This is a genomic window from Desulfocicer niacini (assembly GCF_054657595.1).
Window position 1 is genome coordinate 1 of record NZ_BAAHYK010000001.1, and the last position, 217,924, is coordinate 217,924.

At 47.4% G+C, this 217,924-nt stretch carries 191 protein-coding genes and 4 tRNA genes; 104 read left to right on the plus strand and 91 right to left on the minus strand.

The genetic code is table 11. The annotated features are described in order from the left end of the window. The 30 genes from ACYQ2M_RS00005 to rplQ all read left to right on the plus strand — a co-directional run. The coding region (locus ACYQ2M_RS00005; RefSeq protein ID WP_459914431.1) for an EF-Tu C-terminal domain-related protein at nucleotides 1–142 on the plus strand (142 nt) is incomplete at its 5' end. A gap of 21 nt (nucleotides 143–163) precedes the next feature. Next, nucleotides 164–472, plus strand: a complete 309-nt coding sequence (gene rpsJ, locus ACYQ2M_RS00010; RefSeq protein ID WP_084066393.1) for a 30S ribosomal protein S10 — start codon at nucleotides 164–166, stop codon at nucleotides 470–472. Between the two features lie 119 nt (nucleotides 473–591). Further along, nucleotides 592–1,218, plus strand: coding sequence for a 50S ribosomal protein L3 (gene rplC, locus ACYQ2M_RS00015; RefSeq protein ID WP_459914249.1), 627 nt, complete (start codon nucleotides 592–594; stop codon nucleotides 1,216–1,218). A 90-nt stretch (nucleotides 1,219–1,308) separates the two neighbouring features. Continuing rightward, a complete protein-coding gene (gene rplD, locus ACYQ2M_RS00020) occupies nucleotides 1,309–1,929 on the plus strand; it encodes a 50S ribosomal protein L4 (protein ID WP_459914250.1) in 621 nt (206 codons plus the stop codon). Between the two features lie 2 nt (nucleotides 1,930–1,931). Beyond that, the gene (rplW, locus tag ACYQ2M_RS00025; protein WP_459914432.1) at nucleotides 1,932–2,219 is read left to right on the plus strand and encodes a 50S ribosomal protein L23; all 288 of its coding nucleotides are present in this window, start codon (nucleotides 1,932–1,934) and stop codon (nucleotides 2,217–2,219) included. A 12-nt stretch (nucleotides 2,220–2,231) separates the two neighbouring features. After that, complete coding sequence (rplB, locus tag ACYQ2M_RS00030) at nucleotides 2,232–3,062, plus strand: 50S ribosomal protein L2 (protein ID WP_459914251.1); 831 nt, start codon at nucleotides 2,232–2,234, stop codon at nucleotides 3,060–3,062. A 14-nt stretch (nucleotides 3,063–3,076) separates the two neighbouring features. Beyond that, a complete protein-coding gene (gene rpsS, locus ACYQ2M_RS00035) occupies nucleotides 3,077–3,361 on the plus strand; it encodes a 30S ribosomal protein S19 (RefSeq protein ID WP_459914252.1) in 285 nt (94 codons plus the stop codon). Between the two features lie 36 nt (nucleotides 3,362–3,397). Next, a complete protein-coding gene (gene rplV, locus ACYQ2M_RS00040) occupies nucleotides 3,398–3,733 on the plus strand; it encodes a 50S ribosomal protein L22 (protein WP_459914253.1) in 336 nt (111 codons plus the stop codon). A gap of 16 nt (nucleotides 3,734–3,749) precedes the next feature. Then, nucleotides 3,750–4,397 carry a 30S ribosomal protein S3 gene (gene rpsC, locus ACYQ2M_RS00045; RefSeq protein ID WP_459914254.1) on the plus strand — a complete coding sequence of 216 codons (648 nt, stop codon included), beginning with the start codon at nucleotides 3,750–3,752 and terminating at the stop codon, nucleotides 4,395–4,397. 27 nt (nucleotides 4,398–4,424) lie between these two features. Further along, a complete protein-coding gene (gene rplP / locus ACYQ2M_RS00050; RefSeq protein ID WP_459914255.1) occupies nucleotides 4,425–4,832 on the plus strand; it encodes a 50S ribosomal protein L16 in 408 nt (135 codons plus the stop codon). Nucleotides 4,833–4,835: 3 nt separating this feature from the next. Beyond that, complete coding sequence (rpmC, locus tag ACYQ2M_RS00055; RefSeq protein ID WP_459914256.1) at nucleotides 4,836–5,033, plus strand: 50S ribosomal protein L29; 198 nt, start codon at nucleotides 4,836–4,838, stop codon at nucleotides 5,031–5,033. A gap of 20 nt (nucleotides 5,034–5,053) precedes the next feature. Continuing rightward, complete coding sequence (gene rpsQ, locus ACYQ2M_RS00060) at nucleotides 5,054–5,311, plus strand: 30S ribosomal protein S17 (protein WP_459914257.1); 258 nt, start codon at nucleotides 5,054–5,056, stop codon at nucleotides 5,309–5,311. An 18-nt stretch (nucleotides 5,312–5,329) separates the two neighbouring features. Further along, nucleotides 5,330–5,698 carry a 50S ribosomal protein L14 gene (gene rplN / locus ACYQ2M_RS00065; protein ID WP_459914258.1) on the plus strand — a complete coding sequence of 123 codons (369 nt, stop codon included), beginning with the start codon at nucleotides 5,330–5,332 and terminating at the stop codon, nucleotides 5,696–5,698. 26 nt (nucleotides 5,699–5,724) lie between these two features. Continuing rightward, nucleotides 5,725–6,054, plus strand: a complete 330-nt coding sequence (rplX, locus tag ACYQ2M_RS00070; RefSeq protein ID WP_459914259.1) for a 50S ribosomal protein L24 — start codon at nucleotides 5,725–5,727, stop codon at nucleotides 6,052–6,054. Between the two features lie 25 nt (nucleotides 6,055–6,079). Beyond that, on the plus strand, nucleotides 6,080–6,613 hold the full coding sequence (gene rplE / locus ACYQ2M_RS00075) for a 50S ribosomal protein L5 (protein WP_459914260.1): 534 nt from the start codon (nucleotides 6,080–6,082) through the stop codon (nucleotides 6,611–6,613). 93 nt (nucleotides 6,614–6,706) lie between these two features. Continuing rightward, nucleotides 6,707–6,892: a type Z 30S ribosomal protein S14 gene (locus tag ACYQ2M_RS00080; protein WP_459914261.1), complete on the plus strand. Its 186-nt coding sequence runs from the start codon at nucleotides 6,707–6,709 to the stop codon at nucleotides 6,890–6,892. Between the two features lie 109 nt (nucleotides 6,893–7,001). Continuing rightward, nucleotides 7,002–7,400, plus strand: coding sequence for a 30S ribosomal protein S8 (rpsH, locus tag ACYQ2M_RS00085; RefSeq protein WP_459914262.1), 399 nt, complete (start codon nucleotides 7,002–7,004; stop codon nucleotides 7,398–7,400). Nucleotides 7,401–7,414: 14 nt separating this feature from the next. Then, nucleotides 7,415–7,954: a 50S ribosomal protein L6 gene (gene rplF / locus ACYQ2M_RS00090; protein ID WP_459914263.1), complete on the plus strand. Its 540-nt coding sequence runs from the start codon at nucleotides 7,415–7,417 to the stop codon at nucleotides 7,952–7,954. A gap of 22 nt (nucleotides 7,955–7,976) precedes the next feature. Beyond that, nucleotides 7,977–8,345 (plus strand): 50S ribosomal protein L18, encoded by a 369-nt coding sequence (gene rplR, locus ACYQ2M_RS00095; RefSeq protein ID WP_459914264.1) that lies wholly within the window; start codon nucleotides 7,977–7,979, stop codon nucleotides 8,343–8,345. 16 nt (nucleotides 8,346–8,361) lie between these two features. Next, nucleotides 8,362–8,856, plus strand: coding sequence for a 30S ribosomal protein S5 (gene rpsE / locus ACYQ2M_RS00100; protein WP_459914265.1), 495 nt, complete (start codon nucleotides 8,362–8,364; stop codon nucleotides 8,854–8,856). 12 nt (nucleotides 8,857–8,868) lie between these two features. Continuing rightward, nucleotides 8,869–9,051 carry a 50S ribosomal protein L30 gene (gene rpmD / locus ACYQ2M_RS00105; protein WP_459914266.1) on the plus strand — a complete coding sequence of 61 codons (183 nt, stop codon included), beginning with the start codon at nucleotides 8,869–8,871 and terminating at the stop codon, nucleotides 9,049–9,051. A gap of 1 nt (nucleotide 9,052) precedes the next feature. Continuing rightward, nucleotides 9,053–9,490 carry a 50S ribosomal protein L15 gene (rplO, locus tag ACYQ2M_RS00110; RefSeq protein ID WP_459914267.1) on the plus strand — a complete coding sequence of 146 codons (438 nt, stop codon included), beginning with the start codon at nucleotides 9,053–9,055 and terminating at the stop codon, nucleotides 9,488–9,490. Between the two features lie 19 nt (nucleotides 9,491–9,509). Beyond that, entirely contained in the window at nucleotides 9,510–10,826 is a 1,317-nt protein-coding gene (secY, locus tag ACYQ2M_RS00115) for a preprotein translocase subunit SecY (protein ID WP_459914268.1), read from the plus strand. A 57-nt stretch (nucleotides 10,827–10,883) separates the two neighbouring features. Further along, nucleotides 10,884–11,102 (plus strand): translation initiation factor IF-1, encoded by a 219-nt coding sequence (infA, locus tag ACYQ2M_RS00120; protein ID WP_459914269.1) that lies wholly within the window; start codon nucleotides 10,884–10,886, stop codon nucleotides 11,100–11,102. Between the two features lie 47 nt (nucleotides 11,103–11,149). Further along, entirely contained in the window at nucleotides 11,150–11,263 is a 114-nt protein-coding gene (rpmJ, locus tag ACYQ2M_RS00125) for a 50S ribosomal protein L36 (protein ID WP_459914270.1), read from the plus strand. 13 nt (nucleotides 11,264–11,276) lie between these two features. Further along, nucleotides 11,277–11,645: a 30S ribosomal protein S13 gene (gene rpsM, locus ACYQ2M_RS00130; protein ID WP_459914271.1), complete on the plus strand. Its 369-nt coding sequence runs from the start codon at nucleotides 11,277–11,279 to the stop codon at nucleotides 11,643–11,645. 54 nt (nucleotides 11,646–11,699) lie between these two features. Beyond that, the gene (rpsK, locus tag ACYQ2M_RS00135; RefSeq protein ID WP_459914272.1) at nucleotides 11,700–12,095 is read left to right on the plus strand and encodes a 30S ribosomal protein S11; all 396 of its coding nucleotides are present in this window, start codon (nucleotides 11,700–11,702) and stop codon (nucleotides 12,093–12,095) included. Nucleotides 12,096–12,146: 51 nt separating this feature from the next. Then, nucleotides 12,147–12,773, plus strand: coding sequence for a 30S ribosomal protein S4 (gene rpsD, locus ACYQ2M_RS00140; protein WP_459914273.1), 627 nt, complete (start codon nucleotides 12,147–12,149; stop codon nucleotides 12,771–12,773). Between the two features lie 43 nt (nucleotides 12,774–12,816). Beyond that, nucleotides 12,817–13,839, plus strand: coding sequence for a DNA-directed RNA polymerase subunit alpha (locus ACYQ2M_RS00145; protein ID WP_459914274.1), 1,023 nt, complete (start codon nucleotides 12,817–12,819; stop codon nucleotides 13,837–13,839). 8 nt (nucleotides 13,840–13,847) lie between these two features. Further along, complete coding sequence (gene rplQ, locus ACYQ2M_RS00150; RefSeq protein ID WP_459914275.1) at nucleotides 13,848–14,210, plus strand: 50S ribosomal protein L17; 363 nt, start codon at nucleotides 13,848–13,850, stop codon at nucleotides 14,208–14,210. A 327-nt stretch (nucleotides 14,211–14,537) separates the two neighbouring features. On the opposite strand, the gene moaA is transcribed toward rplQ, so the two are convergent. From moaA to selA, 7 genes are all read right to left on the minus strand, one after another. Beyond that, nucleotides 14,538–15,545 carry a GTP 3',8-cyclase MoaA gene (gene moaA, locus ACYQ2M_RS00155; protein ID WP_459914276.1) on the minus strand — a complete coding sequence of 336 codons (1,008 nt, stop codon included), beginning with the start codon at nucleotides 15,543–15,545 and terminating at the stop codon, nucleotides 14,538–14,540. Next, nucleotides 15,542–17,083 carry a uroporphyrinogen-III C-methyltransferase gene (cobA, locus tag ACYQ2M_RS00160; protein WP_459914277.1) on the minus strand — a complete coding sequence of 514 codons (1,542 nt, stop codon included), beginning with the start codon at nucleotides 17,081–17,083 and terminating at the stop codon, nucleotides 15,542–15,544. Before cobA ends, moaA begins: the two co-directional genes overlap by 4 nt. A 5-nt stretch (nucleotides 17,084–17,088) precedes the next feature. Beyond that, nucleotides 17,089–18,006 (minus strand): hydroxymethylbilane synthase, encoded by a 918-nt coding sequence (gene hemC, locus ACYQ2M_RS00165; protein ID WP_459914278.1) that lies wholly within the window; start codon nucleotides 18,004–18,006, stop codon nucleotides 17,089–17,091. 5 nt (nucleotides 18,007–18,011) lie between these two features. After that, on the minus strand, nucleotides 18,012–18,248 hold the full coding sequence (locus ACYQ2M_RS00170; protein WP_459914279.1) for an FmdB family zinc ribbon protein: 237 nt from the start codon (nucleotides 18,246–18,248) through the stop codon (nucleotides 18,012–18,014). 310 nt (nucleotides 18,249–18,558) lie between these two features. Further along, entirely contained in the window at nucleotides 18,559–19,140 is a 582-nt protein-coding gene (locus ACYQ2M_RS00175) for a D-sedoheptulose-7-phosphate isomerase (RefSeq protein WP_459914280.1), read from the minus strand. 449 nt (nucleotides 19,141–19,589) lie between these two features. Beyond that, nucleotides 19,590–20,852, minus strand: coding sequence for a tetratricopeptide repeat protein (locus ACYQ2M_RS00180; RefSeq protein WP_459914281.1), 1,263 nt, complete (start codon nucleotides 20,850–20,852; stop codon nucleotides 19,590–19,592). Beyond that, the gene (selA, locus tag ACYQ2M_RS00185) at nucleotides 20,849–22,261 is read right to left on the minus strand and encodes an L-seryl-tRNA(Sec) selenium transferase (protein ID WP_459914282.1); all 1,413 of its coding nucleotides are present in this window, start codon (nucleotides 22,259–22,261) and stop codon (nucleotides 20,849–20,851) included. The genes ACYQ2M_RS00180 and selA overlap by 4 nt, the downstream gene beginning before the upstream one ends. A gap of 368 nt (nucleotides 22,262–22,629) precedes the next feature. Here selA and pyrF point away from each other — a divergent pair, with 368 nt between their 5' ends. Continuing rightward, nucleotides 22,630–23,355 (plus strand): orotidine-5'-phosphate decarboxylase, encoded by a 726-nt coding sequence (pyrF, locus tag ACYQ2M_RS00190; RefSeq protein WP_459914283.1) that lies wholly within the window; start codon nucleotides 22,630–22,632, stop codon nucleotides 23,353–23,355. A gap of 40 nt (nucleotides 23,356–23,395) precedes the next feature. Here the strand turns inward: pyrF and ACYQ2M_RS00195 are convergent, their stop codons facing one another. The 24 genes from ACYQ2M_RS00195 to ACYQ2M_RS00310 all read right to left on the minus strand — a co-directional run bounded on the left by ACYQ2M_RS00195 (nucleotide 23,396) and on the right by ACYQ2M_RS00310 (nucleotide 52,205). Then, complete coding sequence (locus ACYQ2M_RS00195) at nucleotides 23,396–24,622, minus strand: aspartate kinase (protein ID WP_459914284.1); 1,227 nt, start codon at nucleotides 24,620–24,622, stop codon at nucleotides 23,396–23,398. Nucleotides 24,623–24,655: 33 nt separating this feature from the next. Further along, nucleotides 24,656–25,138: a tRNA (adenosine(37)-N6)-threonylcarbamoyltransferase complex ATPase subunit type 1 TsaE gene (tsaE, locus tag ACYQ2M_RS00200; protein WP_459914285.1), complete on the minus strand. Its 483-nt coding sequence runs from the start codon at nucleotides 25,136–25,138 to the stop codon at nucleotides 24,656–24,658. Between the two features lie 205 nt (nucleotides 25,139–25,343). Continuing rightward, the gene (locus ACYQ2M_RS00205) at nucleotides 25,344–26,945 is read right to left on the minus strand and encodes an NAD(P)H-hydrate dehydratase (protein ID WP_459914286.1); all 1,602 of its coding nucleotides are present in this window, start codon (nucleotides 26,943–26,945) and stop codon (nucleotides 25,344–25,346) included. Nucleotides 26,946–27,354: 409 nt separating this feature from the next. Next, nucleotides 27,355–29,049, minus strand: a complete 1,695-nt coding sequence (locus tag ACYQ2M_RS00210) for a radical SAM protein (protein WP_459914287.1) — start codon at nucleotides 29,047–29,049, stop codon at nucleotides 27,355–27,357. Further along, nucleotides 29,049–30,305 carry a cell division protein FtsZ gene (gene ftsZ, locus ACYQ2M_RS00215; protein WP_459914288.1) on the minus strand — a complete coding sequence of 419 codons (1,257 nt, stop codon included), beginning with the start codon at nucleotides 30,303–30,305 and terminating at the stop codon, nucleotides 29,049–29,051. Before ftsZ ends, ACYQ2M_RS00210 begins: the two co-directional genes overlap by 1 nt. A 205-nt stretch (nucleotides 30,306–30,510) precedes the next feature. Next, entirely contained in the window at nucleotides 30,511–31,737 is a 1,227-nt protein-coding gene (gene ftsA, locus ACYQ2M_RS00220) for a cell division protein FtsA (protein WP_459914289.1), read from the minus strand. 1 nt (nucleotide 31,738) lies between these two features. After that, complete coding sequence (locus tag ACYQ2M_RS00225; RefSeq protein WP_459914290.1) at nucleotides 31,739–32,623, minus strand: cell division protein FtsQ/DivIB; 885 nt, start codon at nucleotides 32,621–32,623, stop codon at nucleotides 31,739–31,741. Beyond that, nucleotides 32,616–33,542 (minus strand): UDP-N-acetylmuramate dehydrogenase, encoded by a 927-nt coding sequence (gene murB, locus ACYQ2M_RS00230; protein WP_459914291.1) that lies wholly within the window; start codon nucleotides 33,540–33,542, stop codon nucleotides 32,616–32,618. The genes ACYQ2M_RS00225 and murB overlap by 8 nt, the downstream gene beginning before the upstream one ends. Before the next feature lie 105 nt (nucleotides 33,543–33,647). Beyond that, nucleotides 33,648–35,024 carry a UDP-N-acetylmuramate--L-alanine ligase gene (gene murC / locus ACYQ2M_RS00235; protein WP_459914292.1) on the minus strand — a complete coding sequence of 459 codons (1,377 nt, stop codon included), beginning with the start codon at nucleotides 35,022–35,024 and terminating at the stop codon, nucleotides 33,648–33,650. A 5-nt stretch (nucleotides 35,025–35,029) separates the two neighbouring features. Beyond that, entirely contained in the window at nucleotides 35,030–36,136 is a 1,107-nt protein-coding gene (gene murG / locus ACYQ2M_RS00240) for an undecaprenyldiphospho-muramoylpentapeptide beta-N-acetylglucosaminyltransferase (protein ID WP_459914293.1), read from the minus strand. Continuing rightward, nucleotides 36,120–37,331 (minus strand): putative lipid II flippase FtsW, encoded by a 1,212-nt coding sequence (ftsW, locus tag ACYQ2M_RS00245; RefSeq protein WP_459914294.1) that lies wholly within the window; start codon nucleotides 37,329–37,331, stop codon nucleotides 36,120–36,122. Before ftsW ends, murG begins: the two co-directional genes overlap by 17 nt. Continuing rightward, nucleotides 37,315–38,685: a UDP-N-acetylmuramoyl-L-alanine--D-glutamate ligase gene (gene murD / locus ACYQ2M_RS00250; protein ID WP_459914295.1), complete on the minus strand. Its 1,371-nt coding sequence runs from the start codon at nucleotides 38,683–38,685 to the stop codon at nucleotides 37,315–37,317. Before murD ends, ftsW begins: the two co-directional genes overlap by 17 nt. A 9-nt stretch (nucleotides 38,686–38,694) precedes the next feature. Continuing rightward, entirely contained in the window at nucleotides 38,695–39,774 is a 1,080-nt protein-coding gene (gene mraY / locus ACYQ2M_RS00255; protein ID WP_459914296.1) for a phospho-N-acetylmuramoyl-pentapeptide-transferase, read from the minus strand. Between the two features lie 2 nt (nucleotides 39,775–39,776). After that, nucleotides 39,777–41,249, minus strand: coding sequence for a UDP-N-acetylmuramoyl-tripeptide--D-alanyl-D-alanine ligase (locus ACYQ2M_RS00260; RefSeq protein ID WP_459914297.1), 1,473 nt, complete (start codon nucleotides 41,247–41,249; stop codon nucleotides 39,777–39,779). Further along, nucleotides 41,246–42,802 (minus strand): UDP-N-acetylmuramoyl-L-alanyl-D-glutamate--2,6-diaminopimelate ligase, encoded by a 1,557-nt coding sequence (locus ACYQ2M_RS00265; RefSeq protein WP_459914298.1) that lies wholly within the window; start codon nucleotides 42,800–42,802, stop codon nucleotides 41,246–41,248. The genes ACYQ2M_RS00260 and ACYQ2M_RS00265 overlap by 4 nt, the downstream gene beginning before the upstream one ends. Nucleotides 42,803–42,805: 3 nt before the next feature. Further along, complete coding sequence (locus ACYQ2M_RS00270) at nucleotides 42,806–44,527, minus strand: peptidoglycan D,D-transpeptidase FtsI family protein (protein WP_459914299.1); 1,722 nt, start codon at nucleotides 44,525–44,527, stop codon at nucleotides 42,806–42,808. Further along, nucleotides 44,524–44,841 (minus strand): cell division protein FtsL, encoded by a 318-nt coding sequence (locus tag ACYQ2M_RS00275; RefSeq protein ID WP_459914300.1) that lies wholly within the window; start codon nucleotides 44,839–44,841, stop codon nucleotides 44,524–44,526. The genes ACYQ2M_RS00270 and ACYQ2M_RS00275 overlap by 4 nt, the downstream gene beginning before the upstream one ends. 3 nt (nucleotides 44,842–44,844) lie before the next feature. Then, nucleotides 44,845–45,783, minus strand: a complete 939-nt coding sequence (gene rsmH, locus ACYQ2M_RS00280) for a 16S rRNA (cytosine(1402)-N(4))-methyltransferase RsmH (RefSeq protein ID WP_459914301.1) — start codon at nucleotides 45,781–45,783, stop codon at nucleotides 44,845–44,847. A 3-nt stretch (nucleotides 45,784–45,786) separates the two neighbouring features. Next, nucleotides 45,787–46,227, minus strand: coding sequence for a division/cell wall cluster transcriptional repressor MraZ (gene mraZ, locus ACYQ2M_RS00285; RefSeq protein ID WP_459914302.1), 441 nt, complete (start codon nucleotides 46,225–46,227; stop codon nucleotides 45,787–45,789). Between the two features lie 328 nt (nucleotides 46,228–46,555). Continuing rightward, complete coding sequence (locus ACYQ2M_RS00290; RefSeq protein ID WP_459914303.1) at nucleotides 46,556–47,599, minus strand: DUF4340 domain-containing protein; 1,044 nt, start codon at nucleotides 47,597–47,599, stop codon at nucleotides 46,556–46,558. Between the two features lie 15 nt (nucleotides 47,600–47,614). Beyond that, the gene (locus ACYQ2M_RS00295; protein ID WP_459914304.1) at nucleotides 47,615–49,840 is read right to left on the minus strand and encodes a Gldg family protein; all 2,226 of its coding nucleotides are present in this window, start codon (nucleotides 49,838–49,840) and stop codon (nucleotides 47,615–47,617) included. Nucleotides 49,841–49,852: 12 nt separating this feature from the next. After that, entirely contained in the window at nucleotides 49,853–50,557 is a 705-nt protein-coding gene (locus ACYQ2M_RS00300) for an ABC transporter permease subunit (protein ID WP_459914305.1), read from the minus strand. Nucleotides 50,558–50,560: 3 nt separating this feature from the next. Beyond that, nucleotides 50,561–51,499 carry an ABC transporter ATP-binding protein gene (locus ACYQ2M_RS00305; protein ID WP_459914306.1) on the minus strand — a complete coding sequence of 313 codons (939 nt, stop codon included), beginning with the start codon at nucleotides 51,497–51,499 and terminating at the stop codon, nucleotides 50,561–50,563. A 133-nt stretch (nucleotides 51,500–51,632) separates the two neighbouring features. After that, nucleotides 51,633–52,205: a hypothetical protein gene (locus ACYQ2M_RS00310; protein ID WP_459914307.1), complete on the minus strand. Its 573-nt coding sequence runs from the start codon at nucleotides 52,203–52,205 to the stop codon at nucleotides 51,633–51,635. A gap of 309 nt (nucleotides 52,206–52,514) precedes the next feature. On the opposite strand from ACYQ2M_RS00310, the gene ACYQ2M_RS00315 reads away from it, so the two are divergent. After that, nucleotides 52,515–53,198: a hypothetical protein gene (locus ACYQ2M_RS00315; RefSeq protein WP_459914308.1), complete on the plus strand. Its 684-nt coding sequence runs from the start codon at nucleotides 52,515–52,517 to the stop codon at nucleotides 53,196–53,198. 3 nt (nucleotides 53,199–53,201) lie between these two features. Continuing rightward, entirely contained in the window at nucleotides 53,202–54,455 is a 1,254-nt protein-coding gene (locus tag ACYQ2M_RS00320) for an IMP cyclohydrolase (RefSeq protein ID WP_459914309.1), read from the plus strand. A gap of 58 nt (nucleotides 54,456–54,513) precedes the next feature. Here the strand turns inward: ACYQ2M_RS00320 and ACYQ2M_RS00325 are convergent, their stop codons facing one another. Beyond that, nucleotides 54,514–56,493 carry a ribonuclease catalytic domain-containing protein gene (locus ACYQ2M_RS00325; protein ID WP_459914310.1) on the minus strand — a complete coding sequence of 660 codons (1,980 nt, stop codon included), beginning with the start codon at nucleotides 56,491–56,493 and terminating at the stop codon, nucleotides 54,514–54,516. A 299-nt stretch (nucleotides 56,494–56,792) separates the two neighbouring features. Here ACYQ2M_RS00325 and ACYQ2M_RS00330 point away from each other — a divergent pair, with 299 nt between their 5' ends. Then, entirely contained in the window at nucleotides 56,793–57,281 is a 489-nt protein-coding gene (locus ACYQ2M_RS00330) for a Smr/MutS family protein (RefSeq protein WP_459914311.1), read from the plus strand. Between the two features lie 159 nt (nucleotides 57,282–57,440). Here ACYQ2M_RS00330 and mltG read toward each other — a convergent pair whose 3' ends face one another. Next, nucleotides 57,441–58,448: an endolytic transglycosylase MltG gene (gene mltG, locus ACYQ2M_RS00335; protein ID WP_459914312.1), complete on the minus strand. Its 1,008-nt coding sequence runs from the start codon at nucleotides 58,446–58,448 to the stop codon at nucleotides 57,441–57,443. 208 nt (nucleotides 58,449–58,656) lie between these two features. Here mltG and hemW point away from each other — a divergent pair, with 208 nt between their 5' ends. Beyond that, entirely contained in the window at nucleotides 58,657–59,799 is a 1,143-nt protein-coding gene (gene hemW, locus ACYQ2M_RS00340) for a radical SAM family heme chaperone HemW (RefSeq protein ID WP_459914313.1), read from the plus strand. A 166-nt stretch (nucleotides 59,800–59,965) separates the two neighbouring features. On the opposite strand, the gene ACYQ2M_RS00345 is transcribed toward hemW, so the two are convergent. The 4 genes from ACYQ2M_RS00345 to ACYQ2M_RS00360 all read right to left on the minus strand — a co-directional run bounded on the left by ACYQ2M_RS00345 (nucleotide 59,966) and on the right by ACYQ2M_RS00360 (nucleotide 64,423). After that, nucleotides 59,966–61,045 (minus strand): carbonic anhydrase, encoded by a 1,080-nt coding sequence (locus ACYQ2M_RS00345; protein ID WP_459914314.1) that lies wholly within the window; start codon nucleotides 61,043–61,045, stop codon nucleotides 59,966–59,968. Between the two features lie 121 nt (nucleotides 61,046–61,166). Next, nucleotides 61,167–63,086 carry a selenocysteine-specific translation elongation factor gene (selB, locus tag ACYQ2M_RS00350; protein ID WP_459914315.1) on the minus strand — a complete coding sequence of 640 codons (1,920 nt, stop codon included), beginning with the start codon at nucleotides 63,084–63,086 and terminating at the stop codon, nucleotides 61,167–61,169. Between the two features lie 17 nt (nucleotides 63,087–63,103). Beyond that, entirely contained in the window at nucleotides 63,104–63,277 is a 174-nt protein-coding gene (locus tag ACYQ2M_RS00355; RefSeq protein ID WP_459914316.1) for a hypothetical protein, read from the minus strand. A gap of 273 nt (nucleotides 63,278–63,550) precedes the next feature. Then, nucleotides 63,551–64,423, minus strand: a complete 873-nt coding sequence (locus tag ACYQ2M_RS00360) for a DMT family transporter (protein WP_459914317.1) — start codon at nucleotides 64,421–64,423, stop codon at nucleotides 63,551–63,553. Between the two features lie 525 nt (nucleotides 64,424–64,948). Between ACYQ2M_RS00360 and ACYQ2M_RS00365 the strand changes: the two genes are divergently transcribed. After that, nucleotides 64,949–65,024, plus strand: a tRNA-His gene (locus ACYQ2M_RS00365). A gap of 34 nt (nucleotides 65,025–65,058) precedes the next feature. Further along, nucleotides 65,059–65,135 (plus strand) — tRNA-Arg (locus tag ACYQ2M_RS00370). Between the two features lie 558 nt (nucleotides 65,136–65,693). On the opposite strand, the gene ACYQ2M_RS00375 is transcribed toward ACYQ2M_RS00370, so the two are convergent. After that, nucleotides 65,694–65,999 (minus strand): YpsA SLOG family protein, encoded by a 306-nt coding sequence (locus tag ACYQ2M_RS00375; RefSeq protein WP_459914318.1) that lies wholly within the window; start codon nucleotides 65,997–65,999, stop codon nucleotides 65,694–65,696. On the opposite strand from ACYQ2M_RS00375, the gene ACYQ2M_RS00380 reads away from it, so the two are divergent. The 7 genes from ACYQ2M_RS00380 to ACYQ2M_RS00410 all read left to right on the plus strand — a co-directional run bounded on the left by ACYQ2M_RS00380 (nucleotide 65,983) and on the right by ACYQ2M_RS00410 (nucleotide 71,398). Continuing rightward, nucleotides 65,983–66,189: a hypothetical protein gene (locus ACYQ2M_RS00380; RefSeq protein ID WP_459914435.1), complete on the plus strand. Its 207-nt coding sequence runs from the start codon at nucleotides 65,983–65,985 to the stop codon at nucleotides 66,187–66,189. The two genes, ACYQ2M_RS00375 and ACYQ2M_RS00380, sit on opposite strands and share 17 nt — an antisense overlap. A gap of 302 nt (nucleotides 66,190–66,491) precedes the next feature. Further along, a complete protein-coding gene (locus ACYQ2M_RS00385) occupies nucleotides 66,492–66,719 on the plus strand; it encodes a hypothetical protein (protein WP_459914319.1) in 228 nt (75 codons plus the stop codon). Nucleotides 66,720–67,193: 474 nt separating this feature from the next. Next, complete coding sequence (locus ACYQ2M_RS00390) at nucleotides 67,194–68,108, plus strand: HpcH/HpaI aldolase/citrate lyase family protein (protein ID WP_459914320.1); 915 nt, start codon at nucleotides 67,194–67,196, stop codon at nucleotides 68,106–68,108. Nucleotides 68,109–68,756: 648 nt separating this feature from the next. Then, on the plus strand, nucleotides 68,757–69,176 hold the full coding sequence (locus ACYQ2M_RS00395; protein WP_459914321.1) for a LexA family protein: 420 nt from the start codon (nucleotides 68,757–68,759) through the stop codon (nucleotides 69,174–69,176). A 3-nt stretch (nucleotides 69,177–69,179) separates the two neighbouring features. Beyond that, nucleotides 69,180–70,448: a Y-family DNA polymerase gene (locus ACYQ2M_RS00400; protein ID WP_459914322.1), complete on the plus strand. Its 1,269-nt coding sequence runs from the start codon at nucleotides 69,180–69,182 to the stop codon at nucleotides 70,446–70,448. Nucleotides 70,449–70,808: 360 nt separating this feature from the next. Further along, on the plus strand, nucleotides 70,809–71,072 hold the full coding sequence (locus tag ACYQ2M_RS00405) for an ABC-three component system middle component 2 (protein ID WP_459914323.1): 264 nt from the start codon (nucleotides 70,809–70,811) through the stop codon (nucleotides 71,070–71,072). Beyond that, nucleotides 70,997–71,398 carry a hypothetical protein gene (locus tag ACYQ2M_RS00410; RefSeq protein ID WP_459914436.1) on the plus strand — a complete coding sequence of 134 codons (402 nt, stop codon included), beginning with the start codon at nucleotides 70,997–70,999 and terminating at the stop codon, nucleotides 71,396–71,398. The genes ACYQ2M_RS00405 and ACYQ2M_RS00410 overlap by 76 nt, the downstream gene beginning before the upstream one ends. 207 nt (nucleotides 71,399–71,605) lie before the next feature. Here ACYQ2M_RS00410 and ACYQ2M_RS00415 read toward each other — a convergent pair whose 3' ends face one another. From ACYQ2M_RS00415 to ACYQ2M_RS00425, 3 genes are all read right to left on the minus strand, one after another. Beyond that, a complete protein-coding gene (locus tag ACYQ2M_RS00415) occupies nucleotides 71,606–72,415 on the minus strand; it encodes a 4Fe-4S binding protein (RefSeq protein WP_459914324.1) in 810 nt (269 codons plus the stop codon). Between the two features lie 206 nt (nucleotides 72,416–72,621). Beyond that, nucleotides 72,622–74,169 carry a BCCT family transporter gene (locus ACYQ2M_RS00420; protein WP_459914325.1) on the minus strand — a complete coding sequence of 516 codons (1,548 nt, stop codon included), beginning with the start codon at nucleotides 74,167–74,169 and terminating at the stop codon, nucleotides 72,622–72,624. A 548-nt stretch (nucleotides 74,170–74,717) separates the two neighbouring features. Then, complete coding sequence (locus ACYQ2M_RS00425; RefSeq protein WP_459914326.1) at nucleotides 74,718–76,319, minus strand: sigma-54 interaction domain-containing protein; 1,602 nt, start codon at nucleotides 76,317–76,319, stop codon at nucleotides 74,718–74,720. Between the two features lie 354 nt (nucleotides 76,320–76,673). On the opposite strand from ACYQ2M_RS00425, the gene ACYQ2M_RS00430 reads away from it, so the two are divergent. Further along, entirely contained in the window at nucleotides 76,674–77,015 is a 342-nt protein-coding gene (locus ACYQ2M_RS00430) for a DNA polymerase Y subunit UmuC family protein (protein WP_459914327.1), read from the plus strand. Further along, entirely contained in the window at nucleotides 76,921–77,505 is a 585-nt protein-coding gene (locus tag ACYQ2M_RS00435) for a DinB/UmuC family translesion DNA polymerase (protein ID WP_459914328.1), read from the plus strand. Before ACYQ2M_RS00430 ends, ACYQ2M_RS00435 begins: the two co-directional genes overlap by 95 nt. Nucleotides 77,506–77,681: 176 nt before the next feature. On the opposite strand, the gene ACYQ2M_RS00440 is transcribed toward ACYQ2M_RS00435, so the two are convergent. Then, nucleotides 77,682–78,029: a hypothetical protein gene (locus tag ACYQ2M_RS00440; protein ID WP_459914329.1), complete on the minus strand. Its 348-nt coding sequence runs from the start codon at nucleotides 78,027–78,029 to the stop codon at nucleotides 77,682–77,684. A gap of 667 nt (nucleotides 78,030–78,696) precedes the next feature. Between ACYQ2M_RS00440 and ACYQ2M_RS00445 the strand changes: the two genes are divergently transcribed. From ACYQ2M_RS00445 to ACYQ2M_RS00480, 8 genes are all read left to right on the plus strand, one after another. After that, complete coding sequence (locus tag ACYQ2M_RS00445; protein ID WP_459914330.1) at nucleotides 78,697–78,897, plus strand: cold-shock protein; 201 nt, start codon at nucleotides 78,697–78,699, stop codon at nucleotides 78,895–78,897. A gap of 253 nt (nucleotides 78,898–79,150) precedes the next feature. Further along, the gene (locus ACYQ2M_RS00450; protein ID WP_084068850.1) at nucleotides 79,151–79,351 is read left to right on the plus strand and encodes a cold-shock protein; all 201 of its coding nucleotides are present in this window, start codon (nucleotides 79,151–79,153) and stop codon (nucleotides 79,349–79,351) included. Nucleotides 79,352–79,637: 286 nt separating this feature from the next. Then, entirely contained in the window at nucleotides 79,638–81,626 is a 1,989-nt protein-coding gene (locus ACYQ2M_RS00455) for a methyl-accepting chemotaxis protein (protein ID WP_459914331.1), read from the plus strand. An 18-nt stretch (nucleotides 81,627–81,644) separates the two neighbouring features. Further along, nucleotides 81,645–82,706 (plus strand): radical SAM protein, encoded by a 1,062-nt coding sequence (locus ACYQ2M_RS00460; protein ID WP_459914332.1) that lies wholly within the window; start codon nucleotides 81,645–81,647, stop codon nucleotides 82,704–82,706. A gap of 26 nt (nucleotides 82,707–82,732) precedes the next feature. After that, nucleotides 82,733–82,990: a GIY-YIG nuclease family protein gene (locus tag ACYQ2M_RS00465; protein ID WP_459914333.1), complete on the plus strand. Its 258-nt coding sequence runs from the start codon at nucleotides 82,733–82,735 to the stop codon at nucleotides 82,988–82,990. Nucleotides 82,991–83,235: 245 nt separating this feature from the next. Then, nucleotides 83,236–83,499, plus strand: a complete 264-nt coding sequence (locus ACYQ2M_RS00470; protein ID WP_459914334.1) for a YheU family protein — start codon at nucleotides 83,236–83,238, stop codon at nucleotides 83,497–83,499. Between the two features lie 584 nt (nucleotides 83,500–84,083). After that, nucleotides 84,084–84,326: a hypothetical protein gene (locus ACYQ2M_RS00475; protein WP_459914335.1), complete on the plus strand. Its 243-nt coding sequence runs from the start codon at nucleotides 84,084–84,086 to the stop codon at nucleotides 84,324–84,326. 175 nt (nucleotides 84,327–84,501) lie between these two features. After that, nucleotides 84,502–84,702 carry a cold-shock protein gene (locus tag ACYQ2M_RS00480; RefSeq protein WP_084068859.1) on the plus strand — a complete coding sequence of 67 codons (201 nt, stop codon included), beginning with the start codon at nucleotides 84,502–84,504 and terminating at the stop codon, nucleotides 84,700–84,702. Between the two features lie 396 nt (nucleotides 84,703–85,098). On the opposite strand, the gene ACYQ2M_RS00485 is transcribed toward ACYQ2M_RS00480, so the two are convergent. Then, nucleotides 85,099–85,833: a GAF domain-containing protein gene (locus tag ACYQ2M_RS00485; RefSeq protein ID WP_459914336.1), complete on the minus strand. Its 735-nt coding sequence runs from the start codon at nucleotides 85,831–85,833 to the stop codon at nucleotides 85,099–85,101. Between the two features lie 378 nt (nucleotides 85,834–86,211). Next, complete coding sequence (locus tag ACYQ2M_RS00490) at nucleotides 86,212–86,649, minus strand: DMT family transporter (RefSeq protein WP_459914337.1); 438 nt, start codon at nucleotides 86,647–86,649, stop codon at nucleotides 86,212–86,214. Nucleotides 86,650–87,487: 838 nt separating this feature from the next. Between ACYQ2M_RS00490 and ACYQ2M_RS00495 the strand changes: the two genes are divergently transcribed. From ACYQ2M_RS00495 to ACYQ2M_RS00515, 5 genes are all read left to right on the plus strand, one after another. Continuing rightward, nucleotides 87,488–89,275: an AMP-dependent synthetase/ligase gene (locus ACYQ2M_RS00495; protein WP_459914338.1), complete on the plus strand. Its 1,788-nt coding sequence runs from the start codon at nucleotides 87,488–87,490 to the stop codon at nucleotides 89,273–89,275. A gap of 144 nt (nucleotides 89,276–89,419) precedes the next feature. Continuing rightward, nucleotides 89,420–91,195, plus strand: coding sequence for an SLC13 family permease (locus ACYQ2M_RS00500; protein ID WP_459914339.1), 1,776 nt, complete (start codon nucleotides 89,420–89,422; stop codon nucleotides 91,193–91,195). Nucleotides 91,196–91,342: 147 nt separating this feature from the next. Continuing rightward, nucleotides 91,343–92,596 (plus strand): tetratricopeptide repeat protein, encoded by a 1,254-nt coding sequence (locus ACYQ2M_RS00505; RefSeq protein ID WP_459914340.1) that lies wholly within the window; start codon nucleotides 91,343–91,345, stop codon nucleotides 92,594–92,596. A gap of 110 nt (nucleotides 92,597–92,706) precedes the next feature. Beyond that, nucleotides 92,707–93,039 (plus strand): DUF6951 family protein, encoded by a 333-nt coding sequence (locus ACYQ2M_RS00510; protein WP_459914341.1) that lies wholly within the window; start codon nucleotides 92,707–92,709, stop codon nucleotides 93,037–93,039. A 129-nt stretch (nucleotides 93,040–93,168) separates the two neighbouring features. Next, nucleotides 93,169–93,954 carry a DUF4197 domain-containing protein gene (locus tag ACYQ2M_RS00515; protein ID WP_459914342.1) on the plus strand — a complete coding sequence of 262 codons (786 nt, stop codon included), beginning with the start codon at nucleotides 93,169–93,171 and terminating at the stop codon, nucleotides 93,952–93,954. Between the two features lie 26 nt (nucleotides 93,955–93,980). Here the strand turns inward: ACYQ2M_RS00515 and ACYQ2M_RS00520 are convergent, their stop codons facing one another. The 3 genes from ACYQ2M_RS00520 to ACYQ2M_RS00530 form a co-directional block, all read right to left on the minus strand. After that, the gene (locus ACYQ2M_RS00520) at nucleotides 93,981–94,274 is read right to left on the minus strand and encodes a hypothetical protein (protein WP_459914343.1); all 294 of its coding nucleotides are present in this window, start codon (nucleotides 94,272–94,274) and stop codon (nucleotides 93,981–93,983) included. Nucleotides 94,275–94,475: 201 nt separating this feature from the next. Continuing rightward, the gene (locus ACYQ2M_RS00525) at nucleotides 94,476–96,002 is read right to left on the minus strand and encodes an AMP-binding protein (protein ID WP_459914344.1); all 1,527 of its coding nucleotides are present in this window, start codon (nucleotides 96,000–96,002) and stop codon (nucleotides 94,476–94,478) included. A 380-nt stretch (nucleotides 96,003–96,382) separates the two neighbouring features. Next, nucleotides 96,383–96,457: transfer RNA gene (locus tag ACYQ2M_RS00530), tRNA-Gly, on the minus strand. Nucleotides 96,458–96,637: 180 nt separating this feature from the next. On the opposite strand from ACYQ2M_RS00530, the gene ACYQ2M_RS00535 reads away from it, so the two are divergent. Further along, nucleotides 96,638–97,654: an NAD-dependent epimerase/dehydratase family protein gene (locus tag ACYQ2M_RS00535; protein WP_459914345.1), complete on the plus strand. Its 1,017-nt coding sequence runs from the start codon at nucleotides 96,638–96,640 to the stop codon at nucleotides 97,652–97,654. Between the two features lie 338 nt (nucleotides 97,655–97,992). On the opposite strand, the gene ACYQ2M_RS00540 is transcribed toward ACYQ2M_RS00535, so the two are convergent. The 4 genes from ACYQ2M_RS00540 to ACYQ2M_RS00555 form a co-directional block, all read right to left on the minus strand. Continuing rightward, entirely contained in the window at nucleotides 97,993–98,517 is a 525-nt protein-coding gene (locus tag ACYQ2M_RS00540; RefSeq protein WP_459914346.1) for a nitroreductase family protein, read from the minus strand. Between the two features lie 15 nt (nucleotides 98,518–98,532). After that, nucleotides 98,533–98,925, minus strand: coding sequence for an FxsA family protein (locus ACYQ2M_RS00545; RefSeq protein WP_459914347.1), 393 nt, complete (start codon nucleotides 98,923–98,925; stop codon nucleotides 98,533–98,535). Between the two features lie 179 nt (nucleotides 98,926–99,104). Next, nucleotides 99,105–100,811 carry an FAD-dependent oxidoreductase gene (locus ACYQ2M_RS00550; RefSeq protein WP_459914348.1) on the minus strand — a complete coding sequence of 569 codons (1,707 nt, stop codon included), beginning with the start codon at nucleotides 100,809–100,811 and terminating at the stop codon, nucleotides 99,105–99,107. A gap of 202 nt (nucleotides 100,812–101,013) precedes the next feature. Then, nucleotides 101,014–101,373: a DsrE family protein gene (locus ACYQ2M_RS00555; protein WP_459914349.1), complete on the minus strand. Its 360-nt coding sequence runs from the start codon at nucleotides 101,371–101,373 to the stop codon at nucleotides 101,014–101,016. Between the two features lie 504 nt (nucleotides 101,374–101,877). Here ACYQ2M_RS00555 and ACYQ2M_RS00560 point away from each other — a divergent pair. After that, a complete protein-coding gene (locus ACYQ2M_RS00560) occupies nucleotides 101,878–103,272 on the plus strand; it encodes a sigma-54 interaction domain-containing protein (protein ID WP_459914350.1) in 1,395 nt (464 codons plus the stop codon). 57 nt (nucleotides 103,273–103,329) lie between these two features. Beyond that, complete coding sequence (locus tag ACYQ2M_RS00565; RefSeq protein WP_459914351.1) at nucleotides 103,330–103,557, plus strand: RNA-binding S4 domain-containing protein; 228 nt, start codon at nucleotides 103,330–103,332, stop codon at nucleotides 103,555–103,557. A 362-nt stretch (nucleotides 103,558–103,919) separates the two neighbouring features. On the opposite strand, the gene ACYQ2M_RS00570 is transcribed toward ACYQ2M_RS00565, so the two are convergent. Genes ACYQ2M_RS00570 through ACYQ2M_RS00585 form a run of 4 tightly spaced genes read right to left on the minus strand, consistent with a single transcriptional unit; the run spans nucleotide 103,920 to nucleotide 107,044 of the window. Beyond that, nucleotides 103,920–104,675 (minus strand): energy-coupling factor transporter transmembrane component T family protein, encoded by a 756-nt coding sequence (locus tag ACYQ2M_RS00570; RefSeq protein ID WP_459914352.1) that lies wholly within the window; start codon nucleotides 104,673–104,675, stop codon nucleotides 103,920–103,922. After that, the gene (locus ACYQ2M_RS00575; RefSeq protein WP_459914353.1) at nucleotides 104,668–105,576 is read right to left on the minus strand and encodes an energy-coupling factor ABC transporter ATP-binding protein; all 909 of its coding nucleotides are present in this window, start codon (nucleotides 105,574–105,576) and stop codon (nucleotides 104,668–104,670) included. The genes ACYQ2M_RS00570 and ACYQ2M_RS00575 overlap by 8 nt, the downstream gene beginning before the upstream one ends. Continuing rightward, entirely contained in the window at nucleotides 105,573–106,106 is a 534-nt protein-coding gene (locus ACYQ2M_RS00580) for a biotin transporter BioY (protein WP_459914354.1), read from the minus strand. The genes ACYQ2M_RS00575 and ACYQ2M_RS00580 overlap by 4 nt, the downstream gene beginning before the upstream one ends. Further along, a complete protein-coding gene (locus ACYQ2M_RS00585; RefSeq protein ID WP_459914355.1) occupies nucleotides 106,103–107,044 on the minus strand; it encodes a biotin--[acetyl-CoA-carboxylase] ligase in 942 nt (313 codons plus the stop codon). The genes ACYQ2M_RS00580 and ACYQ2M_RS00585 overlap by 4 nt, the downstream gene beginning before the upstream one ends. Nucleotides 107,045–107,480: 436 nt before the next feature. Between ACYQ2M_RS00585 and ACYQ2M_RS00590 the strand changes: the two genes are divergently transcribed. After that, nucleotides 107,481–108,011 (plus strand): hypothetical protein, encoded by a 531-nt coding sequence (locus tag ACYQ2M_RS00590; protein ID WP_459914356.1) that lies wholly within the window; start codon nucleotides 107,481–107,483, stop codon nucleotides 108,009–108,011. A gap of 122 nt (nucleotides 108,012–108,133) precedes the next feature. Here the strand turns inward: ACYQ2M_RS00590 and pyrG are convergent, their stop codons facing one another. Both pyrG and eno read right to left on the minus strand, forming a co-directional pair. Then, entirely contained in the window at nucleotides 108,134–109,798 is a 1,665-nt protein-coding gene (pyrG, locus tag ACYQ2M_RS00595) for a CTP synthase (protein ID WP_459914357.1), read from the minus strand. A 301-nt stretch (nucleotides 109,799–110,099) separates the two neighbouring features. Then, complete coding sequence (gene eno, locus ACYQ2M_RS00600) at nucleotides 110,100–111,371, minus strand: phosphopyruvate hydratase (protein WP_459914358.1); 1,272 nt, start codon at nucleotides 111,369–111,371, stop codon at nucleotides 110,100–110,102. A 481-nt stretch (nucleotides 111,372–111,852) separates the two neighbouring features. Here eno and galE point away from each other — a divergent pair, with 481 nt between their 5' ends. Then, complete coding sequence (gene galE, locus ACYQ2M_RS00605; protein WP_459914359.1) at nucleotides 111,853–112,863, plus strand: UDP-glucose 4-epimerase GalE; 1,011 nt, start codon at nucleotides 111,853–111,855, stop codon at nucleotides 112,861–112,863. A 193-nt stretch (nucleotides 112,864–113,056) separates the two neighbouring features. Then, the gene (locus tag ACYQ2M_RS00610) at nucleotides 113,057–113,461 is read left to right on the plus strand and encodes a pancreas/duodenum homeobox protein 1 (protein WP_459914360.1); all 405 of its coding nucleotides are present in this window, start codon (nucleotides 113,057–113,059) and stop codon (nucleotides 113,459–113,461) included. Nucleotides 113,462–113,555: 94 nt separating this feature from the next. On the opposite strand, the gene ACYQ2M_RS00615 is transcribed toward ACYQ2M_RS00610, so the two are convergent. The 8 genes from ACYQ2M_RS00615 to ACYQ2M_RS00650 all read right to left on the minus strand — a co-directional run bounded on the left by ACYQ2M_RS00615 (nucleotide 113,556) and on the right by ACYQ2M_RS00650 (nucleotide 126,209). Next, nucleotides 113,556–117,290, minus strand: a complete 3,735-nt coding sequence (locus ACYQ2M_RS00615; RefSeq protein WP_459914361.1) for an SIS domain-containing protein — start codon at nucleotides 117,288–117,290, stop codon at nucleotides 113,556–113,558. A gap of 125 nt (nucleotides 117,291–117,415) precedes the next feature. Beyond that, nucleotides 117,416–118,798: a penicillin-binding transpeptidase domain-containing protein gene (locus tag ACYQ2M_RS00620; RefSeq protein ID WP_459914362.1), complete on the minus strand. Its 1,383-nt coding sequence runs from the start codon at nucleotides 118,796–118,798 to the stop codon at nucleotides 117,416–117,418. 16 nt (nucleotides 118,799–118,814) lie between these two features. Then, complete coding sequence (gene metG / locus ACYQ2M_RS00625; protein WP_459914363.1) at nucleotides 118,815–120,746, minus strand: methionine--tRNA ligase; 1,932 nt, start codon at nucleotides 120,744–120,746, stop codon at nucleotides 118,815–118,817. Between the two features lie 101 nt (nucleotides 120,747–120,847). Then, entirely contained in the window at nucleotides 120,848–121,675 is an 828-nt protein-coding gene (locus ACYQ2M_RS00630; RefSeq protein ID WP_459914364.1) for a PSP1 domain-containing protein, read from the minus strand. Between the two features lie 67 nt (nucleotides 121,676–121,742). Further along, entirely contained in the window at nucleotides 121,743–122,813 is a 1,071-nt protein-coding gene (holB, locus tag ACYQ2M_RS00635) for a DNA polymerase III subunit delta' (protein WP_459914365.1), read from the minus strand. Between the two features lie 3 nt (nucleotides 122,814–122,816). Then, entirely contained in the window at nucleotides 122,817–123,092 is a 276-nt protein-coding gene (locus tag ACYQ2M_RS00640) for an HU family DNA-binding protein (protein WP_459914366.1), read from the minus strand. Between the two features lie 352 nt (nucleotides 123,093–123,444). Beyond that, entirely contained in the window at nucleotides 123,445–123,969 is a 525-nt protein-coding gene (locus ACYQ2M_RS00645; protein WP_459914367.1) for a UpxY family transcription antiterminator, read from the minus strand. After that, entirely contained in the window at nucleotides 123,966–126,209 is a 2,244-nt protein-coding gene (locus ACYQ2M_RS00650) for an LPS-assembly protein LptD (RefSeq protein ID WP_459914368.1), read from the minus strand. Before ACYQ2M_RS00650 ends, ACYQ2M_RS00645 begins: the two co-directional genes overlap by 4 nt. A 154-nt stretch (nucleotides 126,210–126,363) precedes the next feature. Between ACYQ2M_RS00650 and tmk the strand changes: the two genes are divergently transcribed. The 7 genes from tmk (at nucleotide 126,364) to ACYQ2M_RS00685 (ending at nucleotide 135,223) form a co-directional block, all read left to right on the plus strand. Further along, complete coding sequence (tmk, locus tag ACYQ2M_RS00655) at nucleotides 126,364–127,005, plus strand: dTMP kinase (protein WP_459914369.1); 642 nt, start codon at nucleotides 126,364–126,366, stop codon at nucleotides 127,003–127,005. Continuing rightward, on the plus strand, nucleotides 127,002–129,284 hold the full coding sequence (locus ACYQ2M_RS00660; protein WP_459914370.1) for a cysteine synthase: 2,283 nt from the start codon (nucleotides 127,002–127,004) through the stop codon (nucleotides 129,282–129,284). Before tmk ends, ACYQ2M_RS00660 begins: the two co-directional genes overlap by 4 nt. Before the next feature lie 2 nt (nucleotides 129,285–129,286). After that, nucleotides 129,287–130,393: a hypothetical protein gene (locus tag ACYQ2M_RS00665; protein WP_459914371.1), complete on the plus strand. Its 1,107-nt coding sequence runs from the start codon at nucleotides 129,287–129,289 to the stop codon at nucleotides 130,391–130,393. Nucleotides 130,394–130,511: 118 nt separating this feature from the next. Next, the gene (locus ACYQ2M_RS00670; RefSeq protein ID WP_459914372.1) at nucleotides 130,512–130,700 is read left to right on the plus strand and encodes a ferredoxin; all 189 of its coding nucleotides are present in this window, start codon (nucleotides 130,512–130,514) and stop codon (nucleotides 130,698–130,700) included. Nucleotides 130,701–130,852: 152 nt separating this feature from the next. Next, nucleotides 130,853–131,185, plus strand: a complete 333-nt coding sequence (locus ACYQ2M_RS00675; protein ID WP_459914373.1) for a hypothetical protein — start codon at nucleotides 130,853–130,855, stop codon at nucleotides 131,183–131,185. A 37-nt stretch (nucleotides 131,186–131,222) separates the two neighbouring features. Further along, nucleotides 131,223–132,872 carry a ribonuclease J gene (locus tag ACYQ2M_RS00680; RefSeq protein ID WP_459914374.1) on the plus strand — a complete coding sequence of 550 codons (1,650 nt, stop codon included), beginning with the start codon at nucleotides 131,223–131,225 and terminating at the stop codon, nucleotides 132,870–132,872. Next, the gene (locus ACYQ2M_RS00685; protein WP_459914375.1) at nucleotides 132,869–135,223 is read left to right on the plus strand and encodes an FtsK/SpoIIIE family DNA translocase; all 2,355 of its coding nucleotides are present in this window, start codon (nucleotides 132,869–132,871) and stop codon (nucleotides 135,221–135,223) included. The genes ACYQ2M_RS00680 and ACYQ2M_RS00685 overlap by 4 nt, the downstream gene beginning before the upstream one ends. A gap of 220 nt (nucleotides 135,224–135,443) precedes the next feature. Here ACYQ2M_RS00685 and ACYQ2M_RS00690 read toward each other — a convergent pair whose 3' ends face one another. The 6 genes from ACYQ2M_RS00690 to ACYQ2M_RS00715 all read right to left on the minus strand — a co-directional run bounded on the left by ACYQ2M_RS00690 (nucleotide 135,444) and on the right by ACYQ2M_RS00715 (nucleotide 140,246). Further along, on the minus strand, nucleotides 135,444–136,193 hold the full coding sequence (locus ACYQ2M_RS00690; protein WP_459914376.1) for a class I SAM-dependent methyltransferase: 750 nt from the start codon (nucleotides 136,191–136,193) through the stop codon (nucleotides 135,444–135,446). Further along, nucleotides 136,180–137,415 (minus strand): glycosyltransferase family 4 protein, encoded by a 1,236-nt coding sequence (locus ACYQ2M_RS00695; RefSeq protein WP_459914377.1) that lies wholly within the window; start codon nucleotides 137,413–137,415, stop codon nucleotides 136,180–136,182. The genes ACYQ2M_RS00690 and ACYQ2M_RS00695 overlap by 14 nt, the downstream gene beginning before the upstream one ends. 10 nt (nucleotides 137,416–137,425) lie before the next feature. Continuing rightward, a tRNA-Arg gene (locus tag ACYQ2M_RS00700) sits at nucleotides 137,426–137,501 on the minus strand. A 274-nt stretch (nucleotides 137,502–137,775) separates the two neighbouring features. Beyond that, nucleotides 137,776–139,098 (minus strand): bifunctional folylpolyglutamate synthase/dihydrofolate synthase, encoded by a 1,323-nt coding sequence (locus ACYQ2M_RS00705; RefSeq protein ID WP_459914378.1) that lies wholly within the window; start codon nucleotides 139,096–139,098, stop codon nucleotides 137,776–137,778. A 124-nt stretch (nucleotides 139,099–139,222) separates the two neighbouring features. Continuing rightward, nucleotides 139,223–139,426, minus strand: coding sequence for a 30S ribosomal protein S21 (gene rpsU, locus ACYQ2M_RS00710; protein ID WP_459914379.1), 204 nt, complete (start codon nucleotides 139,424–139,426; stop codon nucleotides 139,223–139,225). 145 nt (nucleotides 139,427–139,571) lie between these two features. After that, nucleotides 139,572–140,246: an adenylate kinase gene (locus tag ACYQ2M_RS00715; RefSeq protein ID WP_459914380.1), complete on the minus strand. Its 675-nt coding sequence runs from the start codon at nucleotides 140,244–140,246 to the stop codon at nucleotides 139,572–139,574. 869 nt (nucleotides 140,247–141,115) lie between these two features. Between ACYQ2M_RS00715 and rho the strand changes: the two genes are divergently transcribed. The 26 genes from rho (at nucleotide 141,116) to ACYQ2M_RS00845 (ending at nucleotide 173,296) form a co-directional block, all read left to right on the plus strand. Next, nucleotides 141,116–142,363: a transcription termination factor Rho gene (rho, locus tag ACYQ2M_RS00720; RefSeq protein WP_459914381.1), complete on the plus strand. Its 1,248-nt coding sequence runs from the start codon at nucleotides 141,116–141,118 to the stop codon at nucleotides 142,361–142,363. Between the two features lie 44 nt (nucleotides 142,364–142,407). After that, on the plus strand, nucleotides 142,408–142,632 hold the full coding sequence (rpmE, locus tag ACYQ2M_RS00725; RefSeq protein WP_459914382.1) for a 50S ribosomal protein L31: 225 nt from the start codon (nucleotides 142,408–142,410) through the stop codon (nucleotides 142,630–142,632). Between the two features lie 68 nt (nucleotides 142,633–142,700). After that, the gene (gene prfA / locus ACYQ2M_RS00730; RefSeq protein ID WP_459914383.1) at nucleotides 142,701–143,765 is read left to right on the plus strand and encodes a peptide chain release factor 1; all 1,065 of its coding nucleotides are present in this window, start codon (nucleotides 142,701–142,703) and stop codon (nucleotides 143,763–143,765) included. Nucleotides 143,766–143,771: 6 nt separating this feature from the next. Further along, nucleotides 143,772–144,680 (plus strand): peptide chain release factor N(5)-glutamine methyltransferase, encoded by a 909-nt coding sequence (gene prmC, locus ACYQ2M_RS00735; protein ID WP_459914384.1) that lies wholly within the window; start codon nucleotides 143,772–143,774, stop codon nucleotides 144,678–144,680. 163 nt (nucleotides 144,681–144,843) lie between these two features. Continuing rightward, nucleotides 144,844–145,683: a 30S ribosomal protein S2 gene (gene rpsB / locus ACYQ2M_RS00740; protein WP_459914385.1), complete on the plus strand. Its 840-nt coding sequence runs from the start codon at nucleotides 144,844–144,846 to the stop codon at nucleotides 145,681–145,683. A 12-nt stretch (nucleotides 145,684–145,695) separates the two neighbouring features. After that, nucleotides 145,696–146,292, plus strand: coding sequence for a translation elongation factor Ts (gene tsf, locus ACYQ2M_RS00745; RefSeq protein WP_459914386.1), 597 nt, complete (start codon nucleotides 145,696–145,698; stop codon nucleotides 146,290–146,292). 4 nt (nucleotides 146,293–146,296) lie between these two features. Next, the gene (gene pyrH, locus ACYQ2M_RS00750) at nucleotides 146,297–147,025 is read left to right on the plus strand and encodes a UMP kinase (RefSeq protein ID WP_459914387.1); all 729 of its coding nucleotides are present in this window, start codon (nucleotides 146,297–146,299) and stop codon (nucleotides 147,023–147,025) included. A 36-nt stretch (nucleotides 147,026–147,061) separates the two neighbouring features. Then, on the plus strand, nucleotides 147,062–147,619 hold the full coding sequence (gene frr / locus ACYQ2M_RS00755) for a ribosome recycling factor (RefSeq protein ID WP_459914388.1): 558 nt from the start codon (nucleotides 147,062–147,064) through the stop codon (nucleotides 147,617–147,619). Next, the gene (uppS, locus tag ACYQ2M_RS00760) at nucleotides 147,609–148,397 is read left to right on the plus strand and encodes an undecaprenyl pyrophosphate synthase (protein WP_459914389.1); all 789 of its coding nucleotides are present in this window, start codon (nucleotides 147,609–147,611) and stop codon (nucleotides 148,395–148,397) included. The genes frr and uppS overlap by 11 nt, the downstream gene beginning before the upstream one ends. Beyond that, nucleotides 148,367–149,335 (plus strand): phosphatidate cytidylyltransferase, encoded by a 969-nt coding sequence (locus tag ACYQ2M_RS00765; RefSeq protein WP_459914390.1) that lies wholly within the window; start codon nucleotides 148,367–148,369, stop codon nucleotides 149,333–149,335. The genes uppS and ACYQ2M_RS00765 overlap by 31 nt, the downstream gene beginning before the upstream one ends. Then, complete coding sequence (locus tag ACYQ2M_RS00770) at nucleotides 149,332–150,501, plus strand: 1-deoxy-D-xylulose-5-phosphate reductoisomerase (RefSeq protein ID WP_459914391.1); 1,170 nt, start codon at nucleotides 149,332–149,334, stop codon at nucleotides 150,499–150,501. The genes ACYQ2M_RS00765 and ACYQ2M_RS00770 overlap by 4 nt, the downstream gene beginning before the upstream one ends. A gap of 7 nt (nucleotides 150,502–150,508) precedes the next feature. Further along, nucleotides 150,509–151,579 (plus strand): RIP metalloprotease RseP, encoded by a 1,071-nt coding sequence (gene rseP, locus ACYQ2M_RS00775; protein WP_459914392.1) that lies wholly within the window; start codon nucleotides 150,509–150,511, stop codon nucleotides 151,577–151,579. A 1-nt stretch (nucleotide 151,580) separates the two neighbouring features. Beyond that, nucleotides 151,581–154,589: an AIR synthase-related protein gene (locus ACYQ2M_RS00780; protein WP_459914433.1), complete on the plus strand. Its 3,009-nt coding sequence runs from the start codon at nucleotides 151,581–151,583 to the stop codon at nucleotides 154,587–154,589. Then, nucleotides 154,586–155,416 (plus strand): phosphoribosylformylglycinamidine synthase subunit PurQ, encoded by an 831-nt coding sequence (locus tag ACYQ2M_RS00785; RefSeq protein ID WP_459914393.1) that lies wholly within the window; start codon nucleotides 154,586–154,588, stop codon nucleotides 155,414–155,416. The genes ACYQ2M_RS00780 and ACYQ2M_RS00785 overlap by 4 nt, the downstream gene beginning before the upstream one ends. A gap of 181 nt (nucleotides 155,417–155,597) precedes the next feature. Beyond that, nucleotides 155,598–156,710, plus strand: a complete 1,113-nt coding sequence (locus ACYQ2M_RS00790) for a glycosyltransferase (protein ID WP_459914394.1) — start codon at nucleotides 155,598–155,600, stop codon at nucleotides 156,708–156,710. Between the two features lie 107 nt (nucleotides 156,711–156,817). Next, nucleotides 156,818–157,507: a SapC family protein gene (locus tag ACYQ2M_RS00795; RefSeq protein ID WP_459914395.1), complete on the plus strand. Its 690-nt coding sequence runs from the start codon at nucleotides 156,818–156,820 to the stop codon at nucleotides 157,505–157,507. Between the two features lie 700 nt (nucleotides 157,508–158,207). Further along, the gene (locus tag ACYQ2M_RS00800; RefSeq protein ID WP_459914396.1) at nucleotides 158,208–162,323 is read left to right on the plus strand and encodes a PKD domain-containing protein; all 4,116 of its coding nucleotides are present in this window, start codon (nucleotides 158,208–158,210) and stop codon (nucleotides 162,321–162,323) included. 575 nt (nucleotides 162,324–162,898) lie between these two features. After that, entirely contained in the window at nucleotides 162,899–163,090 is a 192-nt protein-coding gene (locus ACYQ2M_RS00805; protein WP_459914397.1) for a hypothetical protein, read from the plus strand. Then, nucleotides 163,087–164,787, plus strand: coding sequence for a type I secretion system permease/ATPase (locus ACYQ2M_RS00810; protein ID WP_459914398.1), 1,701 nt, complete (start codon nucleotides 163,087–163,089; stop codon nucleotides 164,785–164,787). Before ACYQ2M_RS00805 ends, ACYQ2M_RS00810 begins: the two co-directional genes overlap by 4 nt. A gap of 3 nt (nucleotides 164,788–164,790) precedes the next feature. Further along, nucleotides 164,791–166,440, plus strand: coding sequence for a type I secretion system permease/ATPase (locus ACYQ2M_RS00815; RefSeq protein WP_459914399.1), 1,650 nt, complete (start codon nucleotides 164,791–164,793; stop codon nucleotides 166,438–166,440). 15 nt (nucleotides 166,441–166,455) lie between these two features. Beyond that, nucleotides 166,456–168,171 (plus strand): type I secretion system permease/ATPase, encoded by a 1,716-nt coding sequence (locus tag ACYQ2M_RS00820; protein ID WP_459914400.1) that lies wholly within the window; start codon nucleotides 166,456–166,458, stop codon nucleotides 168,169–168,171. 14 nt (nucleotides 168,172–168,185) lie between these two features. Further along, the gene (locus tag ACYQ2M_RS00825; RefSeq protein WP_459914401.1) at nucleotides 168,186–169,517 is read left to right on the plus strand and encodes an HlyD family type I secretion periplasmic adaptor subunit; all 1,332 of its coding nucleotides are present in this window, start codon (nucleotides 168,186–168,188) and stop codon (nucleotides 169,515–169,517) included. Nucleotides 169,518–169,596: 79 nt separating this feature from the next. Continuing rightward, nucleotides 169,597–170,649, plus strand: a complete 1,053-nt coding sequence (locus ACYQ2M_RS00830) for an SGNH/GDSL hydrolase family protein (protein WP_459914402.1) — start codon at nucleotides 169,597–169,599, stop codon at nucleotides 170,647–170,649. After that, nucleotides 170,646–172,493 (plus strand): carbamoyltransferase family protein, encoded by a 1,848-nt coding sequence (locus ACYQ2M_RS00835; RefSeq protein ID WP_459914403.1) that lies wholly within the window; start codon nucleotides 170,646–170,648, stop codon nucleotides 172,491–172,493. The genes ACYQ2M_RS00830 and ACYQ2M_RS00835 overlap by 4 nt, the downstream gene beginning before the upstream one ends. 228 nt (nucleotides 172,494–172,721) lie before the next feature. Further along, nucleotides 172,722–173,144, plus strand: coding sequence for an SxtJ family membrane protein (locus ACYQ2M_RS00840; protein WP_459914404.1), 423 nt, complete (start codon nucleotides 172,722–172,724; stop codon nucleotides 173,142–173,144). A gap of 32 nt (nucleotides 173,145–173,176) precedes the next feature. Next, nucleotides 173,177–173,296, plus strand: a complete 120-nt coding sequence (locus ACYQ2M_RS00845) for a DUF5989 family protein (protein ID WP_459914434.1) — start codon at nucleotides 173,177–173,179, stop codon at nucleotides 173,294–173,296. Nucleotides 173,297–173,596: 300 nt separating this feature from the next. On the opposite strand, the gene ACYQ2M_RS00850 is transcribed toward ACYQ2M_RS00845, so the two are convergent. From ACYQ2M_RS00850 to ACYQ2M_RS00880, 7 genes are all read right to left on the minus strand, one after another. Further along, the gene (locus ACYQ2M_RS00850) at nucleotides 173,597–178,072 is read right to left on the minus strand and encodes a hypothetical protein (protein ID WP_459914405.1); all 4,476 of its coding nucleotides are present in this window, start codon (nucleotides 178,070–178,072) and stop codon (nucleotides 173,597–173,599) included. Nucleotides 178,073–178,418: 346 nt separating this feature from the next. Further along, nucleotides 178,419–179,804, minus strand: coding sequence for a TolC family protein (locus tag ACYQ2M_RS00855; protein ID WP_459914406.1), 1,386 nt, complete (start codon nucleotides 179,802–179,804; stop codon nucleotides 178,419–178,421). Nucleotides 179,805–179,918: 114 nt separating this feature from the next. Next, the gene (locus tag ACYQ2M_RS00860) at nucleotides 179,919–180,977 is read right to left on the minus strand and encodes a hypothetical protein (RefSeq protein WP_459914407.1); all 1,059 of its coding nucleotides are present in this window, start codon (nucleotides 180,975–180,977) and stop codon (nucleotides 179,919–179,921) included. A gap of 782 nt (nucleotides 180,978–181,759) precedes the next feature. Then, nucleotides 181,760–182,692 (minus strand): hypothetical protein, encoded by a 933-nt coding sequence (locus tag ACYQ2M_RS00865; protein ID WP_459914408.1) that lies wholly within the window; start codon nucleotides 182,690–182,692, stop codon nucleotides 181,760–181,762. Then, nucleotides 182,662–183,294, minus strand: a complete 633-nt coding sequence (locus tag ACYQ2M_RS00870; protein ID WP_459914409.1) for a class I SAM-dependent methyltransferase — start codon at nucleotides 183,292–183,294, stop codon at nucleotides 182,662–182,664. The genes ACYQ2M_RS00865 and ACYQ2M_RS00870 overlap by 31 nt, the downstream gene beginning before the upstream one ends. A 40-nt stretch (nucleotides 183,295–183,334) precedes the next feature. Then, nucleotides 183,335–184,321 carry a glycosyltransferase family 2 protein gene (locus tag ACYQ2M_RS00875; RefSeq protein ID WP_459914410.1) on the minus strand — a complete coding sequence of 329 codons (987 nt, stop codon included), beginning with the start codon at nucleotides 184,319–184,321 and terminating at the stop codon, nucleotides 183,335–183,337. A gap of 113 nt (nucleotides 184,322–184,434) precedes the next feature. Then, the gene (locus ACYQ2M_RS00880) at nucleotides 184,435–185,613 is read right to left on the minus strand and encodes a glycosyltransferase family 4 protein (protein ID WP_459914411.1); all 1,179 of its coding nucleotides are present in this window, start codon (nucleotides 185,611–185,613) and stop codon (nucleotides 184,435–184,437) included. A gap of 565 nt (nucleotides 185,614–186,178) precedes the next feature. On the opposite strand from ACYQ2M_RS00880, the gene ACYQ2M_RS00885 reads away from it, so the two are divergent. Further along, complete coding sequence (locus ACYQ2M_RS00885; RefSeq protein ID WP_459914412.1) at nucleotides 186,179–188,428, plus strand: sulfatase-like hydrolase/transferase; 2,250 nt, start codon at nucleotides 186,179–186,181, stop codon at nucleotides 188,426–188,428. 110 nt (nucleotides 188,429–188,538) lie between these two features. Here the strand turns inward: ACYQ2M_RS00885 and ACYQ2M_RS00890 are convergent, their stop codons facing one another. The 13 genes from ACYQ2M_RS00890 to ACYQ2M_RS00950 all read right to left on the minus strand — a co-directional run bounded on the left by ACYQ2M_RS00890 (nucleotide 188,539) and on the right by ACYQ2M_RS00950 (nucleotide 209,040). Continuing rightward, entirely contained in the window at nucleotides 188,539–190,206 is a 1,668-nt protein-coding gene (locus tag ACYQ2M_RS00890) for a class I SAM-dependent methyltransferase (protein ID WP_459914413.1), read from the minus strand. Nucleotides 190,207–190,485: 279 nt separating this feature from the next. Beyond that, on the minus strand, nucleotides 190,486–193,839 hold the full coding sequence (locus tag ACYQ2M_RS00895; RefSeq protein ID WP_459914414.1) for a glycosyltransferase family 4 protein: 3,354 nt from the start codon (nucleotides 193,837–193,839) through the stop codon (nucleotides 190,486–190,488). Beyond that, nucleotides 193,836–195,431, minus strand: coding sequence for a class I SAM-dependent methyltransferase (locus tag ACYQ2M_RS00900; protein ID WP_459914415.1), 1,596 nt, complete (start codon nucleotides 195,429–195,431; stop codon nucleotides 193,836–193,838). The genes ACYQ2M_RS00895 and ACYQ2M_RS00900 overlap by 4 nt, the downstream gene beginning before the upstream one ends. Beyond that, nucleotides 195,428–196,690 carry an ABC transporter ATP-binding protein gene (locus ACYQ2M_RS00905; RefSeq protein WP_459914416.1) on the minus strand — a complete coding sequence of 421 codons (1,263 nt, stop codon included), beginning with the start codon at nucleotides 196,688–196,690 and terminating at the stop codon, nucleotides 195,428–195,430. Before ACYQ2M_RS00905 ends, ACYQ2M_RS00900 begins: the two co-directional genes overlap by 4 nt. After that, the gene (locus ACYQ2M_RS00910) at nucleotides 196,687–197,823 is read right to left on the minus strand and encodes a glycosyltransferase family 4 protein (protein WP_459914417.1); all 1,137 of its coding nucleotides are present in this window, start codon (nucleotides 197,821–197,823) and stop codon (nucleotides 196,687–196,689) included. Before ACYQ2M_RS00910 ends, ACYQ2M_RS00905 begins: the two co-directional genes overlap by 4 nt. Before the next feature lie 241 nt (nucleotides 197,824–198,064). Then, nucleotides 198,065–198,841 carry an ABC transporter permease gene (locus ACYQ2M_RS00915; RefSeq protein WP_459914418.1) on the minus strand — a complete coding sequence of 259 codons (777 nt, stop codon included), beginning with the start codon at nucleotides 198,839–198,841 and terminating at the stop codon, nucleotides 198,065–198,067. 25 nt (nucleotides 198,842–198,866) lie between these two features. Further along, complete coding sequence (gmd, locus tag ACYQ2M_RS00920; protein WP_459914419.1) at nucleotides 198,867–200,021, minus strand: GDP-mannose 4,6-dehydratase; 1,155 nt, start codon at nucleotides 200,019–200,021, stop codon at nucleotides 198,867–198,869. A gap of 16 nt (nucleotides 200,022–200,037) precedes the next feature. Beyond that, a complete protein-coding gene (locus ACYQ2M_RS00925; protein WP_459914420.1) occupies nucleotides 200,038–201,012 on the minus strand; it encodes a GDP-mannose 4,6-dehydratase in 975 nt (324 codons plus the stop codon). Nucleotides 201,013–201,495: 483 nt separating this feature from the next. Further along, entirely contained in the window at nucleotides 201,496–202,869 is a 1,374-nt protein-coding gene (locus ACYQ2M_RS00930) for a hypothetical protein (protein WP_459914421.1), read from the minus strand. 316 nt (nucleotides 202,870–203,185) lie between these two features. Beyond that, nucleotides 203,186–205,312 (minus strand): TonB-dependent receptor plug domain-containing protein, encoded by a 2,127-nt coding sequence (locus tag ACYQ2M_RS00935; protein ID WP_459914422.1) that lies wholly within the window; start codon nucleotides 205,310–205,312, stop codon nucleotides 203,186–203,188. Next, the gene (locus tag ACYQ2M_RS00940; RefSeq protein WP_459914423.1) at nucleotides 205,309–206,688 is read right to left on the minus strand and encodes a sigma-54-dependent transcriptional regulator; all 1,380 of its coding nucleotides are present in this window, start codon (nucleotides 206,686–206,688) and stop codon (nucleotides 205,309–205,311) included. Before ACYQ2M_RS00940 ends, ACYQ2M_RS00935 begins: the two co-directional genes overlap by 4 nt. Next, nucleotides 206,666–208,117, minus strand: coding sequence for a sensor histidine kinase (locus ACYQ2M_RS00945; protein WP_459914424.1), 1,452 nt, complete (start codon nucleotides 208,115–208,117; stop codon nucleotides 206,666–206,668). The genes ACYQ2M_RS00940 and ACYQ2M_RS00945 overlap by 23 nt, the downstream gene beginning before the upstream one ends. After that, nucleotides 208,117–209,040: an ABC transporter substrate-binding protein gene (locus ACYQ2M_RS00950; RefSeq protein ID WP_459914425.1), complete on the minus strand. Its 924-nt coding sequence runs from the start codon at nucleotides 209,038–209,040 to the stop codon at nucleotides 208,117–208,119. The genes ACYQ2M_RS00945 and ACYQ2M_RS00950 overlap by 1 nt, the downstream gene beginning before the upstream one ends. A 677-nt stretch (nucleotides 209,041–209,717) precedes the next feature. On the opposite strand from ACYQ2M_RS00950, the gene ACYQ2M_RS00955 reads away from it, so the two are divergent. The 5 genes from ACYQ2M_RS00955 (at nucleotide 209,718) to ACYQ2M_RS00975 (ending at nucleotide 217,652) form a co-directional block, all read left to right on the plus strand. Then, nucleotides 209,718–210,713: an NAD-dependent epimerase gene (locus ACYQ2M_RS00955; protein ID WP_459914426.1), complete on the plus strand. Its 996-nt coding sequence runs from the start codon at nucleotides 209,718–209,720 to the stop codon at nucleotides 210,711–210,713. A gap of 360 nt (nucleotides 210,714–211,073) precedes the next feature. Then, nucleotides 211,074–211,358, plus strand: coding sequence for a ComEA family DNA-binding protein (locus ACYQ2M_RS00960; RefSeq protein WP_459914427.1), 285 nt, complete (start codon nucleotides 211,074–211,076; stop codon nucleotides 211,356–211,358). A 1,013-nt stretch (nucleotides 211,359–212,371) separates the two neighbouring features. Beyond that, a complete protein-coding gene (locus ACYQ2M_RS00965) occupies nucleotides 212,372–212,854 on the plus strand; it encodes a DUF2760 domain-containing protein (protein ID WP_459914428.1) in 483 nt (160 codons plus the stop codon). A gap of 77 nt (nucleotides 212,855–212,931) precedes the next feature. Further along, nucleotides 212,932–214,737, plus strand: a complete 1,806-nt coding sequence (locus tag ACYQ2M_RS00970; protein ID WP_459914429.1) for an Hsp70 family protein — start codon at nucleotides 212,932–212,934, stop codon at nucleotides 214,735–214,737. Between the two features lie 2 nt (nucleotides 214,738–214,739). Next, entirely contained in the window at nucleotides 214,740–217,652 is a 2,913-nt protein-coding gene (locus tag ACYQ2M_RS00975) for an Hsp70 family protein (RefSeq protein WP_459914430.1), read from the plus strand. The last annotated feature ends 272 nt before the right edge of the window (nucleotides 217,653–217,924 follow it).

Below are 217,924 nucleotides of genomic sequence, written 5' to 3' on the forward strand. Positions count from 1 at the left end.
CGAGATGATCATGCCCGGAGATAACGCAAGTATTTCAGCGGAACTCATTGCCCCCATTGCCATGGAAAAAGAGCTTCGGTTTGCCATCAGGGAAGGTGGGCGTACGGTTGGTGCCGGTGTTATCGGCGAAATCATTGAATAATCAAGGGAAGATTGAATCATTATGATAAAAACAAAAATAAGGATCAGGCTCAAGGCTTATGACCATAAGCTGCTTGATCGTTCATCCCTTGACATTGTGGATACAGCAAGAAAAACCGGTGCAAAGGTGGTTGGTCCCATCCCCCTTCCCACCCGGATAAATAAGTTTTGCGTGTTGCGTTCACCCCATGTCAATAAGAAATCCCGGGAGCAGTTTGAGATCCGGACACACAAGCGACTGATGGACATCCTGGAGCCCACACAGCAGACAGTGGATGCCTTGATGAAGCTGGATCTGTCCCCCGGTGTCGCTGTGGAAATTAAGCTTTGATCTGAAACGATTTCTTTTCCGGCACCATTTGCATCCGGGGTTGCCGGAAACAATGAGGCTATAAGATCAGGTGTCTTTTATTTTTTGGATGCCTGAAAACATAGAATAGGAACAATATTATGTGTAATGGAATTTTAGGGAAGAAGGTGGGGATGACCAGTGTCTTCGCCGCCGATGGAACCCTTGTGCCGGTGACGGTACTTGAGGTGGGCCCCTGCGTGATTACCCAGGTGAAAACCCAGAATGTTGATGGCTATAATGCGGTTCAGGTTGGATTTGGGACCAAAGACCTGAAGCGGTGCACAAAGCCTGCTGCAGGGCATTTTGCCAAGAGTGGAGACACCGGATTTGTAAACCTGTGCGAATTTAAAGTGGGTGCCCCGGAAAAATATGAGCTGGGTCAGGTTCTGGGATTGGATCTCCTGGCAGTCGGAGACAAAGTGAACGTTTCCGGTACATCCAAGGGTAGAGGTTTTCAGGGAACCATTAAACGGCATGGCTTTAGCCGCGGCCCGGAAACCCATGGTTGCAGAAACCATCGAAAACCCGGTTCGGTGGGGTGTTCTGCTTGGCCCGCACGTATTACCAAAGGCAAGAAAATGCCAGGGCACATGGGTGTGGATCGCAAAACCGTTAAAAATCTCGTGGTGGTCGATGTCAGGCCAGAAGAGAACCTTTTGCTGGTCAAAGGGCCTGTTCCGGGAGCAAAAACCGGCATCCTTGAGATCGTAAAGGTGGCAAAGTAGTTGGGATTGTATACGTAGTTTTTACCGCGACTGTGGGTATTGCAATGACCTTCGCAGTGATGCACAGTCGGAACATAAATGAGGACATATATGGCTGCTGTAGATGTTTTGAACAGGTCAGGTGAGAAGGTCTCAGAGACACAACTCCCTGATACGATATTCAGCATACCTGTTAAAAAAAGTGTACTGCATGATGTGGTTAAAATGCAGCTTGCAAGTAAAAGATGCGGAACTGCTTCTGTGAAGGGGCGTTCTGATATTGCAGGAAGTACCAAGAAATTGTACCGGCAGAAGGGCACTGGTAATGCGCGTTCCGGAAGTGTGAAATCACCCCTGCGTAGGGGGGGGGGCGTGATCTTCGGACCCATGCAGAGATCCTATGCCTATAAGCTACCCAAAAAAGTGCGCGCACTGGCCCTTAAAATGGCATTAAGCAGTAAACTTGCCACGGATTCCTTGAGGGTAATTGATAATTTTGATCTTCAAGAGATCAAGACAAAGGCGTTTGTGGACGTTACCCGGGCACTGGGGCTTAAAAAAGTTCTAGTGGTTACCTCGGATGACGACAGAAATCTGTTTCTGTCTTCACGCAATGTGCCTGGGATGAAGGTAATTAAGACCGAGGGACTCAATGTCTATGATATCCTGAAATATGATTCTCTGCTGCTGGTGGAATCATCCATTCAGGGGATTGAAGGGAGGCTCGGGTGATGATAAAAGATTATGATATAATTCGACGACCTTTGAATACTGAAAAAACCACTCTGCAAAAAGAGCTTTTCAATCAGGTCTCCTTTGAGGTGGACCGTCAGGCCAATCGGATGGAAATCAAGGATGCAGTGGAGCGGATATTTAACACCAAAGTTCAATCCGTCAGAACCATCCAGATGAAGGGCAAGATAAAACGTCGAGGCCGAATTCTTGGTAAACGACGGGATTGGAAAAAGGCCATTGTGCGGCTGATGCCCGGGCAGAGAATTGATTTTTTTGAAGGTGTATAAAGAGGTAACCACATGTCAATAAAGAAGACAAAGCCGACATCACCCGGCAGACGGGCCCAGGAATACTTTACCTTTGAAGAGATTACCAAGGTAAAGCCCGAAAAGAGCCTGCTGAAAAAAATTAAGAAGACAGCCGGTCGAAATGTGCATGGCCGAATTACCAGTCGTCACAAGGGTGGTGGAGCAAAAAAACAGTACAGAATCATTGATTTTAAAAGAGATAAAGACGGGATTCCAGCAAAGGTTTCCGCCATTGAATACGATCCCAACAGAAGTGCACGTATTGCTCTTCTGTTTTATGTGGATGGCGAGAAACGCTATATCCTTGCTCCCAAGGATCTCCAGGTGGGTGATGTAATTGAAACCGGTCCGGATGCGGATATCAAACCGGGCAATTGTCTGCCCCTGGAAAACATCCCCCTTGGAACCCGGATTCATAATGTAGAGTTAAAGCAGCAGAAGGGCGGGCAGATTGTAAGAAGTGCCGGCACCTTTGCAAGACTCATGGCAAAAGAGGGAACCTATGCCCAGGTTCTTCTGCCCTCCGGTGAAGTGCGCATGGTGCATATTAAATGTAAGGCCACCATTGGAAGGGTTGGTAATGAAAAGCACGACGATGTAAAGCTTGGCAAGGCTGGCCGCTCAAGGTGGCTGGGTCGCAGACCTTCTGTAAGGGGTGTTGCCATGAATCCCGTGGATCATCCCATGGGTGGTGGTGAGGGTAGATCATCTGGTGGTCGTCATCCATGTACACCATGGGGTGTTCCGACCAAAGGGTATCGAACCCGGACAAACAAGCGTACTGACCAGTACATCGTGAAAAGAAGAGCTAAACGCAAATAGATAGGTGATCTGATATGCCAAGGTCGTTAAAAAAGGGCCCTTATATAGCCCCGGAACTGATAAGAAAGGTTGTTGCTGCTCAGGAAGATAAAAAGAGCAACAGAGTGATCAAAACCTGGTCCAGGAGATCAACTATTTTTCCCGAGATGGTGGGAGTCACTTTTGCAGTTCATAATGGTAAGAAATTCGTGCCGGTATTTGTTACGGAGAACATGGTTGGACATAAGCTTGGCGAGTTTTCTCCCACAAGAACATTTTACGGTCACGCAGGTGATAAAAAGTCCAAAATGAAGCGATAACTCCTTTTGGGGGTTAACAAGTAAGAGGAAACTGAAATGGAAGTTAAAGCAGTCACTAAATACGTACGAATATCACCGTTGAAACTGCGTGCTCCTGTTGAGGCTTTAAAAGGCAAACCTGTGGAGGATGCATTAAACATCCTCAAGTTCATGCCCCTTAAAGCTGCCGGTATTATATCCAAAACCCTGAGTTCGGCTGTGGCCAACGCTGAGCATAACAATAATCTTGATGTGGATGATCTTATCGTTAAGAACATTGTTGTTGACCAGGGTCCGACCCTGAAGCGATTTCGGGCACGGGCCAGGGGCAGAGGTGCCAGGATTCTTAAACGGTCCAGCCACATCACAGTAACAGTCGCGGAAACGGTCTAAATAAGGAGGGTGCGGATTGGGCCAAAAAGTAAATCCAATCGGATTAAGATTAGGTATTATCAAAACATGGGACTCCCGGTGGTATGCCGATAAGGAGTATGCTGATTTTGTTTATGAAGACTATAAAGTTCGGAAGTTTCTTAAAAAGAAACTTTACCATGCCGGTATCTCGAAGATAGAAATTGAACGGTTTTCCAAACGTTTAAGACTTCGTGTCTTTGCTGCAAGGCCAGGGATTATCATCGGGAAAAAAGGATCTGAAATTGCACTTTTGAAAAAAGAGCTGGAAAAGATGCTGACTCCCGAAGTCCTGATAGACATCAAAGAGGTCCGAAGGCCTGAAATTGATGCCCAACTGGTTGCAGAAAATATTTCTTCCCAGCTTGAGCGACGAATTGCCTTTCGAAGAGCTATGAAAAGAAGCGTTTCTTCGGCCATGCGTTTCGGTGCCCAGGGAATTAAAATTATTTGTTCCGGTAGACTCGGTGGGGCGGAAATGGCAAGGACGGAATGGTACAAGGAAGGCCGAATTCCGCTTCATACCTTGAGAGCTGATGTTGATTACGGCTTCATTGAAGCCCAGACCACCTACGGTACCATCGGCATTAAAGTATTCATCTTCAAGGGTGAAGTGCTCAATACCGATCAGAACATTACAGCTTAATTCAGAGGTTGTTTAGGAGATATAAATATGCTGAGTCCCAAAAAAGTCAAGTATCGCAAGCGGATGCGCGGAAGACTCAAAGGAAAGCCCACCGGCGGCACTGAGCTAAATTTCGGTGATTTCGGCCTGCAGGCCATCGAATGCGGGTATGTAAATGCTCGTCAGATTGAAGCCGCTCGTATTGCCATGACCCGAAAGATTAAAAGAACCGGTAAAACCTGGATTCGTTTTTTCCCGGATAAGCCCATCACCAAGAAACCAGCAGAAGTCAGAATGGGTAAGGGTAAAGGCCCCACAGATGCATGGGTTGCCGCCATTCGACCGGGCCGGATTCTCTATGAGATGGAAGGCGTTCCAAGGGAGCTTGCAATGGAAGCCCTTCGACTGGCTGCCAGAAAATTATCCATTAAAACGCGCTTTGTGGAGAGGAGTTAACCCATGAAAGTTACTGAAATTCGAGCCATGAGCGCCGAGGAAATAGAGACAAAACTGACTGAGCTGAAAAAAGAGTTTTTTAATCTTCGCTTTCAGCATGGTGTAGGTCAGCTTGAGAATACAGCCATTCTTCCCGGGATTCGGCGGGATATTGCCCGTCTGAAAACCATTTCCCGTGAGAAGAATTTAAACATTAGCTAATACAAACTAAAGTTGATGCCATGAATGAAAGAGGAAGAAAAAGAGTACTTTTAGGTACCATAGTATCTGACAAGATGGATAAATCAGTGGTTGTACAGGTTGAAAGACTGGTGCAGCACAAGATTTATAAAAAATATATTAAAAGATATAAAAAATATGCTGCCCACGACGAAAATAACCTGTGTCGTCCCGGGGATGTTGTTAAGATCACTGAATCAAGACCCCTTAGCAAAACCAAGAAATTTCGCGTCAGTGAGATTGTCAAACGGGCAGTTTGATTAATAAGGAGTTGAAAAATGATTCAGACAGAGACGAGATTGACTGTGGCAGACAACTCCGGCGCCAAGGAACTGTATTGTATCAAAGTCCTTGGTGGATCAAAAAGAAGGTATGCCGGTATCGGGGATATCATTGTGGTATCCGTTAAAGAAGCTATCCCCAATGCCAAGGTCAAAAAAGGTGATATTGTCAAGGCGGTCATCGTACGGACCAAGAAAGAAGTTTCACGGCCCGATGGATCGATGATCAGATTTGATGATAATTCAGCTGTTATTATCAATCCTTCCAATGAACCTGTTGGCACCCGTATTTTCGGCCCCGTCGCAAGGGAGCTCCGGGCCAAACGGTTTATGAAGATAATATCCCTTGCACCCGAGGTGCTGTAGCGGTTCGGTAATTGGAGAGGATTCCCATGGAAAAGATTAAAACAAGAATTAAAACCGATGATAAGGTTAAAATAATTGCCGGTAAGGACAAAGGCAAGATCGGCAAGGTTCTGAAGGTTCTTAAAAAGAAAAACAGAGCCATTGTTGAAAATATTAATGTGGCAAAGATCCATCAGCGACCCACCCAGGCAAATCCCCAGGGCGGCATTGTTGAAAAGGCAATGCCGGTGGATTACTCAAATCTTATGCTTATGTGTAACCGATGTGTTAAGCCGGTTCGGGTGGGTGTGAGAGTACTTGAAGATGGGAAAAAGGTCAGATTCTGCAAAAAATGCAATGAACAGATCGATGCTTAGGATTGGGCTGAGGAGCTAATTTTCAATGCTTAAAGAGAAATATGAAAAAGAGATAGTCCCGGCGCTTACAAAGACCTTTGGCTATCAGAACAGAATGCAGGTGCCCGGCCTGGAGAAGATCGTGCTGAATATCGGATTGGGAGAAGCCATTAAAAATGTGAAACTGCTGGATTCTGCCGCTGCTGATCTCACCCTGATTGCCGGCCAGAAACCCGTTATCACCAAGGCAAAGAAATCCATTGCAGCGTTCAAGCTCAGAGAAGGCATGCCCATTGGATGCATGGTTACCCTGCGCAGGGAAAAAATGTATGATTTTCTGGAAAAATTGGTGAACATTACGCTTCCCCGTGTTCGTGACTTTCGTGGTATTTCCGGAAAAGCCTTTGATGGTAGAGGTAATTATAGCCTTGGCATTAAAGAGCATATCATTTTTCCTGAAATTGACTATGATCAGACCGACAGTATTAAAGGTCTTAATGTCTCCATAGTTACGACCGCAAAAACCGATAAAGAGGGTAAAGAACTGCTTACGCTTTTTGGAATGCCCTTTAAAAACTGATTGTTAATCGTAGTTTGAAAATGGATATGAAACTCCCTTGGCACTGGTGAGAAAATCAGTGTCTTGTGTCGTTTATCCTTTCAGGAGGTAAAGTTGGCAAAGAAGTCGCTTATCGCAAAGGCGAATAGAACGCCGAAATTTAAAGTGCGAGCGTACAATCGTTGCACCATTTGTGGCCGGCCCAGGGGCTTTATCCGTAAAGCAGGAATCTGCAGGATCTGTTTCAGGGATCTTGCATCTGCCGGAAAATTGCCGGGTGTAACAAAATCAAGTTGGTAATGGTTTCGACAGTCCGGAAAAAACCGGGCGGTTATGTCAACCTCAGATAACCGATATTGTATAGTTCTTTTCTGCCTTCCAGGTGGAAAAGCAGTTTCAGGAGATTATTATGGCAATGAGTGATCCCATAGCGGACATGCTTACAAGAATCAGAAATGGTGCTAAGGCAGAGTTCGCAAAAGTGGATATCCCCGGGTCTAAATTGAAAGTGGAATTGGCGCGGGTGCTGAAAGAGCAGGGGTACATCAAGAATTACAAATTCCTTGAAGATGAAAAACAAGGTGTGCTTCGTGTTTATCTTAAGTATGCAGGTGAAAAGAAATCTGCAATATATGGACTTGAGCGTGTCAGTAAACCCGGTCGCAGGGTTTACACAAAGTCCAAAGAAGTAAAGCCGGTATTAAACGGTCTTGGTATTTCGATTTTATCCACGTCAAAAGGGTTGATGACGGATAAGCAGGCAAAAAAAGAAAATGTGGGCGGCGAAGTCCTCTGTAATATCTGGTAAAACTGGAGGGATACATGTCTCGAATTGGTAAAAAGCCGGTCCAGATTCCTGAAAAAGTGGAAATTGCGCTCACTGATGATTCCATCGCTGTTAAAGGGGCTCTTGGAACACTTCAGCGTAGTCTGCATCCGGCAGTTACAATCAAAATTGAAGAAAATACGCTTCTGGTCTCACCTGTTAATGAAGACCGTAAAACCATGGCCCTTCAGGGTTTATACCGATCATTGATTTATAATATGGTTGAAGGTGTAACCAAGGGTTATGAAAAAACGCTTTTGCTCAGCGGAATTGGCTATCGTGCCGAAACAAAGGGAAATCAGCTGGTATTGAATGTGGGTTATTCCAATCCCGTTGACTTTGTCCTTCCTGACGGCGTTACCGCAAAGGTGGATAAAAATACTCAGATCACCTTGTCCTGCATTGACAAGGAGGTTCTTGGAGAGACTGCAGCCCGGATCAGAAAAGTCCGCCCCCCTGAGCCATACAAAGGGAAGGGCATCATGTATTCCGATGAAAGAATTATGAGAAAAGCCGGTAAAGCTGCATCCAAATAATCATAGGCAGGAATAGAATACAATGGCGAATCGAACTACAAAGCGAATCTCAAGGCTTAAGAGAAAGCGAAGAATAAGAAAAAATATAAATGGTACACCGGAACGCCCCAGACTTAGCGTTTTCAGGAGTGCTGGCCATATTTACGCCCAGGTGATTGATGATATCAAAGGGCATACCATTGTGTCAGCATCCAGTCTTGATGCCCAATTCAAGGCCACCGGTATTAAGGGCAGCGGCAAAGAAGGCGCCGCCGCCGTCGGAAAACTGGTGGGTCAACGGGCACTGGACAAGGGGATTACTAAAGTCACCTTCGACAGAAACGGCTTTCTATATCACGGACGTGTTAAGTCTGTTTCAGACGGAGCCCGGGAAGCCGGGTTGAATTTCTAATTAAGGAGGGAGTTCCTTGGGCAGCAAACAGACAGATGAAAATCAGTTGATAGATAAGGTCGTTCGGATCAACCGGGTGGCAAAAGTTGTGAAGGGTGGTAGAAATTTCAGCTTCAGCGCCCTGTGCGTCGTGGGTGACGGTGAAGGCAGTGTGGGGTATGGCCTTGGAAAGGCCGGTGAAGTACCCGAAGCCATCCGAAAGGGTGTTGAAAAGGCCAAACGTTCCATGACAAAGGTGTCACTACTGGATGGTACAGTGCCCTGTGAAGTGGTGGGTTGTGCCGGTTCCGGTCGTGTCCTCCTGAAACCGGCTTCTCCCGGTACCGGAGTTATTGCAGGTGGTGCGGTACGTGCGGTGCTTGAGGCCGTGGGAGTCACAGATATTTTGACCAAATGCATCGGCAGCAATAATTCTCACAATGTGGTCAGAGCGACCATGGCCGGACTGAAGTCACTTGAAACCAGAGAAGAGGTTGCCAGAAGAAGGGGCCTTCGACCGGAAGAGATATAGGAGAGACTTGACATGTCAGGTAAAGTGAAAATCACACAGATCAGAAGCATCATCGGACGTCCTGAAAAGCAACGTAGAATTCTTCGTGCTCTGGGTCTGAGAAAGATGCATATGACCGTTGAACATAAAAATAACCCGGCGATTCTGGGTATGGCTAAGAAGGTTCCACATCTGGTCAGGGTAGAGGAGGTGTAAAGTGAAACTGCATGAATTGTCCCCTGCTGAAGGGAGCCGAAAGAGCAGAAAAAGAGTGGGGCGTGGACCCGGTTCCGGTATGGGAAAAACTTCCACCCGGGGTCATAAGGGCCATAACGCACGATCAGGTGGCGGTGTTCGTCCCGGGTTTGAAGGTGGTCAGATGCCCTTGCATCGACGTCTACCCAAAAGAGGTTTCACCAGTATTTTCAAAAAGAAAATAGCTGTTTTGAACATTGAAGATCTTGATGTTTTTGATGCGGGCATCACCATTGATGCCGATGCGCTTAAAGCCCGGGGCCTTGTCAAGGGAAAAATGGACGGAATTAAAATCCTTGGAAATGGTGAGCTCAGCAAAGCTTTTTCTTTCAAAGGATGTCTGGTAAGTCAGTCCGCTCGGGAAAAAATTGAAGCCGCTGGCGGAAACATTGAACTGTAATTCTATCTGAGGTTGTTAAATGATTGAGAGCGGATATCAGAATATACTCAAGCTTCCAGACCTGAAAAGAAAGCTTCTGATTACATTTGCATTGCTTTTTGTTTACAGGGTAGGGGTTCATGTACCCACACCCGGGATTGATACTGCTGCCCTGGCCTCATTTTTTGACAATGCCAGGGGTACCCTGTTTGCAATGTTTAATATGTTTTCAGGCGGTGCTCTGGATCGTCTCTCGGTGTTTGCCCTGGGAATTATGCCTTACATCAGTTCCTCAATTATTCTTCAGCTGATGACAGTTGTCATTCCCCATCTTGAACAGCTTTCCAAGGAAGGCGAGCAGGGGCGAAAGAAAATTACCCAGTATACCCGTTATGGTACCGTTGGATTGAGCCTGATCCAGGGATTCGGTATTGCAGTGGGCCTTGAAAGCATGACATCCCCCGCCGGAGCACCTATTGTGATGTATCCCGGCTGGGGGTTTCGATGCATGACGGTTCTGACCTTGACAGCGGGTACGGCATTTATCATGTGGCTGGGTGAGCAGATCACCGAGCGAGGCATCGGTAATGGTATTTCACTCATCATTTTTGCAGGCATTGTTGCACGGATGCCCACGGCCATGGGGAATACCCTTCGGCTGGTTTCCACCGGTGAGATGGGAATTTTTGCCATTATTATACTGATCCTTCTCATGGTGGCTGTTATCGGGTTTATTATTTTTATGGAGCAATCCCAGCGCAGGATTCCCGTACAGTACGCCAAACGGGTGGTGGGGCGGAAAATGTATGGCGGCCAGACCTCGCATCTTCCTTTGAAGATCAACACAGCAGGGGTTATTCCGCCCATTTTTGCATCTTCCATTATCATGTTTCCGGCGACATTGGCCAACTTCATTGATCTGCCCGTCATGCAGACGGTGGCAGCAGCCATGAGTCCTGGAACCATCATTTATAATCTGATCTACGTGGGCTTCATCATTTTCTTCTGCTTTTTCTATACAGCGGTGACCTTTAACCCTGATAATGTTGCAGACAATATGAAAAAAAACGGTGGCTATATTCCCGGTATTCGACCAGGTAAAAAGACCGCTGAATATATTGATAAAGTGCTGACACGAATTACACTTGGCGGAGCTGTTTACGTATCTGCCGTGTGTGTTCTGCCCACCATGCTGATGACAAAATTCAATGTGCCCTTTTACTTCGGCGGCACTGCACTGCTGATAGTTGTCGGAGTTTCCATTGACACGATTGCGCAGATTGAATCTCACCTGATCACCCGAAATTATGATGGTTTTCTGGGTAAATCTGGTGGCAGCGTGAAATCGAGACGGTAAGAAACCTAAGAAACCGGCATCACAATCACAGACGGAAAATTGAACGAGAGGTGGAGTATGGCAAAGGAAGAACCCATCAAAGTAGAAGGAACGGTGCTTGAAACATTACCCAACGCCATGTTCAAGGTAGAGCTTGAAAATAAGCACCAGCTGCTGGCACATATATCCGGCAAAATGAGAATGCATTTCATTAAAATCCTACCCGGAGACAAGGTAACCGTAGAACTGTCACCTTATGATTTGAGCCGGGGACGGATTACGTATCGATATAAATAGCACATCGCTGGAAGGACGTTCCAGTTGATGCGAGGAGTATACTCAAGATGAAAGTCAGAGCATCTGTAAAGAAAATTTGTAAGGATTGTAAGATTATCCGCAGGAACGGAGTTATCCGGGTAATTTGCATTAATAAACGTCATAATCAACGGCAGGGATAGGGGGGCATAAGGCGTGGCAAGAATTGCAGGGGTAGATTTACCCAGAAATAAGCACATTGAGATCGCTCTCACCTATATCTATGGTATTGGCAGAAGCAGATCCCAGGAAATCCTTTCTGAAGTCGGCATTGAGCCCACAGTTAAATCCGATGATCTCACCGAAGATCAGGCCAATGAGATCAGAAAGGTCATTGACAGTAAATTTAAAGTTGAGGGTGAGCTTCGAACTGAAACCTCAATGAATATTAAACGGCTGATGGATCTTGGCTGCTACCGTGGACTGCGTCATCGGAAATCTCTTCCCTGTCATGGCCAGCGGACCAGCACCAATGCGAGAACCCGAAAAGGGCCCAAGAGAGCGGCAGTTAAAAAGAAAAAGTAAGTTGCCCGCGATAAGCTCGTTTTGCGGATGACCATCAGGAGGCTTTGCTAAGTTATGGCGAAAAAGACTAAAAAAAGCGTTACCAAGAAAAAAGTTAAAAAAAATATATCAACAGGCGTTGTTCACATTCAATCAACGTTTAACAATACCATTGTTACCATTACTGATGAGACTGGGAATACAATTTCTTGGTCCAGTTCCGGTATTCAGGGGTTCAAAGGCTCCAGAAAGAGCACCCCGTTTGCTTCCAAGCTCGCTGCTGAGGATGCCGGTGCCAAGGCCATGGAACATGGTATGAAAAATGTCAGTGTGTTTGTGAAAGGACCTGGTGCCGGGCGGGAATCTGCGCTTCGTGCCCTTCATGCCATTGGATTTAATATCTCCATGATCAAGGACGTTACCCCGGTACCCCACAATGGGTGCCGCCCGCCCAAGAGAAGAAGGGTTTAATAAAACACTGTGTCCATTCAAACGTCTTGTTTTAGATAAAGGAGGAGAGCGTTGTCACGTTATCGAGGTTCTGTCTGCCGTCAGTGCAGACGCGAAAATATGAAACTTTTTCTGAAGGGCGATCGCTGCTATTCAGATAAATGCAGTTTTGACAGAAGGTCATACCCCCCAGGGCAGCATGGCCAGAGAAGATCCAAGTTTTCTGATTATGGTATTCAGCTCCGGGAAAAACAGAAGGTCAGAAGAATTTATGGTGTTTCTGAAAAACAGTTCAGGCTGATTTTCAGCAAGGCAGATCGTCAAAAGGGAATCACCGGTGCCAATCTTCTGGGCATGCTGGAACGACGTCTAGACAATGTGGTTTTCAGACTTGGTTTTACCAGCTCAAGAACCCAGGGTCGTCATTTTGTGCGCCATAACCATTTTACGGTAAATGGTAAGAAGGTTAACATCCCCTCATACATCATGAAGGCCGGAGATGTAATTGAACTCAAGGAAAAGAGCCGCACTGTGACCGCCATCAGTGAATCCCTTGAAACCATTGTTCGACGTGGTGTTCCCCAGTGGCTTGAACTTGATAAGGACGGTTTTAAAGGTGTGATCAAGAGTCTGCCCGCCCGTGAAGATGTCACCTTGCCCATACAGGAACAGCTGATAGTAGAGCTCTACTCTAAATAAGTGAGCTGCAGTTTGTCCTATGTTTATATTCAGGAGATAAACAATGTCATCAGATGAACTTGTATATGTCAATTGGCACGAGATGATCAGGCCTGAGAAAATTGCTGTCAGCACCACTTCCACCTATGGAAAGTTTGTGTGTGAACCCCTGGAAAGGGGTTTTGGTATTACCATTGGTAATTCTCTGCGGCGGATTATTCTTTCATCACTCTACGGTAGTGCCATTGTATCCGTTAAATTTGAAGAGGCACTTCATGAGTACAGTGTTGTTTCAGGTGTCCGGGAGGATGTCTCTGAAATTATCATGAATCTCAAAGAGATTCGTTTCAAGGTCTCCGATCTGGAAGACAAAGAGATATATCTTCATGTCAATGGAGAAAAGGCAGTGACTGCTGCTGATATCACTTCCCCGGATGGTCGGGTCCAGGTACTCAACCCTGAGCAGCACATTGCCACGGTGAACAATGGCGGTGAGCTTAAAATGACCATGCTGATTCAAACCGGTAAAGGGTATGCACTTTCTGCGGCGAACAAGAATGAGGACGCACCTGTCGGAACCATTCCCATTGACAGCGTTTTTTCTCCCATCAAAAGAGTAAAATATGTTGTTGGAACTTCCAGGATCGGTCAGAAAACCGATTATGACAAACTCACCATGGAAGTATGGACAGATGGCAGTGTTAAGCCTGAGGATTCCGTGGCCTTTGCTGCGAAAATTCTCAAGGAACAGATGAATCCATTTATCAATTTTGATGAAGACATTGAGCCTGAGCAGGAAGAAAAAGAGCATAATGGTGCCGAAAGAAACTTTAATGATAATCTCTACAGAAATGTAGATGAGCTTGAACTTTCTGTAAGAAGTTCCAACTGCCTTAAAAATGCACAAATCCTGAAAATTTATCAGCTTGTACAGAGAACTGAAAGTGAAATGCTGAAAACAAAAAATTTCGGAAGAAAATCCTTAAATGAGATAAAAGAGGTCCTGACATCCATGGATCTCACCCTTGGAATGGATCTTGAGGGATTTGTGCCACCTGAGGAAGACCCAACCAACGAAGGAGAATAATTTTTCCCATGAGACACAGAAAATCAGGCGTAAAGCTTAACCGGACGTCAAGCCATCGAAAAGCGATGTTTAGAAATATGGTCACTTCTCTTTTTAAACATGAGAGAATAAAAACCACCGATGCCAAGGCTAAAGAACTCCGGAAGCTGGCAGACAAAATGATCACACTGGCCAAGCGGGGGGATCTGCATGCCCGACGTCAGGCCTTTTCCGTCATTATTGAAAAGGATGTGGTACATCAGCTGTTCAACGACGCCGCCGACAAGTTTGGCAGTCGTCAGGGCGGGTATACCCGTATTACCAAGCTGGGACCTCGTTCTGGTGATGCCGCACCCATGGCCATGATTGAATTAATCATCGATAATTTATAAAAATCCATTCTTGATGCCTGTGGATGATTGCATAGAACATTTTAGAAATTCGGATTTTTTGTAAATGAACCTTAGGAACTGTTAGAAAACATTCTATGCAAAAGTCTCCGACGGAGACACCCCGGTGGGGCAATAGATACTGCATATAGATGGTTAATTTTTTAACGGAGCCTTATATTAAAAAAACCGATTATCAGGGAAACCTGATAGTCGGTTTTTTTTGTTGGGCTTGGTAACAAGATGGGTTACCCGTCCCCAAAGTGGCTCATATTGTGATTAAGTCCCTTTTTGGGGGTCGAGTAGGGGGACGGCTATGGGGCAATTGACTTATCCCCCAATGGTGAACATCTGGGAATGTATTTTCCCATGATCTTTCCCCCCCAGGGAATGCTGCCGGGGCTTGTTGGCTATGGTCTGGAGAATAGATGATTTGATATCTTCCAGGGTGCCGCCATTTCTCACCACAGAGAGAATGTCCATCTCATAATTGTGCAAAAGGCAGGGCCGCAATGTGCCTGTGGATGTCAATCGCAACCGGTTGCATTGGTGACAGAAATGGGAACTCACCGGGGAAATAAATCCGATTTCGCCCAGGGCTCCCTTTGCGCTGAAGCGTCTGGCAGGTCCATCATGTCTGTTTTTACCCATGGGGATCAATTCTCCTATGGCTGCGGATACCCGTTTTGAGATTTCAGGAATCAGCATCTGCTGATCCATGGTAACAGCTGAATTTCCCATGGGCATATATTCAATGAAGCGGACATGGAAGGGGTACTTGAAAATAAGCTTTGCCATTTTCTCAATGTCATTTTCATTGATTCCGCGCAGTGGCACCATGTTCAGCTTAATGGGGGAGATTCCCCTTTCATGGGCAGCCATAATACCCTGCCACACCTTTGCATGGAGATCCTTTCCGGTGATTTGTCTGAAAATTCCGGGGTCCATGGTGTCAAGGCTGATGTTGAGCCGCGTAAGTCCGGATGCCATGAGGTTGTCCAGCTGGCTTTCCAGCAGCACCCCATTGGTGGTGATGGCAATGTCTTCTATGCCCGGCATATCATTTAGCCTGCGGACAAAATCAAACAACCCCCTTCTTACCAGAGGTTCTCCACCGGTTATGCGTATTTTGGTGATACCCAGCTCTGTTGCCGCCTGGACAATGGTTAGAATTTCTTCATATCTTGCCACGTCCTGGTGGGTGACAAAGGAAAAATTTTTTTTGGGAACACAGTATTGGCATGCCAGATTGCATCGGTCCGTGACGGATATCCGCAGATAGTTGACGGTTCTGCCGTCCGAATCCCCGGACGGGTCGGTGGAGGGAAGATAGGTCATGATGCGGCTTCCCCCGGCGCATAATATGCCACAATGGCTTCCACCAGGCCGTCAATGGTGTATTCCTGGGCTACGATGTGTGGGGTAATGTCCAGGGACACCGCTGTATCCGCTGTGATGGGGCCGATACAGGCATTGGTGATTCCATTGAGAAGAGATTTTTGATCTTCAGGGGGAATCAAAGCCATGAAATTTTTCACCGTGGAAGAGCTGGTGAAGGTGACCATGTCAATTTCTTGATCATGGAGAAGGGCCAGAAGTTCCTCCTGGCCGTCCATCACCTGACGGGTCTCATAGGCAGTGACTTCATGGACATGGGCTCCCATATTTTCTAATTCTTCGGGAAGAATGGTTCTGGCTTCCATGGCCCGGGGCAGAAGCACACTTTTTCCTTCTATTGCCTTGTCTTTAAAGGCGGTCACAACGGACTCCGCACGATAGGTTTCCGGCAGGACATCGGATACAATACCGAATTTTCGCAGTTCATCCCTGGTCACAGGGCCAATGCATGCAAATTGGTGAGCACCCAGTGCTCGCACGTCCAGTCCCTGGTCAAACAGGGTTTTAAAAAAGTATTTTACGCCGTTGACGCTGGTGAAGATAATCCATTCAAAGCGATCAAGGCTATTCACCGCATCCTTTAAGGCCGTGTTGTCTTCGGGGGGTACCACCTGGATGGTGGGAACTTCAACACAATGTGCCCCCAGCTGGCGCAATTTGTCCACCAGAGAGCTTGCCTGGATCCTGGCCCTTGTCACCACGATTTTTTTTCCGAAAAGGGGGCGGTTTTCAAACCACTGCATTTTTTCCCGGAGGGAAACCACCTCTCCCACCACAATGATGGCCGGAGGCTTTAGTCGGGCTTTCTTCACCTTGTTAACGATATCTTTCAGGGTGCCGCTGACGGTCTCCTGCAGAGTGGTGGTGCCCCAGCGTACCAGTGCCACGGGGGTTTGAGCTGATTTTCCATTTTTGACCAGCTGGGTAACGATGTTGGGAAGATTTTTAACCCCCATGAGAAACACAAGGGTGCTGCCACTTTTTGCCAGACAATCCCACTTTATACTGGATGCCTCTTTCAGTGGATCTTCGTGGCCGGTGATCAGTGACACAGACGATGTATAATCCCGGTGGGTCAGGGGAATACCGGCATAGGCCGGGGCCGCAACCGCGGATGTGACACCCGGAACCACTTCAAAGGGGATTTTTCGTTCAATAAGGGTTTCTGCTTCTTCTCCTCCCCGTCCAAAGATAAAGGGATCTCCACCCTTGAGCCGTGCCACCACATGGCCCTGTTCCGCCTTCTGGGCCAGCAATTCATTGATTTTATCCTGGGTCAGGGTGTGATCTCCGCCTTTTTTACCCACATAGATGATTTCGGCGTTTTTGTCTGCATATTTCAGCAGAACAGGGGATGCCAGATAATCATAAACCACAACATCTGCATTTTTTATACATTTCGCCGCTTTTACCGTGATCAGGCCGGGATCGCCGGGACCGGCACCGATGAGGTATACTTTTCCGTTTGCTGTATCCATCAATTTTACAAGTTCTCCAGTATGTGAGCGGCACCCCGGTCTAACAATATATTGGCCAGCGATGTGCCGATCGCCTCTGCCGAGGCCACAGGCCCCGTTGATGTTTCTTTTACCATCCGGGTGCCATCCTCGGATGCCACAAGTCCCGTCAGAATGATTTCCTGGGCCTGAACAATACCGAAACAGGCCACCGGTATGTGGCAGCTTCCCTCCAGTTTACGAAGAAATGCCCGTTCCGCCAGCACGGGGATGCGGGTTTCCCGGTGGTCCAGCATGGAAAGAAAGGGGGCCATGTTCGCATCATTTTGTCTTGTTTCAATGCACAATGCACCCTGTCCCACGGCGGGCAGCATGATGTCCGGCTCCAGGTACTGGCTGATTCGTTCTTTCATTCCCAGTCGGATGATGCCTGCAGCGGCAAGCACAATGGCATCAAATTCTCCCTTGTCCAGTTTGCCAAGGCGGGTGCCTAGATTTCCCCGGATGGAGAAGATGGTCAAATCCGGTCTTGCATACCGGATCTGGGAGGCCCGCCGGAGACTGCTGGTTCCTATTTTAGCCCCCGGGGGAAGTTCCATGAGGGTCTGGTTGTTTCGGGTGACCAGTATATCCCTGGGATCTTCCCTCAGTGGTATGGCACCGATGCAAAGGCCATCGGGCAGATCTCCGGGCATATCTTTCATGCTGTGAACGGCAATATCAACATCTCCGTCCAGCAGGGCTTTTTCAATCTCTTTTACAAAAAGTCCCTTGCCTCCCACCATGGCCAGGGGACGATCAACAATTTTGTCCCCGGTGGTTTTGATTTTGATGATGTCAACCCTGGTGTCGGGAAACTGCAGTTCTATTTCATCTTTGACCCAGTTGGCCTGCCACAGGGCCAGTTGGCTTCCCCGGGTTCCTATTTTTATTGTGTTTTTCATATAATTTATCCGGCACAAGAAGCGCAGCTGGTGGCAGTGCAGCCGCTGCAGGATGATGTGGATGAGGTGGACGCGGTATTGCCACCGCCGCCTTCGGCTCCTTTGGTGACAAATCCACAGCAGGAGAGCAGGCGGGATAAATCCTGGCTGCTGCAGGAAGGACACTGGGGCACATCAGATCCAAGGATCAAGGCTTCAAAGGTTTTCTCACACTGATTGCATTTGTATTCGTATATGGGCATAGTTGGTTTCCTGGATTTCAGGTTAAGACGTGATTACACCATGGGGTATAGTTAAATCCCTGGAGGGAGGAGCGAGTGGCCAGGATCTTTTTCAGAAGGTGTCCTCATGCAAAAATAACTCTGCAACACCTCAATAACGGCACCATACCACATGGTGGACCCCGGCCCCAGGAGATGCACCATGGGGCTATCAAACTTTCAGGTTAATGTCACAACCCATATAATATATAGCAAAACTGAAAAAATGCAAGATTGTTATGGGAGGCTTTTATGGGCCGGGCGGGGAGAATCGGTCGGGATAAAAGTCATTTCACTGAGTGGTGGAAGTGCCAAAAAGAAGTTGTTCGGTGAGGTCGCAGAGAATATGAATCAAAAGAATGTGAGTTTCCTGTATCCGTGCCGTCACCGTTGACGGTACGCAAAAGGCAATGTCCGCAAGATCTTTAAGCATTCCCCCGGGGCCTGAAAGCCCGATGACGGTGATGCCCATTTCTTTTGCGGCTTTCACTGCCCCAATGACATTGGGAGAATTGCCGCTGGTGCTGATTCCCATGGCTATATCACGGGCCTGGCCCAGTCCCTGGATCTGCTTGATAAAAATATCTTCAAATCTGTAATCGTTTCCGATGCTGGTGATCACAGAACTGTCGGTGGTCAGGGCCAGTGCCGGAAGTGGCCTGCGTTCCATTTGAAAACGGTTGATGAACTCGGCTGCCATGTGCTGGGCATCTGCGGCACTCCCACCATTGCCGAATAAAAGTAATTTTTTGCCGGTTTCAAAGCGCTTCGCCATGAGCCTTGCACAGTGTTCCATCCTGTCCACATGGGTTTTAATGAAGTCTTTTTTTACCTGAATACTTTGTTCAAGGGTCTCACGGATGATCTGTTTCATGGGGTACCTGAAAAAATTAGAGTTCTGGGTTTTTAGATTTTTGTCTCTGATCTTCGTGTTCTTTTGGCAAAAGAATCAGAAAGCCTCTTTGATTCTGGCTCGTCCAGCTTAGGGACTCGGCTGTTTTTAATTTGCCGTTTTCCTGGGGCGGCATTCATAGAATGAACTAACCCGGGCTTTATTAATGGGGGGGGTAGTCAGAACATGGGCCACATAAGGGTGGGATCAGGCTTTCGTTATTGAGGGTTTTGTTGAAATATGCCTTGAAACACAGATAGTTGTCAAACCATCAGAGCCTGATAAAAACCTCATGCTCTAATAACACAAACCTGACCCCGTAGGCACGCCAACTTAAGACGGGTGGTCCAAGTTATGACCAAGCACATAAATGGTATATCAATAAAATTTGATTCCTTTAAAATTGGGTATGTCCTTACAGACACAACAAATTATGAAAAATTACTTAGATGTCGGGCACCTTCGGTGAATTCCATTGCCGCCTTTTCATACCATCCTTTTTTGAGATAAATTCTTCCCAGTCGATGACGAAACAGGGCAATCTCAGGTGCCAGGGCAATGCTTTGACGGCCCAGGGACAGTGCTATGTCCCTATTGATATTCTGAATCTCATACACCCGTGCCAGGCCGGACATGCTCCAGGGATCCCGGGGATTGCATTTAATGGCACTTGTGTAGGCAGTCACGGCCCTTTGATAGTCTCCTTTTTTAAGACAGATATCTCCGATGAGTGCCTGGGGCAGTCCTGCTCCAGGGGACAGGCTTGCCGCTTTTTCCAGGTGCTTCAGGGCCATTGCGGTGTTATCTGTTTTGGCAAAAAGAATACCTGCCGTCAGTTCTATTTCAAAAAGGCTGTTATTCAGATTGCTGGCCCGGGTCAGGTACCTACTTCCCTTTTCCAGGTCCTCCATGAGGTTGCAGACCAGTCCTGCATTGTAAAGGGCCATGGTATCATCGGGGATGATTTCAAGGGCCTTTTCAAACTGCTCCAGGGCCTTTTCAAAGCGTTTCAGGACACTGTTACACACCCCAAGGCTGTTGAGCAGATTGAAATCACTGGGATCCAGCAGCAGTCCCAGATGATATTCTTCCATGGCTGACTCAAACAAACCCGATTGATACCTTCTGTCACCGATGATGTTGAAGGTGATGGCATTGGGGGGGGCAATGATGGTGCCCGGAATGTGGAAGCTTGAATGATCAAGGGCTCTGATACTGTGATAAAAGATTTCCTGGCGACTGAAATTCATCCATGGAAATGGTGCCGCGCCCATGGATATGATGATATCAAGGGTCGTTTCCATCTCTTGTTTGATATCGGATGCCAAATCTTGGGGTAAATTGTCCGGGGACAGGGGAAGGGCCATGGCAAGTACACATGGACCCAGCCAGGCCATGACACCGGCATGGGTGGTGGTGATGTTGGATATTATTTCATTTTGCTCAGGCTGCTCCCTGAAATTTTCAGTCCCTGGCTCCGGGGCAGTCAATCGCATGACAATACATAGCAGTGATGCACCGGGTTCTTGGAAGCGGTTGAGTTTAAGGCAGAAGGCTTCGGTCTTGTAATTGCTCTTAATGAGCATGTCCGAGACAAATTCCCGGGGCGGTGTAAGCCCTTTGTGCCAGGGGGTGCTCAGCTCCCTGGATGCAAGAAACTGTTCGGCAATGTGGAGTCTGTCTTCTTCTTTCATGAGGGGTCTTTGCACAGAATGGTTTCCAGGGCAGCGGCGATGATGTCATCGTCTCCCGGCTGCAGGGTTCGGGGGTCCATGACAAAGCACCCATTGTCAATTCTGCCTATGATGGCGGGGGTATGGCTTCGCATGGCTTTTTCCAGGCGGGCTGCGGAAATTTCAGGGCTGGAGATGGTGACACAGCGGCTGGGCAGTTTGAGTTCAGGAAAAGCCCCACCCCCGGTGCGGGAGGATAGGTCTGCCGCCTCCACTCGGGCATGGATGCCCAGTTTTTTCTTTAAAACGCTTATCATATCTGCGGCTCTTTCGGCAATATCCTCAAAGGAAAGGGTCAGCATTCTGAGGATGGGGATCCGGGCCAAGGCTTTTCTTTCGTCTCGGTATAGGGACAGGGTTGTCTCCAGGGCAGCCAGGGTCAGTTTGTCCATGCGAAGCGCCCGGGTCAGGGGATTGGCTTTGATTTTTTCCAGAGCCCAGCGTTTTCCAACGATGATACCGGCCTGGGGACCTCCAAGCAGCTTGTCGCCGCTGAAGGTTACGATGTCAGCCCCTGCCGCCACCGCCTGGGCCACGGTGGGTTCCCTGGCCAGGCCGAACCGGGACAGGTCAATGAGGGAGCCACTGCCAAGATCTTCCATCACCGGAAGCTTGTTTTGCTGGCCCAAAATCACCAGATCGGAAAGGCCAACAGATGCGGTGAATCCCTGGATACGGTAATTGCTGGTGTGTACTTTCATCAACAGCCCAGTATCCTGGGTTATGGCATTTTCATAGTCTCTGAGGTGGGTCCGGTTGGTGGTTCCCACCTCTTTGAGGATGCAGCCGCCTTTGGTCATGACATCGGGTATCCTGAAAGAGCCGCCGATTTCCACCAGCTCTCCTCTGGAAACAATAACCTCTTGTCCCTTGGCCAGGGTATCCAGGCACAGTAGCACCGCCCCTGCATTATTGTTCACCGCAATGGCGGCCTGGGCCCCGGTGAGCTCGCAGATCAGCTGTTCCACGGCATCATAGCGGAGGCCTCGTTTGCCTGTTTCAATGTTGAATTCCAGGTTGGAATATCCACCGGCAATGGTGGTGATGTTGTCAAGGGCCTCCGGGGCAAGCAGGGATCTGCCAAGATTGGTATGCAGAACCACACCGGTGGCATTGATAACCGGTACCAGGCGGGGGGCTACCATGGCCGCACACAGTGCCGCCATTTCGGTCAGAAGGTGTTCTGGATGGCAGCCATTGGCTTTATTGGATAAAATGTCCTTCCGGGTCTTTTCAAGAACGGTCCGGGTGGCGGTTTTAATGGCCGATAACGGGATTTCCTGGAATCGCTGATCTTTGACGGCAAGGCCCATGAGGTGATCCACCCCGGGAAGCTGCTTTAAAATCTGGTGTTTGTCTTTACTGAGCATGACACTCCGGTGTTGGGGGCATGCCTGTCCACGAGGGGGAACCTGCAGCACCCAGAAGTTAAGTATGATGGAAATCAGGGTTGTTACCAAGCCTTATTTCTCTGTGGCAGAACCCTTTTTGCCATTTCTCCAATCATATGATATTGGTGATTAGTTCAACTTTTGGTGTTGATTGATTCATGGGGGAGCGGCTTGCATTATTTGCATTTTTCAGCCTCTAGAATAAGCCTGAACCCGGACATCAACGCGGAAGACCGAAAGTTGAGTGATTAAATTCATATTTGTTGATCCTTATATTATTCACACTAAATAGCATTAATCCACAATTGGTTTCAACCTTAAATGCAAGCGGTTGGCCTGGAGTAAGCATGAAAAAAAAAGGTACAGCGTATATAGTTTATCCCCTTGATGTCCCCTCACTTTCCGAGGCCCGGTTCCAGGTCCGGCAATTGGAAGGGATGGTGGGCATGTTCAAGGTGGGATTGGAACTTTTTATCAAAGAAGGACCCGCCGTGGTTCAAATGGTGCGGGAAAGCAGCAGCGCAGGGATTTTTTTGGATCTCAAGCTCCATGATATTTCAGAGACCGTGGGGCGGGCCATGGAACAGGTGGCCAGCATGGGGGTTGATCTGGTGACTGTGCATTGTGCCTCCAACCGGAAAATGCTGGAACGGGCAGTGGCCGCAAGCCAGGGTAAAACCCGGGTGCTTGGAGTTACCCTTCTCACAGACAATGATGCCAGCACCATTGAAGCGGCAGGGTATGAAAAAAAGTATGTTGAGAATCCTGGAAAACTGGTGTTAAAGAGGGCTGGGATGGCCCATGAAGCAGGGTGTGCCGGGGTGGTGTGCTCGGGGCATGAAGTGGCCGTCGTCAAGGAAGCACTGGGAAGGTCGTTTCTGGCAGTGACCCCGGGGATTCGTCCCGGATGGACCGTCCTTGAAAATGATGATCAGGCCCGGGTCACCACCCCGGCCATGGCCGTTGGGTTCGGGGCCGACCTCATCGTGGTGGGACGTCCCATCCGAACGGCAACTGACCCCCGGGATGCAGCTCGACGTATTGGTGAGGAGATTGACCTGGCCCTGGGATGATATTCCGGGTGGGGCAGTGTCCGTACATTTGCCCAGATGATCAGACATCAACCTCCTGATCCAGACCAAATGCCGTGTGGAGTACCCGCACGGCAAGTTCTGCATATTTTTCTTCAATGACGCAAGATATCCTGATTTCCGAGGTGCTGATAAGGCGAATGTTGATGTTTTCCGCAGCCAGGGCCTTAAACATGGTGGCGGCCACACCGGAGTTACTTTTCATGCCAAGACCGATGACGGAAACCTTGGCAATGTGATCGGCGGTGAGTATTTCCTTGGCATTGACTTCCCTGGCAGCTTTCTCAGACAGCTCCTTGGCCTTTTGAAAATCATCCTTGGTGACTGTGAAGGTCAGATCGGTTTCGCCGCCGGAGCGGGTGTTCTGAATGATCATGTCCACCATGATCTCTGCTTCGGCCAAAAGACCAAATACCCTGGCGGAAATACCCGGTTGATCCGGTACTTTTTTAAGGGTGATTCTGGCCTCGTTTTTATCACATGTGATGCCGGATACAACCGCGCTTTCCATGTCTGCACTTTCATTAACCACCATGGTTCCCTCCTCTTCGTTGAATGATGACCTGACATGCACGGGGACATTAAATTTCTTGGCAAATTCCACGGAACGAATTTGCAGTACCTTGGCACCAAGTATGGCCATCTCCAGCATTTCTTCATATGATATTCTGTTTATTTTTTTTGCTTTGCTGCATATTCTGGGATCTGTGGTGTATACCCCCTCCACATCGGTATAAATTTCGCATACGTCAGCCTTGATGGCCGAGGCTATGGCAACGGCAGAGGTGTCGGATCCCCCCCGGCCCAGGGTGGTGATGTCCCCTGCAGTATCCCGGCCCTGGAATCCGGCCACCACAACAATATGCCCCTTATTCAGGAGCGCTTTGATACGGGCTCCGTCAATGTCACGTATGCGGGCCTTTCCCGATGTCATGTCGGTTAAAATACCCGCCTGGAAGCCCAGAAGGGACTTGGCGGTGTATCCCCTGTGATTGAGCATCATGGCTAGCAGCGCCGCAGTGGTCTGCTCTCCTGTGGCCAACAGGACATCCAGTTCTCTGGTGTTGGGTGTTTCCGCCGCCTGGTGGGCAAGAGCAATGAGGCCGTCCGTGACACCGGCCATGGCAGACAAAACCACCACCACGTGGTCTCCCTGGTTATGGGTTTTGATTACCCTGTCTGCAACATTTTTTATTCTCTCAATATCGGCAACCGAAGTCCCTCCGAATTTTTGTACCTTCAATGCCATAACTGCTCCTGGTATGTTTTGTGATGGGCTTTTTTATAGTGAGAAGTCCCTTAACAGATTTGTTCCATCAAGTCCAGATGGTTTAATAATTATCTTCCGGTTAAAGTCGGTGTCTGTGGTGATGCTGATTGCCAGATCAAAGGAGACCAGATCTTCTCCCAGAATGTCCGGCCATTCCACAATGATGACCCCGGGGGAGGCCATGATGTCGTCAAATCCCAGGTATTCCAGTTCATCCACCTCCCCCAGACGGTACAGATCCATGTGAAAAAGGGGGATCCGGCCGGGGTATTCGTTGATGATGGTGTAGGTGGGGCTGGTGACATAATAGGTGTCCGGCACACCAAGGCCCCTTGCCAGTCCCTGGACAAAGGTGGTTTTTCCTGCCCCCAGATTGCCCTTTAAGGAAATGACCATGCGGGAGGTGATGCATCTGCCAAGTTTTTCCCCAACGGCCTGGGTCTGATCGTGGGAGGTGGAATACAAGTGAACAGTCATGATTTTTACAGATTCCATATGGATATGGCCCACCTGTGTGGGCTGCCAGTCAATGTTGATTGTTTCAGGTTTGCGTTATTGTTATTGGCATTATCGGTGGTTTTGGCGTTTGCCCAGGTTATGGGCGATAACGCCAATAACACAAGCCTGACCCCGTTGAACTAATCATACCCCATATTATGAGCAAGCCCAAAATTTTTCTGATGAAACGGCCGATTAATAATTAATAAGGGAGAACGGGATCAAGCGTTTTGCCATTCAACTGGGTAATTCCTGAAAAAATTTCAGGCAGTACATTTACCAGCTCCGAGGCCGGAACTCCCCAGGGGCCCTTTTTTCTGGCCAAAAGATCACCGCATGCCCCATGCAGAAAGGTTCCGGCCCGGGCCGCATCTGCCGGACAAAGCCCCTGGGCCGCAAGTCCTGCAATAATACCTGTGAGGACATCCCCCATGCCCCCCGAGGCCATGCCGGGATTGCCGGTGGGGCAGAAAAAAGCGTTCCCATCGGGTAGGGCAGTTATGGTGCCTGCCCCCTTGAGCACCAGGATTACCTGGTATGCTGCTGCAAATTCCCGGGCAGTTCCCAATCTGTCCACCTGGATCTTCTGCACCGATTGGCCGGTCAATCTTGCCATTTCCCCGGGGTGGGGGGTCAGGATGGTGGGGGCGGTTCTTTTTTTGAGAAGGCCGGGGGCAGGGGCAATGCAGTTGAGGGCATCGGCATCCAGGATCAGGGGCAGATCGATTTTTTCAACAAGTGCACTCACCAGTTTTCGGGTATCTTCATGGGTGCCCAGCCCAGGACCCAGGGCCAGGGCAGATTTGTTCCGGGCCAGTTCCTGTATAGTGTCAAAGGCCATGTATGTCAAATGTCCCTTTTCCCCATCGGGCAAGGGGGCTGTCATGGCTTCAATGGTGCCGGTTTCCACCGTGTCGTTGATGGCATCGGGTACGCCGAGGGTTACAAGGCCGGTACCGGCGGCCGCAGCGGCATTGGCTGCCAGGATGGCCGCACCGGATTTTCCCCGGGATCCTGCAATGATGAGTACATGCCCCCAAGTGCCTTTGTGTCCATTGATGTCTCTGGGCGGAAACAGAGGCGCAATGTTGGATGGCTGGAGGACCTGCAGCCGGGGGGGGCTTGATGCCGCAATATAATCGGGGATGCCGATGTCCATGACTTCCAGATGTCCGGTGAAGGCCCTTGCGTTGCCCAGAAAATGACCTGCTTTGGCAAAGCCGAAGGTGGCCGTGGCCTGGGCGTTGATGCAGATGCCAAGGGGCATGCCGGTGTCCGCATCCAGGCCCGATGGAATGTCCAGGCTGAAGACGGGGCGGCGGGTTTCGTTGACGGTGGTGATGACCTCTTTGAAAAGGCCCCTCACCGGGGTATTTAGTCCTGTACCCAGCACACCGTCCACAAAGAGATCATGATGGCGGATGGAAGAGCGAAACTTTTCAAAGGTCTCTGCGTCTGGAATAAAAAAAAGATGTTCTCCCCCTTTTTCCCTGCACAGGGTTTCCAGAAGTATAAGGTTGGTCAGGGCATCTCCTTTGATTTTGTCCCGGGCACTGAACACAAAGGTGGTTACCTCTTTGGCTTTGTTTAACAGGTATCTTGCCATTACAAGGGCGTCTCCGCCGTTGTTGCCCCGTCCGGCAAGGATACATATTTTTTTTGAATGTATCTCCGGAAATTCTGCCATGAACATGTCAATGGCTTTTCTTCCTGCATTTTCCATGAGTACCTGGCCGGGTAGGCCTAAATGTTCAATGGTTTTTCTGTCCATCTCCCGCATTTCAGCGGCTGTGACAAGATACATGATTACCTCCATATAATCAGCATGTCCTGGCGGACACAACGAATATTGAAAATGCCACCATGCCGCCGCCCCCCGACGGGCCATGGGCCCAGCCCGGAACCATAGACGGCTCAATTGGCGGGTTCCTATTGCCCGTCGGGGGACGGCTCTGCTGAGGTAAACTTGAAGGCTACCTTTTCATATAAGAACCCACATGGCAGTAAGCACCTGCCACAACGAATAATGAAAATGGCATTATGCCGCCGCCCCCGACGGGCCATGGGCCCGGCCCGGAACCATAGACGGCTCAATTGGCGGGTTCCTACTGCCTGTCGGGGGCGGCTCTGCTGAGGTAAACTTGAAGGCTACCTTTTCATATAAAAAAACATACGTGGCAATAAACACCAGTCATAACGAAAAGTAAAAAAAATTAACGGCAGATGCCGCATTGATCACAGGGTACCATGGGGCAGTCCGGGGTTATCTTTTCATTTTGGGCACGTTTGAGTTCCCTTGCCAGAAAGCTTTTTTTGATGCCATTGTCCAGAATATCCCAGGCAAGGGGATCCTCCGTGTGTATTTTTTTGTAAAGAAATAGGTCCAGATCTTTTTTGTTCACGGCCTTTGACCAGCCCTTTCGGGCTGCGGTTTCAATGATGTCTGCCACCCGCTGATCTCCCCGGGAAAGCAGCCCGTTAACCCTGGCCATGCGATGTGATTCACAATTGATTTTCATGTTGGGAACTTTTTTCAGAGATTTTTTAAGGTGAGCACTCCGGCGTTTCAGTACCGCAAAAGGGGCCATGGGCAGCCATTGAAATGGGGTGGCAGGCTTGGGCACAAAGGGGTTGACACTCAAGGTTATGGTCCCGATTTTTTTCTTTTTTATACTCTGGGCAAGAAAAATTTTCCGGATGTCAAGGGTAAGCGAAATGATGCCCTCCACGTCTTCATCGGTTTCAAAGGGCAGCCCTATCATGAAATACAGTTTCAGATTGAAAATACCCCCATGGATGAGGGTTTCCACGGCGGAGAGAATTTGGGAGCGGGTAATTTTCTTGTTGATGATGTTTCGCATGCGCTGGGTGCCCGCTTCCGGGGCAATGGTGGCGGTTTTAACCCCGGAGGCGGCAAGGCTGTCTACCAGTTGCGGGGTCAGGGCATCCAGGCGCAGGGAACTAAAGGAGATGTGCAACGATTTTTCAATGCCCCAGGTACAGATGTCATTGATCTTTGGATGATCGGATACCGCTGCACTGACAAGCCCGATACGGTGTGTCAGAGTGCTTGCCTGCTCCATGGCCTTTGTGATAACGGCTTCAGGATAATTTCTCGGGGGTCTGTAAATAAATCCGGCACTGCAGAACCTGCATCCATGGTGGCACCCCCTGCCGGTTTCAATGAGGCAGGTGTTTTTAAATGCCGTGTCCGATGAAATGATACCGGTGACGGTCTGGTGGTCTTCCAGGTGGGCAAGGTGTTGCACTTTTATGGTATCCGGGGCAAGGGGGTGATTTTTGGCATGGCCGGTAAAGATATTGCCGTTATAGACAGGGGTGTAAAGGGAGGGGATGTAGAGACCGGGGATTTTTAATGCCAGTTCCGGGGTAAGGTGCTGTTTTAGGGGACGTGTTTGAATCTCATTTAAAAAAAGGTGCAGCGTGTTTTCAATTTCCCCCAAAAGAAAACAGTCCATGAAGGGGGCCAAGGGTTCCGGGTTAAGAAAACAGGCCACCCCCCCGGCCATCACCAGGGGATGGCGTTCATTGCGTTGGTTTTGCCGGATCGGGATGCCGGTGGTGTCAAGGAGGGTGACAATATTGGCATAGTCATTCTCAAAGGAGATGGAAAAGGCAATGACGTCAAAGGTGCCAAGCTCTCGCCCTGTTTCACAGCTTCGGGCCGGGGAGGAGGGTGTTTCCGGCAGAAAAACTCGTTCACAGTCCATGCAGTCCATGGCATTGAATAATTGGAATACCTTCTGGAAACCCAGACTTGACATACCGGCCCGGTAGGTGTTGGGGTACACCAGAGCTACTTTGATTCCGCCGGTTGTGCGCCTTACAACCTGTCCTTTTTCAATGGGGGCTCTGGCGGGAACCCCCTTTTTCCGACCGTAAGCCATCAGTCCCGTGGTTTTCGAAGAAACGTGGGAATATCAAGGTTGTTCGGGTCAATGTCAAAACCCGGATATGCAGATGGAGGGTTTGTATTTTCATGGTGATTTCGTCCATCGTCATTGGACACCTTTTTGTGGTGGGTTACAATGACCGGGCTAACATCATCCTGCCAGTCTTTGTTTTCATCTTCTTCGCTGACGGGCCGTACGGTTCCCCGGACAATGGTGGTGGAGCGGGTGGCAATTTTCCCCGTCTGATCCGTTGCACTGCGAAGGGGACTTAACTTGGATACAGTGGGTCTGTGTTCTTCACCGATGCCAGTGGCAATGACGGTGATTCTGATTTCATCACCCAGGCTTTCATCAAGGCTTTGGCCCCAGATGATTTCAGCTTCATCACCCACCTCATCATGGATGCGTTCCGATGCGGTGATCGTCTCTTCCATGGTGATATCACTGGTGGATGCGATGTTGAAAAGTACTCCCCGGGCACCGGAGATGGAGATATCTTCCAGAAGGGGGTGTGAAATGGCGCGTTCCGCCGCTTCAATGGCCCGGTTTTCCCCGGAAGCAATGCCAATGCCCATCAATGCCATCCCTGATTTTCCCATGATGGTCTTCACATCGGAAAAATCGAGATTGAGAAGTCCGGGCACCATGATTAGATCGGTGATGCCCTTCACCGAGTGATTGAGAATTTCATCTGCCTTGATCAGCATGTCCACCATGCGTTCTCCCTTGGCGGCAAGTCCCCGGAGCCGGTCATTGGGAATGGTTATCAGGGTGTCGGTTATGCCCCTTAATTCTTCAAGGCCGGCTTCTGCTTTTTGGATTCTGGATCTACCTTCAAAGGCAAAGGGTTTTGATACTACTGCCACGGTTAATATGCCGAGATCCTTACATATTTCTGCCACAACCGGAGCTGCACCCGTGCCGGTTCCTCCTCCCAGGCCTGCGGTGATAAATACAAGATCACTGCCATGGAGTGCTTCTCTGATTTCATCTACATTTTCCAGGGCCGCTTCTTTTCCCTTCTGGGGATTGGCTCCGGCTCCCAAGCCTTTGCTGAGTTCCACCCCCAGCTGAATTTTATGGTCTGCTTTGGATATATTTAATGCCTGAACATCGGTGTTGGCAACAATGAACTGCACCCCCGAGAGATTGGATTCAATCATGTTATTAATGGCGTTTCCACCGGCACCGCCAACACCTATGACCTTAATGTTTGCCTGATTGCTTGTTTCCACATAAGAAAAGCTCATAATTCCCCCTGTTCGATTTATACGCTTGTGTCACGCCGTGTCCCAACGGATAATCCAGCGTAGGTAATGAATCCTTTTGTCCATTTTTAGTATGGTCTCGCCCATCCCATTAAAAGCCGTTGACTTTTTTTGAGGCGATTCCCGGAAAATGAAGGACATGTTTTAAAAATATGTTAACCTGTGAACCTAACTATCCCCATTCATTTTAAATAATATCCCTGAACCACTGTACCAGTCTTGCCATGAATTTGGACAAGCCGGTATTTTGACCCTGATCCGGATTTCCTTTACTGCTGTTTTTGCTGCCATAAATAACCAGTCCCACCCCCGTGGCAAAGCCCGGGTTGTTCACCACATCTTTAAGCCCGCCGATGTTATAAGGTGTTCCCATGCGCACAGGTACATTGAATATCGATTCAATGATGTCTTCAATGCCGTTTAAAAGGGCCGTACCTCCGGTGAGTACAATTCCCGACGTAAAGGCATTTTCAAGCCCGTTACTGTGAATTTCATTTTTTAAAATCGTGGCCATCTCTTCCACCCGGGGTTCAATGATATCCACCAGAATATCCTGGGAGAGTTTTTTGGGTTCCCGTCCTCCCATGCCTGAAACATCAATCTGTTCTCCTTTTTTTATGTGCTCACGAAGACAGGTTCCATGGACAAGTTTTATGTGCTCCGCCTCGTTGGATGGGGTTCTCAACCCGATGGAAATGTCATTGGTGATGGTCTGTCCACCCAGGGGAAGTTCAAAGGTGTATTTGATGTTATTGCCTTTGAATATAGCAAGATTGGTGGTGCCTCCCCCGATATCAATCAGGGTACACCCCAGTTCTTTTTCCTCCGGGGTGAGTACGGCTTCGCCGGAAGCCATGGATTCCAGCACAATGGCACACACATTAAGCCCTGCCTTGTTACAGCATTTTATGATGTTGTCCACCGATGACATGGCACCGGTGACAATGTGAATTTTTGCTTCCAGGCGTACCCCGGTCATGCCCAGGGGGTTTTGAATGGCCTCCTGTTCATCCACGATGAATTCCTGGGGAATCACATGGAGGGTTTTTCTGTCCGGCTTTGCGGCAATGCCACTTGCCGCTTCAATTACCCGGTTCAGATCCACCTGGGTAATTTCCTGGCCTTTTATGGCGGTGATGCCATGGCTGTTAAATCCTTTAATATGCCCCCCGGCAATCCCCACATATACTTGGGTGATGTCGCATTCCGCCATGATGGCAGCTTCATCAACGGCATGGCGGATGGCTTCCACGGTGGACTCGATATTGACAACCGCACCTTTTCTCATGCCGGTTGAGGGGCTTTTTCCCATGCCGATGATGTTAATTTCACGGCCGACCATTTCCCCCACAACGGCACATACCTTGGTGGTGCCGATGTCCAGGCCGACGATGATTTTTTCTTTTTCCTGCAATTTAAGCTCCTCCTGTTATGTCTGTGCCCGGGGCATGTCTTCCCGGGGTGACAATGACCCGTTCCAGGTTGAACAGGTCCATGGTGGTAATGATTTCCGGTGTACCCTGTTGTTCAAGATAATGAAATATTTTCCCGGCCGTATTAAATTTGAGCTTGAATTGTGAAAAGCCCAGTTTCAGGGTAGTGGGGAGGGCAGGGGATTGTCCGCGGCCGGCCTGGGATGGGAAATATGTTTCAACGGCAATGCCTGTGGCGCTGTCCGCGGTGATGGCGGAGATGGGCGTACCTAAATCATCTTTGAGCAGTGCCAGAACATCCTGGTAAAGGTTACCGTAAAAGCCAAAAATACCCTGTTTTTTTTCAAGGGTAAGCCCCTTTATTACGGGCAGCTCCATGTCCATGGAGAATGTTTCCGGGTCGTATGGGGTAAAGGCAATTCCCTGGGTATTAATTATCAGTGAGGGGGGGGCTCCCATGTCCACCCGGGCCAGGGGAACCTCTTCCTGGACCGCAATTTCAAGGGCATGGGGCGGTTTTCGGGTCACTTTGGCTGACTGTATCCATGGGTGGGCCACCAGTCTTTTTTCTATCTTAAAAGCATTGATATTTAACAGGTTATCACCGGGATGCAATTCTGCCTGCATCAGGGCCTGATTTTCTGTCAGCCTATTTAGTCCGTGTATGGAAATTTTGGTAATGGCAAAATAAGTACTCTGGGTAGCATAATCGTAGATAAAAATAAAAAACAAGGCCGTAAGCATGATGGCCACAATGGTGAAGATAAATCTAATGGCCAGATCAATGGTTTCCATGAACTCAAATCCCGGAAGGATGGATGCAATGCCGGCGGGGGATTTAGCTGTTTTTTTTATTTTTTTATTCACCTTCAATTTTCACCTCGTTTTCCAGGAGAATACCGAAACGGTTGTGTACTTTTTCTTCAATGATCTGTTTCAGGGTCAGAATATCCCGGGCCGTTGCCTGCCCTGTGTTCAGTATGAAGTTTGCATGTTTTTCAGATACCATGGCATCTCCCACTCGGAATCCTTTAAGTCCGGCCTGGTCAATGAGTGCACCGGCGGACTCTCCCCGGGGCGGGTTCTTAAAAAAACAGCCTGCACTGGCACCGTGGGCAGGTTGATTTTTTTTTCGTTTCTGCAGCAGATTTCCCCATCGGGTTTGAATTTGTATTTTGTCATTGGGGGTCATTATCAGAGTGACACCCACAAGCACCGGCTGATGTCTTTTGTGGAAATCTATATTGAAAGCAAGGTTTCTATGGGAAAAATGCAGTGCCGATGCGGGGAGGGTGACTATGCCTCTAAGGGGAAGCATGAAATCAATGGATTCAACCACATCGGACATGGTTCCTTCATTGGTTCCGGCATTCATCATCACAGCTCCACCCACGGTTCCCGGGATACCGGCGGCAAATTCCATGCCACAGATGCCATGGTTCATGGTTTCTCTGTACAGGCCAGCAAGGATGGTACCGGCGGATACCCTGACCCGGTATTTATCCTTTTCCAGCGGGGTGATCACCGTGGGGTATTTCAGGGCCGTCATGGAGATGACAAGGCCCCTGATCCCCCTGTCTTTTACCAGCAGGTTGGTACCGCTGCCCATGAGGGTGATGGGCAGTTCATGTTTTGCTGCCAGGCACAGTATCTTTTCAAGATGATCAAGGCTGTCAGGTCTGGCAAAGAGATCTGCCGGTCCCCCCACCTTGAAAGAGGTATGCTTTTTCATGGACTCATTGCGGCGGATTCCAAGTGATGCAAGCTGGTCCTTTGTTAGCTGCATGAATGCACCATGGGGCAGGACAGATCTGCCTGGGGCAGGTTGGTGTACCTGCCCGACGGGCTTACATTCACGTGGAGATGCGGTATCAGGGGTGCAAAGCACGTGTTATCGTTCCTCCAGTTGATGAATAAAAGTTTCTCCCAGACGGTACACATCACCGGCCCCCAAGGTGAGAACCAGATCGTTGGGCTTCACCGTTTCCATCAGCATGGAAAGACACTGGTCAACATTCTGGGCGCAATGGACCTCTTTATGTCCGTGGGCCTTGATGCCCCGGCACAGGGTCTGGGAATCCACATCTTTGATGGGCGTTTCACTGGCGGCATAAATGGGTAGAACAATCAAAATGTCCGACTGGTAGAAGGCCCTGGTAAAGGCATCAAAAAGTGCTTTTGTTCTGGAATAACGGTGGGGCTGAAAAATTACCACCAACCGCCTGTGGGGTCGGCTTTCCCGGATGGCCTTCAGGGTGGCCTTGATTTCCGTGGGGTGGTGGCCATAGTCGTCCATCACCAGAATATTATTGATGTCTCCCTTTACTTCCAGACGTCGTTTCACACCCTCAATGTCCTCCAGGGCGGTTTTGATGGTGGAAAAGTCAATGTTGAGTTCCAGGGCAATGGCAATGGCTGCCAGGGCATTGGAAACATTGTGTTTTCCGGACAAATTTAGCTGGATGCGGCCAAGGGAAACCCCCTGGTGTACCACCCGGAATAGAGAGCGAATGCCTTTAAATTCAATGTCCATGGCTTTGAGATCCGCCTGGGCCGTCAGGCCGAAGGTGGTATGTCTTACCTTGATGTCTGGCAGCATGTCCTGGATATGCTCATTGTCCAGGCACAGAACGGCTAGGCCGTAAAAGGGAACCGAATTGATGAACTGCTTGAATTTTGCCTTGATGTCTTCAATGCCCGTGTAAAAGTCCAGGTGTTCAAGATCAATGTTGGTTACCGCTGCAATGGCTGGGGTATATTTAAGAAAAGATCCGTCACTTTCGTCTGCCTCGGCAACGATGTAATCTCCCTTGCCGTGAAGGGCATTGGTGTTGAGATTTTTTAATAGGCCGCCGATTACCACTGTGGGGTCAAGGCCCGCCCGGTTGAGAATATGGGCTACCATGGAGGTGGTGGATGTTTTGCCGTGGGCTCCGGATATGGCAATGGCATATTTAATGCGCATGAGTTCTGCCAGCATTTCTGCCCGGGGAATGATGGGAATCCCCTGCTCCCGGGCCGCAGTAACTTCCGGATTGTTTTTGGAAATGGCAGTGGAGGTGACAATGACACTGGCCCCCTGGATTTGCTCTTGTTTATGTCCGGTATATGTGGTGGCCCCCAAGGATTGCAGCCGCCGGGTGATGTCGGAGGCGTTTACATCGGACCCGGACACCAGGTATCCCAGGCCCAGGAGCAGTTCTGCAATGCCGCTCATGCCGATGCCGCCAATTCCCACAAAATGAATATGATAATTTTTCTGGTACATGAATATTACCTGTTTTTTGAAATAAGATGAATAATTTCCCGGGCCACGGCGTCCCGAGCAAGGGGCATGCCGAAACCTTTTGCCGCCCGGGCCATTTGTTTTCGCTGTTCTGGATTTTTTCTTAGCCTTTCAATCAAGGATGCAAGGCGTGGTCCGGTGAGATCCGCATCGGCAATCATGATGGCTCCTCCCCTTTTTTCAAGGGCCAGGGCGTTGTATCTCTGGTGATCATCCGCTGCATGGGGGTATGGCACCAGAATGGCGGGTTTGCCAAGGGCGGTGATTTCAGACAGGGTACCGGCCCCGGCTCTGCAGATGATGAGATCTGCTTTTTTCTGCAGTTCCGGCATGTCATGGAAAAAGGCCCGGGCCGTGGCATTCACTCCCATGCCCTGGTATTCGGCATCCACCCGTTCCTGGTCAGCGTTGCCGGTCTGGTGAATGATGGTATAAAGCGATTTGTCTTTCAGCAGGGCCACGGCATCTGAAACCGCCTTGTTGATGCTTGAGGCACCCTGACTGCCACCGGTGATCAGGAGGGTAAATTTCTCCCCGGAACAAAGAGAGGTTCCCCGTGCAGGTGTTGCAGGCAAGGGGCTGGTTTTCCGTATGGGGTTACCGGTGTGAAGCGTATGGGGTCTTGTGGAAAGTGTTTTTGTCTCTTTGAAAGAAATGAAAATTTTGTGAACCACCCGTGACAGTATTCGGTTGGTGATGCCGGGCATGGCGTTCTGTTCCTGGATGGCCGTTAAAATTCCCATGAATCTGGCTGCCATGAGTACCGGACCCGAAGAATAGCCCCCCACCCCCAGTACCAGATCCGGTTTAAATGCGAAAAGGATCCGGCCAGCCTGGAAAATGCTCCAGGGAATACGGGCCATTGCAGAGAGTTTTTCCCGGATTCCCTTGCCCTTCATTCCCCTGGCAGCAATGGCAGCATGGGCAAATCCATAGGTTGAAAGGGTTTCGTGTTCAAAGGGCGTACCCGTTCCCACAAAGAGAATACGGACATTGTCAAGCTGATCTTTAAGGGCCTGGGCCACGGCAATGCCCGGGAAAAGATGCCCGCCGGTTTTTCCACCGGCAATGATTATTTTAACGGGTCTGGCCAAGGGCACTCCTTTTAAGTGAAGATATGGATGATGGTTCTAGGCGGGGGTCTGGTCCGGTTGCTTTTTTTCGGGAATTCACAGTGCCTGTTCGGCCGATGTTCATTAAAATGCCCATGGCGGCCATGCTCATCACAAGGGAGGTTCCGCCATAGCTGATAAAGGGCAGGGTTAGCCCCTTGGTGGGCAGCATTCCCAGGGTCACCCCGGCATTGATCATAACCTGGAGCCCCAGATGAATGGTGATGCCCGCAGCCAGGAAGCTGCCAAACAGCGTGCTGGCGGATCGGGCAATGTCTGCACCCCGTTTTAAAATAAGGCTGTAGAGCACAAGAATGGTTAATACACCCACAAGTCCAAGTTCTTCACCAATGACGGAAAAAATAAAATCCGTGTGGGGTTTGGGCAGGTAATGGCCGGTTTGGAAGCCAAGGCCGATGCCTTTGCCAAAGACCCCCCCCGATGCAAAGGCTTTCAGGGAATGGGTCACCTGGTATCCGGCCTTCAGGGGATCCTGCCACGGATGAATAAAAGTCAATATGCGTTCCATTCGATATTCAACCAGACAAATAAAAAAATAAATAAAGGGAATGGCTGGCAGTACAATGGAGAGAAGGTGAGTAAGGGGTACACCGGCAATGAACATCATTGACCAAGTGATAAAGCAGATGATGACAATGGAGCCCATGTCTTTTTGCAGCAGCAGCAGTATTGTCAACAGCCCCATGACCATGGCATGGGGGAGAAAACCGATGAAAAATGAACGGATCTTTTCCTGTTTTGGCACTTTTGCTGCCAGGGAATATGCAAGGTAGAGCACCAGACTTAGTCGGGCGGGTTCCGAAGGTTGAAAGGTGATGCCCTTTATTTTGAGCCAGCGACTGGCTCCGCCGGCATCTGTACCAAGGGGGGTCAGTACCCCCAGCATGAGAACTACTGCCAGTACCAGCAGCGGATAGGTAAGTTTTTGGAGATACTGGTGGGGAAACCAGGCCCCAAGATACATGAAGCCAAGTCCCAGGGCGAAAAAAAGCAATTGACGCCCGGCATAGTGCACAGGGGTACCGTGGTTTTCCAAGGCAATATTTGCGCTGGCACTGTACACCATGGTAATGCCAAGGCCTGCAATGATCAGCACGGGTACCAGTATGGAAGGTTCCTGTGAAAATGGTGCGGTGATGTCAATTTTTTTGTTCATGTTTTTTCAATTGTTTGACCTGATATTTAAAATCATCTCCCCTGTGTCCATAGCTTGTGTACATGTCAAAACTGGCACAGGCCGGAGAGAGCATCACTGTGTCCCCTTTTCGGGCCAGGGCCTGTGCCTTTTTGACAGCAGTTTCCATGCTGTTAACCAGGAATATGTCACATAGCCCCGCCATGGTTCTTTCTATCTTTTCTGCAGCATCTCCCAGGAGGATCAGATGTTTTACATGGGATTTGATGCTTTTCTGCAGTGTTAAAAAATCCGTATTTTTTTCTCTGCCCCCCATGATGAGGATCAAGTCTTCAAAGCAGGACACGGCCTTTATCACCGCATCAGGGTTGGTTGCCTTGGAGTCGTTATAGTAGGCAACCCCATCCATGGTTGTGACATATTCCATGCGATGGGGCAGCCCCGTAAATTTATACACGGTTTGTTCAATGTCCGCCAGGAGGATTCCCATGCAAAGGGTCGCCATGGCCGATGCTGCAATGTTTTCAAGATTGTGCCGGCCTTTAAGGGGGATTTTTTCAATGCACAGTTCTCCCGGAATTCTTTGCCCGTCCATGTAAAAAAATATGCTGTCTTTTTCAATGTGGGCACCATTTGCCGGTGGAGGTTCGTGGCCCTGGCAAATGAAAAAGATCTTGGCCTTGAGTTGTGAAATCTGCCTGGTGAAGCAGGCAAGACTGCTGCCCAGGATGGCCACATCGTTTTCATCCTGGTGGGCAAAAATTTGCCATTTGGATGCCGTATAGGCATCCGGGTTGGGGTAACGATCCATGTGATCCGGGGAAATATTTAAAAGAAGGGCCACATGGGGTTTGAAGTCTCTGGCCGTGTCCAGCTGAAAACTGCTCACCTCCACCACCCCCACACCGGCGGGTGTAGCCTGTTCAAAGTACTGGATCAGTGGAATGCCGATGTTGCCACCGGTAAACACCTGGGGGTAACTGCACCGGAGCAGAAGATCAATCAGGGTGGTCACCGTGGTTTTACCGTTGGTTCCCGTCACCGCCACCAGGGGAACCTTGATATATTCTGCGGCCACATCCAGCTCTCCTCGGATGGGGATGCCTTTTTGGGCTGCCCTTGCAAGGTGGGGCATATTAAGGGGAACCCCTGGGCTTGCAATGATCATTTGTGCTCCATCAAAGGTGGCGGCATCGTGGAAGCCGATTTCTGTGATAATACCTGTTTTTTCCAGTTCTCGGCCCTTTTCTGCCCGGGTGGCATCAATGTCTGTAATCACCACATGGTGCCCCTGTTTTTTAAGAAAACGGGCCATGGCCGTGCCGGATCGTCCAAGACCAACAATGAGAATGTAAGGGGGTTTTATGTTTACCATGGATATATCCTAACGTATTTTAAGGCTGCTCAATGAGACAAGGGCCAGGGTGATGGCAATAATCCAGAAGCGTACGATCACTTTGGATTCAGGCCATCCCTTGAGTTCAAAGTGGTGGTGCAGAGGCGCCATGCGAAAGACCCGTTTGCCGTGGCTCATTTTAAAATAACCCACCTGGATGATCACCGATAAGGCCTCAATGACAAAGAGTCCTCCCACCAGTAACAGCAGAATTTCCTGTTTGGTCATGATAGCAAGGGTGCCAAGGATTGCCCCCAGGGGAATGGAGCCTGAATCTCCCATGAAGACCTGGGCCGGATGTGCGTTGAACCATAGAAATCCCAGACCGGCACCGGCAAGAATGCCGCATACAATGGACAATTCTCCGCAGGAAGCCACGGGTTGAACCTGGAGGTACTGGGCGATTTTAATGTGCCCTGCCACATAGGCAAAAAGCATGTAGGCCACCGCAGCAATGATGATGGGGCCGATGGCCAGACCATCCAGCCCGTCGGTGAGATTGACGGCATTTGAGGTGCCCACAATGATCAATGTGGCAAAGGGAATATACCAGATTCCAAGATCCGGGGAGAGGCTTTTAAAGAAAGGAATGGTCAGTTCAGTGGTAAAATCAGGGCATTGATATATAAGCCAGGAGATTCCCAGGCCAGCAACCATCTGGCACATGAATTTGCCACGGGCCGTGAAGCCCATGTTTCTTTTTTTTATCTGCATGAGGTAGTCGTCAATGAACCCTATGAGACCAAAGATCAAAAGACTCAACAGGGTGATGGAAATATAGTGGTTGGATAAACGTGCCCATAGAAAAGTTGATACGGTGATGGAAAAAAGGATGAGCAGCCCACCCATGGTGGGGGTACCTTCTTTTTCCAGATGTGTCTGGGGACCGTCTTTTTGGATGATTTGACCAATCTGCAGCCGGGACAGTTTTTTGATGGCCCAGGGACCAAGCACAAAACAAAGGGTGAACGCCGTGAGCCCCCCATAAATGGTTCTGAAGGTGATGTACCTGAATATATTGAAAAAAGAAATATCCGTGTGCAGCGGATATAAGAGGTCGTAGAGCATGATTAATTTTTTTCTCCAAGGCGCTGCTGCAGTGCCGTTACAATATGTTCCATGTGCATTCCCCTGGATCCCTTTACAAGAATCCACATTCCAGGGGTGAGAATTTTTTTAAGGTCGTTCGTCAGGGCCGCATGGCTTCCTGTGAGGATTCTTTCCCGGGGGAAACCCTTTGACAGAGCACCTTCCATGACATGAACCGCCATATTCCCGTGGAGGAAAAGATGGGAAAGTCCCACTCCTGCTGCAAGTTCACCCAATTCTCTGTGCAGCATGCCTGCTTGATCCCCCAGTTCCAGCATGTCCCCAAGTACGGCAACGGTGGGGCTGTGGTTGGATTGGGATTTCAGGATATTAAGGGCCGCTGCCATGGAGCCGGGGTTGGCGTTGTAGGTGTCATTGATGATTTTTATCTTTCCAGCGTTGTCCTGGCATTGGGTTTCCAGAATTTCCATGCGTCCCTTCACCGGTCGGAAAGTCCCAAGTCCACGGCGTATGTCACTGGGATCCATACCTGCTCCCAGGGCAGCCGCAGCCGCGGCCAGGGCATTTTGTACCATCACTGGTGCCGGGGTCTGAAGGGTGATTTGTATGGTGGCGGGGGGATTGTCTGTGGTGGTTTTCAGGTTAAAGCTAATGCTTTCACCGTCCGAAGAAATGTTTTGGGCAGACACATGTGCGTCACCACTGGTGCCGAAAAAACAACAGTGAATGGGACGTGTTCTGGCCACTTTTTCCATGATGGGGAATCTTTTATCATCTCGGTTGAGAATGGCCAGCCCTTTTTCTCTAATACAGGGAAGCAGTTCTGATTTTGCCCGGGCCACGGCCTCCACTGATCCCAGTCCTTCCAGATGAGCCTTGAAGGTATTTGTGATAATTCCCATGTCCGGCTTTGCCATGTTGCCCAGCCGTGTGAGTTCGCCTTCATGGTTCATGCCCATCTCCACCACGGCCCACTGGTGGGCAGAAGATAACTTGAGTAGAGTAAGAGGCAGGCCGATTTCGTTATTAAGGTTACCCGGGGTGGACATCACCGTGTATTTTTGTCTTAAAATGGAGGCAATCATTTCCCGGGTGGAGGTTTTTCCACAGGATCCGGTGATGGCAATGATTTTTGCATTGGATCTCCGGCGCTGGAAGGCCCCAAGCCTGCCAAGCGCACTCAGGGGATTGTCCACGCAGAAAACACAGGCATTTTGTCCGGAGAACTGTTCCTTTTCAGCGGGGGAAAGGGAGTTGAAAAAGGCTGTCTTTACCACAAACCCTTTAATGCCCCGTTCCAGAAGCGGGAAGATAAACTGGTGTCCGTTATAGGTATCACCCTGGAGGGCCACAAAAAGATCTTCACCGGTGATGGATCTGGAATCCGTTGAAATACCGGCAAAAATACGGGGATAAACCCGGGGGGGGGCTGTCATTTCAAGGGCTTCAATCACATGGTCTGTGTGCCAGGCAATGGGAGGATTCTGGTTCATGCCTTTTCTTCCTTTTTCCAGCTCGCCTGATTTATGGCTTGTTGGAGTATGAGACGGTCATCAAAATCAATGATGCCCCGGGCCGTTACCTGATAGGTTTCATGGCCCTTGCCAGCGGCGAGGATGATATCCCCGGAACGGGACAGTTCTACCGCTGCCTGCAGGGCTTTTTTCCGGTCAGGTTCCACCAGGATGGGAGGCACAGATGAACCCAGGTCCGTTAATCTGGAAAGCCAGGTCACTTTTTCATGGGAGTGGGCGGAGGATGTAATGCCAGTCAGAATGTCCTTGATGATTTCTTCGGGGGGTTCTGTTCTGGGATTATCCGATGTGACTAGGGCAATGTCGCTGTATGTGGCTGCAATGTTCCCCATTACGGGACGTTTGGAGCGATCTCTGTCTCCTCCGCATCCGAATACTGTGATGATCCGGCCCGGAGCCCGCAGTTTTAATGTTTTTAATATGGATTCCAGAGCATTCGGGGTGTGGGCGTAGTCCACAAAGATGAAGCGGTTGCCGGGATTAGCCACCCGTTCCAGACGTCCCGGGACTCCTTTGCAGTCTTCAATACCCCGGCAGATGATGTCCGGGGCTATCCCAAGGGCATGGGCACCTCCGGCGGCGGACAGAATGTTTTCCAGGTTGAACGCGCCGGTGAGATCGGAAGAAAAATGGTTTTTAATCCCATGGATGTCAAGCATTGCCCTGATACCGGAGATATCTTCCACAATATCTATGGCCCTTACATCGGCACCGGTACCGGTGGTTATGGGGGCGGGTAAGAGGGTTTGGGCAAGATCTGCACCCCTTTGATCATCAATATTGATGATGGCCCGGCCGTTTTTGCTGCCCCGGGCCAGCTGGCGGGTATACAATTTTTTTTTGCAGGCCCAGTAGGCACCCATGGTTTTATGATAGTCCAGGTGATCCTGGGTGAGATTTGTGAAAATGGCGGCGTCAAAAAAGCAGTCTCGGACCCGGTGAAGATCCAGGGCATGGGAAGAGACCTCCATGACAACATGGGTGACCCCGGCCGTTACCATGACTGCCAGCATGCGCTGCAGGTCCATGGATTCCGGGGTGGTCACCGGGGTATCTGCAACCTGATTTTTGTATCGCCAGTTGATGGTGCCGATGACACCGGTTTCATATCCTGCGGCCTTTAAGATATGCTCCACAATCCAAGTGGTGGTGGTTTTGCCGTTGGTGCCGGAGATGCCCATCAGGACGAGTTTCTCAGAAGGGTTGCCATAAAAGCGTGCGCTGATGGCGGACATGGCCCGTCGGGTGCTTTTTACGGCAATACTGCGGATTTTTGTTTTAACATGCTGATCCACCACAACGGCAACGGCCCCGTTTTCAATGGCCTGGTCAATGTAATCATGGCCGTCGGCCTTAAGTCCTTTGATGGCAATGAAAAGTCCGCCGGGGGTTACCTCCTGGGCCCTGTAATGGATGGATACAATTTCCGGGTCGTTGCCAGGTTCCAGGTCAGAGGAAAGATTTCTTTCCCATAGGGGGGTACAGGTTTTTGTTAGATAAGAAAGTCTCACGGGTTATGCTCCGCTGGCCCCAGGGGCCAAGGATTGCCCCTGTTTCATGTGTGGGGCAATGTTCAGGTAATTAAAACTTTTTTCCAGAATGGTTTTAAAGGCCGGAGCCGCAACCACTCCACCATAATGATGTTTTCGGGGTTCATCCACAATGATCACCACTGTCATCTGTGGGTTATTCTGGGGGGCAAACCCCACAAATACTGCTGTGTATGCGGTGTCGGAATACCCTTTCTCAAATCGTTTGGCCTTCTGGGCCGTGCCGGTTTTTCCACAGACCTCATAGCCGGGAAGGTCGGCCCGGGTGCCGGTGCCTCCCTCTTGTACCACCGAACGCATCATTCGGGTAACATTGAAGGCGGTGGTTTCTGAAACGGCCCTGCCCAGCCGGGTAGGGGGATATTTTTTTTTAAGGGAACCATCTCCTTTAAGCAAGGCACGGATAAGACGGGGTTCCATTCGTATGCCTTTGTTGGCAATGGTGGAAACGGCACCGGCAAGTTGTATGGCCGATACGGCAATGCCCTGGCCAAAAGCAATGGCCGCCGTGTCAATGGAGGTCCATTTGCCTGGAGGCATAAGGGTCCCCGTGGTTTCAATGGGGCAGGAAATGCCGGTTTTTTCTCCAAATCCAAAACGGGTGAGCGTGTTGTGGAGTTTTTCACTTCCCATTTGCATGGCTACTTTGGTAACGCCGATGTTGCTGGAAACCTGGACAATCTGTCCAAGTGTGAGCCAGCCATAGGAGTGGGTATCCCTTATGGTCTTATTCCCAACCCTGAAGGCTCCGTTTTCACAGAAAAAAGGGGCGTCTGGAGAGCTTACTCCCTGGTCCAGAGCCCCCGCTGCTAAGAAAATTTTCAGGGTGGAGCCGGGTTCAAAGGCATCAGTTACGGCCCGGTTTCGCCATGTTTTCTGGTCAAATTCACCAAAAATATTGGGATTAAACAGGGGAAAATGGGCCATGGCAAGAACCTCACCGGTGGCAGGTTGCATGACAATGGCAATGCCGGAATTTGCATCATTGTCAATAACCGCTTTTTTCAGGGCCATTTCTGCAATGTACTGTATGGTTTTATCAAGGGTGAGTACTAGGGATTCACCCCTCAAGGCCCGGGTCTTTTCTTCAATTATTTTAAGTGCGTTTTTTTTTATTCGTATGCTTTCAGTCCTTCCCTTGAGCTGTGAATCAAACTTGAACTCAAGCCCTTCTTTCCCCATATCATCCCACCCTGTGATGCCGATTACCTGGGCAGCCAGTTCCCGGCTGGGGTGAAATCGGATGGTGTCCTTAATTGGCAGAATGCCACGAATTTTCAGGGCGGTTATTTTGTCTGCCTCCCCGGTGGAGAGCTTTTTTTTCAGCCACATAAATTTTTTCCCCGAAGAAAATTTCTCGGTAAGGACTCTTTCATCCAATTGCAGCAGAGGGGCCAGGGTGCGGGCCGCCTGCCGGGGATCAAGTATGTCCACCGGAGCGGCGGCAATGGATATGGCATCCAGGCTGGTGCTGAGCTTTTTCATGTTCCGATCAAGAATATCCCCCCGTTTTCCCTGTAGATCAACCTGTATCATCAAGTCTTTATTTGCAAGCCCGGTGAGTTGGTCTGTATCAAACAACTGCAGCATGACGGCCCTACCTGCAATTAGCAAAATGACGAACCCGAATAAAAATTCCATCACACGTATCCGTGTGGATATTTTCTGGAAAATCTCCTGGGTCATGGCATGTCATCCATATTAATAATCTGTTCTGGTGCTGGTGTGTGAAGATCCAGGTTATCCCGGGCAATGGTCATGATACGTTCCGGTGAAGATAGCCTCTCTTTTTCCACGATCAGCTCCGACTGGTATGCCCTTTTTTCTTTTTGCCGAGCTTGTGCCTTTGAAATTTCTTTGCCCGTGGTGCTGATTTCCACCCGAATCCATGTGTAAAATAGCAGTTCAAAAATAAAAAACACAATAATTACAAGCCATCTTCCCTGGAATGTGGTTGGCGTTTTCCCGGGGGCGTTTTTCTTTGTATTGGTTCTGATCACTGCTTAAATTTTTTCAGCAACCCGCAATCGGGCACTGCGTGCCATGGGATTCGTGGCAATTTCTGTGGCCGTGGGGAGAAATGGTTTCCGGGAGATGGATTTCAGACAGGGGGTAAAACCACAGGTGCATTGGGGAAAATCCCTGGGACAGGTACATCCGTTTTCAAAGGCTCTTATACCATGCTTTACAATGCGGTCTTCCAGGGAATGAAAGGATATGATGCAGATCCTTCCCCCCGGGTTCAGCAGTGAGGGGATCTGTTCCATGATTTTTTCCAGACGCTCCAGTTCCCGATTTACCTTGATCCGCAGGGCCTGGAATACCCGAGTTGCCGGATGAATCTTCTGGGCTCTTGCCACCTTGGTCGGAATGGCATCTGTTATAATTGCCGCCAGTTGAATACTGGTGGTGATGGGTGCCAGGCTTCGCGATTCAATAATCCTTCGGGCAATCTGCCGGGACATGCGTTCCTCCCCATAGGAGAAAAAAATATCGGTGAGTTCCTTCTGGGTAAAGGTGTTAACAATATCCGCAGCCGTGATTCCATGGCGTTTGTCCATACGCATGTCCAGGGGTTCATCCTTTAAAAAACTAAAACCTCGCTGTCCCCTTCTGAGTTGATGAAGGGAAAGCCCGAGGTCAAGGAGGATGGCATCCACACCTTTAATGTTCATGTTTTTAAGAATTTCAGACATATGTGAAAAATTGTCATGAACAATGGTAATATGGCTGTCCTTGCGGGATAGTTTTATACGGGCATTTTCAATGGCATCCATGTCCTGGTCAATGCCGATGAAACGGCCCCCCGGAGAAATTTGATTGACCATTTCAGCGGCATGGCCAGCACCGCCAAGGGTTCCGTCCACGCACATGTCCCCCGGTTTCAGGTTCAGATGGCGGGCCACTTCCTGTGGCATGACGGAGGTATGTTCAAAGGTCATTGATTACAGTCCCAGGGATGCAATGGTTTGTTTTACATCCGGTTGATTAAGATCATCAGTCAACATGCTGTTCTCCATTTCCCAGCCCTGCCTGGACCATATTTCAAAGCGGTCCAGCAATCCCACCAGTACAATGTCTTTTTCCAGGCCAGCATAAATTCTAAGGGGTTTGGGAAGCAATATACGGTCTTGTTTGTCGCAGGTACAAAGGGTTGCATTCCCCAGAAAAATCCGTTTGAAACGACTCATGTAATCCAGTTTCACAGCCATGAGTTTCTTTTCGATTTCCATCCATTTTTCCATGGTGTAGGCATACAGACAACCGGCATTTATGCTGATCATGATCTCATTGGTGCCAGTGGCAAGGATCACCTTTTTGAATCGGGCTGGAATGATGACTCTGCCTTTGGGGTCCATGGTGTGAAAAGAACTGGATCTAAACATGGCTTGGGATTGAATCCTATTTTTAAAAGTAACTCCACATTTATCCACCGTAATGTCTACTATTCTCTGAATCCCATTATTAAGTCAAGAAAAAAATATGTATAAAAAATTAAATATTTGAGAAAAGGCAAGAATTCGCGCCAAAAAATAGGGGGTAGAAGTTGGATGTTTGGGGATAAAAAAGGTTGTCTTCGGGAGGGATAAAAGTGGAGGGAATATGACGGCAAGCCTTTCTCCGGTCTTCAGAGTGGCTTGCCGCCAAGGATGTTGTTATGATAAAATAGAAAATATGTCACGACCAGGAGTGTTTAAGCCCTGTTTGCATGGGTCACGGCTGGGTCTCCGTGGAGAGGGGCGTCTCCGTATCTTCCGGTTTCTTTTCAATGCCCAGGAGGGTCTCCATGTTGGATACAAGATCCTGCCCCTGATATGTATCCAGTACAAAGGGAAAGGGCGTTTCCGATGAGAGGCCTGGGTATTTGCCGTTGGCATCTTTCTCAAACAGTGCCAGCTCTATCTCTTTATCACCCTTTAGAAGGATGCGGCACAACGGAGTCTGTCCCCCAAGGCTTTTTTTGTTTTCATCTGCTGTGTAATTATCACATTCCAGGGACGACAGGGTGGAAAGAAGCGTTTTAACCTTGTCTGTATCCCCGGGGGTATTATCATCCTGGAAGATCCATACTGTTTTTGCTTTATTGTTTGTTGCCGGTGCCTGGTCCTGGGAAGCGCTCTTTTCTGTTTCTGTGGGTGGCGGGGTGGCGGCAGGATCCGTTTCAGTGACAGGGCTTGGCAACAGTGTTCGGGTAATACCCGATGCGTTCAGTTCCATGGCTTTGATGGTTTTCTCATCAAAGGAAAGCACCTGCTTGTTTCTAAGCTCATTGATGCCTGCCTCAAAGTCCCTTCGGAAATTGCCAGCGGCGTGGTAAATTGTGTCATTTCCTTCAAGTATGACAAAGGTTTGGTGGTACGAGGGGGCAACTTTTCCAATTTCAAAGGTGCGCACAGGGCCTGAACTTCCTTCTGCTGTAACCTTTATACGGTTTTCCGAATCCAGCTGATAGCGTCTGGCATCATCTCTTTTGTCAGACACAAGGGTCGTGATGTTAAGGTCCGTTATGGTTTTTATCAGGGTGTTTATTTTATCGGTATCCGCTGGATAGGCTTTTTCCGTGATACCCCAGACCTCATTGGTTTTTGATATGCGAATGGTTTTGCCATTTTGTTCAATGGTTATGGCTGTGATATCCGAGGCCTTGAGTGGTTTTAACTCAGGCAGGGTATAGTTGTTTCTGTTTTCATTGTGGGTAAAAAGATAGCCGCAAAGTCCGGCAATCACCAGTATGAGAATGAGATATTCCTTTTTCATGGATGGTGGGTCTCCTTAGTTTTCCTGGAACATCAGTTTGATTTTCCGTTTTCTGCCCCGTCGTTTTAACAGCACTGCAAATCCCATGAGGATCACCAGCAAAGGCAGGCCAGCAATGTTAAACAGTTTGATCACCCCCCGGATAAGGGGGGTGGTTTCGGCAAGGGGATTAAAGGTCTGGTTTTTACTTCTCAAAACCGCAATGTCATCCCGATCGTTGAGATGATCGATGACATTTAGAATAAAGGCGGCATTGGTGCTTTGGCCTTCCGGGTCCAGCATGTTGTCCTGGAGCACCGCGGAACAGGCCATGACAAAAATTTTGCCGGAGGTGCCTTTGGTGATAAAGGCATTACGGGTTTCTATTTTTGCCAGCAGGGGATCTTCTGTGGCCATTGCTGCAGGAGAGGCTTCTTCATCCAAAGGTGTGTCCCCGGTGTCTTTTTTCTCCGAGGTCAGATCCGCTTCAGCAGCGGGTTTGGCTGGCAGGTCTTTACCTGCAAAATAACTGGTGAACTCTCCAGAGATCACCCAGGCAAGGGGCTGGGATTTCATATCGGATGTCTGGGTGGGGGGCTGCAGAAACATGGGGTTTAAGTCAATGTTGTCTGCCATGGTCCATGACTTCTCCGATGAGGAAAAAAGCCGAGTGGCGGTGAGCCCACTTTGTTCCACCTTATTTTTATCCACAAGAACAGGGGAGATCTGCATGGTGATCAACCCCTTGATATTGCTCATGAAGTCGAGGGTTCGGTCTATATTCGCGTCTTTGATGATGGGGGCAAAGTAGATGTTTTGATCTCCGCCTCCCTGTTGGGGAGGCAGTTGCTGGCGGTAACAGCTTTCATCCAGCACATATGAGGGATCAATGGTGATGCCGTAATGGGCCAGAAGTTTTTCAAGGCCGGTGTCAATCGGCACATACCGGGGGCCGCCGCCCATGCCCATGGGCTGCTGGGGCATGATTTCCTGGAAGGCATCGGTGAAAAAGGCAATGTTGGTGCCCTGCATCAATGCCTGGTCGATCTGGAACAGCTCATAATCGGAAAAAGACTGGGTGGGTTTTGCAATGATAAGGGTTTTCAGTCCTTCGGGGATACCCTCTTTATTCAAGGCAAGGGATTTTATGGTGTACTGCCGGGACAACAGCTGATTGAAGGCGTTCATGTTGCTCCGGGGTTGGCCCGGCATCATGCCCATGGCACCGGGAGAAAGGGCCAGGGTACCATGATCGGCAAGATAGCCCACTGTTTGGTTTATACCGATCATGGTTTCCATGGTCTGGGACAGTGTGGCTTTAAGGGCTTCTGGATTGGCCATCTGATAGGTGGTGCCGATGATGGGTAAGTTGACGCTGGTGATAAGAGGGGTGACCTTGATCTGGTCCTGGTATTCCATGACAATGCCGGCTCCGCCGCTTCCTGCGGCAATGCCCTGCTGGGGAACTTCAGGCCATTTGAGAACCATGAGGTTATATTTTCTGGCAAGATCTTCCAGGGCCTTATCCCCGGCGGGATTGACAAAGTCATAATCAATGTTGCCAAGGCTTTCCTGGTTCAAAGCTTCCACCACTTCTTTAATGGTCCCGGGAAGGGCGGACAGCTGGTCAAGACCCATGAGGGGCGCCACCTTTTCCAGGGAGGAAGACAGGTACATGCGGATTTTTATTTTATCTTTCAGGGCCATGTAGGCGCTGACCTTATTGTTGAGCTTCTGTATGGCCGTGGTCAGAAGGTATTCAAGTCCGTCGGTGGAGGTGATGGCGGGTATTTTTTCCATCATATCCCCGTGGATGATCACAAGTCCCATGTAGGCCTGCTGGAACTTCATTTCATCGTTTTCAATGATGCGGATCTGCACCGGTGATATACCGTAATCCTGGGCCAGCTGTTTATTGGAGTTGGACTGATCTGTGAGACCGGAATCATCTGCCGTGACATCATAAAAGGTATAATTAAAAAGCTTTCCCCCTTCTGCGGCATAGGCCTCAAACAGGTCGTGGAGGTATCTTTCGGTGGTGTTGTGGGGGGCTGGCAGATTCTTGGTGAAAAAGACCTTGATGGTTAAGGGTTCGGAAAGGGTTGCTACCACGGCTTTACTGGCATCGGAAAGGGAATAGATGCGGTTGGCAGTGAGATCTGCCCGGAAAAACAGGGTCACCGCCACCACGTTGATGAGAATGACCACCACCGCATAGGTGAGAAATTTTATATATGCGCCTTTGTTTGAGTATGTTTTCATATGGATCCCTCCTTAATTCTTTTTCTGCATCACAAGATAAGTGCCAAAAAGCCCGAGAAACATGACACTTAAGAAATAAAGGATATCCCTTGAGTCAATGACTCCCTTAGAAATGCTCTGGAAATGGGTGTTGGTTCCAAGGAATCCGATGATTTCCGTAAGGGATGCGGGCGTGAAAAAAAGAATCCGGTCCAGTATGGTGAGGGTAAAGCAGATGGCCGCACCCAGAATAAAGGCCACAATCTGGTTCCGGGTCATGCTGGAGGCAAAAATTCCCAGGGAACAATAGGCTCCGGCCAGGAGCAGGGCACCGAGATATCCGCCGATGACAGGGCCAAAGTCCACCTCTCCAATCATGGATATACAAAGGGGATAGGCCAGGGTGGGCAGCAGCATGCAGCCGGAAAAGGCCGTGGCGGCAAGAAATTTGCCAAGGGCAATGTCTCTGAAGGAGACCGGCAGGGTCATGAGGGTCTCATAGGAGCCCACATTGATCTCTTCGGAAAATAGACGCATGGTCACCGCCGGTATGATAAAAGAAAAAATGGTGGGCAGCAGGGAAAAAAAGTTGCGCATATCCGCCCGGTCAAAGATGAAAAAGGTGGAAAAGAAAAACCATCCCGTCACCACCAGAAACAGTGAAATAACAATGTAGGCAATGGGGGAGATGAAATAATCCTTGAATTCCTTGGTTGCAATGTGAAGGGTCTGGTACATTGTTTATGCTCCCTTTGTCAGTTCTTGAAAGATGTTTTCAAGGCTCTGGGATTCCCTGGTCAGTTCGGCCACGATCCAGTCGGTTTCTTTGATTTTAAGATAGATATCCTTCCTGAAGTCCCGGGTTTCGCTGCTTTTAATTTCATACAGGGAGATGCCGGATTCTTTTTCCGCCATCTGTTTGACCACAAGGGAAGAATCTATGCTGGTTAGAAGATTTAAAACAGGTTCTCCGGGATCGCCGTACAGGGCAAGGGTAAAGCGGTTGTTTTTCTGTGCACGGTTCTTAAGGTTTTCGGTGGTGTCATCGGCGACTATCCGGCCGTTATTCACAATAACGATTCTGTCACAGGTGGCTTCGGCTTCACTCAGGATATGTGTGGAAAAAATAATGGTTTTTTCCTTGCCGATGCGTCGGATGATGCTTCTGATTTCTGCAATCTGATTGGGATCAAGTCCTGATGTGGGTTCATCCAGAATCAAGATTTCCGGATCAGTCATCATGGCGTGGGCAAGTCCCACCCGTTGCTTCAAGCCCTTGGATAGTTCATCCACGGATTTGTGCATGATGTCAGCAAGGCCGCACAGGTGGGACAATTCGTGGAGCCTGTTTGTGATGTCGTCACCTTTAAGCCCCCTAACCTTTGCCACATAGGTCAGATAATCAAACACCAGCATGTTATGGTAAAGGGGGGCGGATTCCGGCAGATATCCCATGAGTTCTTTTATTTTAAGGGTGTCCCCCGGCATTTCAAGGTCTTTGACTTTGATGGTACCGGATGTGGGATTGAAAAAACCGGTGAGCATTCTTAGGGTGGTGGTTTTTCCGGCGCCGTTGGGCCCCAGAAGGCCCAGGATTTCTCCCTTTCGGATGTTAAGGCTGATGCCGTCCACCGCACAGAAACTGTTGTAGTATTTGGTCAGATTCTCGACCTGTATCACAGTACCTCCTTTATGCTTTTATTATTCGTGGCAGGCGCTTATGCCCTGCCGAACACAACAAAAAATGAAAACGGCATGATGCCGCCCGCCGGGGGCTTTGCTGTCGGCATCTGCAGATAAAAAAAAATAAGGATCAGTGATCCTCAATGATTCTGCTTTTTTCGATGAACTCAGAAAGCTCTTTTCTAGCACGGGTCAGGGAAACCATGGATCGCTCTATCTGAAGGCAGAAAGGGTCTTCCGGCCCCAGGGTGTCTCTGGCCTTTTCCAGAAGTGTCTTTCCTGCTTCCCAGTGGGCTCTAACCTCATTAAACAGGATCTTTCGCTGTTCGTGGCGTTGTTTTTCTCCCTTGATGACATCTTTAAGCTTGTGAAGAGAATACTCCACCAGAGCATCTCTGGGGGTGTTGAGATCGTTGGAGATCAACTCCAGCACCTCCAGGGTTTTTCGGCTGAGTACATAGGTCTTTTGAACCCGCTCAATGCGGTTGAAGTGGCCCATGCGGATGGTAGCACCAATATCTCTCAGGGCAGTGGCATCGTCCATGAGGTGGTCAAAAAGGGATTTCTGCTTGATCCCCAGGTGCACCGCCACCAGACTTAAATAAGCAATGGCTTTTTCCGAGAGTTTGAAGGTGGCCCTCACCGACTGCTTTCCCCGGAGGTCCAGGGTCGTTGTGCCTGAGGCTGTTTTTTTTTCTGGCATATCACCCTCCCGGTATTGTCCATGTTTAGTATGCATTATTTTATTGAATGCATATAAAATAATCATGGATAAATTTTTTAAAAGCATACTTTTACATAAAAATGAATCCAGGATCAATGAAAAATACAAAAAAAGTGTTAATAACAGCGAAGCGGTACCACCCCAAAATTTTCTTGAATTCAGCCCGGCTTTGTTGGAATTGCGTGAACCACCTTGACTTACCTTGCTGATTTATATTATTAATTAAGATTTTAAATGGCTTGAAACGCTGGCGGGGTGTGCCCCGATCCAGTCAGGTGAGGAAGCGTGATGACAAAGAATATTGTAACCCAAATTGATGACGCGGTGGAAATCAACACCGTTCTGGTGAGTGTGTCGGATAAATCCGGACTTGAAACCTTTATTCCCGGATTGCTGGATATCAATCCCCGCATAAAAATCCTTTCCACCGGGGGAACCCATAAGCGGATAAAAGAAATTCTGGGGGACAGGGCCAGTGGATCTCTGCAGCAGGTGTCCGATTACACCGGGCAGCCCGAAACCCAGGGAGGGCTTGTGAAAACCCTGGATTTCAGGATCTATCTGGGGCTTTTGACAGAAACCTATAATTCGGATCACCAGAAGGATCTGAAACGCACCGATTCCCTGGCCATAGACATGGTGGTGGTGAATCTTTATCCCTTTAAAGAGACCATTTCAAAGCAGGGTGTCACCTGTGAGAATGCCCGGGGCAATATCGATATCGGCGGACCCACCATGATCCGGGCATCGGCAAAGAATTTCATCCGGGTGGCTTCGGTGGTGAATCCGGTGGATTATGACGGTATTTTAAATGACATGAAAGACAACAGCGGTGCACTGACCCTGGCCCAGCGCTTTGCCCTTTCACAGAAAGCCTTTGAACACACGGCAGTGTATGACAGAACCATTGCGGACTACCTTGCAGGATTGTCGGCCAATGATGTGATAACCTGCTACAGCACGGGGGAATAAAAAATGGCGGATGATTTAAAGAAAATGTACAAGACGGTGATGGATGATCATTTCACCCCGTCCATGGAGATCAGCTTTGTGGATGAAAATGGGCGACAGACCCTGTTTTACGAAAAGGTGGCATGGACCATTGACGGGGTTCAGAAGGGGCTTCGTTATGGTGAAAATCCCGGTCAGGAGGCGGCCCTGTACCGCCTGGTCAATGGGAACCTGTTGCTGGGCGGCATTGAAACCATCAAGCCGGGTAAATATATGGTGTCCAATCTGGAGCTTCTGCAGTCGGGCAAGCACCCCGGTAAAACCAACCTCACCGATGCTGACAATGCCTTGAATATTCTGCGGTATTTTTCCAGCACACCCGGTGCGGTGATTGTAAAACATAATAATCCCTGCGGCGCGGCCATTTCAGATACCCTGGAGAGTGCCTATGAAAAGGCCTATATGGCAGACCGGGTGGCGGCTTTTGGCGGCTGTATCGCCCTGAACCGATCCGTTGACAAGGCCACGGCAGAAGCCATTGCCAACCAGTACGCAGAGGTGGTGGTGGCCCCGGATTTTGAAGAAGGCGCTGTGGACATCCTGGCCCGTCGTAAAAATTTGCGGGTGATCCGTATCAACAATATCCATCGTCTGGAAAATTACATCGGTGAACGGGTGCTGGACTTTAAAAGCCTCATGGACGGTGGGATTGTGGCTCAGTGGTCATTTGCCCCCACAAGCCTTTCCAAAGAAGATCTCACTCTTGCTGAAACCACCTACAAGGGAAAAACCTACAAGGTGGATCGCCCGCCCACGGAAAAAGAGTACAGTGATATGCTGTTTGGATGGCTGGTGGAATCTGGCATCACCTCCAACTCCGTCATCTATGTGAAAGACAATGTCACGGTGGGGATAGGCACCGGAGAGCAGGATAGGGTGGGTGTGGCCGAGATTGCTGTGGACAAGGCCTATAGAAAGTTAATGGATCGACTGGCCTTTGAGCGCTATGCCACGGCCTTTAATCTGCTGGCGCAAGACGATGACCGTCGTGCGGAAATCATTGCCGATGTAGAGGTCCGGAAGGGTGGTCTTGTGGGTTCCACCATGGTCAGTGATGCCTTTTTCCCCTTCCGGGACGGGATTGACGTGGGACTTAAACAGGGGGTGAAATCTGTTATTCAACCCGGTGGCTCCATGAATGACTATGAGGTGATTGAGGCCTGCAACGAAAACGGTGCCACCATGGTGTACACCGGCCAGAGAAGTTTTAAGCACTGATCTGTTTGGATCGTTTTTGAAGATGACATGGGGATCGGCTGTCCCCGACAGCCGATCTTTAATAACTGAAAAGAGAAAGTTGATCCCGCCTGGCATCGGCGTGCTGTATGGTCACCTGGATGATATCTCCGGGTTTATGCTTCATGCCCCCCGACGGCAGTCGCCATTCCAGCATGAACTCCTTTATGAGGATGGTGAAAAAATCTCTGCGGCTGTCCAGAACAACGGCTTCCTGTGCAGATCCTTTCATGCCTTCAAGATATTTTAGCAGCCAGTACCGCCGACGCTGGAACTGTGCTCTGCCGGTGTTGGCCATGGGGACTTCCACCACCTGGAGTATGGAGTCGAGTTCGTCTCTTGTATAGGGGACTTCATAGCCCAGGATTCCACGGATCTGACGCTGGGTAAGCAGATCAAAATATCTTCTGATGGGGGAGGTGGCAGTGGCGTATGCTTTAACGCCAAGCCCTGAATGATGCTCGGGTTTAGTACCGGTGCTGGCCCGGTTAAGCTGTTTTCTCTGCATGCAGTTGAGAAATAATGAGGTTTCCACCCCCTGGAACAGACGCTGTTTGGGGTCCGGCTGGGACCGGAACACCGCCGGGATATCATGGCTGGCAACGAATTCGGCCATGAGGGAGTTGGCAAGGATCATCATTTCTGATACCAGCATGCGGGAGGGGTTTTCCCGGTCAATGCGGGAAATACCTATGTCTCCATTTTCTTCCACCCAGATGTTCACTTCGGGTAGGGTGATCTGCACCGCCCCGGCTTTCATGCGTTTTTCCCTTAATACCGTGGCAATTTTATGCAGGGTGGTGATGGGATCATCTTCGCCGTTGAGCATATTGGCTTCGGTGTAGGTCATCTGGTGATGCACCTTGATGATGCTGGCTGTGATTTCATAGTCAATGATTTCAAAAAAACGGTTGAGGCGCACCAGGGTGGAGATCCCTGGCCTTGTTTGTCCTTCAATGAGGCTGCACAGATCCTCGGACAGGTTGGGGGGGAGCATGGGAATTTTGTCATCTGGCATGTATATGGAACTTGCCCTGGACCGGGCATCCAGGTCAATGACATCATCATGTTTGATATAAAAACCCACGTCAATGATGTGAATTCCCAGACGATATCCGCCATCCTCCTCTTTTTCAAGACTGATGGCATCGTCATAATCCAGGGTGGACTGCCCGTCAATGGTGATAAGGGGCAGATGTCTTAAATCTTTTCTCCGGGGGTCTTCTGTGAAATCCTCATGGTTACTGATCAGCTGATTTGCCTTTTCCATAACTTCTTCTGGAAAACATGTGGGGATATCCAGGCGGATGAGATCAATGTTTTCATCCTGCTGCCATATGCCGGCCTTGACCATGAGGGAAAAAATTTGCTGGGGAGAATCGGTGCCCGCCCGGGACAGTATGGCCTTTGCATCGACGGCTGTGCTGCTCTCTCTTTCATGGATGTAATAATCGGTGAGGATGTTCAGGATTTCCGGTTCCAGGGGGGGCACATCGGCACCCTGGGCCATGCCTTTAATCCATGTGCCTGCCTTGTCTATGAGGCGTTCCCGGTCCTCTGCCTCCTGGATTTGTTTCAGTTTTAGCTGGATCTGTTCCGGTGCATTGGGGGTTAATACGTCTTTACCGAACTTGAAATACAGCTTGTCATTGAAGAATGCCCGTATGACTGCAGACTCATGATCCGAAGTCACCGGTGGATCAAAGCAAAGAGCGGTCATGGTGGGAATATCAATGGGGTCCCCATCTTCGTGGAGCAATTCCCACAACTCCTCAATGTCAAGGGTTTGTGACAGCTCTCTTCTTCTCTGGGAGATGCGCTTGAGTTCCCGGACAAGGGATTCCCTGGATGCTGACACATCAAGGCCATCCCGCGACACATGGGCCACCCGTCCCGCGGAAAGATTAACTTCACGGTTGTTTTCCGTAAGTAATTTTAACCGCAGGTTCTTTAATTGTGTCACCACTGCACAGATCACTCTTTGTTGATCAATATATTCTGCTATATTTCCTGTATCCATAACGGCAAACAATATCAGCATGTATGGTTAAAGTCAATTAACATGACGCCATTGCCCTTGAAAAAAAAAGGCGTTTCCATTAATATTAGCCCATGGCTTCAAAAGAGAATAATAAACAAAATGTAACACCTGCCCGGTGGGTGAATAGAAACGGGATTCCGGTGTTTAAACACGACCAGGATTTAACTCAGCTTTTTGCACAGATGGTGCCGGAAGATCTGTCGATCAATAGGAAAGACGGGTCTGGGGATACCGCCGGTAAGGATCCACCAAAGCCAGTGATAAGGGACCGTCATGGCTTGCCCTTTCTAGATAAGGATCAGCACCTTTCAGATGTGTTCAAGGTTTCGGAAAAAGAGGATGAATCGGCACCGGAAGAGGTGGAAAATTTTTCTGAGCTGCTGGAATCTTCATTGAAGGGAAAGAATCAGGATGCTCTTTTAAGGGAAAAGAGAGACCGGGCACCATCTGCGCCGGTGTCCCTTAAGAAACGCCTGAAAAGATATCCTCCCCCGGAAAAGCAGCTGGATCTCCATGGTCTGACGGGTGCTGAAGCAGATGTCCAGGCAGAAACCTACCTTCGTCATTCCTGGCGAAATGGTTTTTTTACCCTGCGTCTTGTGGTGGGCAGGGGCCTTCATTCTGAAGCGGGCGCCGTGCTGCCCCACGTGGTGGAAGATCTTCTGGTTCGCCTTAAACGTGATGGGGTGGTGCTCTGGTTTGAATGGGACAGAAAACAAAAATTCCGCAGCGGTGCCGTGATTGTTTATCTCAATCAGTTTGACTGACTCATTCTTGGTATCCCCGGCGATCGGTGTTGGGATTTGCCTGAGCCTTTTGAGATTCTTTTCTTTGATTTTTGTGTTTTTTTGCCAAAAAAATCAGAAACCCTTTTGCTTGTGGCTTGTCCAGGCTAGGAAAATAGGCTCCTGACCTTTACGGTCGACTCATTGCCCCCGCTGATATTTTCCCACGGCTCGATTATGCTCTCTTAATGTTGCTGAAAAATGATGGGTGGTGTCATTTTTGGACACAAAAAAGTAAAATCGACTGTCTGCCGGAAACAGAGCCGCCTCCATGGCTTGCCTGCCGGGATTTGCAATGGGACCAGGCGGCAGCCCTTTAATTACATAGGTGTTGTAGGGAGTGGGGGTTTTTAGATCCCTTCTGGTGAGATTGCCATTAAAGTCTGTTATGCCATAGATCACTGTGGGATCACTTTGAAGGCGCATGTTGCGTTTGAGTCGGTTATGAAATACCGATGAAATCAGCGGACGCTCTTCGGGGGTGCCGGTTTCTTTTTCAATGATAGAGGCAAGGGTCACCACCTGATGGATGGAAAGGCCTCTCTGGGTGGCCCGGGTTCTCCATTCCGGGATAAAAACCGCCTGGAATCTTTTAACCATGGTGGTGAGAATAGCTTTTTCTGGGGTATTTTTTTCAAAAAAATAGGTGTCTGGAAACAGGTATCCCTCCAGGTTGTCCGTGGCTATTTCAAGGCTTTTGCAAAAGGCTGGGTCATGGGCAAGGGCCATGAAATCTGCCTGGCTTCCCAGCCCCGCAATCTCAAGTTGCCGGGCCACTTCCGCCACGGTGAAGCCCTCGGGCAGGGTGATGCGGTGGCGCTTGACTTTACCCCGGGACAAAATATCAAGCACATGGGCCGGAGACATGGCAGCGGAGAGTTCATATTCCCCTGCCTTGATGACTCCGGCTTTTTTCTGGAGTCGGACAAAGACCTGGAACAAAAGACTGTTTTTTATAAGATGATTGCGGTACAGGGTATCTGAAATTTGTTTAAGAACACTGCCCCTGGAAATGGTGATAAGTCGGGTGCTGCCCCGGGATGTCAGGGGCGTGTCTGCAAAATGCCTTATATAACTGAATCCTGCCAGGGTGGTTATGGTGCACATCATCAATAATGCCAGGGCTGTTTTTTTCAATATTTGACCCATGTTCAGGAGATATCCTTTGGTTTTGTAATGAACATCGGGCATGATTTCGGCCCTGGTTTTAAAAAAAGAGAGCATAAATCAGGTGGCCATTCATGTCAAAGGGTTTGACGGTTTTTTGTCCGTCTGATCCAGTCGGGCAGCCAATTGTGACGCTCTTGTTCCTGTTGTGATTATGTCCCTCCCATTATCCAGTAAGAGAGGCCCTGCTTTGTCTGAAAAACACGGATTGTATGTCCATGTTCCCTTTTGTGTAAAAAAATGTCGGTATTGCGATTTTTATTCCACCAGTGATCTTGCCCTGAAAGCTGACTTTGTGACAGCTCTGGTAAAGGAAATGAGCCTGCGCTCCCTGGAAGATCATGTCATTGACACTATCTATTTCGGGGGCGGCACCCCTTCGGTGCTCACGGCCGGGGAAATGGAAATCATATTGTCCGGCATCCATGATCTGGGTTGTATTGCCCCTGATACTGAGGTAACCATGGAGGTGAATCCCGGCACCGTGGATGATGCCTATTTTGCCGACATGCATTCCCTTGGGGTTAACCGATTGAACATGGGTATTCAGTCCTTTCAGGATGATAAACTTAAATTCCTGGGTCGTATTCACAATGCCGCCGATGCGGTGGACGCTCTTAAAGGGGCCCGCCGGGCTGGGTTTGAAAACATTGGACTGGATCTGATGTTTGGTGTTCCCAACGAAACTGCCGATAGCTGGTGCCGGGACATGGACACCGCCTTTTCTTTCCTGCCGGAACACCTTTCCTGTTACATGCTTACCTATGAACCAGACACGCCTCTTTACAATGGGTTTAAAACCGGCAGTGTTATTCCCCTTGGGGAACAGGCGGTGGCAGATCTTTTTATTGCCACATCCCATTGGGCAGGCCTGCGGGGGTATGATCATTATGAAGTGTCAAACTTTGCAAGAAGTCCCTCACATCGTTCCCGGCACAATGGAAAATACTGGACCGGAGTGCCTTACAAGGGGGTTGGTCCTGCGGCCCACTCCTTTGATGGGGCGGGGCGTTCCTGGAACTATCGGGATGTCCACCGGTATATCCATGCGCTTGATAGCGGCAGGCTTCCTGTCATGGAAAAAGAGCTGCTAACCCGGGAACAGGTGTTGATGGAAAGAGTGATGCTGGGTTTGAGGACCTTTGATGGCATGGAAATTCCGGCATTTGAGAAACTTTCCGGACAGGCGTTTAAGGTGCAGTTCAAAAGGGTTCTGGATGGGGTGAAGTCCCGGAAATGGGGAGACTGCCGGGGGGGGCGATTTGCCTTGAATCTGGCAGGGATGGTTTATCTGGACACGGTGGTGGAGTGGTTTGTGGAAGAGATTCAGTGAGGCATTTTTCAATTTTCTGTGACCAAGTCCAGTTGGCGGATAAAATTGCGAGGCTTGATCATCACAGCACCGCCAAAGGTGAGGCGGGTCAGGCTTGCGTTAACACAGGCCTGCCCCCATTACCGTAGCAATTTTCAACATTGGTCGGTGGTGTGATTAAACCTGATTATTTCCCAACGGCTTTGTCCGGGTTTGCTTCCACTTTTTTCAAAATTTCCATGGATTTTTCTTCGGGCAGCCATTCAACGGAACCTTCACCCACATCATAGATGGCCCCCACTACCTTAACCTTGCCTGCGGCAACCAGATTACGGGTGGCCGGGCTTTCCATGAACAGCTCTTCAATGCCGGTCCAGATATTTTCTTCAATGGCCATGGGGATGATATCCATGCCTTTGACTTCGGGATGATCTGCCATGGCTTTTTTAACGGCGGGAATAATATTGTCCACCAGGGGGGGGATATTTCGTTCCAGTTCATGACCATGTCCCAGCACCGCCTGGGTGACAGCGGTGACGGCACCGCACTGGGTGTGCCCAAGCACCACCAGTACCGGGGTGTTCACATGGGCAAGGCCGTATTCAATGGAGCCCCTTTCATCCACATCGCAGACATTCCCTGCCACCCGGATGACAAAAATATTCATGATACCGGCGTCAAAAATGGCTTCCAGGGGGATACGGGAGTCAGAGCAGGTGATCACCGTGGCATAGGCGTGATCGCCCTGATTTTCAGAACCTGCCTGGATCAGTCTGGCAAGGTTGAGATGGGGATGGGTGGATTCTCCGTGGACAAATCGCTGGTTGCCTTTTTTAAGAAGGGCAATGGCCTCATCCGGGGTGGGTTTGCTGTCAAAGGGATCTGCGGCGGGGTGGGCTGCCTGGTCCACGGCAAGGGCCGTTGCGGTGGTTTCTTCAGCGGCAAGGGATGCCCCGTGGGTTTCTTCTGTTTTATGGGATTCTGCCGCCACATGGGTGTCTTGTTTTTTCTGGGATTCTGCCGCCACGTGGGGTTCTTCCGGGGCGGGTTCTTTCGCTACTTCCAGGGTGGGTGCTGCCTGATGCTGGGTCTCCTGCTCTGCAGCGGCGGTCTCCGGTGCCGCAGTGGCATGGGGCTCTGCGGTCATTGCGGTTTCACCCGGGGGGGCATGGGTTTTTTCTTCCCCACCAAAGGTGACCATCAGGATAAAGCACACCATCAATCCCAGGTAAGTCCAAAGAATTATTTTTGTTTTTTTTTCTTGCATCCAAATTCTCCTCATTTTAAACCCCACTTTTTAAAGTTGGGTTTTAAATAAATAATTGGCCTGTTTTTTATTTCCTTTTTTAAACGGGTGCCCGGCCTTGTGATGGCAAGCGTTTTAAAATTTAATTTTTCTTCCGGAGCTGCCGGGTGTCCCCCACCCGGATGGTCAGATTAATGGCATCAAAGTATTCAATCAGGGGGATGATGTACTTGCGGGAAAGCCCTGCCATGTCCTTGAACTGGGGGGTGGTGATCTCCCCGGCTTTGTTCAGAAAGGTCACCAGTTCAGCTTCGATATCGGCAATGGCCCTGGCATCAAAGTAAAGATCGTCCTTGGTTTTGACAATGCGTTTTTCGTCTATGAGCATCTGTAGGACATCCCTTGCCACCTTGGCATCCACCTCCAGATCCTGGCAGATGGTGCGGAAAAAGGGTGGCGTCAGCCCGGAGCTGGTGTACAGATCAAGGATTTTTTCTTTTATGGCTTGTTCATCCACCTGCAATGCCACTTCGTGCTGGGAAAGACGTATGGAGCCCTTATCCTGGACGACCTTGTCTTCCTTGGTAAGCCGGGCAATAACCAGGGGAAAGAGCTTGGAATCCTTGTCGTTGAAAGCCCGGAATTTGGATTTCAACTCCTGGCTGGGCATGCCTTCCTTTAAGGGATTTTCTGTGTGGTAGGTGGCAAGTCGCTCCAGCACCTTGCCTGCAAGATCGTCAAAGATATTGCCATGGATGTAAATGCGCTGGTCTTTATCGGTCTGTACCAGACGACGATTAGCCAGCATTTTCTGCAGGGCAGCTTCGAGCTTTTTATCGGTGATGCTGGTCATGATCCTGAGGTCGGCAAAGGAAACCCCGGCAAATTTCCCCTGCTCGGCAAAATAGGAGAGGATGGCTTCATTGTCGTCCCCGGTCAGGCAGGCCATGCCCTTTATGGCATGGGTATCGGAAAGTTTGTGCTTTGCGGCAACGGGATTGAGAATTTGGCCGCCGCCAATGGTTTTCACCGGGGAGTAGCTTCTGATTACAAAGTGATCGCCCTTCATCAGGCACACCGGGGTTTCCAGGCGGATCTGTACACAGGCGGTATCGCCGGGGGTGAGCTCCGGCCGATCCAACAGGACCACATGCCCGAATACTTCACTGGTGCCGGAATGAAATCGCACCCGGGTTCGGGCCTTGGCCGGTTTGGCGTTGCTTGAAAGAAATAAAAGTTCGGCATCCACCATATAGCTTGGGTGCAAGGTGTCCGGAGTGGACAGAACATCTCCCCGGTCAATGGTTTCCCTGTCCAGTCCCTGAAAATTGATGGCGGTGCGGGACCCTGCCGTCACCGTTTCCACGCTGTTGCCGTGGACCTGGATGCCCCGCACTTTGGAAGTGATGCGGGAGGGAAAGATCATGATGTTATCGCCCACGTTTATTTTGCCCGATGCCAGGGTGCCGGTGATCACCGTGCCGAATCCCTTCATGGAAAATACCCGGTCCACGGGCAGTCGGAAGATGGGGGATGCCGTGCGGGGGGGGATTTTGTGGCACAGTTCATTGAGGGTTTTCTTGAAATCTTCAAGTCCCTCCCCGGTGGTGGCGGATACGGGCACGATGGGAGCGTCTTCCAGAAAGGTGCCCTGGGTGAACTCCAGGATATCCTCCATGGCAAGTTCCATGAGTTCTTCATCCACCAGATCAATTTTAGTCATGGCAATGAACCCGTGCTTGATGCCCATGAGGGTGCAGATTTCCATGTGTTCACGGGTCTGTGGCATCACCCCTTCGTCTGCGGCAATGGCCATGGAGACAATGTCGATGCCACTGGCCCCGGCCACCATGTTTTTTACAAATTTTTCGTGCCCCGGCACATCCACAATACCCACCACTTCACCGCTTTCCAGGGGAATGGAGGCAAACCCGAGCTCTATGGTGATTCCCCGCTGTTTTTCCTCTTTGAGCCGGTCAGTTTCAATGCCGGTCAAGGCCCGGATGAGGCTGGTTTTGCCATGGTCAATGTGGCCTGCGGTGCCCAATATGATCTGGTCCACTTTGCTTTCCCCTTGTGTTATTTTGATTTTCGTTTGCGCATCATCTGCATGAGGTAGGCGGCCGCCACAAGGCCCCCACCCAGGGCAAGGCCTTGGAACATTGTCCATTCCGGGCGGAAAATACGTGTGAGTAAAATGCCAAAGACCATACCCAGTATCAGTCGTACCACAAAAACTGGAAAACTGCTCATGTCTGTTTTTTATCCTTTTATCAAGGTCCAGCACTTCTGGCTTCGGCTGTCCGGGGAGCATTTATGATATCCTCCCGTATTTTTAGTCAAAATCAGGTGTGCTGATCAAGGTGATCCAATGTTTGCAAAAAAAACAGAGGGGCCGCTGCTGATGGCAAACACTTAAAAGTGTCATAGATCAGAATCAAGCCCATGGAAGCACACTGGAGTTGTTAATATCCGAAAAATAATAAACAAACTTGAAACAGGGGTCAATATGAATTTTTCAGGATTTTAGCCGATTTTGATGAGAATTGCCCCGGCCACAATGATCATGGAGCTGATGATGCGGTTTAATCCCACCTTCTCCTTGAATACCAGAAAGCCGATGCCGATGCCAAACAGGGTGCTTACCTGGCGCAGGGCCGAGGCATAACTGGCCTGGGCTTCTTCCAGGCCCAGCCGGAAGGTGATGAAGGATAGCAGCATGATCATGCCGCCAATCACGAGCCTTTGGGGATTGTATTTTATTTCTGAAATCACCCGGAGTGTCTGGTGCTGCCAGATCACCCGAACCAGATGAAAAATCAGCATGTAAACGGATAAATGAAAGGTGTAAATAAAGATATCCCCGGTCATCACCCCTAATTTGTCGGCCACTGCCCCGAAGGAGTAGAAAAACGAGGCGGCAAGGGCTGTTAAAACACCAGCTGGCAGTGACTGGGACGTTTTTTTGAATCGGGGACGGATGCTCAGGGTGCCCCGCTGGATGGTCACCGCACCATAAATGATCAGGGCAATGCCCGCGGCACCGGCAGGAGAAATGATTTCATCCATGAGAAAATAGCCCCAGACAACAATGTAAACCGGTCCGGTCACGGTGAGGGGATATACCAGGGTGAGTTCCCCTTTTTCCAGAGAAACCGCCACAAAATACTGGTAGAGAAAAAAGAAAAATCCGGCGGCAAGGGCGCTGTACATGGCCGATGGTACGAAAAATGTGGTGGTTGAATGAAATAGTGTAATATATGCCCCCAATCCGCCAACGGTGATGCACATCATTACAAAGATGGCGCTGGTTTTATCCCGGCAGGTTTTTAAAGCACTGTTCCACAATACATGGAACAGGGCACTGAGAATAATGAAGCCAAAGCCTTTTAAGGTCATGATTTTCTGTTTCCGGGTGAGGAGTGAAATACTCCCTAAAAGTGTGAAATGTTTTTGGGTTGATCGCCTTTAGCTTCCATTGTGCCGGATAGGATGGCTGTTGGGGGCTATGTTGGTGCGGGTTTTCATATAAGCCCACATGGCAGTAATTACCTGCCACAACGAAAATTGAAACTCTAATTATTGCAGCATTTTAGACGGAGTTTCATATAAAAAAATCACATATCCTATCGGACACAACAAATATCGGGTCGTAGACGCGGAGCCAAATGGTATTATACCGCCGCCGCCCCCCGACGGGCAATGGGCCCGGACCGGAACTGTAGACAGTTCAATTGTCCGGTTCCTATTGCCCATCGGGGGGCGGCTCTGCTGAGGTTGCCTTTTCATATAAAAAAAAGAATGCCCGGATTATCTATTCTTTTTGGAGGGGTTTGGCAATGTTGAAAAAAATATTTATGGGAGTTTAAAAAAATAGATTGAAATTTAAAATCAGGTCTGGTATAAAGTCCGGGTTTGATTGTGGTGGGTGTAGCTCAGTTGGCAGAGCGCTAGGTTGTGGTCCTGGATGTCGAGGGTTCGAGCCCCTTCACTCACCCCATTTAAAGAAATATGTAAGTTAAGATTGCGATTGTGCGCCTGTAGCTCAGCTGGATAGAGCGTCGGACTTCGAATCCGCAGGTCGGGAGTTCGAATCTCTCCAGGCGTACCATAGATATCATGGGGTTACAGCAAAAGCTGTAATCCTTTTTTTATTTGGGGTGACAATAGGGTGACACCCGTGCAAGGTTGCCCATAAAAAAAGATCATCTCCATTCCCGAAAATGATCTTTAAATTCCTCCTGATTTTATTAAGCAACAATCACATGAAGATTCTCCCCACCTGCTGAACCTCACTCTTTTCAACAATGTGAATGACTGTAAAACACACATTTTCACATCTGAATTCATGCTAATCCTGCTAAAGTTGCTAAAGTGATTGAAATTACAATGATTATCTCTTGCTAATGTTTTTTTGAAGGCTTTTGAGCGCGCCCCGGCAGGGGAAACCGGTCTTGTTCTCTGGCGGTGGGTGAAGTGGGAATTTCGGATTAATCCCGATTTCCTATGTCTGTGAAGTTTTGGGGACATAACCGCTTTACCCTGGCCCCTGCATATGGCGTCAAAAAACGCAGCCTCACCCGGCAAGAAGAAAGGGAAGCACCGCGTCTCCCGGACCACATTATCACCTTGCCCGGTACCAGCCCGATCACTGCCCACCAGCACCGCCTTAATAATCCCCACCTCTGGTCATTTCAACCATGGCTGTGTATTCGGCAGGGACAACACCGTCCTCAGCAATGCGACTTTTAGGCAACCTGCCACCACACTCAACACCACATTCAATAGCAGCGTCGCACTCCTGCTCTTTCCACCCGAAACTATTTTGATTATATCCCCTCCTTGTCGGTTGCAGCTTGCAACTGGACTTGCAACCAGATCGGTTTCCCCTCTGTGTCAATGTAAGTGAGACACTAGCCCCTTGAAAAATTAATGTAGGGCGGATAGGATAATCACTTATGAAAAATAACGACAAAATTCAAGAAACCACAAATTTTATCAACTTGGATGAGAAAGCGCTTCCTGCTAGGGTCTGTAATTTTATGGACATTCTCGTCCATTATGTTCGTACGGTGATATATTCATGGAATGGGAAAATGGGTGCCCAGATTTTTACCTTATGCCCAGGGAATGAAATTCAAAATGTTGACCATGTGATTTTCTAGGTGGGCTCAGTGGGTTTGGTGGGCTTGAATTTTTCATTGTCACGGTAGATGCGGCTCTCTGTAAGGATGGAACTGGCGGTGTTGCAGCACAAACAGAAACAGCTGTGTCATAAAAAAGGCTCTGATCATGGCATTTCAGTAGTCATCATGCATTGGGTTGGCCGAGTCCACCAAGCCAACGAAGCCCACCGTTAAAACCTCTCGGTTTTTCGGGAACAGATAAAGTATCTTGAAGTGCTCGCTTTTAATTGTACTATATTTTTAACCTCTTACAAAAGAGAACCCTAAAAAAGGAGATCAACATGAAAGGTGTGATCACTGCCTTGTTAATTTTCGGCGCGGCCGCAGTCGCTGCCCTGAACTACCACTTCATCCTGATGGACGACAATCTTAAAGTTTTGAAGAAAACAGAAATGACCCTGGAAGACACTTTCGTGAACGCCAGGGGGGCGGAAAAGCTTAAAATCCTGCTGCGGCCAGCACTGATTAAGGCGGGTATCAAGGATATTCTGGAAAAAGAACAAAAGTAAATCCAAATTTCTGTTTTTCCGTGATTGATGCGCAAGAGTTTTTGCGGGATTTAAGGGTGATATCGGAAACTCGGCCAATGAAGGGCCGGTCTGCTCCTGAATAGAGTTGTTTTTTGTTGATACCAACGCCAGATTGATAGTGTCGGCTTATCTATAAAAACCCGGCCCAGCGTGTCAATGGCTGGGTATGACTAACTTTAACAAAATTTTCCAGGCGTGTTTAGATGAGGACATTAAGCAAAGTATCTAAATCGAGTATAATTATTGCTGGGGTGTCCTTGGATTTACCCCCTCTGTTTAAAGCGTGCAAGGATAAAATAGACCAGTGGAACCGTATTCTTGACAATAAATTTCTCGTAAAATAAAAGGAACCCTCGGGCAGGTGTGAATACCATCTGGAATCGGATGAACCCCAATTAGGGTGTCAGGCACATATTTGAAACGATCATGGAGACCATGGGAAAAGGAAAAACGATGAGACCAGTCAGATCAATGCTTTCCGTACCAGGGCATATCCAGGCAATGCATGGCAAGGCTGCCAACAGCGATGCGGATGTAGTAATGCTCGATCTCGAAGACAGCGTCCCGCCGGATAAAAAAGCCAAAGCCCGCACAACGATTATCAAATCCCTTGCTGACATTGACTGGGGGAGAAAGACGGTGGCTGTCCGGGTAAACGCATCAGATACCCGGTTTGCCTACAAAGATGTGATCCAGGTGGTTGAAGCCGCCGGACAGCGCATGGATATCCTTGTGATTCCAAAAATCAACACTCTGAAAGAGGTCCACTTCTTTTCCTGCCTGCTGGACGGTATCCAGATGGAAAAGAACATGACGCAATATATTCGCATCCAGGCATCCATTGAAACCGCCCAGGGCCTTGAGGCCGTATCATCCATAGCCGGTGGAAGCAGACGACTTCACAGCCTTGTCTTTGGTATTGCCGATTATTCCGCGTCAATCGGGGCAGGGCTGACCTCTGTTTCAGGACACGGGGAAAGCGACGATGAATGCTATCCCGGGCACCGGTGGCATTATCCTATCAGCAAAATGGTTGCTGCGGCAAAGGCCAATAACCTTCTGGCAATTGACGCCACCTATGGGGATTTTAAAGATCAGGAAGGTCTCCGGCGGTCCGCTGGCATGGCCCGTGCCATGGGGTGTGACGGCAAGTGGGTCATCCATCCGGCCCAGATCGATACGGTGAACCAGGTGTTTACCCCTTCGGATCAGGAGATCACCAGGGCAAGGTCAATTATTGAGGCAGTGGACGCCGCAGAGGTTTCGGGAAGGGGAGCCATTGCCATTGAGGGTAAAATGGTTGACCAGGCAACCGTGAGGCTTGCAAGGCTGTTATGGGAACAGGCATCTCATCTTGGGCTTGTCTAAAGCATTTTTCTTTTATCCTCTAAGCGTATGTTACGCCTGTTGTCCAGATGGATATCCGCATCCAGCAAGAACAGACACATGCTCAGCTAAGAGAACATTTTGGGGGGGGGGAATGTCAGAATAAATGGACAAATATTTTTTGATTATTTTGATCAAGTTGAGAAATTTTCACAACCAATGAACCATTGGCACAAAGGTTATTTTTGTTGAAATAATTTTATACCTATAAGCCCAGGCTTTCAAGACGATTCGACAAATTCTTTGCCCTTGTAAAGAGTTCTATTCAAATATTCCTCCTTTTGTCTAGGCTTTGAATGGTTTTTCCAATCATCTCGATGTTCCAACAGCATACATCTGACATGGATTTTCATGCATCCCCCTTCGAAACAGAGCCATGGCATAAGCAAAGTCAGTGGCTGACTCCTTATTGCGATTATAAGAACTGCGAAAAAAATTTTGAAGACGACACATGCCCCCCTTCAGCTTTCAGGATGATGAATCAGGCCGGATCTTAAACTCGGGTGGCTGTGCGGTGTTCTGAAGTTTTGTAAAAATCCAAGACAGTGTCCATTAAATGCGCTATCATATGGATCGTGGGTTCACTGAGTAATCCTTTTTATACATCATAAAAGCAAAGAAAGAGATCCAATGAATGAAATCTACACCCCAGACACCAGCACCCAAATAAGCCGCCCGATTTACCTGTCCTCTGTGGCAGCTGGATTTCCCTCTCCTGCTGAGGATTATGTTGAAGGCACCCTGGACCTGAATAAACATTTAATCAAACACCCGGCAGCAACTTTTTTTGTTCGTGTCAGCGGGGATTCCATGATCAAGGCCGGTATCTTTCCAGATGACATCCTTATTGTAGATAAATCCCTGGAGGCCACGGACAAGAAGATTGTCATTGCTGTCCTGGATGGAGAGTTGACCGTGAAGCGCCTTCGGTACCGGGGAAAACAGATCTTTCTTGAGCCGGAAAATGATTTGTACCAGCCCATCAGAGTAACAGAGGAAGGCGCTTTTGAAATTTGGGGTGTTGTCACCAATGTGATCCATAAGGTGTAATGTATGCCGGTTTTTGCCCTGGTGGACTGCAATAATTTTTATGTCTCCTGTGAGCGGGTCTTTAATCCTCAACTTGTGGACAGGCCCGTCATTGTGCTTTCCAACAATGATGGATGTGCTGTTGCACGTTCCAACGAAGCCAAAGCGCTGGGGATTGGCATGGGCCAGCCTTTTTTCAAGATTCGGTCCATTGTAGAAGCCAACAGGGTTCGTGTGTTTTCATCCAATTATCCCCTCTATGCTGACATGTCCAACCGGGTGATGCAGACATTGGCCCAATTTACCCCGGCCATGGAAATCTATTCCATTGATGAAGCGTTTCTAGATCTGACAGGCTTTGTCTTTACAACCCTTGTTGATTATGCCCGGGATGTCCGCAAGAAGGTGAAAAAAGATACCGGGATACCAGTATCCATAGGCATTGCGCCCACTAAAACCCTTGCCAAGATTGCCAACCGCATTGCCAAGCAATCTTCCAGGGCCGATGGGGTGCTGGATCTTACTCCGGAAAAATATAGAGACCTTGCCCTGAAAATGATCCCCATTGAGGATGTCTGGGGCATTGGCCGACGTCTGAGTCCTTTTCTCAAACAGAGGGGGATCAACACCGCTCTGGACTTTAAAACCGCTTCTACATCCATGATCAAAAGAAAAATGGGTATCAACGGAATCCGAACCCAGAAGGAGTTGTCCGGGGAATCGTGTTACCCCCTGGAAGCAGGTCCCACCAGGCGAAAGTCCGTGGCCGTATCACGCTCCTTTAAAACACCTGTTACCACCCTTGATGAGTTGTCCCAGGCGATCTCCCTCTACATTTCCCGAGGGGCTGAAAAATTGCGGTACCAGGAGAGCTTTGCCGAAGCGCTCACCGTGTATGTGATGACAAACCGGTTTAAATCAGAGTCTTATTATTACAACTCCAAAACAGTGGTGTTTCCCACGGCTTCCAACAACACCCCGGAGCTGATCCGGAAGGGGAAGCGTCTGTTAAGGCAGATTTTTCAATCAGGAAAATATTACACAAAGGCGGGGATTTTGTTTTCCAGCCTTACCCGGGCAGGCCAGGTACAGCTGGACCTGTTTGACGCAACTGACAGGGACCGGTCTCAAAGGTTGATGAGTGCCCTGGATAAAATCAACACCCGCATGGGGAGCTACTCTGTGCGGTATGCTGCCATGGGGCTTTCTGGACAGCAGCAATGGAAGGGGGCATGTGATCATCGATCCCAGGCCTACACGACTGACTGGGAGCAGCTATTGCGTGTTTATTAGATAATAATGTATTTACTCTGTTGAATATGGGAATTAATGGGTTTCTGCGATTTAAAAAAATGTTTTTTATGAATAATGCATGTAGTCATGAGTTTTCAATACTCAATACAAGTATTTAGGATCTTATGCATAGTTTGGAAAATATCTTTATATTAATCAGCGTTGTTGATAGATCAAGTTGAATATTAGGAGATATGTGATAGAAACAATTAAGAAGGTATATGCAAGGTGCGTGAGAAAGCTATCAGACTCTTTATAAATTAATCGACTTTTAAAGTAAGAGAAGTAAGTTGCATTTTATGATATCTGACACAGACATGAAGGAGATTAAACCCAAGGAGCCTTCACCCCGCTCTCCCTATGAGAACAGGAGAACTGCTGGTTCGGCGAGGGCTTATTGAGAAAGGCCTTGTGTTGATGATAAGCCGGCGTCTCATTCAAAGGTTCCCCACAGAAAACGGTTTCAACTACGTCGCTGGAGAAACGGCAGCGCCATTTCTTGCCTCAGTCACCGCTATTTATTTCCAGCAGAGCAGAGACCGGGCACAATGGGTGGTCAAACAGTACTTAGGGATATTCCGGAGCGAACTCATTTTGGTGAAGTCCAATTTGATTTTGATGTAACCTTTGGAGAGAAATTGCGATTTTTTCGTGCGTCTGCTGGCGGAAACTTCAAGGTGCAGAACTTACTCGATGAGGCTTCTGAAGGGAAGGTTCTCAAAAAACTTCATAAACATGACAAAACTGACAATGTGGCTGGATTCTACCTCGAAAAAATCGGACTTCTTGGGAAACGCATATTACGTAGCAAAAAAAAGGTACGACTCAGAGCCTTAGTTTCAGAAATCTGGCGAAATTTGCGATTGTCCAGGAAGGTGAAATTCAGCAGACGGGTTCACCCTTCTGGGGCGGTCACTACACTCGTAGGAATGCCGAGCTGGCGACCATAAAACTCCTTCTAACAGGAGTTGATGACTCTAATTCTCCGGCGGTCCGTTGGCATGGCCCGTGCCATGGGTTGTTGAGTTTCTTCATAAATAGACACATTCCCCCTCCGGACGGGATGGGGAATGTGTTTTATGATGCTGTTGGTTATCCTGACAGGAAATCATGGGAACAATCAAACATAAACCAAATGAACAGGTATGCTGACACTTTTATTTACCCACTGGACAGCTTTGTTCACACATCCGGCAATATTTAATGATCTTTACCGGCTTGTCAAACGCCTTGTCTGTTTTCTCTTTGGCAAGGGCGATATTTTTTTCCATCTGCTGATTGCATATGGGGCGTGCATAGGTGCCATCCCTTGCCGGAAGAACGGTTTGACCATACTCTTGGGCAGTATACATTGTTTTGTTAAATGCTTTTTGGGGACAGGCGTTCCGGCAGATATCGTCACACTGGCCGCAGGGGTTAAATCCTGTGGGCCCGGTGGATGGGGCCGCTATATCCAGGGCCATGGCCCGAAGCCTCACCCGTGGACCAAACTCCGGAGTTACCAGCATATTGTTTCGACCAATGCATCCAAGACCTGCCATGGTTGCGGCATCTTTTAGGTAGATACCGCCTTTTTCAACATGGTAGGGAAAGTGGAACACCTTTATGTCAAATTTATTGGGAATCCATTCACAAAGTTCGTTGATAATACTCACCAGGATTTTATTACCCGCTGGAGAGATAGGACCGAACCACCAATCCATCTCAGGTTTTTCCAGGGGGTGTTCCACGGCGATGACCAGAATAGATCGGGCATGATCCGGCCATTTTACCTCACCGGGGTTAAGTTCCATTTCATTTTCCCGGGTACCCACGCCTTTGCCTGCTCCAGGCATTTTGGGGGCAAATGTAAATGCACCGATTGCCTTGAGATCATCCACAGCGGCAAATCCTGCCAGATGTGCACCCAATGTCTTTGCTTTTCTGAGAATGGCCGACGATGCGGCAATGATATCACTGTGATTCATAAAAAATCCTTATTTGCAGAAGTCAATATTCGGCTTGATCATGTAAATTTTGGGGCAGTGCCTCATAGTCATTGTTTGGGGCTGCGTGGTATAGCTATTGCTATGTGAGCAGGCCAAACAGGTGAAGATGGGGTGCTGACCGAATATTTACTTTAAAAAAACATTAATGATGTTGCTCATTTATAACCATGTGTCGACCAATGGTATCAATGTTTTTTATGTTCTTTTTTAAGGAGAATCAGCATGGAAATCACCATGCCCAGCATAACAAATGCAAAGGGTAGCGCAGCTACAATGGAGGCGGTCTGTAATGCTTTTAGTCCACCGGTGATCAGCAATACCACGGTGATTGACCCGATGAGAAAACCGAAAATAAGCTTTATGGGGGTACTGGGCTCCAGTTCACCACCTGAGATGATCATACCCACAAAAAAAGAAGCTGAGTCAGCTGAGGTAATCAAAAAGATAATCAGGTTGAAAAAAACGATAAAACTGATGAGTCCGCCCAGGGGGTATTGAGTCAGCAGAGTGAATATACCGGACCCGGCGTCTGCCGATATTGCTTTGTACATTTCAAGGGTACCGTTTATTTCCGCATGAAGGGCGGATCCACCGACCACGTTGAACCAGACCACAGTGATGACAAGGGGAACAAGAATAACACCGAAAATAAATTCTCGGATGGTACGTCCCTTGGAAATACGGGCCACAAATCCCCCCACAAAGGGTCCCCATGCAATCCACCAGCACCAGTAGAAGATGGTCCACCAGCCCATCCATTTGCCTTCGCTGGCTTGGGCCATGGGATCTGTCCAGAAGGACATGAAAACCAGATGAGAAAAATACTGCCCCACGGAATCCACCATGAGGTTAAGCAGAAAACGGGTGGGGCCAGCGAAAAGGAAGAATAAGAGTACTAAAAAGGCAAGGACCATATTTAAATTACTCAGAATCTTGATGCCCCGGTTCAGTCCGGAAACCGCTGAAATGGTGTAACCCACAATTAATATGAGCATCACCACCACAAGACCGGTGGTGCCAAGCTCTGCACCAAAAACATGTTTAATCCCAAATCGAATGGACATAAGGCCCATGCCAAGGGATGTGGCAATGCCCGCGATGGTGGCAAAAGCCGCCAGAAAGTCCACCAGTTTTCCCCACATGGAGTTGGTTTTTTCGCCAAGGATACCGTAAAGGGAATTGGCAATGGATAAGGGCATTTTAAGACGATAGGTTGTGTAAGCGATGGCAAGGCCAGCAATAGCATAACATACCCATCCGTGGATGCCCCAATGGAGCAGACTGATCTGCATGGCTACCGGTGCGGCTTCGGGCGTGGCGCCCTTGGCCAAATAAGGGGGCGACATATAGTGATAAAGGGGCTCTGCAACCCCCCAGAATATAAATCCAATGCCGATGCCGCAGCTGAAAAGCATGGCAATCCATGAAGAAAATGTAAATTCAGGCTTGTCTCCATCCTGTCCCAAAGGAATATCTCCATATTTGCTCATACCGGCCCATGCCAAAAATATAATAAAAATGGACACGGTCAGCATGAAAAACCAGCCGAAATTTATCGATATCCAGCTTTGGGAGCTGTTCATTGCCGTGGCAAATCCTTCGGGTAGAATAATTCCCCACAGGGTGATGGCAGAACAGAGAATCAATGTTCCCCAGAAAAGGGTGGTATCGTGTTTTCCCAGAAAACCCTGGGTGTCTGTTTGCGAGATGTCTGTCTGAACTGTTTCTTTCATTTTATTTCCTTTTACAACTGGAAAGACTTTCAGGTTAGCCATGGCCCTGCATCCATGAATCATGTATGGCAAGACCTTAAGGCCATGGCGGTTATCTACCATGGTCATGGGCGGTACATGTAGGAAAAGCTTTTTTCGGTTTTGGTCATAAGATGGTCCATACTGGAGAGGGGGCAGGCTTGCGTTATTGGCGCTTTTGTTGAAAATTGACTTGAAATACAGTTCATTGTCAAAAGCATGGAACCTGAAAACATTCACGTTCCAATAACACAAGCTTGACCCCATTGGCCCGCCAGTTGTGACGAGTGGTCCATCTTGTGACCAAGTCCCTTTTTTTATGCCAGTATTGTTTAAACAATTATAATATTTTCAAGCAAAATACATACCATATTAATTAAAAGCGTTTCAAATTATGAAACGCAGGTATAATGGTGTTGCTGGTATTCTATTTGAGATGGACATTGACATGGGGACGTTTGGTTTTTTTACTTGTCAAATTTATTTTACGTTTTGTCAAATTTTTATGCGCAATGGAGCTGTTCACTGCATTACGACTGTTTGATTTTTATCTGATATAATTTGGGGCGAAGGTTTAATTTTTTGATTTTATAGCTGAGCAGTTGGCGTGACATACTAAGATTTTTTGCTGCCATGGCGATGTTGCCGGCGCTTTTTTCCAAGGCCTGTAAAATGGTGCTTTCCTCAAGCAGACGCTTTTGATGGGCCAGATCCACGTTGGAAGGTGTCGCCTCGGCACCGTGGGAATGGGGAGAACCACATGGGATAGAGATATTGTTGGTATCCGATTTCCATGGTGACAAAGGCCATGGCTGGGTGCTGGGTGCTGCGTGGCCTTTGTCAAGCAAAGGATTCTTGCCTTCACTGTTTTGCACCAAAGAGCAAGGAGGATTTGCCTGGACGTCATTATTGGAAATACCAAGAAGGTTGGCGAAGTAACAATGCTCCAGTTTCAGTATGGTTTCTTCTTTTTCTGTCATATTAACGGCATTTTCAATGACATGCTCCAGCTCCCGAATGTTCCCGGGCCAGCTGTAATTCCAAAAAAAATCAATAACCTCCGGTGCGATAATATTAATATTTTTGCCCATGCGACAATTGCATTTCTGAAGAAAATGACGGCCCAGCTCCTCCAAATCCACCAGCCGTTCCCGCAACGGCGGAATGGAAATATAAATTACCGCCAATCGGTAAAAAAGATCCATTCTGAATTTTCCGCTTCCCACCAACTCCCGGGGATCCGTATTCACAGAGCAGATTATTTTTATATCCAGATCTATATTGGAGAGGGAGCCCACCCGTCTAACCTTTTTTTCCTGAAGAACGCGCAGCAGTTTGCCCTGGAGGGAAAGGGGCATGGAGTTTATTTCATCCAGAAAAAGAGTGCCACCGTTTGACTTTTCAAACAAGCCGGCCCTGTCCACGGCACCGGTGTAAGCGCCTTTGGTGGTGCCGAACAGGATGCCTTCAATGAGGTTTTCCGGAATGGCCGCACAGTTCACATCAATGTATGGCTTTGCGTTTTCATAGTAGAAATTGTGAATTGCCTGGGCAAACAGCTCTTTTCCCGTTCCGGTCTCTCCGTAGAGCATCACCGGAGATGGTGAATTTGCGGCCATTTTGGCACTTTTTACAGCATCCGCAAAGACAGGGGCTGATCCGATGATGCTGGCAAATGTAAAACGGGTGCCTTCAGCAAAGGTATTGTTGTTATTGGGGGTTAAAAATGAAGGAATGGTTCTTTCAAGGATATTATAATCCTTTACAAAGCAGATGGTGGCAATAACCTTTCCGTTTTTGCGAAGGGGAAATACACTGTGAATTGTGTTGCCGACATTGGCATTCTGGGAGCGGTAGGAGAGGGCATAGTTGATGATGGGACGACCATGTTGCAGCACCCGCATGCAGGTGCTGCTGTCGTTATTGTATTTGTACACATCATTTATTTTTTTGCCAATGACATTGGCCGGGTCCAATTTATCTATGGTGGCCTGGATTTCGTTATAAAAAATCATAACCCCATTTTCATCTGTCATGAGAATGCCAAGATCCATGTCGCAAAACAGTTCCCAGATATTAATCTGATCAAAGTCAAAATTGCTGGACATGAATTTTTTTAAATCTGGGTTCATTGGCTGATTTCCTTAACAATAGTGTGTGTTAGTAAATATTTGGTTTGTGCGAGAACGGGGTCAGGCTTGTGTTATTGGCGTTATTGACCAAAGCCGGGGCGAATCCGAAATGCCACCGACAATGCCCATAGCCCAAGCCTTCCCCCTCCCCGTTATATGTCAATGAAATATAACATATTCGGGATGTTTTCGTCAAAAAGGTGAAGGGCCGACTTCCTGTTGGAAGACTTGCCTTTCTTATGGTTACCCCGGACGTTTGTTGCATATTTCAGGCTGTTTTTGTCAAAGAACTTTTTTCCTAACATGGAAAACTTGGCTCTCTGGGCTAAGTTTTTTTACTTAGGATATATGGAAATGTGCATGCATTCCTGCCTGGAACTGGTGGTGCTTTCCGATGAAATAATTGATTCATTTTTCACATATTTCAAAGGCGTATCCATCGACGATGACACCCTTGCCCTTGCCCTGAAAATGACCGCCATTGAAGATGTCTGGGGCATTGGCCGACGATTGAGCCCTTTTTTCAAGCAGCGGGGGATCAACACCGCCCTGGACTTTAAAACCGCCTCTCCATCCATGATCCAAAGGAGGGTGGGCATCAATGGAACCCGGACCCGTAAAGAGTTGTCCGGGAATCCTGCTACCCCCTGGAAGCAGGTCCCATCAGGCGAAAGTCGGTGTATCAGGCTCCTTTAAAACATCTGTTACCACCCTTGATGAGCTGTCCCAGGCGATTCCCCTCTACATTTCCCGAGGGGCTGAAAAATTGCGGTACCAGGAGAGCTTTGCCGAAGCGCTCACCGTGTATGTGATGACAAACCGGTTTAAATCAAAGTCCTATTATTATAACTCTAAAACAGTGGTGTTTCCCACGGCTTCCAACAACACCCCGGAGCTGATCCGGAAGGGGCAGTGTCTGTTAAAGCAGATTTTTCAATCAGGAAAATATTACACAAAGGCGGGGATTTTATTTTCCAGCCTTACCCGGGTAGGCCAGGTACCGCTGGATCTGTTTGACGCAACTGACAGGTACCGGTCTCAAAGGTTGATGAGTGCCCTGGATAAAATCAACACCCGCATGGGGAGCTACTCTGTGCGGTGTGCTGCCATGGGGCTTTCTGGACAGCAGCAATGGAAGGGGGCATGTGATGATCGATCCCAGGCCTACACCACTGACTGGGAGTAGCTGTTGCGTGTGTATTGATTTTGGATGGACTGCTTACCATGGAGGCAATGACAAACACGGAACCTGAAATCATCATGGCAAAGATCACGCCGTATGTGATCCATGAAGGCAGCCCCCCCCGGGGGAAAAAGGAGCTGGCCCCATGGTAGATTTTTGATTGTTAAGTGGCAGAGTGTTTATTTGTTCGTAAAATTGATTTCTCGCCACAAAATCAGATCCAGTAAATAGAGTTCATACTGACCAAATGTTTTCTCAATCCAGTCTTTCAGAGCTTTTAAATCTCCGTTATTCACCGCGTTGTCAAATATATCAATATTCGTGTCATCATCAATTTTATAACCAAGTCTTTCAATGCTTCTGTCAATGACGTTGCCGGCAAGATTTCCAGGCTCAAAATTTTTTACCCATGTATGTTTTGCCAGAATTTTTAAATCATTCAAGAGCCTGGAATCTATCTTCATGGTTTCCACCAGATATTTTTCAGTGGCTTTTGCTGTCTGAGAAATGAGTTCAGCCTTTTTCACGTTTCCTCCTTTTTGTGTTAGATTTATTGCTTCACCTTATTTATATTAACTCCAGGCAGGACTAAATATCAAAAGGGGGATGGCTGGTCAATAATTTTACGGGATTGCTCATAACATTGGTCAGCAATCATCATTGGCCGGGTTATGATTGAGGGGCATGATCACAACATGGTTCACTTAATAACGCAAGGCTGATCCCTTCCTAGAGTTGCCCATGTTGTGTCAAGGCTCAGACTTGCGTTAGTGTGTATGGATAATTTTATTGGTCCCCATCTTTTATGATTGACAATCCTTCAATAAAGTTGTATTCTTGCATAATTAAATCTGAGAGTAATCTCTCACTTAAAAAGACAGGGTCTCCGGGGATTCTTCGGGGGGCCTTTTTTTATTTCCGGTCAACTTTCACTATCTTTAAATTTTCCTCTTTTAAATTTTAAAAATTTTAAATTCGGGCTTTTTCAGGACAGTTTGTTGAGCCATCATATAATAAATTCGGGTTTTTTATTTCCCCTATCTATTATTTTTTAACATGAGGCCGGTCTTAATGGTTAAGATTTGCCTGTTTCGTACTTAGGGGAAAGAACAATTTGTCGAATAAACACCTTGGTGTGACAACTACCTCAAAGTTTGAAACACTTAAACTTTATTTTTTTCAGGAGATTGTCACATGGCTACAGGTACAGTAAAATGGTTTAACGATTCTAAGGGTTTTGGTTTTATCGAGCAGGAAGACGGACAAGACCTTTTCGTTCACCACTCAAGCATTAACGCAACGGGTTTCAAATCCCTTAATGAAGGAGATCGCGTCTCCTTTGACATTGAGCAGGGCCAGAAAGGTCCCGCAGCGGGAAATGTAACCGTTATTTAGTTGCAGCGTATAACGCTTTGAATTTCAGATGATTCCCATCGGGTTGACATGGATTCAAAGCTGTATATATTAGATTTGCTTTCTTTAAAAATTCTATTTAAAGTAAAGTATTCAGATCAGGGCAGTTCTTATGTCAAGCATTGCCCATCAGTTTCGCACTTAGGGGAAAAATAATTTGTCTGAAAAGCACATTCGTGTGACAACTACCTCAAAGTTTGGAACATTTAAACTTTTGTTTTAAGGAGATTGTCACATGGCTACAGGTACAGTAAAATGGTTTAACGATTCTAAGGGTTTTGGTTTTATTGAGCAGGAAAACGGAGAGGATCTTTTCGTTCATCACTCAAGCATTAATGCAACCGGTTTTAAATCCTTGAATGAAGGGGACCGAGTGTCCTTTGACATTGAGCAGGGCCAGAAAGGTCCCGCAGCAGGTAATGTAACTGTTATTTAGTTATATCTGCAGATACCCATCTGTTATGGTTCAATCTTTTAATCGGGGTTGACCATTTCGGTCAGGATATGTTTTAAAAAAAGCCCCTTTGACGGATGTCATTGGGGCTTTTTTGTTTTTTTATCAAGCGACTGAAACACGGCAGAGCAGTTAGGTTTAAATTCGAGCTTGAGAGCAAGTCTGGCCCAATGCCAGAGTGGCCGAGCTTGTCATCAGGCCCTTAAATTCCACCGTCAAAAGTTAATGCCGGGTGTTGGCTGTTGTCCATACCCTGAAAGGATGATTCATGCTAAAAAAAACTCAATTAAAAACCAGAATGATTCTATTGATCTCTTCTGTGGTCTTCATTGCCTTTGCCGTTAGTACCACCCTGATTACTCTCAGGGCCGGACAGATGGCCAGAGAAGAAGCCTATGATAAAGCAAGAGAGATTGCCCACAGATATAGCTCGGATGTCAATAATAGAATGGATGTGGCGCTTTCAGCTTCCAGAACCATTGCCGGTGCGTTTGCCGCCATTAAAGCCAGTGATGAAAAGCCTGATCGGAAAATGTTTGATGCAATTTTAATGGACGTATTAAAGGATAATCCCGACTGGATGGGTACCTGGGCCTGTTTTGAGCCCAATGCCATAGATGGCATGGATAGTGAGTATGTCAACACCCCGGGTCACAATGAAAAAGGGAGATATCTTCCCTGGTGGAACCGCATAACAGGATCCATTAAAGTGGCATCATCCGCCACCCCCGATGAATCCTCCGCTTGGTACAATGAGCCCATGAAAACCGGCAGGGAGTTTGTCACAGATCCTTGCATGACAAGCCAGGGGGTTATGGCCATTGATGTGTGTGCCCCTATCACATTTAAGAACAAGCGCATCGGTGTTGTCGGGCTTGATTTCAGCATGGCCTATTTTGAAGAGATGGCCAAGGACATAAAACCCTTTGAAACAGGGTATGTATTTCTTGTGTCCCACAATGGCACGTTCGTTACCCATCCCAAAAAAGACCTTGTGGGTAAAACCATTGATGAGGTTAACCCAGCCAACACGGTTATGGATGCCATTCGCCAGGGACGGGAGACAACGGAAATGAAGAAATCCGAAGTGACCAGAGATGAATCATTTGTTATTTTTGTCCCTGTCAAGCTGGGCAGAAGTGATCTTTTCTGGTCGCTTGGTGTCAGTATCCCCATGGACAAGGTGTTGGCCGGTGTCAAGGCAATGAGAAATATGAATCTTATCATTAATGTCATTTTTATGGTAGTTATCATGCTGGTTATTTTTTTCATTGCCCGGGGGATTGCGAATCCCATCAGTCGCATCGCAGAAGGACTTAATCAGGGAGCGGACCAGGTATCATCGGCTTCCATAGAAGTGGCCACATCCAGTCAGACCCTTGCAGAAGGGGCATCCCAACAGGCTGCAGCCATTGAAGAAACCGCTTCATCCCTTGAAGAAATGTCTTCCATGACCAGTCAGAATGCCGACAATGCCGGTCAGGCCAATACCCTGATGCAGGAGAACAGTCATATTATTGAGCAAGCCAGCGAAACAATGGATAAACTGACCCATGCCATGGAAGACATTTCAAAAGCCAGCGAAGAAACCTCCAAAATCATAAAAACCATTGATGAAATTGCCTTTCAGACCAATCTTCTGGCCTTGAATGCCGCGGTGGAAGCTGCCAGGGCAGGTGAGTCCGGTGCAGGCTTTGCCGTGGTGGCAGATGAGGTGAGAAATCTGGCCCTGCGTGCCGCAAGAGCAGCCAAGAGCACAGAAGCTCTCATTGAAGGTACCACTCGGAAGGTCAAAGAAGGTTCCCAGTTGGTAAATACCACCAACGAGGCTTTTTCCCATGTGAATGTATCCACGGAAAAAGTTGTTCATCTGGTGGCGGAAATTGCAGCAGCTTCCAGAGAACAGGCCCAGGGCATCAGCCAGGTAAATCAGGGGGTGGCCCAGATGGATAAAGTGATCCAGCAGAATGCCGCCAATGCCGAAGAATCAGCCAGTGCTTCAGAAGAAATGAACGGTCAGGCCCATGCAATGAAAAACATGGTCATCGAACTTGTGGCCCTGCTCAATGGAAATGCAAAAAAAGTTTCCACAAAAAGGCCGGCGCAACCTTTATCTGGTAAAAAAAATGGACACCACAATGCGCTTCCCATGAAGAGAAAAACAAGTTTGCACCCCCCCTTGTCGCTTCAGCGAACCGGTAAGAGGGAAATAATGCCCCATGATATTATTTCTGATGATGATTTTAGTGATTTTTAATTTAAAGGAATCTTTATAATGGCGGATTACAGTATTGAAAGATATCAATTTGAAACTGGTGTTTATCGTCCCCCCAGCGAGGGGGGCAGTTCATCCCTGCTGCTTCGATTCACCCGTAACTGCCCTTGGAACCACTGCGCGTTCTGCAGCATGTATAAAGGTGAAAAATTTCAACTTAGATCCCTGGTAGAGCTAAGGTCTGATATGGATGCCATGGCAACCCTGGCCCGGGATTTAAAAACGATCTCCATGGACCTGGGTCAGAAGGGGGAGATCACCCGGGATGCCGCCATGGTTCTCATGGACAAGGTGCCAGAACTAAATCACCACAACGGTTTTGCCATGTTTTTTCACTGGTTGTGTGCAGGGGGGAAGACTGCCTTTATACAGGACGGCAACAGCATTATAATGAAGACACAAGATTTCATGGCGGCTCTGAAATATTTGAGAACCCTTTTTCCCTCCATTGATAGGGTGACCACCTATGCCCGGTCCAGAACCCTTGCCCAGAAATCCAGGGAAGATCTGGTTGCCATCTGCAAATCCGGTCTGGATCGTCTGCATCTTGGGCTTGAATCCGGGGACGACGATTTGTTGGCAAAGATCAAAAAAGGAGTGACGGCCCAGGGCCATATAGATGGTGGTAAAAAGGCCATGGAAGCAGGCTTTCAGGTGTCAGAGTACTGGATGCCCGGCCTTGGGGGCAGGGAAATGACAACAGGGCATGCCCGGAACACCGCCCGGGTACTGTCTGCCATAAATCCCCATTATATTCGCTCCCGACCCTTCCGGGCCGTCCCGGGAACGGCCATGCACGACTGGATTCAAAAAGGGGAGATGCATATCTTGTCTCCCCATGAGCAGCTTCTGGAATTAAAAGAGATGATCACGGCCCTTAATGTGACCTCCCGGGTGTGTTTTGACCATGCCGGGAATAACTGGCTGAGTCCTTCCGGCCGGATTTTGCTGTCCCATGGGTATGAGGGGTATCAATTCCCGGGTGAAAAGGAAAAGTTGCTTGGATTGATTGATGAAGGGTTGAAAAGCCGTCATGTAGCTCCGGATCTCACGTATTTGTAGAGTATAAAAGAATATGGAGAGAATCGTTGAAAAACTGGCAAGTCTATCTGGTAAAATGTGCGGATCAGTCTCTGTATTGCGGTGTCACCAATGACCTTAATGCAAGAATTGATGCTCACAATGCGGGTAAAGGGGCAAAGTACACCCGGGGAAGACGGCCGGTGGTGCTGGTGGGGAATACAGGAGAAATGACAAAAAGTGAGGCTCTTAAACTTGAAATCCGCATCAAGAAATGTCCTGCGGGGAAAAAACTTTCTGCATTAAAAAAAGGGCTGTTGTTATAATTGGGGCATGGCCATAAGGTGGGCCACCTGGGGAGGGGGTAGGCTTTCGTTATTAGCGCTTTTTTTAAAGTTACCTGTAAACACAGGCGGTTGGCAAAATCCTAGAGCCTGATAAAAAATACAGATTCTAAGGACCACATAGCCTGAGCTCGTTGGCCTGTCAAATGATGATGTCTGGCCGGTGTTATGACCAGGCTCAAATGACTTATATCAGAAATCAGCCGGAAAAAAGGAGCTGAAGAAAAATGAATGCAGTTAAAATCCCCCATGATCAATTGAGTCCCGAAGCACTCCAGGGGGTTATTGAAGAATTCCTCACCCGGGATGGAACCGATTATGGGGAAGTTGAAGTGCCGTTGAAGACAAGGCTTGCCCAAGCACTGGGCCACCTGAAATCGGGGAAAGTGGTGATTGTGTTTGATCCTGATTCACAGACATGCACCCTTATTAGTAAGGATGATCCCCGATTAAAATTATTGGACACGGATGCGCCATCTGTGGGGGATTGAGGGCAAGTTTCATTTGCCAGTTTACACTTGAATATTGAAGCCATGCCCTGAAAATAACATGGATGGGCGCAAGCGGAGTGGTCATATGTCAGAAAACAGTGCATTTCTTGGCATCCTTCATATCAAATCAAAAGTAGTTTACAGTTTTTTAAAGAAGATCACCGCCAAAGGGGGCCTTCAACTCGTGAAACTGTAAAGCAAAAATGAAGGATGCGCATTTCTTGATGATATTCAAGATGAATTAAAACATATTGTCCAGCCCTACCAGAGGGATCTCCATCAGAAGCAGAAAAAGTCGGATTTTAACGGCGGTGCAGCGGATAAAAACAGCAACTTTACGATGCTCCCTATGATCCCTGGAAGTTTATTGATTTCTTGCGTCAGACCTACCTGGATTGCATTAAAAAGACAAATTATCCCTGGGAACCCCTGTACCCATCCAGGAATTTTACCTGGATTATGTGATTTCTCTTCAGACCAAGACTTTCTTGCTGAATATGTCCCGGTGGTCACGTGGGAAGGCAAGGGGCAAAGGAAAAAAGTGCAGGGCAGATGCAGCCCACCCATACGGAGAAAACATCGGCATGGCGGATGTTTTTAACATGACAGCCTGGCATACACCTGGTTTTACCATGGACAGTCCCTTGACTCTTACCGCCACCCTGGTCAGTGATTTGATTATTGTCGGCAGCCGGGCCTTTTTTTATGGCATACCTGACTCTGAAAGCATGCTGGAAAAAAACTGTTGTTTCAAGGCCTTATTGATACATTGTGAAGAACAAAAAACGGTTTTTTCTTTTTCCCCGGATCTTAGAAAAAAAAGTTAAAAAAAATACCAATCAAGGCTTGACTTTTAATTCCTTTTCTCTATAATACATAAAACTGCGCTAATATATGGAGGCGCACAGGTTCCTTTCAATCAGTATATATCATAAAAAAAAGGTTATATATTACAGTCAGGGACTGGCATTATTTTTTATTTTTTTTCAGGAGATTGCCAATATGGCTAATGGTATCGTAAAATGGTTTAACGACTCTAAGGGTTTTGGTTTTATTGAACAAGAAAACGGAAAAGATGTGTTCGTACATCACACCGGAATTAACGCAACGGGTTTCAAATCCCTGAATGAGGGGGATCGAGTGTCCTTTGACATTGAGGAAGGACAGAAAGGCCCCGCTGCAACTAACGTAACAGTTTTGTAGTCAGCCGTTTTACCCGGCCTTTAAAGTCATCTTGGTGACTTGCTGAATTAAAATCCCCGGACAGGGTTATGTCCGGGGATTTTTTTTTATTAAAAAAAGTCCATTATCCTTCATGTTCGCTCAAAAGCAGTTTGCCCTAGATGTTCAAATTTTTTCTGCCTATTATGCGAGAACGGGATCGGTTTTTTTTATTGACCTTATTGGTCAAAACCGGGGTGAACCTAAAAGGTCACCGATAATGCCCATAACACAAGCCTCCCCCTGACTCATCCCCATTATAGTTCAATATAAAAAAATGATCATCGAGTTACACTTTTTTAGCAGCTTATTTTCAAAATGAGGTCATTGCTCCAGAAAGTATAACTCAGGAGTGAAGGATGTCAAAAAGTCCATTGATTATTCCGACAGGTTTAATTCCTGGGTCAGTTCTTCGGATAATAAAATGGCTTCGGCCACACATCGCATGGATTTTCGGGTATTCATGCTGCGTTTTCGTATCCACTGATAGGCTGCTTCGCCGGTTTTCTTCTGACGCAGCATCAGCACCTCCTTGGCTCGTTCCACCAATTTACGGGTTTCAAGCTCTTCCTGAATGACCTGGGTTTTGACCATCAGCTCTGTATTTAAAATAGCAATGGCCGCCTGGTTGGCAACGGTTCTGATAAGGTTGACCTCTGTTTCAGAAAATGAATGGGGGATGGCGGTAAAGCAGTTCAATGCCCCGATGATACGATCGTCCAGTACCTGGAGGGGGACACTCACCATGGAAATCAGCCCCAGTTTCTGTGCCATTTCTTTTTCTTTAAATCGATGATCTTCAAGGACGTTGTCGATGATGATGGGTTTTTTTCCGCTAACCACTGCACCCACCACCCCTTCATTCATTTTCAGGGATCTATCTTTGATATAGTCTCTGTCAAAGGCCTGGGTGGCTTTCAGACCAATCCGGGGGGGGGTACAGGTATCATCCACAAGCCAGAGTGAACAGATTTCAACCCCTGTCACCTTTGCGGTTACCATCACCGTTAATTTGAGGATATCCTCAAGATAGAGGTCCGAGGTGATGGCCGTACTTATGTCCATGAGAGCTCTTATATATTTGTCATAGGGTTGTGCGATGTCTTTTTCCATATGAAATTACCTGTGTTTCGTTGAGGTGCAATAATTAAAGCCGGATCATATTTTTCTACCAAGGAATACAAGTGGCTTATCTTGTGTAAATATGAGGCACTGGCCAAACATTTACATGGCCAAGCCGAATATTTGCTATTTTGTAAACAAATTATTCAAGGATGTCAGGTTTTTAAAATTTACCGTTTACCTAGGACGGCATCCATGGGAAACCGCAACCTGGGCTTGACAAATGGTGAATAAATAGAATCTGACCCCTTAGAAGGGACATATTATGGCATTTTTTATCCCATTGTTCAAACCTGGGATTCAGTTTTCCGGAAATCTCCGGGACAGGCAGTCAAAAATCCTGTCAGAATTTATGGGATTTTTCGGGCATCAGCGTAGGGTCAGCCATATACCCACAAGCATGGTCAGCATACCTGATCCACGGACCAGGGTGATGGGTCGGACAAGGGCGCCCATCAGACCGAAATGATCCACCAGAGCCGCCGCACCAAACTGAGCCGCCACAAGAATGGTTAGGGCGGGCACCAGTCCCAGACGGGGGGATGTGTACCCTATGCTGCCCACAATAATTAATCCCATGATACCGGACAGCAGCGTATACCAGGGCAGAGAGGGGTAAATCCCAAGATTTCCCCCCCGGCAGAACAGCATGGTTCCACCGATGATGAGCCCCCCCATGCCATAGGTGATGAAGATGCTTTCCAGAGTGCCCATCTGTTTATCCATGATTCCCATTAGCTGAGCCTGCAATGTTACCATGATTCCGCCCATAGCGGCGGTGGCTGCAAGTATAATATGATTTGACATCCGATACTCCTGCATACTTTTAAAAGAGGGTATGACTTGGTTTTAGAACTGCCCGCATTTGACGATTGGGGCCTGTCCAACAGCATGATTCATCCGTCACATTTGTTGGAGCAAGGGGAGTTAATGATCAACGCGGGATCCTGATCTTTTCCATTGGCTTTATTTGAGTATTTGATTTGCCCACAATAATCAAGCAATTAAATTATGGGCTGGCCCGCAATACTGGCCATCTCTTATGGGTGTTTTTGCATTCTCTTTTGCGAGAAGCATGCGCTTACAAGGGGCTTGCTCACAACATGGGCCATTCGCCACAGTTGGCGTGGGCGCATTCCCATTTTTTCGGTTCGATGCTTAATCACAGGTTAGCCCTGTCCCCTTTCCAAAGTTAATCTTATTGTGATCCAATCTTTTTTGAGACAATGGTGGCCTGACGTCTCCCCAAGCTGGCAGAAGGCTGGTGAACTTGGCTAGATAATCTATACCACCGGGTATTTCCTTTTTCCTGAAAATTCCATATTTTGTAATGAAATCCATTTTTTACTTGACTTGATGAATTGAAATTATTAAAGGGGAGCTGTTTTTTTAAAAAAACAACGTTTATCAAAAGATTTTGACGTTCTATGATTCGCAAATTCAAAGATTGATAATGATACTGGCCAGTGGGAAGAGGGGAGAGCAGGATGGGCCGATGTGGAATGAAGGGTTGAAGTTAACCTTGCTGGTCGACACAATATGTGTGCTTAAGCCGAAATTTTATCGCCGGGGGGGGGAGATTCATTGAATAGCGGAGAATTTGTTCCCATGTTATTTTAATGCAGTATCTGTCGCAGGAGGTCTTATGCAGTTCAGGGATTATCGCGGGGTTCATCAAATGCTTTGTGAAACAGTGGATAAACATGCTACCCAGGGGGCATATCGCTGGTTTGATGAGAAAGGTGTGCCTGATTCTGTGACCTGGGCTGAGTTTTATCAGGAAGTGAAGGCGGCGGCAAAAAGCCTTATGGCCCTGGGGGTTAAGACAGGAGATAAAGTTAACATCTTAAGTTATACCAGTTACCGCTGGGTGTTGACAGACATGGCCAATATGAGTATCGGCGCTGCAACCGTGGGCATCTATCAGTCCAATCTTCCCAAGGATTGTCGCTATATTATTGAGCATTGCGATGCTGTGCTGGTGTTTGCTGAAAATGAAAAACAGCTGGCAAAGCTCCTGGAAATCAGAGCAGATATTCCCAATGTCAGAAAGGTGATCATGTTCAAGGGAGATATGCCGGAAAACGACTGGGTTATTTCCTATGAGGATTTTCTGGAACTTGGGAAAAGCATCCCGGACGATTTGTTTGGGCAACGAACCGCAGAAGTCACCGTCGACGATCTTGCGGGGATTGTCTACACATCTGGTACCACGGGGGTTCCCAAGGGGGTGATGCTTACCCATGACAACATTACTTCCACTGCCCAGTCGGTGCTTCACAGCGGTAATTTCAATGAAGGAGAAGAGACTTTTCTCTTTTTGCCCCTGGCCCATGTGTTTGCCAGAACCTGCAGTTATGGTGCCGTTTTGATAGGTAATCGTACCACTTTTGCCAGGAGTATTGATACCCTGATGGATGATTTTAAGCTGGCCGCTCCCCATTGGTTTATCAGTGTACCACGGGTGTTTGAAAAGATTCATACCCGGGTGATCTCCGGGGTTCAGGCAAAAGGGGGAATGGCGGAAAAATTATTTAACTGGTCTCTGGCAGTGGGCAGTAAAGTGAGTCAATTCAAGGTGGCCCATGAATCCATTCCGCTGATGATCCGGTTACAATATTCCATTGCCTCAAAGCTTGTTTTTTCAAAAATCCATGAGGCCTTGGGAGGTAACGTAAAATGGTGTATCAGTGGAGGAGCACCTTTGAATCCCGATATTGCACGGTTTTTTCATGCTGCCGGTCTTTTGATTCTGGAGGGCCTTGGCATGACTGAAAATACAAGTTTTAGTAACCTGAACCGATATGATAATTATAATTTCGGTGTGGTTGGACCTCCGGGAGCAGGCCTGTTTCATAAAATTGCCGACGACGGTGAGGTGCTGTTCAAGGGCCGAAACGTGATGAAGGGTTACTATAAGATGCCCGAAGAGACCCGGGACAATTTCACCGAGGATGGATGGCTCAGAAGCGGGGATATCGGTGAGATCCTGGAGGGCAACGTCTTGAAGATTACCGGTCGGAAAAAAGAGATCATCATCACCTCCGGTGGTAAAAATGTAGCACCCTCCGCCATTGAGGGACTCATGAGCACATCCAAGTATATCAATCAGGTGTGCGTTGTGGGGGATCAGAGAAAATTTCTAAGTGCCATTGTCACCCTGGATGAGGATAATATCAAAGCCTATGCCGCAGAAAAGGGCATTACCTATGGGGACAGCGAAGAGCTGCTTTACCATGACGACGTCGTCCAGCTGATTGATGAAGAGGTGGCCCTTAAAAATAAAGATTTGCCATCGTTTGAAACCTTGAAAAAAGTCATTATTGTACCTGAGTTCACCATTGAAAATAAAATGATGACCCCCACCTTCAAGGTAAAAAAGAATGTAATTATGGATAATTATCAGGAGAAGATTGAAAATATATATCAGTAGGGGTATGATGTCAAAATTGTGATCAGGGGCCCGGTTATATCTCGTCGGGCCTTGTTTCTCTTTGTCGTCATGGGGTCCATGGGGGGCTCTTCTGCCCGGTGCCCCTTGTCGCTTTCTTGCTGGATTCTTTCCAAAGGAGCGCATATGGAAATATGGATAACCACCCTGATATTGTTGTTGACCCTTATTTTTCTTGTGACGGAAAAAATATCCGTGGATCTTACCGGCATCGGTATCATCGTGTTTCTGGTGCTCACCGGTATTTTAACCCCCAGGGAGTCCATCATGGGGTTTTCCAATCCTGCGGTGATCACCGTGGGCGCCATGTTTGTCATTAGCCAAGGCATGATGCGAACCGGGGCGGTGGAGTTCATCGGGCGACGCATCATCCAGGTGGCCAGGGGACGATTGAGTGTGGCCCTTGCAGTTATCCTCTTCACCGTGGCCGTGGCATCTGCTTTTATTAATAACACCCCGGTGGTGGTGCTATTTATTCCCGTGGTCATGGCCATGTGCTGCGAATTTGATCTGAGCCCCTCCAAATTTTTGATTCCCATTTCCTATGCCTCCATCCTTGCCGGTACCTGTACCCTCATCGGCACTTCCACCAATATTATCATAAGTGATCTGAGTGCCTTGTCCGGCCAAGGATCGTTGGGAATGTTTGAATTGTCCCGGCTTGGCATACCCATTGCCCTTGTGGGCATGGTGATGCTTTTTTTTATATCTCCCTACATAATGCCCTCGTCATTGAATCCCATCTGCCAGCTCAAGGACGATGAGAACCGCAAATATCTCACGGAAATAAAAATTCCTCCCAACAGTGATCTTATCGGACGGCCGGTTTCCCGGTTGTTCAATGGCCGTTATGCTGATTTGGAAATGCTTGAACTCATTCGTTATTCCCATATTTTCCATCTGCCTAGAAATGAGGTCACCGTGGCGGGAGGGGATCGGGTGCTGGTAAAGGGTGATGTCAATGATCTGGTGGAGGTACTCAACCATGAGGATGTTGTGCTGCCAAATTCTGAGACAGGTCTGTCCTTTGATGTGGGAAAGGAGGAACCGGTGGTGGTGGAACTCATCGTCACACCGGGATCAAGCATGGTGGGAGACCGGATTGAAGAGACCGAAATTTTGCAGGATCCCCAGGTGAATTTCATTGCCGTCAAAAGAAGTAATCTGCATTTCAACGAACGTCAGGTGCATGATGTGCGGTTGAAAAATGGGGATATTCTTCTGGTGTGGTGTTATGCCAGCAAACTTGCGGCCCTCAGAAACAGTAAGGACTATATCATCATTGAAGATGTCTACGAAGAAATTGTTCTGAAACGAAAATCCTGGATATCTCTTCTTATTTTTGTATCCATGGTGGTGACAGCCACCCTGGGCCTTGCCGATATTCTGGTGTGTGCCCTGGCCGCGGCGTTTTTAATGATCGTAACCGGATGTCTTCAGATGCGGGATGCCTATCGGGCCCTGCAGGGGGATGTGCTGCTGCTCATTGCAGGTACCATAGCCCTTGGCGTTGCCATGGAAAAAACAGGCACCAGCGTCCTTTATGCCCGTGCTTTTCTGGATCTGTTCCATGGATATTCGCCGGGTATTATCCTGGGTGGCATCATTGTCCTGACCAGCATCTGCACCCAGATTTTGAGTAATAATGCCACCGCTGTGCTCTTGTTTCCCATTGCTGTTTCTGCGGCCCAGGGGCTTGGTATCGACCCGAAGCCCTTTATCATCGGGGTGTGTTTCGGTGCCAGTGCCTGCTTTGCCTCTCCGGTGGGCTACCAGACCAACCTGCTGGTTTATGGGCCGGGGGGATATCGCTTCAGCGATTTTCTTAAATTGGGTATTCCCCTGAACCTTCTTGTCATTGTGGCCTCCACGATTTTCATTCCCTTTTTCTGGCCTTTTTAACCCCTTTTGATGCTTTACAAATTCATGACAGACTGTTACTCAAGGATCAGTTCCTTTTTACGTTAGGGCCCAGCCCGGCATGGGACTAAATGGTTGATGATAAATACATGACGTGGAAAAGTAGTTCCGCAAAAATGGAGAAACAGGATGGGTTTTTTCAGTTTTTTATCGGGTAAAACCCCCGAATCACTAATGGAAAAGGGTGACCTTTTATTTGATAAGGGGCAGTGCGGTCTTGCAAAAATTGAGTATGAAAAGGCGAAAGCGCGCCATGCAAAAAAACCGGCACAGGCCCGGGAATTTCTGACACAGATTGACACGAAGATCAGTCAAAGCTGCGAGACCCTGGCCCGTCAGCACCTGGAAAAGGGTATGGATCTGCTGGAAGCCGGGTGTCATGAAGATGCCCTGGATAGACTGAGCCTGGCCCTTGAATTGGCGGTGAGTCAGGATCTGAGACAGGAAATTGAGGTGGCCTTGACCCATTGTCATCCATCCGTTGAAAATGACGCTGGGAAAATACATGGAAAACAAGACGATCTCTGCAATGAAGATTCTCATTTGTTGCCTCCGGCCCATGAACCCGACAGCGGGGAGGATATTGAAACCTTTGAGGTGCTCATCAATACCCTTTCCCGGGAAGAGCAGGAAGCCTATGAAAAATATGGCCCAAATTTTATCCATGGGTTTGTGGCCCTTAATTGTGGTGATTTTCATACAGCGGCCCGGGCACTGGAACAGGCCCATGATGAGCAAGCTTCCCCTGATAATTATATCGGCCTGGAACTTGCCACTGTCTTTCTTAATCTGGGGGAACTTGACAGGGCTCAAGACCTTTTGACGGATTTTCTGGAGTATTTTCCCGGGTCACTGCGAGGGTATCAGGTGTTGTGCGAAGTGCTGTGGATGAAAAAGGCCTTTGATCTGGCCCACCATGTTCTGGATAATTGCCCGGCATCCATGGGACAGGAGGCACCAATGGTACTGTTGAAGGGGGAAACCTGGTGCCGAGAAGACAAGTTTCATAAGGCCGTTGATCTGTACCGGAAAAAACTGGAGCAAAATGGCATGCAAGCATCCATTGTCCGAGCCCTGGCAGGAATCAAAGACTCCATGGGGCATTTTGATGAAGCCTTTCAATTGTACTCAGGGCTCATGGCCACCTGTACCGAATGTGGACAGAAACCAGATGTGGACCTGAGACGTAGGTTTGCCCATGCGGGATTTGCCTCCGGGGTTATGACATCCCAGATTATTGATGTTTACCTTGATCTGGTGGTGGAAGACCCCGATAATCAGGCAAGGTACTATGAAAATGTAAGTCACATTTATGCCCAACTTGGCAACGAGGTTGAGGCAGAACGCTTTAACGCCTTTGCCATGGGAGTTCAGGTGGAATAAAAAGATGGACTTGGTCTCAGCATGCGCCACCCGTCACATTTGGTGGGGCAATGGGGATTAGCCTGTGACCAAGCCCAAAAAGATGAATTTAACATATGGAGAAAAATAAAATGACAAAAGTGAAAATATTTGCCGGTATTTGTGGTTTTACAACCCTGGTTCAGGGAGAGGATAAGGGGGGGTATAAAGCCGTCATTGAGATAGAAAGTGAGTGCCCCAACTGGAAACGGGTAAATGAGGTACTGGGGGGCAAGGAAATTAATGTGATGGGCGAATTGTTCAAGGATAAAAAAAACGGTACCTTGAATTCCAAGGTATTTGAGGTGGCCCTTGGTACTATTCCCCATGTTTCCTGTCCGGTTATTTCCGGAGTTCTAAAAAACCTGGAGGTAAGCGTGGGGCTGGCATTGCCAAAGGATGCCACCATTACATTTGAAGAATAATAAGGCTGGCTTTGTTCATAATATCTGCCAGACCTCATAATTGGTGGGCCAAAGGGTTGATAATTTATCACGGGTGGCCCATCTTGTCAGCAAGTCAATTTTTTTATCTTAAAAATTAAGGAGCAGGCCATGAAAAATTCAGCAAAAAAAATTCGGTCTGGAAGTATTGTTCTTATGGCAGCAGTTTTGCTTTTGTTTGGGGGCAGCTCGGTTTTTGCCGCTACCTCCTGGTTGAAAACAGGATCAGACCTGTTAAATACCCTTGATGGCGGAAAAAACGGTGGAGAAGCCAATGCTACTGCCACAGATGGACCCAGCCTGACCCAGATTACCGATGCATTTAAACAGGCCCTTTCCATGGCGTCCCAGGGGGTGGTGGACCAGGTGGGAACCACAGACGGATTTAACACCGATGCGGCCATTCATATTCCCTTACCCGGACCCCTTCAGAAGGTGAAATCCATGCTGGCCACAGTGGGGCTTTCCAGCATGGCAGATGATCTGGAATTGAAATTGAACCGGGCCGCAGAGGCTTCGGCACCCAAGGCAAAGCAATTGTTTTTGAACGCCATAAAGGAAATGAGTTTTGAGGATGTCAAAACCATTTATGAAGGCCCGGATGATTCAGCAACCCAGTATTTTAAGGGCAAAATGTCCATTCCCCTGGCCGAGGAGATGCGCCCCATTGTGGATACAACCCTGGCAGAAGTGGGGGCTGTGAATGCCTATGACCAGGTCATGGGTAAATATAAGGACATTCCCTTTGTTCCCGATGTCAAAGCAGATCTCACCCAGCATGTGCTGGATAAGGGGCTGGCGGGTATTTTTTATTACATGGCCAAGGAAGAGGCCGCCATCCGGGAAAACCCGGTTAAGCAGACTACGGATCTTTTAAAGAGCGTTTTCGGTCGGTAAGCCCTGTAATTTAAATGGGATCACCTTTATTTTTTATGGAACCCCTGGAAAATCCATGCCCCGGCCCAGCAAAGGGCAACCAAAATTAATGCCCCGGGAAAAAAAACAAAACCTGTTTCCGGGTGCCATGGGGGAAAAAACATGGCCACGGCCAGGGGAAAAACCACAGACAGGACAATGGCCAGGCGCAATTTTCCTGAAATGGCCATGCGTCTGTTTTTTTTCCCGACGGCGGATCGGTTGCCTCCGAACAGGCGGGGAAGGAAAATAATGCAGGCAATGAGCAAGATGATGGTTAGAATTTCTTGAATACCGGCCAAGGGACCTCTTCCTTTTGGATGGTCTGATTTAAACCGGACCACCCCGGTGCGGTGACAGTCAGAACCAGATATTTTTTTCATGTGGGGCGGCGGGTAAATACTGTCCGCCCCACGACAATTTTTATACGTTGAAGTAAATTATCAGCCGGGTATAAGCATGTAAAGTCATTTGTCTCTCCCGGCCGGACCTGTTGAGCTTTTTCAGGCACTGCCATGGAGTTCCTTGACCTTGATACGATCAATGGTCCCATTGGGTTTTTCCGGCAGGGCATCAATGAACTCAACATATCCCGGCTTTTTATACCGGGCAATACGATTCCCCACAAAGGCAATCAGGTCCGGGCCGTTGAGATCAGAGCCGGTTTTTTTTACACACACTGCTTTGACGCCTTCGCCGAACTTCGGGTCTGGTACGCCGATGACGCACACTGACTCAATGTCCGGATGTGCCAGAATGGCCTGTTCCACCTCGGCGGGATAAACATTTTCGCCGCCTGGTTTAATAAGTTCCTTTTCAGGCTTTCTGCCTTCAAACCATAGAAATCCGTTTTTGTCAATTCTGCCCATGTCACCGGTGTGGTGCCAGCCGTTGCGCATGGTTGACAGATCAAGGGAACCTTCTTTTTTCCAGTATCCCTGGAAAACTACAGGCCCCCGGACACCTATTTCCCCGGATATGCCACAGGTAACAGGAGTATCATCATCTTCATCCAGTATGGCAAGTGCGGAAACCGGGCATTGCCTGCCGGCAGCTCCTGGCATGAGAGCATGGTTGGACAGGGTGACAAAACCCGATGTTTCTCCCTGTCCGTAGAGAATCCAGAAGGTTGCTCCGGTTTTCCGGGTAAAGGCCTCAATGTTTTCCGGTGAATCTATGCCGGTGACGTGACTGATGGATGAGAGATCTCCTTTTTCCATGTGCTCAAGCAAAGTGGAAAGGATGGGGGGGAAACTTGCCAGGAGGGTAACCTCTTCCCGGCGGATCATGGCAATGGCACCAGGGGCATTAAATTTTTCCATGATGACATTTTTTCCCCCCATGTGCAGGGTGGACAGGGACAGATTGATACCGGTGATGTGAAAAAGGGGTACCATGTTAAGATAAACATCTTCCCTTGTGAGTCCCATGGTCAGTGCTGTCTGGAGGTTGCTCATGATTATGTTTTCATGGGACAGGGCTGCCCCCCGGGGATAACCATCCACGGCGGCGGTGTATATAAGGCAGAAGATGCTCTGGCTGTCAGGGGATGGCTGGGGGGGGCTAAGATCCGGAATTTCAGCGATGCATATCAGGTCCGAGAAGCTCAGACGGCCATCATGGGGGGTGGATATGGACACCGGTGTGCCATTGAACTGCCGTTCATCTATAATGTCATTTGTCTGTTTTTCGCAGGCATCATCATAAAACAGCAGCTGTGCCCCGGAATCGGCCAGGATGTAGGCAATTTCCTCCAGGGAGAGGCGCCAATTTAGAGGCACCAGTATGGCCCCCATGGCTGCGGCTGCGCCGTTTAGAACCAGATATTCCAAGTGGTTCATGGAAAGAATGGCAATGCGGTCACCCTTTCGGATACCCTGATTTAAAAGCCCCCGCTCCAGGGCCTGAACCTGTTTAAGCAGGTCTTGAAATGTCAGGCTCCGATTTTTTTCTTTAATGGCAATGGCTGTTGGGTACCGTGTAGCATTCATTTTAAAGACGTCATAGACTGTAAAGCTGTGTACCGACATATGATTTCCCCCGTTTATAAATGAACTGTCAGGAGCTGGTTCCGCTGTTGGTCATTCTTAAGATTTCATGGGGATATCAAGTTTCATGGCATATGTTATTGTCACGCTGAGATCAACACATCGCGGTTTACGATGAACAAAATCAACAGATATATGCCGGAGCCGTCCTGTTACCCGCCCTGAGATGATTGACCTTGGGAATCAGGTCCAACTTTTATTTCATGGAGAATGTTTAGCAGGTGGGGGATATAAATACAAGGGAAAGGCAGAAATCCTGATAATGGGTATAACGTTTTTATGCCTGAATAAAAAATGATGGCTTAGATAAAAAATGAGGTGGCAAAAAACAAAGAAATGGGATGGAGGGAAGATAAAAAAAGTGGAGCGGGAAACGGGATTTGAACCCGCGACTTCGACCTTGGCAAGGTCGCACTCTACCACTGAGTTATTCCCGCTCAACGGGATGAACTTTTATATAATAATCATTTGTTTGTCAAGAAATATTTTTTTTGTTATGAGAATTTGTCTGTGGATCAAGGGAAAAGCCAGATCGGGTCAGACCCGGCCCAGCAATGATAACGGGTTGGCAGATGTTGTAATTAAGTCTGTAAAAACAAAAGGAGAGGCAGCATACCATGCATTCTACTGCACAACGTATTCTTGTGACCGGAGGCGGCGGATTTCTTGGCAAAACCATTGTAAAAGAGCTTGTGGCCCGGGGGGATGAGGTTACAAGCTTTTCAAGAGGATTTTATCCTGAGCTTGATGGCTGGCAGGTCCGACAGATCCAGGGAGATATAGGTGATTCCGGGGCCGTAATGGCCGCCTGTGAAGGCATGGATGCGGTGTATCATGTGGCGGCCCGGGCCGGTGTGTGGGGCGCGTATCAATCTTTCTACCGGGCCAATGTGATTGGAACGGAAAATGTCATTGCTGGTTGTCGGAAAAACGGGGTGCCCCGGCTGGTGTACACCAGTTCGCCCAGTGTGGTGTTTGACGGTTCTGACATGGAGAATGTGGATGAATCGGTACCTTATCCTGAATCTTTCCATGCCCCTTACCCGGCAACCAAGGCCTTGGCAGAACAAAAGGTACGGGCTGCGGCCGATGACGGGCTTGGGGTGATTATTCTAAGGCCCCATCTCATCTGGGGACCCGGGGATAATCATCTGCTGCCGGGGATTGTTTCCCGGGCAAAGCGACTGCGGCGCATCGGAGCGGGCTTCAATCTTGTGGATACCATTTATGTGGATAACGCGGCCCATGCCCATGTGCTGGCCGGGGATCGTCTCAAAGAAGATGCGTCCCTGTCAGGGAATGTTTATTTCATCAGCCAGGATAATCCCATTCCTCTGTGGGAGATGGTGGATCATTTTTTAGACGCCGCCGGATTGCCCCCGGTAAAGGGTAGGGTTGCCGCCCCGGTGGCATATGGGGCCGGAGCTGTCCTGGAGATTCTTTACAGGGTGTTTCCATTAAAGGGAGAGCCTGCCATGACCCGGTTTGCCGCCCGGGAGCTTGCCACCGCCCACTGGTTTGACATTTCCCGGGCTCGAAGGGATCTGGGGTATGAGCCCCTTGTGTCCATTGAGGAGGGGCTGGCACGTACCAAGGCATGGCTCGGGGAAATGGGCATGAGTGCTTTGAAGTAGTTCTCTGTGAGATTGTTTTTTATATAACCCACATGGCTGTAAATACCAGCCACAACGAAAAATGAAACCTCTACGATTCCAGTCTGTTGTACGGAGTTTCATCTAAAACCCACATGTCCTGTCGGACACAACGAATATAGAAAATGGCATTATGCCGCCCCTCTCCCGACGGGCAATGGGCCCGGACCGGAACTGTAGACAGTTCGATTGTCCGGTTCCTATTGCCCATCGGGGGAGGGGCTCTGCTGAGGTAGACTTGAAGGTTACCTTTTCATATAAAACCCACATGTCCGTCAGGACATGCCCGTTTATATAAAACTTCCAGGAAGTTATTCGTATCAGCTGAAGGTATTAAAGCTGATTTTATCCAGTTGGAGCGATGCTTTGGGATGGGGGGCTTTTTCCTCATCGGCATACCCAACGGCAAGCATGGATTCCACCTCAAAGTTTTCCGGTACATTTAAAAGATTGCGGATATATGCCCCAGCAGTGGTGGTCTCATCGTGGTCTCTTTTTCGTACCTGAATCCAGCAGCTGCCAAGGCCAAGGTCCGTAGCCGCCAGGTGGAGAAAGGTGGTGGCAACGGACGCATCTTCCACCCATACATCGGTTTTGGAAGGATCTGCAAGTACCACAATGGCCAGGGGGGCGTTTTTCAGAAAGGTGGAACCGCTGGGCCGGGCCGCGGAAAGTTTTTGAATCAGATCCGGCTGATCCACCACAATAAAGTGCCAGGGATTGCGTGCCCGTCCGGACATGGGTCTCAGGGCGGCCTCAATGAGTTTGTTTATTTTTTCTGTTTCAACAGGTGTCTGCTTGAACTTCCGGATGCTTCTTCGCTTTTCAATGAGTGAAAAAAACATGTGAATCTCCTTTAATCAGAATCGGGTGATGTCTATGGTGTTGTTTGATGTCCATTCATCAAATTTTCTTCTTAAGAGTTGTTTAAAGCGGTTACGGGTTACCGGCCATAACAGCAAAAGACCCATGGAATCGGTGAGCAGCCCTGGTGTGATCAATACCACCCCGGCCAGAAAGATGATCAGGGCATCCAGCAGATCTTCTGTGGGCATGATCCCCTGCTGCATGCTTGTCCGCACCCGCATCAGGGTGTTCATCCCTTCCATTCTGGCCAGCCAGGCCCCCAGAAATCCGCTGATGATGACAAGGACAATGGTGTTAAACCCACCGATGACACTGCCCACCTGTATTAAAAGATAAAGTTCGATCATGGGGATCAGGGTAAAACCGAGAAATAATTTAAAAAGCATGAACACTCTCCTTGGGGGGATAAGGATAAGGAGGCGGGGAAAAGGGGTTTTGGAGGTGACTCATTCAGTGACGATAACGGTTTAACCGTTCAAGGGGAGTAAATCACGGCCATTTTCCCAATGTCCTCCAGAGAACATTGATATGAAAATGGCCATGAAAATAAAATTGTCAAGCCTGATCAGGCCAGGGCATCATGGATGGCAAGGATCATGCCATATCCACCCTGGATATTAAAGGTGTTGGTGATGCCGTGGGCTGATAGAATCACCTGGCACTCATAGGACCGGGGACCGGTGCCGCACAGCAGATAAACCGGCATATCCGTGGGGACTTCATTTACCCTTTTTCTGAACTCATCCTGGGGAATATTGATCCATTGATCCCCATATTTTTCCACAAAAGGGGCCGCCTGAACAGTGCTTCTGACGTCAATCACCCGGGCCTTTTCGTTCTTGAATTTCTCAAGAAATTCCCAGGTGTCAATGGATTTCAGGCTGCCGTTCAAGGTGTTGTCAAGGGCATTACCGGCATTGTTGACAATGTCCATGGCCGAGGCATAGGGGGGGGCGTAACTGACTTCGAGCCCACAGATTTCATCCACATCCACACCGAATTTCAGCAGGGGAGCCACGGCGTCCACCCTTGCCTTTACGGCATCCCCCTGGGGACCTGCGGCTTCCACCCCCAGTACTTTCCGGGTTTTTCTGTCGGCAATGAGTTTCATGAACATGAAATCGGCATCGGGGAAAAAGTGTGCCCGATCTGATTGGGCCACCACCACATCCACGGGATCAAAACCGGCCATGGCTGCCTGGTCTGTGGTGAGACCTGCCTTGGCCATGCCCATGTCAAAAATTTTAATGCAGAAGGCTCCCACTGCGCCGGGGAACTGCGCGGCACCACCATTTATATTGGTGGCAATGATGCGGCCCTGGCGGTTGGCAAGGGAACCCAGGGGCATGAGGATTTCCTGGCCGCTGATGAGGTTAGGAAATTCTGCACAGTCTCCACCGGAGAAGATGTTCGGGTCCGAGGTCTGCATGCGTCGGTTCACCAGCACGCCTCCGCAGCGACCCAGGGCAAGATCTGCGTCGGCGGCCAGCTGGGAGTTGGGACGAACCCCGGCGGCCAGGATGACCATGTCACAGGGGATGGTCTGTTCCTGGGTTTCCACGGACTGTATGCCGGTTTCGGCATCTCCGTTTATTTTCATGACCCGCTGGGACAACAGAAGATTGACCCCATGTTCCCGAAGTTTCTTTTCAGCAATTCTGGACATGTCCTTGCCCAGGGCCTGGGGCAGCACTCGGTCGGCCATTTCTATGAGGGTGGTATCAATGCCCCAGAGATCGGTGAAGGCTTCTGCCATTTCAATACCGATGGCTCCGGCACCGATGACCACAGCGTTTTCCACCTCACCCTTGGAGATGGCATCTTTAATAAGTTTTGCATGGTGCAGGTTGGACACCACATGGACCTGGGGAAGATCGGCCCCGGGAATGGGGGGACGCATGGGGGTGGCACCGGTGGCAATGACCAGCTGGTCATAGGAGAGTTCTTCCTCCCGGTCTTCCTTAAGATGACGCACTACTACTTTTTTTTCTTTCCGTTTGATGGCAATGGCCTCCACGCCGGTGAGCACATCAGCTCCTTTGGTGGCCTTGAAAAATGCCTCATCCCTGATGGCATGGGCAATGGTGGAACGAAGCCCTTCGATGTCGGCCACATCCCCCCCCACATAATAGGGTATCCCGCATCCGCCATAGGAGATGAGTTCATCTCTGTCAATCATGGTGATTTCAACATCCGGGTTAATGCGCCGCAGCCTGCAGGCCACCTTGGGACCCAGTGCCACAGCGCCGATAATCAGTACTTTTTTGGACATCGTTCTCTCCTTAATGCATTTGTCCGGTTTTCAGATGGGTATTATCTGGAAATCGGAATGATCTATGATTCGATTTTTCCGGATTGACGGGTTTCTGGGAGGTACCAGGGGGTGATACCCTGAAACAGATCCTGGACAGCCAACTAACCGGGGGATCGAAGTTGCTTGGAATTTAATAAACGTAAAGCTGTTAATTTCTGTTTTAAAGGCTGATCACCGTCGCATTGCAGGACAGTTCAATCAGTTCCACTGCCGTGGCCATGCGAAACCCGTCGGCCAGATCTTCTTCCTTTATAAAACGGGCCTTTGCACAGGGGATACAGGCAAGAATGGGTACCTCATGGGCCTGGAGATGTGCCAGCAGATCATCAGCTACATCGCCGGTAGCGGCCTTCAGATTATCCAGTGCGCCTTCCCGTGCAAGGTATACGCCTTCGTCCAAAAGGAAGATGGTGACATTTTTTCCCTGCTTCTGGGCAATGGTGGCCAGGTGAAAGGCCCGGGTGCTTCTGTTGGGATTGTCGGTGCCGCACGATAGTACAATCAATACGTTATCAGTCATTTTACACTCCTGTTCACCCCTTTAAGCAGTTTGCCAAGCGGATGATGATGGGTTGAAAGTTTCTGTAATTACAATATGTTCATCAGAAATCAATATATAATTTCAGGGACTTTGTCAACCAGCGTAATTCCATGGTGGCAATTTGTTTGATAAACCCCTTGAGCCGTTACGCCACCGGGGGGGGGAATGCCACCAAAGTAGAGGATATAAGCAATATTGATACCTGTTTAAAATGCGTTGAGATTTTTTAGACGGGTAATTTTGTTTTTATCTGAGGGCAGGTGATCGCATCCATTTGCGCCTGACCCGGGGTGGTTTTGTTACCTGCTGAATTAACTGGAAGATCTTGGGAACCCAATGAAATGGTTGTTCTCAGAGATGCTTCATGTTGAGTGAACGCCATGTGAAAAGTAGCGTTTTTTTGTGAATTGCATTGCCAGTCTTCAGTTAAATCTGTTAAGAAGCTGAACGATTTTGTTAAAATAGTGAACATAAGGATGGTGCATGGCTGAACACACATTGAACAGATACTGGGAGACCGTTGTTAAGACCATTCAGGATGGGGTGATGATTGTAGACACACAGGGAAAGATTGTGTTTGTCAACCGTGCCTTTGAGAAGATCACCGGATATGCCAGTCAGGATATCGTCGACAGACCCTGTACGGTTTTAAACTGCAATGTCTGCCGGGTGTCAAGACTTGGGGAACATCAAAAGTGGTGTATTCTGTTCCGGGAGGGAAAACTTCACCACAAGCAGTGTAAAATAATGACAAAAGACGGCAGATCCCTTCATGTGGTGAAAAATGCCTCGGTGTTGAGGGAGCCCGACGGCCGGGTTACAGGGGCTGTTGAGACCCTCACCGATATTACCCAGATTGTTAAACGTGACCGGCAGATCGAAGGGTTTCGAAGGGAACTGGCGTTAAAGGACAGCTTCCATGGCATGATCGGCATCTCTTCCGGCATGCAGCGGGTATTTGATCTTGTTGCCAATGCTGCCCGTTCAGATGCCCCGGTGATTGTTTATGGAGAAAGCGGCACTGGCAAGGAAATGGTGGCCAATGCCATCCATGAAATGGGGGATCGACAAAAGGCTCCATATATTAAGGTGAATTGCTCTGCCCTGAATGAATCCCTTCTGGAAAGTGAACTGTTCGGTCATGTCAGGGGGGCCTTCACCGGTGCCCACCGGGATCGCATGGGCAAGTTTGAAGCCGCCGGGGAGGGGGATCTTTTTCTGGATGAAATCGGGGATCTTTCTCCGGCCATCCAGGTGAAACTTTTGCGGGTCCTGGAGGAGAGGGTGGTGGAAAAGGTGGGGGATAACCGTCCGGTGGCTATCCACGCCAGAATCATCACCGCAACCAACCGGGATTTAAAACAACTGGTGGATGCAGGGCAGCTCCGGGAAGATTTCTATTACCGTATCAATGTCATTCCCATCTGCCTGCCTCCTCTGCGGGAGCGGCGGGAGGATATTCCGTTGCTGGCGGAATGCTTTTTCCGGCGAATTCGATTGAAAAGCGGCAGGGATGAGGTGCGGGGTATTTCCCCCGGGGCCTTTGAATGTCTTGGTACCTATGCATGGCCCGGCAATGTCCGGGAGTTGAAAAGTGCCTTTGAATATGCCTTTGTCACCTGTCGGGAGGGGACGATTCAGCCGGAGCATCTGCCCCGGCATATTGTTGTCACTGAAGGTGAAACGCCTTTCCATGCTTCATTTGTATCCTTGGAAGGGAGGGATCTTGATTCAATCAAGCGTCAACGTCTGGTCCATGCCCTTGAAAGCACCGGGGGAAATCGAACAGAAACTGCAAAATTATTGGGTATTTCCCGCACCAGTGTCTGGAATCAGATGAAACGCTATCAGGTGGTGGTACCCCCCCGGGGGGTATGATCAATTCCTACATAATTGATATTAGAGACGAAATAAAAAAGGAATATGAATAATAAAATGAAACCAAGAGATGTTGTTTTGAATCAGGAACCGGTGGAACTCTATAAAATTCTCAAGTTTGAAAACCTTGTGTTGAGCGGGGGGGAGGCAAAGTATGTGATCACCGAAGGGTTGGTGATGGTGAATGGAGAGGTGGAGACCCGGAAACGAAAAAAAATCTTTGCCGGGGATATTGTTCAATTTCAGGAAGAACAGCTGCACTTGGTGGTGGATAAAACATTATGAGATAAGGTTGACCCTGTTTGCTTGAAAATTATATTCGTAGCGTGTACAAGCCCTTAAGGATAAAGAGATACACGGTTTATGTCGGCAAATACAAAAAACTGGAAATCGATTTTGTCGTCTAGAAAATCGGGGAGACACTCTATGTTCAGGTCGCATATATTTTGCCCTCCCAGGAAACCAGAGAGAGAAAATTCGGAAATCTGTTAAAAATTTCAGATAATCACAAAAAGATAGGGTTTTCCATGGACGAGTGTGCACAAGGAGACACAGATGGCATTGAGCATCAGCATGTTTTGGACTTTCTCAGCTGGTAGGTGCTGAAGTGTGCCAAAATAGGTGAATATGGGGTGCTGGCCGAGTATTTACCCGGAGAGAGTAAAAATGAAAACCAAAACACATACAACCAGCACTGGAAGTTCTTTGCCTGATGCTTGAGGGGAAAGGTCGGTGCGATCCTCTGTGTAGCCCCGGGCCGTCATGCCAAGGGCCAGGTCGTCGGCGGATCGCACCATGGTTTTCAACAGGGGCATGGCCAATCGTTTTATCCGTTTTATGGGATTTCTTTCCAGATGCCCGCACCGGGATCGTTGGGCCATGGACACCTGATGGGCCTGATGTATCATCAGTGGCAGGAATTTTAAAAATAGGCTCACCATCACCCCTGCCCGTTTTTCCGGAACAAAGGGGACAGGCGCCAGAAACCACTGAACCGCTGCTTTGACATGGGAGGGCCGGGTGGTGACGGTGAAGAGAATGCCTGTAATCATCAGCAGAAAAAAACGCCACACCACCATGCCGCCCTCAACAAGACCCGCACCGGTGATTGCCATTCCCATGAAAGACCAGACAGGGATTCCCGCCGTGGTTATGGCCCGTGAGATAAAGACAAACACCAGCAGTACCAGAAAATAGCGGAGATTTTTAAGCACCTTCAAGGGATGAAGTCCACTATGGATCATCAGAAGCAAAAGAAGTAACGAAAGCCCTGACAGGGCAGGCAGTTCTGCCTTTAACAGGGAAAGACTCACCAGCACCATGCAGCCCAGCTTGCACCGGACATCCAGCGTATGAAGAAGGGATGTACCGGTATGGTGGGCAAAGGCATTGGGACTATACATGGTGAACCTCCGGGACGATTGTCTTTTCACTGGAATCTGCCGGAGAGCGAAATTGTTTTTTGGGGGGGACACAAATGCCATGGGTGCCTGTCTTCATGGCCCCGGAACTTGTGGTTTCACAAGGCGGGATACAGGGGGATGTGCCAGCGTCCCAGGCGGGAATGGTCATGCCCAGGCGGGAGGCACAGGGTTCTCGGATACCAAGGTTTTCCAGATATTTTAACAGCTTCAGTGGGGTATCATCGTGAACCAGGGTACCCCGGGACAGAAGGATCATCCTTGTGGCATAAAAGAAAATTTTTTCAAGATCATGGGTGGACAAAATAATGGTGTGTCCGGCCCGGTGAAGCGACACCACCGAATGAATCAGATCCCGGGTACCTGGGTAATCCAGGTTGGAAAAGGGCTCATCAAACACCAGAATTTCGGGTTTCATGGCCAGCACTCCGGCAATGGCCAGCTTTCGTTTTTCTCCCCCGGACAGGGTGGACGGGTCCCTGTCTTTGAGATGCAAAAGATTCATGGCCGACAAGGCCGCAATGCCCCGGTCATGGATGTCGTCAGGGGATAACTTAAGATTGCAGGGCCCGAAAATCACATCATCCCACACCGTTTCCCCCACAATCTGGATGTCGGCGTCCTGGAAGATGAGTCCCACTGTGGTCAGGGCCGTTTGTTTGTGTTCATCAAGGGGCTTGCCATGGAGGTATATCCTGCCGTTGGTGGGGGCCTGCAGACCGTTGAGGTGCCTGAAAAGGGTGGATTTACCGGAGCCGTTTCTGCCGGCTATAAGGATGAAGTCGCCTTTATAAACACCAAAAGAGATATTTTTAAGGGCCGACGCGCCGTTGTGGTATGTGTGGGAAATATTTTCCACCACCAGGATGGGAGCTTGTTTCATTTTTTATCCATGGTCCTTCGCATTACTCGGGCAGCCCAGGTGCCTGCGGCAATTTTAATGACATCCCCGATGATAAAGGGAACAAGACCCAGGGCCAGGGCTTTATCCCAGGGCATACCCGTGGCAAATTTCAGCCAGGGCACCCCGGTTCCATATACGATGACAGAGCCTGCAGCCATGGCCAGGGCATCTGTTAAGAAGCGGTACCCCAGGGCTTTTGTCAGAAGAGCGGTGACAGCCACAGCGGGAATGTAGCCTAATAGATACCCCCCGGTGGGACCGAACAGGCGGCCCATGCCCCCGGTGCCTCCGGAAAACACCGGAAATCCACAGGCCCCCATGAAAAGATAGAGCAAAATGGCGCAAAGACCCCACCGGGGACCCAGAACCAGGGCCGCCATGAGAACAAACATGTTCTGCAGCACAATGGGTACCGGTCCGATGGGGATGGCAATAAAGGCCCCGGCGGCGATGAGGGCTGCAAAAAGGGCGGTGTATATGGTCATTTTTAGGGTGTTTGATGTGTTCATGATGGGGAATCCTCTGGTTGATGGAAGCAATCGCCATAAATAATTTTTTTCTGGGTGCCGTCCGGCTGGGAAAGGATGAGGGCACCGGCGTTATCCACGTCCAGGGCCACCCCCCGGCTGATCTCTCCCCGGGTTTCAATGGTCACGGTTTTGCCGATGGTTGATGTGATGGTTTTCCATGGGCCAATGACATCTCTGGTGGCAATGTCGTGCATGTTTTGTTCAAATTCATCCAGAAAGGCCGTTAAAATACTGCTGCGGGAAACCGGGCGCCCCAGGAGCATCTTCAGGGAGACAGCTCTTTTTTCCTCCGGAGGGGGATCATTGTTGAGATTGACGCCCATGCCGATGTTCACAAAGGAGATCATGTCCCCCCGGGTCTCCATCTCCGACAGAAATCCCGCCAATTTAAGCTCCCCCGCCAGCAGATCATTGGGCCATTTTACCCGGATTTCCGTGCCATATCGCCGGTTCAGGGTGGTGGCCATGGAAAAAGAGGCGACAAAGTTTACCTTGAAAGCCAGGGGCGGCGGGAGATCGGGTTTTAAAATAAGGGTCATCCATAAGCCCCCCGGACGGGAAAACCAGGTACGGTTCAGCCTTCCCCTCCCTCGGGTCTGTTCATCTGTCACCACCACACTTAAATGGGCGGCCCCGGACCTGGCAAGTTCCCTGGCTGTATCCATGGTGCTTGTCACCTGGGGAAAAAAATGAATGAGATTTTCCCTGCCGGGAAAGCAGAAAGGATGTAAGAGATTTTCGCACTGCATAAGGCGGTAGCCCCTGGGAGTGGATTCAATGTTATATCCGGCGGCCTTGAGCTGCTGGAGGTGTTTCCATACCCCCACCCGGGAGATACCAAGACGCTGACTCAGGGATACCCCTGAAACAATGGCATCTTTGTGTGTCCACAGATGATGTAAAATCTTGTCTTTCATATCTGTCCCCAGCTGTTTTTTTTCGTTAACTATATGATTGGAATTTGGTTAACATAACCCTGATCAGAGGTCAAGAAGATTTTGGGGGAGCGATCTCTGGAAGGGTTGCTTATGGCATTGGTCATTCCGGAAAGGGGGCTGATCCGAATGGATGGATATGATTGAAAAAGATGGAGAAGCACGCCTGCCTGTGATATAAAAAACGATTTTATGATGATTATGCCTGTCAATCTTCCGGGTATGGCAGCAGTCAGGAAATTCAGGCCATTGGTGGACAAAAAATATGCCGGAATGCGCAGGTTTTTCATTGGTATTCAAGGCGGGCATTGGTGTTAATGCTGGTTCTATGTGCGGAAAAGCCCAACGTAGAAAACTGATGAAAGGCCAAACAGGCAGGTCTGTTTTGGGATGGAAATGGCCTTAGATAAGGAGTTGTATGATGGTAACAGTGGTTCGGCAGATTCTGCCCACGTTAAAGGAATTCAAGGAGGTCTGGAAAAACCAGGGGCCTTTCAAGTATGCGCTGACAAGTCGGGAGTTCCCCCCCATATTGCTGGAACCGGAGGAGTGGCTGTTTTCCCAAGATATTCTTGCCCTGCTCAAGGAATTGATGGGGTGGGAGGCCCGGAAAATGAGCGTTGTGGCGGCACCTTTTAACCGGAAAAAACAAAATATTCTTAAGCCTGATAATTTAAGCCCCTGGAAAATAAATAATTTCCCCGAGGAATGGCAGGGGGCCATCTGTGATATCTTTACTCCGTTGGGGCATCTGACCCAGGCTGTGGTGTCCGATGGGGCTGACATGGACAAAGGGGCCGTGGAAGCTGCTTTTTTCAGATGCCTTGAAAGGGAAATCAATCACATCGGCTATGTGTTGTTGGGTCCGGAGCCTTCCCTGGGATCACCAGATTCGGCATTTGTGGCTGATTATGTAAGGGAGTGGGAGCAGGACGAAATGCCTGACTGAAGGGGGCAGGGCAGTCCTCGGGAATCCTGCTGTAGATATTTGCATATAAAAAAATAAAAAACCGGAGCAGCATCACTGTTCCGGTTTTTTTTATTTTACGCCCTGGGCAGACAAAGACAGGGTTATTCGGTTTTACGCACACACATCTCTTTTTTAGTATTTTTCAGGGAGGCTTTGATAAATTCCCTGAAAAGGGGATGGGGCCGGGCCGGTTTGGATTTGAATTCAGGATGAAACTGGCATCCCAGAAACCAGGGATGATCTTTAAGTTCCACAATCTCCACCAGTTCGCCATCCGGGGAGGTGCCGCTGATTACAAGGCCTGCCTCCTCCAGCTGTTTTTTGTAAGCATTGTTGAACTCATACCGGTGGCGGTGGCGTTCTGAAATCTCTTCGGTGCGGTAGGCCTGCATGGCAAAGGAATCAGGCGTTAAAACACAGGGGTAGGCCCCCAGGCGCATGGTACCGCCCTTGTCCGAGGCATCATCACGTTTTTCCACCTGCCGGGTCTGCTCATCATACCATTCGGTCATAAGATATATGACAGGATAGGGGGTGTGCTCGTCAAATTCCGAGCCGTGGGCATCTTCCATGCATGCCACGTGGCGGGCATATTCAATGACAGCCATGTGCATGCCAAGACAGATGCCGAAAAAGGGCACTTTCTCTTCCCTGGCATACTGGACGGCAAGAATTTTGCCTTCAATGCCCCTGGAGCCGAAGCCTCCGGGTACCAGGATGCCATCGGCCATGCCAAGTTTCTCTGCCACATTGTCCCGGGTCAGGGTGCTGGAATCCACAAATTCAAGATTCACCCTGGCATCATTGACAATGCCGCCATGGGTCAGGGCCTCGTTAAGGCTCTTGTATGACTCGGTGAGATCCACATATTTTCCCACAATGGCAATTGTGACGGCATCCCGGGGATTTTTCATTTTCTCAACAATATCCCGCCAGTGATCCAGCCTGGGGGCCCTGGCCCAGATGTTGAGTTTCTGGAGAATCTTGTCCCCCAGCCCCTCTTTATTGTAAACCAGAGGAACCTCATAGATGTTGTCAACATCCTTGGCAGTGAATACAGCATCCTTGTCTATGTTACAGAAAAGAGCGATTTTTTCCTTGATCTCCGGGGATAGGTACCGGTCGGTGCGGCACAGCAGAATATCGGGTTGGATTCCGATGCTTCTAAGCTCCTTGACACTGTGCTGGGTGGGTTTTGTTTTGACTTCTCCGGCCGTGGAAATATATGGAACCAGGGTGAGATGAATAAAAATCACATTGTTTCGGCCTACATCTCCCCGGTATTGCCGGATGGCTTCCAGAAAGGGCAAAGATTCAATGTCCCCGATGGTGCCGCCGATTTCAACAATAACTACATCGGCATCCCCTGACACAAGGCTGATGCTTTTCTTGATCTCATCGGTGATATGGGGAATGACCTGCACGGTACCGCCAAGATATTCTCCCCTTCTTTCCTTAGTAATGACGGAGTGATATATCTTACCGGTGGTAAAATTATTGTTCTTTCCAAGTTTGGCATTGGTGAATCGTTCATAGTGTCCCAGGTCCAGGTCGGTTTCCGTGCCGTCATCGGTGACAAACACTTCGCCGTGCTGGAAGGGGTTCATGGTGCCCGGATCTACATTAATATAGGGATCAAGCTTCTGGATGGTCACGGAAAGACCACGGCTTTCCAGAAGCAGCCCGATTGCAGCCGAGGCAAGCCCTTTACCAAGGGAGGATAAAACCCCTCCTGTTACAAAGATATACTTGGTTGTCTCTGCCATTGACTCCTCGCTTCTTTATTGTGTTGATTTTAAATGAAAATGCGATATCAGAGCCCCCAACGGTCACCCGATCCGGCCCATTCGGAGCCAAAGGCGATCAGCCCATTTGCCCTGCCGGTCGTTAAGAATCGCAGGTTGTTTGAGGACAAACCTGTCCGTAGTTCCTGCGCTTTAGACCGGCAGGGCAAATGGGCCACCGACGGTCCGGGGCCGGACGTGTGAGCGTTGGGGGCGGCATAATACCATTTGGCTCCACGTCTACGACCCATTATTCGTTGTGTCGGCAGGCCGACATGATCGTTTATATGAAAATATCTTCCGGGAACAATGCACCCATGCCCAGTTCTTCTTCAATGCGCATGAGCTGGTTGTACTTGGCGATGCGATCACTTCTGGACATGGAACCGGTTTTGATCTGGCCCGCATTGACCCCCACGGCAAGGTCGGCAATAAAGGCGTCTTCTGTTTCACCCGAGCGATGGGAAATCACCGTGGTGTAGCCAGATTCCTTGGCCATCTGGATGGTGTCCAGGGTTTCAGTAAGGGTGCCGATCTGGTTGAGTTTGATGAGAATGGAGTTACCCACTTCATCTTCAATGCCCCGGCGGAAAATGTCCGGGTTGGTGACAAACACATCATCCCCCACAATCTGAAGGGTGTCCCCCAGTCGTCGGGTCATCATCTGCCAGTTTTCCCAGTCCTGCTCGGCCAGGCCGTCTTCAATGGAGCACAGGGGATATTTTTCCGCCAGGGCGGCATAATAGTCCACCAGGGCTTCGGCAGAAAGGGTCTTGCCCTCCGAAGCAAAGTGATACTGCCCGTTTCTGTAAAATTCACTGGCAGCAGCATCAAGGGCAATGCCGATGTCCTTTCCCGGCCGGTATCCGGCGGTGTCAATGGCATTGACAATGTACTCCAGGGCCTCTTCATTGGATTTGAGGTTCGGGGCAAATCCACCCTCATCCCCCACCGCCGTATTCAGTCCGGCACTGGCAAGGGTTTTTTTCAGGCAGTGAAAAATCTCAGATCCCATGCGTACCGCTTCCACAATACAGCTGGCGCCATAGGGAACGATCATGAATTCTTGGATATCCAGGTTGTTGGGGGCGTGGGCTCCGCCATTTATTACATTCATCATGGGCACGGGCAGAATACGGGCACTGATACCCCCCAGATGGCGGTAAAGGGGGATTTCTGCGGCATTGGCCGCAGCCCTGGCAGCGGCCAGCGAAACCCCGAGGATGGCGTTGGCCCCCAGTCTGGATTTGTTTTCCGTTCCGTCAATGTCAATCATGGTCCGGTCAAGACCTGCCTGATCCATTGCATCAAATCCGATGATTTCAGGAGCGATGATCTCATTTACGTTGGTCACGGCGGTCATGACGCCTTTTCCGGAAAAACGATCTGCCGCATTGTCCCGAAGCTCCAGTGCTTCCCTGGTGCCTGTGGATGCACCGGATGGAACAGCCGCACGCCCGGTTGAGCCGCAGGCCAGCATCACATCCACTTCAACGGTTGGATTTCCCCGGGAATCAATAATTTCCCTTGATTTTACACCAATAATTTCCGTCATTTTATCACCTATGTATTTTTTATATGAAACTGCGTCCAATAAGCTGAAATTATAAGAGTTTCATTTTTTTGTTGTGGCAGGTGTTTACTGCCATGTATGTTCTTATATAAAAAGGCATGCTTGATTACAACATCGATCATTCTTGACAGTCGCTGCAGTAATGGTGCAGGCTTGGGTTCTCAACGGTTGAATCTTTTGTCGGTGTTCATCTCCATGTTTTTGTTTTTAACTTATTGGCTCAGGTATATTAAGGTACCTCGATGTGCAATAAACTTGGGTATCATTACAATTAATGAAAAGGTCTGTCAAGAAATGGCTTGTTTATCCCTGTCTGACGGTGGGTAAATCGGGATCTTTTTCCTGGTAAAACTTGATTTATTTGCTTTAAACTGTCATGGAAACAAAGGGCAAGTCTCAAGGGGTTTACCCCGGTGAAAACAGCAGATTTTTCTGAGCCAATTTTTAAAATCAGGGGGGAACAATGAAAATACTTGTCACCGGCGGAGCCGGGTACATCGGCAGCCACACCTGTGTGGAACTGCTTTTGAATAATTTTGAGGTGGTGGTGGTGGACAATCTTTCCAACAGTTCCCTGACATCATTGGAACGGGTCCGGAAAATTACCGGAAAACCCCTTGATTTATACCAGGTGGATCTTCTGGATAAACCAGGTCTGGATCAGGTGTTTAAAGACCATGCCATTTATGCTGTCATCCATTTTGCCGGGCTTAAAGCCGTGGGGGAGTCCGTTGAGATGCCCCTTGAATATTACACAAATAATTTGACAGGTACCCTGAATCTGCTGGGAATAATGCGTAAATATAAGGTCAGGCATCTGGTGTTCAGCTCTTCGGCAACGGTGTATGGCGATCCGGCAAGCCTTCCCATCACGGAATCCTTTCCCCTGTCCGCCACCAACCCCTATGGGCGTACTAAACTGATGATCGAAGAGATGCTCCAGGATGTACATGGGGCTGACAACTCGTGGAACATTGCACTGTTAAGATATTTTAATCCCGTGGGGGCACATCAAAGCGGTAGCATCGGCGAAGATCCCCGGGGTATTCCCAATAATCTGGTGCCTTATATTGCCCAGGTGGCCGTGGGTAGACGACCTTTTCTGAATGTGTTCGGGGACGATTACGATACCCCGGACGGCACCGGGGTACGGGATTTCATACATGTGTCGGACCTTGCCGCCGGTCATATCAAGGCATTGGAAAAGCTATTCTCCTGTCCCGGCCTGGTGATTTATAATCTGGGAACCGGCAAAGGTACATCGGTGCTGGAGCTGGTTAAAGGCTTTGAGGGGGCCTGTGGCCGGGAGATTCCCTTTCGTGTGGTTCCCCGGCGTTCCGGGGATATTGCCGCCTGCTATGCAGATCCGTCCCTGGCGGAAAAAGAACTGGGCTGGAAAGCCGTAAGAACCTTGGCCGACATGTGCTGGGATACCTGGCGATGGCAGAAAAATAATCCAGATGGCTATCCATGATGATTCCGTTTGACCCCCTTGCCATGTGTGGTCGTTGTGCCAATCACTTCCCCAATCTGGCGGTAAGTCTCAACTATCAGGGCACCGGGGCAAGGCCGGGTGTTAAGCACTTGCGCAAAACCTCTTTCTAGTATAAAGTGCCCGACGAGGAATGATGATATGAAACTTAATTAACCCCGGAGAAAAAAAGATCATGACTTTAAATCATTTTTCAGATGTTTTTACCGCGGAAAACCTGAGAAATCTCTTTCCGGAAGACAGGGCCGACGCGTTTTTTGAAGCCCTTTATGGTGATGCTGAAGACGGTGCATATGACATTCGCCTGGCATTTAACAAAGCAGAAGACAACACCCTTTATTTTGATTTTCTTCTGGAGCAGCGTCCGGGTAAATGTATTGCCTGTAATCTTACCTATGGCCTGCCCACGGTTTTTGAACGCCATCCCATTATTAATCTCAATGGACTTGCCAGAGACATTGAAGGTCTTCTTGATCATCAGGTTACCTGCAGCCACTGGAAGGTGGGCACCACCAGGGAGAAAAATCGGCAGATCCATAAACTGCCCGTGCAGTTCACCCTTACCCCCCGGAATACCTGATCTTATCATTTGCCACTTGATTTTGTGGGAGGGGCGTTTACCCCTCCCACTTTTAAAAAAACAGACTCACCTTCCGGGATGTTTACCGGTGATGTCACACACCGGTGTTTTTCTTTTCCCCCGCCAGCTGCCGGTCCATGTAATCGGCAATCTTCTCCGCTGAATCCCCGAACAGGTCTTCCATGGGAATGAGATCCAGAAGGCTGTCATCCCATTTGATTTTGTCTGATTCCAGAACCGTATCTTTGATGCGGATAAATTTTCCCCCCAGAGCCTTGATGCGTTTTATCAAGGGAACCTGGCTGACATCCTTGAAGGAAACGTTCAGGGAAAGAAGAAATTCAATGCCGCTGTTGCCCTTTGATGATGAGATCACGGGGATCACCAATATGCTTTTCCCATCCTTTCTACCTTTGCCGATGTAGACATTTCCTTCCCGGACAATTATGTTTTTTGTGCCCTTGAGTCTGTGATCTTTTTCCACCCTGGAGGTTTCAGATACCAGTAGTCCGGTCTTGTTGATGACCTCAATGCGGGTTTCAGAGGTTTCCTCCCCCAAGGGGGTGAGACCCAGAATCCGGTAGAGCAGGGCACCGTTTATGGTGGCGATCACCTCCTGGAGATTTTTGATAACCAGCACATTCCTGCTGGTGAGCTGGGACAGCTGAATCTTGTGGCTGGCCAGTTCTTCAAAGAGTAGACCCTCAAAAGTTTCCTGGATGCGGCTGGTGCCCACGGTGACGGTTTTGGCCTGGTGTTTGATGGCATCCACCGGCCGGGCCAGGGTGCTTATGGCCGTGTCCATGGTTTTAAAAAATTGATCCAGCATGTTGGCAGGGGTGCCCTTTCTGGCAAAATCAATTTCAAAATCCCCCACCGGCAGTCTGCCGGAAAGGTATTTGGATAACAGCATGATATTGGCGGAAACGTTGATGCCAAGGGCCGCCGGGAATCTGTTGTCAAGGCGCTTCTGGGAAAAGGCATGGTAAAAGGCGGCGATCTTTTCCCGGAATCGTTTTTCCAGAATTACCTCATAGACGTCGTGACCCAGACTGTTGTAATTGTCAATGAGTCCCTTGATCTCCTGGAGGTGGGTGTAAAAGAATCCAGAGCCTTCGTTGATGGCCAGGGCTGCATAGTATCCCCACAGATGCCCCACCAGGGTGGTGAGGATGGGGGACAGATGCTCCTTTGTGGTAGGGATGTGGAACAGAGCATCGGCATAGGGCGCAAACCGGTCCTCTCCTTCATCGGCGATGACCACCGTGGTGGCCTTGTGGGCATGGAAGATTGCGGTGTCCTTGATGATATCTCCCAGCACACTTTCCCTTGTACCGGCGGCGCAAACGATTATCAATGGTTCCGATGACAGATCAATGTGCTTTTTATCTTCCACATAATCTGAAGAGATGGTTTTGTAGCACAATTCACTGAGTTTGATGCGGATCTCATCGGCGGCGGTTTTGTTGGCACCGCTGCCCACTGTGGCCCAGTATTGTTTTGTGATGGACAATTGATGGGCCGATGCTTTGATATCATCTTTCATGGCCAGAATTTGTTTCATTTTTTCTGGGAGCTGATTCAAGGCATTTATTTCTTCCGTGACCCGGCCCGGGGCAATGGTTTTTAGAAGGGATGCCAGGTGAAGCCCCAGCAATGCTCCGGCTGTGAGTTGGGCATAAAAGGCCTTGGTGGAGGCAACGGACATTTCAATGTCCCGGCCGCTGCTGGTGTAAAGAACTCCGTCGGTCTTGAAGGTAAGGTCAGAATCCCGGCGATTTACAATGGCAAGGGTGGCGGCCCCCCTGGCTCTGACCATGTCAACGGTGCGATTGGTGTCCGTGGTGGTGCCCGACTGACTGATAGCCACCACCAGGTATGAGGCCATGGCATCTTTTTCATCCTGGTTGCCGGGGATGGAAAAGCCCGAGAGCTCAGAGGCTTTCATGGCACGGACATCAAAGCCACCGGAGGGAAGGAAGGTTTTTAAAATATCTGCACAGCCCTGGGCTGCAATACCCGCCGTTCCCTGGCCGATGAAATAAATTTTTGTGATGAGCCCTTGGGTGAGGCCCTCATGTATTTGGGGGGGAATCACGGATTCATCCAGCGTTGTCCTGTAAAATCCGGTGTCCGGGTCGGCTTTCCATCGGTTCTGCAGGGTTTTTTCCACGGATAGGGGGGCCTCTGAGATTTCCTTTAGAAAATAGTGGGGGAAATGCTGGCGGTCAATGTCCCTTGAGGTGATTTCACTGGTTTGAATATCTGCCTCGGTGATGGCAATGGGGGTACCGTCGTAGGCAAGGGAGGTGATGCCGGAAAGTCCTCCTTCACTCATCTGATCCAGTATGAGGATCTGTCCTTTTTTTTCTCCGTTGAGTTTGATGTAATCCGGGGTCTCCTCCACCAGCCCATACAGTTCTGATGCGGTTATGTAATGGTCCTCGGCAAGTCCCACGAACAGGGCCTGGCCGCTGCCTTTCTGGGCCAGGAACAATTTGCCCGGTGCCCGGTCGGTGTGCATGGAGATGGCGTGGGAGCCCTTGAAGTCATTGACGGCCAGGCGGAACGCTTCTTCAATGTCAGTCCCCTGGCGCAGATAATGTTCAATGTGCAGGGGAATTATTTTTGTGTCGGTGGTGATGCTTTCCGGCAGGGTGTCGTACCGGGATTCAAAGGCGGATTTCAGTTCAAGATAGTTGTCAATGTCTCCATTGAGGCAGACATGAATAATCCCTGGGTTTTCCTTTAACTGGTTGGTGGTCTGATTATCAACGGGGTGGCAGTTGGGCTGACCAATACTGCCCACCGATGCCCACCGGGTATGGGCGGACAGGGTAAATGAAGTTGTCCGGCACGAAAGAAACCGCTGGAGAATGAGATCGTTTTTAATCTGGGTGCGAATATATGCCACATTGTCCCCAAGGGAGCCGATGACGGCGGCAAACTTATAGACAAAGGTCATGGCCGTGTGGGGTGCGCCGTTTTTTGCCGGGGCACTGTGCACGGTGATGCAGTTGTTTGTCAGAACCATGCTGCCGGTGCGCTGTCTCAGCTGTTCTCCTAATCCTGCGGTGTCAAGTTCCAGGCGGAAGGCTTCAAAGGTTTCGCTGGGCAGAGTGGCCAGAATGGAGATGCCAGCGGAATCGCGCCCCCTTACCTCCAGACGGTCTATGCTGTTTAAAATGGCATTGATGGTTTTAAACCGTGCCAGACGTTTTGGAAACCCGTTTACGCAAGTGCCCGGGATCATGTGCCTGATTCTCAGGACATTTTTTAAAATTTCCTGGCGGATACACCATCCAGCATCCATGCAGGATTCCAGGCGTTGTCGGGCTGTTTCAAATTCATGGGCATCAAGCAGGGCCATGCGCTGGGAGAGCTGTTCTTTTTCTGCGGTGATCAGGGTGGTGATGCGGGCGCTGATGTCAATGAGCAGTTGTTCTTTTTCCGCCTGGGTGAATATATCAAAAAAAGGGTCGTTCTGCTTGAGATACCTTGTCGTTTTTACCAGGGCCTCCGTGTGGCCGGGTCCACCGAGATAACATGCTGCCACAGAGCGTTCCCGGTGGTCAAGGCAGGTGGTCAAAAGGTTCTTTTCCAGGATCTGCATGGCTACTTCAAGGTTTTGGGTATCCATGTCGGTGGCGGCTGTTTTTCGCTTAAAGGTCACTAGGGCGGCAATGCCGCAGGCAAACGCACCGGGATATATGGGAAATAAAATAAGGGTGTTCTCAGGTGCACGATAAGGGTTTGTGGCAAACCTGACGTGAACCTTTCTTATTTTCCGGATTTGTCTCTTCAGCAGACTGGCGGTGGATTTAATCATGAACCGTATCCTTTTTTTTTATATGAGAATGTAACCTCAAATCATCGACAGCAGAGCCACCGGCGGGGGCGGCATTATGCCATTTTCATTCTTTGTTGTGCCTGTGAGGACATGTCCTTTATAAATTATTGCTTTGTGGATGTAAAATAATCACCGAAGTAAGTCTGGAATATTTTTTTTGCAAAGGTACCGGCCCGGGTGCCGATGTATTCCCCGTGCCCCACCAGGATGGCAACAACGATCTGTTGATTGCCGTCTTTTTCCCGGGCAAAACCCGTGAACCAGTCCAGTTTAATGGTGTGGTCACGGTTGTAAAGAGAGCCTGTCTTTCCACCCATGATAAGGCGGGTAAGTACGGCATCTTTCTTATAATTACGGAATGCCTTTTTGGCTGTTCCCGTGGAGATGGTGTGGGTCATCATTTCCATGACGGTGGCTGCCGTGGCTGGGGGTACGGCCCGACGGGGGGCCGGATTCGGACAATTGTAAATGATATTTCCCTCATGGGTGGAGATACTTTCCACCAGGTAGGGTACCGGTATATTGCCCTGGTTGAGCAGGGTGGCGGTGATCATGGCCCCGAACAGTGGAGAAATGGTGGTGGTTTTATTAAAGCCACTTGCCACCTCGGCCCACTGATAAGGTTTTTCCGTTACCGTCATGGACCCTGAGTACCCATGGAAGTCGGCGATGAGCTCCTGGTTGAATCCAAACTGCCGGGCCTGCATTGTCAGTTTTTCAGGACCAAGTTCGTGGGTGCCCAGTTTTCCAAACACCGGATTGATGGACTGGGAAAATGCCTTTTCCAGGGTGGTGGTGCTGGTGTATTTATTTTTAACTTCTTTTAGCTGGCGCTTGTAAAGGGTATATTTGCCACCGTTGAAAAAAAGCTGAGTGTCCGGTCCCATGAGTTGATGTTCCAGCACCGCAGATGCCGTGATGATTTTAAAAATGCTGGCAGCGGGATACCCATGGGCAATACAGGGGTTTATGTCTGGCAATGTGCGGTCATATCCAGCCATGGCAAGGATTTTCCCGGTGTCCGGGGCCATGGCTACCATGGCAATGATCTCCGGTTTTGCCCGGGTAAGGGTTTTTAGTTCCTTGATTTCATCCAGAACAAATTGCTGCAGTCCGGGATCCAGTCCGGTTTTAAAGGTCAGGGTTTCCTGGGCCAGAACCCGGGTGAGGGGGCCCGGAGCCGGATTGTGCAGAAGCGATGAAGGCAACATTGATTTTATCTGTTCCCGGGTGAGGGGCCCGGAAAGCACCGGGGACACAGTGGAGGTCGGTGCCCCCGGAGGGGGCGGATCCTGGTCGAAAAAATGGGCCATCTCCGAGAACATTCTGGACATTTCCGGAAAAAGACGCAGCCCTGCCCAAGTGACAAGCCCCAGGAGGAAAAGCGCCAGAATGGTGGCTGAGAAAATACGCAACCGTGCTGTTTTACGGCGCTTCCGGTTGGGCTGAAATTTTTGCCATGGGTTCGGGGTATTTGATGAAATCACGGTGATAATATCCCGGCTATTTCACAGTCCGTCCGGGGGTGATGGTGGTATCAAATCCCGCCAGAAATAAGTGCTTTTTATCATTGGCTGCCACAATCATGCCCTGGGAGAGTTCTCCCATGAGTTTGGCCGGTTTCAGGTTGGCCACCACCACCACCTGTCTGCCAATGAGGGTGTCGGGTTGATAGCTTTTGGCAATGCCGGCAATGATCTGGCGGGTTTCTTTGCCAAGATCCACCTGGAGTTTAAGAAGTTTGTTTGATTTTTTGATTTTTTCCGCAGATATAATGGTACCGGTGCGCAGATCTATTTTGGAAAAATCTTCAAAGGTGATTTCCGGCTTCAGGTCCGTCAGGCCCTGGGGGGCTTCCACGGCAGGGGCGGTTTCTTTTTTGTCAATATCCACCCGGGGAAACAGCATGGGGGGCTTTTGGGTTTCCATGCCCGGGGTCATGACAGGCCACCTGCAAAGGTCTGCCATGGTGTAAAAATCGCTGGCTTCAGATTTTTCAATGCCCAGAATTTGCAGCATTGTCCGTGCGGTTTCCGGCATAACCGGGTGAATGAGGCAGGCAATGAGGCGAAGGCTTTCCACCATGTTGGTGATGACAATGGCAAGCTCAGGGGCATCTGCTTCATTTTTGGAAAGGGTCCAGGGGGCGGTGGTATCAATGTATTTGTTCAGAATACTGATAAACTCCCACACCGCTGTAAGCGCCTTGTGAAATTCGGTGTTGTCCATGGCCTTGGTATATGCGGTGATAGCGTCCTGGGCTGCTGCCTTCAGTGACAGATTTTTTTCTTTTTCAAGGTCATTGTCCGTTTTCGGCATGATTCCCTTGAAATAACGATGGTGCATGGAAAGCACCCGGGAAAACAGATTGCCAAGGTCATTGGCCAGATCGGCATTGATGCGCTGGACAATGGCATCTTCGGTGAAGTTTGCATCCAGGCCAAAGACCATCTCTCTCATGAGAAAATACCGGAAGGTGTCCACTCCATAGGTGGCCGTCACCGCCACAGGGTCTGTGACATTGCCGATGCTTTTAGACATCTTGCTGCCGCTGACATTCCAGAAACCATGGACGTTTAGGCTCTGGTAAAGGTCGATTCCTGCGGCTTTGAGCATGGTGGGCCAGTAAATGCCATGGGGTTTAATGATGTCCTTGGCCACAAAATGCCGGGTGTGAGGCCAGAATTTTGAATACAGATCATTGTCCGGGTATCCCAGGGCCGAGATATAGTTGGTCAGGGCATCAAACCAGACATAGGTGACATAGTTATCGTCAAAGGGAAGGGTGATGCCCCAGGTCAGGCGTGATTTGGGTCGGGAGATACAAAGATCCTCCAGGGGTTCCTTTAAAAAGGAGAGAATCTCGTTGCGGTAGCGTTCGGGCCGGATGAATTCCGGATTGCTTTTTATGTGATCAATTAGCCAGTCCTGGTATTTTGACATGGCAAAGAAATAATTGGCTTCTTTTATTTTACTGGGTTCCGTGCCATGATCCGGGCATTTGCCGTCCACCAGTTCCCGTTCCTGGTAGAAGCGTTCGCATCCATAGCAGTAGATGCCCTCATATTCACTGAAATAAATATCACCGTTGTCATGAATTTTTGACAGAAGGGCTTCCACCACCTTTATGTGGGCCGGGTGGGTGGTGCGGACAAAATAATCGTTGCTTATGTTTAACAGGGGCCACATATCCTGGAAAAGGCCACTGATTTGATCCACAAAGGCCCGGGGGGTGATGTGCTGCTGTTCAGCGGCCTGGACAATTTTGTCGCCATGCTCGTCGGTGCCGGTGAGAAAATATGTGTCATGGCCGCACATGCGGCTGTACCGGGCCGCCACATCCGTTGCAATGGTGGTGTAGGCATGGCCCAGGTGGGGTTTGGCATTGACGTAATAAATGGGGGTGGTAAAAAAACGGGGATTATTTTTTTCCATTTTATCTGTATTTCCTTGTGTCTGCTTTTATGTGCAAAGGGAGAATCTTGGCCATTGTTTAAAGTGGATGTGGTGGGTGGCTCTAATGCCGGCCACCTCTGTCAGTTGGTGTTCCCATGGGGTTTGCCCTTGTGAACTTTTATGATTTCTTCTGAACTGACCTCGGTTTCCGAGCCGTCTTCAAGGCGTACGGAGACATTGCCCTTGAGTACATTCTGGCGGATAATTTTACCCTTTCCCGTGTCTGTGTCCACCAGTCGACCCGGTTTGGGCAGCTTTTTTTTCAGGTGTCTGTAGGTGTCATTTTCAAAGGTCAGGCAACACATGAGCCGCCCGCAAAGGCCGGATATTTTTGTGGGATTCAGGGAAAGTCCCTGCTCCTTGGCCATTTTAATGGACACCGGCTCAAAGTTGTTCATAAAAGAAGAGCAGCATATTTCCCGGCCGCATCGACCGATGCCGCCACATTGTTTGGATTGATTCCGAATGCCCACCTGGCGCATTTCAATGCGGATGCGGTACTCTTTTACCAGGCGTTTGACAAGTTCCCGGAAGTCCACCCGGCCGTCTGCCGTGTAAAAGAAGGTAAGTTTTGTGGTGTCAAATGTGCTTTCCACGGAGAAAAGATTCATCTTCAAAGAAAGATCCTTGATGCAGATCTGGCAGAAATCAAAGGCCTGCTGCTCCAGTACCTGGTTTTCTTCTCTTTTTTTGTGGTCGGCTTCGGTGGCGATGCGGAATACTTTTTTAAGTGCTTTGTTTTTATCCGATGGTTTAAGGGGGGCCGGCGGCACGGTGATAACACCAAACCCCAACCCCTGTTCGGTTTCAACAATTACCTTGTCACCGGCATTTAAGACAAACATGCCGCTGTCAAAATCATATATTTTACCGGCAGGTTTAAACCGGACGCCTGTAACTTTGGTCATGGTAATCTCCTGGTTAAATGGAGCTTTATTCCAACACCGGCCGGTTGGGGCTGGGGTCAGGTCTGGGTTATGGGGCCACGGAATCGGTTGCCAGGGTCAGGAAAAAACATTCCAGTGCCAGTCGAGGGGTTGCATTGGCAAGGATGCGTTTTTCTGCGGTGTGAAGTGCCTTGATCCAGGCCACGGCCTTTTTTCCGGTAAGCATCGTCGACAATGCCTGGAGATCTGCAAGAACGTCTTTGTTGATAACCTGCCGGGGGTCATGGGAAACCACCATGAGATCCCGGAGCCAGGTATTTATAAGGGTTAGGATTATTTTTAATTCATCCGTGTTCCGGGTCAGGCGTTCTGCAAGAAACAGTGCCGGGGATGCATCGGTGCAGTTTTGTTTTTCCACCAGATGAAAGAGGGCGCTGATCAGCCATTTTCTGCGGTATTTCCAGTCGGTGGTGGCATTTTTGTCCTGGTTGAGAAGCTGGTGTGCCATGTCCAGAGTGCCATCGGCGGTGGCCACGGCAATGGCTGTCTGCATGGGGTCAGCCCCGGTACTCTCCTGGATTTGTCGGTTCAATACCGTAAGGGGGGTGGGGGTGAAGCGTAAATGTCTGCACCGGGAGATGATGGTGGGCAGAAGGCCGCTCAAATCCTGGGCCGTCAAAATAAAAAAAGTGCCTGACGGGGGTTCTTCCAGTATTTTAAGCAGGGCATTGGCCGCTTCCTGGTTCATCTTGTGGGCTTCCGTCACAAGGACCATTCGGTGGCTCCCTTCGTGGGGAGGGGATGCAAGTGTATGATAAAGATCCCGGATACCGGCAATTTTTATTTTGTCCTTTTCCGGAGTGATGACCAGGATGTCCGGATGCATGTCTGCAATGGTTTTTTTGCATGAGCTGCACACCATGCAGGGTTCCAGGGCACCTTTGTGGGTTTCAAGGTGTAGCTGTCGGCCGGTGGATGTGCAGTTCAGTGACATGGCAAAAAGATGGGCCGCTTCTTTTTTCCCGGTGTTCGGGTTACCGGTGAACAGCAATGCATTGGGCAGCCTGGAACTGTAAAGGATGGCCTCCAGACTGTTTGCAACATGGGGCTGTTTTTCCCGGAGGGATGCGGCCCGGGATGGAGGTGAAAACGGGGGCATGGGTTAGATATCTACACGTTCTTTAAGTTCTTTTCCGCATTTGAAAAAGGGGAGTTTTTTGGGGGGGATGGTTACTTTTTCACCGGTTTTTGGGTTTCTGCCGGTGTAGCTATCATACTCTTTGATGAAAAAGCTGCATAAGCCCCGGATTTCCACCCGTTCACCCTTTGCAAGTGCTTCGGTTAAGGAGTCAAAGAAAGTCTGGACCACATCTGCGGCCTCTGCCTTTGTAAGCCCTGTTTTCTGTTTCAGGGTGGAAATCAATTCAAGTTTATTCATTGGGTCCTCTTAAAAGGGGCTGCCAGGGGGGACATTTCAGATCTCGCGGGTCGGCCCCTCTGCTGTGTTTTTGGGGGAATCAGGGCCGCAACTGTCATGGGAAATGTCATGACATCTGCCTGATTACGTTTTGTTCATGATGATGACAATTCAGTAAATGTTCGGGTTTGTAATGTAAATGTTTGTCCACTGCTCCATCTCCGCGTATTTGGGACTGCGTAGCATACTAATGACATGTGAGCAGACCAAAATGGGTGAAGATGGAGTGATGGTCAAATATTTACCCAACTCAAACGCTAAAGTTAAAGATAAAAACACTTAATAAACAAATTACAGCAATAAGTCAAGGGGGTTATGTGGTCATATGGGGTGCTTTTTCAATGTCTTGTTCATCAATCTCCACTCCGGCAAACTGACCCAGAGCATCTATTCTGATGATGACCCGGCCTTTGCCCTTATGTTGAACAAACTCTCCGGTGGCACCGGTCATGGGGCCGTTGACCACCAGGACCGGATCTCCCTTGGCCATGGAGGTTCCCGGGCCTGTGATTACATCAAGATCGGCATGGGTGATGATTTTCAGGGATTCAATGTGGCTGTCCGGAATGGCGACAGGTCCTTTTCGGTATCCCAGAAGACGAACAGCTCCTATGGTTTTAAGAACTCTTAACTGCTCTGCCGGTGCCGGTGGGATGTTGACAAACACATAGCCGGGAAAAAGGGGGACGTGGATCATCTTATTTCTGTCTTTGCGCTGGCTTTTTACCCGGGTTTTTGGGAGAAACACGGTGATGGATTTTTTTTTAATGTGGTCGTGGACCACGTTTTCAAAACGGCTCCGGGTGAGCAGTGCATACCATAACTTGTCTAATTTCATTGGGTCCCAAATTCTCCAAGGCCTTTCAAATTGATGAGAAAACCGATGGATTGATCATCGGTGGTGTCGGTGTAGGATACCTGCATGGACCAGCAGGTGCGATTGAATTCAATGCCGGTGGTGGCCTCAATGGTTTCATCCTCATAAAGATTTTTTTCATATTCCAGAAATGCCCGCAGGCCCGGGTTCAGTTTGAAATTAATGCTTGTATATATGGATTCTGTTTCATCCACGTCATTTTCTTCGTCCGCTTGGCTGTATCTATACTGGACACTGATACGGTCTTGCCTGAAATCTGTGATGGTGATGGCACTGTTATGGCTGGATATGCCCGTGCTGTAGGGGGACCATTCCAAGTCAGTATCCAGGAAAAGATGGGGAATGGGAGACAGTTCAAGGTCCAGCATAATGTCTGAAAATGGTTTATCCGTGTCTTCATCTTCACCGGACAGATGGTAGTCCTGGGAGATTTTCAGCCAGCCCAGTTCCCGATAAGAATGTCCGGGGGAATTTTTGCCGGATTGATTTTCAGATTTTTTCATCTGTTGCCTGGATGTCAGGCGCTGGGTCAGCTGCCAGGTAAGGGTGTTTTGTTCTTCAATCAGATCGGTGTCGTCAAACCAGGGAATATCTGTTTGATCCACCTGGGGGATAAAGGTGTAGTTCAGGGCCGGGGTGACCTCATGTTTGATTTTTCGGTCTGTGGGGGTATCCAGGGAAAAAATTCGGGTAAATACGGTGGATATATCCATATTGATGTCAAAAATTTCCCGGTGGCTGTAACCGTTTTGAATATCATCTCTGCCTTTTGCATCATCTGTGTACCACAGGGTCTGCCGGAGCCCCAGGGACGGTTCTAGCTGTACGCCCCCCAATCGGAAGGGAAGATAAATTTTGGGATAGAGATCCATGCGCTGGCCGTTCAGAAGCGTGTCTGTGGTGTTTTGTCGAAAAAAATGGGTGTACCCGGAGTTGAGCTCAAAATACAGGGGTGAGTTTCCCAGGTTCTGGCGCATCCCGCTGAAGGTGATGGCGGGCAGAGACTGCAGGGTGCTGTCATCGGTGTCGTTCTGGCGAGCTGTGACATTGTCATACCACAGGGCATCCATGTTAAGGTTGTAATTACTCCAGGCCCGTTTGATGTTAAGCTGATTTATACGGGTGGTGTCATCGTAGTCATCAAGTTCCCTTCCAAAGGTCGATTTAAAAGCATTCTGGGTGGCGGTAAGGCCAGTGTTTCCCTTTTTGAATTCGTGGAGATAATCTTCATCACTGACATAATCAAGGTCCAGTCGTGCCTTCCACAGGGGAAAAATTTCCCTGTCGTTTTTCATGCGCAGCCAGTACCGGTCCGCATTGGTTCGCTGGGAAGTGCCAGCATATGCGTAATCACTTGTGGTATCGGTGCCGTCATCTATTTTATTATCTTTTAGATAGTCCAGAAAAAGGGTACCTTTATTGCTGTTGTCCTGGATATAACGATATTCCGCTCCCAGTTTTATCCCACGGTAGGACATGTAATTCATATTTAATGTGGCATCGGTGCTCCTGGAGAGAGCAACAAACATGGATTGATCATATTCCATGCCTTTTCGGTCGGAGCTTGTGATGCGGGGGGAAAGAAGGCCGGTCTGTCTCTGGTTTTTCACAGGGAAGGCCATGATCGGGGTGTACAGGGCCGGTATGTTTCCTGCCCATAGAGTGGCGTGTTTTGCAGTGCCGTACCCTTCAATGGTAACGGAGATATCCCGGCCAGTGATTTTCCAGTCGGGATGATCCCCGGCACATGAGGTTAAAGATGCCCTGTCGGCTTTGTAGCTTGCCGGGCCTGTTTTTTCAATTCGGTTTCCTGAAATATAAAAATGATTTTCCTCCACAAACACAACCCCGTTCATGATGGTTCCGGTCTGTGTTTCCAGGTTCAGGTCCATGGCATCACAGTTAATGGTGTCTTTACCCGAGATGAGCTTGACGTGGCCGGTGGCCCGGGCGTCCCGGGTCAGATAGTTGTATGTGACATGGTCTGCGTCAAGGCGGACGGTGTCGCTGGATAAAATAACCTCCCCGGTTGCAACATAGAGGTGCTGCTCTTGGTCATAGGTGGCTGTGCGGGCAGACAGATGCCACGATGTCTTGCCGGTTGCGAGGGAGGCGGGGGCTGCCCGGCATACAGTGGCCATGACAAGGATAAAGACAAGCATGATGCCGAATTGTTTAAACGTGGAATATGATAAGGTCAATGGCTTTTTGCTCTTTTTGGGGTGGTGTGAAATTGCACTTCCATTCAAAATACTGTATAAAGCCATTTTAGTCATAAAAAGTCAAGGGCAGGGGGCGTGATCCAGAATTTTCAACCTATCCACGGGGCTGCAACGGACCCGGAAAGAAGTATTTATGTTTATTACCCTTGAGGGTATTGAGGGCTCGGGGAAAACCACCCAGATTGGCCCAATAAAAAAATATATTGAAACAGCCGGATACGGCGTAACGGTTACCCGGGAGCCAGGCGCCACAGCCATTGGAAAGCGCATCAGATCCATTCTGCTGGATCCGGAAAGCCATGACATGGCCCCTCTTTGTGAGCTGCTGCTTTATGGGGCCGATCGTGCCCAGCATTTGTCCCAGGTGGTGATACCAGCCCTGGAGGCTGGAATGATTGTGGTGTGCGATCGGTTTGCCGATGCCACAAAGGTGTACCAGGGCTGGGCCCGGGGCTTGGATTTGTCCATTATTGATGCCATCCATGACATGGTGGTGGGTTCATTGATCCCGGATTTGACAATTCTATTTGATTTGCCACCGGAAACAGGTCTTTCACGAACCTTCAAGGCCCTTGAAAATGGCCAGCGTGAGGATGGCGAATCCCGATTTGAAAAAGAGGCCCTGTCTTTTCACTCCGCAGTCAGGTCGGGATATCTTGCCCTTGCCCAAAAAGAACAACAGCGGTTTCTGGTGGTGGATGCCTCCCGGAACCCGGATGAGGTTTTTACGCAAATAAAGTACGGGCTTGCCACCCGTTTGGGGGTAAATAAATGAGTTATTCAATATTGAATTCCATTGGGAATACGCCACTTGTGGAGATCCGGCAACTTAACACTGTTCCGGGGGTAACCATCCTTGCAAAGCTTGAGTACCTGAATCCAGGGGGGTCTGTAAAGGATCGTGCAGCGTTGTCCATGATTGAACATGGTGAAAAAAACGGAGAACTGACCCATGACAAGATTGTGGTGGAGGCCACCAGCGGAAATACCGGCATCGGCCTTGCCCTGATCTGCTCGGTGAAGGGATATAAACTTTTGCTCACCATGTCCGAATCGGCCAGTGAAGAGCGCAAAATGATTTTAAGAGCCAGGGGGGCAGAAATTCTGCTTACCCCAGGCAACAAAGGTTCCGATGGAGCCATTGAAGAGGTGTATCGCCTGGCCCGGGAGAATCCAGATCTGTATTTTATGACGGATCAATATAATAACAAGGCCAACTGGCTGGCCCATTATAACACCACTGCTCCGGAAATCTGGGAACAGACCCGGGGAACGGTGACCTGTGTGGTGGCATCCCTTGGCACTGGCGGCACCCTTATGGGGCTGTCCCGACGTTTAAAAGAGTGCAACCCGGACATTCGCATCATCGGTGCGGAACCCTTCCTGGGCCATGGCATACAGGGGCTTAAAAATATGAAGGAATCCTACCGGCCCCATATTTTTGATAAAAAACTGCTGGATGAAAAGGTAAATATTGCCGATGAAGAGGCCTTTGAAACTGCCCGGCAGCTGGCCAGAAAGGAAGGGCTTTTTGTGGGCATGAGCAGCGGTGCCGCCATGGCCGTTGCCCTTAAAGAGGCAAAAGAACTTAAAAATGGTGTCATTGTGGTAATTCTGCCGGATAGCGGGGAGCGTTATCTTTCCACATCCCTTTTCACGGTGAAAGATCATCTCTCCTTGAATCTGTACAACTCCCTGACACGCACCAAGGCTCTTTTTACCCCCGTCAACCAGGGAAAGGCCGGAATTTACACCTGTGGCCCCACCGTGCATAAACGCCTGGACCCGGGCCAGTTCCGCCGGTATGTGGCAACGGATCTGCTGTGCCGATATCTGGAATATAAAAAGATATCCGTTAACCATGTGCTCAATATCACCGACCTTGACGACAAAACCATCCAGGGCTCCGAAGCGGCCGGTGAAGAACTTGCAAGTTATACCCGGCGTTACATTGATCTGTTTAAAAAAGACCTGAACGATCTTAAGGTCCGCCCGGCCCAGGCCATGCCCCTTGTCAGCGAGCAGGTTGAAAGCATGGTTCAGCTGGCAGGCACCCTTGCAGACAAGGGTTTTGCCTATGAAAAACTCAACTCCCTTTACTTTGATATTTCAAGTCTGCCCGGCTATGGCACCTTTTCCGGAGTGGATCTGGACAAAATTCGCCTGGGGGCCACCGTGGATCTTGATGATTATGAAAAGGACAATCCCCGGGATTTTACCCTTTTAAAACGCATCGGGCTATCTGAGCTCAAACGGGGTATCTGCGTAAATACCCGCTGGGGCAATGTGCGGCCTTCTCTGCATCTTCAATGTGCCGCCATCTCCATGTCCTACCTCGGGGAACGATTTGACATTCACACCGGCTCCCGGGAACTTGTTTTTCCCCACCATGAAAACGAAATGGCCATTGCCAGAGCTGCCACGGGATCTGCCCTGGTGGAGACTTGGATGCACTGTGAATCGGTGCAGTATGATGGATCCCTGGGGACGTCTGATGTGGAGCAATTGACCCTTGATGATCTTGTTGAAAGGGGATGGTCTTTGCGTGTGATCCGGTTCTGGCTCTTGTCCACCCATTACCGAAAGAATCTGATTCTGTCGGAATCCGTCCTGGATGCCTGTCGACAATCCCTGGATAAGCTGGATCGCTGTATCCAGAGCCTGGCGGCGGTGAAAGACGGTAAGCCCTTTGCCGAACTTGATCAGCTGATCTATGATATCCGCCATGGATTCTGTCTGGCCATGGACGACGATTTTAAAATGTCCGATGTGCTGGCTCTTATGTTTAAGAGTGTCAAGACCTTGAACCGCCTTATGGACACCGGAGACATTGATCCAGGCGGGTCAGCTTCTGTGATTTCTGTCTTCAGGGAGGTGGACCAGGTTCTCAATGTCATGGACTTTTCCCCGGCCGCCCATGTCCCGGAAACGGTTAAAACCCTGATGGAAAAAAGAGAACTGGCTCGCACCAGCCAGGAATGGGAAGCGGCCGATCGCCTCAGGGATGAACTGGTGGCCATGGGTGTTGAGTTGCACGATAAAAAGGTGAGGTAACTATGAAATTTTTTTATTTTCCATTTACCCATGTTTCGGTGCGGGACCAGGTCCTGATGGGTGCTGCTTTAAGGCAGGTTTTTTATCTTTCTTCTGATCCCGAACAGGCATGGTCTGCGGGTACATGGAGGGCAAAACCCGGCGTTTCCCATGCTAGACAGGCTGGCAAAAAAGATCCTGAAGAAACCCTTGACCTTTTCTGTAAACCAGATCTTGTCCTGCTGCCCTTTCCCCGAACAATGCGGGAGAAGGTGATGGGGCTTCTTGCGGATCATCGGCAATGGGCAGTTCAATCCGGTGTCGGTCCCGGACAGTTAAAGTCGCTGTTGCGTAAAACTCCATATTTCACCAGTGATACCCAGGTGTCGGCCATTCGTTCCCAGATCAAAAAAGAACCATCTCCGGAATCGTCCCAGGAAGACCCGGAAAAGGTCCTGGTAAAAGCCCTTGCATTTCTTTGTCTGGCCAGGGAAAATGACGAACAGAGGGCTGCCATTAATGAGGCTTTGTCAAGCATTAATGAGAAAAAAAACACTCTTTTTGCTACCCTGGCCGGAGAGGAATCAACAACCACCCGGCCGAATAATGACCGGATATCACCCGATGATTTTTCTTTTTTTTCCACCGCCACCGGTGAAGATCCCGGCGCGTTGATGACCTCTTTGCGCATCCGTTCCTGGTTTAAGGTTTTTTCCCGGCTGCTTGGGTCCGGCGACACCCCCATGGAGGTAAGGGAAGAGCCAGTTATACTGGTCACAACCAGCCCTGCTGTGGTTGCCTTTTTTGAGCAGATTTCACAGGAGCGGCAATTGTTGCTTGACAAGGAGATAAATTATGTGCACAAAGAAACCTGTGCAGGTGGCAGTTTATTTCAGGATCAGCTGCTTGACGATATGAAATCTGCAGTTTTCGGGCAGGGACAAGGGACTTGTTCCCCCATGAGAGATAAGGAAATTCACCCTGGTGGTCCTCGTTTGAAACTCCATGTTTTTAAAGGGGATGAAATTAGGCGTTTTTTTTATTCGGATGATCAAAACCCCGCGTATCCCCTGCCTGATGCCTGGATTGAGGGGCAACTTTTTATCTGTCTCATTGACCCGGTAAAATAAAATGCTTGATTTGCTTTTTTATCTGTTGTAAATGCCCGATCTATAAGGTATCTAAAACAGGTCACAAAGATCTAAAGATAGATCATATACTAATAATCCAACAGGAGGTTTTTTAAAGATGGCTTTTACCCCGATCGTAGACGAAAGTAAATGTGTAGGTTGTGAAGAATGTGTAGACGTATGCCCCGTGGAAGTATTTGAGATGGAAGACGGAAAATCCGTTCCTGTCAATGCAGAAGAGTGCATGGGCTGCGAGAGCTGTGTTGAAGTATGCGAAGAAGACGCCATCACGGTTGAAGAAGATTGATTCTTTTTTCATCCTTCGATTAATAAAAAACCTCTGGCAAACGATTGGGTGTCGTTTCCAGGGGTTTTTTGTTTTTCACCTCTGGAATTATGCCCGGCTGTTTTTTAGGTGTTGCAAATATTCGCTACTGTGTGGTATTTCATTGTTCTATTATGAAACAATATCGCATTGACGGTCTTGATCTCCAGGACCACCGGAAACTGAAGACATATCTCGATACCCATCTGGGAACTCCCATGCTGGGAAATATCTATTGGCTTGAATTGGAAAGTAGCCTGTTGACCCCCCTCCAGAAGGATCATGAAGCATGTGCTCCCCACTGCTTTGCCCTGGAACTGGAAGAAACCTTTTTGTCCTGCGAGTTTCTCGTCAGAATTAAGAAAAGCATCAGATGCGATTGCATGGGATATGCCACCCCACTCCAGAGGGAATGGCTGATCTCCACCGTGGATGCCATCCTGGAGACACTTTCCATCACAGCCTGATGAAAGGGGCAAATGCCGCTTTCAGGAGGAAACATAAATGTTGAAAGTCATACCGCTGGGCGGTCTGGGTGAAATCGGTCTGAATATGATGGTGGTGGAGTACGACCAGACCATCATGATAGTTGATGCCGGGCTCATGTTTCCCGAAGACTATATGCTGGGTGTGGACATCGTGATTCCCGAGATGGAATATCTCCGGGATAACCGGGACAAGGTAAAGGGGGTTGTGCTTACCCATGCCCATGAGGACCACATCGGTGCCCTGGCATATCTTTTAAAAGATATGCCAGTGCCGGTGTATGGCACCGCCTTTACCCTGAGTGTGGTGAAAAACAAGCTTAAAGAATTTGATCCCCTTAACAATGCAGTTCTTAACCAGGTGTTTCCAGGTGGTAAAATGGAAATTGCCCCCTTTGAGATTGAATTTATAAGGGTCAGTCACAGCACCGTGGATGGGGTGGGTCTTGCCATCAATACCCCTGAAGGCATGATTGTTCACACCGGAGATTTCCGGATCAATCATTGCATTGAAGAATGTAATGTGACTGATATTTCAAGATTTTCCCGTCTGGGAGATCAGGGCGTGCTGGCCTTGTTCTCCGATTCCACCAATGTGGAGCGGGAGGGATACACCGATTCCGATCAGAAGGTCAGTGAATCCATAAATAAAATCGTGGCGGAAAGCGACGGCCGGGTGATTGTGGCCCTTTTTGCCTCCAATGTGTTTCGCATTCAACAGATCATTAATATCGCTTTGCACCATCACCGCAAAATTGTGTTCAACGGCCGCAGCATTGAGCAGACCGTGTCCGTGGCCCGGGAGCTTGGCTACTTAAGATTTCCGGACAACATGTGTCTGGATGTTAAGCAGGTAAATTCCTATCCGGATGCTGAAATCGTGATTATCACCACTGGTAGTCAGGGGGAACCCATGTCCGCCCTGGCCCGTATGTCCACCGGGTTTCATAAACAGGTGAACATCAAAAAGGGCGATAGTGTCATACTTTCCTCCAAATCCATCCCCGGCAATGAAAAAGCCATTTCCAACATCATCAACAATCTCTATCGACGGGGGGCCGAGGTGGTCTATGACAAGGTGGCCCAGGTCCATGTGTCCGGCCATGCCTGTCAGGAGGAGTTGAAACTGATGATTAAGTTGACCCGGCCGAAATATTTTATTCCCATTCATGGGGAATACCGGCATCTGGTCACCCATGCCCGCCTTGCCGAACGTCTGGGGCTTCCCCGGTCCAATGTACTTCTTGCGGAAAATGGTAAGGTTATCACCTTTGACGGCGCCGGTGGCAGAATTGCAGGGACGGTGAACACCGGCCGGGTGCTCATTGACGGCAAGGGCATCGGAGATGTGGGCCGCAGTGTTTTAAAGGAAAGACGAAACCTCTCCGAAGACGGACTGGTGGTGGTATCCATGATCATTGACGAAGAGACAGGTATTGTATTGTATGGACCTGAGCTCATCTCCAAGGGGTTTGTGTTTGGTGCAGAAACGGGATATCTGGTGGATGATGCCCAATGCGTGATTCTGGAAATTGTGGAGGAGGTGGAGGCCGGCAGCGATTCCCGGGTGGACATCCTCAGAACCCGATTGCAAAAGGCCTTGAAACAATATTTTTTCTTTACCATCAGGCGACGGCCGGTGATTTTGCCCATTATTATAGAAGTATGAAAAAAGAGTTGTCCAACATTTTGTTGTTTTTCTTTTTCATTTTTCTGGGCCTGAGCCTTGTCTCATACAGCCCCCTTCCATCCCTTCGATATTATCACAGTTTTCAATCCGATCCGGTGCACAATCTTTTCGGCACCTTGGGTGCCGGGGTATCGGGGATACTGGTGGGTCTTTTCGGGGTGGGAGCCCTTTATATTCCCCTGAGTCTTGCGGGTGCCTTCTTTGTCCATGCTCGTAAACCCTCCCGGGGTGTCATGGGGCTCATGCTTGGAGGTGGGCTTGTTTTTACCATGTCACTTGGCTGTTTTCTGGCCCTGTTTCGGGATGGATATTCATTTTGGGGAACCTATTACAGTGCCGGTGGTGTGCTGGGAGACTGGGTGACCCGTTGGTTGATCCAGTGCCTGAATGTATCCGGTGCCGTCATTGTACTTGTGTTTCTTATGCTTTTGGGACTGGTGCTGTCCACTAACCTTTCTTTTGTTGCTTTGATTCACATCGTTGTACGTGGCTCTGCTCAGTTTTTTTGGTACATGAGACAGGGCCTTGCGGGGCTGACCGGGGTTGTGCATGCTACCGGGATGTTGCTTGGCAGGATACTGTGTGAAAGACAGGACGCCCAAAGAGGGGGGCTTTCCCGGGGTTTAGTCTCGTTTACTGGACCCGTAATGGGAGATGAGCGTTTAAGTGGCTCTTTGTCTTTAACAAAAACGCCCTCACATCCCCGGCAGATCCCCGACACATCCCATGCGGAAAACCCCGTCAGCCCCGGCAAAAAAAATCAAAAAAGCGCCATGATTGTGGCCAGGCCTCCAGCTGCCGCCTGTGAAGCGGTGGCAACTCCCCCGGGAGAGAGCTTGGAGCGCATGGGATTTATTTTGCCGTCGGTGGCACTGCTCAACGAAAGGAAAGCCACACATACCCGGGTCGACGGGGATGCCCTCAGGGAAAAAGGCCAAATCCTTGAAAATAAATTAAAAGATTTCGGAATTGCCGGTGAGGTGGTAGAAATTTTGCCGGGGCCAGTGATCACCACATTTGAGTACCGGCCAGCCCCCGGGGTGAAAATCAGCAAGATCGTTAATCTCACCGATGATCTGGCCCTGGCCCTGAGCGCTCTGAGTATCCGTATCATTGCCCCCATTCCCGGCAAAGATGTGGTGGGAGTGGAAATTCCCAATGACATCAGGGAAAATGTGGTCATCCGGGAGATGCTGTCCGCTCCGGTTTTTGTTGAGTCTGACTCCCGGATGTCCCTGGGACTGGGGCGGGATATCTTGGGGGTGCCGGTGGTGGCCCGAATGGAAACCATGCCCCACCTGCTCATCGCCGGGGCCACGGGCACGGGTAAGAGTGTTGGGCTCAATGCCATGATCATAAGCCTGCTGTACAAGGCCACCCCCGAAGAGGTGAAGTTCATTATGGTGGACCCCAAGCGCATAGAACTGTCGGTGTACGATGGTATTCCCCATCTGATTTCGCCGGTGGTGACGGACATGAAAAAGGCTACCAATGCTTTGTATTGGGCCGTGGGGGAGATGGAGCGTCGCTATGAACTCCTGGCGGACAACGGGGTTAGAAATCTTTTGCAGTACAATCAGCTGGTGGATAAACAGCTTCAGGAAGGTCTGAAAAAAGGTGCCAGGGTCTCCGGCGACGAAGAAGAGATAACGGCGGCGGACCCCGAAGCAATAGTCCCGGAGAAGCTGCCCTATATTGTTGTCATTGTCGATGAATTTGCCGATTTGATGATGGTGGCTTCCCGGGATGTGGAGTCGGCCCTGATTCGTCTGGCCCAGATGGCAAGGGCTGCTGGGATTCATTTGATTCTGGCCACCCAGCGACCCTCTGTGGATGTGCTCACTGGTGTGATCAAGGCCAATTTTCCCACTCGGATTTCCTTCCAGGTATCCTCTAAGGTGGATTCTCGAACCATTCTGGATACCAACGGGGCTGAAACCTTGTTGGGAAACGGTGACATGCTTTTCATGCCCCCCGGAACGGGGCGGTTGACCAGAATCCAGGGTGCTTACATTTCCGAAGGAGAAATTGCCCGTGTCACCACATTTTTAAAAGAACAGCGCTCCCCGGTGTATGTGGAGGAAGTCACCCAGAAGACAGATGCATCCCCAGGGGATGGCAGTGATGCGGATTATGATGAAAAATATGATGAAGCTGTTGCCCTGGTCACCCGGACCCGTACGGCTTCCATTTCCAGTGTGCAGCGACATCTGCGAATCGGATACAACCGTGCCGCAAGAATTATCGAGACCATGGAATCCCAGGGGATTATAGGTCCCCAAGAGGGTTCAAAGCCCCGGGAAATCCTGGTGAAATCCTTTGAAGCGTAAAAACAATGCGAATAATGGAAATGGCAATATGCCGTCGCCCCCCCCCCGACGGGTAATGGGTCCCGGCCCGGAACTGTAGACAGCTCGATTGGCCGGTTCCTATTACCCATCGGGGGCGGTATAAAGAAACTCCGTCTAAAACACTGCAATGATTAGAGTTTCATTTTTCGTTGTGGCAGAGGTTTACTGCCATGTATGTTATATAAAAAAAATTTGGGATTTACTGGTTCTGGATCGTGATCCTGGTGTCAGAATGGCGGGCAGGTTTTTGAAAATAGAGCACCAGGCTTTTCCCCATGATGGGGTTAAGCAGTCGCTCCAGGATTCGGGTGACAGGGGGTTTTTCCATGAGATCCCATACCAGGAGGCGGTGGTACAGGTTCACAAGGCCCACATCGGTGCGGTGAACCCCGGTGAGGCATTTTAACCACCAGTAAAAGGCGTGCAGGGCATGGGCATGGTGGCTTCCTTTCGGGATCATGCCCTGGCGGCATATCTGTCGGACCAGGCTGGATTTTCGGTAAATGCGGATGTGGCCGCCGGGGGTGTGATGATACTCCCGGGACAGTTTCCAGCAAAGGGTTTCCGGCCAGAACCGAGGCACAGTTACGATCAGGGTGCCTCCGGGTTTGAGCACCCGGACCAGCTCTTTAAGGGCCGTGTCTGCCCCGGGAATATGTTCCATGACTTCAGAACAGATCACCCCATCAAAGCAGTTGTCTCTAAAGGGCAGTTGCCCGATGTCCGACCGGGCCAGGGTCCATTTTCCCCGGTGACCTGAAATAAGCTGGTGGTGGAAGGTCAGTTTTTTGTTTGCGGTTACAAGATCCTCATGGCTTCGGTCCGAGCCCACGCACAGGGTTTCGGGAAATTCCGATGCCTTTGCGGTGTGACGGCCTTCACCACATCCCATGTCCAGTATTTTTTCCCCGGGTTTCGGGGCCAGTCGTTTGAAATCAATGGTGATCACGGATGATCTCCCTGTAAGTCTCAACGGTTTTCCTGGCGGTGACCTCCCATGTGAAATCTTTCATGATGCGGTTGTATCCAGCTTCTGCCAGTTTTTCCCGTTTGTTTTTGTCGTCCATGAGATCCAGGATGGCCCTGGCCAGGGCCAGTGCATCCCCGGGGGGGACAAGTTCCGCCGCATCTCCGGCCACTTCTGCCAAGGCACCGCCGGTGGTACAGATAACCGGAACCCTGCAGGCCATGGCTTCCCCCACAGGCAGTCCAAATCCTTCGTAGAGAGATGGTACCACGGCAAGGCTTGCCCGCGCATATTCCCGGAGAAAGGCATCGTCGTCCAGCCGTCCGGTGAACCGGACATGGTCCTTTAAATTCAGGGAGGCGATGAGACGTTCAATAATGCCGTTTTTTTTGGGGCTTCCCACCACCACCAGTTCCACCTTCCGGGTATCTGCCACCTTGCGCATGGCGTGCATGAGATAATAAAGACCCTTTAAAGGGGTGTCAGCGCTGTTGGTGACGATGATGCGGTGGGGGTGTGCTTTTATGGTGTCCACCGGATGAAACAGTTCGGTGTTTATTCCAATGGGAATGGTGGTAAATTTTTCTCTGGGGATTTTAAATTCCCTGGCAATATCATTTTTGGAGGAGCAAGAAACGGTGATGATCCGGGGAAGGCGCCGTGCCACATATTTTTGCATGCCGATGAAGGAGTACCACCGTAGCTGCTGCAGCTTCTTGTAAAATGATCGGGTGGATTTAACGGCGATGCGCCGGTCCACGGTCATGGGGTGGTGGATGGTGGCGGTGACGGGCATTTTCCGGGAAAGGGCAAGGATGCCATAGGCCAGGCACTGGTTGTCATGGATGATATCGTATCTGTCCAGGCGGTTTTTAAGGTATTTTTCAGCACGCATGCCAAAGGTCAGGGGTTCCGGGTACCCCATGGTGGACACCCCGAGCCATTCCATTAAGTTGATGGGATCTTTGAGTTCATCCATCCCCGGTGTTCTGAACAGGTCGTCGGGATTGTACAGGTCCAGGGTTTTAAGGGGGGTCAGTATGGGGCCAGGGGTGAGTAGGGGGTCCGGGGGACCGGCAATAACCTCCACCCGGTGTCCCAGATCTGACAAAGCCCGGCCCAGGTTTCTGATGTAGACACCCTGTCCTCCGCAATGGGGATTACTTCTGTAGCTGATGATGGCAATGGAAAGTCTGGAGTGCATGGTATAATGATGGTGCGCCCGGCTGGAATCGAACCAGCGATCTTCAGCTTCGGAGGCTGACGCCTTATCCACTGGGCTACGAGCGCATGCCCTTTCTTATAGTCTTTCTTTCATTAAAAATCAATTTTTTTATGGGTTGTCATTGAAAATAATCGGACTGGATTATAATTTTGGTGCTTTTATCCTGGAATTAGTCACAACATGGGCTATCAGTTAAGCTTGGCGGTCCAATAGGGTTGGACTTGTGTTGTTGTGATTTCTACAACCACCTGTGTTACAAGGTAAACTTAAATAACAGCGCCAATAACGTAAGCCTGATTCCATCCAAAACTGGTTCATGCGGTGACCTGAATTTGCAAATTAAAGCCCACGGGGGTATCGATCAAGAATGCATGCCCTTGCCTCTCCGGCCACATAAAGAGAACCAGCAATGCACACCGTACCATTTTCCGGGGTGGTGTCAATGGCATGGCTGACGGCCTGGGCCACATCATCAATGACACACATCTCCACCCGGGTCAGTTTTTCTGACAGCTTGAGGAGTATTTCCGGGTCAAGGTTACGATTTATTTTTGGACGGGTGAAGATGATGCGGTCTGCCGTGGGTACCAAGTGTTCCAGCATTTTCTCATAAGGTTTATCATTTAAAATGCCCAGTACCAGTGTGAGATGGGTGGCTTTGGCTTCCGTTGTTAAAAAACGGGCCAGGTTTTCTGCAGCATGGAGATTGTGAGCGCCATCCAGAATTACATGGGGATCATGAAGAATGTACTCCAGACGGCCCGGCCATTTTGTGGCTGCAAGCCCCTTTCTGATGGTTTCTGGAGAGATGGCCGGGGGCAGGGGATTGTTTGCCCCAGGGGTTAATAGCAGTTCGCAGGCAGCAAGTGCCATGGCAGCATTGTTGATCTGATGATTCCCCGGCAGGGGTGTATTAAGTTCGTTCAGGGAAAAAGCCATTCCCTGGTAATCAAACCGGGAAGCAAGGCCGGTGCTGCTTGCCGTGGCGGTGGTAAAGTCCTTGCCCATGATGTACAGGGGGGCTTTTTTTCCCCGGGCGGCCTTTGTTATGACGCTGAGGGCTTCGTCCTGGGTGACCCCGGTGATAACAGGTACCCCCGGCTTGATGATCCCGGCTTTTTCCCCGGCGATTTCTGCCAGGGTATTGCCCAGATAGTCGGTGTGTTCAATGGAGATATTGGTGATGATGGAGACGGCCGGTGCCAGTACATTGGTGGCATCCAGTCGACCACCCATTCCCGTTTCAATGACCGCCCATTGCACTTTTTTCAGGGCAAAAAGATAAAAACCCATGGCGGTTGCCAGTTCAAAGAAGGTGGCCTGGCGTTCTCCGGTATCAGCGGCTTTCACCGCCATATAGGCATCAACAATTTCGTCGTCGGACACAGGGTTGCCATTGACGGTAAATCGTTCATTGAAGTGGATCAGGTGGGGGGAGGTATAAAGACCGGTGGAGATGTTCGATGCCTGCAGTATGCTTGCAATGGTGGAGGCTATGGAGCCCTTGCCGTTGGTGCCGGCGACGTGGATACAATGAAATGTTTTTTCCGGTGATCCAAGGCGCTTAAGTATGCCGGTCACAGTATCCATCTCAAGTTTGATGCCAAAACGTCCCAGGGAAAACATCTGCTCCAGGCACTGGTGGTATGATAGTGTTTTCATGGTTCTCACAGGAAATATTGCGTGGTGTCCATCAGGATAAAAACCCGACTGAACGAACCAGGCTCATTTTCTGGTTTTCAGTCGGGTTTTCGTAAAAATACACTCTAAAGATGGAGATGTCTAATTATTTTCCCCGAGAAGCAGCAATTCTCTGCCGTCTCATGGCTTCTCTCATCTTACGCCGTCTGTACTGACTCGGCTTTTCAAAGTTTTTCTTCATTTTTAGACGTTTAAAAAGTCCGTCGTTCTGAATTTTCTTTTTCAGAATTTTCATGGCTCTTTCAACGTCATTGTCAATGACTTTTACTGTGATATCCTTCAACTGCATCGCCCCTTTCTTGCCCATCATGAAGATAGATGGTTTATTTTTTTTAACCCTTGATTTATATCACCATAATAGGCATCTTTCAAGGGGAATATGGATTTGATGCCAATGTTTTTAAATAGGGCATAAAATTAAGGTGCCCATGGATTTACAGTTTTGATATTAATTCTTCGGTGACGGACTTAAGATCTTTCTCTCCCTGGAGGGTAAAATACTTGACGCTGTCATCGGTTTTTGCAAGATCACGAAAATGGTAAGCGGATGCCAGGGTACCGTCCACATCGTTATAATAAATGGAGTGTCTCTTGTCGATGGCTGCTTCATCCTGATCATCGGCTCTTTTGGTCAGAGATCCACCGCATATCCGGCATTTGTCTCCATTGGGTTTGATAGCGTCAATGAAGATGTTGTTGGGATGGTTGTTGTCTTTTTCACACAGCCGACGGCCCATGATGCGGTTTTTTGCAATTTGTCGATCCAGAAGCATTTCAATGACATAGTCAAGCTTCATACCGGCTTCTTTCAGGGATGCGTCCAGTTTTTTCGCCTGCACCTTGTTTCTCGGGAATCCATCAAGCAGCCATCCGTTTTTACAGTCGTCCTGTTTTAAGCGATCAAGGACCATGGGGATGGTGATGTCATCGGGAACCAGGTCTCCTTTGTCAATGAAGGCCTTGGCTTGTTTGCCAAGCTCTGTGCCGCCTTTGATGTTTTCCCGGAAAATGGCACCTGATTCAATGTGGGCGATGTTGTACTTGTCTTTGAGTATTGAGCCCTGGGTTCCTTTGCCGCTGCCGTTGGGTCCGAAAAAAATGATGTTCATGAAATACTCCTTTTATTGAATGTTAGTCTTGCTATGGGTTTAAGGGGTTGACGCCCCGATTCGTCGTATTGGTTTTTGGGGTTTGATGGGGTTGCTTCACCGTGTTGCAGGTGCTCAAGGCAATCATCAAGATGCTGGCCGGGGGTGCCATGGGTGAACCTGGCAGGCTTGAGATAAGAACCTTTCCCCGGTGCGCATACCTTAATTATAAAAGTGGGTGATGAATGTCAAGCTTTGGAGGGATGAAAAAATAATTATGGAAAATAATGGAGTGACTGCTGGATATGAATTTAATGGTGGGTGGATTTTATTTTAATCCATGGGACGCTTTTGCTTGACATTGCTGAAAAAGGGGTTTACATCATGGAACGATAGTGCCTTTGGTATTTCTGCATGTATTGCTTGGCTTGTGGCCGCGGCATGGCAGGCTGCCGGGGACATTGTGTCAATGCTTTTCATCGCCAAACCATTTCATGTGTCAGCGGTCCAGCGATTGTCAACACGCTTTTAAGGCGTTCTGCCGGAATGTTTCATGTCTTTAAATAGTGAGCGTGTCTGAAAATAATAATATATACCATTTTATTTCTTGGAAACAGATTGCTCCAGCAGCATATCACCCATGCCAATTAAACCGTTTCGATTCAAACACCCATCTGTTTTTTTCTTTTCCTTTTTCAGGTTTGCCTGGAACCCCCGTTGCGTTTTCACAATTTTGATGTGCAAAAACAATGGAGCCGGAGCCTGATGGCTGCTTTGCATGGAGATGGATCTATCATGCGCAGGGAAGGGTGGCGTTTTTTTGTGCAGGTCTGGTCCGGGAGAATATCGGGGAAGAAGTATGATAAAACAATTTTACGGGGTATGTTTCCATGAATCTTGAAGAGTTAAAACGGATGAAGATGAGCGAGCTGACCAAGCTTGCCAGGAAGTACAATATCACAGGGGTGGGTGGTGTAAAAAAACAGGAGCTTATCTTTGCCCTTCTCCAGGCCGCCATAGAGGAAAGTGGCCAAATCTATGGAGAAGGTACCCTTGAGATTCTTCCCGACGGTTTTGGCTTTTTAAGAGCACCGGATTATAACTATCTGCCGGGCCCCGACGATATCTATGTGTCTCCTTCCCAGATACGGCGCTTTAACCTCAGAACCGGCGATACTATTTCCGGTCAGGTGCGCCAGCCCAAGGATTCAGAGCGGTATTTTGCCCTTCTCAAGGTGGAGGCTGTTAACTTTGAAAACCCGGAACTTGCAGCTGAAACCATTCTGTTTGACAATCTGACCCCCCTTTATCCGGATCGCAAAATGAATCTTGCGGCAAGCCCGGATAACTATTCCACTCGCATCATAGATCTCATGTCCCCCATCGGGTTTGGTCAGCGTGGGCTCATTGTTTCCCCCCCTCGGTCCGGCAAGACAATGCTGCTAAAAAATATTGCCAACAGCATGATTGCAGCCCATGAGCACATTGTCCCCATGATTCTGCTTATTGATGAACGCCCGGAAGAGGTGACGGATATGGCACGCTCTGTGGACGCAGAGGTTATCAGTTCCACCTTTGATGAGCCGTCGGAACGTCATGTGCAGGTGGCGGAGATGGTCATAGAAAAGGCCAAGCGCATTGTGGAACAGGGTCATGACGTGGTGATTCTGCTGGACAGTATCACCCGGCTTGCCAGGGCTTATAACTCTGTAATGCCTCCGTCCGGGAAAATTTTGTCAGGTGGGGTGGATTCCAATGCCCTGGATCGACCCAAACGCTTTTTCGGGGCTGCCAGAAACATAGAAGAGGGGGGCAGTCTGACCATCATTGCCACGGCTCTGATTGATACGGGTAGTCGCATGGATGAGGTTATTTTTGAAGAATTCAAGGGTACGGGTAACATGGAGCTGGTCCTGGATCGCAAGCTTGCGGACCGGCGTATATTCCCGGCCATTAATATCAATAAATCCGGCACCCGCAAGGAAGAACTGTTGTTGGATGATGTCACCCTCAATCGTGTCTGGATCTTGAGAAAATTGCTTTCCAGTTTAAATTCTGTGGACAGTATGTCTTTTTTGCTTGAAAAAATGTCAGGAACAGAGGATAATAAAGAATTTCTTGATTCAATGAACTCGTAATCTACGGGAAAGCGTAAAGATAAAATATTTAAGGAGTGGTAAATATGAAAAAAGAGATTCATCCGGAATATAAGCGGACAGAGGCATCTTGTGCCTGTGGCAATGTGCTGGAGGTGGGTTCTACCAAGGAGAACATAAAAGTGGAAATTTGTGCAGCATGTCATCCGTTTTTCACTGGCAAGCAAAAGCTTGTGGACACCGCAGGCCGTATTGATCGTTTTCGGAAGAAATATGCAGGTTTTGATGCAGTGGCTGCATCAAAAAAATAGTTTCGTTTAATCAGAATAAAGGGGGGAATCGGGCCAATGGCCTGGTTTCCCCTTTGAGTTTAAGGGCCATGATAAATAAATTACAGGGTATTGAAGAGCGTTTTATAAAACTGGAGCGGCTCCTGAGTGATCCTGAGGTTATCGGGGATCAGGTTCGTTATCAAAAGTGCCTTAAGGAGCATGGGGAGTTGACCCGGGTGGTCACGGTCTTTCGTGAATACAAGGACGTCAGGGCAGAACTTGCCGATGCCCGGGAACTGCTCAAGGATGATGACCCGGATATTCAGGAGATGGCCAGAGAAGAGATCGCTTCGCTTACCCGATCCGTGGCCGCCCTTGAAAAAGAAGTAAAGGTGCTGCTGGTGCCAAAGGATCCCCGGGATGATAAAAATGTTATTCTGGAAATACGTGCTGGCACCGGTGGCGAAGAGGCCGGCCTTTTTGCCGCTGATTTGTTTCGAATGTATTCACGGTTTGCAGAGTCCAGAAACTGGGTGGTTGAGATCATTGACAGCAGTATGGCCCATGCCGGCGGATTCAAGGAAGTGGTGTGTATGATCCGGGGCAGGGGAGCCTTCAGCAGTTTTAAATTTGAAAGCGGAATTCATCGGGTGCAGCGGGTTCCGGAAACCGAGGCCCAGGGCAGGGTGCATACCTCTGCTGTCACCGTGGCTGTGCTGCCAGAAGCAGAAGACGTGGAGTTGGATCTTAATCCCAGTGACGTCAAGGTGGATGTTTTTCGAGCGTCCGGCCCCGGCGGTCAGTCGGTGAATACCACCGATTCTGCGGTGCGGGTCACCCATCTGCCAACCGGTATCATTGCCACCTGCCAGGATGAAAAATCACAGATAAAAAATAAAATACAGGCCATGAAGGTTTTGAAGGCCCGTATTCTGGATGCCATGGTGCGGGAGCAGGAAGATAAAAGGGCCGCAGATCGAAAGGGACAGGTAGGTACCGGAGATCGAAGTGGTCGAATTCGTACATATAACTATCCCCAGGGTCGCATGACCGACCATCGCATCGGGCTTACCCTGTACCGTCTGGAACAGATCATGGCCGGAGATATCCAGGAAATCATTGACGAGCTGACTACAAATCACCAGGCTCAGTTAATGAAGGAGAGCCAGTAAAGGCCTATGGTAAAAGACAGACGGCGGGTGTGGACACTGCTTGACACTATGACATGGACGATCTCTTATTTTAAGGACAGGGACGTGGATAGCCCCCGGCTCACTGCGGAAATCCTTATGTGTCATTGCTTGGCCATGGATCGCCTGTCTCTTTACCTGGAGTATGACCGTCCTTTAAACCCCGAGGAACTGGCCTGCTATAAAGCACTTATAAAAAGACGTCTTCAAGGGGAGCCGGTGGCATATATCACCGGGAGAAAAGGATTCTGGGATATAGAGGTGTCGGTTTCTCCCCGGGTGCTTATTCCCCGGCCGGATACTGAAACACTTATGGAAACAGGGCTGTCAGCCATAAAAGACCTCCAGGAGATACAGGCGCATCGTCCTTTAAAAATCCTGGAACTTGGATCTGGTTCTGGTGCTCTGATTATTTCCCTTGCCCGGGCTGAGCCCGGACATCAGTATGTGGCGGTGGATGTCTCTCCGGATGCGGCGGCCACCACCCTTGAAAATGCCCGGAGCCTTGATTGTGTCCCCGGGGTGTCTGTTGTATCGGGGTCCTGGTTTGAGCCTTTCTCTATGGATGTCCGGTTTGATGTGGTTGTGTCCAACCCCCCCTATATCCCCACCCGGGACATTGAGACCCTTGCCCCTGAGATCCGACATCATGAACCCCGTCTGGCCCTTGACGGCGGTCACGATGGCCTTGACTGCATCCGCCATATCCTTTCCCGGGCCCCGGAGCACCTTGTGCCAGGCGGGGTGCTTCTTTTTGAAATGGGATTTGATCAGGAGCCGGCCCTTAGATCACTGATTAAAACCTTGCCGGCCTATGAAGATTTCCAATCCATCAAAGATGAAGCCGGGCATCACCGGGTGGTGAGGATTAAAAAAAGAATTGATAAAAAAAACTGATTTTGATATACCAGTCGGGATTTACATCCGGGCTTGATTTTGCAGAGCCTGGATAACAACTCACACCCCCGGACCCGCCATGGGGTGCTGTCCTTTGGGATGGTCTGTGTTGGGAATGACAGGGGTGGTGGAAAAACAATATTAAGGTAAACGGAGAAACAACATGGTAGACATTTCAATGCGTGAATTGCTGGAAGCTGGTGTTCATTTCGGACACCAGACCCGTCGCTGGAATCCCAAGATGAAAAAGTACATCTTTGGTGCCAGAAACGGTATTTATATCATTGACCTTCAGCAGACGGTGAAGATGTTCAAGACCGCCGTTGATTTTATCAGCGATGTGGCCGCAGAAGGCAAGCAGATCCTGTTTGTGGGTACCAAAAAACAGGCCCGGGAATCAATCTACGAAGAAGCCAACCGGGCAGAGACTTATTATGTCCAGAACCGCTGGCTGGGTGGCATGCTCACCAATTTCCAGACCATTAAAAAGAACATTAACCGCCTGGAGTTCCTCAATACCATTGAAATGGATGGCCGCATTGAAGAATATCCCAAAAAAGAGCGGGTTAAAATGGGTAAAGAACGCGCAAAGCTTGAAAATGATATAGGCGGTATCAGCAACATGAAAGGTCTTCCCGGTGCCATTTTTATCATTGATCCCAAAAACGAAGCGATTGCCGTGCGTGAAGGAAAGCGCCTGGGAATTCCCATTGTGGCGGTGGTGGATACCAACTGTGATCCCGATGACATTGATTATGTGATTCCGGGCAATGATGATGCCATTCGATCCATTCGATTGTTTGCCAGTCGCATTGCCGATGCCTGCGTGGAAGGCGCTGCCCGTTATGAAGAAAAACAGCAGGCTGGCAGGGACAAGGCAGAAGATGATGGCGAAATGGCCGCGGCCATGATGGAAGGTGAAGAACGCACCGTGGTTTCCGATGGCACCGACGGTCCTGTGGTGGAAAAAATAAAAAGACAAACTGCGGCTCAGGCAGAATAAGGAGCTATAAAAATGGCAGACATTACAGCAAAAATGGTCAAGGAGCTTCGTGATCAGACCGGATCAGGGATGATGGATTGTAAAAAAGCCCTGGTGGAAACCGATGGAAACGTGGAGAAGGCACTGGATTTCTTGAGGAAAAAAGGACTTGCCAAGGCCCAGAAACGGGCTGGCCGTGCCACTTCTGAAGGCATCATTTACTCCTATATCCATGCCGGATCCAAGCTGGGTGTACTCGTTGAAATCAACTGCGAGTCTGACTTTGTGGCAAAAACAGAAGATTTCATGGAATTTGCCAAGAATGTGGCCATGCACATTGCCGCAGCCAACCCCGCCGGACTGAATCCCGAAGACATTCCCCAGGAACTGGTGGACCGGGAGCGTGAGATTTACCGTGCCCAGGCTCTGGAACAGGGAAAGCCTGAGAATATCGTGGATAAAATCGTGGAAGGTCAGGTTCAGAAATTCTACAAGGATTCCTGTCTTCTTAGCCAGCCCTATATCCGGGAGCCCAAGAAGAGTGTGGCGGAGATGACCACCGAAGCCATTGGTAAAATCGGTGAGAATATTCAAATCAAACGATTTGTCCGCTTTCAATTAGGAGAATAAAACCATGGCCGGGAAACCTGAATTTCAAAGGGTTCTTATCAAGCTCAGCGGAGAAGCCCTCATGGGAGACCAGGGGTTTGGTATTCAACCTGAGATGATTAATTTTGTGGCAGCAGAAGTTGCCAAGGTGCATAATCTTGGAGTCCAGGTTTCCATGGTGGTGGGGGGCGGCAATATTTTCCGGGGAATTGCCGGCAGTTCCGCCGGTATGGACCGGGCCGCCGCCGACAACATGGGCATGCTGGCCACGGTGATCAACAGCCTTGCCCTGGCAGATGCCCTGGAAAAACAAGGCATTCCCACCCGGGTACAGTCTGCCCTGTCCATGGATCAGGTGGCGGAACCTTTTATTCGCCTGAAGGCCGTGCGGCATCTGGAAAAGGGGCGTGCTGTTATCTTTGCCGCTGGCACCGGCAATCCTTATTTTACCACGGACACGGCCGCCGTGCTCCGGGCAAAGGAAATCAAGGCCCAGATTCTGTTCAAGGCCACCAAGGTGGACGGGGTGTATGACAAGGATCCTGTGGAGCATGCGGATGCGGCGTTTATTTCTGAAATCTCCTACATGGAGGTACTGGAACGCCAGCTTCATGTCATGGACATGACGGCCATCTCCCTTGCCATGGATAATAATCTTCCCCTGCAGGTGTTTGATCTTCACCAGGAGAACAATATCCTGTCAGCTGTGTGCGGTGAAGGGGTGGGTACCCGTATTTATGGTACCCAAGTCTGATCAATCCTTGAATTAAAAAAAAGGGGTGTGTTGATTATGATAAAAGAAGTGATGCAGGAAACAAAAGACCGCATGGAAAAAACGGTCAAGGCCCTTAAAAAAGATATGAAGCGGGTACGTACCGGAAGAGCCTCCATGACCATGCTTGACAGTGTGAAAGTGGACTATTACGGTACCTTGACCCCCCTGGCCCAGATGGCCTCCATTGCCATCCCGGAAAGTCGGCTCATCACTGTGCAGCCCTGGGATGTTTCTGCCATTAAAGAAGTGGAAAAGGGTATTTTAAAGGCAAATCTGGGATTGACACCTTCCAGCGACGGTAAGATTGTGCGGATTTCCATTCCCCCCCTCACCGAGGATCGTAGAAAGGAAATTGCCAAAAGTACCCGCTTGGTGTGTGAAGAGTTTAAAGTGGCCATCCGCAACATCCGTAGGGATTCCAACGAGAATCTGAAATCCCTGCAAAAGGATGGAGATATCTCAGAGGATGACAGTTTCAAGGGTCAGAAGCAGATCCAGGAACTCACCGATGAATATGTCATCGCAGTGGACAAGGTTTACCAGGACAAAGAGAAGGAAATCCTTGAAGTCTGACAACGGGCAAGCCCCGGGTCCTGCACACACCCATCATGGCCTGGACCCCGATAATATGCCATCCCATGTGGCCATCATCATGGATGGCAACGGACGGTGGGCGAAGAAAAAACTAATGAACCGCGTCAGAGGCCATGAAAAAGGCGCTGATGCGGTTCGTTCCATTGTGACGGTGTGCCGAAAACTGGACATAAAAGTACTTACCCTTTACGCCTTTTCCACGGAAAACTGGGGACGTCCCCGGGCCGAGGTGTCAGCCCTCATGGCATTGCTGAAAAAGTTTGTCACAGGCGAACGGCAGACCCTCATGGACAAGAATATCCGGCTGGGGGTAATCGGCCAGAAAGAACGCCTGCCCGATGATGTGCGAGGGGCCATGGAAGAGACCATGAGCTGTACACGGGAAAACACTGGCATGCTTCTTAACTTGGCTTTGAGCTACGGCGGTAGGGAGGAAATGACCCGGGCCGTGAAAGCCATTGCCCAGAAAGTTAAGGCAGGCGCTCTTGACCTGAATGATATTTCTGAAGAAACAGTGTCCGGGCATCTTTATACGGCGGATATCCCTGATCCGGACATTGTGATTCGCACCAGCGGGGAAAAGCGCCTGAGTAATTTTCTGCTGTGGCAGGCCGGTTATGCAGAATTGTTTTTCACAGATACCCTGTGGCCTGATTTCACGGATCAGGCTTTCATGGATATTATCAGGGACTACCAGAAACGTGATCGCAGATTCGGGAAGGTCCAATGCTCCTCAAACGATGGCTCACCGCAGTAGTTTTACTGCCCCTTTTAGTACTGATTCTTCTCCGGGGCACCCCCTTTGTCTTTACCGCGCTTGTGTTTGCCCTGTCTCTTATGGGATTGCGGGAATACTTTGTCATTGTACCGCTTCCCGGTGATGCATCTGCCGGGGGGGATGGTCCGCTTTTTGTCCATTGCGCCACCGACACTCCAGAAAAACATGTCCATGCCCACCCATCCCGGAAATCGCTTCATCTTCTTCTTAACATATTCAACCGCCTTCTTAATATTATTGCTGTGTGCCTGGGATCTGTGCAAAGACACAGCCACACCTGGGTGATATTTGTGGCGGGGTTCATCACCTTTTGTCTGATGCTTGCGGCCCACATGGGCGCTGCTGATTTAATGCTGCTGATGCCCGTCTTTAATGTGATGCTGCTGACTGTTCTGATCCTGGTGGCCTATGCCCCGGGCACAACCCTGTTGCGGGCCATTGAAGTTCAGATTCAGGGGGTGATGTACGTTCCGTTTTTTCTTTCTTTTCTGGTGTTGGTGAGAAACGGGGACAAGGGTGGGCTGTGGATCGTATGGCTGTGGCTTATTGTGGCCGCCAGTGACACCGGTGCCTTTTTCTGTGGCTCTTACTTTGGAAAACGTCGTCTCTCCCCCCGCATCAGTCCCAATAAAACCGTGGAAGGTGCCCTGGGAGGCCTTGTTCTTGCTTTGGGTGTGGGTGTGGGATTTGAAGCCCTTTTTATCCACGATGTATCCTTCATGGGTAGCCTTGGTTTTGCTGGTGTTTCGGCGGTTGCCGGTCAGATTGGTGATCTGTTTGAGTCTGCCCTGAAACGAGCAGGTGGCATTAAGGATTCAGGACACCTTTTACCCGGGCATGGCGGTATTCTGGATCGTCTGGACGGGGTCTTATTTGCCGCTCCTGTGGCCTATTTTTTCAAGGAAATTTTCCTATGAAAAATCTTTCCATCCTTGGGTGTACCGGTTCCATAGGCAGGAGCGCCCTTGACGTTGTTGCCCGCCATCCCCGGCGATTTAATGTGCGTATTCTTGCCGCAGCCAATAATGTAAACCTTCTGGCGGAACAGATTGCCGTTTTCAAGCCCGATATGGCCGTGGTGTACAGCCGGGAAAAAGCTCGGGAGCTTGAAGCCCTTATTTCCGGGGCCTCCCCGGTGGAAATTTTATGGGGAGAAGAAGGCTACCTTGTGGCCGCTTCTAATTCCACGGTGGACACGGTGCTTTTGGCCATGGTGGGGGCAGCGGGCCTCATGCCGGCCATGGCAGCCATTGATGCCTGTAAACATGTGGCACTGGCCAACAAGGAAACCCTGGTAATGGCCGGGAACATTGTCATGGAAAGGGCTGCTGAAAAAAATGTTACCATCTATCCCGTGGACAGTGAGCACAGTGCTATTTTCCAGTGCCTTGGGGGAAACCGCCGACGGGATTTGCGCAAAATTTTTCTCACGGCATCGGGGGGACCTTTCCGGGAAGTGCCTGGGGAGCAATTTTCCCATCTTTTGCCAAGCGATGCCCTGAGCCATCCCACCTGGGACATGGGAAACAAGATTTCCATTGATTCTGCCACCTTGATGAACAAGGCCCTGGAAATCATTGAGGCTGTGCATCTGTTTAATCTTTCCCCAGAACAAGTGGAGGTGGTGGTGCATCCTCAGAGCATTGTGCATTCCATGGTGGGCTTTGCCGACGGTACAGTGATGGCCCAAATGGGTGTGCCGGACATGAAAGCTGCCATTTCCTACGCGCTGTCCTGGCCGGAACGTCTGGACATCGGACTTGATTTTCCCGATTTTTTTCAATTGAGTAGCCTCGTATTTGAAGCCCCGGATCGCACCCGCTTTCCTTCCCTTGATTTTGCCTTTACGGCCCTTGACAAGGGGGGAACCCTGCCTGCGGTGATGAATGCCGCCAATGAGGTGGCTGTGGAGGCGTTTTTGAACCATCGCATGGGATTTGTTGATATTTTTAAGGTGATAAAAACAACCATGGATGCCCATGTCATCGTGTCTTCACCCGGGGTGCCGGATATTGTGGCAGCCGATACCTGGGCCAGGGAAAAGGCCGGGAATCTTGTTGAGAACCTGGTATTGAAATTGTAGAGGTAATATGAGTAATTCACTGGTGGCCTTTGTCATTGTTCTGGGTATTCTTGTCTTTTTCCATGAGCTTGGCCATTTTTTGGTGGCCCGGTTTTTTGGTGTGGGGGTGGAAACCTTTTCTCTTGGATTTGGTCCTAAAATTTATCAGCGCCGGGTGGGCTTCACCCAGTACTGCATTTCCATGATTCCCCTGGGGGGCTATGTTAAAATGGTGGGGGAAGAGCCGGGAGCACCCCTGGCCCAATCGGATATCCCTCTGTCCTTTAACCACAAGAAACTTTATCAGAAAATACTTATTGTGGCGGCAGGTCCCTTGTTTAACTTTCTACTGGCCTTTTTGATTTTTTATGTGATTTTTCAGTTCTCCGGTCTTTATTATGTAAAACCCGTGGTGGGGGAAGTGGCTCCGGATAGCCCTGCCATGGTCGCAGGCATGCAAACCGGGGACGTGGTGGTTGCCATTGATAACAAAAAGGTGACATCCTGGGATGACATGGTGACCCTCATTGGAGAGCCTGCCGGGGATGTCCTTAATATTCAGGTGCAGCGGGACGGCAGGCAGCATCTGCTGAAAGTTACCCCTGAAACCCGGGTGTCAAAAAATATTTTTGGTGAAGATGTTAAACGGTTCATGATCGGCGTGGCCGCCAGCGGCGATGTCACCCACATCTCTTTGAATCCCTTCCAGGCCCTGTGGCATGGGGGGCTTCGTACCTGGGACATCTCAAAGCTCACTGTGCTTTCCGTGGTTAAAATTTTCACGGGCTCTGTGTCCGCTGATACCCTGGGCGGCCCCATCATGATTGCCCAGATGGCCGGAAAACAGGCAAAGGCGGGTATGGCCAGTTTTTTCTTCTTCATTGCCATGCTCAGCGTGAATCTGGGTATTATTAATCTGTTTCCCGTGCCGGTGCTGGATGGGGGACATATCGTTTTCTTCTGTTATGAGGCGGTGACGGGTAAAGCCGCCGGTGAAAAATTCCGGGAGCAGGCCAATCGCTTTGGCATGGCCCTGCTGCTGGCATTGATGGTATTTGTTTTTTACAATGATATTATAAGGATTTTCAATGGTGGATAACATGCGTTCCTGTATTGAAATTGCCCTGAAACCGGGGCTGGTGGATGCCGAGGCCCGGAGTCTCATCAAAAAGGCCCGGGACTATTTTGACGTCCAAATTGCGGCAGGGCGATGCATACATCTGGTTACCATGGAGGCGGATCTTTCCCCCGATGACCTGGCAATGGTGAAGGACGAAATTTTCACCAATCCGGTGACCCAGGTGTCTTCTTTATCACCCCTTAATGTGCCCTTTGACTGGTGTATCTGGGTGGGATTTCGGCCAGGCGTAAGGGACAATGCGGGCAGTACGGCCATTGAGGCCATATCTGATTTTTTAAAGCGGGATTTTCTGCCCGGGGAAGGGATTTATACCTCCCGACGGTATTGTCTCTCCGGCCCGGATCTTGAGAAAAAAGATGTGGAAAAGATTGCCGATGAACTGCTGGCCAACGGCATTATACAGCAGTGGAAAGTTTTTTCCCGGGCGGACTGGGATGCAGCCACCGGTGTTGGCACCATTATACCCAAGGTGCTGTTAAACCATGAACCCCAGTGCGCCGTCATGAATATTGCCTCCAATGAAGCCCTGCAGAACATCAGTAACGAGCGCAACCTGGCCCTGAATCCCAGGGATATTCCCGTGATCCGGGAGTATTTTCTGGATCCCAATGTGTTGGCCTCCCGGAAAAAAACAGGGCTTGCCCAGCCAACGGATTTGGAGCTTGAGTATATCTCCCAGGCCAGAAGTGACCATTGCAATCATAATACCTTTCAGGGACTTTTCCGGTACACGGATGCCTCCACCGGAGAAACGGTGGAGGAGATTAACCTTTTTAAAACCTATATTAAAGAACCCACCCTGGCCCTGAAGGACGAAAAATCCTGGGTGGTGTCGGTGCTGTGGGACAATGCCGGTGTGGGACAATTTGATGATACAAACAATTATGTCATCACCGGTGAAACCCACAACTCGCCCTCCAACATGGAAGCCTATGGCGGTGCCATCACCGGCATTGTGGGGGTGTACAGAGATCCCATGGGCACCGGTCTTGGCTCCCGACTCATCATGGGAAGCTACGGGTTCTGCGTGGGGGAGATGGATTATAAGGGGCCGTTAAAGGCACCGCTTCATCCTCGGCGCCTGCTTGACGGGGTCATAGAAGGCGTGAAGGACGGGGGGAACAAAAGCGGTGTACCCACCACCTTTGGCCAGACCCTTTTTAATCAGGGATACATGGGAAAGAGCCTGGTGTTTGTCACGGCCCTTGGCATCATGCCCGCCCTGGTTGATGGAAAGCCCAGCCATGAGAAAACCACCGTTCCCGGTGAATTTATTGTCATGAGCGGCGGCCGGGTGGGGAAAGACGGCATCCACGGGGTGACGGCTTCCTCTGAAGTGCTGTCAGAAAATACCCCGGCGGGCCATGTGCAGATCGGAGATCCCTATACCCAGAAGAAAATGCACGATTTTCTGTTGGCTGCCCGGGATGAAGGCCTTTATGGGTTCATCACCGACAATGGCGGCGGCGGACTCTCTTCTTCTGTGGGGGAATCGGCCATGCTCAGCAATGGGTGTGAGGTGTGGCTGGACAAGGTTCCATTAAAATATGATGGTCTTGACATGTGGGAAATCTGGATTTCAGAATCCCAGGAACGCATGACCATTGCCGTGAAACCGAAAAATATTGAACGGTTCATGGAGCTATCCCGGGAGCACGAGGTGGAAAGCACAGTCATCGGTAAATACACCGATTCCGGGAAGCTTCACATCAAATATAAGGATGAGACCTGTGCCTATGTGGACATGGATCTGTTGGACAAGGGGTTTCCCCGGTGGGAGTTTGACGCGTTGTGGATTCCTCCGGCGTTGCGGGGACTGACGGAACCTGTTTTGTCACAGCCAAAGGATGTGAACCGCCTTTTGTTAACCATGCTTGCCCGCCCCAATATCTGCTCCAAAGAATGGATCGCAAGGCAGTATGACCATGAAGTCCAGGGGGGTAGTGTGATTAAACCCCTGGTGGGGGTAAACCGAAACATCCCATCTGACGCCTCGGTGATCCGGCCGGTGCTCTCTTCCATGAATGGCCTTGCCTTTTCACAGGCGTTGCTGCCCTGGTATTCCAAGATTGATGCCGGTCACATGATGAGCTGCTCCATTGACGAGGCCGTGCGGCGACTCATTGCCGTTGGCGGCACCCTGTCTCACATGGGCGGGGTGGACAATTTCTGCTGGCCGGATATCGGGTTTCATCCGGTGAAAAATCCCGATGGGAAATTCAAGGCAGCCCAGCTGGTACGGGCCTGTCGCGCATTGAAGGATGCCTGCATGGCCTATGGAATTCCGCTTCTTTCCGGTAAGGACAGCATGTATGTGGACGGATATCTCACCGGAGAATTTGGCGAAGCCGTCAAAGTATCAGCCCTTGAAACCGTGCAGTTTTCCGCCACCGGCGTGGTGGAGGATGTGACAAAATGCATGACCCTGGAGCCCAAGGTACCAGGGGATCTTATCTATGTGCTGGGTGCCACGGCCAATGAACTGGGGGCTTCGGAATATTATGAACTGCTGGGCCACACTGGACTTCATGTTCCAGCGGTGCATTTTGACCGCTTCAAGGTGGTTTACCGTGCCCTGGAAATGGCCATTTCCAAAGGGTTGACAGCTTCGGCACATGCCGTTGCAAGGGGAGGTCTTGCCACCCATCTGGCCCTGGTAGCCATGGGCGGAGGATTGGGAATGGAGATTGATCTTACAAGGGTGCCAATGGATGATGTCAACGGTGAGCCCGTCATGGATGCGCTTCTTTTTTCTGAATCTGCGGGTCGGTTCATTGTGAGCGTATCCCCTGAAAATAGCTCTGTTTTTGAGAAAATGTTCAAGGGCACGGCCTGTGCCATGGTGGGGCATGTCACTGATACCCACACCCGCCTTATAATAAAAGGGACGGATGGAACCTGTGTTTCCGATGTGTCCCTGGATGAACTGGAAACGGCCTGGACAGCGCCCTTGGGAGAAATGATATGAAAGCGGTAAATGCACTGGTTTTAACCGGTTTTGGACTGAACTGTGACATGGAAACGGCGGCGGCCTTTGAACTGGCCGGTGCCAAGGCCCACCGGGTGCATATCAATGCCCTGATTGCCGGTAAGGTGGATCTTGATGATTTTCAGATTCTTGCCTTTGGCGGGGGATTCAGCTGGGGAGATGACCACGGGGCCGGAGTGATTCAGAGCCTTAAATTAAAGAATCACATGGGGGAGAAGCTGCTCTCCTTTGTGGACCAGGGTAAATTGATCATAGGCATCTGCAATGGGTTCCAGACCCTGGTGAATCTGGGGCTGCTACCGGGGTTTGACGGTAATTACACGGATCGGTCCGTGGCCCTTACCTGGAATGACTGTGGTAATTTCCGGGATCAGTGGGTACATTTGGGGATTAATGATAAAAGTCCCTGTGTGTTCACCAAGGGGCTTGAACGGGTGATTGATCTTCCTGTGCGCCATGGGGAGGGTAAATTTGTGGCGGATACCTCGGTGGTGGATCGCCTGGAAAAAAACAACCAGGTGGTGATGCGGTATGCCCTTGGGGATGGCGGGAATGCCGATGGAAGGTTTCCGGAAAATCCCAATGGGTCCATGGGGGATATTGCCGGTATCTGTGATCCCACGGGCCGGGTGTTTGGGCTTATGCCTCATCCCGAGGCCTTTAATCATTTTACCAATCATCCGGATTGGTGCCGGGAGCTGGAACATGCCCGACGCCAGAGCTGTTTTTCCATGAAACAAGAAAAAACGACATCTGGAATACGAATTTTTATTAATGCTGTGAAGTGTATGTCTCAAATTATTTGATTTGTTTTTTGCTCGTAATCAGGTAATACAAAATGCCTGAAAGGAATATGAAAATGAGCAGAGAGAAACTGAGAAGTTACAGCAGGGAATCTAAAACTCAAATTATTAAAGAATGTTTGGAAACGAATAATTATGTTTTTTTTGCCAAGAAATATGATGTGCCAGCTAAAACGGTGTATACATGGCAAAAATAACACATGTTTTTAAGACTTATTTTCCTGAAACTCATGGGGGGCTGGAGGAGGCTATTCGTCAGATTAGCCGTCACAGTATTAAAGATGGGTACCAGGTGGAGGTTGTGGCGGCCGGGACAAAAAGCTATGAGGTGTCTGCTGCAGATGGGATTGTTGTGAAATTCCATGAGACTAATCTGAATCTATATTCGAACCCTTTTAGCTTTTCTCTCATGAAACAGTTTAAGGCTATTTGCCAAAATACGGATATTTTGCATTTCCATTTCACTTGGCCCACGGCTGAAATTTTGACATTGATGCATGGATTTTCGAAACCCATGGTAGTCACTTTTCATTGTGATATTCATAAAAATAAGTTTTTAAAAGCCATTTATCGGCCAATTATGAGGCGTTTTTTAAAGCGGGCAGATAAAATATGTGTAACCAGTCATAATTTATTTTCAACCACGCCCTCTCTCCAAGAGTTTCAAACTAAGATCGAGGAAATTCCGCTTTGGTTGGACGAGCAACGTTTTTTAAATTTGTCCGCCCCAGAGAAACCGTTTACTGAGTTTGTTAAGAAACTCAAACCGTATGGTTTGTTTGTTGGCGTTTTACGATGGTACAAGGGGCTTGATGTACTCCTTGAGGCTTCTAAAAAATTTAAAGGAGAGCTCATTATTGTTGGAAAAGGCCCCTTGTTTGGATTTTTGAAAGAGCAGATTAAAAAAGAAAATTTGAATCATGTACATCTGGTGGGATTCCAGGCAGACAATAATTTAAAGTATTTAATTCAAAATTGCCGGTTTGTTGTTTTGCCATCAGTCACCCCGGCCGAGGCATTTGGACAGATATTGCTGGAAGGGCTTTATTTTTCCAAGCCACTTATTTCCACAGAGCTGGGCACGGGAACGAGTTTTGTAAACCTCCATAACCGAACTGGCCTCGTTGTGGAACCAGGGAATCCGCTATCTCTTGCCTGCGCAATGAATCGGTTGTGCCTGGATACATTGCTTTATGAACGCTTGACATCCGCCACTTTTTATCATTATAAAAATAATTTTTCAGAAAGGATTCAAGGGAAAAAATATACTAGAATTTATGAATCCCTGACTCCTTAAATGCAATTATTTTAAAAATAGACCATTCCTGAGTTCGCCGTTAAAATCATAAATGGGTATACAGGAAAACAGGCTAGTGAATTAAATAAAAGATATGAGAGGATAAAATGTTTAAAAAAGTTGAACCCTTAAATAAAACCACCCATCAGAAACTTAGATTTTCCGCGATAAAATCATTTGATTGTGCCATTGATATGGTGAGTTCTCCCTTGACGGCCTCTGAAGTGATTATTGCCTCAAAATATTATCCCATTGTATTTCCAACGGATGGTGTGGTACCGGTGTCGCTGTTTTCCCTGAACCATAAAAATAATTTTTATCTAAATGAGGACGGATCATGGAAAGCCCCCTATGTTCCAGCACATATTAGAAGATATCCATTTGTTCTTGGTGGGAGACCCGGTGAAGACGCTGGGGAACCTGAGGCGTTTACTGTCTGCATCGATGTTGAAGCGCCTCATTTTGCGTCTGATCAAGGGGAGCCTCTCTTTACGGCAAATGGCGAACCTGCAGTTTTAACTCAAAAGGCCATTGAATTTTTAAAGGTATTCCAGAATGATGTGACAGCAACACAGCGTTTTTGCAGTGAACTGGAGGCACATAAGGTGTTGGTTCCCCAAAAAGTCACTCTTGAAAAGAATGGAGAAAAAAGAGTCCTGGGTGGTTTTCGCTGTGTTGATGTTGAGAAAATGAATGGATTGGAAGATTCAATTTTAGCCGGTTGGGTTAGAAGCGGGCTTATGAAGCTGATTGTGTTTCATTTGCAATCGCTCAATAATCTGAAAGCATTGTCATAAATTAATTCAACTTTAAAAATCCTGGCTCTGTGGGCCAGGATTTTTATTAAAATTATATGAGACTTTTTTCCTTCCTTGTTCAAATCCCCTCATTTTAAGCGCCATATCTGTTTGCCGATATAGCAAATAATGGAGACAGCGCAATGCTGTTCTCAGATGCTATTATAAATAACCCCATCAAACGGATAAAAATAGCGATAATTAATATCGATTCCTATCCCGAATAATTGGATATATAAAACACATTGACAAATTTTTTAATGAATGTAAATCTATATCTAATATTTTTAAGCCTTCTAAATCCTTAATTGCCAGTGCGTTTTTAACCTTTTTTTACTTAAGCTTTGTTGGAGTAAAAGGGTGATGCTGTAACTTTGCTTTTCATATATCGTACAGTCAAGTGTAAATTCTATTATGCTTGTAAGATATTGCCGGGTAAAACAGATAATTTATGAAAATAATAAATTTAGATAGGAGCTTTATTATGAAGAAAAACGCATTTTTTATGACGTTTTTTGTTATTCTTTTTTGTTTTAGCGGGCCGGCGCATTCTGTTATGCCCAAAGCTGTTGATTCTGCTGGAAAATATGAATACCTCCGCCATGCAAACAATCGATTTTTGGTGAAAATCTCTTTAAATGCATTCAGTGCTATTAACTTAAATTTAAATATGCAGGACAATCTTGCCGGACATAAAATTATGACAGGATTGGATTCAATTGATTTAAAATTAAATCAATTGAATGTTAAACGTTTCAAAGCCCTTTTTTCAGGTTTGAAAAATGCCAAGCTGGCAGGCGCATTGGGGGCAAACCGCTGGTTTACGATAGAACTTGAAGATGATGCGGATATAATGGCATTGGTGGAAAAATTTAAGGGGGACAGGAATGTTGAAGATGCCACACCGGATTGGATCGCTTATCCGGCAGAGGCAACCACTGATCCTTTTTATGTGAATCAATGGGGACATAATAATACAGGTCAGTTGCTGGATTATGCATGGGGGCAGGGAGGGCATCCTGCTGGGAATCCAGTCGGAACTACGGGTTTTGATGGAAACATTGAGAGCGCATGGGCTTTTTTGAAACAAAATTATAATATTGATTATGGTAATGACGGGATTGTCATTGGAATTCTTGATACCGGTGTTGATCTGGAGCATCCGGATTTGAAACTGGTGGGAGGGTACGATTTCGGTGACAATGATAATATTCCAGATGATGTTTTGGGGCATGGGACAGCTTGTGCTGGCATTGCCGGGGCCATTGCAGACAACGGAATAGGGATTGCGGGGGTTGCCGGGGGCTGCAGAATTATGCCGCTTAAAGTTGCAGACAGTGACGGCTATATGTATTTTTCTTATATACAACAAGCTTTGTATTATGCTGCAAATAATGGTGTTGATGTTGTCAGCATGAGCCTGGGGGCAGATATTTCCACAGATGCTGCCACTGAAACCGCATTGGAATATGCCTATAACAAAGGCGTGACACTGCTTGCAGCAACGGGGAACTACAATCTTTCATCCATTAGTTATCCGGCAAGCAGCCCGTTTGTTATTGCTGTGGGGGCGGCTGATCCCTGTGATGGGAGAAAGCGAAGCAGTAGCCTTACCAGTGAATTAAACGACGGAGTCGATCCAGATCCCAACGGGTATACCTGCGATGGAGAGCGATGGTGGGGATCAAATTATGGAAGTACAGCGCAGGATTCCAATGATGCTGTAGACTTGATTGCTCCCACTGTTTTGCCTGCAACGGATATTGTTGGCACTGCGGGATATGATGACAGTGATTATTCTAAATGGTTTAACGGTACCTCCTGTGCAACCCCATTTGCAGCAGGTGTTGCTGCACTGGTCAAGTCCATCCAGCCGAATTGGACTCCGGCCCAGGTACGCGATATATTGATAAATACTGCTAAAGATGTTGAAAATATTGAATCCAATACCGGTTGGGACAGATACAGTGGTTATGGGTTGGTGGATGCCGGGGCTGCTGTCATGGGGGCTGATGTGTGTGATCAACACGAACTGGTATTAACAATGAACTTGGATCAATATCCAGAAGAAACCACATGGGAATTAAAGGATAATACCGGGGCCATTGTTTATGCTGGAGGCCCCTATGTGACTGCCGGTTCAACCGATACGGAAACCTTTTGTCTGCCCGATGGTGAATATACCTTCACCATTTACGACTCATATGGGGATGGTATGTCTGGTTCTTATGAGCTGGTGGAAGGCGATATCATTCATGTCACGGGAGGTTCATTTCGGACTTCAGAAAGTACTTCTTTTACCCTTGGCAGCGCCACCAATTCTTCCCCCCATTCCGATGCGGGAGATTCTTACAGTGGCATTGCCGGTGAGGCGGTGCAATTTAATGGGGCTGGGTCCACTGATTCCGATGGATCTATCGAAACCTATTCATGGACCTTTGGAGATGGTGGAACCGCTGTGGGGGTATCTCCCAGCCATACATATACCGATGCGGGAATCTATACTGCCCAGCTGACGGTGACAGATGACGAAGGTGCCACTGACACCTCCACAGCCCAGGTGACCATATCCGCCGCCGGAGAATATACGCTTCTGAGTTATGATGATTTTGAAAGTGGCTGGGGGAATTATACCTCCGGCGGGGGAGACTGTTTGCTTTATACCGGGGGTACTTACGCCCACCAGGGTAGTGCTGCCGCAGATATTCAGGATAACAGAGGTACCGCCTCTTCATTCTATCATACCACCGGTATGGATGTGTCAACACCGGGGTACACAACTATTAAGGTGGAGTTCTGGTTTCGTGCCCAGAGTATGGACAACAGCAATGAGGATTTTCTGGTGCAGTATTTTGATGGCAACAGCTGGCACACCGTAGCCTCTTATGCCCAGGGCGTTGATTTTCAAAATGGTCAATTCTATAATGAGAGCCTCATTATTTCTGAGTCAGACTATACATTTCCCACAAATATGAAGCTACGGTTCATGTGCGATGCCAGCGGCAATGCGGATGATGTTTATATTGACGAAATAAGGGTATCAGCAGCTGGTGCGCAGGAGAATAATACTCCCCCCCAGTCCGATGCGGGAGACGCATACAGTGGTATAGCGGGTGAAGCCGTGCAGTTCAATGGGAACGGATCCAGTGACACCGATGGAACCATAGAAAGTTATGCATGGGCGTTTGGAGATGGAGCCACGGCTGCGGGGGTTGCTCCGACACATATATATACCAATGCTGGAATCTATACGGCCCAATTGACAGTGACGGATAATGACGGTGACACTGATACCTCCACGGCCCAGGTGACCATCACCGCTGTTCCGGCTAACACCCCCCCCCAGTCCGATGCGGGAGATTCCTACAGTGGCATAGCAGGTCAAGTCGTGCAGTTTAATGGAAATGGATCCAGTGACACCGATGGAACCATAGAAAGTTATGCATGGACGTTTGGAGATGGAGCCACGGCTGTGGGTGTAGCTCCCACCCATATATACACCGAAGCTGGAACCTATACCGCACAGCTGACGGTGACTGATAATGACGGTGACACGGATATCTCCACAGCCCCGGTGAGCATTACCGCCACCGAAGAATATACGCTTTTGAGTTATGATGATTTTGAAAGTGGCTGGGGGAATTATACCTCCGGCGGGGGAGACTGTTTGCGTTATACCGGCGGTACGTACGCCCACCAGGGTAGTGCTGCAGCAGATATTCAGGATAACAGCGGAACCGCTTCTTCATTCTATCATACCACCGGTATGGATGTATCAACACCGGGGTACACAACTATTAAGGTGGAGTTCTGGTTTCGTGCCCAGAGTATGGACAATAGCAATGAGGATTTTCTGGTGCAGTATTTTGATGGCAGCCGCTGGCACACCGTAGCCTCTTATGCCCAGGGCATTGATTTTCAAAATGGTCAATTCTATAATAAGAGCCTCATTATTTCTGAGTCAGACTATACATTCCCCACAAATATGAAGCTACGGTTCATGTGCGATGCCAGCGGCAATGCGGATGATGTTTATATTGACGAAATAAGGGTATCAGCAGCTGGTGCACAGGAGAATAATAATACTCCCCCCCAGTCCGATGCGGGAGACGCTTACAGTGGTATAGCAGGTGAAGCAGTGCAGTTTAATGGAAATGGATCCAGTGACACCGATGGAACCATAGAAAGTTATGCATGGGCGTTTGGAGATGGCGGTACCGCTGTGGGTGTTGCTCCCACCCATATATACACCGAAGCTGGAAGCTATACGGCACAACTTACGGTGACGGATAATGACGGTGACACGGATATATCCACAGCCCAGGTGAGCATATCCGCTGCCGAAGAATATACGGTCCTGAGTTATGATGATTTTGAGAGTGGTTGGGGGAATTATACCTCCGGCGGGGGAGACTGTTTGCGTTATACCGGCGGAACCTATGCACACCAGGGTAGTGCTGCCGCAGATATTCAAGATAACAGTGGTACGGCCTCGTCATTCTATCATACCACCGGTATGGATGTATCAACACCGGGGTACACAACTATTGAGGTGGAGTTCTGGTTTCGTGCCCAGAGTATGGACAACAGCAATGAGGATTTTCTGGTGCAGTATTTTGATGGCAGCCGCTGGCACACCGTAGCCTCTTATGCCCAAGGTGTGGATTTTGAAAATGGTCAATTTTATAAAAAAACCATCACGATTTCCGCTTCAGAATACCAATTTCCCATGAATATGAAGTTACGGTTCATGTGTGATGCCAGCGGTAATCGTGATGATGTCTATATTGATGAAATAAAGGTGTCTGCAATTTGATGATTCAGATTCGAATGTTGGGTTGCTTTTTAAAGTTGTATGGGATTTGTTCGACAAACGTATTTTTTTACTGTGAGTGTCGAAAATTTTGACTTTGAAGAAAGAGCATTCTGGCTCACGGTAACCATATAATTGATGCTTTATTCGTTTTCCATTTTGATGCCCAGAGTTGTTAGTCTTTTCTGGTCATCATTACCGGCGGAAAAATGCTGAATTCCCCTGTCTAAGTGATATGCAGTGCCTAGGATACCCTCATTGTGTCAGGGTAGATGGCTGTGGGCCGGGAACCCAAAGGCAAGATGACTATAATTTGCTCAAGTTGTATCAGTGACGAAGGTATGTTCTTCTGCGTTTTTGTATTTAGGACAATAAGACCAAGCCGCCCCATGGGGGTGGCTTGGTCTTCTAGTATTGATTTCTTAAGGGTTTGGAAGCATAACGAACATTACCACAGATGAAAATGCACCGTTGGGAAATCTCAGTATCTATAAAATCCTTGTTTTTTTCGTTGACCTTGCCCGCTCGATATAATAACATCCCTTGCTTAAGTTAAATAAAGGTAAGGGTATTGTATTATGCTGAGTCCGGGGATTTTGATTGCAATTGATGTAACTGTTTTGTATTTGGTCATGAGTCCTTTGGTCTTGTATGCCTTGTATGTGGTGTTTGATTCATTAGGGCAGGAAAAGAACGGGAACATGGCAGGTATGGAAAAACCCAAGGAAAAAGATCCGGCCCTCTGGTCCGATGAAGATATTTCTTTATGAATAAATTTTTCAAAGACTGGAAGGGGTATTTCACCTTTGCCGCCCTCTTAAGCTGCTTCATAAATATTCTCCAGTTAACATTCTCCTTTTACATGTTTGTCATTTACGGCAATGTGTGCATCAGTGGCAGTATGACTTCGCTGAGGACCTTTACCATTGCTGCCATATACGCATTGATTCTGTTGACCTTTTTCAGCTATGTCCGCTCCCGCCTTCTGGAAGTCGCAAGCAAAGATTATAATTTAAGATTTCGCAATAAAGTGTATTGCAGTATGTTGAACCGTCACGCTGGCATGAATGGGCAGGCTTCTGAACAAGTGTTAGGTGATCTTGGGATCATCCGAAAATATTTTACAACTCCGGCCATCAATGCCTTGTTTGATGTTCCATGGGCACCGCTCTACCTTGCTCTGATTTTTCTGTTTCACCCTGTTCTGGGTGCCATTGCCACGGCCGGTGCTGTATTTATGGTGGGCTTGAGTATTTTGCAGGAGTTTCTTGTGCAGGACAGCATGCGGGCGGCCAACATTAAAAATATGGAAAACAAGCGTTTCATTGATGCGTTTTTGCGCAACTCCGAAGTAATTAATGGTATGGGGATGATCAAGGCCATTGGTGACAGGTGGGAAAATAACAACCAACAAGTAATTACTCATCAGGCTGTGAGCAGTCAGTATGCCGGCCTGATTCAGTCTATTATCAAGCCTTTGCAGACTTTGATTCAGGTTCTTATTTATTTTGCAGGGGCATGTTATGCCCTTACAAAGGGGTTTGATGTGGGACTGATGGTGGCAGCATCCATCATCATGGGGCGGGCGTTGACGCCTTTGATGCAAATTATGACCACATGGAAAGTCACCATTCAGACAAGGGATGCTTATGAACGATTGAATCTTTTTTTAAGCCAAGCGGATGCTGATATCCCCGCCATGAATTTGTTGCCCTCGTTGGGGACGCTGCGTGTAATGAATGTCAGTTTTACCATTGCTGATCGACTCCTGCTCAATGATATTTCACTTCACCTTTCCCATGGTGAAATTTTGGGTATTATCGGTCCCAATGGTGCTGGGAAGTCAACGCTTTGTCGAGTGATTCTTGGGATCTGGCCTGCAATTTCAGGCAAAGTAACCCTTGATGGGGCAGAGATTCATTCCTGGACACAGGGACAGATGGGAAAATATATAGGGTATTTGCCCCAAGTGGTAGAGATGTTTCCGGTAACTGTGGCTGAAAATATTGCCCGCATGGGCCCTGTGAATATGGAAAAGGTTGAGAAAGTAGCCAACTTGTGCGGTATTCATAGCCTTATTGAGGGCTTTCCCAACGGTTACCATACGATACTGGAACATCCTGACGGGATCGGTTTATCTGGTGGTCAACGTCAACGACTGGGACTGGCTCGGGCACTTTATGGCGACCCCAGCCTTTTAGTTCTGGATGAACCCACATCCAATCTGGATTGTCAGGGGGAATCTGCCCTTGTGGAGGTGCTGCGAACTATTAAACTGACAAGAAAATGTACCTGCATCATGGTGACCCATAAACCAGAGTTAATTCAGGCTATGGACAAGCTTCTTGTGTTGCAGGCAGGGCAAGTTTTTATGTTTGGAGCCATGAATGAAGTGGTGGCAAGACTTTCTGCGGCTCAACAGGCACAATCCGCCACCCATGGGGCAGATTCGGTAAGGTCGGTGTAATTCATGGCAATTTTTTTACGTAAATGTTTTATTTATTTTTTTTCTGCAGGCTTTTTTAGCCTTTTTGCGAATACACTTTACCTGACTTTTCCCCTTTATATGATGGCTGTCTATGACAGGGTGCTTGGCAGTGGCAGCTTTTCCACTCTCTTTGTCATCACGGCAGGGGCATTATTGGCATTGCTGACGTTGGGAATTCTTGAACTCCTTCGATCCAGAATTCTTGTCAGATTAGGGGTGCGATTGGATAACCTAATCGGTCGAAGGGTGTTGGATCGTATGCTGAAAAATTCATCTCGTCCAGATGCAGACGCCTACCAACTGGGGTTGATGGATATTAATGTGATTCGGCAATATTTTGCAGGCAATGCTGTATTCGCTTTTTTTGATGTGCCTTGGATACCGATCTATCTGGGGGTGATTTATCTGATACATCCAATTTTGGGATATACAGCCACGGGTGGGGCAGTTATTATTCTGATTTTGGGCCTGATTCAACATCTTTTATCCCGTTCGGATCTTGAGAGAACCAGTCTTCTTGGTGGGCAGGAACGTGGATGGCTTAATAAATGTTTTCGCAATTCAGAGGTATTGATGGCCATGGGCATGGTGAATCATACCGCCAGCTACTGGAATCGCATCAACGATGTGGAGATGGATATCCAGGAACGATCCGCAAAAAAAGGGCAACTTGTCACAGCCGTGAGCATGAGTTTTCGTGTTTTCATGCAGGTGGCAATTTATTTTGCCGGTGCTTTGTTGTTTATTGAAAATCAAGTAAATATGGGAGCCATCATTGCAGCTTCCATCGTCATGGGCCGGGCACTTGCCCCGGTTCAGCAAGGGATAGGGGCTTGGCAACAGACCGCTGGTGCGCGTCTGTCCTATCGCCGACTTGACCAATTACTCAAGGAAATTCCGGGGACAGAGGGCGCTGTGGTTGACACTTTTAACGGCAGGCTTGATGTGGATGCCGTTTCCCTTGAAATTGGTGGCAATGTCATAATTGAAGACCTCTCATTTTCCCTGAAGCCTGGAGAAAGCATGGGCTTGGTTGGCCATAATGGGGCAGGGAAAACTTCTTTGTGTAGAATGCTTCTGGGAATCTGGGCCCCTACCCGGGGGGAAATTCGGTTGGACGGTAAGAACGTCAACGCCATAGATTTGGGATCGCTGGGTCCTTTTATTGGATATCTACCCCAGGATGTGGAACTGTTTACCGGTACCGTCAGTGAAAATATTGCCCGCATGGGCCCCATTGATTCCCATGCGGTTATCCAGGCATCACAAATGGCCGATGCTCATAATGAAATTCTTGGCTTCCGCCATGGCTATGAGACAGATATCGGTGAGGCCGGTTTGAGCCTTTCCGGGGGCCAGCGTCAGCGGGTGGGACTTGCCCGGGCTCTGTACGGTAATCCTTCCCTGGTCATATTGGACGAACCGAACTCAAACCTGGATGAGGCCGGGGAACAGGCACTTATAACTGCTTTGAAAAGGCTTAAGGCCCAGGGAACAACCGTTATCATGATTACCCATAAATCTTCCCTACTGTACGGCGTTGATAAGATTCTCAGTTTGAAGAAAGGGAGTCCACCGGAATTCGGCAACAGGGAGTCTCTCTTAAATAAGGCGTTAGCAGATCAAATATAATGATGGAGAAAATGAATGCGTGATCTTTTGAAATTCAGATATAAATATTTTATTTTTATTTCTCTTTTCGGGTTGTGTACCCACCTGATTTACCTCATTGTTCCCATTTACATGATGGTGGTATATGATCGGGTATTGTACAGCTTCAGTACTGCTACGCTCATGACTTTGAGCCTGTTAACCCTTTTTTCTCTTATGGTGATGGGGGTTCTTGAATACATGCGCTCTAAGATGGCCATGCGGGCGGGATTTGCCATGGAGCAGAGGTTGTTGCCCCATGTGCTTGCAACGATCCATAATAATGCCGCAGTTGCTGATAAAATAGGTTATGATCGTGGGATGATTGATCTTGCCTGTGTACGCGAAGCGGTTGTTCATGGTGTTTTTGTCAAATGGCTTGACTTTCCTTGGATGGTGCTTTATCTCGTGATTCTTTACCTGATACATCCTGTTATAGGCGGGGTGGCATTGTTTGGCCTGGGTATGATTTTTATGTTCCAGCAGTTGCTGGGATACCTTAATGGTAAGCGTTATATCGTTTCTGAAACCACTGAAACGCTGGCTGCCGGATTGCTGTCTGCCACGGTTCGTCATGCCGATTTAATAGCTGGTATGGGTATGCTGAAAGCAGTGCAGGACAAATATGATCGAGTGTTTCAGCAAAGCCAAATTCAGAGGTATGAGGTGGCAAATAATAGATGTGTCACCGGTGCTGTCAGAATGGTGCTACAGGGGATTTCAATGGCAGCTGTTTTCGGCGCTGGTACGTATCTTTTTTTCAGCCAGGAAATTTCCATTGGGATTGTTTTTGCTGCGGTTATTCTCATGGCTCGGCTTTTTTATCCCCTTGATCTGGAATTTGAATCTATTAAATCTACAACTGAAGCTTTTGCTGCCTATAAACGCCTGCTACATTTTGTTGAGACCAAAGAACGGCAATCCACGTTGGCTTTGCCCCGTCCCCAGGGAGCATTGCAGGTTCAAAACATTACCCTGGTGATGGGGAAGAGAACTGTTTTGCAAAATATTTCCTTTCAGATGGGAGCGGGTGAAACCCTAGGTGTTTTTGGACCGACAGGTGCCGGAAAGACCGCTTTGCTGCGTTTGATATTGGGTATATGGTCTCCTGTTGCTGGCAAAATTCGTCTTGATGGCGGAGATCTTTCCCAGTGGAAAAAAGAAGATTTGGGTCCCTATGTCGGATATCTTCCCCAGGAAACAGATTTTTTTGTTGGTTCCATTGCAGAAAATATTTCCCGTTTGAAAGCGGTGGACTCTGAGAAGGTAATCCAAGCTGCCAAAAAGGCTCATTGTCACGAAATGGTATTATCTCTTCCCAAAGGATATGACTTTATGGTGGACACTACCGGTAAAAATCTTTCCACCGGTCAGCGACGTCGCATTGCTCTGGCGCGGGCGCTGTACGATGATCCCCAGTTAATCATTTTGGATGACCCCCATGTCAGCCTGGACGAGGCTGGCTTTAAAGGATTGATGGCTACTTTGCAACTGTTAAGAAAAGAAAATAAAAGTGTTGTAATAGTCACTGAAAGACCTAACATGCTGGCAATGACGGACAGACTCCTGATGTTGAAAGAAGGACAGGTGTCCATGTTCGGCCCAACAAAGGAAGTGCTTTCTAAATTGACAGCCTCCCGTCAACAGCCCTTGCAGCAAAATCGGCAACAACTTAAGGTTGTACCCTCCACGGGTCAGAACCGGGTGAATTAATCAGGAGATCAACAATGACTGAAAAAAATGTAATAGCCGATAAAGATATCGTATTGAATACCAGCCCCACACCATTTATTGTGGCGGGATTGATCGTAATTCTTTGTTTTTTTGGGGGACTTGCTGCATGGTCTGTCTATTTTCCCTTTCAGGGGGCTGTGATTGCACCGGGTATGGTGAAAGTGTCTGGCGAGCGAAAAACCGTTCAACATCTGGAGGGGGGAATCATTGATGAAATACTTGTACGAGAAGGTGATCATGTTCAAAAAGGTGATGTCCTCATTAAGCTGAAAAGTATCAAGGCAGAAGCAAATGTAGACCTCTTAAGCGGAAGGCTTAATGCCAAAATGGCAGAGCAAGATCGTCTTACCGCCGAAATGGGTATGGCAAAACAGATTACGTGGTCTCCAGAATTAAAATCACAGCGCATGGATGATAATGTTGCCAAGACCATGGCCACTGAACAAGATATTTTCCAGTCCCGTCGTTCGGATATGGAAGGAAAAATTTCCCTGTATGAGTCCCAGATTAAACAGCTGGGAAACCGCATTGACGGTGCAGATGAGGAGTTCGGCACCCAGAAGGTGATTATTGCCAATCTGGAGGAGGAGGTTGCCGTTAAGAAAACGCTTTTTCAGGAAAATTATATGGGAAAACCGGAGATTATGGAACTGCAGAGACGTCTTGCAGAGCACCAGGGTCGGCGGGGGCGTTTACGACAGGACATGGCTGAATACCGTCAAATGATTGAAGAATATAAGCTTCGTATCGTTGATATAAAGAACCAGTATCGGGAACAGGCAATCACCCAACTGGGAAAAACCAAGGATATCATTTTTGAGTTAAAGATGCAGATTCGTCCAGCCACTGATACCCAGAACCGTCTAACTGTCCGCGCTCCCATCAGTGGAGAGGTGATTAATATGCAAGTTCATTCTGAAGACAGTGGCGTTATTTCTCCGGGTATGCCATTGCTTGATATTGTGCCGGCTGATTCCAAGCTTATTATTCGGGCAAGGGTAAATCCCCAAGATATTACCCGGGTGCAGAAGGGACAAGAGACCAAGGTGCAACTCAGTGCTTTTGACAGACGTTCCACCCCACCGGTACCAGGTGTGGTAACCTATGTGGCTGCCGACCTTGAAACAGAACGTTCCGCCATGGGAATGGTCAGTTTTTACAGTGTTCATGTGGAGGTAGACGCTGCAGTGCTGGAACAGAATAATGCCTACCTTTCACCGGGCATGCCTGCTGCATGTTATATTACCACCGAGGAAAGAAGCGTCATCAGTTATATTTTGGGTCCCTTGCTCATTAATGCTGACCGGGCCATGCGAGAAGGCTGATATTGAGCCAGCTGGCAGTCATGTGTTGCATATATGATATACTTCATCAAGGATTAATTTTGCGGAAAAGAATAATGTCGTGAAAAAAGCGTTTTATATCATTTCTGTAAATATCGGGGTATTGCTGCTGCTGCTGCTGTTCGTTGAAATGGCGACGCGACTGGTAATACCCCAGGAAAATGTGCAGCCTATTTTCAATGATGAATCCTTACGCACCAGAGGCAGGCCTTTTATTGTGGCGGACAGCGTCAGGGGTTTTGCTTTAAAACCAGGCTATAAAAGTTCACTCTATTGTATCAATAACCATGGTTTCCGGGGGCAGGATTTTGGGCCTGGCCTGGATAGAAAAATTCAGATTCTTACTTTGGGTGAATCCACTACCTTTGGGTGGGGGGTGGGCGAGGAAGAAACCTATCCTTATTTTCTGATGCAATCCTTTGGGCCTGAAGACAATGTTCAGGTGATCAATGGGGGGGTTCCTTCCTATACATCCAGTCAGGTTTTGGCGTATTTAAAGGAAATTTTAGCAAGTAACCTTCTCAGCCCCCAATGGATTTTAGTTAATATCCTCTGGAATGATATCTGGTACTCCACTATTACCAACTGGCACCCCGACATTCTTGTTTATCAGAAGCCCCCAGACTGGGTTTCCTGGACTATGGCTCGTTCCCATTTAGCTCGGATATTGATCATGGGCGTTGGAAGCAAGGAAAAACCAGTGGATCGTTTTAATCCCGATGCGCTGGCTCAGTATACCAGAAACATTGAACAGATGATTTTGCTCTGTGAGAAAAATAAAATACGGCTTGCCTTTGTTGCCCCCCCATTTGACGCGGATCACATGCCGGAATCAGGCCTCAATGAATTTCACGTACGATATACCCGGCCTTTTTTTATTGCCACAGCTCAACGTTATTTAGAATCCTTGAACCATGTGGCATCTCGTCATGGCGTTCCTGTGTTTTCCCATGGCGTTGATATACGATATCTGCATCAAAAATCATTATTTCTGGATGCCCTGCACCCCACGTCCCGGGGAAACGAAATCATGGCCCGGGATGTTTATGCCAGGCTTTCACACCTGCTGAGTCCCCCACCCGCTGCCCCTGCGAAAGGAGGAAAATTACCGTGAATATAATTGGCATTTCAGCCTGGTACCATGACAGTGCCGCAGCTTTGTTGGTGGATGGAGAACTTGTGGCTGCTGCCCAGGAAGAGCGGTTTACCCGGATCAAGCATGATCCCTCTTTTCCGGAGCAGGCCATCAGATATTGTCTTGCATCCCAGAAAATAACATTAGCGGATGTGGATTATGTAGTGTTTTACGATAAACCCCTGATCAAGTTTGAACGACTTCTGGAGACATATCTTGCCTATGCCCCCCGGGGCCTGCGCTCTTTCTTAACTTCCATGCCTGTGTGGCTCAAGGAGAAACTGTTTCTTAAGCAGCAGTTGAGAAAGTCCCTTTCTGCACTTTCTCTCATTAATGAAAAATCTCTTCCACCCCTTATGTTCACGGAACACCATCAGGCCCATGCTGCATCAGCCTTTTTTCCATCCCCCTTTGATCGGGCGGCCGTTCTTTGTGTGGATGGGGTAGGCGAATGGGCCACCACCTCGGTGTGGCAGGGAAATGGCAATCGTCTTGATCCCGTTTGGGAGATTCATTTCCCTCATTCTCTGGGGCTTCTCTATTCGGCATTTACTTATTATGCCGGTTTTCGGGTCAATTCTGGTGAGTATAAACTCATGGGGCTTGCTCCCTACGGCGAACCTCGCTATGTAAAGCGCATTTATGAAAATTTAATAGAAGTTAAATCAGATGGCAGCTTTCGGCTTAATATGGTGTATTTTAATTACGCCGTCGGTTTAACCATGACCAATGAAAGGTTTAATAGATTATTTGACGGGCCACCACGGACGCCGGAGTCCCCCATCTCTCAAAAAGAGATGGACCTTGCCCGATCCATTCAGGTGGTGATTGAGGAGGTGCTTCTTTCCATGGCTGCTCATATCCGTCGTGAACTGGATCTGCCGTTTCTCTGTTTGGCCGGGGGGGTGGCACTGAACTGTGTGGCAAATGGTAAATTGCTGGGATCCAAGCTGTTTAAAGAAATCTGGATTCAACCAGCTGCCGGTGATGCCGGCGGTTCTGTGGGGGCAGCCTTTTCCATGTGGCATGAATATCTGGGGCATACGCGTACAATCATCACAGGAGAAGATCGGATGAAAGGCGCCCGACTGGGACCTGCTTATCATACCTCTGAAATTATTGCCTATCTGGACAGTATTGGTGCGATATATCAGATTCTGGATGATGACGCTCTTCTTTCATGTGTTGCCGCTCTGATTGACCAGGGCAAGGTGATTGGGTGGTTTCAGGGTCCAATGGAGTTCGGCCCCAGAGCCTTAGGCGGACGTTCCATTGTTGCAGATCCCCGCAGCCCTGAAATGCAGTCCATTCTTAACCTTAAGATCAAAAATCGAGAATCCTTTCGTCCCTTTGCGCCTTCGGTGAAAAAGGAAGATGCGTCGGACTGGTTTGATCTTTCCGTAGAAAGTCCCTATATGCTTCAGGTGGCCCGAATTAAAAAAGACAAGCAGGTTCCCATGACAACTGTTCAGAAAGGGCAGTTTGGAATGGAGAAACTTAAAGCCCAGCGATCCAGTATTCCCGCCGTCACCCATGTGGATTATTCCGCCCGGGTACAGACCGTTAGCCGGGACACGGCCCCCCTTTATTGGGGACTTCTTGATCATTTTAAGCGAATTACCGGTTGTCCGGTGCTCATTAATACGTCTTTTAACGTAAGGGGTGAACCCATCGTATGTAGCCCCCAGGATGCATATGCCTGTTTTATGGGAACGGAAATGGATTACCTGGTGATGGAAAATGTTTTACTTCGTAAGCAATCGCAATCCCAATCCCATGGAGGTGAGCATAGGTCATGGGCATCACAATTTTCTCCTGATTGACCCCTTTTTATTGGATGATTTCGGGCTTGGCCACAACATGGGCCACCCTGGGGAGGGGTCAGGCTTGCGTTATTGGCGTTTTCGCTTAAAATTATCTTTATTCTTAAATACTTGTCAAAAACACAATAACACAAGCCTGACCCCGTTGCTCCGCCAATTGTGATGAAAGGCCCATCTTATGACCAAGCCCATGATTTCGTTTTCCGGAAATGAAAAGGAGATATTTGGATGCAAGAACAGCCATTAACCCACCGAGCCTATCGGCAATTCGGTTTTATTTTGGCTCTGTTTATTATCATTCTATTTGAAATTGTATTGCCCATTTTTGCGGGAGAGGGGGGGACTGGGTTGCTGAGGAGGCCCTGGCCCTGGGTATTATCGGCGCTGCTGGTCGGATGGGCGATGGTGTGGCCCGAGGGCTTGCGTTTTGTTCATGCACCCTGGATGCTCTTTGGACGCTATATGGCAGTTTTTAACACAACGCTAATTTTGACCATCGTGTTTTATCTGTTCATCACACCATTGGCCATTGTGTTTCGGATTGTGGGTAGAGATGCCATGGGAAGAAAATTGAATCCTATGGATTCCAGACCTTCCCACTGGAAGAGTAGCAGACGAAAAAAAAATGATCATATGGAGAAGATATACTGATGTGGGAGTTGATAAAAGACCTGTGGGGGTTTATGGCCGCTCAAAAAAAATTTTGGCTGGCTCCTTTGTTAATATTGATGTTGCTGGTTGGTTCTTTACTTTTTCTATCCCAGGGATCGGTGATTGCACCGTTTATTTATACCCTTTTTTAATCGGTTCTTTGATTTTTGTTTGTACTGGGTCAATTCGGGTTAAGGACTCTTGTAGAGACGGAAAGAAAAATAGTATTTCAACAATAGCGTACCTGAATAATAAAAGAGCCCCTTGGATAAATTCATTTCCAAGGGGCTCTCATATTTTTAATTAGGGTCCTTTGTGAATCGGTGCTATTTATCCCAATCCTTTTTCACACTGATCTGTAATAACCCTTAACTGTTAAGTGATGTTCGACTCAATTAAAATTGCGTATTATCTATATTTTAACTGAGTCGATTCACGGTTGTATTTATTGTTTAGATAATGTCTTCTGCAACAACACCCTGACGATTATCACCAAGGCCAGTAAATGTAATGGCATAATCAGCGGCACCATCAAGGTTTGCATCAACAACCAGGTAACTGTTGTAGGGGTCAGCATTCCCACCATCTACGACTGAGTCATATACATAGATGTAGTTGATGGATCCATCAAAGCTACTGCCAGGAACGGTAAGACCATTGGCAAAAGCGACAGCATTTTCAACATTGTTGATCTGATTGGTATTGTTTACATTGGCATCCATTACCACAAAATTGTGAATGCCACTGAATTTGCTGCTACCTACAACATCCAGATTCAGTTTATCTTCACCATTTCCAGGGGCCTGATTGGCCGGATTGGCTACCTGCAAACCGAAGAAGTCAGAAATCACATCAGAGGTTGCAGTTGTAAGACCACTGTCAGCAGAGGTTACTGCATCGGTGGTGGGGTCAATGGTGACAGAAAAATTGAATGTATCGGTTGTTCCACCGGTAGGAACGCCAGTGGGGATACCATTTGCGAGAGTATTGCCTGCAACGATATTGCCATTAAGGCCATCAACATCACCGTCGCCACCGATTAATGTGTCTGCACCCAGACCACCGGTGATTTGATCACTACCCTCACCACCACAGATGAGATCGTCTCCGTCATTTCCAAAAAGAACGTCAGAATCCATTCCGCCTGAAATTTGGTCATCTCCGGTGCCGCCGCTGATGTTGTCAGAGTCAAAGCCACCAAAAAGCACATCATCTCCGGCATCACCGGTAATGAGATCAGAGCCGTCACCACCGAAAATTTCATCGGCGCCATCGCCACCAATCAAGGTGTCACTCTGTCCACCACCGTGGATAGAATCATCACCGGCACCACCATCTACAAAGTCAAATCCCATTCCAGCCCAGACTTCATCATCACCAACACCAAGGGTGAACTCTTCATTTATGAAGTAACCGTCGTTGTTAAAATTCTGGCTGGAGTTAATAAATACATCCCCAGAATACTGGGTGAAGTTGTAGTTTTCAATGCCACGCAACGTATCTGTTACAGTGCCACCATAGTTCAGGAAGTCATCACCCCATCCAATGTTAAGTGTGGCATTTTGGTTAGAGTTGCCATCGTATACCCAGAGAAGATCATCGGGACCAGCAAAGGCAAACAAGGTTTCATCATCAAAGTCCTCATCTGGCCAGAGATCCCAATCCTGGAGATCAATGTAATGATTTCCACCTGCAGCTCTCGCAGAGATTCGGACAATATCATTTGCGTATGACATTTCATCAAAAGTGATGTTTTCGTCATCACTGACAATGGTCAATGCGCTCTGTCCGGTGAGGGCACGTGCATCAATATTCAGTGATGCGGGAGCAGCATTATCATTGGGATCATCAAATGATGTTGGATCCTGGGTCAGAATGAACAGTCTTTCAGATTCTGCCAGTGTGGCTGCATGGTAGCTGTCCACCATATTGTCAACGATGGTATCGTTCAATACCACGGTAAGTTGCTGTGGGGTTGCCTCTGTACCGTTAAAAAGGATTGTTCCAACATTCTTAATGTTTCCAAGATCGTTGAGACTCAGTTGCGCATCATTCTGGATTTCAAGGATGTCCCAGTTTCCGGTACCCATCTCGAACCAATCAGCAGTAAAATCATTATCAAGATCCCAGATTTGATAAGGAGCATAGAGAGTGGGGATATTGTCCGTGGCACCACCGTCAATGATCTGGTCTCCATCTAGGGTCGGTGCATCATTGCCTTCATCAAAGATGAATCGATCTGCGGTTTGAGATATACCTTCTTCACCATTATAGGTGAAATGACGACCAATTTCCAGGCCTGTAGCATCAATCACAATGCTTGCTTCAGTCTGATATAGGCCATTATAAACATCTGCGGCTCCTGGCACATCATTAACCGGATCATGATCGTTGATGATGTTCAGATAGCCATTGGCATCCTGGTTGTTATCAATCAAGTTATTGCTCAGAACCAGCTCATAGCTGCTTCCGTCCACAAAGCGGAGATTCTCAAAACCTTCTACATGCAGCGTCTCAGAGGGGCCAACATGAATTACATCGTCGTTGAGCAGTTCACCGTCGATTACCAGGGTATCTGTTCCGTCACCGCCAATAACCGTATCTCGAACGGTAAGTCCGGCATCCACCTCATCCAGGGCATCAAAAATCACGGTGTCATTTCCGCTGCCCATTGTGATAAGCTGTCCACCGTTTTCTTCCAGAGCAGCATTGCTTACCCGTACCACTACATCATCAATGGATGTAGACGCATCAATGGTTTGTGCAACAATACGAACCTGATTTGCTTGATGGCTCCAATCGAAAATCTGGCCATTGGCTGCGGCTGTACCAGGAGCATCGCCATATCCATCCACGTTATACTGATACAGACCACCATTTCCGCCAGCAGTGGTTGTGTCCAGATTCAGGAAGTTGCCACTGGTACCACCGGTCAGTGTCAGTGTGCCAGTGATGTCGGCAACATCTTCAAGGGCGATGGTGTTTGACTCAGTATCATTGTCATGAATAGTAACATTCTCAACATTGGGAGTGGAGAGTGTGAAGTTAAATCTTGGATCTGCGTTGACATCATCTTCCAGCGTTACAGCTACGGTGTCATTGGCTCCAGAGGCATTCTTAAGATTTACGTTGAGAAGGTTGTCAGTAACCCCATTATTATCTGAGGTGCTGTGCACGATGGTAATGGCCTGGGCCTGTGCTGCAGTCAGATCATTGAGGTTGACAGTCATATCCTCTTCCAGTGTTGCATCAAGACCGTTGGAGCCTTCATTTCGTACCCAGATGGATGCCAGAGAATCAAAGGCATCGGCATCCACAGTTACGGTGTCAGCTGCGGCATCAGCATCATGTCCGGTACGGATTTCCAGATTCTGGACGTTGCTGATAACAGAAGTTCCGAGAACGTTGTGGTTACCAAGAAGTACAACCGTGTTATCACCGGCACCGCCGTCAATGGTATCGCCTGCAGCAGCACCTGCATCCAGGTCTATACCGTCAATGAGGCGGAAGATATCATCGCCTTCACCACCGGTAACTACCATGTTGATGAAATCATTGGTTGTGCCGTCTTTAACTGCATTAAGCTCTGCACCCAGTGTAATGTCCAGATTACCTGTAAAACCGGTTGCGTTGATATTTTCCAGGGAACCTGCCACATTTTCCAGAGCTGGCGCATAGGCGATGGCCTCTTCAATCTCAGGACCGTAAATGATGTCTTCCTGGCCAAAAGTCAGATTGGCATCACCAGTGATGTTAAGGGTCTGAAGATCTTCTGCCCGGAACTGATCAATGGCATTGGCTTTAAATTCAGAAACAATGTTGATGGTTTCAATACCATTATTGGCCGGACGGGTTTCAGAAGAACGTTCCTGAATGATCAACTCGTCAAGGTCAACATCAGAAAGGGTCAGCTGAACGCTGTCAGCTGCACCGCTTACTGCGTCATCATCAAATGCAAATTCAACATCCTGCTCTATCTGGCCGGAGTTGGAAATGGACAGCTCAAGGGGGATGTTGTTGATATTGTCGATGGTTACGCCATCCTGAACACCGTCGTTAATTCGGGTTATGTTGATAGCATCGGTGAGACCTCTTGCACCCTGAAGATCCAATTGATCAACTGCGTTAGCCCCAGAACCGGTGAAGGCCACATTAACGATTTCAATTCCGTTGAGTATGGGGCCGACAGTGGTATCACCGTTGTCATTTGAATTGCCCAATTCAGCGGTCAATACAGGATTGTTGCCTTCTCCAGTGAGCACATCCTCGTCCTGGAGATAGTTCAGGCGATCTGTTCCACCAGGATTGTATCCAAGACCTGCATGGAAAACATTGCCAGTCATTATGTCCGTGTCAGCGGTCAGTTCAATGGCTTCCGTTCTTGCCTGGACAGCCGCATCAATCTCATTGATGGCATCAGTCACACTGTCTTGGGTTTCGTCAACGCTATTGTTAAGATTGATGAAGAAATCATAATCATAGGAATCAAAGTCTTCAGCATGGTCCGCCGTGTAGTTAGATACAGCAACTCTGTTGACAAACTGATCCTGAGCATCTCCGGCATTCTCAGGATCGGTAATGGCATCAATGAGATCCACAATTACCTGGCCTCTTGATTTGCCTTTGCCGCCCTCGGAAACGGGTGCCAGTTCATTCACCCAATAGAGAATACCTTCGAGGTCATCTTCAATGGTTTTTCCTAAGGTGTTTGCATAAATATGTTCAATGAAATCCTGATCGTTATCCAGGGCACCATCAAAATACTCTATGGCGGCACTTGTTGTTAACATTACATTGGCAGTGCTGATACGGTCCGCCTGATTTGTCTGCCAATATGTATTTCCTTCACCTTCGGATGATCTACCGAAGATGGCAACATAAAGTTCTGATACTTGGGTTTGAGTTAAACCTGTTGAAGCTGTTGGCATTTTTTCCTCCTTCAGGAAAATTTAAGTTAAGGTAAGCAGATTTGTTTATTCTGCAATTCTAAAGTTCCAGCATCCGTAAGTTTGTACGGATTTTTTAATCAAGTGGCAAGATTTTAAGCAAGATGTGTGCCACTTTTTTTGTCATGATTTTCTTTGCATGTGTGCAAGTTCATTTGTTCCTATGGGAATGGAGAGTATAATACAGTTTGTATGACGCTTTTCCTGCTTTTTCGTGTGATGTTCCTGTTTTTTTGAAAAAATTCTGGTAAATTTATCCGGCAAAAAAATAAAAGAACAATTTAAATGTGCTATGATTGATGCATTGATTTTTTCAGCGTGTTTGGTTTTATTTGTCCACAGCTGGTTTGATCTGACCAGTTATGGTTTCTTCGCCATCGGCAGGTGTTCCCGGGATGTTTATCACTCCCATGGCATGGTAAAGCTCGGCCAGGCTAATCTGATAATCCAGCAGTGCTTGCCCCTTTCCTGCTTCGGATCTGGCAAGTTTTGCCTGGGCATCCAGTACCTGGGAAGTCGTTCCGATACGTGCTTCAAATCGTTTTTTCTGGCGCTCATAACTTTCCTTGGATGCTACCAAGGCATTGTCCACAGATAAAAGCCGTTTTTTACTCTCTTCCAGGGCATAGAAAGCCACCCCCACATTTTCTTTGATTTCCATTTTAATTTGGCGAGCGTCGGTTTTAATTCGCTGGATTTCAAGGTGGTGTCGCTTGTTTTCATAAAAAGCAGAGCCGCCGTCAAACAAATTCATTTGAACAGATAGGCCAGCGCTCCAGTATGTGTTGTGTTGATCCTGATAGAATGCACTTGATTTGTCATATTGCTTGTCGTAGTCATAAAATCCCAGATCAAGATTTATCCTTGGGTAGTATTTACCCTTTGAAATTGCAGCATCTTTTGTTGCCATCTCTATTTTTAATAAAAGCAGCTTCATTTCCGGACGGTTCTCCATTGCTTTTTCCATGCAACGGCTAATTTCCAGGCGTTCATCGTGCAGAGGGGGGGCAAAATTATCGTCAAAGGTGATCTGTTTTGCAAGATCCGTGTTTCTGGACAAGCCCAACAAGCGCTTGAGACGTTGAGTGTGTTTATAGATGGTTACATTCGTTTTTAAAAGCTGCTGTTTGGCCTCCTCAAGGTCTGCCTCTGCCTGGAGCACATAGACATATGCGGCCATTTTTTTGTCACTGAACGCCTTGGCTGATGTCAGATCTGTCTCAAGTCTTTTGATGCTCTGGGTGATTGAGGCAACGTCATACCGTGTTTTCAATAATTCAAAAAAAAAGGTTCGAATTTGATTCACCAAGTCTATTTTCTGAAGATCCACCATGGTTTCCTGGTAGGCCTTTTGTAGTTTTGCTTTGTCAAACCGGTTTTTATTTTCAAATCCTGCAAATAGTGTCTGATTTATTTTCAGACTTGCCGTGGAATTGTTTTGATCAATATAGTCACTGTCCACAGTTCCGGATGCATATTCGTTGGTGATTTTACTGTGAGAATAGCCTGTGGAAATGGATGGTAGGAATCTTCCCCGGAGGGCTTTGATATCCATTTCTGCCTGGTCAATTCGTAGTTTTTCACCCAGGATCAGAGGGCTGTTTTTTATACCGTATTCAATACTTTTATTCAGGGAAAAAATTTCTGCCCTTGCCTGGAGAGGAACGACACAGATGACGATTAGACAGCATAGCGAAATTATTCTATTTATCAATATAACTCTCCTGCATTGGTTAAATCTTTATTTTGCCGAACTCTGGAGTCTATCTTCCATAGAGATGGATAAATATCAGAAAAAATCATCGGGTGCAATGTTTATAGATTGTGATTACTTAATTTCACATTGAGCGATGGCGTCTGATCTGCCTTTTGGGATAGCCTTGGTTATTTTTTTAAGCGTAGCGTTTGGGCGGACAACCGCGTAGTATTGGTAATTCTTCACATCAACGACGCTGAACTTGGCTAAGCTGGAAATAACAGGTGATAATATTTTTTTAAATTGGATGGGGTACGGCCATTTATGGGCGGCCCACAGCAGGTCAATGTAGGGTAGAATGATTACATCTGCTTCATCTTTTTTCAACATAAGAATCAGGCGTTCAGAAAAATTTTTATCCACTTGCGCCATGGGAAATTGTCGCATGGTTTCTGGCCAGTGCAATCTTGCAGCTGAAAAATTTTTATCACCACCCACATTATAAGTAATGATCTTTAATCGGGATGCTGCGTAGTTGACCAGAAAATCATTTCTCCAGGGAAGAAAGGCGACTCTTTCTCCCGGGCTTACAACTGTCTTCATGCCTTCCACAAATTCAGAGTCAATTTGATGGAACATTTTACGACAATTGACATAGTGCTTAAGTTTCAGTGGTAAATTGGGCAGATTGAGCGTCATTATAATGATCATTATAAGGGAGGCCGTACCGATGTTTTTTTTACCATTGCCCTTTGCCATTGCCAGAATGATCAAGCACCAGGCCCCAAAAATGCCCAGGGCTCCCCAGCGATAACTTGCCCTCATATTATTAAAACCGGGTAGATTTTTTGAAAATAAAGCAGAGCCGGTTGGAGCGATGGCATATTTTTTTGGCATGACTACGCCGAGGTTTTCTTTAGGAGGTTTTTGTGAGTTTATTTTCAGTGAAGGTCCCAATGCCATATAAAACCCAAACAGAGAAATAAGAACAAATCCAACAATTATATTTTTTTTCATCGAAGTACAGCAGACAGCCCATACGGCACCGATGATAACAGGAATTGAGAATGAGGTGATCCATACAGAAGCATCTCCAAAGAATGTTTTTTCCGATCGGGAGATACTCCAATCCATAAGGTCCGGCAGCCAGTGCATTCCTTTTGTTGGAATAAACATAAAGGTGACATCCACCCCCCAGCCCCTGAAAAAATCCAATGAAGATGGTGTGAATTGGAGTTTGCCGATGTAGAGTACAAATAAAATATAGGACAAGCCAAGGCCCAATAAATGACTGGGCCAGGCAAGCCGAACCAGGTATGTTCTTGGTACCTCCCGGGTCATAAAAAGGGCCACTGCCAAGAGGCTTGTCCCCATAGCAAACATCATAAAGCTGTAACCGTCCATGAATATGGAAATGATGCACACGATCAAATAACATATCATTGTTTTTAAAAAGGATATGTTATGGGTCATGGACAGTGGATTTTTGGGGTAAAAAAGATATAGTGACGAGAGAAAATACAGGGGCAGGAGGGCAATACCTGTTGAAAGCATGGAGTAGCTGGAATGTGCCCATATAACCGGCATTGTCCCCCAGACTGCCGCTGCCAGAATTGAACACAAGGGATGAACTTCAAAATATCGCCCAATTTTGTATGCAGATAAAAAAGAGGTGGTCAGCCACAGAGCCACCATGGCAGCATACGCATCTGCGGGGTGTAGGCCAAGACGCATAAACACAGCAGTGGGCCAGGCCCCCGAAAGACCAAAGGCCATGGCCGCAGGTTGGGGAGCCCCAAAATTATTTGCATAAATATTTAGAATGGATTCATTGATGAATGACTGGGAAAATCCGGTTGACCAGATTGCCTGCCCAAGTGTAGGCATTGCAAAAAAAGGAAGTGCTCCGTTAACTACCAAGACAAAGAAAAGGGCGCATGGGAGAAATAAAAATATCAAAAAGTTGATTTTGGTTAAGGGGATTTTGTGCATATCTGCCTCGCTTTGAAATATTTCAGAGCAATTATAAAGAAAAATAAATCGCCCAATACCGTTATGATACGGCCCAATACCACCACTAAGAGTAGGTCAACCGGTGTAATCAGTCCATCAAGTAAAAAAAGCAGAACCATTTCTCGAACCCCTGCACCGGCTGGCGCGCCGGGAGTAACAAGCCCAGCAAGCCAGGCAACTACATAAGCACCGCACAGGGGGATAAAGATGGCAGAGGTGATGATCTTTGGTGCGACAATCAATATTGCGACAATAAAAATAAAGCCTGATATAGCTAAAAATGTAATTTGGCGAAGGAATGCCGATCCCACTGCAGAGGACAAAAGATGTTTCATTACGCAGATACACCCGATTACCAACACAATAAAGATAATTATTGGCGTTGACTTTGATAAATCAGGCAATATCAGCGGCACAGCCAACAGGCCGAACAGTGTACCAGCAACAGTAAGCAATCCCAGTTCCCACAAAGTTGATTTAACAAGCACTCCCGCCGTGAAACCTGCAGCCATACCCATTGCCTGTCTGCCAGCCAAGTGAAAAATATTTCCTGGAACATATTTGGCCAGTTGTGATATGCCATAAGTCTTTATAGCCCACGTTTGTGTCGTTTTGTTCCCAAGATTCCCAAGAAAAGAGAGTAAATACCACCATGCCTGTGCCAAAAGTATGTTGCTGGCACCATATAAAAGGCTTAGAAATAAAATTAGAAAGCCATCTGTCATGTTGAAACGCGTCAAATTGATTTCATGGGCGTAGCTGCCTAATTTTATAATAACAAAAATTACCCCGATCAGGCCCAGTGCTCCTCCAATAAGATGCAGGTATCGTTTGACTAGCGTTGGCATAGACATGTCGGTTTTCATTTGATGCGGCAAAGTAACATGGTCCATGGAAGGGGGGTCTTGATTTTTACAATATCGAAATATTTGTTTACAAGCCGGATAAATTTTTTCCTGGACCAGTGTTGAACATGCCCGGGGGTGTTTCCCAGTCGATGAAGATATTTTCCACGGAGCAAGTTCAGAAGGCACCATATGGGTTCACGGGGGACGCTTAATATAAGGTAATCGGTGACCACACATTGAAGTGCGTAGAGACCATCTTCTGGTCTTTCCAGATGTTCAAGTACTTCACAACATACAATCAAGTCTGCAGCATCTTGGCCTGGTTTGATGTCATATATGCTGCGTGGGGTGAAAAGATTGGCAGATACACCCTGGGCCTGGGCGTTTTGACGGGCAAGGTCAATGACTTTTTCTGAAAAATCACTGCCTCGGGCAACAAATCCTTGACTGTTCCAATGGAAAACCCAATGCCCTTCTCCGCATCCGATTTCATGGATTGAGTCGGGAGAAGCGATTGTGACAAGTTCGGTCAGGGCCAATTGAAACTTTGTCATCATCCATCTGACCACTGGGTTTTGTGAACCATATTTATCATAGGTATTTCCAACAACAAGCCCGTCTTCTTTGATGCCACCTGAAATTAACATGCTGCTCCTGTTATTATTATGGTAAGAAGCGGTTGATTCTTTAGTCGTGGATTTGTTCATTTCGCTGTGCCCCGGGATGTTCTCTTGTTGCACCATGTGTTATTTTTTTTAGATTAAACCGCATCTCTTCCATAAGTTTGCGATTGGCAGCCAGAAGATCAGCTATAAATGCAATTAAAATTGACTGAAAACCCATTCCCATCAAAATACTTGCCAGTATTAATGATTGTATATGTCCATCTCCGTCATTTTGGAGATAATACCAGAGAAATCGCAGTCCGATCAGAAAACCAAAACCAAACAAGGCGGCACCAATTGAGCCAAAAAACCGAAAGGGCCTGTAAATTACAAAAATACGGATAATGGTGCTGATGCTGCGCTTGATGTATGATGGGATATTTTTTACCAGACGTGACGGACGTAAGTCTTTATTCACCTGAATCGGGACGGAAATGATGGCCATGTTTTTTTGTCCGGCCTGAATAATGGTTTCCAAGGTATATGTGTAATCATTGAAAACCATCATTTGCAGGGCGGCGGTGCGACTGAAGGCCCTGAACCCACTTGGTGCGTCAGTAATGTTTGTATTACTGACACCCCGGACCACCCAACTCCCCAGTTTTTGCAATATTTTTTTTGCTGGTGAAAAATGCTTAATGGTTTCTATGGGGCGACAGCCAATGACAATATCGGCTTTTCCCTCCAGCAGAGGTGCCGTCAGTTCTGGAATATTAGTGGCGTTGTACTGATTGTCTGCATCGGTGTTTACTATGATATCCGCTCCGAGGTGCAGGCATGCATCCAGGCCCGTCATGAAAGCATGTGCCAGTCCTTGGTTTCGCGTGTGAGTCACAATGTGATCCACACCGTTTTCCTTTGCAACACCCACGGTATCATCGCTACTGCCGTCATCAATGATGAGCCATTTTACTGTTTTAAAACCGGGAACTTGGCGTGGCAGGGCTGCAAGGGTAACTGCCAGTGTATCCGCTTCATTGTAACAGGGTATCTGGATAATCAGCTTCATTCGTAATACTCCAAATCTTATAGCTTTATTGTGATGTTTAAAACATTTAGAAGCTTGATTTTTTATGGTCAAGTTCTGAGTTAAATATGGTAATCAGAATTGATCTTTTAATGTTATCCCTTTTTCCCAATACCATCATATACCTCCTGAAGGTACTCCAGCTGGGCAGGGAGGCAGATTCGCCGTAAGTCAAATTTTTCCACAATGGTCCGGCGTGCTTGGGTTCGTATTTTGTCAAAGTGATGGGGATGATCCAATACCTCATTTATTTTCTGGGCGATTGCTTTGGAATCAAAGAAATCCACAAGTAGACCATTCATATTATCTTTTACCACTTCGGTGACAGGCGGTGTGGCAGAGGCTACCAGGCAGCATCTGCATGCCATGGCCTCCAGCATGGACCAGGAAAGGACAAAGGGGTAAGTGAGGTAAACATGGACTGAAGATAGTTGAAGGACGGATAAAAAGATGTTGTAGGGAACCAGTCCCAAAAAGTGAACCCGGGACATATCAAGTTGGACTTCATTTAAATATTTTTGGCGGTAGGTCATACCCTGGGGTAATTGTCTTCCATAACTGACTTTATCACCACCAATGATAAGTACATGTGCCTTGGGGCGGGCGGCTAAGACTCTCGGTAATGCCCGTATAAATGTATGAAATCCGCGATAGGGCTCCAGGTTACGATTTACAAAAGTGATAACTTCATCGGCCTTTGTCAGGATAATTCCCTCTGTCTTTAGATTCAACCGTATGTGGCTATTTTCTTTGACAATGTCCGTATCGATTCCTTCATGGATCACTTCTATTTTGTTTTGAAAATTTTTTGGAAATTGTTCTTTTTGCCATAAGGTTGGTGTTATACCATGGTCACAGGCTTCAAGACTTAGAAGATTCGTGGCATTTTTGGTTCTTACCCGGGCCAGGCTGTCTAAGGAGGATGGATATTCCGGATCAAATCCCACATCTGCCCCCTTTCCATGGTAATAGAATTCAAAATATCCAATAATGGGTACTTGGGGAAAGTATTCTTTCAGAAAAAGGGTCTCACCCCATCCGGTATGCGCGCAGATCAGGTCGGGTGCAAATCCTTTTTTGGTAAGTGACTGTAAAACCGGTATGATGGATTGACCCCTGCGGATATTGGCCTCAAAGCCCCTTATATATGGGTGGGTTTGTGCGCCGGCTCCCTTTGGTCTTTTATACCATACATGTTGGATATTTTTTATTTCTATTGGTTTTTTTCGCTGTTCGCCGATGGCCACCACTTGATTTTGGGGATTTTGTGCCACAGCTTTTGCCAGGTGCCGATATTGTCCGGGAAAATTTTGATGTATGAATAGAAGTTTCATTCTTGTGTGAAATTTTTGTTAACCATGCTGTCCATTTTTTGCTTCATGATGCACCGGGAGTTTATATCGAATTTTTGACATTTGTTTTTTAAGCAATCCAATCCTTTTTTCCAGTAAATGGGCTTGCTTACAAGATGGGTCACTTCAGGATGGTGTTAGGGTTACATTATTGATACTTTTATTTGTGTTTTTCTTTAAGTACAACATCTTATTAAAACTACAATGACACAAGCCTGACCCCATTAGCCCTCCAACTGTGACGGGTGGCCCATGTTGTGAACAGGCCCCAGTAAATCATATTGATCTAAATACTGGATAATAACTTTAATGCTGATTTTCATCTAAAATTTTAATAATATTGCGCACGTAGCTAGGAATGTCAAGAAAGAGTGTTGACTAAAAGTCAATCCTTATGGAAAAGTAGGTGCGTTTTATCAATGAAAATTTTTTAATAATTCATGATTGCAGGTGTCGGAAATTAAGTTCATTGTGATAGGAGAATTGAATGGATTTTTTGATAATATCTATGTTTTTTTTTGTTGTTTCAACTGTATGGGCAAAATACCAGCCTCAAACCACAAAAACGGTTTCTTTCTCTGTTGTGATTGTTTTTTTGCACATTCTTTTTTATGGTATCTTTGTGGTGGCTGATTACTTTACAGGGGAAGGAATTAATGATGCCGTTATTTATCATCTCTCCTATGGCTTGGGTGGCGCAGGTTTTAAAGAGTATTACATGATTGTCTTTATATGTATTTTTTTCTTTGTTTTGAGCATTGTCGCTTCATATATCTATTACTGGAGAATTAAAAGGTGTTATCCAACAGATGCGCAATATAAAGCCAGAGGCAGGGTCTCAACACTCTTGCTTTTAGCTGCTTTTATCTTTAATCCAACCACAACATCACTATATGCACACCTTAAAACCCTTGATTCTTTACCGGGTTTTGCAAATATAGAAACTGGAATAGATGCAAGTTTATTGGCTATTCAAGAAGATTTCAATCAATACTATCTCCCACCCAAAAAGAATAAAATAACATCGGAGAGGCCAAACCTTATCTATATTTACGCAGAAAGCTTGGAACAAACCTATTTTGATGAAAAACTGTTTCCAGGGCTTGTCCCTAATTTAAAACAATTGCAGGCTGAAAATATTGTTTTTACGAATATAGACCAGGTGGTTGGTGATGGATTTACCATAGCTGGAATTACAACCACACAATGTGGTGTACCACTTTTTTCCTCTTCCGGTGATAACAGTATGGGGGGGATGGAGCATTTTTATGAGGGGGCGTATAGTCTGGGTAAATTTTTGGCATCTGAAAATTTTACATTGGTCTACAGAGGTGGTGCCTCATTGGAATTTGCTGGCAAGGGAAAGTTCTACAAGACGCATGGTTTTAGCGATGTCAAAGGCCGTGAAGAGTTAATGTGTTATTTGAAAGATCCCAGCAATGTATCTTGGTGGGGACTTCATGATGACTCAATGTTTGATATTATATATGATAAGTTTATTGAACTATCAAAAAGAAAGGTTTGCTTTGGAATTTTTACCTTAACATTGGATACCCATCATCCCAATGGCCACTTCACCCGAAGCTGTCGGGAAATTAAATATCAAGATGGATCAAATGAGATCTTAAACGCGGTTGCCTGTGCTGACCATTTGATTTCAGGATTTATCCGAAAAATCCAATCCTCGGAATATGGCAAAAATACCGTCATCGTATTAACCTCGGATCACCTTGCCATGAGAAATGGGGCTACATCGATATTAAAAAAAGGGGATCGAAAAAATCTTTTTATGATTATTGATCCCAGAAATAAAACACCTCGAGTCATTAATAAAAAGGGGAGTATGGTTGATGTCGCTGCAACGGTGCTTTATTCATTGGGATACGATACCTCCTTGGGTTTAGGTCGTAATTTGCAAAGTGATTCACAATCATTAATCACTGAGATTAAAAATTATAGAGAGAAACTATTCCGTTGGAAACCAATAATTGAAAAATTTTGGAATAACCCAAAGATAGGCGCTTCCTTTTTGATTGACGATGCAAGAAAAACAGTTGTGGTAAATGGTACGTCATATGAGTACCCAATCCTGATAGAGGTGATGAAAGATCGAGAGGTGAAACCCTATTTTGAGTTTTTTGAGCATGATAAATTGTCCTCACTGATTTTGACGTTCACTGCTGCCACACCTTTTGTTTGGGTTGATAAATGCTCTAAAATAAGGTATTTGGACGATAGGTTGGGTTGTAGTGATGGCTATTGCGTGGCATGGGGGCAACTTGGATCACAAGTTGACGTTAAAACTATAAATAAGACCATGTTGCTTGGTACTACAAATTTGTCGGGAAATATAGATAAAAAACTTTCTCAAAAAAAATACGTAGACCGGCTGTATGCCTTAAAAAGATATACTTATAAAAATAGATATAAAGATGGGTGGTCAAAAGGGAAGGAAGGGGGCGTCGAAATCGTTAGCATTCAAGATGAACGCGTTCAACTTCAATATTGGACCCATAACCCTAAAAAAGAACACTATCGGTTTGAAATTGTATTGGATGGTAAATCCTTGTACGTAACCAATATTACGCCATTTGAAGTCCATCGAACAGAATTGGCTCTAAAAGAGGGCCAACATACAATTACCTTATATATAGAGGATTCTTTTAATCCATATTTGCTTGAAAAAAGTTTAGACAACAGGGAGTTAGGCGTTGCGTTCCAGATCGATAGAATTTGATGAAATCACTCTGGTCGGATATAATATATTGCTTCTTCGAGATGACGAATAGTGTTTTTGAAGCAAATGGTAGATTAAGTTACTCGGTAGTCGTTTTTTAATAAATTTTATCATAAAGGCTTGTATTTAACTGGCACTTTAAGAGCGATATCAGTCTTTCCGCAAAAATAGGCTGTGAATTCAATTCCTTCTTCATCCATTGATTCAAATTCTATATTGAATGCTTGGTATTGATTTGCTTTTTTAAAATCGTTTAGTTTTACAATGTTGTTACCATGTATTTTTCCGCCAAACTGACTCTTTACTTCCAAAAGAACAAGGTCATGATTTGATGTCAATTGACTTGAGGTGATTTTAATTTCAAAAGTTACTAGATATCTTCCTCTTTTCAGTGAGATGTAAGGACCAAATAGAAGATAGCCACATTGATTGTTTTTATTTACCTGAATTATCTTACAGTTTTCTTCATCATCGTATGATATCCGGCCTTCAATGTGTAGAATATTATCTTCTTTTGTTCTGAGCTTATCGTAACATTCTGAAAATAAATTATTGTAAAATTGCTCCAGATAGTTGTCGGACTGCTGTTTTTTTTCTCCAATGATGAGTTGCCACCAAGAGCTATATATTCCCCATGATTTGCTTATCTCTACGGATAATGTTTCGTTAAGGGTAAAGCCAGCTAAAATCACCTGTTCTTTCCACCATGTAATATTAGCAACAGTGAGATGCCCTTCCATGGGATTTCCGTCTTTGTCTTTTGCAAGATTATCAAAAGAAGTTATCAGTTCAGGTAGAAATCCGCCTCCGCAAGGAACTGTAATTATAACGTATTTTTTTGATATTTCATAAATGTTTTGTAGCGCAGGTAAGATTTTTTCAGGTAGAATATGTTCTAATACTTCTTGGGCGAAAATAATGTCAAAGCTTGATTTTTTTATAGGAAGATTCGTCAGGTCAGAGCAAAAAATACGTTGTTGATTATCATCAAAACTATTTTTTAAAGCAAAATAGCTGTAATCTGTTCCATAAGCATCTTTTCCTGCTTTAAGAGAGAGATTTAAAAGTACACCCATGGATGAACCAATCTCCAAAGATGTATGATAATCCAATTTTTTTAAAAAAGGGGAAAGAAAAATTTTCTGATTATGAATAGCGGTTGTTTTATAAGCATTGTCATAACCGCTTTCAACATTTTCTTTTGCGCAGGAATAATAATCTTCTCCATAAAATTTTTGGCTTGCTTCCCATTTTTCTGCTCCTTGAAGAACGGGATCTTGCCTGCACCAGATATGGTTCAACTTGATTATAGGTTTTAGATGAAGGTTTTTTTTGTATCTATTTTTTAATTTGATTGATATCTTTTTCGCTTCATCAATATAGCAAAAAACCATGAGTTCACATTGGTTTCGATCATCCAATAAATCTGAGTTCAAAAGTGTTGCTTTGTCTTTAATGCCATATGAATCTCCTGATATTTGTACTGAGAACACAGGGGGGTTGTTATGGATGTGCTGCTGTCGCTTTGGGGTAGGCGTGGCTGTTAGAGTGAAAAATGATTTTAATTTTTTACTTATGTGCCTTAAAGAAGAGATGGGTTCTTTCATTAAGAAACTTGAAGGCGGTGTTATTTGCTCTTTGTTTGATAATATAATAACGACAAATTGGTATACCCCTGTTGTTGTAAGCTTAACATCTATTATTTTTTCAGAATTACTTCTAAGTAGATAGTCTCCATTGTCATCATTGTCAGTGTTTAGATATAGATTCTTTTCCACAATTATATTCTCTACCTTAGAGTGTCTACTTGGTTTTGTTTGAATTTTGTGTCTTATAAAAATTACATGTGCCTAACGTTGCTGTTCAGGATTGACTTAACGTTTTACATATTGATAATAAATTGGATTCCCAATAGTTATTATTGGGGGTGTGCCGCGTTTTTTGGGGGTCTATAACTAATCGTTTGTTAGAGGGGCTATTAGATTCTTATTTCTGATTTTTGTGTTATTTGGGCAATAACAGAATCAGAAAGTCTTTTTGGTTCTGCCTTGTTCAGGTTAAGTCGTTAACTTATTAATATAGAGCCCTTTTATCATCCCTGAAAGCCTCTCTCCCAAAACACACCAGGAATGCTCATCAAGATATTGATTTTGGATTTCTCGTTTGCTGTTCAATACATTTTCCTGGGAAATCAATTGATCCAGTCCCTGAAAAATGTCATTAACACCGGTTCCTGGCAAAATATGAACAATATCGTTTATATCGTTAAAAATGTCAAGGGGGGTGCACACAACTGAACGACGGCTTGCAAGGCCGTATCTGACAGCGCCACTGACGGATTCAGCTGTCTCCTGGTAAGGAAAGACCACCATGGCGGCTGCTTGGAGCAATTGAAGTGTTTCCTCATCTTCTGAAAAATCAGTTCTCATGGTCACCGAATTTTCCAACTGGTGTGCTTTGATCAAGGCAAGGCAATTTGATTTTGTTTCTGTGGATTCGGGTACTGGATACAGGGCATTGATCATTAATAAATGAAGATTTTCATGTTTATGCCGCAGTTTTGAAAATGCTTCAATTAATGCTTCAAGGCCCTTGTGGGGCAGCATGAAACCATAACTTGCAATTACGATTTTGTGGGTTGGTATCTGGGCAAGTTTTTTTGCATCATTTTGTGATGTGGGGGGGGCATGCTTTATTCCATGGGGGAAAATGGCTGTATTTTTATATAATCCCCAGGATTTTAATCGATTTAAATCATCAAGCCCATGGACCAGAAGCCGATCCGCTCGGGAAAGGCTTTCTTTTATTGAGGCAAGGGATGCTTGAAAATCCGGTTTGACCACATCCTTGGTGGCATGGAAAAAAATGATGGAAATAATCTGTTGCTCAAGGGTAAATTCAATGATTTGTTTAAGCGTTTCAATACTGAAAAAGCCAAAGTTAAATTGAATGATGATGATCTCTGGTTTCTTTTTTTTCAATGCCGCAAGTAGCCTTCTGCCGTCATCGGTGTGATCCTGCCAACATTTTGTGATGGGTGTTTTATCGTCCCCGGTATCTCCACTGTTGTAGGATGCAAAAATATGGGTGTCAAACGCATTCCTGTCCAGTGCATCCACCAGAAATTTTGAGTAGGTGGCAATTCCGCAGCGGGTATTCCAGGAAGACAGCCATCCAATTTGATATTTTTTTTGCTCTAAGGGCCGGAGCTTTTCAATGTGTTTTTCAAGTTGTTTCAATCGTTGTGCGCAGCAATCCCAGGTAAATTTGTGCTGAATGTTTTCTTTGGCTGCGGAAAGTTTTATCTGGAGTTCTTTTTTCGGTGTGTGCCGAACCTGGTGCATCAAGTTAGCAAGATGTTCCACATCCGGTTCTGCCCATACGGAGTTAAACAGTGCCATATGGGTTTGGGCTGGCTGAAAGGTAAAATCTATCAACCAGCTGGTTTCCGGTGTGCAGAAATCCACCTGACCCCCATGACCTGTGGTGATAACCGGAAGTTCATACCACATGGCTTCAGCCATGGGCAGTCCGAATCCTTCACCCCGGGAGGGTGCCACAAGGGCATGGCATTGCCTATATAAATCAGCAACTTCACCGGAGGATAGATCCTTATTAATAATTTCAATGGGGGGGCAATACGGAAATTGCTGTTTTATGTCACGTACCTGTGATTCAATGGTATTGTGAATATTGGGAAATGTCTTGATCACAAGGGCCACATCGTCGTTCAATTTAAATGATCCGGCAAAGGCCTTGAGCAGGAGATCAACCCCTTTCCGAGGAAAACATGAAGAGATATGAAGAAATTTAAAAGCGGCCTGAGTTGTAATTGGGCAGGAGATCATTGCTTCCCGGTGGATATGGTCCATTCCGCATCCAGCAGCAATGACGGGCAGAGAAATCCCATTGTCAATGAGCGTCTTTTTAACAAATTCTGATAATACCGGTAGTCCATCCAGATGACGGTTGAACTGCGTCACCCACTGGTGGGACAATGCCGACTCTTCCCAGGCAAAGTAGAGCAGGTTGATCTGTCCATCCATATCAGAGACTCTGGGGGGGTAGAGATTTCGTATGACCACATCTGCTCGACTTGCCTTTTGGCCATTTTTCCAGAGGGCGGAAAGCCCCGGAATCGCACTGATGGCATCAGTATCCGGTGTATAGTCCCCAGGCCCCTCCGTGGCGAAAAGACCCACACAGCCAGAGAGTGTTCGGTCCAGGGCAAATCCTAGCTCTCTGTTCACCAGAGCAAGGCTGTATGAGGTTTCAAAGGGACCTTCAATCTGGTAATGGGAGGTTTTGTCCTGGATAGAGATTTCCTTTCCGGGGGAGGGAATATCAATGCCCTGATCCATAAGAAACTGCTTCAGCTGTTTTATTAAATGATATCTCTTGAAAGTTTCAACATGTTTTTTTTGTTTTTTAATAATGGCCCGGCGCAGGGGGCGATCGGTGGATATGATCTTTATAAGGGCTGCAATGGCAGCATGTTTTTTCTCGGTGACAAGTATGCCAGACTCGGCCATGGTGTGGGGAATATTACTGCTTTTAAATGCCACAACGGGAAGATTAAATGCCATGGCTTCGATTAACGGGACCCCGAATCCTTCATGTTCACTCATGCAGAGAAAGATGTCTGCAGCCCGGTACCATCCAAGGAGTTGAAGGTCTGTTACTTTACCTGTAAAGCGGACATGGTTTTCCATTCCTGCTGCCATGATCTGTCTCATCAAATCCTGGTAATAGGGGCAATTCATGTCATAATCGCCGATCATGATCAATTGAAAGGGGCGGTGAAAAGCGTTTTTTAACTGGGTGGCAATGGTGATTAGATCTTTTTGGCATTTGTTGGGCGCTATCCTTCCCACAAAAAGGAGGGTAAAAATATCGGCATTGTCTATTACAATGGCGTCATCCCAAGGGCGGTGAACAAGGGTTTCCGTATCCATCAGCAGGGGGATTTGTACGATGTGTTTATAACCCAGATTTTTCAGTTCATCGGCATTTATTTTTGACACAGCAATGGCGGCATCCATTAAGGGTAAAAATGTGCGTAATTGCTGACGTCCAATATGTGAGTAGTGATGAAAGGCAGATTCCTCCGGAAAAAATTGAGCAGGGGTAATATTATGATAGACAAGAATTTTTTTGCCTTTAAGTGACTGTATCCATTCTGTCAGTTCGTGGCCCATGGAATGGTGGATTAAAAGGATATCGTTGGCATTCGGTGTAAGTTTGAGATAATGTTGAAGTGTCTTTTTAAGTCCGGGTGCCGGATTCTCAACAAAGATTTGTGATATAAAACCCAACTGGCACAACATGTCTTGAATGAGAATCATACTGTTGGTTACGGCATCCCCCACAGCTGATCCGGAATGAAATTGATGAATGGCCTTTGGTTTCATTCTTTGTATCCTATAACTGCATAATCTTGTTCTTTACTCATGGCAAAAAGAACTTCATTAACATCCTCCATCTCCTTGTCTTTTATATATTTCACCTCTTTCATCAGATTTAGCCTATGAATTTCAACATTTGCAAATCCTCTTGCTTTGAGGAGAAACTCCAGTGTTTCCGGAGGAATGGGGTTTTTATGGGTGGGATCTGTATAAAAATTGCAGGCGCCTACCATAATGTTTTCAGGGTTTGGGGTTTCAAAAATGACAATACCGCCAGGTTTTATAACTCTGAAAGATTCATCAATGAGCGATATGAGAATATCAAAGGAAAGATGTTCGACGATGTGGAATCCCGTCAGAACGGAGACGGTCTTATTGTTTAACTCATTGAGGTAGTCCATGGCATCGGTTTCAATGACATCCAGTTGCATTTCATGACATCGATCTACCATGACCCTGTTAAGATCCAGTCCCCGGGCATTGATATTTTTTTCACCTAAAAGTTCAATCCATTCGCCACGGCCGCAACCAATATCCAGAACGAGGCCATCGCCGGTTGTGGTTAGCGCTCTTTGGGCAAAAGGGAGATAAAAGGATATGCGGCGTTTGACATCTTGCCTTGTGCCCCTGAATTTATCTTGAAAATCTGAATACATTGTATCAAATAAGTGCTTCTTTGCTTTTTTACTGGTGTTATCCAGTTGTTGATTGTCGGGGAAAGCCTTCATTGTTTGCAAAGAATCTTTAAGTTGGTCTATTTGGTATACTATGTTTACAAGTTGTTGGTGGGTCTCGCTGGACTTGTGCATTTGTGCGGATAATTTGTCCGAGAGGGAAGAGATCAATTTTTCCATCGTTTTTTCTTGGGACTGATGGATTTGGATTGTTTTTTCACGTAGTTTTTCAAAGTTTTCAGCAACAGTCTGAACTTCTTCTGTAACTGTCTGAAGCCCTTTGGTATTGGATGAAATGAAATCCTCTAATTTTTCATTAAGCGTTCCAATGTATTCGTTTAATTTAATTAGGTAGCTGGAATGTGACTGAATGGCTGTCTTTAGCATATGGTTTTCATTGAAAAGCATATGCTCCAGTACCTGAATATTTTTAATAATAGCAGGAAGATTGAGAACTGCTGTTATAATTCTGGAAATTTTTCCCAGCACCGGTACTTGATAAAGTAGGTGGAGTAAAAAAGGAATGGATAATCCTTTTACAGAGATTTTACGAATTCTTCCTTCTCTAGAGTAGCGGAGCCTTCCGATAACATCTGTTTTTGTCAGGTCTCCATGCTGCAGTCGGGTCAAAAAAGAGATTTTTCCCTGCGGATCCGGTTTTCTTTGCAAAATTGACAGATATGCATTATCGATGAACTGCTCACCATGGTAGTTCAGAAGTTCTCTCAAATGGTAGCTGTCTTTACGGGATAGGGGAGACAGCTCATTATTTAAAGGGAACGGTTTGAATTCAGGGCAGGGGGGCAACAGACTTTCTTCTTTTTTCCCAATGGTTGATTCCGGGGAAGGAAGTTGTTTTGCCTCCCTGATGATCCATTCCATTAATTTGTTTACATCCACGCCTGGAGTATTCATTTCAATCATATTTTCACCCTTAAATCAGACGAAGGAGATTGTTGGGAAAACGGGTTTCCTTTTTTTTCTTCTACTTGTAATTCTGGTGTTAATCGCAGCAATCCCGTAAAAATATGACCATTGCCTGAAATTACCTCAAATACCGCCCCTTTGTCCAGCCAATGAAAGCATTCATCAACATGGGTTGAACCGGTGTGCAAGGCTGCAGTGATGGAGTATTTTCCAGGACCTAGGTTAAACTGGCTGAAAGCATAAGTGAGGGTAAGTTGTTCTCCCTGTTTTATGGAAATATCTTGTTTAAGGTGATAGGAGTTGGTTCCATAAATATCTTGTCCGTATTTATCTCTGATGACAAAACCCAGTGTTAATTGCTCTATTTCGCTATGACCTTTTATATGTATGATTATTTTTGCCGGGTGACCACTCAAAAGAATTTCAGCAGGATCATTTTTTTCGTTAATCAGTACAATTTCATCAATATGGGCTTTCTGGTTTCCATAGCTGGATGATTGGCTGGAGGTGTCCTGATATTGAAGTTTTTCTCCTTGGGAGTGTTTTGCAATGAGGAAATTGTATGTGTTGATGATGGTTTCAGGATTGCCTTGTTCCAGCATTTTGCCTTTTTCAAGTAATAGAGCCTTATCACACAGCACTTTGACGGCATTCATGTCATGGGAGACAAAGACGATGGATCCACCGTTCTTTTTAAAGGCTTTGATTTTTTTCATACATTTCTGTTGAAAATAGGCATCTCCCACGGACAATGCCTCATCCACCACAAAGGCTTTGGGATCCGCGTGAATCGCAACGGAAAAGGCAAGTCGCATAACCATACCGGAGGAGTATGTTTTTATCGGTTCGTTGATGAAGTCGTTGAGTTCTGTAAACGATATAATGTCATCAAGTCGATCATCAATCTCTTTACGGGAAAGGCCAAGGTAGGTGGCATTGTGAATAATGTTATCAATACCTGAAAATTCTGAATTAAAGCCGGTGCCAAGTTCAAGAAGGCCGGTAATTTTTCCCGTAATGTGAACCGTACCGGTATCAGGAATCAAAATCCCCGTCAGTAGTTTTAAAATAGTTGATTTGCCAGCACCGTTTTCTCCGACAATACCAAAGGTTTCTCCTTCATTAACGTCAAAAGAGATGTTTTTAACAGCCTCAAATGATTTATGATAGGTCCGTCTTGAAAAAATTTCTTTCAATCTATCAGAGGGTTTTTGATAGAGTTTGAATGTCTTGGAAATATCTTGGACAGATATCATGGTCCCACCATCTTAAAGACGTCAAGTGTTTTGGCTGCCGTAGTGGCCCAGGTAAATTTCTTTGCTCTATTAAATCCTTTGGCCATTATTTTTTCTCTAAAGGTGGTATCATGAATAATAATTTCAATGGCATGGGCCAACTCATCACTTCTTGAAGGGTCTATTAAAACGGCGGCATCACCAGCGACCTCCGGCATACTGGCCACATTGGAACATATCACAGGGCATCCACAGGCCATGGCCTCAACAATGGGAAGTCCAAAGCCTTCGTAAAGGCTTGGATATATCAGGGCCTGGGCACCATTGTAAATGATTTTTAAATCATTGTCTGGAATATGTCCGATAAGATAAACCCGATTTCTCATATTAATTTGTTTGATTCTGTCAAGCCATTGTTTATCTCCCCAGCCCTGCCATCCCACAAGCACTAGAGGAATATCCGAATTTGTCTTTTCCAGCGCATCAATCAACAGACCAATGTTTTTCCTGGGTTCAAGTGAGCTCACAAATAGTAAATATGTTGAAGGTAGATGGTATTTTGATTGAATCAATGCGATATCCCCAGGGGGACATTTGGAAAATAATGGGTCGGGTGCCAAAGGAACTGATGTCACAATGGATGGTGAAATTTTGAATTCATCGATAATTTCCTGGCGTATGAATTCTGAGATGGTGAGGATGTGGCGTGCGTACTTAAGGCGAGTTTTTATAAAGTATTCAAACAACCAGACCCTTTCTCTGGGGTGGGTTTTGCCGTAGCGGCGAAGAGAAAGATCGTAAATGGAAAAAATGGTTGGTATCTGAGAAAGCTTTGCCGGTGTGAATGCCGTTTCATGGTAAAGATCAAATTTTTTATTTTTGCATAATTTGTTAAGGGAGTGCTCATACTTTAACCAGTGCGCCGCTCTCATTCCAAATATGACCGGGTCAGGCAGGGAACGGACGGCATTGGTTGTCTGTTGCCATTTATCTGAAGCCGCCAATGGTGGCATTAAGTCCATCGATTTTTTGCCGTCGAAGTAAGCCAGGTGGGTTGTATCCAGTTTGTTCATGGTGTCATACAGATTGCGCAGATACCTGGCAATGCCTGTCAACAGACCGGTCATGGGGATTGCATTGACTAAAATTTTCATGAGTTGAGCATTGTCGTGAGATTATTTTTGAAAAAGGCAGATGTTATTTTTTCAGAATTAAAAGTTGTTTTTTTAAAAGCAACAGATGGCTTGGGTAGTGGATAAAAATAAAAAATTCCCGATAAAAAAATGAGATTCAATATCAAGAGTAAGTAGGCTCTGAATCGAAAATTTTTTTTTAGAATAAAAAAAAAGAACACAATAAACAATCCAGTCCAGCAGAAGAGAAAAAGCACTTCCATCATAAAAAATCCCTTATATCTTTTTCCAGATAGCGAAATATTGTAAAGGAAAATATCAATAAAGCGTGAGTGGCAATGGTTACCAAAAAAAGGGCGTGGAGGGGGGGGTAATCGTCAAAGGCAAATATTCTCTGATATGATTGAATGATAATATATGCAGGATTGTAAACAAGAGCTTTTTGGACTATCTCGGGGAGTATTTCAGAAACGTAGACAATGGGGGTAAACCAGAACCAAAGTTGCAGAAAAACACCGGTAATTTCTCGAACATCCCGAATAAAGACATTTAACACAGCCGTAAATAATCCAATAGCCAGTGCAAGTAGTTGTTGAAGGTAATAAAGAAAAGGGATTAGTATCATAGATTTATGGAAGTTGTATTCCTGAAGTGTCAGTATTAAAAAAAAGACCATCATGGAAATTACAAAGGTAATGGTTTCTGATAGATTGATGTGAAGCAGCAAGGATGGCAGGGATGTGTTGACCTTTGAAATGATGTGTTTCTTATCTATAAAGGCAGATGTGGATCTTGTTATGGTTGCAGCAAATGCTGCCCATGGAATCAGTCCAGACGCAAGGTAAATACCGTATGCATTCATGTCAGAAGTCCCTGGAAGACGGGCACCCATGATTTTACCAAAGATCACTATATATATGAACAGATTTACCACAGGCCAGATGATGGCCCACATGGAGCCAAGAACCGAGCCTGCAAAACGCTCTGCAAAATCTCGTTTGGTTATTTCTATTATGAAAGAAAAATTTAGAATTGACATAATTTAAGATCAGGCCAGTTGGTTGCTATTCATGAAAATTGCAGACTTTGAAGCCTTCCATTTTGCAAAGGTGGTCCTTTTGTGCGTCTTCAAGGTCATGTTGAATCATTTCTTGTACCATTTGTTCAAAGGTGATCCGGGGCTCCCATCCCAACATTTTTCTTGCCTTTGTTGGATCTCCCAGCAGTGTTTTTACCTCAGCTGGACGAAAATAGCGAGGATCTACACGAACAATTACATCTCCTGGTTTGGGAATGTTTGTGTTTTGTCTGGTATCTTTCCGGATTAGTCTTTGCTGGATTTTTAAAGAATTTATGGAGGATACAATCCCCTTTTCATTAACCCCCTTTCCTTCCCATTTTAGATGAATGCCAAGTTCCTTTGCGGCGAGTTCAACAAATTCCCTTACAGAATGTTGCGTGCCGGTGGCAATGACAAAATCATCTGGATTTTCTTGTTGCAGCATCAACCACTGCATTTCCACGTAGTCTTTTGCATGGCCCCAATCTCTTTTAGCATCCAGATTGCCAAGTGCGACAAATTCTTTAAGACCAAGAAAAATGCGGGCAAGTGCCCTGGTTATTTTTCTGGTTACAAAGGTTTCTCCACGAATGGGGGATTCGTGGTTGAAGAGGATGCCATTGCATGCATAGAGCCCATAGGCTTCTCTGTAGTTTACGACGATCCAATACGCATAAAGTTTTGCGATAGAGTAGGGGGATCTGGGATGAAATGGTGTCTTCTCATTTTGAGGTGTTTCTTGAACTTTGCCAAAAAGTTCTGAGGTGGAAGCCTGATAAAATCGACATTTATCAATGAGCCCAAGTATTTTGATCGCTTCCAGAAGTCGCAGTGTTCCTAAGGCATTCGTGTCTGCTGTATATTCAGGGGCTTCAAAGGATACTGCAACATGGGATTGAGCTGCTAGATTATAAACTTCGTCTGGTTTTATCTTCTGAACGATTTTAACAAGATTTGAAGCATCCGTCAGATCTCCGTAATGCAAAATCAGCTTACGGTTTTTTATATGTTGTTCCTGGTAGAGGTGGTCAATTCTTTGAGTATTGAACAGAGAGGCTCTGCGCTTGATACCATGAACCTCATAGCCTTTTTGTATTAGAAATTCTGTCAGATATGCACCATCTTGGCCTGTTATACCTGTTATTAACGCTTTTTTCATGTTGGTCCCTTCATTATTAGATCACTGTGTCATTGGCATGATTTAATTCAGCTTCAACCATCAGTCTTGCAACGTCACAGGCCGTGTGTTTTGCTTTCCAGTTTAGTACTTTTTGGGCTTTAACAGGGTTTGCTTTTACTATTTTAATATCTGCCGGGCGCATGAATTTTGTGTCAGTTTTTATGTGTTCTCTCCAGTTTAAACCAAGGGTTTTGAATACATAAAAAATAAATTGTTCCAGCTTGCATGTTGTTCCGGTTGCAATAATAAAATCATCCGGCTGGTCTTTTTGAAGCATCAGCCACATTGCCTCGACATATTCCGGAGCCCAGCCCCAGTCCCTTTGGATGGAAATATTGCCTAGAACGAGTTTTTCCTTGCTTCCCCTGGAAATGCGGCAGGCAGTACTTACAATTTTTCGAGTGACGAAGGTTTCTGGTCTTAGATATGATTCATGATTAAACAGAATGCCTGTGCAGGCAAAAAGGTTATATGCATCACGATAATTAGCTGTTTGAAAACAGGCAGAAGTTTTGGCAACGGCATATGGGCTTCTGGGAGAAAAAGCAGTGATTTCAGTTGCAGCTTTTCCTTGGGTGTCCCCAAAACATTCACTGGATCCGGCGTTGAAAAGCTTAACCGGTGCATTTGATTTTCGAAGAACTTCAAGCAGATTCATGTTTGCAATGGTGATGCTTTCATAAGTTTCAACTGGCTTTCTAAAGGAAAGGGCAACTGAACTCTGGCCGGAAAGATCGTATATTTCATGAGGCTCATTTTTTTCAATGAGTTTAAATATAGAATCGAAATCAAGCATTGAGCAAGACAGAAATTGAATATCATTAATGATATTCATTCTTTTAAGATTTGCCAATGAAGCGTTTTGGATATTACGGGAGACGCCAATCACCCGATATCTTTTTTTTAAGAGCAATTTTGATAAAAAAGCACCGTCCTGACCTGAAATGCCGAATATTATGGCTGTTTTCATTAAGTGTTCCCAAATACTATTAAAATTCTAATTTTTAACACGGGTATCAAAGTTGTTTTTGTTGCTTTTTCAGTTTTCCATAAAAAGCTATTGGTTTGCTCACAAAAAAGGCCTCAGTTATGAGACCATGCTTATTGGAAACCATATTTAAAGAGGAAAAATCCTTAATTCTAATAAATTTAGATACTCCTGGTCTTTAAATTAAATTTATTTCTACTACTTTAAAGAACGCCCAAATGTGGAGTAGAAGTCAGAGCGTGTAAAAAAATTGAAGGGGATTTCTTAGCCTTAAATAGAATGCCAGCGGTGAAAATAGATATGTCATTTTCTTTACACTCACTCAAAAAATAATCAGACAAAAAGTGATTATATAATATTGTTGTAATGGAAAGTCAAGATGAAACTTGGGTGGTGCTGGGAAATGGGCTGGTAATGGGGTTTTTCAGTATTCAGCATATATTTTCTTTTGCTGAGAAGAAAAAATTATGGGATCAGTGAGGTAACTTCAATAGGGAGAAACATGTTTTGCTCAATGTAAATTTCCACAGAATGTGTCGTATTTTTATAGCTTGTTTCAAAACGGTAATCCTTGTTTTTGTCAAGTGTCATGGTGAAGTGCCCAGCTCTGTCAGTTGTAATTTGATTTACAATGATGTTCTCTGATTTGCTGAAAACAACAATCGTTGCTTCTTCTTTCTCTTCCCCTGGAGTGTACACCGTGTCATAATTGTCGTCTGAATAAACAATGCCATAAATTTTAGCTTTCTCCAATATTTCGTTATTGGAAAGTTGTGTGCCCGCATTGATGGAAGAACTGGCAACTACTATATGATCATTGTAAGGAAAAAGGCTTATACCAACACCACTCTGATTTGCTGTCAGGGAAAAAATGCCCCCCCTTGTCGGGGTAGCCTTCAATTCTTTTTGAAGCAGGTATGCGAAAGCTGTCTTGGCTATTTCGGAAGATGTGTCATGAATAGAATGTATTCTCAGCACAAAGGTTTCTGCGACATCGATACCATTGTATCCCATCTCTAAAGCACGCAGCAATGGATCATCGCTCAGAGTTATAGAAGAATCTCTGTCTATCGTGATCAGTTGTCTTGAATAGGCTTTTGCAGATTCATTGAGGGACGAGTTTTGAAAAAGTGGTGGATAGCCAGCGGTGCATGTAATGAAATTTAGATTGTTGACTATCAGTTCAGTGGCGTTTGGATTGAGATATGCTCCCAAGGTTAAAGGGCGGGATCGGATCTGGTTTGCCATTGTCAGAAGTTGTATTTCAGACTTTAGAATAGATGACCCAAAGCAGATAGTTACAAAATAAGCGTTCCGCCAATTATCATCAACCATTTCAACCCCTGCATTTACATCAATTCCTAAAAGATGAAATTCAGTGCTGAGGATGTGCAATGGGCTGACTCTTTCCGGATTAAGCTCTTGTTTGAAAATATTTTCAACAATAATTTTGAAAGCATTATCTGGGGATAGAAAATTTAGAAAAGTGATTACTCCGCCGGTCTCCCCTGTTTTGGCGTAATCGTATTCCGGCGTCAAACCAGGTTCTGAAATTTCTTCATCTATAGCGTTATGCGCTATAGCTCTTGAATTTAGGAAGTTATCAATATTATATGGAGGGTATGAATCCTGTAACCAGGGAAGTGTTTGCTTAAGCGTTTCTCTATCATATCCCAGAGATTCGGCTTTGGTAAAAGGGTCCATCCTTATTTCATTAATCAGTTCTGTAAAAGAAGCAAGATCCTCGTTGGAATTTAATGCATGCGATTTTAATGCACTAATACCCAAAACAAGAAGGATGACGATAACAATATGAGTTGTTGTTTTTAAAATTTTCATAATATAAAAATAAATGCAAGAAATATGCCTTTGGAAAAAACCTTCAGTTTCGGTGTCGTTTGAGATTGCGCGTGTCTATATTTGACCATGATTTGACAAATTTAAACAAGTGCTTTTTTTTTGTGAAATTACAACTTATTTTTTTGGGGGGCTTTGGTTACAACGTCTTGGGAGGGAGCTTGAGTTGGTGATACTCTTTTGAAATTTGGATTATGCGCAGTCTCTGTTAATGCAAGAGTGACACCTGACTTTTTTGGGCTACTAAATTCTCAATTGTTATGGTGACCATTGTTCTGTTTAAACCCTTTTTTTAGGCTCACCAGTCCATTTTTATAAGTAAACCTGCATTAAATGATCTGCCGGAATTCACGGTATACATACCAGGACATTTATAGGTTTCGTCCCAGAGGTTTTCTACAAATAAATCCAGGGAAAAAGGAAATATATTATTTATTTTCAGGTGTGTATTCATCAACCAGACATCTGGTGAAGTTACTTCAATCACTTCTGTTGGCATGCTGGGATCTTCTTCATACAGGTAATAGAGTTTTGTCTCAGAAATATAACGTAATCCTGGTGTCAAGGTGATATCTTTTGTGATTTTCCAGTTTAATGATACATTGAACACTGTGTCGGCACCGGTATCATAATCATATTGGTAGGTTGATGGCTTATCAAATTCATCTTCTATATTAAATATTTCGCCTTTATATCTTCCATAATAATACGTCTCATCTGGCCCATTGTTGTTTAAAGTGGTTATGTTGCCTGAAGCAAAAACATCCTTGAATAATTTAAATTTCCACTCAAGTTCCGCCCCAAAAATGGATTGGTTATTTGGTGAGGAAAGGCCGGCACCTGCGTAGCGATCTTCAATAACATGATTACTGATTTTATTTTTGAAAAGAGTTAATGATATTTTGTTTTCTTTTCCTGACTTCCATGCAAGTTGGGCGTTGGCACTCTCTATTCGTTCAAGGTGGGTATTGGACCCTTCGGCTACCTGTCCTGCAGATGGGGTCCTATATGCTGTACCATAAATGGTTTTAAAAATGAGATTGGGGCTGAAGTCCCAAGCTAGCCCGGCGTTGTAGCTTATTTTGTCTTCCAGTTGAGCATGATCATCATTTCGTACGCCTGCCCATATTTCTAAATTTGAAAAACGGTGGCGGTATTGTCCAAAAACAGAGGTAAGTCTGTTTCCATAATTTTCGATTTCAAAGAGTGGCAGTAAATCAATATTGGCCTCATCAAGATAACCTGGCATAAAACTTTTCCATACAAGGATGCTATTAAATGATGTTTTTCTCCAGGATACTCCGGTGGTTAACAAGCCGTCTTCTTTAAAAAGAGAGATGTCGTATATTAATTCAGCATAAAGGGATTGTTCGGACTGATTGAAGTTTTTATCAATGATGTCAACATTTACATCACTGTTGGTATAGTATCCGGCAAACCGAATGCCTGAATCAATACTGGTCGATTTTGAGGCTTCAATTTTAAATGTCTGTGTTGGATTGGAGCGCTCTTCTTTCCAGATAGAATCGCCAGACCAGTCAGACACCGTATAAATTTTATTATTGTCTGATAGTCTTGCAGAAAGTGTCAGCCAATTATCAAATGAGATATTTGAGTAAAGTTCATAGTATTTTGAATTGCCCGGAAGATTTTCTCCGAATCGTTCATCGGGTTCAATGGCTGTTTTTCCATCATTCCAGAATCTGGTCACATTAAATGGGCGGTCATCTTCTTTGACGTTTTTTGCTGAAAGGGAAAGGAAAGAGTTGCATTGTCCATTATCGATTCCATAGTTAAGAAAGGCAGAGGTGTTGTTCTCCAGGGATGACGCCCTGATACCTGTCTGAATTCCCTGAAAATCTTTGCCTGTGAGGGGGACGACATTGACAACTCCTGCAAACGCATCCGGACCCCATAAAACAGAGCCAGCACCTCGCACAATCTCAATCCTTTTAATAGATGCCACCGATGTCTCATTGTCGATATTGTGGACGGATTTGCTGGTTGCTGATCCCATGGGGACCGTATCGTATAGGAAGAGAGCAGAATCTGGAATTCCTCGAAGATAGGGGACACTTCCACGCTCCCTTTCATTGATGTAAAAACCAGCCTGTTTTGCAAGCAGCCCGGAAATGGTGTCATTCCCTGTGCTTTCAATGGTTTCTTTGGTGATAACATCAGCAATTGCAGGGGCGTTCCATGCGGCTTCTTCCCTCCTTGATGCCAAAGAAAGTACTTCCAGATTTTCCCCAACAAACAATAGCATGGTGTCGGCTGCCATGAGAGACGGTGCACCAGATAGCATCTCCATCACTAAAAGACAGAACAGGCAGCGAGCCCAAAAAAAGCCTTGATCTGTTGATGAAAAGAGGCCCATGCTTTTTTTAAATAAAAGCATTTTTATTCTGATGATGGCTTTCCTCACGGGCTGCAACCTTCTTTTTCAAGTGTGTCATCTTCTTCAATATTTTTTAACAATACCCTGAACTTTGCTCTGCTGAGCCCCAGAAGTTTCGCAGCGGATGTCTGGTTATTTCCAGATGCCTCCAGGGCCTGTTTGACCAGGCTGACTTGAACCGACTGGAGCTGAATTCCATTGGGAGGTAGTTTTACAATGGAATTGTTTGATTCTCCAGCTTCTTGAACCTTCAGGAATGAAAGGGTTTCGGAGGTTATTTTTTCGCTGTCTTTTGTTAGTATAGTGCATCGTTCTATGGCATTTGCAAGCTCTCGAACATTTCCCGGCCATGGGTATTCCACAAGTTTTTGGCAGGCTCCCTTTGTCAGCTCATATTTTTCATTGTCTGTGAAAATTTTTAAAAAATGTCCTGCAAGGGGAAGGATGTCATCCCTCCTGTTTCTTAAGGGTCTAATGTCAATCGGAAAAACATTGATTCTGAAAAAAAGATCCTGTCGAAATTTGTTGGTGTTCACCATTTGTTCAAGTTTTCTGTTGGTTGCACAAATTACTCTGACATTTACGGGGATTTCTTCGTTGCCTCCCACCCTTTGGAATTTTTTTTCCTGAAGCGCTCTTAGCATTTTTGCCTGTGACTCCAAAGGCAAATCGCCTATTTCATCTAAAAAGAGAGTTCCTTGGTCGGCATATTCAAATTTTCCAAGCTTGGTTTTTCCAGCGCCGGTGAACGCTCCTTTTTCATAACCGAATAGCTCTGATTCCACAAGATTTGGAGAAATGGCTGCACAGTTGACAGGAACAAATCTTTTTCCGTTTCTTTTGCTTTTTGTGTGAATATATCTTGCTATGAGTTCTTTACCGGTTCCAGATTCTCCGGTGATCAGTACGGCAGTGTCTGAATCTGCAACGTTTGTGGCAAGAGAGACAATCTCTCTCATCTGTTTTGATTTAAAAACGAGTGTGTGTTTTCCATCTGCCCGCTGCAGCTGTTGTCTCATGGCTTGATTTTCTTCGATAAGGGAAGAAAGTTTTAAAGCCCTTTCCACAGTAATAAAAATTTTTTCTTCATCAAACGGTTTGGTAATATAGTCAACAGCACCCTGTCGCATCATTTCCACGGCAGAGTCAATGGTTGCAAAGGCCGTAATAAAAACAACCGGTGTCAGCATGTTGGCATTCCTCATCATGCGGATAAGCGCTTTTCCATCCACTTCTGGCATACGGATGTCTGAAAAAATCATATCAAATTTGTTTGATTTTAATTTTTCAAAGGCTTCTTGTCCATTTGCAGCCCCTTCTGTGGTATATCCTTTTTGCTCAAGCATCATTGATAGAAGATGTCTTATCTTGTCTTCATCATCAACTATTAGAATATGTGCCATTGGTCAGATTATCCTTGTTTGTCTGTTCCAGGGTTTCCAGGGGAATTTTTACGCAAAAGACAGCTCCTGAGATACCGTGGTTTTCTCCCGTAATAATTCCTCCATGAGCTTTTGCAACCTGGTCGGCAAACGCAAGCCCAAGGCCTGTTCCACTTGTCTTTGTGGTGTAAAAAGGTTCAAATAATTTATCCATGCTTTTGGGATCAATGCCTTTGCCGTAGTCCCGAACGGACAATGTCCATAAATTTTGATTGACCCTTATATTGATATCAATTTTACCTATATTTTTGCTGGCATCACAAGCGTTTCTTATAATATTGCTGAAAGCTCTAGCCAAGAGGTCCGCATCTGCAAGGGTAATACATTTTTCTTCAGGTATCGAGCTGTTTATCATAAGTGTGCCTGGATCGTATTGAAGTTTAAAACCTAATATTACCTGTTCAACGACTTGATTAATATCCGTGGAAACGAGCTTGGGTTTTGTCGGTCGGGCGAACATTAAAAAACTTTCGATTAGTGTATTTAGTCGTGTTAACTCCTCTTCCGCATAATTCAAAAGCAAGTTGTCATCTGGAATGTCCAGATCTTTTTTTAACATATAAAGAGAGGATTTCATAATAGCCAGAGGATTTTTAACCTCATGGGCAATCATCATGGAAAATTTTCCAACTTCTGCCAAGGCTTCTTGTCTGCTGAGACGTGACTGTGCTCCAATTAAGGCTTTTCTGTTCTTATCGATGGAATCAAGCATTTCATTGAATGCTATGGCAAGTCTTCGTGTTTCCGGGATGGTTCCAAGGTGCGCCCGAACAGTGTTATTACCTTTAGATATAAGGTTTGCTACATCTGCCAGAGAAATGACAGGGCGAACCAGAGAACGGGATATCAAAAAAAAAATAATGCAGGAGATTGCAGCAAGTCCCAATGAAAGAAAGACAAATTGTTGTGCCATGGTTTTCGATAGGTCTTTTATTCCTTGTCTTGTGTATTTTATTCTTACAAAGCCAATCGGTTTTCCGTTTGAGCTACCTGCCATTATTTCTAGATCAACTCCGTCCGTATCCGAATGGCTTAGGCTAACTTCTTTTTCCTTGATTAAAAGGGGGCTGTTAAAATCTCTGTATTGTTGAGCGATGAGCCGTCCATTGTGGTCCGTGATTTCTACCCCAACCACATCTTTTTCATTTAGTACGCTTTTTGCGAGACCATCCAAAAGTGCATTTTCCTCAATCAGGATTCCAAGTTCTGCATTGATTGCCAGTTGTTCAGTCATATAATCAATTTGCTGGTCAAAGCGGTCCGAGACCAGACGTTTGACCATGCTAAGACCGGAGTATCCCAGGGTAATGGTTGAAGAGGTGATGACCAGAATTGCCGTAGCAAGGAGTCTTGCATGAATGCCTGTATTTCTGGGAAAGAATATTGCCATTAGTCTTCGCTGATAAATTGTATGTCAAGGGTGTGAGCCACTTTGAGGTTGATTCTCCTTTCGAATATGGGGGCTACGTTGCCACATTGGCCTTGAATAAAATAATTATTTATTGTGTCTGCAGTTTGAATTCCAATTTGAATATAATCAAATAAAAAAGCAAAAACAGCACCTGACTTTAAAAAAAAAGAATTATAACCAATAACACCTTTTTTAAGATAGAGCGATTGCTTTATTACATATTGCACGATCTTTTCTGAGATAACCGTTTGATCTGGAATCATCCATACACAATCAATTCCGTTTAGATTTTTTTTCAAGATGTCTGGGATCTCTTTTTTTGAATTAACCGAAAGTGGGATGAGATTTAGGCCTTGCTCTTTACTTGAAGCAAGAGCATCTATAAAAAATGGCTGATTGTTTTTTTGATTAAAAAGGAGTCCTATTTTCTTTGTTTTGGGTAAAGCTGTGCTGATTTCTCTTAATTGAATATGAACTGGGATTTGAAGTGAAATTCCGCAAATATTATTTTTTTTGCCAATAATTTTATGAACGTCAAGGATTGCTGAAAATATTTTAACCTTATTGTCCAGAGATTTTATGGCATAAATAAAGGTGGTGGCTTCTGGGCCGATTGACAGGAAAAGATCATAGGGCTTATTTATTAATCTTTGTTTGATTTTTTTTTGATTCGCCATGTCCTGGTTTAGGAAATATATGTCCATTGCATGGTTCATTCCTTGTTCAACGCCTTTAAGGACCTGCATATAGGGCTTTATTTTTTTTGAGATAATCACAGCAATGGCTTTTTCACCGCAGTAGGCAATTCCGTGGGAGGCAAGGACCAGAAACAGCACTAAGAAAAAGGGTATCTTTTTGAATTTTGTAGAACGATATGATGTCCCTTTTATTAATGAGTCCAAGGTGTGTGTCCATAATTAAAATTGATCTTGTGTTAACGGTATTGCCTTGCTGTAACCCTTTCTAAATAGGCCCAGGTTGAATGTCTTACATGGCAGTCTGGCATCAAGTCCATATTTTTTAGAAACAGTTTGTTTAGATCTCTTCGTATGTGTTTGACAGAAAGAAGTGTCGCGCAATTTAAGCAGAAATTGGAATCGTTGTGCCTTTTTCCCCAGAGGATTATTTCAATACATGGGGTTTTATGAAATCTTCAGCCTATAAATAATTTGAGCCTGATTAGTTTGCCCCCCCATCTATTTGGTTAATAGTGGTTAAAAACTGAATTATCAATCTGTGTTATATAAAGGCTTGTCTATTTTATGTCAAGCGAACCTGCTGTATCTTTTCCAGTAAATGCTTTTTACAAAGCTGAAAGTATAGGCTTTTTCCATGAATCCTGAAGCGTTGTAATTTGGGTTTGACAACAGTCCTTTGCTATTTTGGATAGCTGTTGATAGGAATTGAGATAAAAAAACCATTCCATGGCCTGACGGATACGTGTGGTGAGGTATAAAAAATATTTTTTGGATGCTTAAACATACTGCTTTGTTTGGCGGGGGATTGTTTGCATTTTGAGAAATTTCAGAGTATGTAATGGGTAATTTGATCTGAAGATTCTTTAATTAAGGAAATGAATATGTTGCTATTGATAACAGGTGTGGCTGGTTTTATCGGATTTCATTTGGCTCAAACCCTATTGGCTTCTGGGCAATCAGTATATGGGATCGATAATTTGAACGATTATTATGATCCTTCATTAAAATTGGATCGTTTGAAACAAATTGAACATGAAAAAAACTTTAAATTTAAACCCATTGATATCGCAAACCGTGATGATATTCGGGTTTTGTTTGAAGAAAATAATTTTGATGTGGTGGTAAATCTTGCAGCCCAAGCTGGTGTTCGCTATAGTCTTCAAAATCCAGAAGCATATGTGGATTCTAATCTCGTTGGTTTCGCAAATGTCCTTGAAGGGTGCAAAAAAGCCAGGGTTGGGCACTTGGTGTATGCATCAAGCAGTTCCGTGTACGGGGCAAATAGAAAAATGCCTTTTTCAGTTAAAGATAATGTGGATCATCCTGTTTCCCTTTATGCAGCGACAAAAAAATCTAATGAACTCATGGCACATGCATACAGTCATTTATATAAATTGCCCGTGACAGGATTACGTTTTTTTACGGTTTATGGGCCTTGGGGGCGGCCTGATATGGCCTATTTTAAGTTTGTAAAAGCAATTACAGCGGGGGAGCCCATTGATGTCTACAACCATGGCAATATGAAACGTGATTTTACCTATATTGATGACATTGTGGAAGGGATAATCAAGGTTATCAATCTGCCCCCGGTTCTGAATGAAAATGTCTATGAAATAGGAACTCATGCTCCTTTCAATATCTTTAATATCGGAAATAATCACCCTGTTGAGTTGAAAAAGTTTATTGAAATTCTCGAGAACCTTATAGGTAAAACAGCTCATAAAAATATGCTCCCCATGCAACCTGGTGATGTGCCTGCTACCTATGCAGATATTACAGAATTGAGGGCGAAGATTGGATTTGTTCCGCGAACTTCTATTGAAAAAGGTCTTGAGTCTTTTGTTAAATGGTATGCTTCCTATTACTTGAACTCTTGATCATTTGTTATGTCTTCTTTGGGGGTAAATCTGGATTAAGTGTATAAAAAGCTTGACTTCTTCTTTTTTCGTGGTTAAATGGGTAGCGTGGGGTTTTTTTGAATTAATGTAATTTGACGATGTCATTGGGAATCAGAAAGACGCATATATTTTTTTTGTGGCTTTTGTTTAATCCTTGGTTTGTAAATCTGAATTGATTGTCGTGATTGCCTGTCTTAAAGTGGTTTGATTATTCAGAAGTCTTATCGATTAATCCGCTCAACTGCTGTGATTCATTTAGTAGCATACCAAAATTTATGAATGTACTTAAATGATGGTTCTGAAAGTTGAGTTAAGACTGATAGATATGAGGAGCTAAGCATGATACACACAAGAAAGAAGATGTTTGTGCTGCTTATGGTAATGTTGCTGACAATGGTGAGTGTTACTACTGTTGTTGCTTCGGACAAAGTTAACATTAATACGGCAACAGAAGAGGGGCTTACGGTTTTGAAAAATGTTGGTCCCAAAACAGCCCAAGCCATTATTGCCTATCGTGAAGCCCACCAGGGATTTAAAACCCCGGAGGAAATTATTGAGGTAAAGGGAATTGGCGAGAAAACATTCCAAGACAATAAAGATCTGATTATCGTTGAGGACGAGTAGCCATTGAGTTATGTTTGGGCGTTGGCCGTGTGCTTAATTCAGCGGGTCATTTTGCATGACGATATTTGTATATAGATTTCTTAGGGACTCAGATTTTATTGATTTACCATTTGTCAAGCCCGGTTTCCTGCATCCTAATGAGCGCCACCCTGGGAAAACGGTAAATTAAGAACAGCCGACTCCCTTAGGTTTTGTTGTTTGGATATTCAAATAATCTGTCCATGATGTGTAATATAAATATATGTCAGCTAAAAATGCCCAAGGCAATGCTTAAAATTTTAAATAGCGTCTTTCTGATTCTCTGCCTTATTATTGATTGTGTTGATATAAATATTTTTTACCCCTTCTTTCATATCCTTATCTTTATCATGTCTTTTTATGCCCTTTTCCCGGGGGAGATGCCTTCAGCTGTACTTTAAAATGCTGAAATGGTATACCTGCGTCGAAATCACTCCTTTCGCTCTTGATAAACCCAAATTTTGTGTTATTATTTTATGCCATGTTGTTCAATGGTTCTTGGGGCTTGGTCATAACATCTGCCAGCCATTATAAATTATGGAGAAGCGGTTTCAGGCTTTTATGACCAAGCTTGTTTTTTTTAAAAAGAGATATCCTCAGGCATGATGGTCCTGCTCCAAAACAGTAAATTTTATCTTAGATATATGTAGAAAAAATAGGTAAATCCACAGGAGAATTATAATATTTTGGAAAACTCAAAACCCTTTTTACGTAGAATATTTATAATTGTTTTTTTGTTCATGTCTTTATTAATGTTCCTGTTAAATCTAAGCATTTATTGGGCTTTGCAACGTCTGATTGTTGTTTTGTCGTCGGGATCTGATGCAACATTACAATTGGCTTTACTTGATATTAAGATTCCATTGGGATCACTGTATCAAATAATTGATTTTCTTAAATTGATTGAGAGCATTTATTTACCCTGGGTGTTGCCGGTTACAGCTGTCTTTTTTATATTTTTTACCATGCTTATGTGGTTGGTGTTGAGGCTGAGTGTGTCGAACCTTTTTAATGGTAAAGCATCGGTATTGTCCTCTGAGCAGGATTTTGTAAAACCCAAAAAAGATGCCGCAGATCAGCGCATGGAGCAGGAGAGAAAGCGGCGTATGTTTCTGCATTTTTTGTCGGTGCTTCAGCGTGAAGGACGTTTGCTGGATTTTTTTGGAGAGGATTTAAGTCTTTACGAAGATGAGCAGATCGGTGCAGCTGTGAGAAGTATCCATGAAGACTGCCGGGTCGCCGTGGACAAATACATTGCTCCTGTTCCTGTCATTGATCAGGAAGAGGGAGAACTCATTGATATTGAAGCCGGTTTTGATCCCAATTCCGTAAAGCTCACCGGTAATGTGGCCGGAGATCCGCCGTTTAAAGGTATATTGAGACACCGGGGGTGGAAAGCCGGAAAAAAGGAAGTTCCTCGTCTGGCCGATGTGCTGGATTCCGGGATTATTGTACCTGCAGAGGTTGAAATAGAATAAAAGAGACTTGACAGGCTCTACTGCGCCTCAATTAAGGGGGGAATATGGAATCAAGTCTGAAATATAGGGAGTAACCTGTGGAAAAAGCCCGCTATATAGTCGGTATTGACCTTGGTACCACCAACACCGTGGTGGCATGGACAGATGTTGAAAAAAATGAAGATACCAAAATTAATGTATTCCAGATTCCCCAGCTCACCGAGGCCGGTGTGCTGGACGCTCGGGAGGCTCTGCCCTCCTTTCTTTACCTAAAAGAAGCCCATGAGGTGGAATCCCCGGCCTTTGCTCTGCCATGGTGCCCGGATGAAGCCGCAGCTGTGGGTGAATTCGCAAGGGACAGGGGCGCAGAGGTGCCCGGAAAACTGGTCTCCTCTGCCAAATCCTGGCTTTGCAACGCTGCCGTGGACAGGGAGGGTGCCATTCTTCCATGGGAGAGCACCGGCCCCGTTAAAAAAATGTCGCCGGTGGATGCCGCCGGTAGAATTTTGTCCCACATCCGCTCTGCCTGGAACCATGAGATTGCCACAGATGATCCTGAAAAGGCACTGGAACTTCAGCTGATTTATCTCACCGTACCCGCATCCTTTGATGCCGTTGCCCGGGAGCTCACGGTGAAGGCGGCAAAACAGGCAGGGTTCAATGATATTATTCTCATTGAAGAACCCCAGGCCGCATTTTATTCCTGGCTGGACCAGTCTGGGGAGTCCTGGAGAGACAGTGTTCAAAAAGATGATTTGGTGCTGGTGTGTGACATCGGTGGTGGTACCAGTGACTTCAGTCTCATTGAAGTAAAAGAAGATGATGAAGGAGGACTTGCATTGGAGCGGGTGGCCGTGGGTGATCATCTGCTGGTGGGCGGGGATAACATTGACCTGGCCCTGTCCTATTATCTGGCCCATCAATTAAAGGAAAAGAAAAAGAAGCTTGATGCCTGGCAGATGCGGGGGCTGGTTCATTCCTGTCGCCGGGCCAAAGAACATCTTTTTTCTGACCAGGGTGCAGACAGCCATCCGGTCACCATTCTGGGTAGGGGGGCCGGCCTAATAAAAGGAACCCTTAAAGCAACCTTGAACTTGGCGGATGTGGAACAGGTGGTACTGGACGGATTTTTCCCCCGGTGTGCCCTGACAGATCAACCCATGGCTTCCACGGCCGTGGGAATGAAGGAGTTCGGTCTCTCCTATGAAGCGGATCCCGGCATCACCCGGCATCTGGCCCGATTCATCTCTTCTTATAAGGATGAATCCGGGGAAATAAAATTGCCCACGGTGGTGGTGTTCAACGGGGGGGTCATGAAATCCACCCGCATGCGTCGTCGGGTCCTGGATGTGTTATCCACCTGGAAAAAAGCGGTAAACCAAGGGGAAATCCGAGAAGTGGACGCCATTGATTATGACCTTTCCGTTGCTCGGGGGGCTGCTTATTATGGCCAGGCTTCCCGGGGGGATGGAATCCGCATCCGGGCAGGCCTGGGCCAATCTTACTATATGGCCATTGAAGCCTCCATGCCTGCCGTACCCGGCATTCCCATGCCCACCCGGGCTTTATGTATCGCTCCTTTTGGGATGGAAGAAGGCACCCAGGCCGAATCCCGGGATCGCTTATTCAACCTGGTTGTGGGGGACACGGTTACCTTTGACATCATGGCCTCGGCCACCCGGAAGGAAGATGCCGTGGGAACGGTGGTGGACAACTGGGAAGATGTGGATATAAAAGCCATGTCCACCATTGAGACCCGACTGGAGGGAGAGGATGAGACACTGATTCCCGTTACCTTTGAAGTCAAACTCACCGAGATCGGTACCCTTGAGTTCTGGGCCTGTTCACGGGATGATGATAGAAAATGGCGTCTTGAGCTCAATGTGCGTCCCAAAGAGGAGTAAAATTGGATTTTCAGGATAAAAGATATGTCGTGGGTATTGATCTAGGTACCACAAACTCCGCCGTGTCCTACGTGGATCTGGCCAGCCTTTCTCCCAAAGACACCGCCCGACCCATTAAAATATTCAAGATTCCCCAGCTCACCGGTGCTGGGGAGTTCACCCCCGTGCCGGTGTTGCCCTCCTTTTTATATATACCCGGTGAGTATGATATTTCTCGAAAATCCCTGAAACATCCCTGGAAACGGGAAAAAGATCAGTTCGCAGGTGTGTTTGCAAGGGAGCATGGTTCATCGGTGCCCTCCCGACTGGTGTCATCCGCTAAAAGCTGGCTGTGCCATGCCAGGGCCGATCGCCAGGCAAAGATTCTGCCCTGGGGAGCCCAGGGAGTGGATAAAATTTCTCCGGTGGAAACCACGGCGGAGTTTCTGCGCCACATCAAAAAAGCCTGGAACCATTTTGTCCGGGATGAAGATCTTTTCCTTGAAAATCAGTTTACCGTGATCACTGTGCCAGCATCCTTTGACGAAGAAGCCCGGGAATTCACCCTGGAGGCGGCCCGTTCTGCGGGCCTTGGCAATGATGTGACCTTGCTTGAAGAGCCCCTTGCCGCTTTTTACGCCTGGCTTATTCGCCATGAACAGAATTGGCAGAATCTGGTCAAGCCGAATGATCTTATATTGGTGTGTGACGTGGGGGGGGGGACCACGGATTTTACCCTTATTACCTTGAAAGCCTCCGATGGAAGTCCCAGATTTGAACGACTTGCCGTGGGGGACCATCTGATTCTTGGGGGAGACAATATTGACCTTGCCCTGGCCCGGTACGTTGAATCAAAATTTCAGAAAAATATGGGGCTTTCCGAGGATAAATGGAAAACCCTGTGTCATAAATGCCGCAACGCCAAGGAACGTATCCTGGAAAAGGGAGAAGATAGCGTCAGAATCACCCTGAAAGGGGAGGGTAGATCCCTTATTGCAGGTACCCTGGCCGCAGATCTTACCAGGGAAGCCGTGGAAAATATTTTGTGTAAGGGTTTTTTCCCTGATGTGACTCCGGAGACGGATAAACGGAAGAAAAAAGGGAAAGCCATGGCGGAATTCGGTCTTCCCTATGAGCAGGAGCCCGCCATTACTCGGCACATCGGATGGTTTCTTGAAAAACATCGGCAGGATGTCCAAGCGGCCCTGGGTAAAGATCCCATTCCAGATTTTATTTTGTTCAATGGTGGATCTCTGAAGCCGTCACTGCTCCAGGAAAGTATTCGTTCCGCGATCCGGTCCTGGTTTGGTATGGTCGACACCTCTTTGCCCGGGGTGCTGGAAAATGCTGAACCTGATCTGTCCGTGGCTTTCGGCGCCTCTTATTATGGTTTGGTAAAGCAGGGCACCGGGGTGCGGGTGGGAAGCGGTAGTCCCAGAAGTTATTATATAGGTATTGAAACCGCAGATGGCGACAATGCCAATGCTGCCCATGATTTCCGTGGTGAGGCTATAGGATTATCCGGCCCATCACCAAGCGAGTCCCACGACGTCGTCGGTGATTCGGACGATACACTATCATCAACTTTAAATGCCAGGGTGGACGAGGACGTAAAATCCATAAAAGCCCTGTGCGTGGTGGAACGGGGCCTGGATGAAGGCTCAAAAATTGCGTTGCCGGAAATGCCCTTTGAGGTGCTGACCAATCAACCGGTGGGCTTTTCCATGTTCAGCTCAAGTTTTCGGTCCGGTGATAAGAGCGGGGACATTATAACGGTGGATGATACCCTTACCCCCATGACCCCCCTTCAGACGGTGATTCGATTTGGGAAACAGGGAGAAAAAAGAGGCATCCCGGTGATGATTGAACCTGAATACACAGAGCTTGGCACCCTTTCCATGTGGTGTCGATCCACGGTCAGTTCCCACAGATGGAAGCTTCAGTTTCAGCTGCGGGATGCCCCGGGCAACGAAGACACCACCGAGAGCGAAGTGTTTGATGAGGCCTTGGTCTCCCGGGCCTTGCTCCTTCTGGATGAGGCTTTTTCTGAACAAAATGGTTCTGACCGGGTAGAGGGGATTACCCGGGAGATTGAGGACTGTGTGGATCAGAAAAAAGCCAACTGGCCGTTGTCTTTTTTACGCCGTGTGGCTGACATGCTCATTGAAAAAGCCCATTTCAGAAAGTCAAGTCCGGGCCATGAGGTTCGATGGCTTAATTTGGTGGGATTTGCCATTCGTCCTGGATTTGGAGATGCCTTTGATGAGGAACGGCTCAGAAAATTGTGGAAAATTTATTTGGGTGGGGTGACTTTTTCCCGATCTTTGCAAAATAATATAGAATGGTGGATATTCTGCCGAAGAATTGCCGGGGGGCTCACGGCGGGTCAACAACGTCAATTTTTCCAGGATATTTCTTCTATCCTGATTTCGACAAGCAGCGCAAAGAAAAAAATATCTCCCCAGGAGTTGACGGAAATATGGATGGCGGTGGCCAACATGGAACGACTTCTGGTGAAGGATAAAACCGTCCTTGGCAGGAAATTGTTAAATGGCGTAAAGCCCACCAAAACCCCCCGGCAGTATTTATGGGCCCTATCTCGTCTGGGGGGAAGGGAGTTGCTTTACGGATCAGTGGATCGGGTGATATCCCCCCGGGAGATCACCGCATGGGTGCAAAAAATAATGAAATTGTCCTGGCCCCAGATGTCTCCGGTGGTGTCAGCGGTGACCCAGATGGTTAGAAAGACTGATGATCGCACCCGGGATGTCTCCCCTGAGACGGCCGAGGTTGTTATTGAATGGCTGGAGAAAGCCGGGGCAGGAAAAGAGGCCATTGCCATGGTGGAAAAACAGATGTCCATTGAATCCCGGGAACAGAACCTTATTTACGGGGAACGTCTCCCCCAGGGGTTGGTCTTAAAGCTTAAGCTTTAAGTATGACGGTTTGACATTTGGGGTTTGGCCTAATTCAAGGCATGAAAAATCAGCTAACCTTATCTCTCGTATCTTATTTGATATAATGGTCTTTTGCGAGGTTGCCTGTGTAAATATGGATAAGGTGTCAGCACTGTGTTTTTGAAAAAAATAGATTTGTATTAAAAAAAAGTTTGACAAGAGTTAAAAGTTCATGTAAGTTCATTGAGTCTTCTTGAGACGGGAACTCAACTTTGAGTTGGTTTTTTCTTAAAGAAGTTTGAAAGATAATT

What these genes read in the sequence shown, in the direction of transcription:
- ACYQ2M_RS00930 (WP_459914421.1), bottom strand. Translation starts at nt 202,869, where the DNA reads ATGAAAATTTTAAAAACAACAACTCATATTGTTATCGTCATCCTTCTT.
- ACYQ2M_RS00805 (WP_459914397.1), top strand. Translation starts at nt 162,899, where the DNA reads ATGCTGAGTCCGGGGATTTTGATTGCAATTGATGTAACTGTTTTGTAT.
- ACYQ2M_RS00560 (WP_459914350.1), top strand. Translation starts at nt 101,878, where the DNA reads ATGGCTGAACACACATTGAACAGATACTGGGAGACCGTTGTTAAGACC.
- ACYQ2M_RS00660 (WP_459914370.1), top strand. Translation starts at nt 127,002, where the DNA reads ATGAGTTATTCAATATTGAATTCCATTGGGAATACGCCACTTGTGGAG.
- ACYQ2M_RS00555 (WP_459914349.1), bottom strand. Translation starts at nt 101,373, where the DNA reads ATGACTGATAACGTATTGATTGTACTATCGTGCGGCACCGACAATCCC.
- tmk (WP_459914369.1), top strand. Translation starts at nt 126,364, where the DNA reads ATGTTTATTACCCTTGAGGGTATTGAGGGCTCGGGGAAAACCACCCAG.
- ACYQ2M_RS00765 (WP_459914390.1), top strand. Translation starts at nt 148,367, where the DNA reads ATGCTCCTCAAACGATGGCTCACCGCAGTAGTTTTACTGCCCCTTTTA.
- ACYQ2M_RS00590 (WP_459914356.1), top strand. Translation starts at nt 107,481, where the DNA reads ATGATGGTAACAGTGGTTCGGCAGATTCTGCCCACGTTAAAGGAATTC.
- pyrH (WP_459914387.1), top strand. Translation starts at nt 146,297, where the DNA reads ATGGCCGGGAAACCTGAATTTCAAAGGGTTCTTATCAAGCTCAGCGGA.
- rplV (WP_459914253.1), top strand. Translation starts at nt 3,398, where the DNA reads ATGGAAGTTAAAGCAGTCACTAAATACGTACGAATATCACCGTTGAAA.
- ACYQ2M_RS00580 (WP_459914354.1), bottom strand. Translation starts at nt 106,106, where the DNA reads ATGAACACATCAAACACCCTAAAAATGACCATATACACCGCCCTTTTT.
- gmd (WP_459914419.1), bottom strand. Translation starts at nt 200,021, where the DNA reads ATGAAAAAAGCGTTAATAACAGGTATAACAGGCCAAGATGGTGCATAT.
- rplF (WP_459914263.1), top strand. Translation starts at nt 7,415, where the DNA reads ATGTCTCGAATTGGTAAAAAGCCGGTCCAGATTCCTGAAAAAGTGGAA.
- ACYQ2M_RS00905 (WP_459914416.1), bottom strand. Translation starts at nt 196,690, where the DNA reads ATGATATCTGTCCAAGATATTTCCAAGACATTCAAACTCTATCAAAAA.
- rplB (WP_459914251.1), top strand. Translation starts at nt 2,232, where the DNA reads ATGTCAATAAAGAAGACAAAGCCGACATCACCCGGCAGACGGGCCCAG.
- ACYQ2M_RS00695 (WP_459914377.1), bottom strand. Translation starts at nt 137,415, where the DNA reads ATGCACTCCAGACTTTCCATTGCCATCATCAGCTACAGAAGTAATCCC.
- ACYQ2M_RS00355 (WP_459914316.1), bottom strand. Translation starts at nt 63,277, where the DNA reads ATGAGCAGTTTTCCAGTTTTTGTGGTACGACTGATACTGGGTATGGTC.
- ACYQ2M_RS00640 (WP_459914366.1), bottom strand. Translation starts at nt 123,092, where the DNA reads ATGAATAAACTTGAATTGATTTCCACCCTGAAACAGAAAACAGGGCTT.
- ACYQ2M_RS00290 (WP_459914303.1), bottom strand. Translation starts at nt 47,599, where the DNA reads ATGAAAAAGGAATATCTCATTCTCATACTGGTGATTGCCGGACTTTGC.
- pyrF (WP_459914283.1), top strand. Translation starts at nt 22,630, where the DNA reads ATGAAAAAAAAAGGTACAGCGTATATAGTTTATCCCCTTGATGTCCCC.
- rpsQ (WP_459914257.1), top strand. Translation starts at nt 5,054, where the DNA reads ATGAATGAAAGAGGAAGAAAAAGAGTACTTTTAGGTACCATAGTATCT.
- ACYQ2M_RS00415 (WP_459914324.1), bottom strand. Translation starts at nt 72,415, where the DNA reads ATGAATCACAGTGATATCATTGCCGCATCGTCGGCCATTCTCAGAAAA.
- ACYQ2M_RS00940 (WP_459914423.1), bottom strand. Translation starts at nt 206,688, where the DNA reads ATGGCACATATTCTAATAGTTGATGATGAAGACAAGATAAGACATCTT.
- hemC (WP_459914278.1), bottom strand. Translation starts at nt 18,006, where the DNA reads ATGAAAAACACAATAAAAATAGGAACCCGGGGAAGCCAACTGGCCCTG.
- ACYQ2M_RS00345 (WP_459914314.1), bottom strand. Translation starts at nt 61,045, where the DNA reads ATGCAAGAAAAAAAAACAAAAATAATTCTTTGGACTTACCTGGGATTG.
- ACYQ2M_RS00870 (WP_459914409.1), bottom strand. Translation starts at nt 183,294, where the DNA reads ATGTTAATTTCAGGTGGCATCAAAGAAGACGGGCTTGTTGTTGGAAAT.
- ACYQ2M_RS00435 (WP_459914328.1), top strand. Translation starts at nt 76,921, where the DNA reads ATGGAACCCGGACCCGTAAAGAGTTGTCCGGGAATCCTGCTACCCCCT.
- rpmJ (WP_459914270.1), top strand. Translation starts at nt 11,150, where the DNA reads ATGAAAGTCAGAGCATCTGTAAAGAAAATTTGTAAGGATTGTAAGATT.
- holB (WP_459914365.1), bottom strand. Translation starts at nt 122,813, where the DNA reads ATGCCCCCGTTTTCACCTCCATCCCGGGCCGCATCCCTCCGGGAAAAA.
- mltG (WP_459914312.1), bottom strand. Translation starts at nt 58,448, where the DNA reads ATGGGTCAAATATTGAAAAAAACAGCCCTGGCATTATTGATGATGTGC.
- ACYQ2M_RS00510 (WP_459914341.1), top strand. Translation starts at nt 92,707, where the DNA reads ATGACAAAAGTGAAAATATTTGCCGGTATTTGTGGTTTTACAACCCTG.
- ACYQ2M_RS00575 (WP_459914353.1), bottom strand. Translation starts at nt 105,576, where the DNA reads ATGAAACAAGCTCCCATCCTGGTGGTGGAAAATATTTCCCACACATAC.
- ACYQ2M_RS00325 (WP_459914310.1), bottom strand. Translation starts at nt 56,493, where the DNA reads ATGGATACAGGAAATATAGCAGAATATATTGATCAACAAAGAGTGATC.
- ACYQ2M_RS00680 (WP_459914374.1), top strand. Translation starts at nt 131,223, where the DNA reads ATGTTGAAAGTCATACCGCTGGGCGGTCTGGGTGAAATCGGTCTGAAT.
- ACYQ2M_RS00395 (WP_459914321.1), top strand. Translation starts at nt 68,757, where the DNA reads ATGAATGAAATCTACACCCCAGACACCAGCACCCAAATAAGCCGCCCG.
- rho (WP_459914381.1), top strand. Translation starts at nt 141,116, where the DNA reads ATGAATCTTGAAGAGTTAAAACGGATGAAGATGAGCGAGCTGACCAAG.
- rpsB (WP_459914385.1), top strand. Translation starts at nt 144,844, where the DNA reads ATGGTAGACATTTCAATGCGTGAATTGCTGGAAGCTGGTGTTCATTTC.
- galE (WP_459914359.1), top strand. Translation starts at nt 111,853, where the DNA reads ATGAAAATACTTGTCACCGGCGGAGCCGGGTACATCGGCAGCCACACC.
- ACYQ2M_RS00410 (WP_459914436.1), top strand. Translation starts at nt 70,997, where the DNA reads ATGGGTGGTCAAACAGTACTTAGGGATATTCCGGAGCGAACTCATTTT.
- ACYQ2M_RS00205 (WP_459914286.1), bottom strand. Translation starts at nt 26,945, where the DNA reads ATGTATCTTGTCACAGCCGCTGAAATGCGGGAGATGGACAGAAAAACC.
- ACYQ2M_RS00825 (WP_459914401.1), top strand. Translation starts at nt 168,186, where the DNA reads ATGACTGAAAAAAATGTAATAGCCGATAAAGATATCGTATTGAATACC.
- ACYQ2M_RS00385 (WP_459914319.1), top strand. Translation starts at nt 66,492, where the DNA reads ATGAAAGGTGTGATCACTGCCTTGTTAATTTTCGGCGCGGCCGCAGTC.
- ACYQ2M_RS00405 (WP_459914323.1), top strand. Translation starts at nt 70,809, where the DNA reads ATGAGAACAGGAGAACTGCTGGTTCGGCGAGGGCTTATTGAGAAAGGC.
- rseP (WP_459914392.1), top strand. Translation starts at nt 150,509, where the DNA reads ATGAGTAATTCACTGGTGGCCTTTGTCATTGTTCTGGGTATTCTTGTC.
- rplR (WP_459914264.1), top strand. Translation starts at nt 7,977, where the DNA reads ATGGCGAATCGAACTACAAAGCGAATCTCAAGGCTTAAGAGAAAGCGA.
- ftsZ (WP_459914288.1), bottom strand. Translation starts at nt 30,305, where the DNA reads ATGAGCTTTTCTTATGTGGAAACAAGCAATCAGGCAAACATTAAGGTC.
- ACYQ2M_RS00420 (WP_459914325.1), bottom strand. Translation starts at nt 74,169, where the DNA reads ATGAAAGAAACAGTTCAGACAGACATCTCGCAAACAGACACCCAGGGT.
- ACYQ2M_RS00845 (WP_459914434.1), top strand. Translation starts at nt 173,177, where the DNA reads ATGGCCGCTCAAAAAAAATTTTGGCTGGCTCCTTTGTTAATATTGATG.
- mraZ (WP_459914302.1), bottom strand. Translation starts at nt 46,227, where the DNA reads ATGTTTAGATCCAGTTCTTTTCACACCATGGACCCCAAAGGCAGAGTC.
- eno (WP_459914358.1), bottom strand. Translation starts at nt 111,371, where the DNA reads ATGACGGAAATTATTGGTGTAAAATCAAGGGAAATTATTGATTCCCGG.
- ACYQ2M_RS00630 (WP_459914364.1), bottom strand. Translation starts at nt 121,675, where the DNA reads ATGACCAAAGTTACAGGCGTCCGGTTTAAACCTGCCGGTAAAATATAT.
- ACYQ2M_RS00425 (WP_459914326.1), bottom strand. Translation starts at nt 76,319, where the DNA reads ATGAACCCAGATTTAAAAAAATTCATGTCCAGCAATTTTGACTTTGAT.
- ACYQ2M_RS00815 (WP_459914399.1), top strand. Translation starts at nt 164,791, where the DNA reads ATGGCAATTTTTTTACGTAAATGTTTTATTTATTTTTTTTCTGCAGGC.
- rsmH (WP_459914301.1), bottom strand. Translation starts at nt 45,783, where the DNA reads ATGACCTTTGAACATACCTCCGTCATGCCACAGGAAGTGGCCCGCCAT.
- ACYQ2M_RS00785 (WP_459914393.1), top strand. Translation starts at nt 154,586, where the DNA reads ATGAAAGCGGTAAATGCACTGGTTTTAACCGGTTTTGGACTGAACTGT.
- ACYQ2M_RS00685 (WP_459914375.1), top strand. Translation starts at nt 132,869, where the DNA reads ATGAAAAAAGAGTTGTCCAACATTTTGTTGTTTTTCTTTTTCATTTTT.
- cobA (WP_459914277.1), bottom strand. Translation starts at nt 17,083, where the DNA reads ATGGATACAGCAAACGGAAAAGTATACCTCATCGGTGCCGGTCCCGGC.
- ftsW (WP_459914294.1), bottom strand. Translation starts at nt 37,331, where the DNA reads ATGAACAAAAAAATTGACATCACCGCACCATTTTCACAGGAACCTTCC.
- prfA (WP_459914383.1), top strand. Translation starts at nt 142,701, where the DNA reads ATGATAAATAAATTACAGGGTATTGAAGAGCGTTTTATAAAACTGGAG.
- moaA (WP_459914276.1), bottom strand. Translation starts at nt 15,545, where the DNA reads ATGACCTATCTTCCCTCCACCGACCCGTCCGGGGATTCGGACGGCAGA.
- rpsJ (WP_084066393.1), top strand. Translation starts at nt 164, where the DNA reads ATGATAAAAACAAAAATAAGGATCAGGCTCAAGGCTTATGACCATAAG.
- ACYQ2M_RS00535 (WP_459914345.1), top strand. Translation starts at nt 96,638, where the DNA reads ATGCATTCTACTGCACAACGTATTCTTGTGACCGGAGGCGGCGGATTT.
- ACYQ2M_RS00495 (WP_459914338.1), top strand. Translation starts at nt 87,488, where the DNA reads ATGCAGTTCAGGGATTATCGCGGGGTTCATCAAATGCTTTGTGAAACA.
- ACYQ2M_RS00445 (WP_459914330.1), top strand. Translation starts at nt 78,697, where the DNA reads ATGGCTACAGGTACAGTAAAATGGTTTAACGATTCTAAGGGTTTTGGT.
- ACYQ2M_RS00915 (WP_459914418.1), bottom strand. Translation starts at nt 198,841, where the DNA reads ATGTCAATTCTAAATTTTTCTTTCATAATAGAAATAACCAAACGAGAT.
- rpsH (WP_459914262.1), top strand. Translation starts at nt 7,002, where the DNA reads ATGGCAATGAGTGATCCCATAGCGGACATGCTTACAAGAATCAGAAAT.
- ACYQ2M_RS00615 (WP_459914361.1), bottom strand. Translation starts at nt 117,290, where the DNA reads ATGATTAAATCCACCGCCAGTCTGCTGAAGAGACAAATCCGGAAAATA.
- ACYQ2M_RS00780 (WP_459914433.1), top strand. Translation starts at nt 151,581, where the DNA reads ATGCGTTCCTGTATTGAAATTGCCCTGAAACCGGGGCTGGTGGATGCC.
- ACYQ2M_RS00210 (WP_459914287.1), bottom strand. Translation starts at nt 29,049, where the DNA reads ATGGCTTACGGTCGGAAAAAGGGGGTTCCCGCCAGAGCCCCCATTGAA.
- ACYQ2M_RS00490 (WP_459914337.1), bottom strand. Translation starts at nt 86,649, where the DNA reads ATGTCAAATCATATTATACTTGCAGCCACCGCCGCTATGGGCGGAATC.
- ACYQ2M_RS00180 (WP_459914281.1), bottom strand. Translation starts at nt 20,852, where the DNA reads ATGAAAGAAGAAGACAGACTCCACATTGCCGAACAGTTTCTTGCATCC.
- rpmD (WP_459914266.1), top strand. Translation starts at nt 8,869, where the DNA reads ATGTCAGGTAAAGTGAAAATCACACAGATCAGAAGCATCATCGGACGT.
- rpmE (WP_459914382.1), top strand. Translation starts at nt 142,408, where the DNA reads ATGAAAAAAGAGATTCATCCGGAATATAAGCGGACAGAGGCATCTTGT.
- selA (WP_459914282.1), bottom strand. Translation starts at nt 22,261, where the DNA reads ATGCTCAGTAAAGACAAACACCAGATTTTAAAGCAGCTTCCCGGGGTG.
- ACYQ2M_RS00500 (WP_459914339.1), top strand. Translation starts at nt 89,420, where the DNA reads ATGGAAATATGGATAACCACCCTGATATTGTTGTTGACCCTTATTTTT.
- ACYQ2M_RS00645 (WP_459914367.1), bottom strand. Translation starts at nt 123,969, where the DNA reads ATGAAATTAGACAAGTTATGGTATGCACTGCTCACCCGGAGCCGTTTT.
- ACYQ2M_RS00550 (WP_459914348.1), bottom strand. Translation starts at nt 100,811, where the DNA reads ATGTCCAAAAAAGTACTGATTATCGGCGCTGTGGCACTGGGTCCCAAG.
- ACYQ2M_RS00565 (WP_459914351.1), top strand. Translation starts at nt 103,330, where the DNA reads ATGAAACCAAGAGATGTTGTTTTGAATCAGGAACCGGTGGAACTCTAT.
- ACYQ2M_RS00850 (WP_459914405.1), bottom strand. Translation starts at nt 178,072, where the DNA reads ATGCCAACAGCTTCAACAGGTTTAACTCAAACCCAAGTATCAGAACTT.
- ACYQ2M_RS00925 (WP_459914420.1), bottom strand. Translation starts at nt 201,012, where the DNA reads ATGAAAACAGCCATAATATTCGGCATTTCAGGTCAGGACGGTGCTTTT.
- ACYQ2M_RS00505 (WP_459914340.1), top strand. Translation starts at nt 91,343, where the DNA reads ATGGGTTTTTTCAGTTTTTTATCGGGTAAAACCCCCGAATCACTAATG.
- ACYQ2M_RS00400 (WP_459914322.1), top strand. Translation starts at nt 69,180, where the DNA reads ATGCCGGTTTTTGCCCTGGTGGACTGCAATAATTTTTATGTCTCCTGT.
- ACYQ2M_RS00515 (WP_459914342.1), top strand. Translation starts at nt 93,169, where the DNA reads ATGAAAAATTCAGCAAAAAAAATTCGGTCTGGAAGTATTGTTCTTATG.
- infA (WP_459914269.1), top strand. Translation starts at nt 10,884, where the DNA reads ATGGCAAAGGAAGAACCCATCAAAGTAGAAGGAACGGTGCTTGAAACA.
- ACYQ2M_RS00360 (WP_459914317.1), bottom strand. Translation starts at nt 64,423, where the DNA reads ATGACCTTAAAAGGCTTTGGCTTCATTATTCTCAGTGCCCTGTTCCAT.
- murD (WP_459914295.1), bottom strand. Translation starts at nt 38,685, where the DNA reads ATGGTAAACATAAAACCCCCTTACATTCTCATTGTTGGTCTTGGACGA.
- ACYQ2M_RS00585 (WP_459914355.1), bottom strand. Translation starts at nt 107,044, where the DNA reads ATGAAAGACAAGATTTTACATCATCTGTGGACACACAAAGATGCCATT.
- ACYQ2M_RS00945 (WP_459914424.1), bottom strand. Translation starts at nt 208,117, where the DNA reads ATGGCAATATTCTTTCCCAGAAATACAGGCATTCATGCAAGACTCCTT.
- ACYQ2M_RS00960 (WP_459914427.1), top strand. Translation starts at nt 211,074, where the DNA reads ATGATACACACAAGAAAGAAGATGTTTGTGCTGCTTATGGTAATGTTG.
- ACYQ2M_RS00840 (WP_459914404.1), top strand. Translation starts at nt 172,722, where the DNA reads ATGCAAGAACAGCCATTAACCCACCGAGCCTATCGGCAATTCGGTTTT.
- ACYQ2M_RS00170 (WP_459914279.1), bottom strand. Translation starts at nt 18,248, where the DNA reads ATGCCCATATACGAATACAAATGCAATCAGTGTGAGAAAACCTTTGAA.
- murC (WP_459914292.1), bottom strand. Translation starts at nt 35,024, where the DNA reads ATGTACCAGAAAAATTATCATATTCATTTTGTGGGAATTGGCGGCATC.
- mraY (WP_459914296.1), bottom strand. Translation starts at nt 39,774, where the DNA reads ATGCTCTACGACCTCTTATATCCGCTGCACACGGATATTTCTTTTTTC.
- frr (WP_459914388.1), top strand. Translation starts at nt 147,062, where the DNA reads ATGATAAAAGAAGTGATGCAGGAAACAAAAGACCGCATGGAAAAAACG.
- ACYQ2M_RS00430 (WP_459914327.1), top strand. Translation starts at nt 76,674, where the DNA reads ATGTGCATGCATTCCTGCCTGGAACTGGTGGTGCTTTCCGATGAAATA.
- secY (WP_459914268.1), top strand. Translation starts at nt 9,510, where the DNA reads ATGATTGAGAGCGGATATCAGAATATACTCAAGCTTCCAGACCTGAAA.
- rpsS (WP_459914252.1), top strand. Translation starts at nt 3,077, where the DNA reads ATGCCAAGGTCGTTAAAAAAGGGCCCTTATATAGCCCCGGAACTGATA.
- ACYQ2M_RS00865 (WP_459914408.1), bottom strand. Translation starts at nt 182,692, where the DNA reads ATGGACCATGTTACTTTGCCGCATCAAATGAAAACCGACATGTCTATG.
- ACYQ2M_RS00705 (WP_459914378.1), bottom strand. Translation starts at nt 139,098, where the DNA reads ATGAAAACACTATCATACCACCAGTGCCTGGAGCAGATGTTTTCCCTG.
- ACYQ2M_RS00910 (WP_459914417.1), bottom strand. Translation starts at nt 197,823, where the DNA reads ATGAAAATTTTAGTCAATGCAATCCCCATGACCGGTCTGTTGACAGGC.
- ACYQ2M_RS00540 (WP_459914346.1), bottom strand. Translation starts at nt 98,517, where the DNA reads ATGTTTTTTTCACTCATTGAAAAGCGAAGAAGCATCCGGAAGTTCAAG.
- ACYQ2M_RS00570 (WP_459914352.1), bottom strand. Translation starts at nt 104,675, where the DNA reads ATGTATAGTCCCAATGCCTTTGCCCACCATACCGGTACATCCCTTCTT.
- ACYQ2M_RS00770 (WP_459914391.1), top strand. Translation starts at nt 149,332, where the DNA reads ATGAAAAATCTTTCCATCCTTGGGTGTACCGGTTCCATAGGCAGGAGC.
- ACYQ2M_RS00295 (WP_459914304.1), bottom strand. Translation starts at nt 49,840, where the DNA reads ATGAAAACATACTCAAACAAAGGCGCATATATAAAATTTCTCACCTAT.
- ACYQ2M_RS00820 (WP_459914400.1), top strand. Translation starts at nt 166,456, where the DNA reads ATGCGTGATCTTTTGAAATTCAGATATAAATATTTTATTTTTATTTCT.
- ACYQ2M_RS00310 (WP_459914307.1), bottom strand. Translation starts at nt 52,205, where the DNA reads ATGCCAGAAAAAAAAACAGCCTCAGGCACAACGACCCTGGACCTCCGG.
- rpsU (WP_459914379.1), bottom strand. Translation starts at nt 139,426, where the DNA reads ATGCAGTTGAAGGATATCACAGTAAAAGTCATTGACAATGACGTTGAA.
- ACYQ2M_RS00480 (WP_084068859.1), top strand. Translation starts at nt 84,502, where the DNA reads ATGGCTAATGGTATCGTAAAATGGTTTAACGACTCTAAGGGTTTTGGT.
- rplX (WP_459914259.1), top strand. Translation starts at nt 5,725, where the DNA reads ATGGAAAAGATTAAAACAAGAATTAAAACCGATGATAAGGTTAAAATA.
- rplP (WP_459914255.1), top strand. Translation starts at nt 4,425, where the DNA reads ATGCTGAGTCCCAAAAAAGTCAAGTATCGCAAGCGGATGCGCGGAAGA.
- pyrG (WP_459914357.1), bottom strand. Translation starts at nt 109,798, where the DNA reads ATGGCAGAGACAACCAAGTATATCTTTGTAACAGGAGGGGTTTTATCC.
- tsaE (WP_459914285.1), bottom strand. Translation starts at nt 25,138, where the DNA reads ATGGAATCTGTAAAAATCATGACTGTTCACTTGTATTCCACCTCCCAC.
- murB (WP_459914291.1), bottom strand. Translation starts at nt 33,542, where the DNA reads ATGCAGCTAACAAAGGACCAGCTTGCATCACTTGGAATCCGCCGCAAT.
- ACYQ2M_RS00390 (WP_459914320.1), top strand. Translation starts at nt 67,194, where the DNA reads ATGAGACCAGTCAGATCAATGCTTTCCGTACCAGGGCATATCCAGGCA.
- ACYQ2M_RS00675 (WP_459914373.1), top strand. Translation starts at nt 130,853, where the DNA reads ATGAAACAATATCGCATTGACGGTCTTGATCTCCAGGACCACCGGAAA.
- rplC (WP_459914249.1), top strand. Translation starts at nt 592, where the DNA reads ATGTGTAATGGAATTTTAGGGAAGAAGGTGGGGATGACCAGTGTCTTC.
- ACYQ2M_RS00875 (WP_459914410.1), bottom strand. Translation starts at nt 184,321, where the DNA reads ATGAAGCTGATTATCCAGATACCCTGTTACAATGAAGCGGATACACTG.
- metG (WP_459914363.1), bottom strand. Translation starts at nt 120,746, where the DNA reads ATGGAAAAAAATAATCCCCGTTTTTTTACCACCCCCATTTATTACGTC.
- ACYQ2M_RS00315 (WP_459914308.1), top strand. Translation starts at nt 52,515, where the DNA reads ATGACAAAGAATATTGTAACCCAAATTGATGACGCGGTGGAAATCAAC.
- rplE (WP_459914260.1), top strand. Translation starts at nt 6,080, where the DNA reads ATGCTTAAAGAGAAATATGAAAAAGAGATAGTCCCGGCGCTTACAAAG.
- ACYQ2M_RS00460 (WP_459914332.1), top strand. Translation starts at nt 81,645, where the DNA reads ATGGCGGATTACAGTATTGAAAGATATCAATTTGAAACTGGTGTTTAT.
- ACYQ2M_RS00320 (WP_459914309.1), top strand. Translation starts at nt 53,202, where the DNA reads ATGGCGGATGATTTAAAGAAAATGTACAAGACGGTGATGGATGATCAT.
- ACYQ2M_RS00300 (WP_459914305.1), bottom strand. Translation starts at nt 50,557, where the DNA reads ATGTACCAGACCCTTCACATTGCAACCAAGGAATTCAAGGATTATTTC.
- ACYQ2M_RS00450 (WP_084068850.1), top strand. Translation starts at nt 79,151, where the DNA reads ATGGCTACAGGTACAGTAAAATGGTTTAACGATTCTAAGGGTTTTGGT.
- ACYQ2M_RS00715 (WP_459914380.1), bottom strand. Translation starts at nt 140,246, where the DNA reads ATGAACATCATTTTTTTCGGACCCAACGGCAGCGGCAAAGGAACCCAG.
- rplD (WP_459914250.1), top strand. Translation starts at nt 1,309, where the DNA reads ATGGCTGCTGTAGATGTTTTGAACAGGTCAGGTGAGAAGGTCTCAGAG.
- ACYQ2M_RS00175 (WP_459914280.1), bottom strand. Translation starts at nt 19,140, where the DNA reads ATGAAACAGATCATCCGTGAGACCCTTGAACAAAGTATTCAGGTAAAA.
- prmC (WP_459914384.1), top strand. Translation starts at nt 143,772, where the DNA reads ATGGTAAAAGACAGACGGCGGGTGTGGACACTGCTTGACACTATGACA.
- ACYQ2M_RS00895 (WP_459914414.1), bottom strand. Translation starts at nt 193,839, where the DNA reads ATGAAACCAAAGGCCATTCATCAATTTCATTCCGGATCAGCTGTGGGG.
- ACYQ2M_RS00545 (WP_459914347.1), bottom strand. Translation starts at nt 98,925, where the DNA reads ATGCTTTTTAAATTATTTCTCGGTTTTACCCTGATCCCCATGATCGAA.
- ACYQ2M_RS00380 (WP_459914435.1), top strand. Translation starts at nt 65,983, where the DNA reads ATGAAAAATAACGACAAAATTCAAGAAACCACAAATTTTATCAACTTG.
- ACYQ2M_RS00455 (WP_459914331.1), top strand. Translation starts at nt 79,638, where the DNA reads ATGCTAAAAAAAACTCAATTAAAAACCAGAATGATTCTATTGATCTCT.
- ACYQ2M_RS00485 (WP_459914336.1), bottom strand. Translation starts at nt 85,833, where the DNA reads ATGGAAAAAGACATCGCACAACCCTATGACAAATATATAAGAGCTCTC.
- ACYQ2M_RS00795 (WP_459914395.1), top strand. Translation starts at nt 156,818, where the DNA reads ATGTTTAAAAAAGTTGAACCCTTAAATAAAACCACCCATCAGAAACTT.
- ACYQ2M_RS00470 (WP_459914334.1), top strand. Translation starts at nt 83,236, where the DNA reads ATGAATGCAGTTAAAATCCCCCATGATCAATTGAGTCCCGAAGCACTC.
- rplN (WP_459914258.1), top strand. Translation starts at nt 5,330, where the DNA reads ATGATTCAGACAGAGACGAGATTGACTGTGGCAGACAACTCCGGCGCC.
- tsf (WP_459914386.1), top strand. Translation starts at nt 145,696, where the DNA reads ATGGCAGACATTACAGCAAAAATGGTCAAGGAGCTTCGTGATCAGACC.
- ACYQ2M_RS00670 (WP_459914372.1), top strand. Translation starts at nt 130,512, where the DNA reads ATGGCTTTTACCCCGATCGTAGACGAAAGTAAATGTGTAGGTTGTGAA.
- ACYQ2M_RS00800 (WP_459914396.1), top strand. Translation starts at nt 158,208, where the DNA reads ATGACAGGATTGGATTCAATTGATTTAAAATTAAATCAATTGAATGTT.
- ACYQ2M_RS00525 (WP_459914344.1), bottom strand. Translation starts at nt 96,002, where the DNA reads ATGTCGGTACACAGCTTTACAGTCTATGACGTCTTTAAAATGAATGCT.
- ACYQ2M_RS00145 (WP_459914274.1), top strand. Translation starts at nt 12,817, where the DNA reads ATGTCATCAGATGAACTTGTATATGTCAATTGGCACGAGATGATCAGG.
- ACYQ2M_RS00270 (WP_459914299.1), bottom strand. Translation starts at nt 44,527, where the DNA reads ATGACCCAGGAGATTTTCCAGAAAATATCCACACGGATACGTGTGATG.
- ACYQ2M_RS00195 (WP_459914284.1), bottom strand. Translation starts at nt 24,622, where the DNA reads ATGGCATTGAAGGTACAAAAATTCGGAGGGACTTCGGTTGCCGATATT.
- ACYQ2M_RS00475 (WP_459914335.1), top strand. Translation starts at nt 84,084, where the DNA reads ATGGCGGATGTTTTTAACATGACAGCCTGGCATACACCTGGTTTTACC.
- ACYQ2M_RS00610 (WP_459914360.1), top strand. Translation starts at nt 113,057, where the DNA reads ATGACTTTAAATCATTTTTCAGATGTTTTTACCGCGGAAAACCTGAGA.
- rpmC (WP_459914256.1), top strand. Translation starts at nt 4,836, where the DNA reads ATGAAAGTTACTGAAATTCGAGCCATGAGCGCCGAGGAAATAGAGACA.
- ACYQ2M_RS00885 (WP_459914412.1), top strand. Translation starts at nt 186,179, where the DNA reads ATGGATTTTTTGATAATATCTATGTTTTTTTTTGTTGTTTCAACTGTA.
- rpsK (WP_459914272.1), top strand. Translation starts at nt 11,700, where the DNA reads ATGGCGAAAAAGACTAAAAAAAGCGTTACCAAGAAAAAAGTTAAAAAA.
- ACYQ2M_RS00810 (WP_459914398.1), top strand. Translation starts at nt 163,087, where the DNA reads ATGAATAAATTTTTCAAAGACTGGAAGGGGTATTTCACCTTTGCCGCC.
- ACYQ2M_RS00900 (WP_459914415.1), bottom strand. Translation starts at nt 195,431, where the DNA reads ATGATTGAAATGAATACTCCAGGCGTGGATGTAAACAAATTAATGGAA.
- ACYQ2M_RS00260 (WP_459914297.1), bottom strand. Translation starts at nt 41,249, where the DNA reads ATGAACCAGAATCCTCCCATTGCCTGGCACACAGACCATGTGATTGAA.
- ACYQ2M_RS00955 (WP_459914426.1), top strand. Translation starts at nt 209,718, where the DNA reads ATGTTGCTATTGATAACAGGTGTGGCTGGTTTTATCGGATTTCATTTG.
- ACYQ2M_RS00665 (WP_459914371.1), top strand. Translation starts at nt 129,287, where the DNA reads ATGAAATTTTTTTATTTTCCATTTACCCATGTTTCGGTGCGGGACCAG.
- rplQ (WP_459914275.1), top strand. Translation starts at nt 13,848, where the DNA reads ATGAGACACAGAAAATCAGGCGTAAAGCTTAACCGGACGTCAAGCCAT.
- ACYQ2M_RS00790 (WP_459914394.1), top strand. Translation starts at nt 155,598, where the DNA reads ATGGCAAAAATAACACATGTTTTTAAGACTTATTTTCCTGAAACTCAT.